Annotated in this window: 200 protein-coding genes, 1 tRNA gene, 2 rRNA genes, 1 pseudogene and 1 riboswitch; of the genes and pseudogenes, 69 read left to right on the top strand and 135 right to left on the bottom strand. The window is 73.1% G+C overall.

Going from position 1 to position 209,854, the window contains the following annotated elements; translation table 11 throughout:
• Positions 1–127: 127 nt before the first annotated feature.
• A complete protein-coding gene (locus tag ACGFX4_RS15455; RefSeq protein ID WP_393073570.1) occupies positions 128–1,099 on the bottom strand; it encodes a sigma-70 family RNA polymerase sigma factor in 972 nt (323 codons plus the stop codon).
• 312 nt (positions 1,100–1,411) lie between these two features.
• Here ACGFX4_RS15455 and ACGFX4_RS15450 point away from each other — a divergent pair, with 312 nt between their 5' ends.
• On the top strand, positions 1,412–2,215 hold the full coding sequence (locus ACGFX4_RS15450; RefSeq protein ID WP_393073567.1) for a phosphatase PAP2 family protein: 804 nt from the start codon (positions 1,412–1,414) through the stop codon (positions 2,213–2,215).
• 294 nt (positions 2,216–2,509) lie between these two features.
• Positions 2,510–4,450: a murein biosynthesis integral membrane protein MurJ gene (gene murJ / locus ACGFX4_RS15445; protein ID WP_393073564.1), complete on the top strand. Its 1,941-nt coding sequence runs from the start codon at positions 2,510–2,512 to the stop codon at positions 4,448–4,450.
• A gap of 67 nt (positions 4,451–4,517) precedes the next feature.
• On the opposite strand, the gene ACGFX4_RS15440 is transcribed toward murJ, so the two are convergent.
• Positions 4,518–4,590: transfer RNA gene (locus ACGFX4_RS15440), tRNA-Arg, on the bottom strand.
• Positions 4,591–4,888: 298 nt separating this feature from the next.
• Between ACGFX4_RS15440 and ACGFX4_RS15435 the strand changes: the two genes are divergently transcribed.
• On the top strand, positions 4,889–5,653 hold the full coding sequence (locus tag ACGFX4_RS15435) for a polyprenol monophosphomannose synthase (RefSeq protein WP_393073561.1): 765 nt from the start codon (positions 4,889–4,891) through the stop codon (positions 5,651–5,653).
• A 104-nt stretch (positions 5,654–5,757) separates the two neighbouring features.
• On the top strand, positions 5,758–6,675 hold the full coding sequence (locus ACGFX4_RS15430; protein ID WP_393073558.1) for a YhjD/YihY/BrkB family envelope integrity protein: 918 nt from the start codon (positions 5,758–5,760) through the stop codon (positions 6,673–6,675).
• A gap of 78 nt (positions 6,676–6,753) precedes the next feature.
• On the opposite strand, the gene ACGFX4_RS15425 is transcribed toward ACGFX4_RS15430, so the two are convergent.
• Positions 6,754–9,204, bottom strand: a complete 2,451-nt coding sequence (locus tag ACGFX4_RS15425; protein WP_393073555.1) for a hypothetical protein — start codon at positions 9,202–9,204, stop codon at positions 6,754–6,756.
• Positions 9,205–9,499: 295 nt separating this feature from the next.
• Here ACGFX4_RS15425 and ACGFX4_RS15420 point away from each other — a divergent pair, with 295 nt between their 5' ends.
• From ACGFX4_RS15420 to ACGFX4_RS15410, 3 genes are all read left to right on the top strand, one after another.
• Positions 9,500–10,222 carry a GPP34 family phosphoprotein gene (locus ACGFX4_RS15420; RefSeq protein ID WP_393073552.1) on the top strand — a complete coding sequence of 241 codons (723 nt, stop codon included), beginning with the start codon at positions 9,500–9,502 and terminating at the stop codon, positions 10,220–10,222.
• Between the two features lie 330 nt (positions 10,223–10,552).
• Positions 10,553–11,410 carry a helix-turn-helix transcriptional regulator gene (locus ACGFX4_RS15415; protein WP_345698636.1) on the top strand — a complete coding sequence of 286 codons (858 nt, stop codon included), beginning with the start codon at positions 10,553–10,555 and terminating at the stop codon, positions 11,408–11,410.
• The gene (locus ACGFX4_RS15410; protein ID WP_345698635.1) at positions 11,407–11,613 is read left to right on the top strand and encodes a DUF397 domain-containing protein; all 207 of its coding nucleotides are present in this window, start codon (positions 11,407–11,409) and stop codon (positions 11,611–11,613) included. The genes ACGFX4_RS15415 and ACGFX4_RS15410 overlap by 4 nt, the downstream gene beginning before the upstream one ends.
• A gap of 69 nt (positions 11,614–11,682) precedes the next feature.
• Here ACGFX4_RS15410 and ACGFX4_RS15405 read toward each other — a convergent pair whose 3' ends face one another.
• Positions 11,683–12,783 carry an ADP-ribosylglycohydrolase family protein gene (locus tag ACGFX4_RS15405; RefSeq protein WP_393073615.1) on the bottom strand — a complete coding sequence of 367 codons (1,101 nt, stop codon included), beginning with the start codon at positions 12,781–12,783 and terminating at the stop codon, positions 11,683–11,685.
• A 164-nt stretch (positions 12,784–12,947) separates the two neighbouring features.
• Between ACGFX4_RS15405 and ACGFX4_RS15400 the strand changes: the two genes are divergently transcribed.
• Positions 12,948–14,054, top strand: a complete 1,107-nt coding sequence (locus tag ACGFX4_RS15400) for a tyrosine-protein phosphatase (protein WP_393073547.1) — start codon at positions 12,948–12,950, stop codon at positions 14,052–14,054.
• A 19-nt stretch (positions 14,055–14,073) separates the two neighbouring features.
• On the opposite strand, the gene ACGFX4_RS15395 is transcribed toward ACGFX4_RS15400, so the two are convergent.
• Positions 14,074–14,703: an NAD(P)-dependent oxidoreductase gene (locus tag ACGFX4_RS15395; RefSeq protein ID WP_393073544.1), complete on the bottom strand. Its 630-nt coding sequence runs from the start codon at positions 14,701–14,703 to the stop codon at positions 14,074–14,076.
• A 174-nt stretch (positions 14,704–14,877) separates the two neighbouring features.
• Here ACGFX4_RS15395 and ACGFX4_RS15390 point away from each other — a divergent pair, with 174 nt between their 5' ends.
• Positions 14,878–15,225, top strand: coding sequence for a winged helix-turn-helix transcriptional regulator (locus ACGFX4_RS15390; protein WP_393073612.1), 348 nt, complete (start codon positions 14,878–14,880; stop codon positions 15,223–15,225).
• Here the strand turns inward: ACGFX4_RS15390 and ACGFX4_RS15385 are convergent.
• Entirely contained in the window at positions 15,222–17,810 is a 2,589-nt protein-coding gene (locus tag ACGFX4_RS15385) for a bifunctional FO biosynthesis protein CofGH (RefSeq protein WP_393073541.1), read from the bottom strand. The genes ACGFX4_RS15390 and ACGFX4_RS15385 overlap by 4 nt on opposite strands.
• Before the next feature lie 169 nt (positions 17,811–17,979).
• Here ACGFX4_RS15385 and ACGFX4_RS15380 point away from each other — a divergent pair, with 169 nt between their 5' ends.
• Positions 17,980–19,200, top strand: a complete 1,221-nt coding sequence (locus ACGFX4_RS15380; protein WP_393073538.1) for an outer membrane lipoprotein carrier protein LolA — start codon at positions 17,980–17,982, stop codon at positions 19,198–19,200.
• A 66-nt stretch (positions 19,201–19,266) separates the two neighbouring features.
• On the opposite strand, the gene ACGFX4_RS15375 is transcribed toward ACGFX4_RS15380, so the two are convergent.
• A complete protein-coding gene (locus tag ACGFX4_RS15375) occupies positions 19,267–19,545 on the bottom strand; it encodes a hypothetical protein (protein WP_393073535.1) in 279 nt (92 codons plus the stop codon).
• A 301-nt stretch (positions 19,546–19,846) separates the two neighbouring features.
• On the opposite strand from ACGFX4_RS15375, the gene ACGFX4_RS15370 reads away from it, so the two are divergent.
• Positions 19,847–21,103 carry an ABC transporter substrate-binding protein gene (locus tag ACGFX4_RS15370; protein WP_393073532.1) on the top strand — a complete coding sequence of 419 codons (1,257 nt, stop codon included), beginning with the start codon at positions 19,847–19,849 and terminating at the stop codon, positions 21,101–21,103.
• A gap of 16 nt (positions 21,104–21,119) precedes the next feature.
• On the opposite strand, the gene rarD is transcribed toward ACGFX4_RS15370, so the two are convergent.
• Positions 21,120–22,085, bottom strand: a complete 966-nt coding sequence (rarD, locus tag ACGFX4_RS15365; protein ID WP_393073529.1) for an EamA family transporter RarD — start codon at positions 22,083–22,085, stop codon at positions 21,120–21,122.
• A 122-nt stretch (positions 22,086–22,207) separates the two neighbouring features.
• Positions 22,208–23,062, bottom strand: coding sequence for an SDR family oxidoreductase (locus ACGFX4_RS15360; protein ID WP_393073526.1), 855 nt, complete (start codon positions 23,060–23,062; stop codon positions 22,208–22,210).
• A 92-nt stretch (positions 23,063–23,154) separates the two neighbouring features.
• Here ACGFX4_RS15360 and ACGFX4_RS15355 point away from each other — a divergent pair, with 92 nt between their 5' ends.
• Positions 23,155–23,526 carry a winged helix-turn-helix transcriptional regulator gene (locus ACGFX4_RS15355; protein ID WP_393073523.1) on the top strand — a complete coding sequence of 124 codons (372 nt, stop codon included), beginning with the start codon at positions 23,155–23,157 and terminating at the stop codon, positions 23,524–23,526.
• 91 nt (positions 23,527–23,617) lie between these two features.
• On the opposite strand, the gene ACGFX4_RS15350 is transcribed toward ACGFX4_RS15355, so the two are convergent.
• From ACGFX4_RS15350 to ACGFX4_RS15265, 18 genes are all read right to left on the bottom strand, one after another.
• On the bottom strand, positions 23,618–24,673 hold the full coding sequence (locus ACGFX4_RS15350; RefSeq protein WP_393073520.1) for a 2-oxoacid:ferredoxin oxidoreductase subunit beta: 1,056 nt from the start codon (positions 24,671–24,673) through the stop codon (positions 23,618–23,620).
• Positions 24,670–26,595 carry a 2-oxoacid:acceptor oxidoreductase subunit alpha gene (locus ACGFX4_RS15345; RefSeq protein WP_393073610.1) on the bottom strand — a complete coding sequence of 642 codons (1,926 nt, stop codon included), beginning with the start codon at positions 26,593–26,595 and terminating at the stop codon, positions 24,670–24,672. Before ACGFX4_RS15345 ends, ACGFX4_RS15350 begins: the two co-directional genes overlap by 4 nt.
• A 241-nt stretch (positions 26,596–26,836) precedes the next feature.
• Entirely contained in the window at positions 26,837–27,496 is a 660-nt protein-coding gene (locus ACGFX4_RS15340) for a response regulator transcription factor (protein WP_345701940.1), read from the bottom strand.
• Positions 27,497–27,527: 31 nt separating this feature from the next.
• Positions 27,528–28,541 (bottom strand): polyprenyl synthetase family protein, encoded by a 1,014-nt coding sequence (locus ACGFX4_RS15335; protein ID WP_393073517.1) that lies wholly within the window; start codon positions 28,539–28,541, stop codon positions 27,528–27,530.
• A 212-nt stretch (positions 28,542–28,753) separates the two neighbouring features.
• Positions 28,754–30,382, bottom strand: coding sequence for an NADH-quinone oxidoreductase subunit NuoN (nuoN, locus tag ACGFX4_RS15330; protein WP_393073515.1), 1,629 nt, complete (start codon positions 30,380–30,382; stop codon positions 28,754–28,756).
• A complete protein-coding gene (locus ACGFX4_RS15325) occupies positions 30,379–31,992 on the bottom strand; it encodes an NADH-quinone oxidoreductase subunit M (RefSeq protein ID WP_393073512.1) in 1,614 nt (537 codons plus the stop codon). The genes nuoN and ACGFX4_RS15325 overlap by 4 nt, the downstream gene beginning before the upstream one ends.
• A complete protein-coding gene (gene nuoL / locus ACGFX4_RS15320) occupies positions 31,992–33,887 on the bottom strand; it encodes an NADH-quinone oxidoreductase subunit L (protein WP_393073510.1) in 1,896 nt (631 codons plus the stop codon). The genes ACGFX4_RS15325 and nuoL overlap by 1 nt, the downstream gene beginning before the upstream one ends.
• A gap of 14 nt (positions 33,888–33,901) precedes the next feature.
• Complete coding sequence (nuoK, locus tag ACGFX4_RS15315; protein ID WP_280698134.1) at positions 33,902–34,201, bottom strand: NADH-quinone oxidoreductase subunit NuoK; 300 nt, start codon at positions 34,199–34,201, stop codon at positions 33,902–33,904.
• On the bottom strand, positions 34,198–35,046 hold the full coding sequence (locus tag ACGFX4_RS15310) for an NADH-quinone oxidoreductase subunit J (RefSeq protein ID WP_393073506.1): 849 nt from the start codon (positions 35,044–35,046) through the stop codon (positions 34,198–34,200). Before ACGFX4_RS15310 ends, nuoK begins: the two co-directional genes overlap by 4 nt.
• Entirely contained in the window at positions 35,043–35,624 is a 582-nt protein-coding gene (gene nuoI, locus ACGFX4_RS15305) for an NADH-quinone oxidoreductase subunit NuoI (protein WP_393073503.1), read from the bottom strand. Before nuoI ends, ACGFX4_RS15310 begins: the two co-directional genes overlap by 4 nt.
• A 7-nt stretch (positions 35,625–35,631) precedes the next feature.
• A complete protein-coding gene (nuoH, locus tag ACGFX4_RS15300) occupies positions 35,632–36,963 on the bottom strand; it encodes an NADH-quinone oxidoreductase subunit NuoH (RefSeq protein WP_393073500.1) in 1,332 nt (443 codons plus the stop codon).
• The gene (locus ACGFX4_RS15295; protein WP_393073497.1) at positions 36,960–39,404 is read right to left on the bottom strand and encodes an NADH-quinone oxidoreductase subunit G; all 2,445 of its coding nucleotides are present in this window, start codon (positions 39,402–39,404) and stop codon (positions 36,960–36,962) included. The genes nuoH and ACGFX4_RS15295 overlap by 4 nt, the downstream gene beginning before the upstream one ends.
• A complete protein-coding gene (gene nuoF / locus ACGFX4_RS15290) occupies positions 39,401–40,759 on the bottom strand; it encodes an NADH-quinone oxidoreductase subunit NuoF (protein WP_393073494.1) in 1,359 nt (452 codons plus the stop codon). The genes ACGFX4_RS15295 and nuoF overlap by 4 nt, the downstream gene beginning before the upstream one ends.
• A complete protein-coding gene (nuoE, locus tag ACGFX4_RS15285) occupies positions 40,759–41,478 on the bottom strand; it encodes an NADH-quinone oxidoreductase subunit NuoE (RefSeq protein ID WP_393073607.1) in 720 nt (239 codons plus the stop codon). Before nuoE ends, nuoF begins: the two co-directional genes overlap by 1 nt.
• A 17-nt stretch (positions 41,479–41,495) precedes the next feature.
• Positions 41,496–42,821: an NADH-quinone oxidoreductase subunit D gene (locus tag ACGFX4_RS15280; RefSeq protein WP_393073492.1), complete on the bottom strand. Its 1,326-nt coding sequence runs from the start codon at positions 42,819–42,821 to the stop codon at positions 41,496–41,498.
• The gene (locus tag ACGFX4_RS15275; protein ID WP_345698612.1) at positions 42,821–43,525 is read right to left on the bottom strand and encodes an NADH-quinone oxidoreductase subunit C; all 705 of its coding nucleotides are present in this window, start codon (positions 43,523–43,525) and stop codon (positions 42,821–42,823) included. Before ACGFX4_RS15275 ends, ACGFX4_RS15280 begins: the two co-directional genes overlap by 1 nt.
• A complete protein-coding gene (locus tag ACGFX4_RS15270) occupies positions 43,522–44,076 on the bottom strand; it encodes a NuoB/complex I 20 kDa subunit family protein (RefSeq protein ID WP_393073488.1) in 555 nt (184 codons plus the stop codon). Before ACGFX4_RS15270 ends, ACGFX4_RS15275 begins: the two co-directional genes overlap by 4 nt.
• Before the next feature lie 60 nt (positions 44,077–44,136).
• Positions 44,137–44,496 (bottom strand): NADH-quinone oxidoreductase subunit A, encoded by a 360-nt coding sequence (locus tag ACGFX4_RS15265; RefSeq protein WP_014137597.1) that lies wholly within the window; start codon positions 44,494–44,496, stop codon positions 44,137–44,139.
• A gap of 476 nt (positions 44,497–44,972) precedes the next feature.
• Here ACGFX4_RS15265 and ACGFX4_RS15260 point away from each other — a divergent pair, with 476 nt between their 5' ends.
• Positions 44,973–45,701, top strand: coding sequence for a DUF2278 family protein (locus ACGFX4_RS15260; RefSeq protein ID WP_393073485.1), 729 nt, complete (start codon positions 44,973–44,975; stop codon positions 45,699–45,701).
• Between the two features lie 7 nt (positions 45,702–45,708).
• Complete coding sequence (locus ACGFX4_RS15255; protein ID WP_393073483.1) at positions 45,709–46,218, top strand: GNAT family N-acetyltransferase; 510 nt, start codon at positions 45,709–45,711, stop codon at positions 46,216–46,218.
• Positions 46,219–46,263: 45 nt separating this feature from the next.
• Here the strand turns inward: ACGFX4_RS15255 and ACGFX4_RS15250 are convergent, their stop codons facing one another.
• The 8 genes from ACGFX4_RS15250 to ACGFX4_RS15215 form a co-directional block, all read right to left on the bottom strand.
• The gene (locus ACGFX4_RS15250) at positions 46,264–47,490 is read right to left on the bottom strand and encodes an MFS transporter (RefSeq protein ID WP_393073480.1); all 1,227 of its coding nucleotides are present in this window, start codon (positions 47,488–47,490) and stop codon (positions 46,264–46,266) included.
• 71 nt (positions 47,491–47,561) lie between these two features.
• Positions 47,562–48,845, bottom strand: a complete 1,284-nt coding sequence (locus ACGFX4_RS15245; protein ID WP_393073477.1) for a geranylgeranyl reductase family protein — start codon at positions 48,843–48,845, stop codon at positions 47,562–47,564.
• A 56-nt stretch (positions 48,846–48,901) separates the two neighbouring features.
• The gene (locus ACGFX4_RS15240; RefSeq protein WP_345698606.1) at positions 48,902–49,822 is read right to left on the bottom strand and encodes a DUF6879 family protein; all 921 of its coding nucleotides are present in this window, start codon (positions 49,820–49,822) and stop codon (positions 48,902–48,904) included.
• Between the two features lie 52 nt (positions 49,823–49,874).
• Positions 49,875–50,840: an SCO2521 family protein gene (locus ACGFX4_RS15235; protein WP_393073474.1), complete on the bottom strand. Its 966-nt coding sequence runs from the start codon at positions 50,838–50,840 to the stop codon at positions 49,875–49,877.
• Positions 50,837–51,793: an SCO2522 family protein gene (locus ACGFX4_RS15230; protein WP_393073471.1), complete on the bottom strand. Its 957-nt coding sequence runs from the start codon at positions 51,791–51,793 to the stop codon at positions 50,837–50,839. The genes ACGFX4_RS15235 and ACGFX4_RS15230 overlap by 4 nt, the downstream gene beginning before the upstream one ends.
• Positions 51,794–51,852: 59 nt before the next feature.
• Positions 51,853–52,773, bottom strand: a complete 921-nt coding sequence (locus ACGFX4_RS15225) for an SCO2523 family variant P-loop protein (protein WP_393073468.1) — start codon at positions 52,771–52,773, stop codon at positions 51,853–51,855.
• Between the two features lie 3 nt (positions 52,774–52,776).
• Positions 52,777–54,609, bottom strand: a complete 1,833-nt coding sequence (locus tag ACGFX4_RS15220; protein WP_393073465.1) for an SCO2524 family protein — start codon at positions 54,607–54,609, stop codon at positions 52,777–52,779.
• Positions 54,610–54,665: 56 nt separating this feature from the next.
• A complete protein-coding gene (locus tag ACGFX4_RS15215; RefSeq protein WP_393073463.1) occupies positions 54,666–55,433 on the bottom strand; it encodes an SCO2525 family SAM-dependent methyltransferase in 768 nt (255 codons plus the stop codon).
• A 156-nt stretch (positions 55,434–55,589) separates the two neighbouring features.
• Between ACGFX4_RS15215 and ACGFX4_RS15210 the strand changes: the two genes are divergently transcribed.
• Positions 55,590–56,063 (top strand): GNAT family N-acetyltransferase, encoded by a 474-nt coding sequence (locus ACGFX4_RS15210; RefSeq protein WP_345698600.1) that lies wholly within the window; start codon positions 55,590–55,592, stop codon positions 56,061–56,063.
• Positions 56,064–56,084: 21 nt separating this feature from the next.
• Here ACGFX4_RS15210 and ACGFX4_RS15205 read toward each other — a convergent pair whose 3' ends face one another.
• The 5 genes from ACGFX4_RS15205 to ACGFX4_RS15185 all read right to left on the bottom strand — a co-directional run bounded on the left by ACGFX4_RS15205 (position 56,085) and on the right by ACGFX4_RS15185 (position 60,344).
• Positions 56,085–56,777, bottom strand: a complete 693-nt coding sequence (locus ACGFX4_RS15205) for a demethylmenaquinone methyltransferase (RefSeq protein ID WP_393073460.1) — start codon at positions 56,775–56,777, stop codon at positions 56,085–56,087.
• A 101-nt stretch (positions 56,778–56,878) separates the two neighbouring features.
• Complete coding sequence (locus tag ACGFX4_RS15200; protein ID WP_393073458.1) at positions 56,879–57,466, bottom strand: hypothetical protein; 588 nt, start codon at positions 57,464–57,466, stop codon at positions 56,879–56,881.
• Between the two features lie 154 nt (positions 57,467–57,620).
• Complete coding sequence (locus ACGFX4_RS15195; protein ID WP_393073455.1) at positions 57,621–58,220, bottom strand: hypothetical protein; 600 nt, start codon at positions 58,218–58,220, stop codon at positions 57,621–57,623.
• Positions 58,220–59,428 carry a cyclic dehypoxanthinyl futalosine synthase gene (gene mqnC, locus ACGFX4_RS15190; protein WP_345698596.1) on the bottom strand — a complete coding sequence of 403 codons (1,209 nt, stop codon included), beginning with the start codon at positions 59,426–59,428 and terminating at the stop codon, positions 58,220–58,222. Before mqnC ends, ACGFX4_RS15195 begins: the two co-directional genes overlap by 1 nt.
• Positions 59,429–59,483: 55 nt before the next feature.
• Positions 59,484–60,344: a menaquinone biosynthetic enzyme MqnA/MqnD family protein gene (locus tag ACGFX4_RS15185; RefSeq protein WP_393073452.1), complete on the bottom strand. Its 861-nt coding sequence runs from the start codon at positions 60,342–60,344 to the stop codon at positions 59,484–59,486.
• 314 nt (positions 60,345–60,658) lie between these two features.
• Here ACGFX4_RS15185 and ACGFX4_RS15180 point away from each other — a divergent pair, with 314 nt between their 5' ends.
• Together ACGFX4_RS15180 and ACGFX4_RS15175 are read left to right on the top strand one after the other, a co-directional pair.
• Entirely contained in the window at positions 60,659–60,862 is a 204-nt protein-coding gene (locus tag ACGFX4_RS15180) for a cold-shock protein (protein WP_345698595.1), read from the top strand.
• Positions 60,863–61,053: 191 nt separating this feature from the next.
• The gene (locus ACGFX4_RS15175) at positions 61,054–61,959 is read left to right on the top strand and encodes a glycerophosphodiester phosphodiesterase (protein ID WP_393073448.1); all 906 of its coding nucleotides are present in this window, start codon (positions 61,054–61,056) and stop codon (positions 61,957–61,959) included.
• Between the two features lie 64 nt (positions 61,960–62,023).
• Here ACGFX4_RS15175 and ACGFX4_RS15170 read toward each other — a convergent pair whose 3' ends face one another.
• Positions 62,024–63,358 (bottom strand): dicarboxylate/amino acid:cation symporter, encoded by a 1,335-nt coding sequence (locus ACGFX4_RS15170; protein WP_393073446.1) that lies wholly within the window; start codon positions 63,356–63,358, stop codon positions 62,024–62,026.
• Positions 63,359–63,714: 356 nt separating this feature from the next.
• Between ACGFX4_RS15170 and ACGFX4_RS15165 the strand changes: the two genes are divergently transcribed.
• Positions 63,715–64,944, top strand: a complete 1,230-nt coding sequence (locus tag ACGFX4_RS15165; protein ID WP_393073443.1) for an MFS transporter — start codon at positions 63,715–63,717, stop codon at positions 64,942–64,944.
• Positions 64,945–64,964: 20 nt separating this feature from the next.
• Here ACGFX4_RS15165 and ACGFX4_RS15160 read toward each other — a convergent pair whose 3' ends face one another.
• The 8 genes from ACGFX4_RS15160 to ACGFX4_RS15125 all read right to left on the bottom strand — a co-directional run bounded on the left by ACGFX4_RS15160 (position 64,965) and on the right by ACGFX4_RS15125 (position 72,328).
• Positions 64,965–66,002, bottom strand: a complete 1,038-nt coding sequence (locus ACGFX4_RS15160) for a LacI family DNA-binding transcriptional regulator (RefSeq protein WP_393073441.1) — start codon at positions 66,000–66,002, stop codon at positions 64,965–64,967.
• A complete protein-coding gene (locus tag ACGFX4_RS15155) occupies positions 65,999–66,328 on the bottom strand; it encodes a DUF4229 domain-containing protein (protein ID WP_393073440.1) in 330 nt (109 codons plus the stop codon). Before ACGFX4_RS15155 ends, ACGFX4_RS15160 begins: the two co-directional genes overlap by 4 nt.
• 84 nt (positions 66,329–66,412) lie before the next feature.
• The gene (locus tag ACGFX4_RS15150; protein WP_393073437.1) at positions 66,413–66,943 is read right to left on the bottom strand and encodes a GNAT family N-acetyltransferase; all 531 of its coding nucleotides are present in this window, start codon (positions 66,941–66,943) and stop codon (positions 66,413–66,415) included.
• Positions 66,944–66,954: 11 nt separating this feature from the next.
• Complete coding sequence (locus ACGFX4_RS15145; RefSeq protein ID WP_393073435.1) at positions 66,955–68,253, bottom strand: MFS transporter; 1,299 nt, start codon at positions 68,251–68,253, stop codon at positions 66,955–66,957.
• 58 nt (positions 68,254–68,311) lie between these two features.
• Positions 68,312–69,583 carry an MFS transporter gene (locus ACGFX4_RS15140; RefSeq protein WP_393073432.1) on the bottom strand — a complete coding sequence of 424 codons (1,272 nt, stop codon included), beginning with the start codon at positions 69,581–69,583 and terminating at the stop codon, positions 68,312–68,314.
• Between the two features lie 422 nt (positions 69,584–70,005).
• A complete protein-coding gene (locus ACGFX4_RS15135) occupies positions 70,006–70,461 on the bottom strand; it encodes an ATP-binding protein (protein ID WP_393073430.1) in 456 nt (151 codons plus the stop codon).
• A gap of 366 nt (positions 70,462–70,827) precedes the next feature.
• Entirely contained in the window at positions 70,828–71,694 is an 867-nt protein-coding gene (purU, locus tag ACGFX4_RS15130) for a formyltetrahydrofolate deformylase (protein ID WP_393073427.1), read from the bottom strand.
• A gap of 124 nt (positions 71,695–71,818) precedes the next feature.
• Positions 71,819–72,328, bottom strand: coding sequence for a hypothetical protein (locus ACGFX4_RS15125; RefSeq protein WP_393073604.1), 510 nt, complete (start codon positions 72,326–72,328; stop codon positions 71,819–71,821).
• A gap of 195 nt (positions 72,329–72,523) precedes the next feature.
• Here ACGFX4_RS15125 and ACGFX4_RS15120 point away from each other — a divergent pair, with 195 nt between their 5' ends.
• Complete coding sequence (locus ACGFX4_RS15120) at positions 72,524–73,819, top strand: ABC transporter substrate-binding protein (protein WP_393073424.1); 1,296 nt, start codon at positions 72,524–72,526, stop codon at positions 73,817–73,819.
• Positions 73,820–73,882: 63 nt separating this feature from the next.
• Here ACGFX4_RS15120 and ACGFX4_RS15115 read toward each other — a convergent pair whose 3' ends face one another.
• Both ACGFX4_RS15115 and ACGFX4_RS15110 read right to left on the bottom strand, forming a co-directional pair.
• Complete coding sequence (locus ACGFX4_RS15115) at positions 73,883–75,016, bottom strand: hypothetical protein (RefSeq protein ID WP_393073421.1); 1,134 nt, start codon at positions 75,014–75,016, stop codon at positions 73,883–73,885.
• Positions 75,017–75,175: 159 nt separating this feature from the next.
• Positions 75,176–76,552 (bottom strand): transcriptional regulator, encoded by a 1,377-nt coding sequence (locus tag ACGFX4_RS15110; RefSeq protein ID WP_393073418.1) that lies wholly within the window; start codon positions 76,550–76,552, stop codon positions 75,176–75,178.
• A 205-nt stretch (positions 76,553–76,757) separates the two neighbouring features.
• Here ACGFX4_RS15110 and ACGFX4_RS15105 point away from each other — a divergent pair, with 205 nt between their 5' ends.
• On the top strand, positions 76,758–77,456 hold the full coding sequence (locus tag ACGFX4_RS15105; RefSeq protein ID WP_393073415.1) for a bifunctional DNA primase/polymerase: 699 nt from the start codon (positions 76,758–76,760) through the stop codon (positions 77,454–77,456).
• 509 nt (positions 77,457–77,965) lie between these two features.
• Here the strand turns inward: ACGFX4_RS15105 and ACGFX4_RS15100 are convergent.
• The gene (locus tag ACGFX4_RS15100) at positions 77,966–78,655 is read right to left on the bottom strand and encodes a metal-dependent transcriptional regulator (RefSeq protein ID WP_393073412.1); all 690 of its coding nucleotides are present in this window, start codon (positions 78,653–78,655) and stop codon (positions 77,966–77,968) included.
• 212 nt (positions 78,656–78,867) lie between these two features.
• Between ACGFX4_RS15100 and ACGFX4_RS15095 the strand changes: the two genes are divergently transcribed.
• From ACGFX4_RS15095 to ACGFX4_RS15085, 3 genes are read left to right on the top strand one after another with little or no spacing between them, the layout of a single operon-like run.
• On the top strand, positions 78,868–79,617 hold the full coding sequence (locus ACGFX4_RS15095; protein WP_393073409.1) for a sugar isomerase domain-containing protein: 750 nt from the start codon (positions 78,868–78,870) through the stop codon (positions 79,615–79,617).
• Positions 79,618–79,675: 58 nt separating this feature from the next.
• Positions 79,676–80,632 (top strand): DUF4231 domain-containing protein, encoded by a 957-nt coding sequence (locus ACGFX4_RS15090; protein WP_393073406.1) that lies wholly within the window; start codon positions 79,676–79,678, stop codon positions 80,630–80,632.
• 22 nt (positions 80,633–80,654) lie between these two features.
• Positions 80,655–81,524 (top strand): alpha/beta fold hydrolase, encoded by an 870-nt coding sequence (locus tag ACGFX4_RS15085; protein WP_393073403.1) that lies wholly within the window; start codon positions 80,655–80,657, stop codon positions 81,522–81,524.
• A gap of 7 nt (positions 81,525–81,531) precedes the next feature.
• Here ACGFX4_RS15085 and ACGFX4_RS15080 read toward each other — a convergent pair whose 3' ends face one another.
• From ACGFX4_RS15080 to pdxH, 7 genes are all read right to left on the bottom strand, one after another.
• The gene (locus ACGFX4_RS15080; RefSeq protein WP_393073401.1) at positions 81,532–82,476 is read right to left on the bottom strand and encodes a 2-hydroxyacid dehydrogenase; all 945 of its coding nucleotides are present in this window, start codon (positions 82,474–82,476) and stop codon (positions 81,532–81,534) included.
• Positions 82,477–82,498: 22 nt separating this feature from the next.
• A complete protein-coding gene (gene fxsT, locus ACGFX4_RS15075; protein ID WP_393073398.1) occupies positions 82,499–86,503 on the bottom strand; it encodes an FxSxx-COOH system tetratricopeptide repeat protein in 4,005 nt (1,334 codons plus the stop codon).
• Positions 86,504–86,543: 40 nt separating this feature from the next.
• Positions 86,544–87,788: a TIR-like protein FxsC gene (locus tag ACGFX4_RS15070; RefSeq protein WP_393073396.1), complete on the bottom strand. Its 1,245-nt coding sequence runs from the start codon at positions 87,786–87,788 to the stop codon at positions 86,544–86,546.
• Between the two features lie 96 nt (positions 87,789–87,884).
• On the bottom strand, positions 87,885–88,691 hold the full coding sequence (locus ACGFX4_RS15065) for an aminoglycoside N(3)-acetyltransferase (RefSeq protein WP_393073393.1): 807 nt from the start codon (positions 88,689–88,691) through the stop codon (positions 87,885–87,887).
• Positions 88,691–91,093 (bottom strand): FxsB family cyclophane-forming radical SAM/SPASM peptide maturase, encoded by a 2,403-nt coding sequence (locus tag ACGFX4_RS15060; protein WP_393073391.1) that lies wholly within the window; start codon positions 91,091–91,093, stop codon positions 88,691–88,693. The genes ACGFX4_RS15065 and ACGFX4_RS15060 overlap by 1 nt, the downstream gene beginning before the upstream one ends.
• A 35-nt stretch (positions 91,094–91,128) precedes the next feature.
• Positions 91,129–91,311, bottom strand: coding sequence for an FxSxx-COOH cyclophane-containing RiPP peptide (gene fxsA, locus ACGFX4_RS15055; protein WP_345698571.1), 183 nt, complete (start codon positions 91,309–91,311; stop codon positions 91,129–91,131).
• 214 nt (positions 91,312–91,525) lie between these two features.
• Positions 91,526–92,155 carry a pyridoxamine 5'-phosphate oxidase gene (gene pdxH / locus ACGFX4_RS15050; RefSeq protein WP_393073601.1) on the bottom strand — a complete coding sequence of 210 codons (630 nt, stop codon included), beginning with the start codon at positions 92,153–92,155 and terminating at the stop codon, positions 91,526–91,528.
• Between the two features lie 396 nt (positions 92,156–92,551).
• On the opposite strand from pdxH, the gene ACGFX4_RS15045 reads away from it, so the two are divergent.
• Together ACGFX4_RS15045 and serC are read left to right on the top strand one after the other, a co-directional pair.
• A complete protein-coding gene (locus tag ACGFX4_RS15045) occupies positions 92,552–93,652 on the top strand; it encodes a citrate synthase 2 (protein ID WP_393073388.1) in 1,101 nt (366 codons plus the stop codon).
• A 154-nt stretch (positions 93,653–93,806) separates the two neighbouring features.
• Entirely contained in the window at positions 93,807–94,925 is a 1,119-nt protein-coding gene (gene serC, locus ACGFX4_RS15040; protein WP_393073386.1) for a phosphoserine transaminase, read from the top strand.
• A gap of 145 nt (positions 94,926–95,070) precedes the next feature.
• Here the strand turns inward: serC and ACGFX4_RS15035 are convergent, their stop codons facing one another.
• Positions 95,071–95,982 carry an AraC family transcriptional regulator gene (locus ACGFX4_RS15035; protein WP_393073384.1) on the bottom strand — a complete coding sequence of 304 codons (912 nt, stop codon included), beginning with the start codon at positions 95,980–95,982 and terminating at the stop codon, positions 95,071–95,073.
• 98 nt (positions 95,983–96,080) lie between these two features.
• Between ACGFX4_RS15035 and ACGFX4_RS15030 the strand changes: the two genes are divergently transcribed.
• The gene (locus ACGFX4_RS15030; RefSeq protein WP_393073382.1) at positions 96,081–97,850 is read left to right on the top strand and encodes a glycoside hydrolase family 35 protein; all 1,770 of its coding nucleotides are present in this window, start codon (positions 96,081–96,083) and stop codon (positions 97,848–97,850) included.
• 18 nt (positions 97,851–97,868) lie between these two features.
• On the opposite strand, the gene thpR is transcribed toward ACGFX4_RS15030, so the two are convergent.
• Complete coding sequence (gene thpR, locus ACGFX4_RS15025) at positions 97,869–98,462, bottom strand: RNA 2',3'-cyclic phosphodiesterase (RefSeq protein WP_393073380.1); 594 nt, start codon at positions 98,460–98,462, stop codon at positions 97,869–97,871.
• A 67-nt stretch (positions 98,463–98,529) separates the two neighbouring features.
• Here thpR and ACGFX4_RS15020 point away from each other — a divergent pair, with 67 nt between their 5' ends.
• Complete coding sequence (locus ACGFX4_RS15020) at positions 98,530–99,039, top strand: GNAT family N-acetyltransferase (RefSeq protein WP_393073377.1); 510 nt, start codon at positions 98,530–98,532, stop codon at positions 99,037–99,039.
• Between the two features lie 66 nt (positions 99,040–99,105).
• On the opposite strand, the gene ACGFX4_RS15015 is transcribed toward ACGFX4_RS15020, so the two are convergent.
• The 3 genes from ACGFX4_RS15015 to ACGFX4_RS15005 all read right to left on the bottom strand — a co-directional run bounded on the left by ACGFX4_RS15015 (position 99,106) and on the right by ACGFX4_RS15005 (position 101,718).
• Positions 99,106–100,479, bottom strand: a complete 1,374-nt coding sequence (locus ACGFX4_RS15015) for an MFS transporter (RefSeq protein WP_393073598.1) — start codon at positions 100,477–100,479, stop codon at positions 99,106–99,108.
• Between the two features lie 179 nt (positions 100,480–100,658).
• On the bottom strand, positions 100,659–101,093 hold the full coding sequence (locus ACGFX4_RS15010) for a MarR family winged helix-turn-helix transcriptional regulator (protein WP_393073375.1): 435 nt from the start codon (positions 101,091–101,093) through the stop codon (positions 100,659–100,661).
• A gap of 79 nt (positions 101,094–101,172) precedes the next feature.
• Entirely contained in the window at positions 101,173–101,718 is a 546-nt protein-coding gene (locus ACGFX4_RS15005) for an FHA domain-containing protein (protein ID WP_393073372.1), read from the bottom strand.
• Positions 101,719–101,894: 176 nt separating this feature from the next.
• On the opposite strand from ACGFX4_RS15005, the gene ACGFX4_RS15000 reads away from it, so the two are divergent.
• Positions 101,895–102,377: a hypothetical protein gene (locus ACGFX4_RS15000; RefSeq protein ID WP_393073370.1), complete on the top strand. Its 483-nt coding sequence runs from the start codon at positions 101,895–101,897 to the stop codon at positions 102,375–102,377.
• 63 nt (positions 102,378–102,440) lie between these two features.
• On the opposite strand, the gene ACGFX4_RS14995 is transcribed toward ACGFX4_RS15000, so the two are convergent.
• Together ACGFX4_RS14995 and ACGFX4_RS14990 are read right to left on the bottom strand one after the other, a co-directional pair.
• Positions 102,441–103,004 (bottom strand): Uma2 family endonuclease, encoded by a 564-nt coding sequence (locus ACGFX4_RS14995; protein WP_393073367.1) that lies wholly within the window; start codon positions 103,002–103,004, stop codon positions 102,441–102,443.
• 30 nt (positions 103,005–103,034) lie between these two features.
• Positions 103,035–103,568, bottom strand: a complete 534-nt coding sequence (locus tag ACGFX4_RS14990; RefSeq protein WP_393073365.1) for an ArsR/SmtB family transcription factor — start codon at positions 103,566–103,568, stop codon at positions 103,035–103,037.
• 127 nt (positions 103,569–103,695) lie between these two features.
• Between ACGFX4_RS14990 and ACGFX4_RS14985 the strand changes: the two are divergent.
• The 3 genes and pseudogenes from ACGFX4_RS14985 to ACGFX4_RS14975 all read left to right on the top strand — a co-directional run.
• Positions 103,696–103,926, top strand: a pseudogene (locus ACGFX4_RS14985) (DUF2218 domain-containing protein); the annotation flags it as partial.
• Positions 103,927–104,049: 123 nt separating this feature from the next.
• Positions 104,050–104,664, top strand: a complete 615-nt coding sequence (locus ACGFX4_RS14980; RefSeq protein ID WP_393073595.1) for an O-methyltransferase — start codon at positions 104,050–104,052, stop codon at positions 104,662–104,664.
• 80 nt (positions 104,665–104,744) lie between these two features.
• A complete protein-coding gene (locus ACGFX4_RS14975) occupies positions 104,745–105,221 on the top strand; it encodes a hypothetical protein (RefSeq protein WP_393073362.1) in 477 nt (158 codons plus the stop codon).
• Between the two features lie 71 nt (positions 105,222–105,292).
• On the opposite strand, the gene ACGFX4_RS14970 is transcribed toward ACGFX4_RS14975, so the two are convergent.
• The gene (locus tag ACGFX4_RS14970; RefSeq protein ID WP_393073593.1) at positions 105,293–106,729 is read right to left on the bottom strand and encodes an NCS2 family permease; all 1,437 of its coding nucleotides are present in this window, start codon (positions 106,727–106,729) and stop codon (positions 105,293–105,295) included.
• A gap of 266 nt (positions 106,730–106,995) precedes the next feature.
• On the opposite strand from ACGFX4_RS14970, the gene ACGFX4_RS14965 reads away from it, so the two are divergent.
• Positions 106,996–107,277 carry a DUF2530 domain-containing protein gene (locus ACGFX4_RS14965; protein WP_393073359.1) on the top strand — a complete coding sequence of 94 codons (282 nt, stop codon included), beginning with the start codon at positions 106,996–106,998 and terminating at the stop codon, positions 107,275–107,277.
• Positions 107,278–107,337: 60 nt separating this feature from the next.
• Positions 107,338–109,875, top strand: coding sequence for an HAD-IC family P-type ATPase (locus ACGFX4_RS14960; protein ID WP_393073357.1), 2,538 nt, complete (start codon positions 107,338–107,340; stop codon positions 109,873–109,875).
• Between the two features lie 112 nt (positions 109,876–109,987).
• Here ACGFX4_RS14960 and ACGFX4_RS14955 read toward each other — a convergent pair whose 3' ends face one another.
• Complete coding sequence (locus ACGFX4_RS14955; protein WP_393073354.1) at positions 109,988–113,296, bottom strand: sacsin N-terminal ATP-binding-like domain-containing protein; 3,309 nt, start codon at positions 113,294–113,296, stop codon at positions 109,988–109,990.
• Positions 113,297–113,410: 114 nt separating this feature from the next.
• Complete coding sequence (locus ACGFX4_RS14950; RefSeq protein WP_393073590.1) at positions 113,411–114,292, bottom strand: DUF3027 domain-containing protein; 882 nt, start codon at positions 114,290–114,292, stop codon at positions 113,411–113,413.
• Positions 114,293–114,877: 585 nt separating this feature from the next.
• Here ACGFX4_RS14950 and ACGFX4_RS14945 point away from each other — a divergent pair.
• Genes ACGFX4_RS14945 through ACGFX4_RS14930 form a run of 4 tightly spaced genes read left to right on the top strand, consistent with a single transcriptional unit; the run spans position 114,878 to position 118,399 of the window.
• On the top strand, positions 114,878–116,227 hold the full coding sequence (locus ACGFX4_RS14945; protein ID WP_393073588.1) for an MFS transporter: 1,350 nt from the start codon (positions 114,878–114,880) through the stop codon (positions 116,225–116,227).
• Positions 116,228–116,287: 60 nt separating this feature from the next.
• Complete coding sequence (locus ACGFX4_RS14940; RefSeq protein ID WP_393073352.1) at positions 116,288–116,806, top strand: hypothetical protein; 519 nt, start codon at positions 116,288–116,290, stop codon at positions 116,804–116,806.
• 11 nt (positions 116,807–116,817) lie between these two features.
• Positions 116,818–117,561 carry a futalosine hydrolase gene (locus ACGFX4_RS14935; protein ID WP_393073349.1) on the top strand — a complete coding sequence of 248 codons (744 nt, stop codon included), beginning with the start codon at positions 116,818–116,820 and terminating at the stop codon, positions 117,559–117,561.
• On the top strand, positions 117,554–118,399 hold the full coding sequence (locus ACGFX4_RS14930) for a 1,4-dihydroxy-6-naphthoate synthase (RefSeq protein WP_393073346.1): 846 nt from the start codon (positions 117,554–117,556) through the stop codon (positions 118,397–118,399). The genes ACGFX4_RS14935 and ACGFX4_RS14930 overlap by 8 nt, the downstream gene beginning before the upstream one ends.
• Positions 118,400–118,406: 7 nt before the next feature.
• Here ACGFX4_RS14930 and ACGFX4_RS14925 read toward each other — a convergent pair whose 3' ends face one another.
• Both ACGFX4_RS14925 and ACGFX4_RS14920 read right to left on the bottom strand, forming a co-directional pair.
• Positions 118,407–118,790, bottom strand: a complete 384-nt coding sequence (locus tag ACGFX4_RS14925; protein WP_345698553.1) for a cold shock domain-containing protein — start codon at positions 118,788–118,790, stop codon at positions 118,407–118,409.
• Positions 118,791–118,990: 200 nt separating this feature from the next.
• Positions 118,991–120,109: an alpha/beta hydrolase gene (locus ACGFX4_RS14920; protein ID WP_393073344.1), complete on the bottom strand. Its 1,119-nt coding sequence runs from the start codon at positions 120,107–120,109 to the stop codon at positions 118,991–118,993.
• A gap of 137 nt (positions 120,110–120,246) precedes the next feature.
• Between ACGFX4_RS14920 and ACGFX4_RS14915 the strand changes: the two genes are divergently transcribed.
• Positions 120,247–120,486 (top strand): hypothetical protein, encoded by a 240-nt coding sequence (locus tag ACGFX4_RS14915; RefSeq protein ID WP_393073342.1) that lies wholly within the window; start codon positions 120,247–120,249, stop codon positions 120,484–120,486.
• Here ACGFX4_RS14915 and ACGFX4_RS14910 read toward each other — a convergent pair.
• Positions 120,474–121,079 (bottom strand): HAD family hydrolase, encoded by a 606-nt coding sequence (locus tag ACGFX4_RS14910; protein WP_393073340.1) that lies wholly within the window; start codon positions 121,077–121,079, stop codon positions 120,474–120,476. The genes ACGFX4_RS14915 and ACGFX4_RS14910 overlap by 13 nt on opposite strands.
• 88 nt (positions 121,080–121,167) lie before the next feature.
• Here ACGFX4_RS14910 and ACGFX4_RS14905 point away from each other — a divergent pair, with 88 nt between their 5' ends.
• Complete coding sequence (locus ACGFX4_RS14905) at positions 121,168–122,196, top strand: ABC transporter substrate-binding protein (RefSeq protein ID WP_393073338.1); 1,029 nt, start codon at positions 121,168–121,170, stop codon at positions 122,194–122,196.
• Between the two features lie 33 nt (positions 122,197–122,229).
• Here the strand turns inward: ACGFX4_RS14905 and ACGFX4_RS14900 are convergent, their stop codons facing one another.
• Positions 122,230–122,895, bottom strand: coding sequence for a DUF4097 family beta strand repeat-containing protein (locus ACGFX4_RS14900; protein WP_393073336.1), 666 nt, complete (start codon positions 122,893–122,895; stop codon positions 122,230–122,232).
• 182 nt (positions 122,896–123,077) lie between these two features.
• Positions 123,078–123,821: a hypothetical protein gene (locus ACGFX4_RS14895; RefSeq protein WP_393073334.1), complete on the bottom strand. Its 744-nt coding sequence runs from the start codon at positions 123,819–123,821 to the stop codon at positions 123,078–123,080.
• 188 nt (positions 123,822–124,009) lie between these two features.
• On the opposite strand from ACGFX4_RS14895, the gene ACGFX4_RS14890 reads away from it, so the two are divergent.
• Entirely contained in the window at positions 124,010–126,547 is a 2,538-nt protein-coding gene (locus ACGFX4_RS14890; RefSeq protein WP_393073332.1) for a helicase-associated domain-containing protein, read from the top strand.
• Positions 126,548–126,549: 2 nt separating this feature from the next.
• On the opposite strand, the gene ACGFX4_RS14885 is transcribed toward ACGFX4_RS14890, so the two are convergent.
• A complete protein-coding gene (locus tag ACGFX4_RS14885) occupies positions 126,550–126,825 on the bottom strand; it encodes a hypothetical protein (RefSeq protein ID WP_345698545.1) in 276 nt (91 codons plus the stop codon).
• A gap of 98 nt (positions 126,826–126,923) precedes the next feature.
• On the opposite strand from ACGFX4_RS14885, the gene ACGFX4_RS14880 reads away from it, so the two are divergent.
• Complete coding sequence (locus ACGFX4_RS14880; RefSeq protein ID WP_393073330.1) at positions 126,924–128,558, top strand: DNA repair helicase XPB; 1,635 nt, start codon at positions 126,924–126,926, stop codon at positions 128,556–128,558.
• A gap of 9 nt (positions 128,559–128,567) precedes the next feature.
• On the opposite strand, the gene ACGFX4_RS14875 is transcribed toward ACGFX4_RS14880, so the two are convergent.
• Positions 128,568–128,723, bottom strand: a complete 156-nt coding sequence (locus ACGFX4_RS14875; protein WP_393073328.1) for a hypothetical protein — start codon at positions 128,721–128,723, stop codon at positions 128,568–128,570.
• Positions 128,724–129,003: 280 nt separating this feature from the next.
• On the opposite strand from ACGFX4_RS14875, the gene ACGFX4_RS14870 reads away from it, so the two are divergent.
• On the top strand, positions 129,004–131,073 hold the full coding sequence (locus tag ACGFX4_RS14870) for a HelD family protein (protein WP_393073326.1): 2,070 nt from the start codon (positions 129,004–129,006) through the stop codon (positions 131,071–131,073).
• Positions 131,074–131,094: 21 nt separating this feature from the next.
• A complete protein-coding gene (locus tag ACGFX4_RS14865; protein WP_393073324.1) occupies positions 131,095–131,820 on the top strand; it encodes a Type 1 glutamine amidotransferase-like domain-containing protein in 726 nt (241 codons plus the stop codon).
• Between the two features lie 22 nt (positions 131,821–131,842).
• On the opposite strand, the gene ACGFX4_RS14860 is transcribed toward ACGFX4_RS14865, so the two are convergent.
• From ACGFX4_RS14860 to ACGFX4_RS14850, 3 genes are all read right to left on the bottom strand, one after another.
• A complete protein-coding gene (locus ACGFX4_RS14860; protein WP_393073322.1) occupies positions 131,843–132,517 on the bottom strand; it encodes a copper homeostasis protein CutC in 675 nt (224 codons plus the stop codon).
• A 124-nt stretch (positions 132,518–132,641) separates the two neighbouring features.
• Positions 132,642–133,613: a hypothetical protein gene (locus ACGFX4_RS14855; RefSeq protein ID WP_393073320.1), complete on the bottom strand. Its 972-nt coding sequence runs from the start codon at positions 133,611–133,613 to the stop codon at positions 132,642–132,644.
• Positions 133,610–133,966 (bottom strand): PadR family transcriptional regulator, encoded by a 357-nt coding sequence (locus ACGFX4_RS14850; RefSeq protein WP_393073318.1) that lies wholly within the window; start codon positions 133,964–133,966, stop codon positions 133,610–133,612. The genes ACGFX4_RS14855 and ACGFX4_RS14850 overlap by 4 nt, the downstream gene beginning before the upstream one ends.
• A 60-nt stretch (positions 133,967–134,026) precedes the next feature.
• Between ACGFX4_RS14850 and ACGFX4_RS14845 the strand changes: the two genes are divergently transcribed.
• Positions 134,027–134,656 (top strand): HD domain-containing protein, encoded by a 630-nt coding sequence (locus tag ACGFX4_RS14845; protein ID WP_393073316.1) that lies wholly within the window; start codon positions 134,027–134,029, stop codon positions 134,654–134,656.
• Here the strand turns inward: ACGFX4_RS14845 and ACGFX4_RS14840 are convergent.
• The 7 genes from ACGFX4_RS14840 to thrC form a co-directional block, all read right to left on the bottom strand.
• Positions 134,637–134,906 (bottom strand): DUF4031 domain-containing protein, encoded by a 270-nt coding sequence (locus ACGFX4_RS14840; protein ID WP_393073314.1) that lies wholly within the window; start codon positions 134,904–134,906, stop codon positions 134,637–134,639. The two genes, ACGFX4_RS14845 and ACGFX4_RS14840, sit on opposite strands and share 20 nt — an antisense overlap.
• Positions 134,903–135,262, bottom strand: coding sequence for a hypothetical protein (locus ACGFX4_RS14835; protein ID WP_393073312.1), 360 nt, complete (start codon positions 135,260–135,262; stop codon positions 134,903–134,905). Before ACGFX4_RS14835 ends, ACGFX4_RS14840 begins: the two co-directional genes overlap by 4 nt.
• A gap of 19 nt (positions 135,263–135,281) precedes the next feature.
• Positions 135,282–135,863 (bottom strand): Uma2 family endonuclease, encoded by a 582-nt coding sequence (locus ACGFX4_RS14830; protein WP_393073311.1) that lies wholly within the window; start codon positions 135,861–135,863, stop codon positions 135,282–135,284.
• Positions 135,864–136,048: 185 nt separating this feature from the next.
• A complete protein-coding gene (groL, locus tag ACGFX4_RS14825; protein ID WP_393073309.1) occupies positions 136,049–137,671 on the bottom strand; it encodes a chaperonin GroEL in 1,623 nt (540 codons plus the stop codon).
• A 261-nt stretch (positions 137,672–137,932) separates the two neighbouring features.
• Positions 137,933–138,139 carry a cold-shock protein gene (locus tag ACGFX4_RS14820; protein ID WP_345698532.1) on the bottom strand — a complete coding sequence of 69 codons (207 nt, stop codon included), beginning with the start codon at positions 138,137–138,139 and terminating at the stop codon, positions 137,933–137,935.
• A gap of 491 nt (positions 138,140–138,630) precedes the next feature.
• Positions 138,631–138,909 carry a MoaD/ThiS family protein gene (locus ACGFX4_RS14815; protein ID WP_345698531.1) on the bottom strand — a complete coding sequence of 93 codons (279 nt, stop codon included), beginning with the start codon at positions 138,907–138,909 and terminating at the stop codon, positions 138,631–138,633.
• 43 nt (positions 138,910–138,952) lie between these two features.
• Positions 138,953–140,236: a threonine synthase gene (gene thrC / locus ACGFX4_RS14810; RefSeq protein ID WP_393073306.1), complete on the bottom strand. Its 1,284-nt coding sequence runs from the start codon at positions 140,234–140,236 to the stop codon at positions 138,953–138,955.
• 17 nt (positions 140,237–140,253) lie between these two features.
• Positions 140,254–140,386: riboswitch (SAM riboswitch) on the bottom strand.
• Positions 140,387–140,525: 139 nt separating this feature from the next.
• Between thrC and ACGFX4_RS14805 the strand changes: the two genes are divergently transcribed.
• Complete coding sequence (locus ACGFX4_RS14805; protein ID WP_393073304.1) at positions 140,526–141,536, top strand: glucosyl-3-phosphoglycerate synthase; 1,011 nt, start codon at positions 140,526–140,528, stop codon at positions 141,534–141,536.
• Between the two features lie 73 nt (positions 141,537–141,609).
• Positions 141,610–143,076, top strand: a complete 1,467-nt coding sequence (locus tag ACGFX4_RS14800; protein WP_393073302.1) for a trehalose-6-phosphate synthase — start codon at positions 141,610–141,612, stop codon at positions 143,074–143,076.
• A gap of 24 nt (positions 143,077–143,100) precedes the next feature.
• Here the strand turns inward: ACGFX4_RS14800 and otsB are convergent, their stop codons facing one another.
• From otsB to ACGFX4_RS14780, 4 genes are all read right to left on the bottom strand, one after another.
• Positions 143,101–143,949, bottom strand: coding sequence for a trehalose-phosphatase (gene otsB / locus ACGFX4_RS14795; protein WP_393073300.1), 849 nt, complete (start codon positions 143,947–143,949; stop codon positions 143,101–143,103).
• 49 nt (positions 143,950–143,998) lie between these two features.
• A complete protein-coding gene (locus tag ACGFX4_RS14790; protein WP_393073298.1) occupies positions 143,999–144,226 on the bottom strand; it encodes a DUF3263 domain-containing protein in 228 nt (75 codons plus the stop codon).
• A 9-nt stretch (positions 144,227–144,235) separates the two neighbouring features.
• A complete protein-coding gene (locus tag ACGFX4_RS14785; RefSeq protein WP_393073296.1) occupies positions 144,236–145,498 on the bottom strand; it encodes an extracellular solute-binding protein in 1,263 nt (420 codons plus the stop codon).
• A gap of 124 nt (positions 145,499–145,622) precedes the next feature.
• Positions 145,623–146,417 (bottom strand): DeoR/GlpR family DNA-binding transcription regulator, encoded by a 795-nt coding sequence (locus tag ACGFX4_RS14780; protein ID WP_393073294.1) that lies wholly within the window; start codon positions 146,415–146,417, stop codon positions 145,623–145,625.
• Between the two features lie 200 nt (positions 146,418–146,617).
• Here ACGFX4_RS14780 and ACGFX4_RS14775 point away from each other — a divergent pair, with 200 nt between their 5' ends.
• From ACGFX4_RS14775 to ACGFX4_RS14760, 4 genes are all read left to right on the top strand, one after another.
• Entirely contained in the window at positions 146,618–147,538 is a 921-nt protein-coding gene (locus ACGFX4_RS14775) for an SIS domain-containing protein (protein ID WP_393073292.1), read from the top strand.
• Positions 147,539–147,682: 144 nt separating this feature from the next.
• On the top strand, positions 147,683–148,615 hold the full coding sequence (locus ACGFX4_RS14770) for an ROK family protein (RefSeq protein ID WP_393073290.1): 933 nt from the start codon (positions 147,683–147,685) through the stop codon (positions 148,613–148,615).
• Positions 148,612–149,787 carry an N-acetylglucosamine-6-phosphate deacetylase gene (gene nagA, locus ACGFX4_RS14765; RefSeq protein ID WP_393073289.1) on the top strand — a complete coding sequence of 392 codons (1,176 nt, stop codon included), beginning with the start codon at positions 148,612–148,614 and terminating at the stop codon, positions 149,785–149,787. The genes ACGFX4_RS14770 and nagA overlap by 4 nt, the downstream gene beginning before the upstream one ends.
• 74 nt (positions 149,788–149,861) lie before the next feature.
• Positions 149,862–150,725: a ketose-bisphosphate aldolase gene (locus ACGFX4_RS14760; protein ID WP_393073287.1), complete on the top strand. Its 864-nt coding sequence runs from the start codon at positions 149,862–149,864 to the stop codon at positions 150,723–150,725.
• Here ACGFX4_RS14760 and ACGFX4_RS14755 read toward each other — a convergent pair.
• Together ACGFX4_RS14755 and ACGFX4_RS14750 are read right to left on the bottom strand one after the other, a co-directional pair.
• Entirely contained in the window at positions 150,703–151,611 is a 909-nt protein-coding gene (locus ACGFX4_RS14755) for a hypothetical protein (protein WP_393073285.1), read from the bottom strand. The two genes, ACGFX4_RS14760 and ACGFX4_RS14755, sit on opposite strands and share 23 nt — an antisense overlap.
• Before the next feature lie 79 nt (positions 151,612–151,690).
• Positions 151,691–153,562 (bottom strand): diguanylate cyclase domain-containing protein, encoded by a 1,872-nt coding sequence (locus ACGFX4_RS14750; RefSeq protein ID WP_393073283.1) that lies wholly within the window; start codon positions 153,560–153,562, stop codon positions 151,691–151,693.
• A 315-nt stretch (positions 153,563–153,877) separates the two neighbouring features.
• Between ACGFX4_RS14750 and ACGFX4_RS14745 the strand changes: the two genes are divergently transcribed.
• On the top strand, positions 153,878–154,432 hold the full coding sequence (locus ACGFX4_RS14745) for a flavin reductase family protein (RefSeq protein WP_393073281.1): 555 nt from the start codon (positions 153,878–153,880) through the stop codon (positions 154,430–154,432).
• A gap of 10 nt (positions 154,433–154,442) precedes the next feature.
• Here the strand turns inward: ACGFX4_RS14745 and arfB are convergent, their stop codons facing one another.
• Positions 154,443–154,874, bottom strand: a complete 432-nt coding sequence (arfB, locus tag ACGFX4_RS14740; protein WP_393073279.1) for an alternative ribosome rescue aminoacyl-tRNA hydrolase ArfB — start codon at positions 154,872–154,874, stop codon at positions 154,443–154,445.
• Between the two features lie 94 nt (positions 154,875–154,968).
• On the opposite strand from arfB, the gene ACGFX4_RS14735 reads away from it, so the two are divergent.
• Positions 154,969–155,457 (top strand): hypothetical protein, encoded by a 489-nt coding sequence (locus ACGFX4_RS14735; RefSeq protein ID WP_393073277.1) that lies wholly within the window; start codon positions 154,969–154,971, stop codon positions 155,455–155,457.
• Between the two features lie 83 nt (positions 155,458–155,540).
• A complete protein-coding gene (locus ACGFX4_RS14730) occupies positions 155,541–156,116 on the top strand; it encodes a TerD family protein (protein WP_393073275.1) in 576 nt (191 codons plus the stop codon).
• Positions 156,117–156,199: 83 nt separating this feature from the next.
• Here ACGFX4_RS14730 and ACGFX4_RS14725 read toward each other — a convergent pair whose 3' ends face one another.
• The 13 genes from ACGFX4_RS14725 to dacB all read right to left on the bottom strand — a co-directional run bounded on the left by ACGFX4_RS14725 (position 156,200) and on the right by dacB (position 170,258).
• The gene (locus ACGFX4_RS14725) at positions 156,200–157,321 is read right to left on the bottom strand and encodes a hypothetical protein (protein ID WP_393073273.1); all 1,122 of its coding nucleotides are present in this window, start codon (positions 157,319–157,321) and stop codon (positions 156,200–156,202) included.
• Between the two features lie 105 nt (positions 157,322–157,426).
• Positions 157,427–157,924 (bottom strand): DUF3180 domain-containing protein, encoded by a 498-nt coding sequence (locus tag ACGFX4_RS14720; RefSeq protein WP_393073271.1) that lies wholly within the window; start codon positions 157,922–157,924, stop codon positions 157,427–157,429.
• Between the two features lie 120 nt (positions 157,925–158,044).
• Positions 158,045–158,644, bottom strand: coding sequence for a 2-amino-4-hydroxy-6-hydroxymethyldihydropteridine diphosphokinase (folK, locus tag ACGFX4_RS14715; protein ID WP_393073269.1), 600 nt, complete (start codon positions 158,642–158,644; stop codon positions 158,045–158,047).
• 51 nt (positions 158,645–158,695) lie between these two features.
• Positions 158,696–159,055, bottom strand: coding sequence for a dihydroneopterin aldolase (gene folB / locus ACGFX4_RS14710; protein ID WP_393073585.1), 360 nt, complete (start codon positions 159,053–159,055; stop codon positions 158,696–158,698).
• 196 nt (positions 159,056–159,251) lie between these two features.
• Entirely contained in the window at positions 159,252–159,749 is a 498-nt protein-coding gene (locus ACGFX4_RS14705) for a nuclear transport factor 2 family protein (RefSeq protein ID WP_393073267.1), read from the bottom strand.
• Between the two features lie 2 nt (positions 159,750–159,751).
• On the bottom strand, positions 159,752–160,612 hold the full coding sequence (gene folP, locus ACGFX4_RS14700) for a dihydropteroate synthase (RefSeq protein ID WP_393073265.1): 861 nt from the start codon (positions 160,610–160,612) through the stop codon (positions 159,752–159,754).
• A 29-nt stretch (positions 160,613–160,641) separates the two neighbouring features.
• Positions 160,642–162,420 carry a phosphatidylglycerol lysyltransferase domain-containing protein gene (locus ACGFX4_RS14695; protein ID WP_393073582.1) on the bottom strand — a complete coding sequence of 593 codons (1,779 nt, stop codon included), beginning with the start codon at positions 162,418–162,420 and terminating at the stop codon, positions 160,642–160,644.
• A gap of 238 nt (positions 162,421–162,658) precedes the next feature.
• The gene (gene folE / locus ACGFX4_RS14690; protein ID WP_393073263.1) at positions 162,659–163,264 is read right to left on the bottom strand and encodes a GTP cyclohydrolase I FolE; all 606 of its coding nucleotides are present in this window, start codon (positions 163,262–163,264) and stop codon (positions 162,659–162,661) included.
• Between the two features lie 103 nt (positions 163,265–163,367).
• Positions 163,368–165,407, bottom strand: coding sequence for an ATP-dependent zinc metalloprotease FtsH (gene ftsH / locus ACGFX4_RS14685; RefSeq protein ID WP_393073261.1), 2,040 nt, complete (start codon positions 165,405–165,407; stop codon positions 163,368–163,370).
• Positions 165,408–165,636: 229 nt separating this feature from the next.
• Positions 165,637–166,176, bottom strand: coding sequence for a hypoxanthine phosphoribosyltransferase (hpt, locus tag ACGFX4_RS14680; RefSeq protein WP_345701930.1), 540 nt, complete (start codon positions 166,174–166,176; stop codon positions 165,637–165,639).
• Between the two features lie 77 nt (positions 166,177–166,253).
• Positions 166,254–167,375, bottom strand: a complete 1,122-nt coding sequence (gene tilS / locus ACGFX4_RS14675; protein WP_393073259.1) for a tRNA lysidine(34) synthetase TilS — start codon at positions 167,373–167,375, stop codon at positions 166,254–166,256.
• 201 nt (positions 167,376–167,576) lie between these two features.
• On the bottom strand, positions 167,577–168,734 hold the full coding sequence (locus ACGFX4_RS14670) for a zinc-dependent metalloprotease (protein ID WP_393073257.1): 1,158 nt from the start codon (positions 168,732–168,734) through the stop codon (positions 167,577–167,579).
• 51 nt (positions 168,735–168,785) lie between these two features.
• Positions 168,786–170,258 carry a D-alanyl-D-alanine carboxypeptidase/D-alanyl-D-alanine-endopeptidase gene (gene dacB, locus ACGFX4_RS14665; RefSeq protein ID WP_393073255.1) on the bottom strand — a complete coding sequence of 491 codons (1,473 nt, stop codon included), beginning with the start codon at positions 170,256–170,258 and terminating at the stop codon, positions 168,786–168,788.
• Positions 170,259–170,395: 137 nt separating this feature from the next.
• On the opposite strand from dacB, the gene ACGFX4_RS14660 reads away from it, so the two are divergent.
• A complete protein-coding gene (locus ACGFX4_RS14660) occupies positions 170,396–170,887 on the top strand; it encodes an inorganic diphosphatase (RefSeq protein ID WP_345698502.1) in 492 nt (163 codons plus the stop codon).
• Positions 170,888–170,970: 83 nt separating this feature from the next.
• Here the strand turns inward: ACGFX4_RS14660 and ACGFX4_RS14655 are convergent, their stop codons facing one another.
• The 3 genes from ACGFX4_RS14655 to ACGFX4_RS14645 all read right to left on the bottom strand — a co-directional run bounded on the left by ACGFX4_RS14655 (position 170,971) and on the right by ACGFX4_RS14645 (position 172,812).
• Positions 170,971–171,180 carry a dodecin gene (locus tag ACGFX4_RS14655; protein ID WP_345698501.1) on the bottom strand — a complete coding sequence of 70 codons (210 nt, stop codon included), beginning with the start codon at positions 171,178–171,180 and terminating at the stop codon, positions 170,971–170,973.
• A gap of 86 nt (positions 171,181–171,266) precedes the next feature.
• Positions 171,267–172,220, bottom strand: coding sequence for an asparaginase (locus ACGFX4_RS14650; protein WP_393073252.1), 954 nt, complete (start codon positions 172,218–172,220; stop codon positions 171,267–171,269).
• A 58-nt stretch (positions 172,221–172,278) separates the two neighbouring features.
• Positions 172,279–172,812 (bottom strand): ABC transporter substrate-binding protein, encoded by a 534-nt coding sequence (locus tag ACGFX4_RS14645; protein WP_393073250.1) that lies wholly within the window; start codon positions 172,810–172,812, stop codon positions 172,279–172,281.
• 342 nt (positions 172,813–173,154) lie between these two features.
• Between ACGFX4_RS14645 and dtd the strand changes: the two genes are divergently transcribed.
• Positions 173,155–173,586 carry a D-aminoacyl-tRNA deacylase gene (gene dtd / locus ACGFX4_RS14640; protein WP_345698498.1) on the top strand — a complete coding sequence of 144 codons (432 nt, stop codon included), beginning with the start codon at positions 173,155–173,157 and terminating at the stop codon, positions 173,584–173,586.
• Between the two features lie 9 nt (positions 173,587–173,595).
• Here dtd and ACGFX4_RS14635 read toward each other — a convergent pair whose 3' ends face one another.
• The 3 genes from ACGFX4_RS14635 to ACGFX4_RS14625 are packed head-to-tail and all read right to left on the bottom strand — an operon-like array spanning position 173,596 to position 175,651.
• Positions 173,596–174,552, bottom strand: a complete 957-nt coding sequence (locus ACGFX4_RS14635) for a YgfZ/GcvT domain-containing protein (protein WP_393073248.1) — start codon at positions 174,550–174,552, stop codon at positions 173,596–173,598.
• A gap of 10 nt (positions 174,553–174,562) precedes the next feature.
• On the bottom strand, positions 174,563–175,009 hold the full coding sequence (locus ACGFX4_RS14630) for a transcriptional repressor (RefSeq protein ID WP_345698496.1): 447 nt from the start codon (positions 175,007–175,009) through the stop codon (positions 174,563–174,565).
• 57 nt (positions 175,010–175,066) lie between these two features.
• Positions 175,067–175,651: an FABP family protein gene (locus tag ACGFX4_RS14625; protein ID WP_393073246.1), complete on the bottom strand. Its 585-nt coding sequence runs from the start codon at positions 175,649–175,651 to the stop codon at positions 175,067–175,069.
• A gap of 214 nt (positions 175,652–175,865) precedes the next feature.
• On the opposite strand from ACGFX4_RS14625, the gene ACGFX4_RS14620 reads away from it, so the two are divergent.
• Positions 175,866–176,228 carry a DsrE family protein gene (locus tag ACGFX4_RS14620; RefSeq protein WP_393073244.1) on the top strand — a complete coding sequence of 121 codons (363 nt, stop codon included), beginning with the start codon at positions 175,866–175,868 and terminating at the stop codon, positions 176,226–176,228.
• On the opposite strand, the gene ACGFX4_RS14615 is transcribed toward ACGFX4_RS14620, so the two are convergent.
• The 5 genes from ACGFX4_RS14615 to ACGFX4_RS14595 form a co-directional block, all read right to left on the bottom strand.
• Positions 176,222–176,527: a DUF3099 domain-containing protein gene (locus ACGFX4_RS14615; RefSeq protein ID WP_393073242.1), complete on the bottom strand. Its 306-nt coding sequence runs from the start codon at positions 176,525–176,527 to the stop codon at positions 176,222–176,224. The genes ACGFX4_RS14620 and ACGFX4_RS14615 overlap by 7 nt on opposite strands.
• 72 nt (positions 176,528–176,599) lie before the next feature.
• Positions 176,600–176,890: a DUF1416 domain-containing protein gene (locus tag ACGFX4_RS14610; RefSeq protein WP_345698492.1), complete on the bottom strand. Its 291-nt coding sequence runs from the start codon at positions 176,888–176,890 to the stop codon at positions 176,600–176,602.
• A 36-nt stretch (positions 176,891–176,926) separates the two neighbouring features.
• Positions 176,927–177,763, bottom strand: coding sequence for a sulfurtransferase (locus ACGFX4_RS14605; RefSeq protein WP_393073240.1), 837 nt, complete (start codon positions 177,761–177,763; stop codon positions 176,927–176,929).
• Between the two features lie 477 nt (positions 177,764–178,240).
• Positions 178,241–178,912, bottom strand: coding sequence for a DUF2993 domain-containing protein (locus tag ACGFX4_RS14600; protein ID WP_393073238.1), 672 nt, complete (start codon positions 178,910–178,912; stop codon positions 178,241–178,243).
• A 96-nt stretch (positions 178,913–179,008) separates the two neighbouring features.
• Positions 179,009–179,314: a MoaD/ThiS family protein gene (locus ACGFX4_RS14595; RefSeq protein ID WP_393073236.1), complete on the bottom strand. Its 306-nt coding sequence runs from the start codon at positions 179,312–179,314 to the stop codon at positions 179,009–179,011.
• A gap of 605 nt (positions 179,315–179,919) precedes the next feature.
• Between ACGFX4_RS14595 and ACGFX4_RS14590 the strand changes: the two genes are divergently transcribed.
• From ACGFX4_RS14590 to ACGFX4_RS14570, 5 genes are all read left to right on the top strand, one after another.
• The gene (locus ACGFX4_RS14590; protein ID WP_393073234.1) at positions 179,920–180,654 is read left to right on the top strand and encodes a response regulator transcription factor; all 735 of its coding nucleotides are present in this window, start codon (positions 179,920–179,922) and stop codon (positions 180,652–180,654) included.
• Between the two features lie 68 nt (positions 180,655–180,722).
• Positions 180,723–181,763: a LacI family DNA-binding transcriptional regulator gene (locus ACGFX4_RS14585; protein ID WP_345698487.1), complete on the top strand. Its 1,041-nt coding sequence runs from the start codon at positions 180,723–180,725 to the stop codon at positions 181,761–181,763.
• 89 nt (positions 181,764–181,852) lie between these two features.
• The gene (locus tag ACGFX4_RS14580; RefSeq protein ID WP_393073232.1) at positions 181,853–182,929 is read left to right on the top strand and encodes a S1C family serine protease; all 1,077 of its coding nucleotides are present in this window, start codon (positions 181,853–181,855) and stop codon (positions 182,927–182,929) included.
• A 60-nt stretch (positions 182,930–182,989) separates the two neighbouring features.
• Positions 182,990–183,763, top strand: coding sequence for a response regulator transcription factor (locus ACGFX4_RS14575; RefSeq protein WP_345698485.1), 774 nt, complete (start codon positions 182,990–182,992; stop codon positions 183,761–183,763).
• Entirely contained in the window at positions 183,760–185,184 is a 1,425-nt protein-coding gene (locus ACGFX4_RS14570; protein ID WP_393073230.1) for a sensor histidine kinase, read from the top strand. Before ACGFX4_RS14575 ends, ACGFX4_RS14570 begins: the two co-directional genes overlap by 4 nt.
• Positions 185,185–185,253: 69 nt before the next feature.
• Here the strand turns inward: ACGFX4_RS14570 and ACGFX4_RS14565 are convergent, their stop codons facing one another.
• The gene (locus ACGFX4_RS14565; protein ID WP_393073228.1) at positions 185,254–187,059 is read right to left on the bottom strand and encodes a bifunctional metallophosphatase/5'-nucleotidase; all 1,806 of its coding nucleotides are present in this window, start codon (positions 187,057–187,059) and stop codon (positions 185,254–185,256) included.
• A 163-nt stretch (positions 187,060–187,222) separates the two neighbouring features.
• Between ACGFX4_RS14565 and ACGFX4_RS14560 the strand changes: the two genes are divergently transcribed.
• Positions 187,223–187,663 carry a hypothetical protein gene (locus tag ACGFX4_RS14560; protein ID WP_393073226.1) on the top strand — a complete coding sequence of 147 codons (441 nt, stop codon included), beginning with the start codon at positions 187,223–187,225 and terminating at the stop codon, positions 187,661–187,663.
• 32 nt (positions 187,664–187,695) lie between these two features.
• Here the strand turns inward: ACGFX4_RS14560 and ACGFX4_RS14555 are convergent, their stop codons facing one another.
• The 5 genes from ACGFX4_RS14555 to ACGFX4_RS14535 all read right to left on the bottom strand — a co-directional run bounded on the left by ACGFX4_RS14555 (position 187,696) and on the right by ACGFX4_RS14535 (position 193,156).
• Positions 187,696–189,042: an ATP-binding protein gene (locus ACGFX4_RS14555; protein WP_393073224.1), complete on the bottom strand. Its 1,347-nt coding sequence runs from the start codon at positions 189,040–189,042 to the stop codon at positions 187,696–187,698.
• Positions 189,043–189,058: 16 nt separating this feature from the next.
• Positions 189,059–190,633, bottom strand: coding sequence for an SCO6880 family protein (locus tag ACGFX4_RS14550; RefSeq protein ID WP_393073222.1), 1,575 nt, complete (start codon positions 190,631–190,633; stop codon positions 189,059–189,061).
• Positions 190,634–190,640: 7 nt separating this feature from the next.
• On the bottom strand, positions 190,641–191,912 hold the full coding sequence (locus ACGFX4_RS14545; RefSeq protein ID WP_393073220.1) for a hypothetical protein: 1,272 nt from the start codon (positions 191,910–191,912) through the stop codon (positions 190,641–190,643).
• Positions 191,902–192,726 (bottom strand): hypothetical protein, encoded by an 825-nt coding sequence (locus ACGFX4_RS14540; protein ID WP_393073218.1) that lies wholly within the window; start codon positions 192,724–192,726, stop codon positions 191,902–191,904. Before ACGFX4_RS14540 ends, ACGFX4_RS14545 begins: the two co-directional genes overlap by 11 nt.
• A 76-nt stretch (positions 192,727–192,802) precedes the next feature.
• Entirely contained in the window at positions 192,803–193,156 is a 354-nt protein-coding gene (locus ACGFX4_RS14535) for a hypothetical protein (RefSeq protein WP_393073216.1), read from the bottom strand.
• Positions 193,157–193,403: 247 nt separating this feature from the next.
• Here ACGFX4_RS14535 and ACGFX4_RS14530 point away from each other — a divergent pair, with 247 nt between their 5' ends.
• Both ACGFX4_RS14530 and ACGFX4_RS14525 read left to right on the top strand, forming a co-directional pair.
• Positions 193,404–194,453 (top strand): NlpC/P60 family protein, encoded by a 1,050-nt coding sequence (locus tag ACGFX4_RS14530; protein WP_393073579.1) that lies wholly within the window; start codon positions 193,404–193,406, stop codon positions 194,451–194,453.
• A gap of 165 nt (positions 194,454–194,618) precedes the next feature.
• Entirely contained in the window at positions 194,619–195,335 is a 717-nt protein-coding gene (locus ACGFX4_RS14525) for a phosphatase PAP2 family protein (protein WP_393073214.1), read from the top strand.
• An 86-nt stretch (positions 195,336–195,421) separates the two neighbouring features.
• Here the strand turns inward: ACGFX4_RS14525 and ACGFX4_RS14520 are convergent, their stop codons facing one another.
• The gene (locus ACGFX4_RS14520; protein WP_393073212.1) at positions 195,422–195,622 is read right to left on the bottom strand and encodes a hypothetical protein; all 201 of its coding nucleotides are present in this window, start codon (positions 195,620–195,622) and stop codon (positions 195,422–195,424) included.
• Between the two features lie 149 nt (positions 195,623–195,771).
• Between ACGFX4_RS14520 and ACGFX4_RS14515 the strand changes: the two genes are divergently transcribed.
• Together ACGFX4_RS14515 and ACGFX4_RS14510 are read left to right on the top strand one after the other, a co-directional pair.
• The gene (locus ACGFX4_RS14515; RefSeq protein WP_393073210.1) at positions 195,772–196,608 is read left to right on the top strand and encodes a hypothetical protein; all 837 of its coding nucleotides are present in this window, start codon (positions 195,772–195,774) and stop codon (positions 196,606–196,608) included.
• 151 nt (positions 196,609–196,759) lie between these two features.
• Positions 196,760–196,933, top strand: a complete 174-nt coding sequence (locus ACGFX4_RS14510) for a hypothetical protein (protein WP_393073208.1) — start codon at positions 196,760–196,762, stop codon at positions 196,931–196,933.
• 7 nt (positions 196,934–196,940) lie between these two features.
• On the opposite strand, the gene ACGFX4_RS14505 is transcribed toward ACGFX4_RS14510, so the two are convergent.
• Positions 196,941–197,270, bottom strand: a complete 330-nt coding sequence (locus tag ACGFX4_RS14505) for a metal-sensitive transcriptional regulator (protein ID WP_393073206.1) — start codon at positions 197,268–197,270, stop codon at positions 196,941–196,943.
• Between the two features lie 236 nt (positions 197,271–197,506).
• Here ACGFX4_RS14505 and ACGFX4_RS14500 point away from each other — a divergent pair, with 236 nt between their 5' ends.
• Together ACGFX4_RS14500 and ACGFX4_RS14495 are read left to right on the top strand one after the other, a co-directional pair.
• Positions 197,507–198,127, top strand: coding sequence for a DUF47 family protein (locus tag ACGFX4_RS14500; RefSeq protein WP_345698471.1), 621 nt, complete (start codon positions 197,507–197,509; stop codon positions 198,125–198,127).
• An 11-nt stretch (positions 198,128–198,138) separates the two neighbouring features.
• A complete protein-coding gene (locus tag ACGFX4_RS14495; protein ID WP_393073576.1) occupies positions 198,139–199,131 on the top strand; it encodes an anion permease in 993 nt (330 codons plus the stop codon).
• A 136-nt stretch (positions 199,132–199,267) separates the two neighbouring features.
• Here the strand turns inward: ACGFX4_RS14495 and pstB are convergent, their stop codons facing one another.
• The 8 genes from pstB to mshD all read right to left on the bottom strand — a co-directional run bounded on the left by pstB (position 199,268) and on the right by mshD (position 208,947).
• Positions 199,268–200,044 (bottom strand): phosphate ABC transporter ATP-binding protein PstB, encoded by a 777-nt coding sequence (pstB, locus tag ACGFX4_RS14490; protein ID WP_393073204.1) that lies wholly within the window; start codon positions 200,042–200,044, stop codon positions 199,268–199,270.
• Positions 200,045–200,082: 38 nt separating this feature from the next.
• Entirely contained in the window at positions 200,083–201,156 is a 1,074-nt protein-coding gene (gene pstA, locus ACGFX4_RS14485) for a phosphate ABC transporter permease PstA (protein ID WP_393073202.1), read from the bottom strand.
• Positions 201,153–202,136, bottom strand: coding sequence for a phosphate ABC transporter permease subunit PstC (gene pstC / locus ACGFX4_RS14480; RefSeq protein WP_393073200.1), 984 nt, complete (start codon positions 202,134–202,136; stop codon positions 201,153–201,155). The genes pstA and pstC overlap by 4 nt, the downstream gene beginning before the upstream one ends.
• A 169-nt stretch (positions 202,137–202,305) precedes the next feature.
• Entirely contained in the window at positions 202,306–203,427 is a 1,122-nt protein-coding gene (pstS, locus tag ACGFX4_RS14475; RefSeq protein ID WP_393073198.1) for a phosphate ABC transporter substrate-binding protein PstS, read from the bottom strand.
• 207 nt (positions 203,428–203,634) lie between these two features.
• Positions 203,635–204,102, bottom strand: coding sequence for an NUDIX hydrolase (locus ACGFX4_RS14470; RefSeq protein WP_393073196.1), 468 nt, complete (start codon positions 204,100–204,102; stop codon positions 203,635–203,637).
• A gap of 13 nt (positions 204,103–204,115) precedes the next feature.
• Entirely contained in the window at positions 204,116–205,198 is a 1,083-nt protein-coding gene (locus tag ACGFX4_RS14465; RefSeq protein ID WP_393073194.1) for a CHAD domain-containing protein, read from the bottom strand.
• 148 nt (positions 205,199–205,346) lie between these two features.
• Entirely contained in the window at positions 205,347–207,761 is a 2,415-nt protein-coding gene (locus tag ACGFX4_RS14460) for an RNA degradosome polyphosphate kinase (protein ID WP_393073192.1), read from the bottom strand.
• Positions 207,762–208,041: 280 nt separating this feature from the next.
• Positions 208,042–208,947: a mycothiol synthase gene (gene mshD / locus ACGFX4_RS14455; RefSeq protein WP_393073573.1), complete on the bottom strand. Its 906-nt coding sequence runs from the start codon at positions 208,945–208,947 to the stop codon at positions 208,042–208,044.
• Positions 208,948–209,052: 105 nt separating this feature from the next.
• Between mshD and ACGFX4_RS14450 the strand changes: the two genes are divergently transcribed.
• Entirely contained in the window at positions 209,053–209,520 is a 468-nt protein-coding gene (locus ACGFX4_RS14450; protein WP_393073190.1) for a hypothetical protein, read from the top strand.
• Between the two features lie 57 nt (positions 209,521–209,577).
• Here the strand turns inward: ACGFX4_RS14450 and rrf are convergent.
• Positions 209,578–209,694, bottom strand: a 5S ribosomal RNA gene (rrf, locus tag ACGFX4_RS14445).
• Positions 209,695–209,761: 67 nt separating this feature from the next.
• A 23S ribosomal RNA gene (locus tag ACGFX4_RS14440) occupies positions 209,762–209,854 on the bottom strand; the annotation flags it as partial.

Below are 209,854 nucleotides of genomic sequence, written 5' to 3'. Positions count from 1 at the left end.
CGCCCGCTTGCCCCCTCGCGCCCCCCCCGCCCCCCCCGACCCGCCCCCCCCCCCCCCCCCCCCCCCCCCCCCCCCCCCCCCCCCCCCCCGCGGCGCCCCCCCCCGCTGCCGGGGCCCCGGATGCCGGTCAGGCCGCCTCGAAGCCCGCGTGGTCCGCGATCTTCTTCAGCTCGGCCAGCGCGTGCTTCTCGATCTGCCGGATCCGCTCACGGGTCAGGCCGTGCTGCTTGCCGACCTCGGTGAGGGTCCGCTCGCGGCCGTCCTCCATCCCGTAGCGGGAGCGGATGATCGAGGCGGTACGGGTGTCCAGCCGACCGATCAGGTCGTCCAGCTCCTCGCGGCGGAGCATCACCATCACCGCGTCCTCCGGCGAGACCGCGGCGGTGTCCTCCACCAGGTCGCCGAACTGGGTCTCGCCCTCGTCGTCGACCGACATGTTCAGGCTGACCGGGTCGCGCGCCCAGTCGAGCACGTCCTTGATCCGCTGCTCGGTGGTGTCCAGCTCGGCCGCGATCTCGGCCGGCTCGGGCTCTCGCCCCAGCTCCTTCGCCTTCTCCCGCTGCACCCGCCGGATCCGCCCGAGCTCCTCGACCAGGTGGACGGGCAGCCGGATGGTGCGCGACTGGTCCGCGATCGAGCGGGTGATCGCCTGCCGGATCCACCAGGTCGCGTAGGTGGAGAACTTGAAGCCCTTCGAGTAGTCGAACTTCTCCACCGCCCTGACCAGGCCCGCGTTGCCCTCCTGGATCAGGTCCAGCAGCGGCAGGCCGCTGCGCGGGTAGCGCCGGGCGACCGCGACCACCAGACGGAGGTTGGAACGGATGAAGACGTCCTTGGCACGCTCCGCGTCCTCGGCTATCACCTCCAGCTCCTCCCGCGTCGCGCCCTCGGGCAGCCCGCCCTCGTCCAGCAGGTGCTGGGCGAAGACGCCGGCCTCGATGCGCAGCGAGAGCTCGACCTCCTCGGCGGCGTCGAGCAGGGGCGTCCTGGCGATCTCGTCCAGGTACATGCCGACGAGATCGCGGTCGGCCTCGAGGTTGGTCGGGCGGGCCGCGCGACTCCGGTCGGCCCTGTCGCGAACGACGGCACGGGTGGCCATGCTTGCTCCCTTGCTGCTGGTACCGGCCCCTCTGGTGTTGCCGGGCAAAGAGATGCGGGCCGCCCGGAGGCTCCCTCCTGGAGGCTCACACGTAACGATCCAACGCACAGAAATCGGACAACATTCCCAAGACGCTCAGATTTCCATGAGAGATGCAGTATCCTGCCGATTTTCATCCGGATCCTGCACGGAGCGTGATCCGGCGTGCACACCGGGCATTCGCGAGGCGACCGCAGGTCCTTCAAACAACCGATGCCGAATCGCTATCGCGGCACCGCCGGAACGCCGCTCTCCGCTGGGAAGGTGTCTGCCATGCACCATCCCACCGCCACCGAGCGGGTCGCCGCCGGTCGGGCCGCGGCCCTACGGGACGTACAACGCCGGAACCTGCTCAGGTGTGCCGGGCTGGCGCTGTGCTGTGCCGCACTGCTCGGGGTGCTGCTCGCCCTGGTGGAGTCCCGGTGGGGGCCGCTGGTCCGGCTGGACCGGGGCTGGGTGCGGCCGCTGCACGACTACGCCCGGGAGCACACCGCCTGGACGGCCTCCATGCAGACCCTGGCGGACCTCGGCGGGACGGTCACCATGCGGGTGCTGCTGGGCGCCGCCGCGGTGTGGCTGTGGTGCCTGGGCGCCCGGACGCTGGCCTTCTGGGCGGCCGCGCAGGCCCTGGTCGGCTGGGCGCTGGCGGCGGCCGCCCGGGCCGCGATCGACCGGCCCCGCCCGCACTTCGCCGACGCGGTGGGGCACGCCTCCGGCGGCGCCTTCCCGTCCGGGCACGCGACGGCCTCGGCGATCACCTGCGCGGCACTGCTCGCCCTGGTCTGGCCGCGGGCCGACCGGGTCGGGCGGGCGGTGGCGAGCTCTGCCGCCGCGCTCGCCGTGCTCGCCGTCGGCTGGACCAGGATCGCGCTCGGCGTGCACTGGCCCAGCGACGTGGTCGGCGGCTGGCTGGCGGCCGGCGTGGTGCTCGGCGGAGTCACGGTCGCGGTGGAGCTGTGGCGCCCCGGCGCGCTGCTGCGCGACGCCCGCCGGGTGGACTGGCGGACCCGGCCCCGGGTGCAGCGCGTCCTCGCCACCGGCGCGGCGCCGAGGGGCGGCCCCGACAAGGACACCTGACGGTCAGTGAGCAAGGTCACACCCACGCGGGCGGAACCACCGGGGAGGGATCGGACGTGGTCGACAATCCACTGATTCCGGGAAATTCGGCCCGAATTCCGGCGCCCCGGCCCGCGGCGCACCGCGACGCGTCGCGATCGAGATCATCCGCGCCGGGCTTCCGACTCCCCAGCACGTGCTCCGGTAAGGCAGACTGCTCCGGCTGGGTGTACCTGCACCCGGCACCAGGAGCACGGACAAGCCGACTCCGTACACCCACGAGCCGCCGGACGGGCACCGAGTGACGGGGGTCCGATGACCATGCACACCACGGACGGTCCCTCCGAGCCGCACGTGTACGCCGACCCGCCCACCATGCAACTGGGCAAGGTTCCGGCGCAGCCCGGCCACGGGCAGGCACACGGCCAACCGCCGCTCCCCCCGATGCCCGCCGCGCCGCCCGGCATCCCCGGGCAGAGCGCCGCACCGGGCACCGGCCCGACCGGGACCACCGAGGCCGCCGCCGACGAGCAGCCCAAGGCCTCTTCGACCGCCCGCAACGGCCTGATCATGGCGCTGGGCTCGCTCACCTCGCGCGCCCTCGGCTTCGTCCGGGCCGGTGTGATCACCGCTGCGCTCGGCACCGGCCTGCTCGGTGACGGCTACGCCGTGGCGACAATGCTCCCCAACACCGTCTTCATCATGCTCATCGGCGGCGTGCTGAACTCGGTGTTCGTCCCCGAGCTGGTCCGTGCCGCGCAGACCCACAGGGACGGCGGCGTCGCGTACACCAACCGGCTGCTGACCGTCTGCGGCGTCCTGCTCGTGGTCATCACCGCGGTCGCCTCGTTCGGGGCGCCCTGGATCGTCGACGCGTACACCCACTACGGGGCGGACCAGCAGGTCCAACGGGACCTGACCCTCGCGCTCGCCCGCTACTGCCTGCCCGCGATCCTCTTCTACGGCCTGTTCGGCCTGCTCGGCCAGGTGCTCAACTCCCGGGACCGGTTCGGGGCCATGATGTGGGCGCCGGTGCTCAACAACGTCGTGGTGATCGGCGTCTTCAGCCTCTACATGGCGATCTGTGCACACGCGCGGAACGCGGGTGAGATGAGCTCGGGCGCGACGATGCTGCTCGGCCTCGGCAGCGCCTTCGGCATCCTGGTCCAGGCATTGGCACTGCTGCCCTCGCTGCGTTCCTCCGGCTTCCGGTACCGCCCGCGCTTCGACTGGCGCGGAGCCGGCCTGATGCAGCCGCTGCGCGCGGCCGGCTGGGCCCTGCTGCTCGTCGTGGTCACCCAGTTCGCCTTCCTGGCGATCACCCGGCTGGCTACCGGAGCCGGCTCGCAGGCCGAGAACCAGGGCCTGCACATCGGCCTGGGTTACACCCCCTACAACAATGCCTACCTGCTCTTCGTGGTCCCGCAGGGCATCATCACGGTCTCTCTGGTGACGGCAATCCTGCCGAGCCTCTCGCGCTCGGTCAGCGCGGGCCAGTTCCGCGAGGTCGGCGGCGAGCTGGCCCAGACCCTGCGCAACTCCGCCGGGATGCTGGTCCCCGCCACGGCCATCTTCCTGGCCTTCGCCCCGCAGATCGCCGGGCTCGCCTACGGGCACGGCAACGTCGGGCAGGACGACATCTGGGTGGTCGCCCAGATGCTGATGGCCTTCGCACTCGGCCTGCCCTCCTTCTGCGCGCAGTACGCGCTGGCCCGCGGCTTCTACGCGATGAGCGACGCCCGTACCCCGTTCTGGCTCACCACCGCCATCGCGGGCACCAACGTCGCGCTGTCCGCCGTCGCGTACGCCACGCTGCCGACCCGCTGGATCATCATCGGCATGGGTGCGGCGCACACCGTGGCCGCCACCGTCGGCATGATCATCACTGGTCGGGCGCTCAGCCGTCGCCTGCTCCGGGAGTCCGCCGCCGCCCGGCCCGCCGACGCCACCGTGCAACTCGGCCGGGCCACCGGCCGATCCGGGCTGGACGGCGGCCGGGTGCTCTGGCTGCACGTCGCGCTCGCGCTCGCCTGCGTGCCGGGCGCGCTGGGCGGCCACTGGCTGGCCGCCCGCTTCGGCAGCGGCCTGTTCGGCAACCTGGCCGGCCTGGCGGCCGGTTCGCTGGCCGTCCTGGTCTCGCTCTTCCTCTTCGCCCGCCCGCTCGGCGCCGGCCCCGCCGTCGCCCCGCTGGCCCGCCGCCTGCGCATCCCCTACCCCGACCCGACCCCGGTCGGCAGCGGCAAGCACCGCCGCTGACCGCGGAGCCCCAGGAACGCCGTAGGCCCCCACCCGGGACGGGTGGGGGCCTACGCGTCCTTCTCTGTGCCCCAGACAGGAATCGAACCTGCGACACCGGCTTTAGGAGAGCCGTGCTCTATCCCCTGAGCTACTGAGGCGGGATGTGGCGCCGCCGAACGGCAGCAGACCAGACCACAGCGTAGCGGACCTGGGGCGGGATGTCGGTCGTGGTTTCGGACCGCCCCCGGCCGGGCGGGCCCGGCGGCCGCATCGTGCCTGCTCAGCTCCGTGCCGCCGGCCCCCGGTGGACGCGAACTACCCCGGTGTGGTGGAGTCGGGCGTCCCGGTGGGCGGCACCGGTGCCAAGTCGTTCCCGGCGATCGTTACCATCGGCACGGGCGATGACTTTCGGCCCGGCCGATCCCCCGCGCCACATCAGACGTGAAAGGCACAGACGTGACTGCCCCACAGGAGACCCCCTTCGCCGACCTCGGCAAGGTGCTGGTGATCATTCCGACGTACAACGAGGCCGAGAACGTCGAGCGCATCGTCTCCCGGGTCAGGGCAGCGGTGCCCGAGGTCCACGTGCTGGTCGCGGACGACAACAGCCCTGACGGCACCGGCGAGATCGCCGACAAGATCGCTTCCGAGGACGGCAACGTCCACGTGATGCACCGCAAGGGCAAGGAGGGCCTCGGCGCCGCGTACCTGGCCGGTTTCCGCTGGGGCATCGACGCCGGGTACGACGTCCTGGTGGAGATGGACGCGGACGGCTCGCACCAGCCCGAGGAGCTGCACCGGCTGCTCACCGCGCTGCGCACCGCCGACCTGGTGCTCGGCTCGCGCTGGGTGCCGGGCGGCGGCACGGTCAACTGGCCGCCGCACCGCCAGCTGCTGTCCAAGGGCGGCTCGCTGTACTCGCGGGTCCTGCTGAACGTGCCGATCCGCGACGTCACCGGCGGCTACCGGGCGTTCCGCAAGCACACCCTGCTCGGCCTGGGCATGGACGAGGTCGCCTCGCAGGGCTACTGCTTCCAGGTCGACCTGGCGTGGCGCGCGGTGAAGGCCGGCTTCAAGGTGGCCGAGGTGCCGATCACCTTCGTGGAGCGCGAGCACGGCGCGTCCAAGATGAGCCGCAACATCGTGGTCGAGGCGCTGTGGCGCGTGACGGTCTGGGGCGTCGGCGCCCGGGTGGCGAAGCTGACCGGCAAGAAGAAGTAGCGCACCGGCCGGTCGACGGGGCGTCAGCCCTACGACCGGGTGCGGGTGCGGGTGCCCCGGGGCCGGGTGAGGATGGGATCGATTCCCAGGCCCCGGAGGTCGGCATGACGGATTCCTCGGTGAGTCGGGCGGAACAGGAGCCCGACCCGGGCCGGTGGTCGCGTGCCCGGGAGCGGGCGACCCGGTGGGCCGGCACCGCCAAGGGCATGCCCGAGCGGGTGCCGATGCTCGGCCGCGCGGTGGGCCAGCTGCTCCGGGTGAACCTGCTGGACAACGCGACCCGGCTGGCCGCGCAGGCCTTCCTCAGCGCGCTGCCGGCGCTGTTCGTGGTCGCGGTGTTCGCACCGGCGACGATCCGCGACGGGGTGGCCGGCTCGCTGCGCGACCAGCTGGGGATCCAGGGTCCGGCGCAGGACCAGCTGCGGCAGGTGATGAGCGCCGGGCACGACGACGTGGCGCAGAGCTTCGGCGTGGTGGGCGCCCTGGTCACCCTGCTGTCCGCGACGGCCCTCAGCCGGGCCCTTCAGCGCGTCTGCGAGCGGGCCTGGGAGCTGCCGAAGTCCGGGACGCGGGTGGCCGCCTGGCGCTGGCTGGTCTGGCTGGCGGTGTGGCTGGTCTTCCTGGTGGTGCAGGTGCCGCTGCGCAAGGGCTTCGGGCTGGGCCTGTGGCTGGGCCTCCCGCTGCTCTTCACCGCCTCCACGCTGCTGTGGTGGTGGACCCAGCACCTGCTGCTGGGCGGCCGGGTGCGCTGGTACCCGCTGCTGCCGGGGGCGGCGTTGTGCGGCGTCGGCCAGGTCGGGCTGAGCATCGCCTCGCAGGTGTACCTGCCGGGGGCGGTCAGCCGCAGTGTGCAGAAGTTCGGGCCGTACGGGGTGGTGTTCACCTCGCTGTCCTGGCTGATCGCGCTGTTCACCGCGGTGACCCTGGCGCTGGTCCTGGGCCGGGTGATCGCCGACGAGCCCGCGGTCTCCCGCTACCTGGGCACCAGGACCGAGCCCGGACTGTGGCAGCGCAAGCGCTGAGCGGGCCCCCGGGGAGCCCGGGAGAACGGAGAGCGGCCCCGGACCTGTCCCAGGTCCGGGGCCGCTCTCCGTGCGGGCTCAGAGCAGCCGCAGCAGGCGGGACATGATGGACGGCGGCGCCAGGTCGCGCTGCAGGACCACGGGCACCTCGACCCGGCCGTCGCCGTCACCGGCGCTCAGCGTGCCGACCTGGGTGCCGGCCTTGGCGGTGTGGCCGAGCGTGCCGACCGGCGCGAGGTTCAGCTTCGCGGTGATGCCGGACCAGCCGGCCACCGTCAGGTCCTTGCCGGCGACCAGCGGCACCGTGCCGCCGAGGCCGTCGTCCACGTGGCCGACCACGTCGCCCTGCTTGGCCAGGGTCTGGCCGGCGAGCGCGGACTGCGCGGCGACGTTGATCTTCTGGCTGACCGGCTGCGCGGCGCGCACCAGGCTCGGCTCCTCCTTGGTGGCGGGCTGGCCCAGGGTCACGCCGAGGACCATCCGCTTCACACCGCCGATCTCCTTGTACGCCGCCCACATCAGGCAGGAACCGGCCGGGGTGGAGGAGCCGGTCTTGACGCCGATGTTGCCGTTCTTCCCGAGCAGCGCGTTGGTGTTGAAGATCCGCTGACCGTTGAACCTGGTGTCGGGCTCGGCCACCACCTGGCGGAAGATCTCGTTCTTCATCACCTGCTCGGCCAGCTTCAGCTGGTCCTTGGCGGTCGACTTGGTGTCCGGGTTGTAGCCGGCCGGGTCGACGTAGGTGGTGTTGGTCATGCCGAGCGACTTCGCGGTGTCGTTCATCTTCTGCACGAACGCCGCCTCGGTACCGGAGTCCCACCGGGCGAGCAGCCGGGCCACGTTGTTGGCGGACGGCAGCATCAGCATCTCCAGCGCCTCGTACTCGCTGAGCTGCTGGCCCTCGGTCAGGGTGACCTTGGACTCGTCGGCGTTGGAGGACTCCTGCGCGGCCTGCTTGTCGACGGTGATCGACGGGCCGCTCTCCCCCTTCTTCAGCGGGTGCGCCTGGAGGATCAGGTAGGCGTTCATCACCTTGGTGACCGAGGCGATGGAGGCCGGGGTCTCCGGGCCCGAGCTGCCCAGGCTGCCCACGCCGACCACCTCGGCGGCGGCCTGGCCCTTGGCCGGCCACGGGACGTTCAGCGCGTCACCGGCGAAGGTGTAGGCGTCGGCCAGGCTCAGCTTCGCCCTGGCGTCCGGCAGCGGGCGCAGCAGTTGGACGGAGACCAGCACGGCGAGCACCACGATCAGGAACACCGACCAGACGGTGATCCGCTTCACCGCGCGCCGGGCCGGGGTCATCGGGCGGGCGCTGAGTGCGGCCAGCACCTCCATCGCCTCGATGGTGCTGTCCGGGCCGGGCGGCGGCGGGGCCGGCGCGGCCGGCGGCTCGGACGGCGGCCCGGCCGGCGGCGGCTGCGACGCTCCGCCGGGTGCGGCGGCCGGTCGGGCGGCCGGTTCGGCGGCCTCGCGGGCCGACGCGGCCGGAGCCGCAGGGGCAGCGGGAGCAGCAGGAGCCGCGGGGGCAGCGGGGCGGGTCAGCTTGGCGGTGGCTTCGTGGGCTGGCGTGGCGGCAGCCGCGGGGGCGGCCGGGCGGGTCAGCTTGACGGTGGCCTCGGGGCCCGACGTCGCGGCAGTCCCGGGGGAAGCCCACGAGCGGGGCGGCGCGGCCGGCGCCTCGGCAGCCGGTGCCTCGGCGGCCGATGCGGCGGTGGCGCCGGCGGCGGCCGCAGCGGACGGCCCGGCCGCAGCGGACGGCTCGGGCGCGGCGGTACGGGCGGGCGCGGCGTCGGCCTCGGCCTCGGGGTCCGACGCGGCGGTCCCGGGGGCGGCCGGGCGGGCCGCCGTGGGGGCGGGTTCCCGGGTGGGCTTGGTGGTGCCCTTGAGGGTGGCGCCGGCGGTCTCGCGGCTGTCCCGCATGGCGAGACGCGGGTCGACGCCGGCCGATCGGGCGGGTGCCTCGGTCGCGGGCGGATCGGCGGGGCCGGCCGCGGCCGGCTGCTCCGCCGCCTTGTCCCCGGACCCGGCGGGCGCGGCGTCCGTTGCGGCCCCGGCGCCGGTGTCGGCACCGTCGCCGGCGGCCTTCAGCTGGGCTGAGGCCTTCGGGTCGGTGCCGCCGTCGGCCGCTCCGGCGGGGACGCGGAGCACGGTGGTGGCGTTGTCCTCGCGGACCCGCAGGGTGGTGGTGGCCTGGTCGGTGGGCATCCGCAGCGTGGTGGTGCGGGTGTCCACATCGCGGACGCGCAGCTGCACGGTGGATCCGCTCGGGCCCTCCGGGCCGGCGGGCTCCTCCGCATCGGTCCCCTCGGCATCGGCGGCCTCGACGGCCTCGGCGGCCTCGACGCCGCTTGCCTCCCCGGCCTCGGTGTCCGGCTCGGCCGCCTCGACGCCGTCTCCCTCCCCGGCTTCGACGGCCCCGGCCGCCTCGGCGCCGTCCGCGTCCCCGGCCTCGGTGTCCGGCTCGGCCGCCTCGGGCTCGACCGGCCCGCGCCCGTCTGCCTGCCGCTCATCCTCGGGGGACTCGCCCACTGCCATCCTCCTCACGGTCCGGGCCACCGCCGGACGCCGTACGAAATAACTGTTTCCCGCAGGTTCTCCACCTGCCCCGGCCACCTGTACAGTCTCCGGCACCGGCGGCCGTTGTCCCGGCCGCACCCCGCCCGACCGGCGGTTTTGCCGCCCGTCCGGCCCGTTGCCGGGTCAGACGCCGGGCCGTCGTGTGCCGGTTCCCCGCCGTCCTCCGCAAGGTCACGATTCGGAGGCGTACTCGACAAGCCTGTGTGAGAGGCGTCACGCTGTCATTCATCCACGCGGGGAGGCTTGGATGGGCAGAGGCCGTAGAACAATTCCCGAGGAGCTCCTGCTGCTCGCACTGGACCCGGCCACGGGTACCACGGCGCAGCCGCAGACCCTCGACCTCGGACTCGCCGGGGCGCAGCTCGTGGAGCTGTCCCTGGCCGGAAGGATAGTCCCGGACGGTGACCGGATCGCCGTGGTGGTGCCGCGGCCGACGGGCGACCCGACCCTGGACCACGCACTGGAGCTGCTGCGCCGTCGCGGCAGTCCGGTACGTGCCGCGCACTGGATCGGCGGCCCGCGCCTGGGTCTCCGACAGACGTACCTGGCGCACCTGGAGCGGTGCGGCATGGTGACGGCGGTCGCGGGCCAGGTGTGCGGGGTGCTGCCGACGACGCGGTACCAGGCGTCGGACGACTGCACCAACGCCGCGATCAAGCAGCGGCTGGACACCGCGATCCGCACCGGTGTCCCGCCGGACCCCAGGACGGCCGCACTGGCCGCGCTGGCGCACGCGGTGGGCCTGGGCAAGCACCTGTACCCGGGCAACGAGGGCCGGTCCTCACGGTCCCGGCTGCGCGACCTGATCAGGTACGACCCGCTGGGCGGCATGGTCGCGCACGCGGTGATGGATGTGCAGAACGGTCTGCCGGCCCAGCAGGGCCGGCCGGCGCCCGCTCAGGCGGGCAGGCCGGCCGGGCGCCCCGCCGTGGGCGGGCGCGGGGTTGCCACCCGCGTGGGCGCGCGATGAACGGCGCGCGCCGTTAGCCGGCAGTTCACTTCCCGGGGCGGTCCGCCCGGCGCCGAGGCGCCGGGAGGGCCGCCCCGAGGCGTTCCCGGGCCGGGTGCGCGCCGCCGCGCGGCACGATCGGGCGGTCATCGGCGCGGCTCGGTCCCTTTATCGTTCCGGGTGGACGGACGCAAGGGCCGGTATCCCGTATGAACGTTTTTCCGATGATCTGTTCTACAGCGCTCCAGCGATTCCTGGGCACAGACCGCAGGTGAGATGGCATGCTGCTCCACGTCAGGGGGGTTGGTACCAATTTCCGCACTGTTGCCAGAAGTCCGGCCGGAGGTCGATGTGTCCGCCAGCGTCAATCCCACGGTGCGCCGTAGGCGGCTGGGAGCCGAGCTCCGGCGCCTGCGCGAGGTGAAGGGAATGACTGCCGAGGAGGTCGCCGGCCGCCTGATGGTCTCCCAGTCCAAGATCAGCCGGCTGGAGAACGGCCGACGCTCCATCAGCCAGCGCGACGTCCGCGACCTGTGCGACGTCTACGAGGTCGACGACGAGCGGGTGCGCGCCGGGCTGATGGAGATGGCCCGGGAGTCCCGCCAGCGCGGCTGGTGGCACGAGTTCGGCGACATCCCGTACAGCGTGTACATCGGGCTGGAGGCGGAGGCCTCGTCGATCCGGGCGTACGAGTCCTCGTTCGTGCCGGGCCTGCTGCAGACCCGGGCGTACGCCGAGGCGGTGGTCGCGGGCACCCAGCCGGACACCGAGCCGTCGGCGATCAAGCGCCGGGTGGACGTCCGGCTGAAGCGCCAGCACCGGATATACGGCGAGGACCAGTTGGGCAGCCTCTGGGTCGTCATCGACGAGGCGGTGCTGACCCGCCGGGTGGGCGGGCCCGAGGTGATGGCGGAACAGCTCTTCCAACTGGTGGAGCTGGGCGAGCGGCCGAACATCAACCTCCAGGTCATCCCGTTCAGCCACGGTGCGCATCCCGGCATGACCGGGACATTCTCCCTGATGGAGTTCCCCGAGTCGGCGGATTCGACGGTTGTCTACTTCGAAGGAGTGACGAGCGATCTCTACCTCGAGAAGGACGCCGATGTACGCCGCTATACCAATCTGTACGACCACCTGCGGGCCGCGGCGCTGAGTGTCGCGGAGAGCCGGTCATTGATACACAGCTACGGAGAGGGGTTCATGAAATGAGCAAGTCCACGAGCAACCTGGTCTGGCGCAAGAGCAGCCACAGCGGCGGCAACGGCGCCTGCGTGGAGATCGCCGTGCCGGACACCGCGTCGATCGCGGTCCGCGACTCCAAGGACCCGGAGGGTCCGCAGCTCCGCTTCTCCAACCAGGGCTGGGCCGCCTTCGCCGCCGCCGCCGCGGCGGGCGCCTTCGGCGAGGTCTGATCGCCCCGTACTTCGGTGCCCGCCCCGCTCACGCGGCGGCGGGCACCGCCGTGTCCGGGCCGTCCGCGGTCAGGAGGGGACGGGGTAGCGCCCGGCCCAGGCGGGACTGCTGTGCAGGTCCGGACCGTGCAGCAGCTCCAGCACGAAGTCGTCGGCCAGCTCCAGCAGGGTGCCCCGGCCCTCCAGCTCGGCCACCAGCTCCGGCGGCAGCGCGGTCTCGCCGTGCAGCGCGCCCAGCAGGTTGCCGCAGATCGAGCCGGTGGAGTCGCTGTCCCCGGAGTGGTTGACCGCCAGCAGCAGTCCGCTCTTGACGTCCTCGGCGACCAGCGCGCAGTACAGGCCGATCGCCAGCGCCTCCTCGGCGACCCAGCCCTCGCCCAGTTCCTCGACCCGTTCCGCCGAGGGCGTCCCGGCCCGCACCGCGTCCAGCGCGCCGCGCAGCGCGGCGGTGGTCTCCTCGTGCCGGGGCCGCTCGGAGAGCAGCGCGAGCGCCAGGTGGACCCCCTCCTCCAGGGTGCCGCCGCGGGCCACCGAGTGGACGATCACCGCGAAGGCGCCGGCCGCCAGGTAGCCGGTGGGGTGGCCGTGGGTCAGCACCGAGCACTCCACCGCGAGTTGGAAGACCAGGCCCGGGTCCCAGGCGGTGAGCAGCCCGAACGGCGCGGCCCGCATCACCGTGCCGCAGCCCTTGGAGTGCGGGTTGCGCGGCTCCTCCACGGTGCCCAGCCGCTCGGCGTCCGGCCCGGAGAGGCCGGACAGGCAGGCCTGGCCGGGGGCGCGCCGGGCGTACAGCCACTCCTCGCGGCCCAGCCAGCCGAGGTCGGCGCGGCGCTCGTCCGGTCCCCAGTCCTGCTGGGTGGCGTACCAGCGCAGGTACGCGCGGTGGACGTCGCTCGGCGGGTGCCAGGCGCCGCCGTCCCGGCTGATGTGGGCGCGGATCAGGCCGTCCACCGTCCACATCGTCATCTGGGTGTCGTCGGTGACCGCGCCGCGCCGCCCGTACGCCGGGACGTAGCCGGTGACGCCCCGCTCGCCGTGCTCGGCGCGGATCTTCTCCAGCGGCTCGAACTCGATGCCGGCGCCGAGCGCGTCCCCGATCGCGCCGCCGAGCAGGCAGCCGCGCACCCGGCTGCGGAACTCCTGCTGCTGCGCGCGGGACCACAGTGGCATCACGGGTCGGGGCCTTTCCTCGGGGGCCGGACAGTGGTGCACTGTATTCGAAGATTCCAACCAATCGGGTACCAGTGCCGAACAACAGAACGTCAACAGTCTGTTGCATCGAGGACATCCGCAGGTCACCGAGGTCGGACGCGCGGTCTCTACCGTTCCCGCCCATGACCACCACCACCCGTACCCGGGCCGCGGCCGCCGCCCTGCTGGCCGCCACCCTCGTCGGCACCCCCGCGCTCGCCACCCCCGCCTCCGCCGCCGCGTCCGTCTCCCGGGCCGACCAGCGGCCCGCGCACGGCATCCCCTTCACCGCCGCCACCGCCACCCAGCAGGCCGACGGCAGCTTCACCCTGGCCTGGTCCGCGACCGGCGCCCGCAAGGTCACCGTGTACGCCTCCACCGACCGCGACCACCTCACCGGCCGCGTCCCGGTCGCCCGCGGCGGCGCCTCGGCCACCGTCACCGTGAGCGGCCTCGCCGCCGCCGACCGCTGGTACTTCCGGCTGGTCCCGGACCGCGGCGAGGAGCTCACCGTCGCCGACCGCTCGCTGCACCTCGCCTCCGCCCCGAACTTCCGCGACGCCGGCGGCTACCGCACCGCCGACGGCCACTGGGTGAGGCTCGGCGAGGTCTACCGCTCCGACGACCTCAGCAGGCTGACCGACGAGGACCTCGCCAAGCTGCGCCGCCTCGGCATCCGCACCGTCGTCGACCTGCGCACCCCCGCCGAGCGGCAGGCCGCCCCCGACCGCGTCCCGGCCGGCGCCACCGTCGTCGAGGCCAACGTGCTCGGCGTCCAGGACACCGGCGCGTTCAACGTCACCAGCCCCGCCGCCGCCGAGCAGGCCATGATCGCCGCCGAGCGCACCATGGTCTCCGCGGACAGCGCCAGGGCCGCCTACCGCTCGCTGTTCGCCGCCGTCGGCGAGCGCGGCGCGGTGGTCCTGCACTGCACCGCCGGCAAGGACCGCACCGGCTGGGGCGCCGCCGCCCTGCTCACCGCGCTCGGCGTCGACCGGGCCACCGTCGAGGCCGACTACCTCGCCTCCAACACCTACCGGGCCGAGGCCAACGCCGCCCTGCTCGCCAAGCTGCCGCCCGCCTACCAGGCGGTCTACAAGCCGCTGCTGGACGTCCGCCCGGCCTACCTCGCCGCCGGCTACCAGGAGGTCCAGGACCGTTTCGGCGGCTTCGACGCCTACCTCACCGACGGCCTCGGCCTGGACCGGCACGAGCTGCGGCAGCTGCGCCGCTCCCTGCTGGAGGGCTGACGCCCGTCCGCGGCGGCGGTCAGGCCCGCGTCACCCCGAGGTGCATCCGGTGGTGGCGCGGGCGCTCCGCCTCGTCCAGCAGCGCGAGGGCGAAGTCGCCGTACGCGATCCGGGCCGCCGCGTCGGCCGGGGCCGTGCGGTAGCCGCCGGTCGGCGCGCCGCCGTGGTCGAAGTCGCCGCTCGGGCTGAGCACCAGCCAGTCCAGCCCCGTCGCGGCGAGAGCGTCGCGGCCGGCGGCGTGCGCCAGGTAGAACCCGCGGTACTCCTGCGGGTAGCCCGGGGTGTCCATCAGCGGCGTGCCGGCGGCGTCCGGCAGCACCGACGCCAGCCCCACGAACAGCAGCCGCTCCGCGCCCGCCGACGCCATGCCCTCCCCCAGCGCGCCGGCCGCCGCGGCGAAGAACGCGGCCGGGTCCGCGGCCGGGTCGTACACCGCCGCCAGCACCGCGTCCCGCCCCTCCGCATACCGGGCGACGGCGGCGGCGTCCGTGACGTCACCCGCCACCAGGTGGACGCCCTCGGCCGCCAGGTCCCGGTGCGACTGCGGCTCCCGCACCACCGCGGTCACCGCGTGGCCCCGCCGCACCGCCTCCGCCACCGCCGCCCGCCCGGCCCGGCCGCCGGCCCCGAACACCGTGATTCCACCCATGGGTTGCCTCGCTCTCCCGTCGCGATCTCCGTGTGCCGGAACGCTAACCGGGGGCCCGGTTACCGCCGGGGTACCACCGGGGCCGCGCGGGCTGCGGAAGACTCCGGTCCGGCCCGTCCGGAGCGATCGCGGTACTACCGTGAGGGGGTGACGCGTGCGCCGTTGGATCCCGAGATGTTCGACCCGGTGTGCCCGACGGACCTGATGCCGTTCCGGGTCGGGGACAAGTGGGCAGGCATGATCATCCGTTGTCTGGAGGGCGGCCCGCGCCGGTTCTCCGAGCTGCGGGTGCCGCTGCGCGGGATCACCGCGAAGGTGCTCACCCAGTCGCTGCGGGCCCTGGAGCGGGACGGCTTCGTCAGCCGCCGGGAGCACCGGGGCCCGGTCCGCCACGTCGAGTACGCGCTGACGCCGCTGGGCCGCAGCCTGCTCGGCCCGCTGGACACCGCCTGCGCGTGGGCCGAGCAGCACTGGGACGAGCTGATCGACGCCCGCGAGGCGGGCCTGGAGCAGGCGAACTAGTCGAGCACGGGCAGCAGTTCGGGCAGGTGCCCGTCCGAGGCGAGGGCCGCGGCCCGGCGTTCGGCGGGCACCTCGCCGTAGGTGGTGGTGCGCTGGCGGGCGGGGCGTCCGGCGGCCTCGGCGATCGCCTCCAGGTCGCGGACGGACTTGTAACTGCCGTACGAGGAGCCGGCCATCCGGGAGATGGTCTCCTCCATCAGGGTGCCGCCGAGGTCGTTCGCCCCGGAGCGGAGCATCTCCGCCGCGCCCTCCGCGCCCAGCTTCACCCAGCTGGTCTGGATGTTGCGGATGTGCGGGTGCAGCAGCAGCCGGGCCATCGCGACCACGGCCCGGTTGTCGCGGGCGGTCGGCCCGGGCCGGGCGATCCCGGCGAGGTAGACCGGCGCGTTGGTGTGGATGAACGGCAGCGTCACGAACTCGGTGAACCCGCCGGTGCGCTGCTGGATCTCCGCGAGCAGCCGCAGGTGCCCGAGCCAGTGCGCCGGGGTGTCGACGTGCCCGTACATCATGGTGGACGAGGAGGGCAGGCCCAGCTCGTGGGCGGTGGTGACGACCTCGACCCAGGTGGCGGCGGGCAGCTTGCCCTTGGTGAGCACCCAGCGCACCTCGTCGTCGAGGATCTCCGCCGCCGTGCCCGGGATGGAGTCCAGCCCGGCCTCCTTGGCCCGCGCCAGCCAGTCGCGGATCGACAGCCCGGTGCGGGTCGCCCCGTTGACCACCTCCATCGGCGAGAAGGCGTGCACGTGGATGCCGGGGACGCGGGCCTTCACCGCGCGGGCGATGTCGAAGTACGCGGTGCCGGGCAGGTCCGGGTGGATGCCGCCCTGCATGCAGACCTCGGTGGCGCCCACCTCCCAGGCCTGGGCGGCCCGTTCGGCGACCTGCTCCAGGGAGAGGGTGTACGCGTCGGCGTCGGTGCGGCGCTGGGCGAAGGCGCAGAAGCGGCAGCCGGTGTAGCAGACGTTGGTGAAGTTGATGTTTCGGGTGACGCAGTAGGTGACCTCCTCGCCGACGGTGTCGCGGCGGACCGCGTCGGCGATCCGGCAGAGCGCGTCCAGCGCCGGGCCGTCGGCGTGGAACAGGGCCAGCGCCTGCGCGTCGGTGAGCCGGGTGGGGTCGTCGGCGGCGACGGCGAGCGCGGCCCGCACCTCGCCGTCCGGCCGCTCGGGGGCGCCCTGCTGCGCGGGGACCTGCTCGCGCAGCACCGCCCAGTCGCCGTACACCTCGTCGTAGTCGGCCCGGCGGTCGCCGGTGCGGCCCTCGGTGTCGATGGTGCGGTGCAGGTCGGTGCGGCCGTACGCGGCGGGCAGGTCCTCGGGCTCCTGCCAGGGCAGGCCGACTGGGCGGGCGTCCTCGACGGCGAGCCCGGTCTCCGGGTCGGCGAGGGCGGTGACGTGCGGCAGCAGCCGCGGGTCGAGCCAGGGCTCGCCGCGCCGCAGGTACTCGGGGTAGACGGTGAGGCGTTCGCGCAGCTCGAAGCCGGATTCGGCGGTGCGGGCGGCGAGTTCCTCGATGTGCGGCCAGGGGCGTTCGGGGTTGACGTGGTCGGGGGTGAGCGGCGAGACGCCGCCCCAGTCGTCGATGCCGGCGCCGATGATCAGCGCGTACTCGCGGTCGACCAGGTTCGGCGGGGCCTGGATCCGGGCGGACGGGCCGAGCACCAGGCGGGTGACGGCGATCGCGGCGGCGAGCTCGGTGAGTTCGGCGTCGGGCATGGCCCGCATCGCGGTGTCCGGCTTGGCGCGGAAGTTCTGCACGATCACCTCCTGGACGCCGTGGTACTGCCGGGCGATCCGGCGGATCTCGAACAGCGCCTCGGCCCGCTCCCGGTACGTCTCGCCGATGCCGATCAGCACGCCGGTGGTGAACGGCACCGAGCTGCGCCCGGCGTCCTCCAGCACCCGCAGCCGCACCGCCGGCTCCTTGTCCGGCGAGCCGTGGTGCGGGCCGCCGGGCTCGGACCACAGCCGGGTCGCGGTGGTCTCCAGCATCATGCCCATCGACGGGGCGACCGGCTTGAGCCGCTGGAAGTCGGTCCAGCCGAGCACGCCCGGGTTGAGGTGCGGCAGCAGGCCGGTCTCCTCCAGCACCCGGATCGCCATCGCCCGCACGTACGCCAGGGTGTCGTCGTAGCCGTGCGCGTCCAGCCACTCGCGGGCCTCGGGCCAGCGGTCCTCGGGCCGGTCGCCGAGGGTGAACAGCGCCTCCTTGCAGCCGAGCGCGGCACCCTGACGGGCGATCTCCAGGACCTCGTCCGGGGAGAGGTACATCCCGTGGCCGTCCCGCTTGAGCTTCCCCGGGACGGTGACGAAGGTGCAGTAGTGGCAGCGGTCCCGGCACAGCCGGGTGAGCGGGACGAACACCTTCTTGGAGTAGGTGACCACGCCGGGCCGGCCGGCCGCCGCCAGGCCCGCGTCGCGGACCCGGGCGGCGCTGGCGCACAGGTCGCGCAGGTCCTCGCCACCCGCCTGGAGCAGCACGGCGGCCTCGGCGGTGTCCAGCGCCACGCCGTCGCGGGCGCGGCGCAGCGCGCGGCGCATCGCGTTGGCGGTCGGCGGGGTCGGCGAGGGGTCCGGTGTGTCCATGCAGCGACGATACGCGAGCCTCTCCGCCTCTCGGACTACGTCACCCTGAGGAGGCCTCAGGGTCGACTGCGCCGCCAGACGTACCCCGATCCCACCCTCCGGGTCGATGCCGGGGCCCTTGCGCGGGCCTGTAATGGAAGAGGCAAGGACGACGACCGAGGAGGGGAACATGCTGGAGAACGAGGACACGGCGCAGGCGCCGCAGCAGACACCGCACCGCGCACGTCGGCGGACGGCGGTACGGGTGGCGGTGCCGGTCGCGGTGGCGGCCGCCGTGGCGACCGGTGTCGGCCTGGTGCCGGCACTCGCCAGTGACAGCGCGCCGAGCCTGCCCGCCGTCTCGGCGGAGCAGCTGGTGGCCAAGGTGCTGTCGGCCGACACCGACACGCTGAGCGGCACCGTGAAGATCAGCGCCGACCTGGGGCTGCCCAGCCAGCTGCTGTCGATGGCCGGCGGCGCGAGCCCGGTCCCCGGGCTCGACCTGGGCAGGGCCGGCGGCGGTTCGGGCGGCGGCGGGATCGGCGGCACCGGCATCGCCCCGACCGGGAAGGCGCTGGAGCTGCTCGGCGGCGAGCACGTCATCACGGTCGCGGCCGACGGGCCGGACCGGCAGCGGGTGGTGCTGCCCGGCGGGTACCAGCTGGTGCACAACGGCGACCAGTTCTGGGCGTTCGACGGCAAGCGCAACGAGGGCGTGCACGGCGTCCTGCCCGCCGAGGGCAAGGACGGCGGCAAGGAGGCGCGGCGCGGTCCGGAGGCCGGGGTGCCGACGCCGCAGGAGCTCGCCAAGCGCTTCCTGTCGGCGAGCGCCGGCACCACCACGGTGACCGTGGACGGCACCGAGAAGGTCGCCGACCGGGCCGCCTACCGGCTCAGTGTGAAGCCCGCGCAGCAGGGCTCGACCATCGCCGAGGTGCGGATCTCGGTGGACGCGGAGCGCGGTGTGCCGCTCGGCGTCCAGGTGCGGACGGTGGACGGGTCGAAGGTGTTCGACGCGCACTTCGGCACGGTGGACTTCGCCGCGCCGTCCGCCAAGACCTTCGAGTTCACCGCGCCCAAGGGCGCGAAGGTGACCGAGCAGGGCGACGCGAAGGAGCACTCCGGCGAGATCGCCGCGGCGCTGGAGCAGGCGAAGCAGGAGGCCGCGAAGCAGGGCGCGAAGCCGGACGGCGCCGGGCCCGACACCAAGGTGATCGGCGAGGGGTGGACGTCGGTGCTCTCCGTCGCCGGGGGCGGCCAGGAGGTCGGCTCCGCCGTGAAGATGCTCGGCAAGCCGGTCGGCGGCGGCACGCTGATCTCCACCAAGGTGGTCAACGTGCTGGTGACCGACGACGGCCGGCTGTTCGCGGGCGCGGTGACCCTGCCGACCCTGCAGAACGCCGCCAAGTAGGCACCGCCGCGCGGCGGCCGCGGGCCCGGGGAGCACGTCTCCCCGGGCCCGTGCGCGTGCCCGGGTTCAGCGGTGCCCGCGGGAGGCGGCGGCGGCGAGCGCCAGCAGGGGCAGCCGGTCGGGGGCGATCAGGAAGAGCGGGGCGTGGTCGCGGCAGATCAGCCGGATGCCGGCGGTCAGGCCGTGGAGGCGGGCGCGGTAGGAGCCCTTGAGGTCGACCCGGTCGAGCCGGTACGGCGGTTCGAGGAGGACGGCGGGGCCGCCCGGGCTCTGCCAGCAGATCGTGGCGGCACCGGGGTTGACGATCAGTTCGCCGGTCTCGGAGATACTGCGTTCGCGCCGCACGGCGGGAACGCGAACCGGCTGGTCCGCGCCCGCCCGGGCTCGTGCGGCACGCCGGAACGGACGGGTGGCAGGCCCGATGAGGTGGACCATGGCGAGCTCTCCAGGGACACGCGCCGAGCGGCGGGTGGGTTCAGGACCCGCACGTTAGCAGGCCACCCCTCCGCTTGAGGAGATCCGGAGTGCGAGGTTCTCCTCGTGCGCGCCTTCCCGCCCCTTGACGTGCACGGCGCCTGACGGTGGGATTGAGCGCCGCCCCCGCGCCCCCGCCTGTCCTGCCGCCTTCGTCCATCCCGGGAGTACCGTGCCGATCAGCCGTCGAAGTCTTCTGCTGGGCGGCGGCGCCCTGGCGACGTTGGGCGTGGTCTCGCGGTGCGGCCGGGCGACCGCCGCCAGGGCCGAGGCCGCGGGCCCCGCGGGCCTGTTGGAGGTGTGCACGCCCTGGTCGACGGGCCCGGAGGCGAACGGCCTGCTGGCGCTGCTCGCGGACTTCAAGGGCCGGGCGCCGAACGTGACCTTCGTGCCGGCCCCCGCGGGCGCGGACCCGGCCGCCCGGATGGCCGCCGGGAACCCGCCGGACTGCTTCCTGACCCGGGGCGGCGCGGAGCTGTCGGCGTACGCCGCCGCGGGCCGGCTGGAGCCGCTGGACGCGCTGTACGACCGGGAGGGCTGGGCCGAGCGGCTGCCGGACGGGCTGCTCCCCCGCCTCGGCGTGGGGCCGGTCAGGTACGCCGTCCCGGTGGGCGTGCGCCGCACCAACCTGCTCTGGTCCTCCTCCGCCGTGGTCGCCGGGGCGGACGCGGACCCGACGCCGCGGACCCTCCCGGCCCTGCTGGACGCGCTGCGCAAGGTCGCCGCGACCGGCTGCCACGGGCTGGCGCTGGGCGGCCCGGAGTGCCTGGAGCAGCTGCTGGAGACGGTGCTGCTGGACGCGCTCGGCCCGGAGGCCTGGACCGCGCTGTGGCAGGACGGCCGGGGCTGGTCGACGCCGCGGGTGGCGACCGCGCTGCGCTGGCTGGACGAGCTGCTGGGGTACTCCAACCTGGCGTACGGCGGCCCGACGCCGGGCACCTGGGCGGACGCCACCCGGCTGCTGGGATCCGGACAGGCCGGCTACCAGCTGACCGGCGACTGGGCCGAGGGCATGCTGCGGGAGGTGCTGGGGCTGCGGGCGTTCAGCGGCTACCGCTGGGTCGCGGCGCCCGGTACGGACCGGGTGTACCAGTGCCGGGTGGACGCGTTCGCGCTGCCCCGGGGGGCGAGACACCGGGACGCGGCGCTGGTGTGGCTCGCCGAGTGCGGCAGTTCGGACGGCCAGCTGGCGCTGAACGGGGCGCGCGGCGCCGTCCCGGCCCGGATCGACCTGCCGGCCACCGCCCGGACGCTGTTCGGCCCGTACCCGCGCTGGTCGTTGGAGGAGTGGGGGGTGCTGCCGCCGCTGGACTCGCTCGCGCACGGCGGGCTGGTCGGGCCGTCCCGCCGCGCCGGGATCGACGCGGCGCTGGCCGAGTACGTGGAGCAGCGCGACCCGGACCGGCTGCGGATGGCCCTGTCCGGCTGACCCGGGCGGGCCGGGGTCAGCCGGCCGCGCGGTCGTACTGCGGGACGGGCAGCGGCACGGCGGCGGCGGCCAGGCGGTCGGCGCGGACCCGGCGCAGCGCGTCCCAGGTGAGCACCGCGAGGGCGGCCCACACCAGGGTGAAGCCGGCCCAGCGGGCGGGCGGCATGGACTCGTGGAAGACCAGGACGCCGATCGAGAACTGGAACACCGGGGCCAGGTACTGCAGCAGGCCGAGGGTGGTCAGCGGGACGCGGAGCGCGGCGGCGCCGAAGCACATCAGCGGGACGGCGGTGATCAGCCCGCTGAGGACCAGCAGCGCCGAGTGGCCCCAGCCGTACTCGCCGGGCACGGTCCGGAAGAGGGTGCCCTGGCCGTGGGCGGCGAGCCAGATCAGGTAGCCGACCGCGAACGGGAACATCGCGGCGGTCTCCAGCGCGAGGCTCTCCAGGCCGCCGAGCGCGACCTTCTTCTTCAGCAGGCCGTAGCTGCCGAAGGAGAAGGCGAGGACGAGCGCGATCCACGGCGGCCGGCCGTAGGCGAGGGTCAGCACGGCGACGGCCGCCGCGCCGATGCCGACCGCGAACCACTGGGCGCGGCGCAGGCGCTCGCGCAGCAGCAGGACGCCGAAGGCGATGGTGACCAGCGGGTTGATGAAGTAGCCGAGGCTGGTCTCGACGACGTGGCCGGAGTTGACGCCCCAGATGTAGACGCCCCAGTTGAGGGAGATCACCGCGGCGGCGAGGACCGAGAGGGCGAGCCGGCGGGGCTGGGCGAGCAGCGGGCGGATCCACGCCCAGCGCCGCTGGACCAGCATCATCACCGCGACCGCGACCAGCGACCAGGTCATCCGGTTGGCGAGGATGTCGACCGCTCCGGCGGGTTCCAGCAGCGGCCAGAAGAGCGGGAAGAGCCCCCAGATGCCGTAGGCCGCGAAGCCGTTCCAGAGCCCGGCCCGGGCCTCCCGCCCCGTGCTTGTCGCCATGCCGGCCACCCTCCGCGCGCGCTGTTGCTCCGGTCGAACGGTAGCGGCCCGGAGGGCGGACTGTCATCTCCGTATCCACCTTTTGGTCATGACAGTTGCGTCACGGCCCCCGACCTGCGGAATCAGCCCGCCAGCGCGGCCTTCACCGTCTCGGCCAGCGGCGTGGTCGGGCGGCCGATCAGCCCGCTCAGCACCCCCCGGTCCCGGGCCAGCTCGCCGCGCGCGATGGCGGCGTCCACGTCCACCAGGATGTCCGCGAAGACCTCCGGCACCCCGGCGCCGACCAGCGCCGCCCGGTGCTCCCCGGCACCGACGTTGCGGTACGCCACCGGGCGGCCCGAGGCGGCGGCCAGCTCCGCCGCGTACTCCGAGAACGACCAGGCGGTGTCACCGCTCAGCTCGTACGCCCGGCCCTCGTGGCCCTCGCCGGTGAGCACCGCGACCGCCGCGTCCGCGAAGTCCTGCCGGGAGGCGGTGGCGATCCGGGCGTCGCCGCTGCTGCCGAGCACCGTGCCGTGCTCGATCGCGGCGGCCGCGTTCGCGGTGTAGTTCTCGGTGTACCAGCCGTTGCGCAGGAAGGTGTACGGCAGCCCGGAGGCGCGGATCACCGCCTCGGTCGCCTTGTGCTCGTCCGCGAGCGCGAAGCCCGCCTCGTCCCCGCCCAGCACGCCGGTGTAGACGAGCCGCGCCACGCCCGCGGCCTTCGCCGCCTCCACCACGGCGGTGTGCTGCGGCACCCGGGCACCGACCTCGCTGCCGGAGATCAGCAGCACCCGGTCGCCCGCGCCGAACGCCGCCGCCAGCGTCCCGGGCCGCCCGTAGTCCACCTCGCGCACGGCCACCCCGCGCCCGGCCCAGTCGGCGGCCTTCTCCGGCGAGCGCACCGCCACCGCCAGTTCGGCGGCGGGCACCTTCGCCAGCAGGCCCTCCACGACCAGGCGGCCCAGCTGTCCGGTGGCACCGGTGACGACGATCATGTCCTTGCTCCCTCGTTCGTTTCCGCTTCGACAACGAACGTAGGCGAGGCACTAACTATTGGTAAGTACGCACTTTGAAGTACGGTACTGACGTGAAGGTGAGTGAGACCGTCCCGGACCTGTACGACCGCAACTGCCCGCACCGCCTGGTGCTGGAGCACGTCACCAGCAAGTGGGGCGTCCTCGTGCTGTCCGCCCTCCAGGACCGCGGCCACCGCTTCAGCGAGCTCCGCCGCCGGGTCGCCGGGGTCAGCGAGAAGATGCTCGCGCAGACCCTGCAGACCCTGGAGCGCGACGGCCTGGTCCACCGCGAGGCGCACCCCGTCATCCCGCCCCGGGTCGACTACACCCTCACCCCGCTCGGCCGCGAGGCCGCCGAGGCGCTCAGCAGCCTCACCCGCTGGGTCGCCCTGCGGATGGACGACGTCGACGCCGCCCGCGAGCGCTACGACGCACACCGGTGAAAGGCCGGGGGCGCGAGGAGCTGCGCGTCCGGCCGTGCGCCCCGGGAGAGCGGTGGCCGGTCGCGCAGTTCCTCGCGCCCCTGTCGGGCCGCTAGACGACTGCCCAGGTGTCGTTGCCGGTGAGGAGGCCGGCCAGGTCGCCCCGGCCCTTCTCGGTGGCGGCGCGGGCCAGCTGGTCGGCCATCAGGGTGTCGTAGACCGGCCGGCCGACGGAGCGCAGGACCCCGATCGGGGTGTGGTGCAGGGTGTCCGCGTCGGCGAGCCGGGTGAGCGCGAAGGCGGTGGCGGGGCCGGCCGCGCCGGCGTCGTGGACCAGCAGGCGGTCCCGGTTGCCGTCGGTCACCGTGTCCACGTACAGCTCGCCGTCCGGGCGGCGGAAGACGCCCTGGTCGGTGCCGAAGCGGATCGGCTGCCCGTGTTCGAGGCGGATCAGCGCCTCGTCCCGGGTGCCGGGCTCCTTGAGCACCTCGAACGCGCCGTCGTTGAAGATGTTGCAGTTCTGGTAGATCTCCACCAGCGCCGTGCCCTCGTGCTCGGCGGCGGCCCGCAGCACCGAGGTCAGGTGCTGCCGGTCGGAGTCGATGGTGCGGGCGACGAAGGTCGCCTCCGCGCCGATCGCCAGCGACAGCGGGTTGAACGGGGCGTCCAGCGAGCCCATCGGGGTGGACTTGGTGATCTTCCCGACCTCGCTGGTCGGGGAGTACTGGCCCTTGGTCAGCCCGTAGATCCGGTTGTTGAACAGCAGGATCTTCAGGTTGACGTTGCGGCGCAGCGCGTGGATCAGGTGGTTGCCGCCGATCGACAGCGCGTCGCCGTCGCCGGTGACCACCCACACCGACAGGTCGGGGCGGGAGGCGGCCAGGCCGGTGGCGATCGCCGGGGCGCGGCCGTGGATGGAGTGCATCCCGTAGGTGTTCATGTAGTACGGGAAGCGCGAGGAGCAGCCGATGCCGGAGACGAAGACGGTGTTCTCCCGGCGGATGCCGAGCTCCGGCATGAAGGACTGGACGGCCGCCAGGATGGCGTAGTCACCGCAGCCCGGGCACCAGCGCACCTCCTGGTCGGTCTTGAAGTCCTTGGCGGTCTGCGGCTCGTCGCTCCTGGGCACCAGCCGGAGCGAGGGGAAGCGGTGCTGCTGCTCGGTCATCGATTGTCCTCCTCGTCCAGGTTGCCGATCGCGGCCCACAGCACGTCCGCCAGCTGGGCCGCCTTGAAGGGGAGTCCGCGCACCTGGTTGTAGGACTGGGCGTCCACCAGGTACTTGGCGCGCAGCAGCAGGGCGAGCTGGCCGAGGTTCATCTCCGGCACGATCACCTTGTCGTAGCCGCGCAGGACCGCGCCGAGGTTGGCGGGGAAGGGGTTGAGGTTGCGCAGGTGCGCCTGGGCGACCGCGCCGCCGTCCGCCCGGACCCGGCGGGCCGCCGCCGCGATCGGGCCGTAGGTGGAGCCCCAGCCGAGCACCAGGACGCGGGCGTTGCCGCCGGGGTCGTCGACCACCAGGTCGGGGACGGTGATGCCGTCCACCTTGGCCTGCCGGGTGCGGACCATGAAGTCGTGGTTGGCCGGGTCGTAGGAGATGTTGCCGGTGCCGTCCTGCTTCTCGATGCCGCCGATCCGGTGTTCCAGTCCGGGCGTACCGGGGACGGCCCAGGGACGGGCCAGGGTCGCCGGGTCGCGCAGGTAGGGCCAGAAGGTGCCGTCCGGGCGGTTCGGCTCGGTGGTGAACTCCACCGTCAGGTCCGGGAGTTCCTCGACGTCGGGGATCTTCCACGGCTCGGAGCCGTTGGCCAGGTAGCCGTCCGAGAGCAGGAAGACCGGGGTGCGGTAGGTCAGCGCGATCCGGGCCGCCTCCAGGGCGGCGGTGAAGCACTCGGCCGGCGTCGCCGGGGCGACGATCGGCACCGGCGCCTCGCCGTTGCGGCCGAACATCGCCTGCAGCAGGTCCGCCTGCTCGGTCTTGGTCGGCAGGCCGGTGGACGGGCCGCCGCGCTGGATGTCCACCACCAGCAGCGGCAGCTCCAGCGAGACGGCCAGGCCGATGGTCTCCGACTTCAGCGCCACCCCGGGCCCGGAGGTGGTGGTGACGCCCAGCGCGCCGCCGAACGCCGCGCCGAGCGCCGCGCCGATGCCGGCGATCTCGTCCTCCGCCTGGAAGGTCCGCACGCCGAAGTTCTTGTGCTTGGACAGTTCGTGCAGGATGTCGGAGGCCGGGGTGATCGGGTACGAGCCGAGGAACAGCGGCAGCCCGGAGCGCTCCGCGGCGGCGATCAGGCCGTAGGAGAGCGCCAGGTTGCCGGAGATGTTGCGGTAGGTGCCCGGCGGCAGCGAGGCCGGGGAGATCTCGTACGAGACCGCGAAGTCCTCGGTGGTCTCGCCGAAGTTCCAACCGGCCCGGAACGCCGCGATGTTGGCCTCGGCGATGTCCGGCTTCTTGGCGAACTTCTGGCGCAGGAAGGTCTCGGTGCCGTGCGTCGGCCGGTGGTACATCCAGGACAGCAGGCCGAGCGCGAACATGTTCTTCGCCCGCTCGGCGTCCTTGCGGGCCAGGCCGCTGTCCTTGAGCGCCTCCAGGGTCAGCGTGGTCAGCGGCACCTTGTGCAGGTGGTACGCCTCCAGCGAGCCGTCGCCGAGCGGATCGGCCGCGTAGCCGACCTTGGCCAGCGCCCGTTTGGTGAACTCGTCCGTGTTGACGATGATCTCGGCGCCGCGCGGCAGGTCGGGCAGGTTGGCCTTGAGGGCGGCCGGGTTCATCGCGACCAGCACGTTCGGCGCGTCGCCCGGGGTGAGGATGTCGTGGTCGGCGAAGTGCAGCTGGAAGGACGACACGCCGGGCAGGGTGCCGGCGGGCGCCCGGATCTCGGCGGGGAAGTTCGGCAGCGTGGAGAGGTCGTTTCCGAACGACGCCGTCTCGGAGGTGAAGCGGTCACCGGTGAGCTGCATGCCGTCACCGGAGTCACCGGCGAACCGGATGATCACCCGGTCCAGCCGCCGGATCGGCTTCGCCGGCCGACCGTGGCGTCCTGGCGGGGAGACCGGGCCCGACCGGCCTTCCCCGTCCGAACCGTCCACTGCCTCTGACTGATCGACCTGACTGGTCACTGCCGCGGACCTCCTCGTGGGCGCCAGCCGCGGGCGTGAGCCGTGTGCCCCGTCCGCCTGGTGCACCGAATCGCATCCTAAGCGGGCCGAGCTTGGCTGGAGGGGAACTCAGGCACACGGCCCGGCGCCGTCGGACCCCACCGGACGCTTCTTTCCCCTACGACCAGGTACAACGCGTCACCGGCCGCCGAACTTCCCCGGGCAGGCGCGGTCAGGACTCCAGGTAGGTCAGCACCGCCAGGACCCGGCGGTGGTCGTCCGTACTCTGACCGAGGCCGAACTTCTGGAAGATGTTCGACACGTGCTTCTCCACCGCGCCGTCGGAGACCACCAGCTGCTTGGCGATCGCCGCGTTGCTGCGGCCCTCCGCCATCAGACCCAGCACCTCCCGCTCGCGCGGGGTCAGCCCGGCCAGCGAGTCGCCCTGCCGGCTGCGGCTGAGCAGCTGCTGCACCACCTCCGGGTCCAGCACGGTGCCGCCCCCGGCCACCCGGACCACCGCGTCGGCGAACTCGCGGACCTCCGCCACCCGGTCCTTCAGCAGGTAACCGACCCCCCGGGTGGAGCCCGCCAGCAGCTCGCCGGCGTAGCGCTCCTCCACGTACTGCGACAGCACCAGCACACCCAGCAGCGGGTACCGGGCGCGCAGCGCCACGCAGGCCCGCACGCCCTCGTCGGTGTGGGTGGGGGGCATCCGGACGTCCGCCACGACGACGTCGGGCAGCGCGTCGGCGGCGGCCAGCTCGTCCACCGTCTTCAGCAGCGCCTCGCCGTCCCCGACCCCGGCGACGACCTCCATCCCCCGGTCCGTCAGCAGCCGCGTCAGCCCCTCCCGGAGCAGTACCGAATCCTCGGCGATCACCACTCGCAACATGGGGGTCAGACTAGTGCGTGCTCCCGGCTCACATGGTGCGGATGGCCACGCTGTCGCAGAGCTCCTGGAGGGCAGCCTTGGCCGGGCAGTCCGGGAGCGGGTCGAGGAGGGCGCGGGCCTCCTCGGCGTAGCGCAGCGTCTCGCGGCGGGCCCGCTCCAGCGCCGGGTGCCGGCGCAGCAGTCGCAGGGCCTCGGCGTGCGCCGCGTCGTCCGCCGCGAGGTCGGTGTCGAGGAGCTCGCGCAGCCGCGCGTCGTCGGGGTCGGCGGGGTCGACGGGCAGCTGGCGCAGCAGCAGCACGGGCAGCGTGGGGACGCCTTCGCGCAGGTCGGTGCCGGGGGTCTTGCCGGACTCGTGGCCGTCGCTGGCGATGTCGAGGACGTCGTCGGCGAGCTGGAAGGCGGTGCCGATCTTCTCGCCGTACTGGGCGAGGGTGTCGACCATCCAGCGCTCGGCGCCGGCCATCATCGAGCCGAAGCGGCAGGAGACGGCGATCAGGGAGCCGGTCTTGCCGGAGATGACGTCGAGGTAGTGGCGCAGCGGGTCGTCCTCCGGCCGGGGGCCGGCGGTCTCCAGGATCTGGCCGGTGACCAGGCGCTCGAAGGCGTCGGACTGGATCCGGACGGCCTCGGGGCCGAGGTCGGAGAGCACCTGGGAGGCGCGGGAGAACAGGAAGTCGCCGGTCAGGATGGCGACCGAGTTGTCCCAGCGGCTGTTGGCGCTGGGGGCGCCGCGGCGCACGGGCGCCTCGTCCATCACGTCGTCGTGGTAGAGCGTCGCCAGGTGGGTGAGCTCGACGACCACGGCGGACGGGACGACGCCGGGGGCGGCGGGGTCGCCGAACTGGGCGGCGAGCATCACCAGCAGCGGCCGGAAGCGCTTGCCGCCGGCCTCGATCAGGTGGCTGGCGGTGACGGTGATGAAGGGGACGTCGCTCTTCACCGCCTCGATGAGGGCGGCCTCCACGGCGTCCATTCCGGCCTGGACGTCACGGGTCAGATCGCGGTCCTGCACGCTCAGCCCGAAGGGCCCCACGACGGTCACGAAGACCACTCCTGTCCCTGATCTATCCAGCGAGGCGGTCCCTGACCCCCGCCGTTGCACGTAGTAGGCAGCGTATCCGGTCACGAGTGGATCACTGCACGGGCGTGCTGGTCCGGCTGGTGCCGGATCGGTCTGCGCAGGTCAGGAGGGGGAACATCGGTCCGGCCCCCGCCCGTGGCGGGCGGGGGCCGGAAGTACTGCGGGTCGAGGGCTCAGCGGACGAAGACGGAGGCCTTGGTCGCCAGGTCCAGGAAGTACTGCGGGAGCAGGCCGAGGCCCAGGGTGACCAGCACGCCGACGCCGATGGCGGTGGCGGTGAGCGGGCTGGGCACCGCGACGGAGGGGCCGCCGGGCTGCGGGTCGGAGAAGAACATCAGGACGATCACCCGGATGTAGAAGAACGCGGCGACCGCCGAGCTCAGCACACCGACGATCACCAGCGGGGTGGCCCCGCCCGCGGCCGCGGCCTGGAAGACCGCGAACTTGCCGGTGAAGCCGCTGGTCAGCGGGATACCGGCGAAGGCGAGCAGGAAGAGCGCGAACACCGCGGCCAGCAGCGGGGAGCGCCGGCCGAGACCGGCCCAGCTGGAGAGGTGGGTGGCCTCGCCCTTGGAGTCGCGGACCAGGGTCACCACGGCGAAGGCGCCGAGGGTGACGAAGGAGTACGCGAGCAGGTAGAAGAGCACCGCGCTCAGGCCCTGCTTGTCGGTGGCGATCAGGCCGGTGAGGATGAAGCCGGCGTGCGCGACCGAGGAGTACGCCAGGAGGCGCTTCACGTCCTGCTGGGTGACGGCGAGGATCGCGCCGACCACCATGGTGAGGATCGCGACGCCCCACATCACCGGCCGCCAGTCCCAGCGCAGGCCGGGGAAGGCGACGTAGAACAGCCGCAGGAAGGCGCCGAAGGCGGCGGTCTTGGTGGCGGCGGCCATGAAGCCGGTGACCGGCGTCGGGGCGCCCTGGTACACGTCCGGGGTCCAGGAGTGGAACGGGACGGCGCCGACCTTGAAGAGCAGGCCGACGGAGACCATGGCGAGGCCGATCAGCAGCAGCGCGTCGTTCTGCGTGGTGACGGCGAGCGCCGGGGTGACCGGGGCGACGCCGGAGATCACGTCGGCGATGTCGGGCAGCGACACCGAGCCGGCGTAGCCGTACAGCAGCGCGGTGCCGAACAGGAAGAACGCCGAGGCGAAGGCGCCGAGCAGGAAGTACTTGACCGCGGCCTCCTGGGAGAGGAGGCGGCGGCGCCGGGCCAGCGCGCAGAGCAGGTAGAGCGGGAGGGAGAAGACCTCCAGCGCCACGAACATGGTCAGCAGGTCGTTGGCGGCGGGGAAGAGCAGCATGCCGCCGACCGCGAACAGGGTGAGCGGGAAGACCTCGGTGGTGCGGAAGCCCTCCCGGGTGGCGTCGCGCTCCTGCTCGCCGCCGGGGGCGGCGGCCGCCTGGGCGGTGAAGGCGTCCACGGTGTGGCCGTTCAGGCGCGGCTCCAGCCGGCCCTCGGCGAAGGTGAGCACCGCGAGGACGGCGGTCAGCAGGATCACGCCCTGCAGGAAGAGCGCCGGGCCGTCGATCGCGACGGCGCCCATCGCCAGCAGGCCGGCCTTGGTGGTGCCGTGGCCGGTGGCGGCGAGCACCACCACGGCGGCGAAGGCGCCGCCGAGGCCGAGCAGGGCGGTGGTGACCTGGGCGGTGAAGCGCATCCGGCGGGGCAGGAAGGCCTCCAGCAGGATCCCGACCAGGGCCGCTCCGAAGACCACCAGCATCGGGGAGAGCTGGCCGTACTCGACGTGCGGCGCGGGGATGCTGGGGCTGTTGCCGCCCGCAGCAGCGAGCCAACTCACTTCTGCTCACCTCCGGTGGTGGCGGCGACCGGGTGGGCCGGTGCCGGGTCGGTCTCGTGGACCTGGGAGAGGGTGGCGTCCACCGCCGGGTTGACGATGTCGGTCAGCGGCTTGGGGTAGACGCCCAGCAGCAGGGTCAGGGCCACCAGCGGGACGACCACGGCGAGCTCGCGGGCCTTCAGGTCGGGCATGCCCTCGACGGAGGCCTTCACCGGGCCGGTCATGGTGCGCTGGTAGAGCAGCAGCGCGTACAGCGCGGCCAGCACGATGCCGAAGGTGGCGGCGATGCCGATCGCCGGGTACCGGGTGAAGGTGCCCACCAGGACCAGGAACTCGCTGACGAACGGGCCCATGCCGGGCAGCGAGAGGGTGGCCAGGTTGCCGATCAGGAAGGTGCCCGCCAGGACCGGCGCGACCTTCTGCACGCCGCCGTAGTCGGCGATCAGGCGCGAGCCGCGGCGGGAGATCAGGAAGCCCGCGACCAGCATCCACGCGGCGGTGGCGACACCGTGGTTGACCATGTAGAGGGTCGCCCCGGACTGTGCCTGGCTGGTCATCGCGAAGATGCCCATGATGATGAAGCCGAAGTGCGAGATCGAGGCGTACGCCACCAGGCGCTTGATGTCCTTCTGGCCGATGGCCACCAGCGCGCCGTAGACGATCCCGATCAGCGCCAGCACGGCGATCACGGTGGCGAAGTTCCGCGAGGCGTTGGGGAACAGGCCGAGGCAGAAGCGCAGCATCGCGAAGGTGCCGACCTTGTCGACCACCGCGGTGATCAGCACGGCCGTTCCGGCGGTGGACTCGCCCATCGCGTTCGGCAGCCAGGTGTGCAGCGGCCACAGCGGCGCCTTGACGGCGAAGGCGAAGAAGAAGCCGAGGAACAGCGCCCGCTCCGCGTTCGGGTCGAGGTTGAGCTTGCCGCTCGCGATGGCGTCGGTCAGCGTCGGCAGGTCGAAGGTGCCGAAGCCCTGGCCGGCGGCGATCACGTACAGGCCGATCACGGCCGCCAGCATCACCAGGCCGCCGAGCAGGTTGTACAGCAGGAACTTGACCGCCGCGTAGGACCGCTGCCGGTCCGACTCGGGGCCGCCGGCCCGGTCGCCGAAGCCGCCGATCAGGAAGTACATCGGGATCAGCATGGCTTCGAAGAACACGTAGAACACGAAGACGTCGGTGGCCAGGAACGACACGATCACCATCGCCTCGACGGCGAGGATCAGTGCGAAGAAGCCCTGGGTGCGGCGCTTGGACTCGAAGCCGCCCTCGACGGCCGCCGGGTCCGCGTCGTGCCAGCCGGCCAGCATCACCAGCGGGACCAGCACGGCGGTGAGCAGGACGAGCACGGTGCCGATGCCGTCGGCGCCGAGCGAGAAGTTGATGCCGAAGGAGCGGATCCAGCTGTGGGACTCGGTCAGCTGGTAGCGCGCCCCGCCGGGTTCGAAGGACGCGGCGACGGCGGCGGCCAGCGCCAGGGTGGCGGCCGAGACCGCCAGCGCGACGGTCTTGGTGGTGCGGCGCCGGGCCTCGGTGGTGCCGGCCGGCAGCGCGGCGGTGAGCACCGCGCCCGCGGCCGGCACCGCGCAGGTGGCGGAGAGGAGGTAGCTCATCAGACCGACCTCATCAGGAGAGTGGAGGCGACCAGCACCAGCGTGCCGCCGAACATGGAGAGCGCGTACGTGCGGACGAAGCCGGTCTGCACCCGGCGGAGCCGGGAGGAGATGCCGCCGATGGTGGCGGCCAGGCCGTTGACGAAGCCGTCCAGGCCCCTGCTGTCGAACCAGACCAGGGTGGCGGCCAGCGCGGTGCCCGGGCGGACCAGGACGGCGTGGTTGAAGTCGTCCTGGAGCAGGTCGCGGCGGGCCGCGCGGGTCAGCGGGGAGCCGACCGGCGGGATCACCGGCACCGGGCTGCGGCCGTACATCAGGTACGCGACCGCGACGCCGGCCAGCATGCAGACGGTGGTGATCGCGGTGACGGTCAGCGCGGAGAGCGGCGAGTGGCCCTCGGAGAAGCCGGTGACCGGCTCCAGCCAGTCGACGAAGGAGTCGCCGTAGACGAAGAGCCCTCCGGCGAAGACCGAGCCGAAGGCCAGCACGACCATCGGCAGGGTCATGGTCTTCGGGGACTCGTGCGGGTGCGGCTCGTGGCCCTCGGCGTCGGTCTTCCAGCGCTTCTCGCCGAAGAAGGTCAGGACCATCACGCGGGTCATGTAGAACGCGGTGACGGCGGCGCCGACCAGGGTGCACAGGCCGAGGATCCAGCCCTCGGTGCCGCCCTTGGCGAAGGCCGCCTCGATGATCTTGTCCTTGGAGAAGAAGCCGGACAGGCCGGGGAAGCCGATGATCGCCAGGTAGCCGAGGCCGAAGGTGGCGAAGGTGATCGGCATGTACTTGCGCAGGCCGCCGTAGTGACGCATGTTCACTTCGTCGTCCATGCCGTGCATGACCGATCCGGCGCCGAGGAAGAGCCCGGCCTTGAAGAAGCCGTGGGTCACCAGGTGCATGATCGCGAAGGCGTAGCCGATCGGGCCGAGGCCGGCCGCCAGGATCATGTAGCCGATCTGCGACATGGTCGAGCCGGCCAGCGCCTTCTTGATGTCGTCCTTGGCGCAACCGACGATCGCACCGAAGAGCAGGGTGACCGCGCCGACCACGACCACCGCGGTCTGCGCGTCCGGCGCCAGGTTGAAGATCGCCGAGGAGCGGGTGATCAGGTAGACGCCGGCGGTCACCATGGTGGCGGCGTGGATCAGGGCCGAGACCGGGGTCGGGCCCTCCATCGCGTCGCCGAGCCAGGACTGCAGCGGCACCTGGGCGGACTTGCCGCAGGCGGCCAGCAGCAGCGTCAGGCCGATCGCGGTGAGCCTGCCCTCGCTCGCCTCCCCGGCGCCCTGGAAGACCGGGCCGAAGGCGAAGGAGCCGAACTCGGCGAACATCAGCATGATCGCGACCGACAGGCCGATGTCGCCGACCCGGTTGACGATGAACGCCTTCTTGGCGGCCGTCGCGGCGCTCGGCTTGTGCTGCCAGAAGCCGATCAGCAGGTACGAGGCGAGGCCCACGCCCTCCCAGCCGACGTACAGCAGCAGGTAGTTGTCGGCCAGCACCAGCAGCAGCATGGCGGCCAGGAACAGGTTGAGGTAGCCGAAGAAGCGGCGGCGGCGCTCGTCGTGGGCCATGTAGCCCACCGAGTACACGTGGATCAGGGTGCCGACGCCGGAGATCAGCAGGACGAAGGTCATGGACAGCTGGTCGAGCTGGAAGGCCACGTCGGCCTGGAAGCCGTTGACCGGGATCCAGCTGTACAGGTGCTCGGTGACCGCGCGGTCCTCCGGGGCGCGGCCCAGCATCTGTGCGAACAGGGTCAGGCCGAAGCCGAAGGAGAGCGCGGCGGCCAGCGTGCCGAGCCAGTGACCGAAGCGGTCCAGGGCGCGGCCGCCGAGCAGCAGCAGGGCAGCTCCGACCAGGGGCGCTGCGATCAGCGCCGGAATGAGAGAGTTCACCGAAGGCCCTCCGCCTACAGCTTCATCAGGTTGCTGTCATCGACCGAAGCCGAGTGCCTGGTCCGGAAGATGGACACGATGATGGCGAGGCCGACCACGACCTCGGCCGCCGCGACCACCATGGTGAAGAACGCGATGATCTGGCCGTCCAGGTTCCCGTGCATCCGGGAGAAGGTGACCAGCGCCAGGTTGGACGCGTTGAGCATCAGCTCCACGCACATGAACAGCACGATCGCGTTCCGCCGGATCAGCACGCCGGAGGCACCGATGGTGAACAACAGGGCGGCGAGATAGAGGTAGTTGACCGGATTCACTCCGCGGCCTCCTCGTGGTTCGGCACGGTCTCCAGCGCCTGCCGGGGGCCGGTCACCGGGGGCCGGGCGGAGGACGGCCGGCCGAGCAGGTCGGCCGTGGTCTCCTCCAGCTCGGCCATCCGCCGCAGCATGTCCTGGCTGACGTCGCGGATCTGGCCGCGCTCGCGCAGGGTGGCCATCACCGAGTCCTCGGCGATGGTGCCGTCCGGCAGCAGCGCCGGGATGTCCACCGCGTTGTGCCGGGCGTACACGCCGGGCGCCGGCATCGGCGGCACCTGGATGTTGTCCTTGACCCGCTGCGCGGCGAGCTGGCGCTGGGTCAGCGGCTTGCGGACCCGCTCGCGGTGGGTCAGCACCATCGCGCCGACCGCCGCGGTGATCAGCAGGGCGCCGGTGATCTCGAAGGCCCAGACGTACTTGGTGAAGATCAGCCGGGCCAGGCCCTGCACGTTGCCCTCGGCGTTGGCCGCGGACAGCCCGGTGAAGTCCTTCAGCTTGGCGTTGGCGATGCCCGCGATCAGCAGGACGCCGAAGCCGAGGCCGCAGAGCACCGCGGCGATCCGCTGGCCCTTCAGCTGCTCCTTCAGCGAGTCGGCGCTGGTCACGCCGACCAGCATCACGACGAACAGGAAGAGCATCATGATCGCGCCGGTGTAGACGACGATCTGCACCACGCCGAGGAACACCGCGCCCTGCGCCAGGTAGCAGACCGCCAGGGCCATCATCGTGGCGGCCAGGCAGAGCGCGCTGTGCACCGCCTTCTTCATCAGCAGCATGCCGAGCGCACCGCCGACGGCGATCACGGCGAGGATCCAGAACTGGACGGCCTCTCCGGTGGAGGTCATGACTGCACCTCCTTCTCGTGCGGGTGCTTCTCCTGCTGCACCGTGCCGGGCGCCGCACCGGTGATCTCGCCCCGGTAGTACGCGCCCTCGTCGGCGCCGGGGAAGATCGAGTGCGGGGAGTCGACCATGCCCTCGGTCAACCCGACCAGCAGCTGCTCCTTGGTGAAGATCAGGTCGGCCCGGCTGGAATCGGCCAGCTCGTACTCGTTGGTCATGGTCAGCGCCCGGGTCGGGCAGGCCTCGACGCACAGCCCGCACAGGATGCAGCGGGCGTAGTTGATCTGGTAGACCGCGCCGTAGCGCTCACCGGGCGAGTAACGCTCCTCGTCCCGGTTGTCGGCGCCCTCGACGTAGATCGCGTCGGCCGGACAGGCCCAGGCGCACAGCTCGCAGCCGACGCACTTCTCCAGGCCGTCCGGGTGCCGGTTCAGCTGGTGGCGGCCGTGGAAGCGCGGCGCGGTGGGCTTCTTGTACTCCGGGTACTGCTCGGTGAGCCGCTTCTTGAACATGGCCTTGAAGGTCACGCCGAAGCCGGCCGCCGGGCCGAGGATCGACTTCTCGGATGACTCGTCGGACATGTGCGGCTCAGCTCCCTTCGGAATGGTCGGCCCCGTTGAGGGCGTCCTGGAGTTGCGGGGCCCGGCTGCGCCGGCGCGGGACGGGCGGTAGCTCCTGGCCCGGCAGCGGCGGTACGGGGTAGCCGCCGGCCATCGGGTCGAAGGCGCCGCCGTTCTCCTCCTGCGGCTTCTCCTCGGGCTTGCGCCGCATCAGGTCCCAGACCAGCGCGAGCAGCAGGACCGCGCCGAGCGGGGCGCCGACGTACAGCACCACCCGGGCGAAGTCGTAGCCCTCGTTGCGCAGCGCCCGGACGCTGGAGACCATCACCAGCCAGACCAGCGAGACCGGGATCAGCACCTTCCAGCCCAGCTTCATGAACTGGTCGTAGCGCAGGCGGGGCAGGGTGCCGCGGAGCCAGATGAAGAAGAACAGCAGCAGCTGGATCTTCAGGGTGATCCAGAGCATCGGCCACCAGCCGTGGTTCGCCCCCTCCCAGAAGGTGGAGATCGGCCACGGGGCCCGCCAGCCGCCCAGGAAGAGCGTGGACGCCACCGCCGAGACGGTCACCATGTTGACGTACTCGGCCAGCATGAACATCGCGAACTTCAGCGAGGAGTACTCGGTGTTGAAGCCGCCGACCAGCTCGCCCTCGGCCTCCGGGAGGTCGAACGGCGCCCGGTTGGTCTCGCCGACCATCGCGATGATGTAGACGATGAACGAGACCGGTAGCAGCACCGCGAACCAGGTCGGTTGCTGGGAGGCGACGATCTCCGAGGTGGACATCGAGCCCGAGTAGATGAACACCGCCGCGAAGGACAGGCCCATCGCGATCTCGTAGCTGATCATCTGGGCGGAGGAGCGGATACCGCCGAGCAGCGGGTAGGTCGAGCCGGAGGACCAGCCGGCCAGCACGATGCCGTAGATGCCGATCGAGGCGGTCGCCAGGATGTAGAGCAGGGCGATCGGCAGGTCGGTCAGCTGGAGCGGCGTCCGGGTGCCGAAGATCGACACCTGGTCGTCGGCCGGGCCGAACGGGATCACCGCGAAGGCCATGAAGGCCGGGATCGCGGACACGATCGGCGCCAGGATGTAGACCGCCTTGTCGGCGCCCTTGACCACCAGGTCTTCCTTGAGCGCCAGCTTCACGCCGTCCGCGAGGGACTGCAGCATGCCCCAGGGACCGTGCCGGTTGGGGCCGATCCGCAGCTGCATCCAGGCGACGACCTTGCGCTCCCAGACGATCGCGATCAGCACCGTGCCGACCAGGAAGGCGAAGACGAACACCGCCTTCAGCAGCACCAGCCACCAGGGGTCGCGGCCGAAGTACCCGAGGGTCTCGTATGCGGCGAGAGTGTTCACTGGGCGTCCTCCGCCGGGGCGATGGTGACCAGGTGGCCGACCGTGGTGCCGAGCGAGCGGTGGACGCCGCCGCCCGGGGTGGAGTTGAGCGGCAGCCAGACCGTGCGGTCCGGCATCGCGTCGGTGATCTCCAGCGGGAGGACCAGCGAGCCGGCCGGGCCGGTGATCCGCAGGACGCCCGCCGCGCCGATCTCCTCGGCGGTGGACGCGGAGATCCGGGCCACCACCGGGTGGCGGGTGCCGGCCAGGTGGGCGTCGCCGTCCTGCAGCGAGCCGTTGTCCAGCAGCATCCGGTGGCCGGCCAGCACCGCCTGGCCGGTGGCCGGGCGGGGCAGCGGCGCCGGGTGCGCCGCCGGGGCGCTCGGCCGGTCGCCCGCCCAGGGGGCGAAGGTGTCCAGCTCCAGCCGGGCCGCCCGGACGTCGGGCAGCCGGATCGGGCGCTCCAGGGCGTCCGCCAGCATGGTCAGCACCCGGGTCTCGGCGTGCAGGTGGCGCTGCATCAGCTGGTCGGGCTTGAGCGCCGGTTCGAACATCCGGACCCGGCCCTCCCAGTCCAGGAAGGTGCCGGCCTTCTCGGCGACCGCCGCGACCGGCAGCACCACGTCGGCGAGCGCGGTCACGGCGGACGGGCGCAGCTCCAGCGAGACGGTGAAGGCCCGGCCGAGCGCCTCCTCGGCGAGCGCCGGGTCCGGCAGGTCCTCGACCCCGACGCCGCCGACCACCAGCGCGTCCAGGTCGCCCTGGAGCACCGCCGCGAGGATCTGGTCGGTGTCCCGGCCGGGCCGGGACGGCAGTTCGGCGGTACCCCACAGCTCGGCCGCCTCGGCCCGGGCGGCGGGCACGGTGACCGCACGGCCGCCGGGCAGCAGGCCCGGCAGCAGGCCGGCCTCGACCGCGCCCCGCTCGCCGGCCCGGCGCGGCACCCAGGCGAGCTTCGCCCCGGTGGTGTGCGCGAGCCGCAGCGCGGCGGTCAGGCCGCCGGGCACCTGGGCCAGGCGCTCGCCGACCAGGATCACCGCGCCCGGGCTGCGCAGCGCGTCCGCGCAGCGCCCGGCGTCGTCGGCCAGCACCTCGTCGCCGCCGAGCGCGTTCAGCCACTCGGCCTCGGTACCGGGGGCGGCGGGCAGCAGCGCGCCGCGCAGCTTGCCCAGGCCCCGGGTGGCGTGCGAGGCGATCGCGAAGACCCGCAGGCCGGCGGCCCGGTTGGCCTTGCGCAGCCGCAGGAAGACGATCGGCGCCTCCTCCTCGGCCTCCAGGCCGACCAGCAGCACCGCAGGGGCGGCCTCCAGCTGGTGGTAGCTCAGCCCTTCGCCGTCCAGGTCGACGCCGCGGCCGGCGACGGCGGCGGCCAGGAAGTCCGCCTCCTCGCCGCTGTGCGGGCGGGAGCGGAAGTCCACGTCGTTGGTGCCGAGCGCGACCCGGGCGAACTTGCCGTACGCGTAGCCGTCCTCGACCGTCACCCGGCCGCCGGTCAGCACCGCGGCGCGCGCGCCGCGCAGGCCCGCGGCGGCCGCGGCCAGCGCCTCCGGCCAGGAGGCGGGGACGAGTTCACCGCTGTCGTCGCGGACCAGCGGGGTGGCGATCCGGTCGCGCTGCTGGGCGTAGCGGAACGCGAAGCGGCCCTTGTCGCAGTTCCACTCCTCGTTCACCTCCGGCTCGTTGCCGGCCAGCCGGCGCAGCACCTTGCCGCGGCGGTGGTCGGTGCGCTGGCCGCAGCCCGCCGAGCAGTGCTCGCACACGCTCGGGGAGGAGACCAGGTCGAACGGGCGGGAGCGGAACCGGTAGGCCGCCGAGGTGAGCGCGCCGACCGGGCAGATCTGGATGGTGTTGCCGGAGAAGTACGAGGTCAGCGGCTCGTCGTCGCCGATGCCGACCTGCTGCAGCGCGCCGCGCTCGATCAGGTCGATGAACGGGTCGCCGGCGATCTGCTGGGAGAAGCGGGTGCAGCGGGCGCACAGCACGCAGCGCTCGCGGTCCAGCAGCACCTGCGAGGAGAGCGGGATCGGCTTCTCGTAGGTGCGCTTCATGCCCTCGAAGCGGGAGTCGGCGTCACCGGTGGACATCGCCTGGTTCTGCAGCGGGCACTCGCCGCCCTTGTCGCAGACCGGGCAGTCCAGCGGGTGGTTGATCAGCAGCAGCTCCATCACGCCGCGCTGCGCCTTCTCGGCGACCGGCGAGCTGACCTGCGTCCTGACCACCATGCCCTCGGCGACCGGGATCGTGCAGGAGGCGACCGGCTTGCGCTGGCCCTCGACCTCGACGATGCACTGCCGGCAGGCGCCGGCCGGGTCGAGCAGCGGGTGGTCGCAGAAGCGCGGGATCTGGGTGCCGATCTGCTCGGCGGCGCGGATCACCAGCGTCCCCTTGGGGACCTGGACCTCGACGCCGTCGATGGTGAGCGTGACGAGCTCCACTCCGGTGGAGGACTCGGTGACGGTCACGCGTGCACCTCCCTCTCGGTGGCGGACTCGTGGACGTGCGCCCGGCCGGCCCAGACGGTGGACGCCGCCGGGTCGAAGGGGCAGCGGCGCTCGGTGATGTGCTGCTCGTACTCCTCGCGGAAGTGCTGCAGCGAGGAGACGATCGGGCTGGCGGCGCCGTCGCCGAGCGCGCAGAAGGACTTGCCGTTGATGTTGTCGGCGATGTCGAGCAGCTTCTCCAGGTCGCCGGCGACGCCCTGGCCCGCCTCGATCCGCTTGAGCAACTGCACCAGCCAGTACGTGCCTTCGCGGCACGGGGTGCACTTGCCGCAGGACTCGTGGGCGTAGAACTCGGTCCACCGGGTGACCGCCCGGACCACGCAGGTGGTCTCGTCGAAGACCTGCAGCGCCTTGGTGCCGAGCATCGAGCCGGCCGCGCCGACGCCCTCGTAGTCGAGCGGCACGTCCAGGTGCTCGTCGGTGAACATCGGGGTGGACGAGCCGCCCGGCGTCCAGAACTTGAGCCGGTGCCCGGCCCGGATGCCGCCGCTGATCTCCAGCAGCTGGCGCAGCGTGATGCCGAGCGGCGCCTCGTACTGGCCGGGGTTGGTGACGTGCCCGGAGAGCGAGTAGAGGGTGAAGCCGGGCGACTTCTCGGTGCCCAGCGCCTTGAACCACTCCTTGCCCTTGGCCAGGATCGGCGGCACCGAGGCGATCGACTCGACGTTGTTGACCACCGTCGGGCAGGCGTACAGGCCGGCGACGGCGGGGAACGGCGGGCGCAGTCGCGGCTGGCCGCGGCGGCCCTCCAGCGAGTCGAGCAGCGCGGTCTCCTCGCCGCAGATGTACGCCCCGGCGCCGGCGTGCACGGTGATGTCGAGGTCGATGCCCGAGCCGAGGATGTTCTTGCCGAGGTACCCGGCCTCGTACGCCTCGGCGACGGCCGCGTGCAGCCGGCGCAGCACCGGCACGACCTCGCCGCGCAGGTAGATGAAGGCGTGCTCGCAGCGGATCGCGTACGAGGCGATGATCATGCCCTCGATCAGCGAGTGCGGGTTGGCGAAGAGCAGCGGGATGTCCTTGCAGGTGCCCGGCTCGGACTCGTCGGCGTTGACCACCAGGTAGTGCGGCTTGCCGTCGTTCTGCGGGATGAACTGCCACTTCATGCCGGTCGGGAAGCCGGCGCCGCCGCGGCCGCGCAGGCCCGAGTCCTTGACCAGCCCGATGACCTCGTCGGGCTGCAGGGCGAGGGCGGCGCGCAGCCCTTCGTAGCCGCCGTGGTGGCGGTAGGTGGCCAGCGTCCAGGGGCGGGAGTCGTCCCAGGAGGCGGAGAGCACCGGCGAGAGCAGCTTCTCGGCCGGCTCGGCGGAGGTCATCACGCTTCCGTCCCTTCGTGCCGGGGGGATACCACCTTGGTGCCGGGGGTGCCGGGCAGTGCCTCGCCCTTGGCCAGGCGCAGGCCGGCCAGCGAGGGCGCGCCGCCGGCGCCGGACTCGTCGTTGGCGCCGGGCCGCTCGTCGGGGAAGCCGGCCAGGATCCGGGCACTCTCCTTGAAGGAGCAGAGCTTGGCGCCGCGGGTCGGGCTGACCTCCTGGCCCTCGCGCAGCCGGTCGACCAGCTGCTTGGCGCTCTCCGGGGTCTGGTTGTCGAAGAACTCCCAGTTGACCATCACCACGGGGGCGTAGTCGCAGGCCGCGTTGCACTCGATGTGTTCGAGCGAGATCGAGCCGTCCTCGGTGGTCTGGTTGTTCTCGATGCCGAGGTGCTGCTTGAGCTCGTCGAAGATCTGGTCGCCGCCGAGCACCGCGCACAGCGTGTTGGTGCACACGCCGACGTGGTACTCGCCGGCCGGCCGGCGGCGGTACATGGTGTAGAAGGTCGCGACGGCGGTGACCTCGGCGGTGGTGAGGTCCAACTGCTCGGCGCAGAAGCGGATGCCGGTGGAGGAGACGTACCCCTCCTCGCTCTGCACCAGGTGCAGCAGCGGCAGCAGCGCGGAGCGGCCGACCGGGTAGCGGGCGATCAGCTCGCGCGCGTCGTTCGCCAGCCGCTCGTGCACCTCCGGCGGGAAGGGCTTGGCCGGCAGCGCCGGCAGGCCGAGTTCGACGTTGCTCACCGGTCCACGCCTCCCATCACCGGGTCGATCCCGGCCACCGCGACGATGACGTCGGCGACCTGGCCGCCCTCGCACATCGCCGCCATCGTCTGCAGGTTGGTGAACGAGGGGTCGCGGAAGTGGACGCGGTAGGGCCGCGTGCCGCCGTCGCTGACCACGTGCACCCCGAGCTCGCCCTTGGGCGACTCGACCGCCGCGTACGCCTGGCCGACCGGGACCCGGAAGCCCTCGGTGACCAGCTTGAAGTGGTGGATCAGGGCCTCCATCGAGGTGCCCATGATCTTCCGGATGTGGTCGAGCGAGTTGCCCATCCCGTCCGGTCCGATGGCCAGTTGGGCCGGCCAGGCGATCTTCTTGTCGGCGACCATGACCGGGCCGGGCTTCAGCCGGTCCAGGCACTGCTCGGCGATCCGCAGCGACTGCTTCATCTCCTCCAGGCGGATCAGGAACCGCCCGTAGGAGTCGCAGGTGTCGGCGACCGCGACCTCGAAGTCGTAGTTCTCGTACCCGCAGTACGGGTCGGTCTTGCGCAGGTCGTGCGGCAGGCCGGTGGAGCGCAGGATCGGGCCGGTGGCGCCGAGCGCCAGGCAGCCGGGCAGGTCCAGGTGGCCGACGTCGACCAGGCGGGCCTTGAACACCGGGTTGTCGGTGGCCAGCTTGTCGTACTCGTGCATCCGGGAGCGGAGCAGCTTGATGCCCTCGCGCATCTGGTCGACGGCGCCGGGCGGCAGGTCCTGGGCGAGTCCGCCGGGGCGGACGTACGCGTGGTTCATCCGCAGGCCGGTGACCAGTTCGAAGATGTCCAGGATGACTTCGCGGTCGCGGAAGCCGTAGATCATCAGCGTGGTGGAGCCGATCTCCATGCCGCCGGTGGCCAGCGCCACCAGGTGCGAGGAGATCCGGTTGAGCTCCATCATCAGCACCCGGATCACCGAGGCCCGCTCGGGGACGTCGTCGGTGATGCCGAGCAGCTTCTCGACCGCCAGGCAGTACGCCGTCTCGTTGTAGAGCGGCGTCAGGTAGTCCATCCGCGTCACGAACGTGGTGCCCTGGACCCAGGTCCGGTACTCCATGTTCTTCTCGATGCCGGTGTGCAGGTAGCCGATGCCGCAGCGGGCCTCGGTCACCGTCTCGCCGTCGATCTCCAGGATCAGCCGCAGCACGCCGTGGGTGGACGGGTGCTGCGGGCCCATGTTGACGATGATCCGCTCGTCGTCCGCGCGGGCCACCGCCTCGGCGACCTCGCCCCAGTCGCCACCGGTGACGGTGAAGACCCGCCCTTCGGTGGTCTCCCGCGAGCCTGCTTCGTGGTGAACGCTCATCAGGTGTACGACCTCCGCTGGTCGGGAGCCGGGATCTGGGCGCCCTTGTACTCGACGGGGATGCCGCCGAGCGGGTAGTCCTTGCGCTGCGGGTGGCCCAGCCAGTCGTCCGGCATCATGATCCGGGTCAGCGCGGGGTGGCCCTCGAAGACCAGCCCGAAGAAGTCGTAGGTCTCCCGCTCGTGCCAGTCGTTGGTCGGGTAGACCGACACCACCGACGGGACCGTCGGGTCCGCGTCGGGCGCGGTGACCTCCAGCCGGATCAGCCGGCCGTGGGTGATCGAGCGCAGGTGGTAGACGGCGTGCAGCTCGCGGCCCTTGTCGTGCGGGTAGTGCACGCCGCTCACACCGAGGCACAGTTCGAAGCGGAGCGCCGGGTCGTCGCGCAGCGTGCGGGCGGTCCGCAGCAGGTGCTCGCGGGCGATGTGGAAGGTCAGCTCGTCCCGGTCGACGACGGTCTTCTCGATCACGTCGGAGACGTCGAGGCCCTGCTCCTCGAGCGCGCCCTCCAGCTCGTCGGCCACCTCGTCGAACCAGCCGCCGTAGGGGCGGGAGGAGGCGCCGGGCAGGGCGATCGGGGCCTGCAGGCCGCCGAAGCCGGAGGTGTCGCCGGTGCCCTGCGCGCCGAACATGCCCTGGCGCTTCCCGACCACCTCGATCGGGATCTCTTTCCGGGTCGCGGGGACCTGGGGCTCCTCGCTCATCGCAGCAGCCCCCGCATCTCGCTGGTCGGGGTGGCCTGCAGCGCGAGCTCCTCGGCGAGCTCCTCGGCCCGGCGCTTGTTCACGCCGAGCTTCTCGCTCTGGATCTTCTCGTGCAGCTTGATGATGGCGTCCATCAGCATCTCCGGGCGGGGCGGGCAGCCCGGCAGGTAGATGTCCACGGGGACGATGTGGTCGACGCCCTGGACGATCGCGTAGTTGTTGAACATGCCGCCGGAGGACGCGCACACGCCCATCGAGATGACCCACTTCGGATTGGCCATCTGGTCGTAGACCTGTCGCAGCACCGGCGCCATCTTCTGGCTCACCCGGCCCGCCACGATCATCAGGTCGGCCTGCCGCGGCGAACCGCGGAACACCTCCATGCCGAAGCGGGCCAGGTCGTAGCGGCCCGCGCCGGTGGTCATCATCTCGATCGCGCAGCAGGCCAGGCCGAAGGTGGCGGGGAAGAGCGACGCCTTCCGCACCCACCCTGCGGCAGCCTCCACGCTGGTGAGCAGAAAGCCGCTCGGCAGCTTCTCCTCGATTCCCATCCGTTCCCTCTCAATACCCTCAAGTCCGGTGGCTTGTCCGCCCGTTCACAAGGTCAGGATTCAGTCCCACTCCAGACCGCCGCGACGCCAGACATAGGCGTACGCGACGAACACGGTGGCGATGAACAGGAGCATCTCCACCAGCCCGAAGATCCCCAGGGCGTCGAAGCTGACCGCCCACGGGTAGAGGAAGACGATCTCGATGTCGAAGACGATGAAGAGCATCGCCGTCAGGTAGTACTTGATCGGGAACCGACCGCCGCCCACGGGCTGCGGGGTCGGCTCGATGCCGCACTCGTACGCCTCCAACTTGGCCCGGTTGTAACGCTTCGGGCCGGTGAGCGAGGCCATCACGACGGAGCCGACCGCGAACGCCGCCGCGATGGCACCGAGTACGAGGATCGGCGCGTAGGCATTCATAGCCCCCGCTCCCTCCGTCCAGTCGTCCTTGACTGCAGATCGGAACCGACGGGTCACCGTGGGGTGATCCCGTGATCCACTTCGTGAGATCCACCCCCATGTGAGGCAGTTCACAAAGCCCGGATCGAGCGCATCCTATGCCCGTCGGCTTGTGATCTGCGACACGCAGTTCCCGACGATCTTTGTGATCTGCGCCACCCGACAGACGGTCGCAAAGCGCACCAAGTCCCAATCGGTCAACGCAAAGCAGGCGAACGGACACAATCTGTCGCATTCAAGTGTGAAGCGACTGGTCAGAGGCCCGCGCACATATCAATCACAGGGCGACCGGGGCAAATTTCTTCATGATCAGGTTGACGTGATAAGGGGTCTCACCCGCCAGGTGGACCCCGGATGTCAGCCGCTTGACCCTTCGTTCACAAGCTCACGAGAGGGCTCGGCATGCTGGGCCTCCGGGAGGCGCTCAGACTTGAGACATGCCTCTCCCCCGCTACGGCGTGGCCATCGGTACCTTCCAGTCGTTCAGCCGGGACCCGAGTCACGACTTCGGGCACTGGTACCACGGCCACCTCGCCCTGAGCACGCCGCAGGGCACCTACCAGGCCGCGCTCGACGTGGACGCGCCGAGCAGCGTCGGGGTCTCCTACCGGGTGGTGGACGACTTACGGACGATCGACATCGCGACGGTCCGGGCCTTCGCCGACGGGTTCCACTTCCTCGCCTCGAACCCGACCTCCGGCGCCCTGGACTACGTGCGCAGCCCGATGCTGCGCGACCCGAGTTGGCTGGACCGGCTGAAGGAGCTGCTGCGCCGGCTCGGCCTGCTCTGGCGCCGCCCCGCGCCGGGCGACCCGGTGTTCCGGCCGAACCTCGCCGACCTGCTGGCCGGGCGGCTCGGCCGGTACTCGGCCTTCCGCCTCTTCCCCTGGGTGTCCAGCGACGGCGACAACGCCCTGGACGTGCTGGAGCCGCACCTGCACGCGGCGAGCCGGCTCTACGTCTTCGGCCAGGCCTTCGACACCGGTCTGGGGGTGCACGACGTCCACCAGAACCAGGGCGACCCGCCCGGCGACCACTACGCCGGCAACGGCATCTGGCAGGACGGCGCGGTGGTCTGCGAGAACCCCGACGGCAGCGTGGTGGTCTGGCAGATCAAGTTCAACACCCAGACCCTGGACACGGACTCCAACGGCAACCCGCGATGATGACGGGATGACCCGAAGCACCGTGGAAATACCGTCCACCGCCCGGCTCGACCTGCTCCCGCTGCGGGTCGAGCACGCCGAGGAGATGGCCGCGGTGCTCGCCGACCCGGCGCTGTACGCCTTCACCGGCGGCGAGCCGCCCACCGTCGAACAGCTGCGGGCCCGGTACGAGCGGCAGACCGCCGGCTCGCCGGACCCGGCGGAGGCGTGGTTCAACTGGGTCCTGCGGGCGGACGGTCGGCTGTGCGGCTACGTCCAGGCCACCGTGCGGGCCGCGGAGGCGGAGGTCGCCTGGGTGGTCGGCACGGCCTGGCAGGGCCGCGGCTACGCCGCCGAGGCCGCCCGCGCCCTGGTCGCGGCGCTGCCCGAGCCCACCGTGGTGGCCCACGTCCACCCCGACCACACCGCCTCCGCCGCCGTCGCCCGCGCGGCCGGACTGCTCCCCACCGACCGCATGCTCGACGGCGAGGCCCGCTGGGAGCTCAGGCGCGGGAAGCGACCCACGCCCGACCGTTGAGCGCGGAAGCGCCGGACGACCGGCCGTCGAGCGCGGGCCGAGCCGTCACCCGGCCTGCACCGGGCTCCGGTCGGCCCGACGGCTCCACCAGAGGAAGCCCCCGGCGGCGAGCGCCAGCAGGCCCGCGACACCGAACACGCCGACGATCCGGTCCGCTCCGATCACGTCGACCCCCGCGGCGGCCCACCAGATGACCACGAAGGTTGCCACGGCAGGAAGTTGGCCCATCGCGTCGACCACCCCGACCACCCGGCCGAGCCGGTCGGCGGGCACCGCCGCGAGCAGCAGCGGGGCAGCCGCGCAGGTGACCGCGGCCGTTGCTGCGCCGATCAGGAACACCACCGGAAGCGCGACCCACACCGACGTGAGCCAGCCGTACAACAGCAGGCCGCCACCGGCCGCCAGCACGCCGGACCGCAGCACCCGGGTGCGGTCCGGCCGGGCCAGGAGCAGTACCAGCGTGCCCAGCAGCAGGCCGGCGCAGTAGGCCGCCGACAGCCATCCGGCTTCCGCCGAGCCGGCGTGCAGCCCGGCCAGCACGAACACGGTGCCCAGGCCGGTGAGCAGCGATCCGCCGACCAGCACCGCCAGCAGGGCGAGCAGCACCGACCGGGCCGCCGTGCTGCCGAGCGCCGCGCGCAGGCCCGCATCGAGTTCGGGAAGGAGGCCGCGGCCCGGCCCGAGCGGATCCGCCGGCCGCAGCCGCACCCCGCGGAGCAGGACGGCACCGGCCACGTAGAGGCCGGCGTCGACCACCAGCGCGCCCCCGATACCCAGGGCCGACCACAGGAGCCCGGCCAGCACCCCGCCGAGGAGGACGGGAACGAGCAGCGAGACCGCCGCGCTGACGACCGCGGCGTGCTCGCGCCGCTCGGCGTCGACCACCCGGTTGATCGCGGCGAACCGGGCCGGGCCGAAGACCTGCGTGGCGCCCATGCCCAGCACGGTCAGCAGGACCGGCACGAGCGTCTGGTACGGCCCGAGCAGCTCGGCCAGCACCGCCGCGAGACCCGCTGTCACCGCGCCCACCACGGCGGCGCCGATCATGGTGCGTCGCTGGTCCCATCGGTCGGCGAACACGCCGGCGAGCAGGGCGACCGGTACGGCGACGACCGTCGTCGACAGGCTTCCCCAGGCCATCGCCCCCGGGGTGTGCCGGTCGAAGAATCCGGCCATGCCCCAGTAGGCCAGGACGGAGACGAGGCATGACCCGGCGAGCCGGACGACGACGTGGCCCGCCACCAGGAAGGCGTGGCTGCGATTCGAATTCACTGCCGAATGCTGTCAGTTCCCGGGAGCCGGACGGTAGCGGATTTCGCGGGCCGCCCGGCCCCGGGGCGGGCTCAGGCGCGCGGGGCGATCTTGGTGAGGCCGTTGATGACGCGGTCCATCGCGTCGCCGCCCTGCGGGTCGGTCAGGTTGGCGAGCAGCTTGAGGGTGAACTTCATCAGCAGCGGGTGGGTGAGGCCGCGTTCGGCGGCGGCCCGCATCACCTTGTCGTTGCCGATCAGCTTCACGAAGGCCCGGCCGAGCGTGTAGTAGCCGCCGTAGGTCTCCTTGAGCACCTGCGGGTAGTTGGCGAGCGCCTTCTCCCGGCCGGTGTCGGTGATCCGGGCCAGGGCCTGGACGATGACGCCGGCGGCGATCTTGCCGGACTCCATGGCGTACGCGATGCCCTCGCCGTTGAACGGGTTGACCATGCCGCCGGCGTCGCCGACCAGCAGCAGGCCGCGGGTGTAGTGCGGCTTGCGGTTGAAGGCCATCGGCAGCGCGGCGCCGCGGATCGGGTCGGTCATGTTCTCGGGGGTGTAGCCCCACTCCTCGGGCATCGAGGCGCACCAGCTCTTGAGCACCTCGCGCCAGTTGAGGTCGCCGAAGGCGGGCGAGGAGTTGAGGATGCCGAGGCCGACGTTGGAGGTGCCGTCGCCCATCGGGAAGATCCAGCCGTAGCCGGGCAGGAGCTTCTTCTCGCCGCCGCGGGTGTCCCACAGCTCCAGCCAGGACTCCAGGTACTGGTCCTCGCTGCGCGGCGAGGTGAAGTAGGTGCGGTAGGCGACGCCCATCGGGCGGGACTCGATCCGGTGCAGGCCCATGGCGAGCGAGAGCCGGGTGGAGTTGCCGTCGGCGGCGACCACCAGCGGGGCGGAGTAGGAGACTTCGCGCTTGTCCTCGCCGAGCTTGGCGGTGACGCCGGTGATCCGGCCGGTGCGGTCGTCCAGCACCGGGCCGGTCACGTTGCACTGCTCGACCAGGCGGGCGCCGGCCTTGACGGCCTGTCGGGCCAGCATCTCGTCGAAGTCGGCGCGCTTGCGGACCAGGCCGTAGCTGGGGAACTCGGCCAGCTCGGGCCAGTCGAGTTCCAGCCGGACGCCGCCGCCGATGATCCGCAGGCCCTTGTTGTGCAGCCAGCCGTTCTCCACCGAGACGTCGATGCCCATGTCGATCAGCTGCTTGGTGGCACGCGGGGTGAGGCCGTCGCCGCAGACCTTCTCCCGGGGGAACTCGGTCTTCTCCAGCAGGAGGACGTCGAGCCCCGCCTGGGCGAGGTAGTAGGCGGTGGTCGCACCGGCCGGACCGGCGCCGACCACGATCACATCGGCGGTGCTCTCGACGGCGCTCTGGGTCATGGCGGTTGTTCTCCCGATCACGGCTGGTAAGGGGCGGTCGCAGTCTACGGGGTGGGCTATTCGATGGGCTCGGAGGCGTTCCAGAGGTCGTTGAACCGCTGCATCCGCCGGGACACCCGGTCGGGGCTGGCCACCACCTGGATGCCGGCGATCATCGCGGGTCCGAGCGACTCGACGGGCAGACCGGGCGTCACCTCGTAGCTGACCGCCTGGTCGAAGACGATGAAGTCCATCATCGGGCCGAGCCGGGCGGCGTGCGGCAGGTCGCGGGTGGCGACGATCCGCACGGCGACGTTGAGCGCGGCCTGCGCCCGGCCGACCTGGCGGGCCTCCTCCAGGTCCTCGGGGCTGGGGTCGTCCAGGATGAACACCCGGCGGACCTTCACCCCGCGGGCGATCGCCTCGCGCTGCGCGGCCAGGTAGCGCAGGCCGAGTTCGGAGTTCCAGAAGCCGGCGTCGACCGCGGTGCTGGTGGCGTCGATGGAGACCGCGGTGGAGTCGGCCAGGGTGAGGATCCAGTCCCGGTCCTCGCCGTCGTAGCCGGCCACGCCGGCCTGCAGGCCCTCCATCAGGGCGACCACCCGGTCCACCACCCGCTGGACGAAGGCGTGCACGATCTCCGGCTGCCCGCCGAGGTGGGCGGCGCTGCGCACCAGCCGGTCGATCACCGCGATGTCCAGCTTGGACTCCTCCAGCCGGGCGTACAGTGCGGTGGCCTTGTTGATCCGGGCGAAGCCGCGGTCGACCAGTGACTCCACCTCGCGGGTGTGCGAGCTGAGCGCGCCCTCGTACGCGGCGAGCCGGCGTTCGAAGGAGACCAGGAAGTCGGCGATCAGCACGGTCGCGCCGAGCACCGTGGTCAGCATGACGCTGGTGCTGACGTCCTGGGCGACCAGCTGGCTGATCACGAAGGTGAGCGCGCCGGTGAAGGCGCTGGTGAGCATCCGGCGCAGGGCCGGAGTGAGGCGTATGTCCACAGCTCCCCCGAGCTCGTGAGTGGTGTGAGGCCCCGGTCGGTCGCCCGGCCGGTCAGTCCCCCCGTACGGTCGGCGCGGTCAGGCCGACGGCCTGCAGCGCCAGGTGGTCGCGGACCCGTTGGACGGAGGCCGTCCACTGCCGGGTGAAGCCGGGACGGGTTTCCAGGCCCTCCCAGAGCGGCGCCAGCGGCCGGGCGACCCGGGCGCCGGGCATCCACAGGTGCATCAGGTGGTTCACGGCCGGGCGCAGCCGCTGCACCGGGCCGGGCCCCGGGTCGGAGCCGAGGCCGCTGCGCTCGATCAGTCTGCCCAGGGTGGACAGCAGCCAGTCGTGCAGTGCGAGGTCCTCGCAGAAGGCGGCGACCTCCACCGGGTCGACGCTCTCCAGGGTGAGCCGCAGGGTGCGCCGGGTGTCGTCCTCGACGGTGAGCCGGCCGCCGGGCTCCTCGCCGGCCAGGTCGGCGCGGACGGCGGTCCAGCGCAGCCGGGTGCGGCGGGAGCGGAACGGGGCGCGGCGGTCCAGCCCGGCCTCCCGCTGCACCTCGGTGAGCAGCCGTTCGGTGAGCCCGCCGAGGTCGAGTCCGGTGCCGGGCTCCGCCGCGGCGAGGTGGCCGGCGGCGAGCTCCGCCGCCTCGCCCCGGCCGATCACCTCGACGGTGCCGGGGTGGGCCAGGTAGTGGCCCCAGGGCCGGCGCCGGTCGCCGCCGGCCGCGATCCGGGCGAGGGCCGAGGCCTGCAGCACCCGGCCCTCGGTGAGCACGGCGTGGGAGAGCACGGTGCCGACGCCGCGGACGGCCCGGTGCGAGGTGGTGGCGAGCGGGCAGTCGACGCCGGTCAGCAGGTCGGGCGACTGGGCGCGGACGTTGGGCCGCTGCGAGGAGCGGACCCGTCCGCCGTGGCGCAGGCCGAGCATCTTCTCGGTGGCGGCGCCGGGCAGTTCCACGGAGTGCTGGAGCAGGCCGGTGCGGACCTCGCCGAGCAGCAGCGCCGGGCCCTCGCCCGGCCGGTCGGGCCTCATGACTGCCCGTGGAAGAGGTAGCCGATCCGCCCGGTGAGCGCGTCGGGCAGCGGGACGCCCTCCTGCCGGGCCCGCTCGGCGAGCGCGCTCAGCACCGGCTCCTCGGGCGCCCACTGTTCGAGCAGCACGGTGACGGCGTGCTCGATCGGCAGGAAGCGCCGGGCGAGCACGGAGAAGGTCCGGTACGCGGCGAAGGGGTCGGCGGCCGGGTTGAGCCGGACCAGCGGCGGCAGGGCGTCCCAGCTGTCCGGGAAGGCGTCCGGCCGGGGCGCCGGCGGAAACACCTCCTGGCCGCGGTCGCGCAGCAGGCCGAGCCTCAGCAGCTGCCAGACGGCGGCCAGGTAGGGGCAGGACCAGGTGCGCCCGCCGTGCCGGGCGTCCCAGAGTTCGACGTCGAGGAAGACCGAGTGGCGGCCGGCCTCGGTCTCCCGGGGCGGTCGCCAGCCGCCGCCGGCGGCGCCCATCGCCTCGTCCAGGTCGTCGGCGGGGGTGCGCTCGCCGTTGGAGAGCCAGCCGGTGGCGGTGGCGGGCGGCCGGGAGCCGTTGGTGCCGGGCGGCGGGGACTCCACCAGCCGGGCCTCGACCAGCCGGGCGGGCTGGCGGCCGTCGGCCTCGGCGCAGGCGGACTCGCGGGCCAGGTAGTCGACGGTCAGGCCGCAGGCCTCGGCCTCGGCGACGATCTGCGGGACGACCTCGGCGGGGGTGGAGAAACGGGTGAAGTAGTCGTCGATCAGGAAGCAGGTGGAGATCCGCGGCCGCCGCCCGGCGGGCACCGGGCAGGCCGCGCGCGCGGCGTCGACCCACGGCTTGACCTGGGCGAACTGCTCGCGCAGCCGCTCCGGGCCGGCCATGAAGTCGTCCATGTACAGGTGGCCGATCTCCAGGGACAGGTGGGAGAGCGGCACCGAGGCGGTGCGCGGGTCGGCCGAGACCTCGCGGAAGGTGGTGTCCACTGTGCTTGCTCACTCCTGGCGTTCGACACGGGCCGGGCGACGAGTGACCTGGGCGGCGGTCAGAGCGGGGTCTCCCAGGCCCGGTCGTGGGTGAGCGCGGCGGCCAGCGCGGCGAAGGCCTCGGCGGTCTCGGTGTTGGCGACCCGGCTGGCCAGCACGTCGTCGTCGGTGATCAGCTGCTCCTGCCACTGCAGGACCGGGTCGAGCGGGACGGTGCCGAGCACCAGGGTCTGGCCGAGCCGGTGCTGGGAGGCGAGCCGGGTCAGGTCCTCGTGGCAGGCCCGCAGCCAGGCGGCCTGGGCGGGCCGCAGCAGGGTGAACATCGGCGAGGCCGGGTCGGGCACGGCGGCCCGGACGAAGCGCACCCGGTCGCGCAGCTCCTCCTCGTCGTGGCCGCGGGCGGTGCCGGCCGCCATGATGCCGCGGTCGCCGTAGACCAGCCCGGAGGCGGCGATGATGTGCTGCCGGGTCCACCGGTGGAAGACCAGCCAGCGGCTGACCACCTCGGCCAGCTCGGGCCGCGAGGTGGCCTCCAGCACCATCTCGGCGGCGTACGAGCGGCCGGCGCTGAGGTCGACCAGGATGATGTCGAACTCCTCCTCCAGCCGCAGGAACAGCTCGGTGCAGCGGCGGACCGCGTCGCTGCCGGTGACGAACTCGCCGCCGCCGCGGTCGCCGGGCACCAGGACCAGCTGGCCGCTGCCGGGCGGGCGGTTGCGCAGGCTGAGGCTGTCGGACTCGGCCCAGACGTTGACCCGCTTGGGTTCGGCGACGTTGCCGCGCAGGTAGGAGTGCAGGCCGGCCTGGTCGACGCCGCGCAGCGCGGTCGGCACGTCGAAGACCGCGGCACTGGTCGGCGAGCCGAAGTCGAAGTCGAGGTAGCAGACGTCGTCGCCGAGCAGGGCCCGGCGGTAGGCGATGTTGGCGCTGGTGACGGACCGACCGGTGCCGCCCTTGTCCGAGGTGGCGAAGATCAGCACGGGTCAGGACCTCCCGCCGGCCGCCCGGGCGGCGGCCAGGCCGTCCAGTTTGGCGAGCACCTCCAGGGCGAGCGCGCAGGCCGTTCCGGGGCGGTCGCGCAGGATCCTGCGGGCCCGCTGCAGCTGCACCTCGGCCTCGTGCAGGGTGTCCTGGACCGAGCGGAAGCCGCCGGAGCTGAGCTGCATCATCTCCTTGTCGAGCAGGTGGTCGGCCTCGCTGAGCAGGTCGGTGGCGACCTCGATCAGCCGGGGGCTGCGGATCGGGGTCTGCCCGATCACCCCGGCGGCCACCACCAGGCACTCGACCACGCGCTCGGTCATGCTCCAGGACAGCCGCGGCGGGCGCGGCTCGGAGTCGGGGAAGGCGGCGCTCAGGTCGTCCCAGAGCAGCGCGCCGGAGCCGTCGCCGATCCGGCGCTGCCACAGGTGGTCCATGACGCGTTCGGCGAGCCGGATCAGCCGGTCGTGGGCGCCGATGTTCCGGGACAGGCCGCCCAGTTGGAGGCTGCGCTTGAGCAGCTGGGCGGAGAAGTCGGAGACCGCCCAGCGCAGCAGCGGGCCGAGCTCCTCGGAGCCGTTCAGGGTGAGCACCACGCCGGGGTCGTGCAGCCGCAGCGCGCCGTCGTCGCGGCCCATCCGGCGGGTGGTGCGGGAGCGGACGGCCAGCTCCTCCATGACCGCGACGGTGCGGGTCAGGTCGTCGTCGGTGGCGCGCCGGCGGACCAGGTCCTGCACCAGGATGGAGGCGACCAGCAGCGAGAAGTACGCGGACTCCCGCTGGTCGGTGGTCCGCCAGGGGATGTCCTCCAGCGGCCAGGACTCGTCGTCGAAGCGGGCCAGCGCCGACCAGTACTGCTGGGTCAGTTCCCAGCGCAGCTGCAGCGCCTGGGCCATCCGCTGCTGGCCCTCGTTGAGCAGCCCGAGGGTCAGCGTCCGGTCGGAGAACAGGTCGGCGATGCCGTCGAGCGCGACCACGGTGAAGTACAGGTACGGGGCGGCCTCGGCCACGCCCTCGGGCTGGACGCCGACCTCCTCGCTGGTGACGACCGGCGGGTTGCCCTTCACGATGCCCCAGGACCAGCCGCACTCGAAGAGCAGGTTGTCGTTGTCCAGGTCGCCGGTGGTGGTCAGGCCGAGGGTGAAGTAGTCGCGGATGGTGGCGCGCAGCGGCTGCAGGCGGCGCTGGAGCTGCTGCACCACCACGCGGTTGGGGGCGCCGGTCTGGTTGACCATCGAGCACAGGGTGCGGCCGCGGTCGGAGTCCGGGTCGAAGACCGACACCGTGAAGCAGCGCAGCAGGGCGGCCATCGCGGCGGACAGCCGCAGGTTGGTCGCCTCCTCCAGCTTGTCGGCCATCTCCCGCAGGTCGGCCCGGCGGACCGTGCGGCGGAAGATCTTGAGGAAGCCCAGGGTGGCCAGCGAGAGGGTGATCGACAGCGAGTAGGAGTCCACCACGCCGAGCCGGTACTGCTCGGGGGTGGGGACGTCGTCCTCGTCGAAGGCGGCCAGGTAGTGGCCGGCCGCGAAGCTGGGCGCGTCCTCGCCGCCGTGCTTGGCCATGAACTCGGTGATGGCGTCCAGCATCCGGCGCGGGATCTCCACGCTGTCGCCGAGGCCGCGCAGCGAGCCGAGCACGTCCTGCGCGGTCTCGTCGGGCACGTCCAGGCGCAGCGAGGGCAGCTCGGTGGCCGGGTAGAGCACGCAGAGCAGCTGCTCCGCGTCGCTGACGCTGCTCGGATCCCCCCCGGAGCCGAGTTCCCAGGCCTTGTCGCTGAAGCTCTGCCGCCCGAGGGCCTGCCAGATCTCCAGCAGCTGCTGGCGTGGCTGGATCCGCAACTCTCACCCCGATCCGTCGGTGGTGCCCGGTCGTCCGTCCCCCGGTCGCCCGGCGGTCACTGCCCCTTGCGCCGGCCGAGGGCCAGCAGCATCCCGGTGTAGCCCTCGCGCAGCACGGGCTCGCCGGGGATCTCGATCCGTTCGACCCGCAGGCCCTGGTCGGCGTAGTCGGCCAGGCTGGCCAGCACGTCGTCGGAGTCGATCCGGCAGGCCGGGAACCGCAGGTCGCCGACGTCGTAGCCGAGCGAGTTCTCCATGAACGCCACCGCGAACGGGGCGCCCGGGGCCAGCGCGCCGGCGAACACGTCGACGGCGGTCTCGAACTCCTCGTGCGCCGTGGTCAGCGACTCCGCCACGAAGAACATCGTGCCGATCCCGTACCCGGAGCCGGGCAGCCCGTCGAACAGGTCCCCCTGCCGCACGTCGGCGGCCTCCGTCAGCCTCCCCCTCGGGTCCGCGAGTCGCGCGTAGACCTCGTTGCCGGCGCGCAGCACCTCCCAGAACGCGTCCCAGTTGTCGCCGTACCCGGTGACCGCAGTGCGCAACCACGCGACGTTGCGCGCCGAGCGTTCGAACAGGGTGATCTCCCGGCACCAGGGCAGCATCGCCAGCGACGGGTAGAGGTTGGTGCCCGCGCCGACGTCGATCCCGCGCAGCGACCGGTCCGCGGTGCCGTCGAGTTCGGCCAGGAAGTGGTCGCGCACCGTCGCCAGGATCTGCGCGTCGTCCGACCGCAGGGACCGGTAGTTGTGCTCGAGGTACGCGTCCGAGTCGAACAGGTCCCAGGGGGCTTCGCTGTTCGTCCGCGCGGGCAGGATGTCCATGAGAGACCTTTAAGTCGACTCGTGACGCACTGTCAATCCCGCCAAGTTACCGCAGCCGGACCCAGGTTGACGACTCGTCGGGAACACTCGGTACGACCGATCCGTAGCCGCCGGTGGTACCACCCCTACCGGCCGCGAGCCGCCGGAGGTACAGGCGTGGAACAGCGCTTCGCACGAACGAGTGATGTGATCCGGGTCGCGGGCGAGTCCGACCTCGTCCAGCTCAGCCGGATCGACCACGAGATCTTCCCGCACGACGCCTACCCGTTCTTCGTGCTGCGCCAGCTGTTCGAGGTCCACGGGGAGCGGTTCCTGGTGCTGGACTGCGACAGCCGGATGTCCGGGTACTCGCTGCTGGCCACCACGCCGGACGGCAAGCAGAGCTGGGTGCTCGGCCTCGGCGTGGTGCCGCACGCCCGCGGGGTGGGCCACGGCAGGCGGCTGATGGTGGAGAGCCTGGACCGGCTCTCCGCCGACCGGGTCGCCGAGGTGCGGCTGAGCGTCGAGCCGGGCAACGCCGTCGCGCTCAACCTGTACGAGTCGCTCGGCTTCTCCCGGGTCGACCACCGGCCGGACTACTTCGGGGCGGGCAGCGACCGCCTGATCCTCCGGCTCTCGCTCAGCGGGTGACCCGCCGGGCGACCCCCCGCGTCAGAGCTTGAAGCCGCGGTGCAGGGCGACCACGCCGCCGGTCAGGTTGCGCCAGGCGACCTTCGACCAGCCGGCCTGCTGGAGCTCGGCGGCCAGCGCCGGCTGGTCCGGCCAGGACCGGATCGACTCGGCCAGGTACACGTACGCGTCCGGGTTGCTGGAGACCGCGGTGGCCACCGGCGGCAGCGCGCGCATCAGGTACTCGGTGTACACGGTGCGGAACGGCGTCCAGGTCGGCGTGGAGAACTCGCAGATGACCAGCTTGCCGCCGGGCTTGGCGACCCGGTGCATCTCGCGCAGCGCGGCCGCGGTCTCCTGCACGTTGCGCAGCGCGAAGGAGATGGTCACCGCGTCGAAGGAGTCGTCGGCGAACGGCAGCTTCGTCGCGTCGCCGGCGGTCAGCGCCAGCTCGGGGTGGCGGCGCTTGCCCTCGGCGAGCATGCCGATCGAGAAGTCGCACGGCACGACGTCCGCGCCGGCCTCGGCGAACGGCAGCGAGGAGGTGCCGGTGCCCGCGCCCAGGTCCAGGACGCGCTGGCCCGCGGTCGCGCCGACCGCGTCGGCCACCGCGCGCCGCCACAGGCGGGCCTGGCCGAGGGAGAGCACGTCGTTGGTGCGGTCGTACTTGGCCGCGACGTCGTCGAACATCGCGGCGACGTCCTGCGGCTGCTTGTCCAGATGGGCTCGGGTCACGCCCCCATTGTTCACCAAGCGGCCGCGGCCGATCGCAGCGCCCTGCGCAATCACCGCGGCGCGGGCCGGCCGAGCCGTCGGCGCAGGGCCCGGCGGGGCCGTCAGCGCAGGGCCCGGCGGCCGCCCTTGCGGCGGCGGCGGGAGCGCTTGCCGTGGGTGATCGCCGGCATCCCCTCGGCGGCGAACGCCACGGTGGTGCGCACGCCGGCCCGGCCGGACGGGCGGGACCGGTGGTGGCTCCGGATCCGCCACAGGCAGAACACCAGCAGGGCGAGCGCCACCGGGACGCTGGTCTGCGCCAGCCCGATCCCGACCGGCTGCGGGTAGCGCTCCCCGCACACCCGGACCGCCGCCGGGTCGTCGGCGGCGCGCTCCAGGCAGATCCCGTCGCCGACCTTCGCGTCGGCCGGCAGCCACAGGTCGGCGGCGGAGAGCTTCCGGCCGTCCGCCTCGTAGCCGACCTGGCTGTAGGTGCCGGAGCCGCCGGGCAGCTGGGTGATCACGCCCTGGACCCGGACCGGGTGGGCGGCGATCCGGTCCGCCTGGTCGGCCTGGCGCCAGCCGAGCAGGCACATCCCGACCGCGACCACGGCGCTGAGCACCGCGCCGAGGTACCAGCCGCGGCCGCGCCGCGACATCGTCCGGGACACCGGGTTGCCGCGGGGGCGGTCGGGGGTCGCGGATCGCATGCTTCCTGTCCTGGCTCGGCAGCTCGGGGTGCTGAACCGGGATCGTAGCCGCTGGCGACCCCTCAGGTCACGGCCGGGTCGGGCGGCTCCATACGACCATCACACCGCGGACGCGAGATCAGGCCACGGCGGCCGGATCGTTCCTCACGGGCCGTCACCGCCGCCGGTACAGCAGCCGTCCGCCGAGCACCGTCGCCAGGCAGTGGCCCGCCCCGCGCTCCTCCAGCTCCGCGACCGACGCCGCGTCGAACACCGCGAAGTCCGCCGGGCCGCCGACCGCCAGCGGCCGGTGCACCAGCTCGGCGAGCCTCCCGCCGCCCGCCAGCGGGTCCAGCCCGCCCTCGCGGCCGTCCCCCGGCAGGGCCGCCAGGCCCGAGCGGGCCACCGCGGTACGCACCGCCTCCCGTTCGAACGGCCCGGCCACCGCCGTCGTCCCGAAGCCCAGCATCCGCTGCAGGCCGCGCCGGGCGCTCGGCCCGCGCTGCGCCTCCGGGACGTCCGCCAGCAGCGGCTCGGCGCCCAGCTCCTCCCGCGGGTCCGGGTGGTACGCGACCTCCAGCAGCCAGTGCCCGGCCGGATTTCGCAGCCCGGGCACCAGCAGCCCGTCCCACTCCCGCACCCGGGCCCCGGCCACCGGCGCGTACGGGCCGACCGCCGCCACCACCGCGCCGTCCACCAGCACCGCCCCGTCGGTGATCGACGGGGCGGCGGCGGGATCGGGCAGGACGAGCCGGGCCCGGTGCAGCGTCAGCATCAGTTCGTGGACAGGATCTTCAGCTCGGGGTGCGCGGTGCCGCCCTCGATCGCGGTGGAGGCGATGTGCGAGGCCACCCGCGGGTCGACCGGGTCGTTCGCCGGGTCGTCCAGCACCCGCAGGTGCTGGTAGGTGGTGGAGCGCTGCGCCGGGACGCGGCCGGCGGTGCGGATCAGGTGGATCAGCTCGGTCAGGTTGGAGCGGTGCTTGGCACCGGCCGCCGAGACCACGTTCTCCTCCAGCATCACCGAGCCGAGGTCGTCCGCGCCGTAGTGCAGCGACAGCTGGCCCGCCTCCTTGCCGGTGGTCAGCCAGGAGCCCTGGATGTGCGCCACGTTGTCCAGGAACAGCCGGGCGATGGCGATCATCCGCAGGTACTCGAAGACCGTGGCCTGGGTCGAGCCCTTCAGGTGGTTGTTCTGCGGCTGGTAGGTGTAGGGGATGAACGCCCGGAAGCCGCCGGTGCGGTCCTGCACGTCGCGGATCATCCGCAGGTGCTCGATCCGCTCGGCGTTGGTCTCGCCGGTGCCCATCAGCATGGTGGAGGTCGACTCCACGCCCAGGCCGTGGGCGGTCTCCATGATCTCCAGCCAGCGCTCGCCGGACTCCTTCAGCGGGGCGATCGCCTTGCGCGGGCGCTCCGGCAGCAGCTCGGCGCCGGCGCCGGCGAACGAGTCCAGGCCGGCCCGGTGGATCCGGGTGATCGCCTCCTCGACCGAGACGCCGGAGATCCGCGCCATGTGGTCGACCTCGGACGCGCCCAGCGAGTGGATCACCAGCTCGGGGAACTCCGCCTTGATCGCCGCGAAGTTCTTCTCGTAGTACTCCACGCCGTAGTCCGGGTGGTGGCCGCCCTGGAACATGATCTGGGTGCCGCCCAGCTCCACCGTCTCCGCGCAGCGGCGCAGGATCTCGTCCAGCTCCCGCGACCAGCCCTTGTCGCTCTTCGGCGGGACGTAGAAGGCGCAGAACTTGCACGCCGTCACGCAGACGTTGGTGTAGTTGATGTTCCGCTCGATGATGTACGTCGCGATGTGCTCGACACCGGCGTAGCGGCGGCGGCGCACCGCGTCGGCAGCCGAGCCGAGCGCGTGCAGCGGCGCGGAGCGGTACAGCTCCAGCGCCTCCTCCGGCGTGATCCGGCCACCGGCCGCCGCGCGGTCGAGGACGGCCTGCAGCTCAGCGGCGGACGGGGTCTGCTCGGACACCTGGCGGCCTTCTTTCTGTGCACTGTCTGGTCGACCGGGCCAGCCTACGCCCCTCCTACACCTGCCCGATCAGGGGCGCCGACTGCAGCAGCCGCACGTCGACGTCGGCCGGGAAGCCGCTGTCGTGGGCCACCCGGCGGGCGAACTCGGTGAGGCCGGCCAGCTGCCGCTCGCCGAGCGAGAAGTCCAGCGCCTCGCTGAAGTACGTCTGGAGCACCGGCGCGTCGAACTCCTCCCAGCGCGCCGCCTGCTCGGCGACCTTCCCGGCCTCCGCCAGCGACAGGTCGCGCGACTCCAGGAACGCCCGGTGCACCGCCGCCGTCATCTCCGGGTGGAGCTCCGCGTACTCGCGGCGGGCGGCCCAGACCGCGAAGACGAACGGCAGCCCGGTCCACTCCTTCCACATCGCGCCGAGGTCGTGCACCGCCAGGCCCTGCCGGGGCGCCTGCTCCAGCGAGGCGCGCAGCGCCGGGTCGCCGATCAGCACCGCCGCGTCCGCCTCGGCGAGCATCGCGTCCAGGTCGGGCGGGCAGGAGAAGTACTCCGGCCGGACGCCCTCCCGCTCCTCCAGCAGCAGCCGGGCGAGTCGTACCGAGGTCCGGCTGGTGGAGCCGAGCGCGACCCGCCGGCCGTCCAGCTCGCCGAGCGGGACCTTGCTGACGATCACGCAGGACATCACCGGCCCGTCGCTGCCCACCGCGATGTCGGGCAGCACCACCAGCTCCTGAGCGTGCCGCAGATACTCCACACAGGTGATCGGGCCGATGTCGAGCAGGCCATTGACCAACTGGTCGCTGAGCTTCTCCGGAGTGTCCTTGGTGAGGTCCAGATCCAGCAGGTTGCCGGTCCGGGCGAGGCCCCAGTAGAGAGGCAGACAGTTGAGGAACTGAATATGTCCCACCCGTGGCCTGATCACCGTGTGCTCCCTTTGCCGTTCGTGCTCTCCTGGCAGGGTATGCCCGGCTTACTCCAGGCCTTGCAACAGGTGCCCGACACACCGTCTCGCACCTGCGTTCACCCCTGGTAGGGGCAGCCCCCGCGTGCTACGGTTCCAACCAGTTGCAGTTTGATTCCCCTTGCAGTACTTGGAGCCTGCGGAGCATGTAACCGCGGGCTTTTTGTAATTTTTCAGTAGAAAACTCCGGTCAAGGCCGGAGGCAGGGCGATCAGCGCAGCGGACGGATGGTCACACGGTGTGGCCTCCCATACGTCCCTCGCAAGGAGAACGGCATGGCTCAGGGAACCGTCAAGTGGTTCAACGCTGAGAAGGGCTTCGGCTTCATCGCCCAGGAGGGCGGCGGCCCCGACGTCTTCGTCCACTACTCCGCCATCAACGCTAGCGGCTTCCGCTCGCTGGAGGAGAACCAGGCGGTCAGCTTCGACGTCACCCAGGGCCCGAAGGGTCCGCAGGCGGAGAACGTCACCCCCGTCTGACAGTCCTCTGATGTTCTGATCGCTCACGGCCCCTGACGGGTCCGTACGAGAGCAGTCCCAAGGGGGCCCGGCACGGTTCGTCCGTGCCGGGCCCCCTGCCTGTCTGCCCGTCACCCCGATGTGGAACCATCCGACCGGAGGGGGCGTCCCGATCAGGGACACGGCAACACACGGGGGAGACCAGGTTCGGCATGGCAGCGGCCATCGGCGGGAAACGTCCCCGCACCGCGGCGATTCGCGCCGCCCTGGCGGCCATGGCCGTCCTCAGCATCGCCGGCGGCTCGCTCGCCGTGGGGAAGTACTGGGCCGCACCGGCGGACCAGACGGTGACCACGTCCGCGACCACGCCGCTGGCCTGCTTCACCCCACAGATCGCCGGCCACCGCGGTTCGCCGAAGCGCGCGCCCGAGAACAGCATCGCCTCGTACTCGGCCGCGCTCTCCGAGGGCGCCGACTGGCTGGAGACCGACGTCCGGGTCACCCGGGACGGCGTTCCGGTCCTGCTGCACGACCTGACCGTCGACCGGACCACCAACGGCACCGGCCAGGTCCAGGACCTCACCTACGAGCAGGTCTCCAGGCTGCGGACCAAGGACGGCCGGAACGCCCAGCCGATACCCCGGCTCGCCGACCTCCTGGAATGGATGAGGGGTCGCCACACCCGGCTGCTGATGGAGATCAAGGAACTCCGCAACCCCCAGGACGCCGCCGGGATCGCCCGGATGGCCTCGGCCAGCGGCCTGGACATCGAGCTGTACTCCTTCTACGCCCCGACCCTGCGGATCGCCCACACCGCCGCCCCCGAGATGCCCACCACCCTGCTGCAGAGCACCTGGCACGCCGAGGACCCGGGCGACCTCCCGCTGCGGGCGCTCTCCGTGGAGGCCCCGATGGCGGCCGGCAAGGCGTGGGTGGACGCCGAACACCGGCGCGGACGCCAGATCTACGCCTGGACGGTGGACGACAGCCGGGGCTGGACCCAGATGGCCGCCGCCGGCGTGGACGCGCTGATCACCGACGACCCGGCCGGGGCGAAGGCCTGGCGGGACCGGCGCTGCCAGGCGGCCAGGGCGGCGCTCGCCTCGTCCGGCGGCTGAGCCGGCCGGGTACGGCGACGGCCCGCCCCCGGGTGGGGGACGGGCCGCGACGGGTGGCGGGCGGTCAGACGGCGACCGGCTCCGTGGTGGTCTGGGCCGGGATCGCGGTCGGGCGGTCCGCGGCGAGCAGGTCACCGGTGGGGTTGTTGTAGGCGGTCAGGTCGAGAGTCTTCTCCCGGGCCGAGACCAGGATCGGGACGACCACCTGGCCGGCCACATTGGTCGCGGTGCGGACCATGTCCAGGATCGGGTCGATGGCGAGCAGCAGGCCCACGCCCTCCAGCGGCAGGCCGAGGGTGGAGAGGGTCAGGGTCAGCATCACGATCGCGCCGGTGAGGCCGGCGGTGGCGGCGGAGCCGATCACCGAGACGAAGGCGATCAGCAGGTAGTCGCCGATGCCGAGCTGGATGCCGTACACCTGGGCGACGAAGATCGACGCCAGCGCGGGGTAGATCGCGGCGCAGCCGTCCATCTTGGTGGTGGCGCCGAACGGCACGGCGAAGGACGCGTACTCGTCGGGGACGCCGAGGCGTTCGGTGACGCGGCGGGTGACCGGCAGGGTGCCGACCGAGGAGCGGGAGACGAAGGCCAGCTGGATGGCGGGCCAGGCACCCTTGAAGAAGTTCAGCGGGTTGACGCCGCCGACCAGGCGCAGCAGCACCGAGTAGACGCCGAACAGGACCAGCGCGCAGCCGATGTAGACGTCGGCGGTGAGGGTGGCGAAGGGCTTGAGCAGGTCCCAGCCGTAGACCGCGACGGACTTGCCGATCAGGCCGAGGGTGCCGAGCGGGGCGAGCCGGATGACCCACCATAGGGCGGTCTGGGTGAGTTCGAGGACGGCCTCGCTCAGCTTCAGCGCGGGGGCGGCCTTCTCGCCGATCTTGAGGATGGCGGCGCCGACCACGACCGCGAGGAAGACGATCTGCAGGACGTTCACCTTGAGGAAGGCGTCCGCGATGTTGGTCGGGATGATGCCGGTCAGGAAGTCGACCCAGGTGCCCGCCTTCTCCGGGGCCTTGAGGCCCTGGGTGGACAGGTTCGCGCCCTTGCCGGGGTCGGTGAGCAGGCCGAGGCCGAGGCCGATCGCGACGGCGATCAGCGAGGTGGCCAGGAACCAGAACAGGGTGCGGGCGGCGAGGCGGGCCGCGTTGGTGACGTTCCGCAGGTTGGCGACGCTCACCACGATCGCGGTGAAGACCAGCGGCGGCACGGCCAGCTTGAGCAGCTGGACGAAGGTCTTGCCGATGGTGTCCAGGGTGGTGGTCAGCCAGGAGACGTCCCCGGCGCGGGCGATCCAGCCGAGCAGCAGGCCGAGGACGAGGCCGCCGACGATCTGCACCCAGAACGGGATCTTCCGGGCCTTCGCGAGGAAGGCGGGGGTGGTGCGTGCTGTGGACATGGAGGTGCGACTCCGGGTGGGGAGGGACAGGCGGGGGGGGAGGTGGGGGGACGGCGACACGCGGACGCCCACCCGGCAGCAGAGGTGCCGGGGCGTCAGGAGAGGCGTGCCGCCCGCATACAGCGACAGTCCACAGCACCGCACGGGCAGGCGCAGCGGCCGGTGGGCGGGGTGCCCGTCCGGCGCTGGAGCGCGGTGCCTGCGGTGGTCATGGCCGAGAGACTAGCAACAAACCTTTGAGATGTTCAAAGTAGAAGTTTTAGGTGGGCTTTGACGCTCGTCCGGTTATACGTATAACTTGGGGGACGATCCGGACGATCCGACCTTCCTGCCCGCCCACCGGAGGACGACGACCCATGGGCTACGCCGCCCTGCTCCGCGCCCCGCACGTCACCCGGCTCCTCCTGGGCACCCTGCTCGGCCGCCTTCCCGCCGGCATGACCGCGCTGGTGATCGCCCTCGCGCTGCGCGAGGCCGGCACCCCGTACAGCCGGATCGGCCTGGCCACCGCCGCGTACGCCGTCGCCGCCGCCGTCGGCGGGCCGGTCCTCGGCCGGATCGTCGACCGCACCGGGCAGCCGCGCGTCCTGCTCGGCTCCGCCGTGGTCGCCGCCCTCGGGTACGCACTGCTCGCCGTCGCCCCCGGTTCCGCGCTCGCCGCGCCGCTGGGCGCCGCGCTCGCCGGCCTGTTCATGCCGCCGCTCGAACCGTGCCTGCGCGCCCTGTGGCCCGACGTGGTGGAGGAGCGTCAGCTGGACACCGCGTACGCCTTCGACTCCGCCTCGCAGCAGGTGCTGTACGTCGCCGGCCCGCTCGCCGTGGCCGGCATCGCCGCCTGGTCCTCCCCGTCCGCGGCCCTGTGGACGGCCGCCGCGCTCGGCATCCTCGGCTCGCTCGTGGTCGCCACCTCCGCACCCGCGCGCGGCTGGCAGGCCCCGCCGCGCGCCGCCTCCGCCGGACTGCTCGGCCCGCTCCGCTCGCCCGGACTGGTGCTGCTGCTGATCGGCCTCGCCGGGGCCGGCTGGACCGTCGGCGCGCAGAACGTCCTCTTCATCGCGTACGCCGAGCAGCACCCCGGCGGCCTGCCCGGCGGGGCCGGCACCCTGCTCGCGCTCGCCGCGCTGGCCGGACTGCTCGGGGCCCTGCTGTACGGCGCGGCCCGGTGGCGGGCGACCACCGCGACCCGTACCTGGGTGCTGGCGCTCGGCATGGCCGTCAGCTACCTGCCCCTGGTCCTGCTCCCCGGCCCCGGGCCGATGGCCGCCCTCGCCTTCCTCTCCGGCATCGGACTGGCCCCGCTGCTCGCGGCCGCCTTCGTGCTGGTCGCCGAACTCGCCCCCACCGGTACCGTCACCGAGGCCTTCGCCTGGCTGGTCACCCTCTTCGCCGGCGGCAACGCGGCGGGCTACGCCGTCTCCGGCATGCTGGTCGACACCTCGCTGGCCGCGGTCGCCCTCTGCTCCGTCGGCGGCATCACCCTCGGCGGCCTGCTCCTGCTGGCCACCCGCCGGTACCTCGCGCCGCGCCCGGCGGCGCACCCCACCGCGTCCGCGGCGCGTCCGGCCGAGGCCGTCCGGGCCCACTGAGCGGACGGCGCCGCGACCGCTCAGCCGGCCGGCGCGGTCGATCCCCTGACGATCAGCCGGGTCTCCAGCGGCGGCACGGCCGGCGGCGGGGTGCCGCGCAGCAGCGCGGCGAGGGCGGTGACGCCCGCCCGGCCGAGGGCTTCGCCGGGGAGGTCGACGGTGGTCAGCGGCGGGGCGAGGAGCTCGGCGATCGGGATGTTGTCGATGCCGGCGACGGAGAGGTCCTCCGGGATCCGCAGGCCGAGTTCGGCGGCGGCCCGGTAGAGGCCGGAGGCGAGCACGTCGTCGTCGCAGAGCACGGCGTGCGGCCGGTCGGGCCGGGCGAGCAGCGCGCGGCCTGCGGCGACGCCGGCGGGCGCGCCCTCGTTCAGCGGGACGCCGACCTCCAGCACCTCCAGCCCGGCGGCGGCGGACTCGAAGGCGGCGTGCCGGACCCGGAAGGTGTGCGCGGAGAGGGTGGAGCGCAGGTGGCCGATCCGGCGGTGGCCGAGGGCGGCGAGGTGGCCGACGGCGGCGCGCATGCCACCGGCCATGTCGAGTTCGACGGTGGGCCGGTCGGGGTGGCGGGCCGGGTCGGCGTCGAGCAGGACGGCGGGGGTGTCGGCGGGCAGCCCGCCGAGCTGGCTGTCGTCCGGGGAGCAGATCAGCAGGCCGTCGAAGCGGCCGGTGGCGGCGGCGTCGGCGAGCGTGGCTGCGTCCCAGCCGCTGCTGACCACGACGGCCAGGCCCAGCGGTCCGGCCTCGGCGTGGACGCCGGTGAGGACGCGGCCGAAGAACGGGCCGAGCAGGTTGGGGACGGCGAGCAGGACCATGCCGCTGCGGCCGAGCCGGAGCTGGCGGCCGGCGGCCTGCGGGCGGTAGCCGAGGGCGTCCGCGGCCTCGCGGATCCGCTGCCGGGTGGCGTCGGACACCCGGTGGCCGGTGTCACCGCCGGAGAGGACCAGCGAGACGGCGGCCTGGGAGACCCCGGCGAGCCGGGCGACGTCCCGTCCGGTGGGCCGCCTGCCGCCGGAAGCGGCCGGCGGCCCGCCGGGGGCTTCCGGGCCGGGCGGGGTCACTGCCGGGCGGAGGCGGCCCGGGCGGCCTCGTCGGCGGCGTCCTCCTCGGCGTTCTGCGCGGCGATCCGGGCGGAAGTCCGGGAGCGCATGGTCTCCACCCGGCCGGCGATCTGCTCGGACATCGCGTCGCGGTGCTTGGCCAGCACCACGTAGCTGATCGGCGCGGAGACCAGGCCGGCCAGCAGGACCAGGAAGACCACGCCGGTGGAGCCGGCCACCGGGATGACGCCGAAGTGACCGAGCGCCAGGAACACCAGCAGGCAGCCCAGGAAGATGCTGGCCCGCAGGGAGGTGTAGCGGAGCGTGGCGTGCTTCTTGCTGCTCACGGGAGGGGGTCCTTTACTGCCAGGGGTACGACGACGCGGTCCGGGGGACACGGGCCTCCCAGTGAAGCACGTCCTGCTCCCGGGTCAGTCGCGGAGGTCCAGCCACATGGTGACGTCGTCGCGCTCGTCGCCCGGGGCGACCCGGATCGCGCCCGGCACCCGGCCGGCCTCGGTGTAGCCGGAGCGGCCGTAGAACTTCTCCAGGCCGTGCCCGCCGCGCAGGGTGAGCCGCAGGCCCGCCAGGCCCCAGCCGCGGGCGACCCGCTCGGCCTCGGCGAGCAGCTCGGCGCCGTAGCCGCGGCCCTGGAAGCCGGGGTGGACCATGACGCGCTTGAGCATCCGCCAGTGGTCCATGAGGTTGAAGCGCATCGACTCGAAGAAGACCAGGGCGGCGACCCGCCCGGACTCCGGCTCGATCCCGATCAGCAGCCGGTCGGGCTGCCCGGGCCCGAGCCCGGCAAACTGCTTCTCGGCGGTGATCCAGACCTCGTCCTCGGTGACCGGGGGGACGAAGCCGACGGCGCCGCCGGCGTTGCTGACGTCGGCCCACAGGCTGACGATCTCGGCGCGCAGCTCGGGGGTGAGCTCGGGGTCCAGGGTGAAGCGCAGGGTCATGATCGGTCAGCCTACGCGGCGGCGGTGGCGGCAGCGGGCCGCTGCCGCAGGGCGAGGCAGAGCAGGACGGCGACGGCGCACAGCCCGCCGGCCGCGTACCAGGTGGCGTCGTAGTCGCCGAAGCGGTCGCGGGCGAGGCCCGCCAGGCCCGCGACGGCGGCGGCGCCGATCTGGTGGCAGGCGAGCACCCAGCCGAAGACGATCGGGGCGTCCTCGGCGAAGTACCGGCGGCAGAGCGCGACGGTGGGCGGGACGGTGGCCACCCAGTCCAGGCCGTAGAAGATCACGAAGGCCAGGATCGGCGGGCGGAGCGAGTCGCCGAACAGCTGCGGCAGCAGGAGCAGCGAGACGCCGCGCAGCCCGTAGTAGGCGACCAGCAGCCGGGTGGAGTCGAAGCGGTCGGTGAACCAGCCGCTGGCGACGGTGCCGACCACGTCGAAGACGCCGACCAGGGCGAGCAGGCTCGCGCTGGTGGTGTTGGGCATGCCGTGGTCGTGGGCGGCCGGAATGAAGTGGGTGCCGACCAGGCCGGCGGTGGTGGCGCCGCAGATCGCGAAGGAGCCGGCCAGCAGCCAGAACGGGCGGGTGCCGGCGGCGTCCCTGAGGACGCGCAGCGAGCGGGCCAGGGCGCTGCCGGTGACGGGCGGGGCGGGCGGCGGTTCGGTGGCGCCGTACGGGAGCAGGCCGAGGTCGGCGGGGCGTTCGCGCATCAGCAGCAGGACCGGGACGGCGACGGCGCTGGCCGCGACGGAGACGGTGACCACGGCGGCGCGCCAGCCGTGGTTCTCGACCAGGGCGGCGAGCACCGGCAGGAAGACCAGGTTGCCGGCCGCGCCGGCCGCGGTGAGCACGCCGGTCACCAGGCCCTGGCGGGCCTTGAACCAGCGGCCGGAGACGGTGGTGGCGAAGGCGCCGGCCATCGAGCCGCTGCCGAGGCCGACCAGCACGCCCCAGCAGAGGATCAGCTGCCAGGGCTGGGTCATCAGGATGGTGAGTCCGGCGCCGGTGGCGATGGTGAGCAGGGCGCAGACCACCACCAGCCGGACGCCGAATCGGTCCATCAGGGCGGCGGCGAACGGCGCGGTCAGGCCGTACAGGGTGAGGTTGACCGAGACGGCGCTGGAGATGGTGGCGTGCGACCAGCCGAACTCGCCGGAGAGCGCGTCCATCATCAGGCCGGGGGTGGAGCGGAAGCCGGCCGAGCCGATCAGCACCACCAGCGAGACGCCGAAGACGACCCAGGCGTAGTGCGGGCGGGACGACCGGGTGGGGGCGGGCGCGGGCGGCTGCCGGGTGGTGACGTCGTTCACCCGCCGAGTCTCGGGGATCCGGGCCGCCCGCCGCGAGGGGTTTTGCTGCCAGGGACCGTCAGGATGCGGACAGTCCGCCCGCGTCGTCCGGCACCCGGCGCAGCCGTCGGATCGGGGCGGCCAGCAGCAGCGCGGCGGCGACCAGCAGGGTCACCGCTCCCCCGCCGGCCAGCACCTCGCGCGGGCTGAACGCCTCGGCGGCCGGGCCGGCCAGGGCGGCGCCGAGCGGGAACATGCAGACCGAGCCGGCCACCTCGTAGGCGTGCACCCGGTTGAGCACCTCGCCGGGCACCTGGGTCTGCACGCTGGTGGCCCACATGACGCCCCAGAAGGTGATGCCGACTCCGGAGAGCAGTGCGGCGCCGGCCAGCGCGGCCACCGGCAGGTCGAGGGCGAGCGCGAACTGCTGGGCGGGGAAGGCCAGCAGGGCGAGCGCCCCGCCGGCCAGCGGCCTGGCCGGCTTGACCCGGATCGCGATCAGTCCGCCGACCACGGTGCCCGCGCCGAACGCGCAGTTGAGCAGTCCGTACGCGGTCGCGCCGTGTCCGGGCACCACCAGGCCGGCGGCGAGCGGCATCAGCGGTCCCCAGGAGAGGACGGTGAAGAACATCCAGATCACGATCACGCCCCACATCCAGCTGCGGGAGCGGAACTCGTGCCAGCCGACCACCAGGTTGCGCCACAGGCTGTCGCCCGCCGGCGGGGCGGGCACCGGTCCGAGCCGCAGCAGGAACAGGCAGAGCGCGCTGATGCCGTACGTGACGGCGGCGATCACCATCACCCAGCCGGTGGCCGCGCCGGCCAGCAGGCCGGCGACGGCCGGGCCGAGCAGGGTGGTGGCGGCCTCGGAGATCCGCAGCACGCCGTTGGCGCCCTGCACGTCCCGGGCGACCAGCGGGACGGTGGAGGCGGCGCCGGGCTGGAACATCGCGGCGGCGGTGCCGGCCACCACGAGCAGGGCGTAGAGCTGCCAGAGCTGGTCCACGCCGCGGAAGAACAGCACCGCGAGCAGCACCCGGGTGACCAGGTTGACCAGGTCGGCGAGGATCATCAGGCGGCGGGCGGTGAAGCGGTCCGCCAGGACGCCGCCGACCAGCACCAGGCCGGCGAACGGGCCGAGCACGCAGGCCATCGCGTAGCCGACGGTGGAGAGCGGGTGGCCGGCCGCCAGCAGGCCGACCGAGACGGCGACCGGCAGCATCGCGTCGCTCAGCAGGCCGGCGGAGCGGGCGGTGAAGTAGAGCCGGAAGTTGCGGGACCAGATCGCCGGTGGGAGCCGTTCGTCGGCAGGCGCGGTGGGGGCGGCGTGCTGGAGTTCGGGTACGGTCACGGACTCAGTTTTGGTGTAGACCACTGGGGTTTTCCAGTGATTTTGGGTCACGATGCGGAACCGGCCCGCCCGGATCCCGGACCGGCCGGACGGCGGCCCTCCGCACGCACCCCGAGCACGGCACGGCGGACCGCCATCCGGCGGGGCGCCCGCGGGCCCTGAAGCCGGGGCGCCTGCGCTCCGCACTCGCCGAGGAACCGGCCGGCGGGCAGCCAACGACCCCCTGTGTGTCGGCACCGCTCGGTGTCCCTCGGCGTCCCCTCGCGACGGAGAGCTGCACCCAAGAGTGATCAGTCGGATACGTCACGTCAATGGGTAGTCCGAAATTCGGAAGGTTTCCCGCCAGTTCCGGGTTCGCGGGGGCACGACCCCGGCGCGGAGGGCGTGGAGGGCACGCGCCCGGCGCACACCGAGGGTGCGGATCACAGCACGAAGGCGACCGGTTCCTGCCGTTCGACGTGGATGCCCGCGGTCGGGTCGATCTCGCACCAGACCCGCTTGCCGGAGCCGTCCGGGTACCAGCCCCAGCGGTCGCACAGCAGCTCCACCAGCTCCAGGCCGCGGCCGTTGGTGGCGTCCTCGTCGCAGCCGGCCCGGCGCGGGGCGGGGGCGGCGTGGCTGCTGTCGGCGACCTCCACCCGGACCGTCGAGGCGACCGCGTCGGCGACCACCGGCAGGGTGAGCCTCAGCACCGCGGGCGAACCGGTGTGCACCACCGCGTTGGTCACCAGCTCCGAGACCACCAGCACCAGGGTCTCGGCGACCGGCGCGTCCGGGTCGAGGCCGTTGCCCGCGAGCCGGGCCCGGACCCACTTCCGTGCGCGACCGACCTCGGCCGGGTCCGCCTGGACCGCCAGCTGTACCTGAAGTACCTGCACCGCTCCACCACCCGCACTCGGTATTCGGCCCGCATGACCACGCCGGCCGGCCGGCCGCGCACCGCTGGGATGCCTGCTCGGTCTGCCCTTCGCATCGACACGAATACGCCTCAGAATGATTCCGCGGGGAGGACGCAGCAAGCGCTTCGGGCATATTCCAGCGATCGGGGGACAGCTCGGTGCATACTGTCCCGCTCACCCTGCCGGGCTTCGCACGGCACTTCGCACGACCGGTCGGTGGAGCCCTGCCCGAGTACGACGAAGGTACCGCCACGGGGCGGTGCGCAAGGGGTCGCCACGAGCGAACCACCCTTGCTACGTATGTCCAGCGGCGCTCGAACGGCGCCGAGCGCCCTCGGGCGAGCCCTAGGCGAAGACCACCGTGCGGGAGCCGTTCAGCAGCACCCGGTGCTCGCTGTGCCACTTGACCGCGCGGGCCAGCGCCTGGCACTCCACGTCCCGGCCGAGCGCGACCAGCTGGTCCGGGGTCACGTCGTGGGTGACCCGGGCGACCTCCTGCTCGATGATCGGGCCCTCGTCCAGGTCGGCGGTGACGTAGTGCGCGGTGGCGCCGATCAGCTTCACGCCGCGGGCGTGCGCCTGGTGGTACGGCTTGGCGCCCTTGAAGCTCGGCAGGAAGGAGTGGTGGATGTTGATCACCCGGCCGGACAGCTCCTTGCACAGGTCGTCCGAGAGCACCTGCATGTACCGGGCCAGCACCACCAGGTCCACCCGCTCCTCGGCGACCAGGTCGAGCAGCTGCCGCTCCGCCTGCGGCTTGGTCTCCCGGGTGACCGGAAGGTGGTGGAACGGGATCCCGTACGACTCGGTGAGCGCCCGGAAGTCGGTGTGGTTGGAGACCACGCCGGCCACCTCGATCGGCAGCGCGCCGATCCGGGTGCGGAAGAGCAGGTCGTTCAGGCAGTGGCCGAACCGGGAGACCATCAGCAGCACCCGCATCCGGTCGGTGCTCGCGTGGATCTGCCAGTCCATCCGGAACGAGGCCCCGATCGCCGCGAAGCTGGCCCGCAGCTTGTCCGCGGTGACCGGCTGCTCGGCGGTGAAGTGCACCCGCATGAAGAACAGACCGCTGCCGGCGTCCCCGAACTGCTGGCTGTCGATGATGTTGCAGCCCGTCATGAAGAGGTAGCTGGAGACCGCGTGCACGATCCCCTGCTTGTCCGGGCAGGACAGCGTGAGGACGTACTGGGCGCTGGCGGTCGGCTCTTCCACGGTACGGGCCCCGATTCTGGCTTGGTCTTGGCGCGGATGGACAAGACTGTCACAGAACGGACACCCCCCGCGCGACCGCCCGAACCCCGAGACCGGCCCCCACCGGCGGGCCCCTCCCCCGGGGTCAGGACACCCGGGTGAGCAGGTGCAGCGCCTCCAGCGGGGTGGGCGGCAGGTCCGGGTCGTCGCCGTCGGCGACGGCCATCCGGACGTGCGCCTCGCGGGCGGACCGGACGGCGTCCGGCCAGTCCCGGTGGCCGAGGTACCCGGTGGCCGGGGCCTCGGCGCCGACCTCGTGCAGGATCCGCAGCACCCGCAGCACCACGGCGTCCACCGCGACCGCCTCGGCGGAGTCGCGGAAGATCGTGCCGACGTACTTCTCGGCCGACCAGCGGTCCAGCCAGGTGTCCTCGACCAGGCGGTAGACGGCGTCGGTGGCGTCGCCGTAGCCGCCCGGGCCGTCCAGCCACGCCTCCTGCTGGAACGCGGGGTCGGACAGCATGTGCAGCGCCGAGCGGATCCGGGCCCGCCAGCGCCACCAGGGCAGGTCAGTCAGGGGCATGCCGCCCATCGTGCTGGAGCCGCGGCCCGTTCGAGAAGGGGTTCGGGCGGACCGATACCGAGTTTCATCCATGGTGTCCGACACAGCAGTCGATCGTACGTTCCCCGACGGTCCGACTTCTACACGCGTCACCCCCCGGTGTTCCCACCTCGTTGGCCGGCCGTTCACCAGGATTCCCATTCGCCTTGCCCGCGCAGGTCAAGGCTTGATCCGGCCAGTTGCAGCGCTTCTGGTGCACGGGCACCCATTCCCGGGGAGGGGACCAGCATGTCGAGGATCGGAGCGTCCGACCACCGTCGCAGCGCCGGACGAGGTGACCGCCGCCGTCCGGCCAGAGCGCTCGCCGCCGTCGCCGCGCTGCTCCCCGCGGTCCTCGCCGCCTCCGCCTGCGGAGGCCCGGCCGGCGCCGCGGACGTGGCCCAGGACCTCACCGTGATGACCTGGGCGCCCTCCGGCACCGGCTCCACGGACCGGCCGGGCATGACCGCCCTCGCCGACGCGATCGGCCGCGAGCTCAACGCCAAGGGCGGGATCAACGGCCACAAGGTGCGGGTGCTCACCTGCAACGAGCACAACACCTCGGACGGCGTCGCCGCCTGCGTCCGGCAGGCCGTGGACGCGCACGTCGCGGCGGTGATCGGCTCGGCCAGCCAGTTCGGCACCAACTTCATGTCCACCCTGGAGACCGCCGGCATCCCGTACCTGGGCGGCTACGGCCTCTCCAGCCCGGAGTTCACCAGCCCGCTCTCCTACCCGGTGGCCGGCGGCATGCCCGCACTGGTCGCCGGCAGCGGACGCCAGCTGATCGAGGCCGGCTGCAAGAGCCTGGCGCTGATCCGGCCCGACACCCGGGGCGGCGACACCCTGGCCGGCTACCTCGCCGGGGCGATCAAGCAGACCTCGGTGAAGCTGACCGACGTCAAGGCGCCGGAGATGTCCAACGACTACTCCGCGGTCGCCAAGAAGGCGATCGGCGACGACCGGCCCGGCACCTGCGTGATCAGCGCGCTCGGCGCCGAGCCCACCTCCAACCTGCTCGACCCGTACCGCCGGCTCGCGCCGAAGAACACCCAGCTCGCCTCGGTGATCGGCAGCTTCCAGCAGTCCGTGGTCGACTCCACCGGCGGCGACAGCGGCCCGCTGCGCGGCGCCTACGCCACCGCCTGGTTCCCCGCCGAGTCCTCGCCGGTCTGGGACAACCTGCGCGCCACCGCCCGCACCTACGGCAACGGCGCCACCATCGACGTCGCCGACCCCGGCGTGCAGACCACCTGGGTCGCCTACGAGGTCTTCCGGCAGGCCGCCGAGCGGACCGACAAGAGCAAGCAGCTCACCGCCAAGGCGCTGCGCACCGTGCTGGACAGCGGCGACCCGATCGACACCGGCGGCGCCACCCCGCCGCTCAGCTGGGGCATGACCAGCATGCTGCCGAGCGCCGACTCGCCGCGCCTGGTCAACACCTCGGTCACCTTCCAGCAGGTGCAGGGCGGGCGACTGGTCGAGCAGCACAAGGGCTTCATCGACGTCCGCTGGGTGCTGACCGGGGGCAAGGCCCCGGCGTGATCCACGGCAGTACGGCCAAGGGGCGGGGACCGGTCGGTCCCCGCCCCTTGGCCGTCGTACCGGTCAGAGCTCCGACTTGTCCTTGGTCGGCAGGCCGGCCTTGCCCGCGATCGCGTTCCACAGCTCGGACGCGGAGGACTTCGCGGTGGTCGCCTGGCCGCTGGCGTCGTTGCCGTTCTTGTAGTGCGGGTTGTCCTTGGCCTTGGCCGGGTCGCAGCCGCCGGCCACCGAGTCGCCCGCCCACAGCGCGTACTCGGAGTCCGCGTTGGACGAGGCCTGCCAGGCCTTCTGCAGCTGCTCGGCCAGCTTGCCGCCGTCCGGCAGCTTGTCGACCTTGAGCGCGGCCAGCTTGGTCAGCAGGTCCTGGCGCTGCGCGGCGGCCGCGGTCAGCTTGGCCTGGGCGTCGGGCAGGTTCTCGCACTTGGTCGCGGCGGCCACCGCGGAGACCACCGCCTGGCGGCTGGAACTCGCCGTTCCCAGCAGATCGGACAGCGCCTGCGCCTGGGCCTTCGCCTCCGGGCTCAGCGCACCGTCCCCGCCGGCCTGGGCCGACTGCGAGGCGCTGCTCTTGGCCACCGGGGCACCGCCGCCCTTGTCGCCCTCCTCGCCGCCGCCGCTCATCAGCACCGCGACCAGGATGCCGGCCGCGACCACACCGGCCACCACACCGCCGATGATCAGCTTCTGGTTGTTCGCCCGGCCCGGCGCGGCGGGCGCACCGTACGACGGCTCGTACGCCGGCTGCGCGGGCTGGGCCGGCTGCCCGTACGCCGGGGTGCCGAACGGCTGCTGATCGCCGAAGGCCTGCTGACCGCCGAAGGACTGCTGCCCACCGAAGGTCTGGCCGGGCTGCTGGCCCGGCTGCTGGTACGGCTGCGCGGGCGGCACGGGCTGCCCGTACGCGTCGAAGGACTGCTGCCCGCCGAAGGTCTGGCCGGGCTGCTGGTAGGGCTGCGCGGGCGCGGCACCGCCCACCGACGGGTCGGCGGCCGGGTACGGCGGCAGGTACTGGGTCTCCGGGGCGTGGTCCGCCACCGGGGCGGCCTGCGGGACGCCCTGGGCGGCCTGCGGCGGCGGGCCCCAGTACTCGGGCCCGCCCTGGCCCGCCACCGGCGGTGCCGCCTGCTGCTGCGGCACCGCAGGCGGCTGCTGGGCCGCGGGGGGCTGCTGGGCGTCCCCGGGCTCGGGCCTGAACAAGTCGTCCAGGTTGAAGTCCCCGGAGTTCGAATACGAGCGGCGCTGGCTCAACGCGATTCCTCACCTGTGCTTGTCCCGCACGCTCGCTGACGGCGGACCACAACTGCGGCCCCACGCTACCTGTTCACCGCCGCAGGTGACTACGCCGGGTTTGCCCGCTCAGGCGGCCTCCCCGTCCATCCGGGCCTGGAACTCCCTCACCGCCCGGTGCGCGCGGTACGGCTCCAGCCTGCTGCGGAAGTCGTCCAGGTACTCCACGCCCCGGTTGGAACGCAGTCCGCTGAGCAGGCGGACCGCCTCCGCGCCGGTCTCGCAGGCCCGCTCCAGGTCGCGCTGCTGCAGCTGCGCGGTGGCCAGCAGCACCAGGTCGACCGCGCGCCGGCGCACCCGGTGCGCGGGGTGCAGTTCGAGGGCGGTGCGGGCGTACCGCTCGGCCTGCTCGCCCTGCTGCAGGTCGCGGTGGCAGTGCGCCAACTCGTCCGCGAGGTAGGCCTCGTCGAAGTGGACGATCCAGTCCGGGTCCTCCTCCGGGTTGCGCCGCTCCATCGACTCCAGCGCCCGGGAGGCGACCAGCTCGCAGGAGACCGCGTCGCCGAGCAGCGCGTGGCCGCGCGCCTCGGCCGCGTAGAACATCGCCATCGCGGTCGGGGTGGCGACCGAGCGGGCACCCTCCTGCGCGGCGCGGGCGAGTTGGGCGATCTCCCGCGGATTGCCCAGGGTGGCCGCCAGGTGGCTCATCGAGGCGGCCAGCACGTAGCCGCCGTAGCCGCGGTCGTCGGCGGCCTGGGCGAGGCGCAGGGCCTGGATGTAGTAGCGCTGGGCGAGGCCGGGCTGGCCGGTGTCCACCGCCATGTAGCCGGCCAGCTCGGTCAGCCGGGCGACCGCCCCGAAGAGTTGACGGCCGGTCTCCTCCCGGTACGAGCCGCCGAGGAAGCCGGAGACCACGCTGTTGAGGTAGTGCACCACCACGGGGCGCACGTGGCCGGAGCCGAACCGGTGGTCCAGGTCGACCAGCATCTGGGTGGTGGCGCGGATCGCCGCCACGTCGGCCGGGCCCACCCGGGTGCCGCCGCTGCGGGCCACCACCGGGTCGGGCGGGGTGATCAGCCAGTCCCGGCTGGGCTCGACCAGCGCGGAGGCGGCCACCGTCGCGCCGGCCAGGAAGTCCCGGCGGCCGACGTCGCTGCGCCACAGCTCGCAGATCTGCTCCAGCGCGGCGGCCAGGCTGGGCGCGAACTGCAGGCCCACGGCCGAGCTGAGGCTCTTGCCGTCGGCCATGCCGATCTCCTCGACCGTGACGCCCCGGCCGAGCTTGCGGCCGAGCGCCTCGGCGATCACGGCGGGCGCCTGGCCGCGCGGCTGCTGGCCGCGCAGCCAGCGGGCCACCGAGGTCTTGTCGTAGCGCAGGTCGAGGCCGTGTTCGGCGCCGCAGAGGTTGACCCGGCGGGCGAGGCCCGCGTTGGAGCAGCCCGCTTCCTGGATCAGCTGCTGCAGACGCTCGTTGGGCTCTCGTGCGACGAGTGGTCTCGCGGCCATGGGCTTCGCCTCCCCAACGCCACCGGCCCCGACCGGCGGCGACGACTGTGCAAACAACCATCGGAATACCCACGGTGACGGATCCACTCCCCACGCGCCCTGGCGAATGCCCCTGTGCGCCCCCACTGCGCCCGTTACCGCCCCTGGTCCGGAACCCGCATGTCCCGGCCCGTAACCCCACTCACCGACGGTAGTTGAACCCCGTGTGGAAGACACCCCAGGACCCCCCGAGCAGGGCCTGCCCCCGCTCCTCATCGAAGCCGTCAGTTACGCCGAGGACCGCCACTGGGAGGTTGCCCCCGGCACCTGGTTGATCGACGGCGACGGCCCGGCGCGCTGCTCCTGCGGCGAGCCGCGCTGCGAGCTGCCCGGCGCGCACCCGGCCGCCGGCGCCGACTGGCGCCGCCGGGCGAGCGCGGGGCCCGGGGTGGTCCGCAAGTGGTGGACGGAGCACCCGCAGGCATCGATCCTGCTGCCGACCGGCCGCTCCTTCGACGTGCTGGACGTCCCGGAGGTGGCCGGCTGCCTGGCGCTGGCCCGGATGGAGCGGATGGGCCTGCAGCTCGGTCCGGTGGTCGCGGCGCCGATGGCGGCCGGGCAGGTCGGGCGGCGGCTGCACTTCCTGGTGCTGCCGGGGGTGCTGGCCAAGCTGCCGGAGATGCTCCGCAAGCTCGGCTGGGCGCCCGGGCGGCTCGACCTGGTGGCGCGCGGCGAGGGCGACTGGATCGTCGCCCCGCCGTCCCGGATCGGCGGCTACAGCTTCGCCCAGTGGGCCCGGCCGCCGTCCGCGATCAACCGCTGGCTGCCGGACGCCGCGGAGCTGATCAGCCCGCTGGCGTACGCCTGCGGCCGGGAGGTCCCGGCCGCCCGGCCCGCGCCGAGCCGGCCCGTGGGAGTGCGTTGACCACTCCTTCGAGAACGGTGCCCTACGCCTAACAGGTGAGGGGCGCGGACCGCGCGACACCCCGCGCGGCGCCGACGGGCCTTGTCTCCCACCGGAGACGGGGCCCGTCGGTCGTCCGTGCGGGAAAGAACCGGTGTACCCGCAGGTCAACCCGGCAAGCCCCTCGGACGAGTGACAGCGCTCAAGGATTGGCCGGATGTGCCGAGGGGATCATCCTCCTCGACAGCGCAGGGAGCGAACGGGAGCGAGGAGGGCCGCCGAGGAGGGAGACCGAGCAGGGGGCACGAGGGGGCACCGGGGCCGGGGGGCTGCCGGCGGGGCGTTCGGACGGGGAAGCCGAACGACGGAGGCAGCAGGGGAGGAAACAGCGGGGGAACGGGTCGCACCACCTTCCGAGCTCGGGGTCGGAGGTGGAGCGGCCGGGGGCGGGGGGCGGGGTGGGAGCACACGAGGCCCGGTGCGTGGGGACGCACCGGGCCTCGGGTCTGCCCGCGGGTCGTGCCGTGGCGCTACGGCTGGGCGACGAAGACGTGCGCGGCAATGTCCTTGTGCAGCTCGGCGGCGCTCTCGCCGGTGCCGACCAGCACCCCGCCGATGCCCGCGGACACCTGCACGGTCGCCCCGGGGCGGACCCCGGCCCGGCGCAGCGTGCGCATCAGCTCGCCGTCGGTCTGGATCGGCTCGCCGATCCGGCGGACCACCACGTCGGCCGCCTCGGCCGCGGCCACCGCGTCCAGCGTGACCAGGCCGGCGTCGAAGCCCTCGCCCTCGGCCTTGGCGTCGCCGAGCTCGTCCAGCCCCGGGATCGGGTTGCCGTACGGGGACTGGGTCGGGTGGCCGAGCATGGCGAGCACCTTGCGCTCCACCGTCTCGCTCATCACGTGCTCCCAGCGGCAGGCCTCCTCGTGGACCTGCTCCCACTCCAGGCCGATCACGTCGACCAGCAGGCACTCGGCGATCCGGTGCTTGCGCATGACACGGACGGCCAGCTTGCGGCCCTCGTCGGTCAGCTCCAGGTGCCGGTCCTCGGCGACCTGGAGGAGGCCGTCGCGCTCCATCCGGCCGACGGTCTGGCTCACGGTGGGGCCGCTCTGCTCAAGGCGCTCGGCGATCCGGGCGCGCATCGGATTGATGCCCTCTTCCTCCAGCTCCAGAATGGTGCGGAGGTACATCTCAGTCGTGTCGATCAGCCCAGACATCGGCCCCTGCGCTCCCAATCTTCGGTGTCCTCACCGCCAATTCTGACGTACCGCAGTGACAACCGGACTCGCCCGGCGCCTATGCCCGGACCTTTTCGTACCGGTTGACAGCGAGCCGTCCCGCGCAGCACGGTGCGAGCCGTATCTTTCTCCATTGCGCGGTCTGGACCACCCGGCCGCCCACACTCTGGACGGACTGGACGGAGCCCCTGATGACCGACCTGGTCGGGCAGTACCTCGACGCCGCCATCGCGCACCTGGAGCGGGTCCGCAGCGAGGAGGCGGCCGGGATCGACGCCGCCGCCGAGCTGCTCGCCGAGGCGGTGCAGAACGGTCGCCGGATCTTCACCTTCGGCGCCGGGCACTCCTCGCTGCCCGCCCAGGACGTGGTCTACCGGGCCGGCGGCCTGGTGGTGATCAACCTGCTGAACGTCCCGGGGATGACCGGCGTCAACGTGATGCCAGCGCCGCTCGGCAGCGCCCTGGAGCGGGTCTCCGGGCTCGCCACCGCCACCCTGGACCTCACCCCGGCCGGCCCGGGCGACCTGCTCTTCCTGATCTCGCTCTCCGGCCGTCAGGTGATGCCGGTCGAGCTGGCCCGGCACGCCCGCGAGCGGGGCATGACGGTCATCGGCGTCACCTCGCTCGCGTATCCCGAGGAGGTGTCCTCCCACCACCCGTCCGGGACGTACCTGAAGGACAACTGCGACCTGGTGCTGGACAGCAAGATCGCGGTCGGTGACGGGGAGCTCGACCACCCGGCGGCCGGCGCCCCCTTCGGCTCGGTCTCCACCATCGTCACCAGCGCGCTGATGCAGGCCGTGGTGGCCTCGGCGATCGGCCGGCTCGCCGACCGGGGCGTCACCCCGCCGCTGTTCCGCAGCGGCAACGTCGACGGCGGCACCGCGTGGAACGCCAAGGCGATGGCCGACAACGCCGACCGCATCTTCTACGCCTGGTAATTCCTCCGTCACGCGGGTAGTACTTGTCCGACCGGTGCGGTGACGACGGGGGGTCGGGGTGGCTGGGTCGATCGGGTTCGTCCGGGAGCAGGACCTGCTGCCCCGGCTGTTCTGGGCGGCGGACGGCGCCTCCGTCCAGGGCCAGGGCCGCGCCGTCACGCTGTCCCGCTGGGAGCTGCTGCTGCTGGTCGCGGCCGCCGCGACCGGCTCGGCGGACGGCGCCGGCTGGGCCTGGGCGGCCGCCGCCGCCTACCTGGGCGCGCTGACGACGGCCGCCCTGATGGCCCGGCAGAACCCGCAGCGGCTTTGGTACGACGGCCGGGCGGTCGCCGAGTCGGTGAAGACCCTGGTGTGGAAGTACGCGGTGCGCGCCGACTCCTACCTGCCGCCGCCCCGCCGGCTGCCGGACGCCGAGCGGCTGTACGACATCCAGCTCAACGGCATCCTCGGCGAGTTCGACACCGAGCAGGTGATCCCGGGGATGTCGGGGATGGCCGTCGAGCTGAGCGGCTGGCGCGCCCCGACGCGCCACCCGCAGATCACCGAGCGGATGGAGCAGCTGCGCGGCCAGCCGCTCTCGGTGCGCCGCGAGGTGTACGTCCGGGAGCGGGTCCGCACCCAGCGGGACTGGTACCAGGGCAAGGCGCAGTACTGCCGCAACGCCTCCCGCCGGGCCGGGCGGCTGGCGATCGTGCTGCCGCTGGTGGGCCTGGGGCTCGCGGTGGCGCGGGCGCTCGGCTGGTTCACCTTCGACGCGCTGGGCGCGATCTCCGCGGTGGCCGCCTCGGTGGCGGCCTGGGCGCAGCTGCGCCAGTACCGGCCGCAGGCCGCCGCGTACGCCCTGGCGGCCGCGGAGCTGGCCAAGGTGGAGGTCCAGCTGGCCACGCTGGACCTGGAGTCGGCGGACGCCGAGGAGAGCTGGGCGCGGCTGGCCCGGGACTCGGAGGACGCCATCTCGCGGGAGCACACCACCTGGCAGGCCCGCCGCGAGGTGCGCAGCCTGGACATCACCTGATGACCGACGGGGGGTTCGTGTGGTGACGACGCGGCTGGTGGAGGCGCCCGGCGGGCGGGTCCTGGCGGTGGAGACCGCCGGGGATCCGGGCGGCCGTCCGGTGTTCCTGCTGCACGGGACGCCGGGCAGCCGCGGCGGGCCGGCGCCGCGCAGCAGCGTGCTGTCCCGGATGCGGGTCCGGCTGATCTCCTTCGACCGGCCGGGGTACGGCGACTCCGCGCGGCTGGCGGGCCGGACGGTGGCGGCGGCGGCCGAGGACGTGGCGGTGATCGCGGACGCGCTGGGGCTCGGCCGGTTCGCGGTGCTCGGCCGCTCCGGCGGCGGGCCGCACGCGCTGGCGTGCGCGGCGCTGCTGCCGGAGCGGGTGACCCGGCTGGCGGTGCTGGTGAGCCTCGCGCCCCGGCACGCGGAGGGCCTGGACTGGTACGAGGGGATGACGCCGTCCAACGTGCACGCCTACCGGCAGGCCGAACTGGGCCAGCCGCAGATCGCCGGGGCGTTCCAGGTCCGGTCGAACGTGATCCGCCGCGACCCGGCGCGGCTGATCCGCGACTTGGTGCCCGAGCTGCCGCCCACCGACCGCTCGGTGGTCTCCGACGCGGGCCTGCGCCGGATGCTGGTCTCCACCTACCGGCAGGCGTTCCGGTTCGGCGCGGCCGGCTGGATCGACGACGTGCTGGCCTTCCTCGCCGACTGGGGCTTCGAGGTGGAGTCGATCCGCCGGCCGGTCCGGCTGTGGCACGGCGCGGACGACCAGTTCTCGCCGGTGGCGCACTCCCGGTGGCTGGCCGACCGCATCCCCGGTGCCGAGCTCTACCTGGAGCCGGGGGCGGCGCACTTCGGCGCGTTCCGGGAGATGGCCCGGGCGATCGGCTGGGCGGCCGACGGCTGACCGGCCGTCACTCCACCCGGGTGGGCGGCGGGTCGCCGCCGAGGACGGCGAGCACGTTGTCCACCGCGAGGTCGCCCATGGCGCGCCGGGCGGCCACGGTGGCGCTGCCGAGGTGCGGGGCGAGGACGGCGCGCTCCTGGGCCAGCAGGGCGGGCCCGACGGCGGGTTCGTGCTCGAAGTTGTCCACCGCGGCGGCGAACAGGTGCCCGCTGTCCAGCGCGGCGGCCAGGGCCGCCTCGTCCACCACCCCGGCCGTCATCGACACCACGATCGCTCCGCGCGGGAGCCGGGCGATCCGCTCGGCGTCCAGCAGGTGCCGGGTGGTGTCGGTCAGCGGGCAGGTGACCACCAGGACGCGGGAGGCGGCCAGGAGCTCGTCGAGCGGGAGCCACCCGGCGCCCTGCTCGTCCTCCGCCGGCAGGCGGGTCCGGTTGTGGTAGCTCACCGGCATGTCGAAGCCGGCCGCCCGGCGGGCCACCGCCCGGCCGATCCGGCCCATGCCGAGCACGCCCAGCGGCGTACCGGCCAGCTCCACGCCCAGCATGAAGGTCGGCGCCCACGCCCAGGGCGCGCCCGAGCGCAGCAGCCGCTCGCCCTCGCCCAGCCGTCGGGCGGCCGCCAGCAGCAGCGCCCACGCCATGTCGGCGGTGGCGCCGGTCAGCACCCCGGGGGTGTTGGAGACCAGCACCCCGCGGGCGGCGCACGCCGCCCGGTCGATGTTGTGGGTGCCCACCGCGTGGTTGGCGACGATCCTCAGGCCCGGCCCGGCCGCGTCCAGGAACTCCTCGTCCACCCGCTCGTCCAGCGTGGTGACCACCGCGACCCGGCCGCGGACAGCCGCCAGCAGCTCGGCGCGCGGCAGCGGCGCCTCGCTGTCGTGCACGTCGGCGAGGTCGCCGAGCCGTTCCACCACTCCGGGCGCCAGGCGCCGCGCAACGAATACCTTTCGCACGTGGCCAAGCATCTCAGGACCACTACATGGGCTGGGGCTCCAGGTCGCGGTTGATCCGCTGCCAGCCGCGGCTGGACATCACGCTGGGGTGGTCCTCACCGAACAGCTCGACCAGCCCGGCGAGGGCTCTCATCCGCAGCGCCTCCGCCTCCGCCCGCCGTCCGGCCGCCCGGACGGTGATCGCCAGGTTGGCCTGGCAGACCAGCGCGTCGGGGTGCCCGGCGCCGTACCGGGCGGCCAGGCCGTCCAGGGCGACGCGGCCGATCCGCTCGGCCTCGGCGAGCTGCTGGTTGTCGCCGTAGGCGTTGGCGAGGTTGATGGTGGCGTTGAGCGTGAACGGGTGGTCGGGCCCGAGCACCCGGGAGAGCCCGGCGACCGCCTGCTCGCCGTGGTGGATGGCGCCCGCGACGTCCGCGCTGCCCCGCAGGTAGATGCCGAGGTTGTTCTCGCAGGCGTAGGTGAAGGGGTGGTCCTCGCCGAGCAGCCGGCGGTGGCCCTCGTACGCGTCGGCGGCGATGTCGCGGGCGGTCTCCTTGTCGCCGGCGGCGCTGAGGTCGGCGGCCAGGTTGAGCCGGCAGGCGAGCGAGTCGGCGTGGTCGGGGCCGTACCGGTCCATGTACCGCTGGTAGGTGCGCTCGGTGAGCTCGCGGGCCTCGCCGTAGTCGCCGGCCCGGCGCAGCGAGACGGCGAGCGACTTGGAGTTGCGCAGGTCCTCGGGCAGGTCGGCCTGGACCAGCCCGGCGAAGGCCTCCAGCACCTCCCGGAGCAGTTCGACCGAGCCCTTGTAGTCGCCCATCTCGCGCAGGTCCCGGGCGAGGCAGGACTTGGAGGAGAGGGTGTACGGGTGCAGCGGGCCGAGGACGGCCGCGCGGCGCTCGGCGGTGTCCTGGTCGAGGTCGCGGGCGGCGACGCTGTTGCCGACCAGCCGGTGGTCGATGGCCAGGTTGTTGGCGACCGAGAGGGTGCGCGGATCGTCCTCGCCGAACAGCTCGATGAACTGGTCGTAGGTGTCCAGGTCCATCGCGAGCGCTTCCTGGAAGCGGTTGAGGTAGCGCAGGTCGGCGGCGAGCGAGCTGGCGGTCATCAGGGTGTACGGGTTGTGCTCGCCGAGCAGGGCCCGCTGGGCCGCCAGGGTGGACTCGTTGAGGGCCAGCGCCTCGGTGTAGGAGCCCTGGGAGCGCAGCACGTTGGCGATCTGCAGGCGCAGCGAGAGGATCTGCCGCCGCCAGGTGCGCTGCTCCTCGGGGTCGGCCTCGACGTCGGAGCGGGTGGTCCAGGTGGTGTCGAGCTGGCGGCCGAGCTGCAGGGCCTGGTCGAGGTCGACGCGCTTCCACAGGTAGCGGACGCGGTCGATGAGCAGCTCGCGGACCTCCTTCTCGTCGCAGTCCTGGGCCCGGGAGGGCGTCAGGTGCGGCCAGATCTTCTCCAGGGTGGGCCAGTTGGCCGGGTCGTCGGTGTCGCCGCGGGAGGGGCGGGCGCTGACCAGGATGCCGTGCACCTGGTGCATCGCGGTGTTGCGTTCGAGTTCGGTCATCCCGCTGCGCACGACGGCCTGGACGAGGCGGTGCACCTGGAAGGAGTCGCTGGCGGCGTCGGTCTTGGCGAGCGCGTAGCGGCTGACCGAGCGCAGCACCTTGCCGAGCAGGAAGGTGTCGGTGAGCTCGGCGTCGTAGGGGACGAGGGCGAGGCGCATCTGCTCGGAGAAGAAGAACTGCCGCAGCGAGATCGGCTCGGGGGCGAAGAACGCGCACAGCTCCAGCAGCCGGACGGCGGCGGGCGACTGCTCGCGCAGCCGGGCGATGGAGACGTTCCAGGTCAGCCCGACCGGGGTGGGGTAGTCGACCGGGGTCTCGCCGGCCGCGAGCACCCTGGTGGCCTCGGCCTTGAGCTGGTTGACGTACGCCTCGACGGGGGTGCGGGTGGTCTCCAGCCAGGCGGCGGCGACCTCGACGGCGAGCGGGAGGTCGCCGACGGCGTCGGCGACCCGGTCGGCGTCCTGCCGGGTGAGGTTGCGGACCCGGCGGGTGAGGTGGTCGACGGACTCGGCGCGGTCGAAGACGTCGACGTTGAGCACGCCGGCCTGGCCGGACCAGCCCTGGTTGCGGGAGGTGACCAGGATGTGGCCGGGCCCGTCGGGGAAGTAGCGGCGGATCTCGGCGGGTTCGTCGGCGTTGTCGAAGATCAGCAGCCAGTTGGGCGTGGGGATGCCCTGGCGGAGGGCGTCGCGGGCGGCGTGGGCGGCCTCGTTGACGCTGTCGCCGACCCGCAGGCCGAGCCGGGAGGCGAGTTCGGCGAGGTCGACGACGACGTTCTCGGTCTGCTCGGCGTCGATCCACCAGACCAGGTCGTAGTGCGACATGTAGCGGTGCGCGTACTCGAGCGCGACCTGGGTCTTGCCGACGCCGCCGAGCCCGTAGAGGGTCTGCGGCGGCGGGAGGACGGCGGTGGTGCCGCCGGCCAGTTGGGCCCGCAGGTCGTCCAGCACCTTGATCCGGCCGGTGAAGGAGTGGTTGCGCTGCGGCACCTCCCAGTAGGTGGGCTTGGTGCCGGGGAAGCGCGGCGCGCCGGGGGTGCGATCGGGCAGCTCGGTCTCGGTGCGGCCGAGGACGCGCAGCAGGATCTGGGCGGCCTGCGCCTCGTCGCGGCCCATCAGGTCGACCGGGTTGCGGCTGTTGTACGGGGCATTGAGGCGCACGTCGCTGACCCGGACCGGGATCAGCTGGCGGCGGGCGCCGGCCGGGTCGGCGAGCACGGTGCGGTCCCACAGCGCCTGGGCCTGCGGGGACTGCAGGTAGCCGGCGGAGAGCAGGGCGATGGTGCGGTAGGCGGAGTCGATGCCGCGTTCGGTGGCGGAGCGCGGGTTGGCGCCGGCCGAGACGTCGCGCGGGACGACCCGGAAGCCGGCGTCGGCGAGCAGCGCGGTGATCCAGTCGGCCCAGGCGCGGTCCTCGGGGACGTAGCTGAGGTAGAGGTCGGCGGGCGCGGTGGGGCGGCGGCGGACGAAGCCGTCGAGGTAGCGCAGCCGCAGGTCCTCGGGCATCACCGGGAGTCCGGCGACCCGGCCCTGGGTGATCTCGCGGGTGAGGCGTTCGCAGGCGGCGAGCATCGAGCCGGGCAGGCCGGGCTGGTCGCCGAACGGGGCGAGGATCTCCTCGTAGGCGTAGAACGGCCGGTAGGGGATCTCCACGCCGGTCCAGTAGCGGGAGAGGTCGGGTTCGCCGAGCCCGGCGGGCAGGCCGGAGAACTTGATCCGGGCGAGCGCCCGGCCGGCGTCGGCCTTCTCCTTCTCGCCCTCGTCGATCCGCATCGGGACGGGCAGGATCCGGATCTCGCGGTCCCCGTAGCGGTCCTCGATCACCCGCGCTATCCGCGAGGCGCCGTCGATCGACTGGTCGCTGAGGGTGAAGCAGACCACCAGGTCGTCGGGCATCTCGACGGTGCAGATGTCGGCGGTGTCGGTGAGGCCGGTGCGGCTGTCGATCAGGACGTAGTCGTAGCGGCGCTTCATGTCGGCGCGCAGGCTCTGGATGAAGTCCTGGCCGTCGTAGCGTTCGTAGAGCACGTCCCAGTCGACCCGGGAGCCGCCGGAGTAGTCGCGGTTCTGCTGCCCGGCGGGGACGAAGTCGATCCGTCCGGCGCCGGGGAACTGGTTCCAGGCCAGCGAGATGGCGTGCCGGTGGATCCGGGTGAAGTCCTCGTACCAGTCGGGGTCCCGCTCGACCGGGCGGCGGGCCTCCTCCAGGTAGTCGGCGAACAGGTCCATGATGCCGGTGGTGGCGGCGACCACGTCCGGGTTGAGGAACGGCCGGAAGAACTGGCCGAGGCCGGGCGCCTCCAGGTCCCAGTCGACGGCGAGCACCCGGTGGCCGTTGGCGGCCAGGATCCAGGCGGTGTTGGCCAGCGCCATGGTGCGCCCGGTGCCGCCCTTGTAGGAGTAGAAGGTGATGATGCGGCCCTGCCGGTCCTCGGACGCCGCGTCGCGGCGGCGGCCGTAGGTCTGCGGGCTCCTGGCGTTACGGTCGGTCATGACGGGTCCCTCCCCCAAGTCCGATGGTCGCTGCCCGAACTCACGTCCCCAGACGCGGTCTTCGGGAGCCCGTCCCGACGGTCCGGCTGGTGCTCTGCTGCTCGTACGCGGTGCTGGCGCGCATCACCGCTCGTTCCATCTCGCCGCGGAACTCGTCCAGGCTGCCGGGCACGCCGGTGGAGCCCTCCTCGCGCAGGCTGGGCTTCTGCCGGCCGGCCCGGGTGGCGGGCAGGACGCCGTCGCCCAGCTCGTTGAGCATCCGCTCGTGGTCCCGGCACTGCTGGTCGTCCCGGTTCCAGGGTTCCAGCACGCTCAGCCAGGACAGGTTGCGCCGGTCCAACTGCCGTACGGTATCCGAGCGCTGGGCATCGAGGAAGGCCCAGCGGTCGACCAGCAGCACGCTCGGCGCGACCGGTCGTTCGGCCGCCATCAGGGCCTCGGCCTCGTCCTCGAACTCGTGGACGCTCGGCTGGAACCCCATGCTGCGGGCGACGTCCGCCGCGTCGTCCACCAGCGGGCGGCGGGACGGCGGGCGGAAGGGCTGCCAGTCGGTGCGCTGCTGGCCGTAGCAGGACGGGCTGCGGTGCGGCGGCAGCTCCGGCTCCCGGTAGGAGTACACCGAGATCCGGACCCGGTCGTTGGGCTCCGGCGGCTCGAACGCCGAGGGCTGCCCCTCGAAGTCCAGCTGCTGCCCGATCGGGATGACCGTCTGGTCGGCGACGTCCACGATCCGCTGGGCGAGCCGCAGCACGGCGGTGGCGTACTGCGAGCGGTAGTCGTCGATCTTCATCAGCGCGTACAGGCCCTCGGCGGCGTAGTCGGCGCCGAAACTGTCGTGGCTGAACTGGAGTTCACTGGCCACCCGGGGCAGCCGGTAGTGGTCCATCGACACCCACAGCGCCGGGACGATGCCGGTCGCCCGCTCGGCGGTCGGCCGTCGCTGGTAGACCGAGCGGCGGGTGAAGGCGTGCCACTCCTTGCCGCAGGCCTCGCTCTTGAAGTAGCGCGGCGAGTAGAGCGGCACGAACACCCGGCAGTTGGCCAGCTCCCAGGAGAGCCGCTCGGCCCATTTCTGGCCCTGGTGCATCGAGCGGTCCATGAAGCCGATCGGATCGCCCGCCGGGGCGTCGGTGATCTGCAGGATCGCCTCGCACAGGTCGCCGAACAGCCGACCGACCCAGTGGTTCGGGTCCACTCCCCGGGCGTTGACCCTGGGTGTGTGCGCGTAGCTGAGGAAGAAGTACGGCCTGGCCGCGCCCTTGCCCCTGCCCGTCGGGCTGTTCACTCGCGCCTCCCCCGAGACCACGCCCGCCATCCGCCCCGCAGGTAGCGGGAGTTCAGTGTAGGAACGCCGCCTTCCCGAATGGAATACCGCCTGACCTCAAACGACACCGTTCCGGAGAAAGTCGAAAGCAGAATCGACCGTTTCCCGGATCGGCAGCACAAAACAGTGTGCCTTGCCGAGCGGCCCCTCGGTGCGTTCCCGCAACTTCCGGTCCAACCAGACACCGAGCGATTCCAGGTGGCCGTCGCGCAGTTCGACCGCTCGGAAGTGCCGCCAGTGCCGCCCCCACTTGTCCTCCATCACGCAGCCGTACACCTGCATCGGCGGATCGGTCAGCCAGTACTCCGCCAGGTGCACGGGAGTGCAGCACCAGATCGGCAGGCCGATCAGGAGCGCCCGCGCACGCCGGTCGTACAACTGCTGCACCGGGGAGTGCGGGCCCAGGTGGCTGTGCAACCGGTGATCGGCGGTCAGCCGCGCCGCGTCCGGGCCGATCGCGGTGAAGGAGGTCTGCGGGTGCTCGCTGCGCACCGCGCGCGGGTCGGCCCGGACCTCCTCGGAGAACCAGCCGAGCAGCGGCGTGGACGGGGTGGTCGCCCGGTCGTAGGCGGGCATCGCGGCCTGGTGGTCGGACCTCTTCTGCGGGTCGAGGTGGTCGGTCAGCGCCCTCGCCATCCGGGAGGTGTCGGAGTTCTCCGGGCAGGCCGTGTAGACCACCAGCGTGCCCTCCGGGCCGAGCACCTCCAGCAGCGCCTCCAGGAGGGTGCGCGGTCCGCCGTCGATCGGGCCGACCGTCCGCAGCGCGGAGTGCACCAGCAGGATCTCCCCCGGGAGGATGCCGAGCGCCCGCAGCTCGCGGACCAGCTCGGCACGGCCCCGTCCCGGGGCGTGCGGGGACTCCATCAGCCGGCGCCCACCCCGGAGGCGGCCCGGGCCCGGAACGCGGCCAGGTTCCGCTCGGACTCCGCCCGCGCCGCCGCCTCGGCGGCCGGACCGACCGGCACCGCCAGCCACGGCTCGACCGCGGCCGCCATGCCCTCGGCGAAGCGCGTCCCGAGCGCGGTGAGCGCCCCCGAGCCGGCCAGCACCTCCACCGCCCGCGCGGTGTGCCCGCGCCAGGTCGCCAGCTGCACCCGGGCGTGCTCGGCCGGACCGCCCGCCAGCCCGTCGTACGCCAGCACCCGGGTGGCCCAGAACTCGGTGACCGCCAGGTGCGCGTACGTGCCCTGGAACAGGCCCTCCAGCGGCCGCGGGTCGGGCCGCCAGGGCGCGTGGAAGAGCCGCGCCTCGGCCCGGTCGAACAGGTCGTGGAAGTCCAGCACCGCGCCCAGCTTCACGTGCTGGAACTCGTGCACCAGCAGCAGCGCCAGGATCGGCGCGGTGCCGGGCCGGGCGATGCCGACCGCGCCGAACGCCTGCCGGGCGGCGGCGGAGACGTCCCGGCCCTCGGGTCCGGACCGCAGCGGGGTGATGGTGGACAGGCCCGCCCGCAGGCCGGGCGCGTACCCGGGCAGGTCCCGGCCGATCAGCTCCCAGGCCTCGCGCAGCGCGCCCGCCCAGGCGGGCCACTCCTCGTCGTCCAGCCGCCCGGCCACCGGCCACTGGTGGCTGTCGCGCTGCGGGTCGGTGTCCTCCAGCGCGGGCGTCCAGCCGCCGGCCAGCGCCACCCGCCGGACCGGCTGCCAGCGCGCGTCGCCCGGCGTGTCCGGGCCGACCCGCACCCCGGCGACGGTGAACCCCTCGGCGTCGCCGGTCAGCACCGTCTCCTCGGCGTCCGCGTCCACCACCAGCACCCGGCCCAGCGTGGGCAGGTGGACGGCGCCGTCGCGGACCGGCAGCGGCAGCTCGAAGGCGCGTCCGGCCCGCAGCGCGGCCGCCGCGGCCAGCCCCGCCAGGGCGTCCGGGTCGGCGCCCGGCTCCTCCCGCAGGCGGCGGACCGCCCAGGCCCGCGCGTACGGGTGGGCGAGCACCGCGTCCAGGGCCGCGCCGTCCCGCTCGTCCAGCGACCCGAGCAGCTCCCAGCCCGGGGAGCCGGCCCCGACCGCCGCCACCAGCCGTCTGGTGAGCCCGAGTTGGGCCGCAGCCAGGGCCCGGACGGTCGACTCCGCGCCGTACCCCTCGGCCAGCTCCTCCCACTGCGTCTCGGTCAGCTCGCGCGCCTGCTGGGCGGGTACGGCCGTCGCGGGTGCCGTCCGGTCGCGGACGGTGGTGATGAGTCTCAACAGGTCACCGCAGTACACCGAAGGGTTGAGGAAGCCGGTGCCGTCGCCGCGGTACCGGTGGGCGTAGAGGCCGCCGCCGCAGGAGCGCACCACCGGGCAGGCCCGGCACTGCTCGGCCAGCCCGGCGAGGCCCGACTGCCGGGCGACCATGCCCGGGTGCCGGGCCACCTCGTCCAGCGCGTGCGCGAAGACGTCGAAGCCGGTGGCGGGGGCGCCGTCGTAGGCGGTCTTCAGGCTGTCGGCCTGCTCGAAGGAGCCGTCCGTGTCGACCACCACCAGGTCGGAGGGGTCGAGCCCCAGCGACTCGGTGAGGCTGGAGCGGCCGCGCAGCGTCCGGTGGATCGAGTCGAAGGTCCGCACCGGCACCGGCCGGCCGAGCTCCGTCCACCGGCCGTGGGCCGCCAGCAGCCAGTCCGCGTACGGGGTCTCCCCCATGCCGGCGGGGCGCTTCGGGGGCTGGTCCCAGGTGGCGTGCGGGAGGAGGAAGTCGATCCGCGGCGGCTCCAGCGCGACCAGCGCGTCCACCACCGCGACGGGGTCGTTCTCCACGTCGACCGTGCACAGCAGGCCCGCGTAGAGGTCCCGGTACTCCGGGCGGCGGAGCAGCGCCACGGCGGCCAGCACCCGGCCGTGGCTGGAGCGGCCGTCGGCGAACCGGCGGTGCCGGTCGTTGGCAACCCGGTCGCCGTCCAGGGAGATCCCGACCCGGATCCCGTGCGAGGCGAAGAGATCGCACCAACTCTCGTCCAGCTGGACGCCGTTGGTGTGGATCCGCAGGTCCAGCGCGCAGCCCGCCGGGAGGGCGGCCCGGAGCAGTTCGGCGGCCCGGCCGACGGCCGCCCGGCCCGCCAGCAGCGGCTCCCCGCCGTGCAGCACCACGTGGACGGCGGTCAGCCCGTGCGCCCGGGCGTGCTCGGCGATCCGCTCGGCGGTCCGCGCCAGGACCGCCTCGGGGGCGGCCCTGGGTTTGCCGCGCCAGCTGGTGTCGGCGTGCTCGTACACGTAGCAGTGGTCGCAGGCGAGGTCGCAACGACTGTGCAGTTTCAGAACGTACTGCGAGAACGGCACCAACGGGCGCGGCATGGCGGGATCCTGCTGACGGTCGGTCTGCTCGCCCGTCAGATGGAGGAGTTGAACGCGGCGACGGCCACCGGGCCGCCGGTCTCGCCGGGCAGCGCGCGGAACAGGTCGGCGGTGAGCTCCTCGGCACCCAGGGCGGCCAGGGCGGTGAGCGAAGGCCTCGCCTCCGTCCCCTCGACGCGCGCGCTGTCGGCGGGCTTGGTGGCGAGTGCGGCGACCATGATGACTCGTTTCTGCGCCCGCGGGCGCGAGACGGGCCCCGGCATCCAAGACGGGACCACCCGCACCGCACCCTACGCTCCGAGCCCGCCCCCCAGGGCGGATTCGGCCGATCGGCTACCCCATTCGAGTCATAATCCGCGCCACACTTCGCCCAGTCGGCCGACGGACGGGGGCCTGGGTTGACTGTACGTCAGCACCGCGCCGGGAGAGGCGTCACGGGCAGAGCCGCTCGACCCGCCAGCCCTCGCCCTCGACGTCGGCGACGAAGCGGAGCCGGTCGTGCAGCCGGTTCTCCCGGCCCTGCCAGAACTCGACGGTCAGCGGGACGACCCGGTAGCCGCCCCAGAACGGCGGGACGGGGACGCCCTCGCCCTCGGGGTAGCGGGCGGCGAGGTCGGCGTAGCGCTGCTCCAGCACCTCGCGGCCGTCCACCGGGCTGGACTGCTCGCTCGCCCAGGCGCCGAGCTGCGAGCCGTGCGGCCGGGTCCGGAAGTACGCGGCGGTCTCGTCCCGGCCGACCTTCTCCACCCGGCCGCCGATCACCACCTGGCGGGCCAGGTCGATCCACGGGAAGAGCAGCGAGGCGCGCGGGTTGGCGGCCAGGTCGGCCCCCTTGCGGGAGCCGTAGTTCGTGTAGAACACGAACCCGCGCCGGTCGTAGCCCTTGAGCAGGACCGTCCGGGAGCTGGGCATGCCGTCCGCGTCGGCGGTGGAGAGCACCATCGCGTTCGGCTCGGCCACCCCGGCCTCGTCCGCGTCGTGGAACCAGCGGGTGAACTGGCCGATCGGGTCGGCGGCCAGGTCGGCCTCCGCCAGGCCCTCGTGCTGGTAATGCTTGCGCATCACGGACAGGTCCGGGCCGGGCCGGCCCTCGGTGGGCTGGGACAGGGCAGTCGGGTGGCGATCCGCGGTAGGCACGCCGACATCATCCCGTACGACAAGCTCCGGACGCCGCTACGTCCCGGCAAACACCTGGGGATATGGTGGCTCGCCACCGCTTCACCACCCGCCGTACGGGGAATCGTCCGGTTCGCACCGGTAGTCCCCGGAATATCCGCCGATGATGTCGGATCCCACAGAGGATTGAGCGGGCCATGGGGGAAACATCACCGTCGTGGTGTATGGCGCAATGCACTCCGTGCCTGACACTCTGACACCGAGTGCCAACCCACCATCGGTCACCGGCGCCCGGCCCCACCACGGCCGAGCGCCGCGTCGGATCACTGAAGGAGCCGTCTGATGTCCGATTTCGTACCCGGGCTCGAAGGGGTAGTCGCCTTCGAGAGCGAGATCGCCGAACCCGACCGTGAAGGCGGCGCACTGCGCTACCGCGGTGTGGACATCGAGGATCTGGTCGGGAACGTCTCCTTCGGGCACGTCTGGGGCCTGCTGGTCGACGGGAAGTTCGCCCCCGGCCTGCCCGCCGCCGAGCCGTTCCCGATCCCGGTCCACTCCGGTGACATCCGGGTCGACGTGCAGTCCGCCCTGGCCATGCTCGCCCCGGTCTGGGGCCTGAAGCCGCTGCTCGACATCTCCGAGGAGGAGGCCCGCGACAACCTCGCGCGCGCCGCCGTCATGGCGCTGTCGTACGTGGCCCAGTCCGCCCGCGGCCAGGGCCTGCCGATGGTCCCGCAGAGCGAGATCGACAAGGCCGAGACCATCGTCGAGCGGTTCATGATCCGCTGGCGCGGCGAGCCGGACCCGAAGCACGTCAAGGCCGTCGACGCCTACTGGACGTCCGCCGCCGAGCACGGCATGAACGCCTCCACCTTCACCGCCCGCGTCATCGCCTCCACCGGCGCCGACGTGGCGGCGGCGCTCTCCGGCGCCGTCGGCGCGATGTCCGGCCCGCTGCACGGCGGCGCGCCGTCCCGCGTGCTCGGCATGATCGAGGAGATCGAGCGCACCGGCGACGCCGCCGGCTACGTGAAGAACGCCCTCGACAAGGGCGAGCGCCTGATGGGCTTCGGCCACCGCGTCTACCGCGCCGAGGACCCGCGCGCCCGCGTGCTGCGCCGCACCGCCAAGGAGCTCGGCGCGCCGCGCTTCGAGATCGCCGAGGCGCTGGAGAAGGCCGCGCTGGAGGAGCTGCACAACCGCCGCCCCGACCGCGTGCTCGCCACCAACGTGGAGTTCTGGGCCGCGATCATGCTGGACTTCGCCGAGGTCCCGGCGCACATGTTCACCTCGATGTTCACCTGCGCCCGCACCGCCGGCTGGTCGGCGCACATCCTGGAGCAGAAGCGCACCGGCCGCCTGGTCCGCCCGGCCGCCCGCTACATCGGCCCCGGCCCGCGCAGCCCCCAGGACGTCGACGGCTGGGACCAGCTCGCCCACTGACCGGGCGATATGGCTCGCTGATACCGCCCGCTGATTCGGTTCACTCGTTCGGGCGGTGATCCCTGCACGGATCACCGCCCGGCGACCGAAAGATCACATCTCAGCGGGCGGACGACCGTCCCGCTGCCCCTTCTCGAAACAGTAGGCTGCGACCGTGGCTCAGATTCAGATCCCCGCCGAAAATCTGCCCGCCGACGGCCGCTTCGGCTGCGGCCCCTCCAAGGTGCGCCCCGAGGCCCTGAGTGCCCTCGCCGCCACCGGAACCTCGCTGCTGGGCACCTCCCACCGTCAGGCCCCGGTCAAGAACATCGTCAAGCGCGTCCGCGAGGGCGTCGCCGAGCTGTTCTCGCTGCCGGAGGGCTACGAGGTCGTCCTCGGCAACGGCGGCTCCACCGCGTTCTGGGACATCGCCGCCTTCGGCCTCGTCCGCGAGAAGTCCCAGCACCTCAACTTCGGTGAGTTCTCCTCGAAGTTCGCGTCCTCGGTGAAGGCCGCCCCGTGGCTGGCCGAGCCGACCGTGATCAAGACCGAGCCGGGCACCCACCCGCTGCCGGTCGCCGAGGCGGGCGTGGACGTCTACGCCCTCACCCACAACGAGACCTCCACCGGTGTCGCCATGCCGATCCGCCGCCCCGAGGGCGCGGACGCCGGCTCGCTGGTCCTGGTCGACGCCACCTCCGGCGCCGGCGGCCTGCCGGTCGACATCCGCGAGACGGACGTCTACTACTTCGCCCCGCAGAAGTCCTTCGCCTCCGAGGGCGGCCTGTGGCTGGCCACCTTCTCCCCGGCCGCCCTGGAGCGCGCCGCCGAGATCGCCGCCTCCGGCCGGTACATCCCGCCGTTCTTCGACCTGCCGACCGCGATCGACAACTCGTCGAAGGACCAGACCTACAACACCCCGGCGATCGCCACGCTCTTCCTGCTGGCCGACCAGCTGGAGTGGCTGAACGGCCAGGGCGGTCTGGACTGGGCCGTGGCGCGGACCGCCGAGTCCTCCTCGATCCTGTACTCCTGGGCCGAGAAGTCCTCCTTCGCGCAGCCGTTCGTGGCCAAGCCGGAGGAGCGCTCGCAGGTCGTCGGCACCATCGACTTCGACGACTCGGTCGACGCCGCGGCGGTCGCCAAGGCACTGCGTGCCAACGGCATCGTCGACACCGAGCCGTACCGCAAGCTCGGCCGCAACCAGCTGCGCATCGCGATGTTCCCGGCGGTCGACCCGGCGGACGTCGAGAAGCTCACCGGCTGCATCGACTACGTGGTCGACCAGCTCTGACCCTCAGCGCGTGCAGAAGCCCCCCGCCACCGGCGGGGGGCTTCGCTCATTTCCGGGCCAGCGCGCTGATGATCACCACGACGAACAGCAGCACCAGGGCGCCGGTCACGATCCGCATGCGAGTCTTCGGGTCCACGCTTCGAGGTTAGTCGGTCGCCCGGCGGGCCTCGGCACTGGCCCGTTCCGGGCCGTACAGCTCGGTGAGCTCCTCGGCCAGCTCGTCCCGGCCGACCGGGCGCAGCTGGCCGTCGCCGCGGTACTGCTGGGCCCGGAAGACCGAGGGCGCGACGCCGACCCGGCGGGTGAAGATCCGGGTGAAGTACGCGGCGTCCTCGTAGCCGACCCGGCGGGCGACCGAGGCGACCGGGAGCTCGCTGGCGGCGAGCAGCTGCTTGGCCTCGGTGAGGCGGACGGTCAGCAGGTACTCCTTGGGCCCGACCGCGCCGACCGCCTGCACGGCCCGGCGCAGCTCGGCCACGGTCATCCCGGCCCGGCGGGCGTGCTCGGTGACCGGGATCGGCAGGAAGGCGTCCCGGCGCAGCACCTCCAGCACCGGTGCGCCCTCGGGGTCGAGGTCGGCCCGGTGGCGGCGCAGCTCGACCAGCAGCTCGTGCACCCCGGCGGCGGCCTCCACGCCGGTCAGCGGGCCGCCGCGGCGGCAGGCGGCGGCGACCTTGGCGATCACCCGCTGGGCGGGCTCGGCGGCGGTCAGCGGCACCACCTCGGCCTCCGGCAGCAGGCCGAGCTCGGCGTACGCGGCGGTGGCGGTGCCGGTGAAGTCCACGAACCCCTCGGACCAGCCCCCCGCGTCCGGCGCGTAGTGGTGCGGCACGCCGGGCCGCAGCCAGATCGCGGCGGGCGCGGTGACCGGCTGCCGGGCGCCGTCCGGGGTGGCGTACCAGCCGCGGCCGGCGCTGACCACCACGGCCACCCAGTGGTCGAGGGTGCGCGGACCGACGGTGGGCAGCCGGCCGCGCTGCAGGCCCACTCCGAGGCACGCCAGCCCGGTGCCCAGCTGGAGCGGGCCCGGCGTCAGGTAATGCCACCAACGCTCCACGTCACGTCCTTCCCGAGGTTCGGCGCCCCACGACAATCCAACACGCCGCAGGGCTTTGTCCATGGCTCTGGCCTGCACCTTCCCGCAGGCTAGGAGGCATGCTCACCTACGACTCCACCGGTTTCCGACTCGACGGGCGGGGCTTGCGGATCCTGTCCGGGGCCATGCACTACTTCCGCACCCGCCCCGAGCAGTGGCCGCAGCGGCTGGCGGCGCTGCGCGCGATGGGCCTGAACACGGTCGAGACGTACGTGCCGTGGAACCTGCACGAGCCGGCCGAGGGCCGCTTCGAGCGGATCGAGGAGCTGGGCGCCTTCCTGGACGAGGCCGCCCGGCAGGGCCTGTGGGCGATCGTCCGGCCCGGCCCGTACATCTGCGCGGAGTGGGACAACGGCGGGCTGCCCGGCTGGCTGACCGCCCGCGTGGGGCGGCGCGCCCGCACCTCGGACCCGGCGTACCTGGCCGCCGTGGACGCCTTCTTCGACGTGCTGCTGCCGCAGGTCGTGGAGCGCCAGCACGGGCAGCCGGGCGGCAACGTGCTGATGGTGCAGGTGGAGAACGAGTACGGCTCGTTCGGCAGCGACGCCGCGTACCTGGCGCACCTGGCCCGGGGGCTGCGCGAGCGCGGGGTCACCGTCCCGCTGTTCACCTCGGACGGGCCGGAGGACCACATGCTGGCCGCCGGCGCGGTGCCCGGGGTGCTCGCCACGGTGAACTTCGGCTCCGACCCGGAGGAGGCGTTCGCCCTGCTGCGACGGCACCGGCCGGAGGACCCGCCGTTCTGCATGGAGTACTGGAACGGTTGGTTCGACCACTGGGGCAAGCCGCACCACGGCCGGGACGCCGCCGACGCCGCCGACACGCTGCGCCGGATCCTGGCCGCCGGCGGCTCGTTCAACATCTACATGGCGCACGGCGGCACCAACTTCGGCACCACCGCGGGCGCCAACCACGCGGACGAGCCGTTCAACTCCACCGACTGGACGCGTTCGCCCTACCAGCCGGTGACCACCTCGTACGACTACGACGCCCCGCTCGACGAACGCGGCCTGCCCGCGGGCAAGTTCGAGCCGTTCCGGCAGGTGATCGCCGACTTCGCCGCCGAACACCCCGACGAGGCGCGCTACTTCGACGACCGGGTGGCCGAACTCCCGGCGCCGGCGCCGGTGCTGGACGCCACCACGGTCGAGCTGACCGAGTTCGCGGCGCTGCCGTTCGAGCCGGCGGTGGACTCCCCGGTGCCGCCCACCTTCGAGGAACTCGGCCTGGAGCACGGCCTGGTCCGCTACACCCTGCGGGTGCCCGCGCTCAGCTCCGAGCAGCCGCTGGCCGTCGAGGGCCTGCGCGACCGCGCCACCCTCTGGCTGGACGGCAAGCGCGCCGCCGAACTGGAGCGCGGCGTCCCCGCCCCGCCGGTCACCGCGCCGGGCGGCACCGAGGTCCGGCTGCTGGTCGAGTCGCTCGGCCGGGTCAACTACGGCCCGCAGGTCGGCGAGACCAAGGGCATCACCGGCGGCGTCCGGCACGAGCGCCAGTACCTGCACGGCTGGCGCGCCGAGGCCTGCCGGCTGGAGCCGCTGCCCGCCGCGGAGTGGACCGACGGCTCGCCCGCGTCCGAGACCCTGGCCCGCGGTGTCCTCGACCTGACCGCGACCGGCGACACCTTCCTCGCCGTCCCCGGCGGCGGGCACGGCTACCTGTGGGTCAACGGCTTCCTGCTCGGCCGGTACGACGCGATCGGCCCGCAGACCACGCTGTACTGCCCGCAGCCGCTGCTCCGCGCGGGCCACAACGAGATCACCGTCCTGGAACTGGGCGACGCCGCCCCGGGCGCGGTCGAACTGCGCGCCGCCCCCGAACTCGGCTGAGGCCCGCGGCCCGGCCCGTCACGCCTCCCACCTGGCCAGCGGCCAGGACCTGAGCGAGGTGTAGCGGGGCGGGCCGTACCCACCGAAGTCGCTGTGCATCAGGTGCAGCTCGCCCGCCTCCCACTCGCGCCCCTGCCAGCCCTCCAGCGCCGCCGCCATCAGCTTCAGCTCGCCTGCGGCCAGCCGGCGCACCGCCCGGGGCGTGCCGTGCGAGGAGCCTGCCCGGGCCAGCGTCAGGTGGGGGTGGAAGCCGTGCCGGTCCGACTCCGCCCCGGCCTCCTCCAGCGCCTCCCGCACCCCTTCGGCGAGCCGCCGCAGCGCCCACGTCTCGCCGTCCAGGCCGACCCACAGCACCCGGTCGCCGAAGCAGCCCGCGCCCGCCAGCCGCAGCCGGTGCGCCCCGTGCTCGGACGCCACCCGCTCCAGCCGGTCCTCCATGGCCGGGACGTCCGCGGCCGGCACCTCGCCCAGGAACGCCAGCGTCAGGTGCCAGCCCTCCGGCTCGCTCCAGCGCAGCCGGTCCGCGCCGGACAGCCCGTGCAGCGGCGCCGCCGCGTCGGAGAGCTCCTGCAACGCCTCGACCGGCGGGTTGACCGCCACGAACAGCCTCATGGCCCCATCCTGCCCGGCCCGGGCGGAACTGGCCCGGGTGCGACCGGCCCGGGTAGAACTGGACCTCGTGGAGATCCGCACGGCCGGCCCCGACAGCGCCGACGACGTCCTCGCCCTGCTCGACGCCGCGGTCCGCTGGCTCGCCGCCCGGGGGCGCACCGGCCAGTGGGGCGAGCAGCCCTGGAGCACCCGGCCGGGGGCCGCCGAACGGATCCGCGGGTACGCCCGCGACCACCTGCTGCGCATCGCCGAGGACGAGCACGGCCGCACCGTCGGCGCCTGCGTCCTCACCACCGACGCCCCCGACGGCGTCCCGCCCGCGGACCGACCCGAGCTCTACATCCGCTGGCTGGTCACCGACCGCGAGCACCGCGGCCTCGGCGCCGTCCTGGTCGCCGACGCCCTCGACCGGGCCCGGGAGCGCGGCCGCCACCTGCTGCGCGTCGACTGCTACGCAGGTGACGACGGCGCCCTGGTCACCCAGTACGAACGCCTGGGCTTCACCCGCACGATCTCCTTCACCGAGGACAGAGCAGCGGGCCCCTGGCCCTGCCAGGTCCTGGAACTCCCGCTCTGACCCCGCTCCCCGCGCCCCGGCAGGGGCGCGGGGAGCTGCGCGAGCAAGCACCGAACGGCCTTCGGCTCACCGCAGCGCGAGGACCCGCCCGGCGTGCAGGTTGACCCGCAGCTTCAGCCCGGTCGCCCGGCTGAGCACCAGGGCCACCGTCGCGGCGGCCGCCGCGGACACCAGGCCGCAGGCCAGCAGCCCGAACCGGGGCCCGTACACGTCCGTCACCCAGCCGACCACCGGTGCGCCGATCGGCGTCCCGCCGGTGAAGACCAGCACCAGCAGGCCCATCACCCGGCCCCGCATCGCCGGGTCGGTCCCCAGCTGCAGCGCCGCGTTGACCGAGGTGTTGAAGGTCAGCCCGAACACGCCGATCAGCGTGAGCAGCACCGCGAACGTCCAGTACCCGGGCGCGAACGCGGCCAGCACCTCCAGCGCACCGAACGCCAGCGCCGCGGCCACCAGCCGCCGCAGGCGCGGCGCCCCGCGCCGCGCCGCGAGCAGCGCCCCGGCCAGCGACCCCACCGCCATCGCGGTGTTGAGCAGCCCGTACTCACCGGCGCCGACCCGGAAGGTGTCGTACGCGAACCCGGAGAGCAGGGTCGGGAAGTTGAAGCCGAACGTCCCGATGAACCCGGCCAGCACCATCGGCCAGAGCAGTTCCGGGCGCTCCTTCACGTAGCGCAGGCCCTCGCGGAGCTGGCCCTTCGCGCGGGCCACCGGCTCGGTCGGGCGCAGTTCGGCCTCCCGCATCGCCAGCAGGCCGCCGATCACGGCCACGAACGACAGCGCGTTCACGGCGAACGCCCAGCCGCTGCCGACCGCGGCGATCAGCAGACCGGCGACCGCCGGTCCGATCAGCCGCGCCGTCTGGAAGTTGGCGGCGTTCAGGCTGACCGCGTTGGACAGGTCCTTCGGCGGCACCATCTCGCTGACGAACGCCTGCCGCGTCGGGTTGTCGACCACCGTGACCAGGCCCAGCAGCAGCGCGAACACGTACACGTAGCCGGCGGTGACCACGCCGGTGACCGTCAGCACGGCCAGCCCGGCCGCGAGCAGGCCCATCGCGCCCTGGGTGGCGACCAGCAGGCGCCGCTTGGGCAGCCGGTCGGCGAGCACGCCGCCCCACAGGCCGAGCAGCAGCATCGGGAGGAACTGCATCGCGGTGGTCACACCGACCGCGAAGGGGCTGCCGGTCAGGCTCAGCACCAGCCAGTCCTGGGCGATGCGCTGCATCCAGGTGCCGGTGTTGGAGACCACCTGGCCGGCGAAGTAGTAGCGGTAGTTGCGGATCCGGAGGGAGGAGAACATCCCTCCGGGGCGGGTGAACCTTCCACCCGTCGGAGCGGCGGGGACCGCCGCGGTGCGTTCGTCGGGGTCGTCGTCGCCGGCGCCGGGCAGGCCCACGGGTGCGGGTGCGCGGTCCTCGGCGGCAGCGGAGGAGTCCACTGCGGGTTCGGTGGCGGAGTCGTCGGTGCGGATGGCGGCGGCAATCGTTGCGGCCGGTGTCACGGTGGTCTCCCCTCGGCGCGCGGCGGCCCGTTGTCCGGCCGTCGCGCCACGTTCGTTCGCTGTCGGTCCTGCGGTGATGCGGTACTCCTTCTTCCGTGCCGGTGGGATGTCCGTGCCTACAGGTGCGCGAGCTTGTACAGCACCGGTGCCGCCTCCTTGAGCTGGGCCCACTCCTCGTCGGTGAGGCCCTGCGCCAGCTCCGCCAGCCAGGCGTTGCGGCGCCGGCGGCTCTCGTTGAGGATCTCCTCGGCCTGCTCGGTGCTGCTGACGACCACCTGACGGCGGTCCTCGGGGTGCGGCTCGCGCCGCACCAGCCCCTTCTCCTCCAGCATCGCGATGATCCTCGTCATCGACGGCGGCTGGACGTGCTCCTTGCGGGCGAGCTCGCCGGGTGTGGCCTTGCCGCACCGGGCAAGCGTGCCGAGCACCCCGATCTCGGTGGGGCTCAGCGACTCCTCGACCCGCTGGCGTCTCAACCGGCGGGCCAGGCGCATCGCGGACGACCGCAGCTGGCTGATCGCCGCCAGGTCGTCCTCGGACATCTCGGGCATGTCCTTAGCCTACGTCATTACTCTGGCTAAAGAAAACCGATTAACGATCACCCGCGGGCGGCGCGGGGGTGCGGGGTGCTCAGTCCGTCGTCAGCTGGAACGCCAGGCGGCCGAACCGCACCCGGTCGCCGGCCCGGACCACGACCGCGCCGGCCACCCGGCGCTCGTTCACGAAGGTGCCGTTGCTGGAGCCGAGGTCGTACAGCACCCAGTCGCCGAACTCGCGCCGCAGCTCCGCGTGCAGCCGGGAGACGGTCGCGTCGCCGAGCCGCAGGTCGGACCCGGTCATCCGGCCGATCCGCAGCACCGTCACGCCGGGGCCGGGCAGCCGGAGGCCGGGCGCCTGCTCGGCCTCCCAGGTGTGCCGCAGCCGGACGTTGAGCGCCGACACCTTGGCCACCGTCCGCAGCAGCAGCCGCGAGAACCGGCCGTAGGTGTCGAGGTCGCCGACCACGTCGGCGAGTTCGGCCCGGCTGCGGGCGGCGAGGACGAGTTCCATCCGGCGGACGAAGGTGTCGTGGGAGAGCCGCCCACTGCCGACGCCTTCGCGCAGTGCGTCCAGGGCACGGTCCCGCTCGGCCTCGGAGGGCCGGGCCAGCTGGGTGCGGAACTCGATTGACGCCATGACAGAGATTGTCCGCGCCCCAGGTCAGCCCTGTCCAGAAGAACGCCGCGAGCCGACCCCGCGGGGACTGAACTCCCCTCCCGACGGGCAGATCCCGAGGGTCCGGGTCGGTGCCGGCGCCGGGCCCGCGTCGGGCCGCTCCGGGCCGCGCCCGACCGGCGGGAGCAGGAGGCAGCATGACCGTCGTCGCCGTCACCGGCCACCTCGACCTGCGCGGGGAGACCGTCCGGCTGGTCCGGGACGCCCTGCTCGACCTGCTCGCCGGACACCGCGCCGACGGGCTCACCGGAGTGTCCTGCCTCGCGCCGGGCGCGGACGCGCTGTTCGCCGACGCGGTCCTCGCCCTCGGCGGACGGCTGGAGGTGGTGCTGCCCTCCCCCGCGTACCGCACGACCGCCGTGACCGAGGACTACGCGCCCGAGTTCGACCGGCTCTGCGACCACGCCGCCGACGTGCTCGTGCTGCCCGAGCCCGCCCCCGGTCCCGCCGCGTACGTCGCCGCCAACGCCGAACTCCTGCGCCGCGCCGACCGCCTGGTCGCCGTCTGGGACGGCCTGCCGGGCGCCGGCCCCGGCGGCACCGCCGACATGGTCGCCACCGCCCGCACCGCCGGCCTCCCCGTCGACCGGATCTGGCCCCCGGGCGCCAGCCGCGGCTGACCCCGCCACCGCCCGGCCGACACCGCCCATGCTCCTGCCGCCCGGCTCGCCCCCGGCAGCGCCTCAGCCCGGCCGGTACGCCTTGAACTCCGCCGAGTCCAGCATCCACTCCCCCACCCGCACCGGGTCGCCGAACACGTACTCGTGCACCGCCCGGTACCGCGGACCGTCCGGCCCGTCCGCCGGGTCGCTGCACACGGTCACCGTGCTCTTCCGCGGGTCGATCAGGAGGTAGAGCGGGACTCCCATTGCGGGATAGTCCCGCATCTTCTCGGTGTAGTCGTTCGCATGGTTCGACGGCGAGACGATCTCGGCGACCAGGTGGAGGGCTCGCGGGTCGATGCTGTCCTGGAAGGTCTCCAACTCCGCCTCGGACGCCACGATCAGGTCCGGCCGCCGGAGGACTCCGAGTGCGGGGTCCTCGACGTCGCCGCCGGTGTGTGCGACGAGGTCACCGCCCAGCTGGCGGTCGAGCTGACGGCGCAGTCGCAGGGCGTTCAGCTCGTGCGGCGTCGACGGCGACATCATCATGGTGATCTCGCCGTCCCGGATCTCGACCTTGCTCGCCAGGTCGCCGTAGCGCTCCATGAGTTCGCCCGCGACGGCCCGGAGCCGCTCGTAGTCCATGCCTTCGAGACTAGCCGCGAACCCGTCCGCTCAGGCCTCGTCCGGGGCGAGGGACGGGATGTCGGCGCGGAAGAGGCTGAGGAGCAGGCCGTACGGTTCGGCGTCGGGGGTGGGGCCGCCGGTGCCGCAGGGTTCGTCGGCGTGGGACTGGAGGCGGGTGGTGAGGGCGCGGGCCTGGTCGGGGGTGAGCCAGAGGTGGCGGAGCAGGGTGTGCTCGCGCCCGTCGCCGCGTTCGGGGAGCATCTCGGCGAGTGCGGCGTTGAACAGGAACTCCGGTCCGATGCCGTCGGCGAGCCGGAAGCCGGCGCCGGCGGGGCCGAAGTACTGCTCGGTGCCGCCGCGTACCTGGCGGGTCTCGGCGACCCGGACCAGCCCGGCGTCCTGCAGGACCCGTACGTGGTAGCCGACGGTCCCCTTGGCGACGCCGAGCGCTTCGGCCAGCTGCCGGAGGGTGGCCGGGCGTTGCCGCAGCACGTTGACCATCCGGTGGCGGACCGGGTGCCCGAGCGCCTTGAACTGCGCGGGGGTGTTCAGCACGACAGGCTCTTCGTCGGTGGGCTCCACACCCAAAAGTGTCCATAATCCTCGACGCTTTGACAAACCCGACCCGAGGCCGCCAGACTCCCGACCACCAGAAAGCGTCGATGTTTCTCGACGCTTAACGAGATGACGACCCGAGGAGCCCAGCCCGATGCCGCTCTCCGCCGCCCACGTCACCACCCCGCGCCCCGAGCGCCGGATCGAGCAGCTCGTCTCCGACCTCGGCCACGAGGCCGCCACCGAGCTGGCCCTGGACGGCCGCGGCACGGTGACCCTCCCCGGCGGCGGCCGGTGCGTGCTCACCCCGACCCCCGACGGGCTGTCCCTGCTCGCCTCGGCCGCGGACGCCGAGTCGCTGGCCGCCGTCCGGGACGTCGTCACGCGCCACCTCTTCCACTCCCCAGTCCACGAGGAGCCCCCCACCCGCGAGCAGCCCGCCGTCCGGTGGGGCGAGCCCCGTCCCGGCGACGCCGTCGAGGCCGTCGACCCGGCGGTCGCCGACTACGTGCTGGCCCACTCCACCGCGCCGGACGCGCTGCTGCGCGAGCTGGTGGTGGAGACCCGCGAGGCGACCGGCCGGGCGGCGATGATGCAGGTGGCGCACGACCAGGGCGCGCTGCTGACGATGCTGACCCGGCTGGTCGGCGCCCGCCGGGCGATCGAGGTCGGGGTGTTCACCGGCTACTCCTCGCTGTGCATCGCCCGCGGCCTGGCCGCCGACGGGCACCTGCTGGCCTGCGACGTCAATGACGCGTGGACGGCCGTCGCCCGCCGCCACTGGGAGAAGGCGGGGGTCACCGACCGGATCGAGCCGGTGATCGGTCCCGCCCTGGAGACCCTGCGCGCCCTGCCGGCCGACCCGGTCGTCGACATCGCCTTCATCGACGCCGACAAGGCCGGGTACCCGGCGTACTACCGGGAGATCGTCCCCCGGCTGCGCCCGGGCGGCCTGGTCGTCCTCGACAACGTGCTGCTCGGCGGGCGGGTCCTCGACCCGGCCTTCACCGGGCCGGACCACGTCGCGATCCGCGAGCTGAACGCCTTCGTCGCCGCCGACCCCCGGGTGGACGCGGTGATGCTGCCGGTCCGCGACGGCGTCACCCTGGCCCGCAAGCGCTGAACCGTCCCCGATCCCTTGTCGCTCCGCACACCCCTGCGGTAGGAAACGCGCACCGCCCCCACGCGACCCGAGGAGTCGAAGTGTCGAACCACCGCGCCAAGTTCAGAGGCCGGGCCACCACCGGTCTGGCCGTCGTCGCGATAGCGGCCGGCGTGTTCTTCTTCATCGGCCTGGCCTCCCAGCAGCCCGCGGGCTGGGGCGCGGCGTACGCCTTCGGCTCCCCCACCGCCGTCCAGCTGCCCAAGAAGTGCACCACCGAGACGATCTCCAAGGGCGGCAGCGCGGGCCGCTCCACCACGGTCTGCGAGCACGCCACCTGGACCGTGGACGGCACCTCCCACGACGGCACCCTGTACGCGTACGCCGACCAGATCGACCGGTCCGCGAGCCCGGTGGCGTTCAAGGGCGAGCCGCGCGTGCTCGGCGACCGCGCCTACGGCGAGCCCGAGGTCTGGATGACCGTCCTCCACCTCGCCGCGCTCGTGGTGGCCGCCCTCGGCCTGCTGGGCCTGCTCGTCTCGCTCGCCCTGGCCGCCGTGCCGCCCCGCCGCCGCTGAGTCGCACCGCCCCAGGACGCCGAACGGCCCTCCCCGCAGCTGCTGCGGGGAGGGCCGTGGTGCTCGGGCCGTCAGAGCAGGCCGAGGGCCGGCATCAGGTAGTAGAAGAGGAAGACGCCGGCGACGGCGTACATCGCGACCGGGACCTCGCGGCCGCGCCCGGCGGCGACCCGCAGGATGCAGAAGGCGATGAAGCCGATGCCCAGGCCGTTGGTGATGGAGTAGGTGAACGGCATCATCACGATGGTCAGGAAGGCCGGGATCGCGATGGTGTAGTCCGCCCAGTCGATCTCCGTGACGGAGTTCGCCAGGATCAGGAAGCCGACGGTGACCAGGGCCGGGGTGGCGGCCTGGGCCGGGACCATGGTGGCGAGCGGGGTGAGGAAGAGCGCCACCAGGAAGAGCGCGCCGGTGACCAGGGAGGCGAAGCCGGTACGGGCGCCCTCGCCGACGCCGGCGGTGGACTCGACGAAGCAGGTGTTGGCGGAGGCGGAGGTCGCGCCGCCGGCCGCGGTGGCGATGCCGTCCACCATCAGGATCTTGTTGATGCCGGGCAGGTCGCCCTTCTCGTCGAGCAGGTGCGCCTCGTCGGCGACGCCGAGGATGGTGCCCATCGCGTCGAAGAAGCAGGACATCAGCACGGTGAAGACGAAGAGGACGCCGGTGAGGACGCCGACCTTGCCGAAGCCGCCGAACAGGCTGACCTGGCCGACCAGGCCGAAGTCGGGGGCGGCGACCGGGTTGCCGGGCCAGGCCGGGACGGTCAGGCCCCAGGCGGAGGCGTCGAGGTGGGCGACCTGCTGGATGACGACGGCGACGACGGTCATCGCGGCGATCGAGATCAGGATGGCGCCGGGGACCTTGCGGATCAGCAGCACCAGGGTGAGCACCAGGCCGAGCACGAAGACCAGCACCGGCCAGCCGAGCAGGTGCCCGCCGGTGCCGAGCTGCAGCGGCACGGTGGTGTGGGCGGCGTCCGGGATGCGGCTGACGAAGCCGGCGTCGACCAGGCCGACCAGGGTGATGAACAGGCCGATGCCGATGGCGATGGCCTTGCGCAGGCCGAGCGGCACCGCGTTCATGACGCGCTCGCGCAGTCCGGTGGCGACCAGCAGCATGATCGCGAAGCCGGCCAGGACGACCATGCCCATCGCGTCCGGCCAGGTCATCCGGGGTGCGAGCTGGAGCGCCACGATGGTGTTGACGCCGAGTCCGGCGGCCAGGCCGATCGGGACGTTGCCGATCACGCCCATCAGCAGCGTGGTCAGGCCGGCGGTCAGCGCGGTGGCGGTGACCAGCTGGGCGCTGTCCAGGTGCACGCCGTTCAGGTCCGTGGCGGACGCCAGGATGATCGGGTTGAGCACCAGGATGTACGCCATCGTGAAGAAGGTGGCGACACCGCCGCGGAGCTCGCGGGGCAGCGAGGAGCCGCGCTCGGAGATGCGGAAGAAACGGTCCAGGGCGCCGGCGGGGGGCTTCGGGGAGTCCTGGGACGGCTCGGGCGACATGGAGGTCGACTGGGCCTGCGGAGACATTCGGGTGTCCTCGTCGAGTGGGGGCGAAGAGAGGAGACTCGGTGCCCGAGCAGCGGTGGCCGGGACCGCCGGGGCCCAGGGGGAATGGTCGCGGAGCCAACCGGAATCCCCAGTATGAGTTTCCGGTCGTGCACGCGCCATCTTCGCGCGTAGATGCAACCCCTTACGGCCAACTCCGGTCACAGCTCGACGCCGCCGCCTCTGCCGTGCCGCCCGGCACGCCCCGTACGCTAGGCCCCATGCCGAAGACCGCACTGCGCCCCGCTCCCCCACCGCTCGAGGTGAACGACGTCGCCATCGTCGCGGGCGGCACGGTGCTGTGGTTCGTCGGTTTCCTGGTGCTGCTGCCGTTCCAGAGCGCGCTGTCGGAGCACGGGCACGGCACCTGGCCGTGGATCTGCCTGTCCGGAGGCCTGCTCGGCCTGATCGGCGTCTGGTACTGCCGCGCCCGCCGGGACGCGATCCGTCGGGACCGGGCGGCCCAGGCCCAGGCGCAGGCCGCGGAGCAGCAGGCCGACTGACCCACCCGGAAGGCCCCAAATCGGGGCGTAGCGGACAGTCGCGCCCCTAGAGTCGGTGCCATGACGCTCCCTGCGGACGGCCCCGACGCGGACGGCACCGACCCCTCCCGCTCCGGCGCGCACGCGACCGGGCTCGGCACCGGGCACTCCACCGGTCTGAGCGCCGCGGAGGTCGCCGAGCGGGTGGAGCGCGGGCAGGTGAACGACGTCCCGGTCCGTTCCAGCCGCTCGACCCGGGAGATCGTCCGGGCCAACGTCTTCACCCGGTTCAACGCGATCATCGGCGTGATGTTCGGGATCATCCTGGTGGTCGGCCCGCTCCAGGACGGCCTGTTCGGCCTGGTGATCGTCGCCAACACGGCGATCGGCATCGTCCAGGAGCTGCGCGCCAAGCGGACCCTGGACAGCCTGGCGCTGATCGGCGAGGCCCGGCCGCAGGTCCGCCGGGACGGGCGGGCGGTGCAGGTGCCGAACTCCGAGATCGTGCTGGACGACACCGTGCTGCTCGGCATCGGCGACAAGGTGGTGGTGGACGGCCTGGTCAGCGAGGCGGACGGCCTGGAGATCGACGAGTCGCTGCTGACCGGCGAGCCGGACCCGGTGCTCAAGCGGCCGGGCGACGAGGTGATGTCCGGCTCCTTCGTGGTCGCCGGGGCCGGCGCGTTCACCGCGACCAAGGTCGGCCGGGAGGCGTACGCGGCGCAGTTGGCCGAGGAGGCCAGCCGGTTCACCCTGGTCAGGTCGGAGCTGCGCAGCGGCATCAACGACATCCTGCGGATCATCACCTACCTGCTGATCCCGACCGCGATCGGCCTGATCATCAGCCAGCTCGCGGTGCAGGGCAACGACTGGCGCGAGGCGGTGCGCCGGATGGTCGCCGGCATCGTGCCGATGGTGCCGGAGGGGCTGGTGCTGCTGACCTCGGTGGCGTTCGCGATCGGGGTGATCCGGCTGGGCCGCAAGAAGTGCCTGGTGCAGGAGCTGCCCGCGATCGAGGGCCTGGCCCGGGTGGACACCGTCTGCCTGGACAAGACCGGCACGCTGACCGAGGGCGGCATGGACCTGGTGGAGCTGCGGCCGCTGGAGCCCGGCCGCCGGGAGCTGCCGGCCGCCGACGGTCGGCTGCGGCCGGGCGCGCCGTCGGCCGACCGGATCTTCGCCGACCGCGCGGTGCTCCAGCAGGCCCTGGGCGCGATGGGCGGCGCTGACGCCCGGCCGAACGCCTCCATGCAGGCGGTGATCGACGCCTACGGGGCGCCGGATGGCAGCGGCGCGGGCGGCGGGGAGGGCAGCGGCGCGGGCAGCGGTTGGCGGGTGCTGGAGGCGATGCCGTTCTCCTCGGCCCGCAAGTGGAGCGGGGTGCAGCTGCTGGAGCCGCAGGGCGGCGAGGCGAGCTGGCTGCTGGGCGCGCCGGACGTGCTGCTGCCGGCCGGCGACCCGGTGCTCGCCGACGTGGACGAGCTGGGCGCCAAGGGCCTGCGGGTGCTGCTGCTGGGCCGCAGCCCGGTGCCGCTGGACGCGCCGGACCCGGCCGCGGAGCTGGAGCCGCTGGCCCTGGTGGTGCTGCAGCAGCGGCTGCGCGACGACGCGGCCGACACCCTGCGCTACTTCGAGGGCCAGAACGTCCGGGCCAAGGTGATCTCCGGCGACGCGGCGGTGTCGGTGGGCGCGGTGGCCGCGCACCTGGCGCTGCCCGGTGCGGAGACCGCGCTGGACGCCCGGACGCTGCCCGAGGACGCCGAGCAGCTGGCCGAGGTCGCCGACCGGACGGCGGTGTTCGGCCGGGTGACGCCGCAGCAGAAGCGCCTGCTGGTGGGCGCGCTGCAGGCGCGCGGGCACACGGTGGCGATGACCGGCGACGGCGTCAACGACGTGCTGGCGCTGAAGGACGCCGACATCGGCGTGGCGATGGGCACCGGCTCGGACGCCACCAAGGCGGTGGCGCAGATCGTGCTGCTGGACGACCGCTTCGCGACCCTGCCCTCGGTGGTGGCCGAGGGCCGCCGGGTGATCGGCAACATCGAGCGGGTGGCCAACCTGTTCCTGGTGAAGACGGTCTACTCGGTGCTGCTGGCGCTGCTGGTGGTGATCACCCAGGTGCCGTACCCGTTCCTGCCGCGGCACTCCACGGTGCTGTCCACGCTGACCATCGGCGTGCCGGCGTTCTTCCTGGCGCTGGCGCCCAACAACGAGCGGGCCAGGACCGGCTTCGTGCGCCGGGTGCTGCGGCTCGCCGTACCGGGCGGGATCATCGCCGGCACCGCGACCTTCACCGCGTACATGCTGGCCCGGGCCAACCACGACACCGACCTGGAGGCGGACACCAGCGTGGCGACGCTGACGCTGTTCCTGGTGGCGATCTGGGTGCTGGCGATCGTGGCCCGGCCGTACACCTGGTGGCGGCTGCTGCTGATCGGGACGATGTGCTTCGCCTTCGCCCTGGTGCTGTGGGTGCCGTGGCTGTCGGACTTCTTCCAGCTCTCGCTGGCGGGGGTGCGCGACCCGTGGCTGGGCGTGGTGATCGCGGCGGTCGCGGGCGTCCTGCTGGAGGTGGTCTGGCGGGTGGTGGTGCTGCGGATGAACGGCGAGGAGCGGTAGCCGTCATCGGACGACAATCCCCGGTTTATCGCCCTGCCGGACAGTGGAACCGGCACCGGCCGCCCGGGCCGGGAGCGCCCCGCAGGGGGGAGGGGGCGCTCCCGGTGGGCGGCTACTCGTAGTCGCGGGCGGCGAGGAGCTCGTACGCGCGGTCGGGTTCGCTGAGCGCGGCGAGGATCTCGAAGCGGCGGTGCCACTGGCCGACCGACCAGGCCAGGCCGGCGGCGAGGCCTTCGGGGGTGGCGGCGTGGAGGAGTCCGGGGACCGGGGGGACCTCGAACTCGTCGTCCTCGTCGCCGGCCTCGGCGTGCTCGGGCTCGTAGGGCAGTTCGGGGGCGGTGGCGGCGGTGTCCCAGCGCCAGCCGACGTGCGCCTCCTCGCCGTCCGGGCCGACCACCAGGAGCTCGTCGTGCTCCTCGTAGACGGCGGGGCAGCCGGGCAGCAGTTCCCGCACGACGGCGGGGACGCGGTGCAGGGCGCCCTCGGAGAGGACCCGGCCGCCGGCCACCTCGCTGGCCAGCGAGACGTGCAGCCGCTCGGCCAGGTCGGCCGCCAGGGAGGGCTCGACGGGCAGCACGGGGTGGCCGTGCAGCAGCTCGACCAGGTCGGGTGCGTCGGCCACCACGGCCCGGGAGGCGTCCACGACGACGGTCACGTCGTCGCGGCGGCCGGTCGCCTCGTCCAGCGGGGCGAGGGCCCGGACCACGTCCAGGGCCTCCACCCGGTCGAGCGGCAGCCGGGCCAGCGCGGTGTAGATGCCGTGGAGCTGGCGGTGGGTCACCTCGGCGTCGGCGTCGACCAGCCGGTCGACCACCTCGTCGGGGCCGTGCGGCTCGTCGAGCAGGGCGGCGAGCGTGGTGCGCACGCCGAGGGCGTGCAGGAACTGCGGGTCGAGCGTGGTGCGCGCCTCGTCGTAGAGGCCGCGCAGCAGCGGGTCGGCGCCGGCGGCGCGCAGCCCGGCGGGTTCGCGGCCGTCCAGCACCGGGTGGTCGCGCAGCCACCAGGCGGTGTACGAGGGCAGGTCGACGTAGCGGCCGTCGGGCAGCAGGGTGCGGACGGGGGCGACCACCGCGTCCCGGTAGGGGGGCCGGGAGAGCAGGGCGAGCGCCTCGGGCCAGGCGGCGTCGTGGACCAGGTCGAGGTCGCGGACGGCGAGCAGTTCGGCGGCGACCGGGGGGACGCCCAGCTCGCCGGCGTCGTCGGCGTGCAGGGCCTCCAGGGCGTCCTCGCACCAGTCGGCGAGACCGTCCGGCGCCTCGTCGATCAGGCCGGTCGGGGCGCCGCCGGCGGCCCGGTCGGCGGGGACGGTCGGGTCCAGGCGCTCCAGGTCGTCGGGGTCGAGGACCACGTCCTCGGCGCGGACCAGCACGAAGGAGGCCAGTGCGCCGGCGGCGGCCAGCACCTCGGGGCCCCAGCGGTCGTACAGGTCCTCGTCGACGTAGGCGGCGTCGTCCTCGCGGGCGAGGGCGGCGAGCGGGCTGTCGGGGAGGATCAGCTCGCCGGCCCGGGTGAGTTCGCCCTCGTCGTCGGGCAGGGCGAGCCGGGCCAGCCAGGGGTGCTCGCCGACCGCCGGGGCGGCCGCCCTGACCAGCGCGAGGACGGCGTCCGCGAGGTCCACGGCGGCGTCGAAGTCGTCCTCGCCGAGTTCCAGCGAGCGGGCGACGGCGGCGCGCACCTCGGGGGTGTCCAGCACCCCGGCGGGGGTGGCGGTGCCGGCGCCGAGCTTGGCCAGCAGCGGGTGCGCCGCCTCGGGGTGGGCCAGGCGCAGGTCCAGCAGGGCGAGCGCGTCGGACAGGGACTGCGGGTAGCCCTCGAAGCCCTCCCAGTCGGCGGCGTCCGAGGGCAGCAGCACCCGGCGCGGGCCGGTGACCGTGCGGCCGTCGGCGAGCGGGACGGGCAGCGCGCCGAGCGCCTCCGGGTCGGCGCCGGCCAGGCCCGCGTACAGGTTGCGCCACCAGGCCGGCTCGCGCTCCAGGCCGCCGAGCTGGTCGACCACCTCGGCGAGCGGGACGCGCCGCACGTCCAGCGCGCGCAGTTCGGCCCGGCGCTCCAGGCCGGCCGGCAGCAGCCCGGGGAAGATCGGCGCCAGCGCCTCCACCACGGCGTGGTCGGCGCCCTCCAGCAGCGTCGCGTCGCGCGGCTGCAGTGCCGGGGTGCCCTCCTCGACGCCCTTGGGGTGCGGCAGGAACGGGGTGGCCGGCAGCCGGTGCAGGATCGCGGCGCGCAGCGCGTTGTCGAGGGCGCCCTGGCCGAGCGGGGCGGGCACCAGCGAGAGCGAGTGGACGTCGGCACCGCGGGCGCGCAGCAGCCCGGCGTAGGCGTCGGCGGCGCGCTCGGTGAGGAAGTCGGTCAGCGGGCCGGGGGCGACGTGCCGGCGGGTGGAGTCCAGCGGGTACCCGGCGATCAGCAGCGCGGGCACGCCGAGCGGCTCCTCGCTGGGCGTCGGGGCGTGCACCACCGGGGTGGTGCGGGGCGCCTGCGGGTGGCCGGCGTGGTTGACCGGGACGGCCCAGGTGATGCTCCAGTACGGCCGGGCCCGCTCCTCGGTGGGGCGGTCGGCGAGCAGCGCCGGGTCGATCGCGCCGGCGGCGCCGACCGTCTGCCAGACCGTCCGGGTGTCGCCGTCGGTGACGGTGACGGTGGTGATGCCGTCCGGGCGCTGCGGGTCGGTGGCCCGGGTGAGGGTGCGCGTCCCCTCGGGCGTCTCGACGGTGATCTCCGCCAGGCCCGGGAGGGTGAGCAGCAGCGCGTCGTCGATCTCGGCGAGCAGCCGCCTGGTCAGGTCGGTGGCGGCCGCGTCGCGCAGCGGCAGCACCACCACCGTGTCGTAGCCCGCCGGGGCGGCGCCCTCGGCGGGGAACGGCAGGCGCAGCAGCGGGACGTGGCCCTCGCGGCGGCGCAGCTCCTCGGCGAGCTCCGGGCGGGCCCCGGTCAGCTCGTACGCCTCCGCGAGGGACCAGCGGACGCCGCCGTGCGAGGACAGCACGGCGGGCTCGTCGGTCACCGCGAGCACGGAGGAGAAGCCGACGCCGAAGCGGCCGACCGTGCCGCGGCCCCCGTCCCGGTCGTCCGCGGCGTCGCGCTTGGCGGAGGCGCGCAGGGTGGACAGCGACTCGACCGCGGCGGCGTCCAGCGGGGCGCCGGTGTTGGCGGCGGCCAGCACGCCGTCGTGCAGGGTCAGCCGGAGCCGGCCGGGGAGGGTGCCGGCGCGGGCGGCCGCGTCGGCGGCGTTCTGCGCCAGTTCGACGACCAGCCGGTCGCGGTAGCCGCCGAGGGCCAGTTCCTCCTCGGCGTTGGCGTCCTCCCGGAACCGGGCCGGCGCGGCGCTCCACGCCTCCAGCACCCGCCGGCGCAGCCCGGCGGTGTCGAAGACGTCCGCCGCCTGCTCGTCCGTCCCACTGCCGATGATCCGAGGCTCCACTGACCCGCCCTTCGCCGACCGTCACGCTGCGTACGGCCGCATTGTCGCAAACAGCAAGTACAACAGGGGCCCGGGGAACTGCGAGACAGTTCCCCGGGCCCCTGGAAGTGGACCCTAGGCGTGGCCCAGCTCTTCGGCCGGTGCGTCGGGCTCGACGGAGCCGCTGGTGCGGTCGGGGTGGATCTGCAGCGGCTCGACCACGGTCTCGTCGAGGATCAGCTCGGACGGGACCGGCGGGGCCGGGAGGACGGCGGCCTCGGAGTGCGCGCCGCAGCCGTACGCGAGCGAGACGACCTGCCCGTCGGCCGGGCCGAACTCGTTTCCGCAGACGCCGAACGCCTGCCCGAGCGAGCCGCCGATCGGCACCAGGAAGCCACAGGTGGTGCAGGACGCCGGCGCGGACTGCGCCATCGGCGTCTGCGGCCCGTACGCGGACTCCCAGCGCTCGGCGGCGGCGTGCAGGCCGAGCCGGGAGAGCACCCGGGCACGCCCGAGGCCGAGCTCCTCGGCGACGGCGCCGATCTCGGCCCGGGCCGGGACGGGCTGCACGTCGGGGTCGCTGACCACGACGTCCTCGTCGGCGGTCTCGGCGAGCGCCGAGTTCGGCGCGGGCTCGTCCTCGCCGCTCCAGCCGGGCTCCAGCCGGACGTCGTCGGCGCCGGTCGGCAGCAGGTCGCCGGGGCCGAGGTCACCCGGCCGCAGGCGCTCGCTCCACGGCACCCACTGAGGGGCGAGGACCGCCTCGTTGCCGGGCAGCAGGGCGACCTCGTCGAGCGTCACGTTCTTGGCGCGCGGGGCACGGGCGACCGTGACGGCCCAGTGCCAGCCGCGGTAGGCGGCGTCCTCGCACGCGAAGGTGTGGGTGACGACGCGGTCGGCCTCCGCGGTCACACCGAGGTGGGCGCCGACACTGGCCGCTCCGACGGTGTCCACGGCTGCCTGGCGGGCGAGTTCGACGGCCTCCGCACAGAGCCGGTCAGGGGTTCGGCTTCGCATCGCAGCGCTCACGGCGTCGATTCTCTCCCAGTCCTGTCATTCCTGCGGTCGTTCTCCGGCGGCCCGCGTTGGGCGGTCCTTCGCCGGACGTCGCTGCCACGTCTCTATTCTGCTCGACCCGGGACCGCTCGGGGGACGGGCCGCGCCGCCCGGTCCCGCTACCCCCGGTGCACTCGGGTGCGCGCGTAGTGCAGGCTACCCGCCGGTCCGCCGTGCAGCACAGCCCGGGTACCGGCAGGCTCACGGACCCGGGCACGCCGGAGACCCCAATCACTCGTATGCCACGGCAATGTCGGGCAGGATGGGGCTGTGGCGGATGAGACTCCGTCGCAGCACGGACTGCACTCCTCGCAGGCCGATGGCCGGCCGGAGCAGGCAGCCGTGGTGCGGCAGCAGCCGGTGGACTCCCCGGTCGACGACGCCCCGCCGGGGGCGGACGGCGCTGCCGCGGAGCCGGAGGAGCAGCGGCCGGACGGACAGCGACCGGACGGTCAGGAGCCGGACGGACAGCGACCGGACGGTCAGGAGCCGGACGGACAGCAACCCGACGGACAGGACCCGGACGGACAGGAGCCGGAGACCAAGGTGGTCCGGGGCCGCGGGTTCCTCGCCCGGGGCGCGTCGGCCGCCGGGGTGCGGACCGGACGGGTGGTGCACGGCACCGGCCGGCGGATCCGGAAGGCGACCTCGGCGGAGGGCGCCGGCGAGTCCGGCCTGGCGAAGCTGATCGAGCTTCACGCGATCAACTCCTTCGGCGACATGCTGATCACCATCGCCCTGGCGTCCTCCATCTTCTTCTCGGTGCCGACCGGCGAGGCCCGCGACCGGGTCGCGCTCTACCTGCTGATCACGATGGCGCCGTTCGCGCTGCTCGCCCCGGTGATCGGCCCGCTGCTGGACCGGCTGCCGCACGGCCGCCGCTCGGCCATGGCGATGTCGATGCTGGCCCGCGCGGTGCTGGCGTGGACGATGGCCGGGGTGGTGACCTCGGGCGGGCTGGCGCTGTACCCGGAGGCGCTGGGCGTGCTGGTCGCGTCGAAGGCGTACGGGGTGGTGCGCTCCGTGGTGGTGCCGCGGCTGCTGCCACCGCAGCTGTCACTCGTGAAGGCGAACTCGCGGGTCACCCTGGCCGGGCTGCTGGCCACGATGGTGGCGGCGGGGGTGGGCGGGCTGCTGCACCTGATCGGTCCGGGCTGGCCGCTGCGCGGCGCGTTCCTGGTCTTCGTGATCGGCATGCTGATGGCGTTCCACCTGCCGCACAAGGTGGACTCGGCCAAGGGCGAGGTCCGGGCCCAGCTGCACGCCGAGCCGCACGGGGCGAAACCGGTGGCGCGCGGGGTGCTGCGGGCGGTCGGCCCGTCGGTGATCATGGCGCTGCGCGGGGTGGGGACGCTGCGCTGGCTGGTCGGCTTCCTGGTGATGTTCCTGGCGTTCCTGATCCGCAAGGACCCGCCGGGCGGGCTGCCGGAGACGGTGGCGCTGGGCGTGGTCGCCGCGGCGGCGGGCATCGGCAACGCGCTGGGCTCGGTCCTCGGGTCCTGGCTGCGCACCCGCGGCTCGGAGGCGACGGTGACCGCGATGCTGCTGGTGGCGACGCTGGCGACCGGCGCGGCGGCGCTCTGGTACGGGATCGCCACGGTCGCGATCGTGGCGGCGACCTCCGGGATGGCGGCCTCGCTGGGCAAGCTGGCGCTGGACGCGCTGATCCAGCGGGACGTCCCGGAGGCGGTGCGGACCTCTGCCTTCGCCCGCTCGGAGACGGCCCTGCAGCTGTGCTGGGTGGCGGGCGGCCTGGTGGGCATCGCGCTGCCGCTGAACGAGGCGCTCGGCCTGACGCTGGCCGCGGCGGTGCTGGCGGTGATGCTGCTGTGGAGCTTCCGCTCGCTGCTCAGGACGGGTGTGCGCCGGCCCGCCGCTCGCCCGCGGGTGGCATGACCACGCGCGTCGGCCCACCCCCGCGTCGCGCGACCGCCCGAGCCCGGTAGATTCTTGCCCATGAGCCTCAGCACCCGCGTGATCGTCGGCCTCGGCGCCGTCGTCCTGATCGGAGCCGGCACGGTCGCCGGTTCGGTCGCCGTCGCCAGCGACAAGGGCAAGCCCGCCGAGCACCAGGCGACCCTGACGGTCGGCCGGTCCTCGATCACCGCCGCGCCGGCCTGCTACAACGACGGCAAGCCGCTCGACAAGGCCCAGCTGGCCAAGTGCCAGGTCGACGCCAAGCAGGCCCGCGAGAGCAAGACCAACCCGTCCTCCGACGTGGTCTCCAGCGACCGGATCGGCGTCGGCGTGCCGACCGAGACCGCCGACCGCGGCTGGTTCGCGTTCACCGACGGCGGCGCCCAGGGCGAGGCCGTGCTGGCGCAGGACGTGAAGGGCTCGACCTGGTCCGGTTCGGTCGCCGCCTCCACCGTCCTGAACTCCAGCGGCACCACCACGGTGACCGTCGTCGAGGCCAGCCAGAAGACCAACGAGGTCTACGCGGTCTGGTACTTCGAGCTGCACCAGAAGGGCTGACCGGTCACCCGATGACCGAGCGGTCCCCGCACGAGCAGCCCGGCCGGGAGGCCGGGCTGCTCGTCGTCGTCGCCGTGCCCGCCGAGGCGGACGCGGTGCTGCGCGGGCTGCCCGCGGGTGCCCCGGCCGAGCCGCTGCCCGGCGGGCTGCTGCACCGTACGGTGGCCGCCGACGGAACCGCCGTGGACGTGCTGGCCGGCGGGGTCGGCCCGGCCGCCGCCGCCGCGGCCACCGCGGCCGCGCTGGCCGGCGGCCGCTACGCGCTGGTGCTCTCGGCCGGGATCGCCGGCGGCTTCGCGCCGCGGGCCCCGATCGGTTCCCTGGTGGTCGCGGACGCGATCGTCGCCGCCGACCTGGGCGCCGAGACCCCGGAGGGCTTCGCCGACGTCACCGAGCTGGGTTTCGGGACGGCCCGGCACACCCCGCCGGCCGGCCTGGTGGCGGCCGCCGCCGGGGCGCTGGGCGCCGTCGCGGGCCCGGTGCTGACGGTGTCCACGGTGACCGGCAGCGCCGAGCGGGCCGCCGCGCTGGCCGACCGCCATCCCGGCGTGCTGGCCGAGGCGATGGAGGGCTTCGGGGTGGCCGAGGCGGCCGCCCGGTTCGGCGTGCCGGCGGGCGAACTGCGGGCCGTCTCCAACCCCGTCGGCCCGCGCGACCGCGCGGCCTGGCGGATCGGCGAGGCACTGGGGGCCCTGGAGCGGGCCTTCGCCGCGCTGCCGTACCGGCGTCTGCTCCAGGAGGTCACCCATGGCTGAGCCGCTGCGGATCGCGTACTCGCCCTGCCCCAACGACACCTTCGTCTTCCACGCCTGGGCGCACGGACTGGTGCCCGGCGCGGACGCGCCCGAGGTCGAGTTCGCGGACATCGACATCACCAACGGCCTGGCCGAGCGCGGCGAGCTGGACCTGCTGAAGATCTCCTACGGCCAGCTGCCGTGGGTGCTGGAGGAGTACGCGCTGCTGCCCTGCGGCGGCGCGCTGGGCCGCGGCTGCGGGCCGCTGGTGCTCACCCGCGAGCCGGTCGACCCGGCCGCGCTGGCGGGCCGGACGGTCGCGGTGCCGAGCGAGCGGTCCACCGCGTACCTGCTGTTCCGGCTGTGGGCGGCGAAGGCGGTGCCCGGCGGCTTCGGCGAGATCGTGGTGCTGCCGTTCCACGAGATCATGCCCGCCGTGCGGGACGGGCGGGTGGACGCCGGCCTGGTGATCCACGAGGCCCGGTTCACCTTCCGGCGGTACGGGCTGCACCGGCTCGCCGACATGGGCGAGGCGTGGGAGGCGGAGACCGGCCTGCCGATCCCGCTCGGCGCGATCGTCGCCCGGCGCTCGCTCGGCGCCGAGCGGCTGCGGGAGCTCGCCGACAGCATCCGCGCCTCGGTGCGGCACGCCTGGGACGACCCGGCGGCCTCCCGCGACTACGTGCTGGCGCACGCCCAGGAGATGGACCCGGACGTCGCGGACGCGCACATCGCGCTGTACGTCAACGAGTTCACCGCCGACCTCGGCACCGAGGGGTACGCCGCGGTCCGCGCGCTGCTGACCCGGGCCGCCGACGAGGGACTCGTCCCCGCGGTCGACCCGGGCCTGCTCGACTGACCGGCCGTCAGGCGTCGAACTGGTCCGCCACCGCGCGCAGCACCAGAGCGATCTTCGCCCCGTCCGTCTTGGCCGGGTAGCGACCGCGCTGCAGGCTCGGCAGGATCTGGTCCAGCCTGGTGATCAGGTCCTGGACGATCGGCGCCATGTCGTCGGCGCTCTTGCGCTGGTTGACCACGACCGACGGCAGGGCGTCCAGCAGGGTCACGCCCATCGCCTGGTCGCCCCGGTGTCCGGCCGCGATGCCGAACTCGACGCGCTGCCCCGGCCTCAGGGTGGTGACGCCGGTGGGCAGCGCCTTGGTGTGGACGAAGACCTCGCCGCCGTCGTCGCGCGACAGGAAGCCGTAACCCTTCGTCTCGTTGAACCACTTGACCTGGCCGGTGGGCATCTCGAAACAGTCCTCGGTGTCTGGTGGGCGGCCCTCCGTTGGACCGCGCCGTGGCTCCATGATCCCTCAGCGCGCCGCCCGGCGCCGCCGAGATTGCGGGCGGCCCGGATGCGGCGCCCGTGTGAAGGCTGCATACCCGGCCCGGGCGCGGACCGAAACTCCCCGTCCCCGGAGAACTGCGCGCAGTGACCGACGCCTGGTCAGGCGGGCGGCGCCAGCCGGTCGCCGAGCCAGCCGAGCGAGGCGGGCAGCATCCGCGACCAGGTGTTGAAGTTGTGTCCGCCGGTCTGCACGGTGATCGAGGAGACCCGGGTCGGGCCGGCCTTCGCCGCCGTCAGGAAGCCCTGGGTCTGGCCCCAGTAGTCGCCGTCGCCCTCCTTGCTGCCGCCGACCAGCAGCGCCACCCGGGGCTGCGGAAGGTGGGTCAGCCGCCAGGTCAGGTCGGCCTCGTCGCGGCGCCGGCCGTCGCCGCCGAACAGGTCGCCGGTGGTCGGGTCCTCGGCCGCGCGGTAGTAGCCGGACAGCGACGCCCCGGCCGCGAACACGTCCGGGTGACGCATCGCCAGCTTCAGCGCGCAGTAGCCGCCGGTGGAGTTGCCGATCACCCCGAGGCTGCCGGGGCCGGACGCCACCCGGTAGCCGGCCCGGATCGCGGCCGGCACGTCCCGGCTGAAGTAGCCGTCGGACTGCGGGCCGCCGGGCACGTCCTCGCACTCGGTGTCCCGGGGCATCGCCGGGGAGGGGCGCATCAGCACCAGCACCGCGGGCTTCGCCTTCCCCTCGCGGACCAGGTGCAGCTGGGTGGCGGGGTAGTTGAGCTTGGTGACCAGGTTCCTGGCGTCGCCGGGGAAGCCGGTGATGGCGATCACCGCGGGGAAGCGCTTGTCCGCGAACTGCGGCTGGAAGTACTCGGGCGGCAGGTAGACGTACCCGTCGGTGGCCAGCCCGGTGGTGGCCCCGGGGATCCGGATCCGCTCCAGGCGCCCGATCCGCGCCGGGTCGCGGCCCGGCTCACCGGTCACCCGGACGTCGTCCCCGCCCAGCCGCTGCACGCCGATGGCGTTCTGCACGTCCACCGGCCCGTTGTCGGCGGTGCCCAGCAGGTCGTCCCAGCTGCTGTAGAACGCGAAGTAGTTGTTGGCGAGCAGCCCCAGGGTGCACATCACCGCCAGCTGCGTCGCCACGATCGTGCCGAGCCGGCCCAGCACCGCCGGCCAGCCGCGCCGGGCCAGCCGGGGCCACAGCCACACGGTGGCCACCACCATCGCGACCGCCCACAGCGCGGACAGCGCGAGCACCTTGTGACTCGTCAGACCCATCCGTCCAGGATGCCCGCGCGATCCCGCCCGGCCCTGCGCGTCCAGGCTGAGCCCGAGGGCCCGCGCCCCCGCCGATCGGCGGGGGCGGGCGGCTCTGCGAGACTGGACCGGTCCCGAATGCCTGAGGAGCGCCAGCCGTGAACAGTGAGACCGACCGTGGTGATGTCCTGGTCCGCACCGGAGGCCTGGTCTTCGGCTTCGGCGCCGTCGCCACCCTCGTCACCTTCGTGCCGATGTTCTTCGACTTCGACCGCTTCCCCAGCTTCGCGTACTGGCTGTGCATGCTGATGCCGGTCGGCTTCCTGATCTCGCTCGCCGGCATGCTGGTCTCCGCCCGGGCCCAGCGCCGCCGGCTGCGCGAGCGTCAGGCCGCGTAGCCCGCCAGCCAGGCCGGGAACTCCGTCAGGTCGGCCAGCACCACGTCGGCGCCGGCCGCCGTGAGCTCCGCCGCCGAGTACGGGCCGGTGGCCACCCCGACCGCCACCGCGCCGGCCGCCCGCGCGCCGACGATGTCGCCCAGGTGGTCGCCGACGTAGACGTGGGCGCCGTGCTCGCGCAGCGCGTCGCCCTTGGTCTCCGCCCACAGGTCGCCGACCAGCACGTCCACCCCGAGCGCTTCGTGGTCCAGGTGCAGCCGGGCGTTCCGCTCGTACTTGCCGGTGATCACCAGAACCCTGCCGCCGCGGGCGCGGATCGCCTCGACCGCCTCGCGGGCCCCCGGCAGCAGCGCCGAGCCGGGCACCGCGTACTCGACGTACAGCTCGCGGTAGCGGTCGGCCGCGGCCGCCACCCGCTCCGGCGGGAACCAGTTGCCGATCTCCTGCACCAGCGGCGGCCCCAGCCGGCTGACCGCCAGCTCGCTGTCGATGAACGTGCCCGTCTCGGCGGACAGCACGTCGTAGGTCGCCTTGATACCGGGGCGGGTGTCGAGCAGGGTCATATCGAGGTCGAAACCGACGGTGAGAGCCATGGGACACAGCCTAGTGACCCCACTTGAGCCGACATAAAGCTCATATCGGACATAATCCGTAGGCAGTCCCACGCCCCGGAGGTCTCCCGTGCCAGAGCCGATGTCACGCCGGACCGCGCTGGCCGGACTCGGCGGCCTGGGCGCCGCCCTGCTCGCGGGCTGCTCCGGCGGCTCGCCGGGCCCCGCCGACGGCACGCTGCCGGCCTCCGACTCCGGCACCGGGACGGCCACCTCGGAGCCGCCCTCCCCCACCCCCTCACCGACCCCCGGCGTCACCGTCACCACCGTCACCGGCCCGGTCACCGTGCCGGGCGGCGCGACCCGGGTGGTCACCCTGGACACCGCCGAGCTCGACTCCGCGATGACCCTCGGGATCACCCCGGTCGGCGCCGCCAAGGCCCCGCTCGACGCCGGCCTGCCGGACTACTGGCCGGCCTCCCGGCTGGCCCAGGTCGCCGTGGTCGGCGACATCGGCGCCGCCCCCGACACCGCCCGGATCGCGGCCACCCGACCGCAGCTGATCCTCTCCAACCAGACCCGGGACGGCGCGCACTACGACACCCTGCGCGCGCTCGCCCCGACCGTCCTCACCCCGACCACCGGCTACCCGTGGAAGGACGACTTCCAGCTGCACGCCGCCGCCCTGGACCGCCGGGAGCAGGCCGCCGCGGTCACCGGCGCGTACGCCCGCCACATCGACCAGGCCACCCGGGCGATCAACGGCGCCGGGGCCGGCGGCAAGCGGATCAGCATCGTGCGTTTCGTCGAGGGCGAGGCGCCGACCGTCCGGCTCTACGGGCGGCAGAGCTTTATCGGCACCGTCCTCGCCGACCTCGGCCTCGGCCGGCCCGACTCCCAGAACGCCGACCGCCCCGACACCGGGATCACCCTCGACCAGCTCGCCCAGGCGGACGGCGACTACCTCTTCCACGCCACCTACGGCGACCCGGTCCGCTCGGGCGCGGCCGCCGTCCTGGCCGGTACCGCCTGGCAGGGCCTCGGGGCGGTCCGGGCCCACCGGGCCTTCCCGGTGGACGACCAGCTGTGGTTCCAGGGGATCGGCTACACCGGCGCCAACCTGCTCGTCGCCGAGCTCCAGCGCGCCCTCGGCGCCTGACACCGCGCGCCCGGCCCGGGGGCTGCGGGCGCTTCAGAGGCTGCGGGCGCTGATGTCGCCGTGCGCGGTGGTGGCGCGGATCTCCAGGTCGGCCGCGCCGTCGTTGCGCAGCGCGTTGCTGACCCGGCCGAGGCCGGTGCCGGCGTCCAGCGAGGCGGAGACCCCGGTGGCGGCGGCGACGGTGATGTCGCCGGACTGGGTGCTGAGCACGACCACGCCGCGCGCCGCCGAGGCGATCCGGATGTCGCCCCGCGTGGTGCTGATCTCGGCCGGACCGGTCAGCCGGCCGACCTCGACGTCGCCGTCGACCGCGGCGAGGCGGACGCCCGCCGCCTCGTCGATCTTGATCCGCCGGTACGCGCCGTCGAAGACGACCTCGCCGAGGCGGCCCACACCGCGCAGCTCGCTGGCGGCGGACCTGCCCTCGACCCGGGAGCCGGCGGGCAGCTGGACGGTGACCTCCAGCGAGCCGGTCGGGCCGAGGAGCCGGTTGCCGGCCTCGGGCGCCTTGACCCGCAGCACGCCGTCGGCCCAGTCGACGGTGGTCCGCTCGGCGGCCTGGACGTCGCGCTTCCGGCGGGGGTCGGCGGGGCGGACGTCGACGGTGGCGTCGGCGCGGTCGGCGGCGATCACCTGGACCCGCCCGGCGGGGATCTCGATGACGGCGGAGACGGGGGCGGAGGTGGCGAACTTCTGCATGGCGAGCTCCCTCGGTCGTTGTTTCTGACGATGGAAACGCTACGCACCGACCGGCCGCCCGGCAACACGATCGTTGCACATTCAGCACATAAATGCAGGCCATAGGCTTGAAATCATTGCAATGGACGTGAATCCATTGCAACGTCCACCATGCCCTTCGTTGCAATGGATGGCAGTGAACGCTATGCCGCGCGCCGGCGCAGGGTCAGCAGCACCACCACGACCGCCGACACCACGGCCGCCGCCCGCAGCACGCCGGGGGCCGATGCCCAGGTCGCCTGGCCGAAGTCCCCGCCGGTCTGCGCCAGCGGCTCGCCCCAACGCCCCCGGCTGCGGCCCCACGCCCAGACCGCCGAGCCGGTCATGCAGGCCAGCGGCACCCCGAGCACCACGGCCTTCTTGGTGAAGTCCCCCAGGCCACGCGACAGGTAGATCGCACCCCAGCCGCCCAGCATCGCCAGGATCGACCCGGTCACCGCGCCGGCCAGCAGGGCCAGCGCGCCCACCACCAGCAGCGGCGCCGGCCGCCACCCCGCGACCGCCCCGACCGCGGCGGCGGCCGCGCCCGCCACCGCCTCGGCACCGCCCTCGGCCGCCCCGGCCTGCTCCTCCGCCGGGGGCCCTTCCGCCGGCACCACCGGGTCGAACGGCACCGCCGGCGGCCGCTCCTCGGCCCGGAAGTCGAAGTACACGGTGTCCCAGCCGGGGTACGCCCCGCTCACGTCGATCCGCCGCCCGGTCTCCGAGGCGCTCTCGATCGCCCGCCGCAGGTCCTCCGACGGCAGTCGGTCGGCCCCGGCCACCGGCTTGTCGAGCGCCACCGGCGGCTCGCCGTCCGGCTGCCGAGGCGGAGGCACGTACACCCCGTCCCCGTCGCCGCCCGACCCGGCCCCGCCGCCCGCGTCGCTCCACCACGTGCCCGCCATCGCCCCGCCACCCCGCCTCGTCCGGCCCCGCCCAGCCCTACCCGCCCGCGCACCCGACGGTACCCACCACCGGAGCCCCACGCGAGCCCCGTACCCCCACGCGCCCCGCACCGTCCCCGCGAGCCCCGGCAGCCCGTCCCGCCACAGCACTTGCCGCCCCCCGCGCCCCGGCGACTACTCTGGATCGGATGACCGCACCGCAGAGCGCCCAGCGCCCCTCCCGGGGCCCTGCCGCCGCCCCCCGCACGCTGGCCGAGGAGCTTCGCGCCCGCAGCGACGAGGCGCTGGCCGCGCTGCTCCGGGTGCGCCCCGACCTGCTCAACCCGGTGCCCACCGACCTGACCCAGCTCTCCGCCCGGCTCTCCAGCCGCGCCTCCGCCCTGCGCGCCCTGGAACGCCTGGACCGCTTCACCCTGCAGGTCGCCGAGGCCCTCGCCGCCGCCCCCGTCACCGGCAGCGCCGAAGGCGTCCCGGAGAGCACGCTGCGCAACCTGCTCGCCGGCCCCGCCCGGGTCAAGGCCCACCCGGCCGCCGAGCCGGTCGACCGCGCCGCCGTCACCGCCGCGCTGCCCGCCGCGATCGAGCGGCTGCGCGAACAGGCCCTGCTCTGGGGGCCGGACAGCAGCCTGCGGCTGGTGATCGCGGTCCGCGAGGCCCTCGCCCCGAGCGCCGCCAACCCCGGCCGCACCGGCCTCGGGCCGACCCTCTCCGAGGCCACCGCCGGGATGTCCCCGGCCCGCCTCCAGCAGCTGCTGGCCGGCGCCGGGCTGCCGCCCACCGCCGACCCGGTCACCGCCGTCACCGCGCTCACCGCCCTGCTGGGCGACCGCAAGGCGTGCGCCGCGCTGCTCGCCGACGCCCCGCCGCCCGCCCTCGCCCTGCTCGACAAGCTGGTCTGGGGCCCGCCCACCGGCACCGTCCCGGACGCCGCCCGCCAGGTGACCGCCGACCAGGCGCAGAGCCCGGTCGAGTGGCTGCTGGCCCGCGGCCTGCTGCTCCCCTCCAGCCCCACCTCCGTGGTGCTGCCCCGCGAGCTCGCCCTGCACCTGCGCGGCGGCCGCACCCACCGCGCGGTCGACCCGGCCCCGCCCGCCCTCGAACCGGCCGCACACCGCGACCCGCGGACCGCCGACAGCGCGGCCGCCGGCCAGGCGTACACGGCGGTGCGCACCGTCGAGGAACTGCTCGACTCCTGGGGCCTGCAGCCGCCCTCGGTGCTGCGCGCCGGCGGCCTGGGCGTCCGCGACCTCAAGCGGGCCGCGCTCACCCTGGAGTGCCCCGAGCCGGTCGCCGCGTTCTGGCTGGAACTCGCGTACGCCTCCGGCCTGCTGGCCCCCGACGGGGAGGCCGACGAGCGCTGGGCGCCGACCCCGGCGTACGACCTGTGGCTGCAGCAGACCGCCGCCGAGCGATGGGCGGTGCTGGCGGAGAGCTGGCTGGCCTCGACCCGGGTGCCCGGACTGACCGGCACCCCGGACGGCAAGGGCAAGCAGCGCGCCGCACTCGGCCCCGAACTGGACCGCACCCTCGCCCCGGCGGTCCGCCGGGCCGTCCTCGACCTGCTCGCCGAGCTGCCGTCGGGCTCCACCGCGACCGCCGACGCGCTGCTGCCGGTGCTGCGCTGGCACCGCCCGCTGCGCGGCGGGCCGACCGCGCCGGACGGCCGCGAGCTGCGCGAACAGCTCGCCGAATGGGCCCTGCGGGAGGCCGAGTCGCTCGGCGTCACCGGCCGCGGCGCGCTCGCCGGCCCGGCCCGGGAACTGCTCGCCGGCGAGGACCCGGTGGCGGCCCTGGAGCCGCTGCTGCCGCAGCCGCTGGACCACGTGATCCTGCAGCCCGACCTGACCGCGATCGCCCCCGGCCCGCTGCTCACCCCGCTCGCCCAGGCGTTGGCCCTGTGCGCGGACGTCGAGTCCAAGGGCGGCGCCACCGTGTACCGCTTCGCCCCGGAGTCGGTCCGCCGCGCGCTGGACGCCGGGCGGACCGCCGCCGACCTGAAGGCCTTCCTCGCCAAGCACTCGCGCACGCCCGTCCCGCAGCCGCTGGAGTACCTGATCGACGACGTGGCCCGCCGCCACGGCGTGCTGCGGGTCGGCGCCGCCTCCTCGTACCTGCGCTGCGACGACACCTCGCTGCTGAACGAGGTCATGGCCGACCGGCGGGCGGCCGAGCTGCGGCTGCGGATGCTCGCGCCGACCGTGCTGGCGGCGCAGGCCCCGCCCGACACGCTGCTGTCGGTGCTGCGCACCATGGGGTACGCGCCGGCCGCCGAGTCGGCCGAGGGCGATCTGGTGATCACCCGTCCGGACAGCCACCGCACCCCGCCCCGCGCGGCGCCCGCGCCGGTGCCCGACGGCCCGTCACGGCCGGACGCGGCCCTGCTCGGCGCCGCCGTCCGGGCGATCCGGGCGGGCGACCGGGCGGCGACCGCGGTCCGCAAGGAGACGGTGGCCGGGCCGGCCGCGCAGCCCGGCCGGGCCGGCGACGGGCGGTTGCCGCGCACCGCGGCGGCCGACACCCTGGCGGCGCTGCAGACCGCGGTGCTGCTCGGCGAGCGGATGTGGATCGGCTACATCAACCCCGAGGGCCTGGCCTCGCAACGGGTGGTCGACCCGGTGAAGGTCGAGGGCGGCTTCGTCACCGCCTTCGACCACCTCTCCGACGAGGTGCGGACCTTCGCCCTGCACCGGATCACCGGCGTCGCCGAGGTCGACGAGACCGCCTGAGCTCAGTGCTTGGCGGCGGCCTGGGCGTCCTGCTCGGCCTTCTGCTTCTTGGCCTCGTCGACGATCGACTGCGGGTCGGGCATCTTCGGCTCGACGCCGGTCAGCGTGCCGGTGACCAGGAAGGCGGCGCTGCCGAACAGCCCGCCCGGCTGCCCGAGGTCGGCGACCTGGTCCAGCCCGGGGGTGGCCGCGGCCTGGGCGGGCGCGGCGCCCATGGCGGTGGCGAGAGCGGCGCCCGAGAGCGCGAGGCCGGCGAGAATGCGGTTCCGCTTGTTCATGCCCTGCCCAACGATCCCCCGCCGAACCGGTCACCCCTTTCCACCCGAGTGCGGGACACTGGAAAGTCTGCGACCGCACCCTAGGGAGGGCTTCCCGCGTGAACGACGGACCGCTCATCGTCCAGAGCGACAAGACGCTGCTCCTGGAGATCGACCACCCCACGGCCGCCGAGTGCCGGCGGGTCATCGCGCCGTTCGCCGAGCTGGAGCGCGCCCCGGAGCACATCCACACCTACCGGGTGACCCCGCTGGGGCTGTGGAACGCCCGCGCGGCGGGGCACGACGCCGAGCAGGTGGTGGACGCCCTGGTGAAGTACTCGCGCTACCCGGTGCCGCACGCGCTGCTGGTCGACGTGGCCGACACGATGGCCCGCTACGGGCGGCTGCAGCTGCAGAAGCACCCCGTGCACGGCCTGGTGCTGTCCACCACGGACCGGCCGGTGCTGGAGGAGGTGCTGCGCTCCAAGAAGATCGCCCCGCTGGTCGGCGCCCGCATCGACCCGGACACCGTGGTGGTGCACCCGTCCGAGCGCGGCCAGATCAAGCAGGTGCTGCTGAAGCTCGGCTGGCCCGCCGAGGACTACGCGGGGTACGTGGACGGCGAGGCGCACCCGATCCACCTGGAGGAGGACGGCTGGCAGCTGCGCCCGTACCAGAAGCAGGCCGTCGAGGGCTTCTGGCACGGCGGCTCCGGCGTCGTGGTGCTGCCCTGCGGGGCGGGCAAGACGCTGGTCGGCGCGGCGGCGATGGCGGAGTCCAAGACCACCACGCTGATCCTGGTGACCAACACCGTCTCGGCCCGGCAGTGGAAGCACGAGCTGATCAAGCGGACCACGCTGACCGAGGAGGAGATCGGCGAGTACAGCGGCACCCGCAAGGAGATCCGCCCGGTCACCATCGCCACGTACCAGGTGATGACCACCAAGCGGAAGGGCGTCTACCCGCACCTGGAGCTGTTCGACGCCCGCAACTGGGGCCTGGTGGTCTACGACGAGGTGCACCTGCTGCCCGCGCCGGTGTTCAAGTTCACCGCCGACCTGCAGGCCCGCCGGCGGCTCGGCCTGACCGCGACGCTGGTCCGCGAGGACGGCCGCGAGGGCGACGTGTTCTCGCTGATCGGCCCCAAGCGCTTCGACGCGCCGTGGAAGGAGATCGAGGCGCAGGGCTACATCGCGCCGGCCGACTGCTGCGAGGTGCGGGTGACGCTCAGCGACAGCGAGCGGCTGATGTACGCGACCGCCGAGCCGGAGGAGAAGTACCGCTTCTGCTCGACCACCGCCACCAAGCGGCGGGTGGTGGAGGCGCTGGTCAAGAAGCACCAGGGGGACCAGACGCTGGTCATCGGGCAGTACATCGACCAGCTGGACGAGCTGGGCGAGGCGCTGAACGCCCCGGTGATCAAGGGCGAGACCAGCAACGCGCAGCGGGAGAAGCTCTTCGACGCGTTCCGCTCGAAGGAGATCGGCGTGCTGGTGGTGTCGAAGGTGGCCAACTTCTCGATCGACCTGCCGGAGGCGACCGTCGCCATCCAGGTCTCCGGGACCTTCGGCTCCCGCCAGGAGGAGGCCCAGCGGCTCGGCCGCGTGCTGCGGCCCAAGGCGGACGGGCACGCCGCCCACTTCTACTCGGTGGTCGCCCGCGACACCGTCGACCAGGACTTCGCGGCGCACCGGCAGCGCTTCCTGGCCGAGCAGGGCTACGCGTACCGGATCGTCGACGCGGACGACATCTGATCCTGCCGGTTACAGCTTGACGCCGTCGCGCCCGAGGAAGACCACGCGCGCGGCGGTGTCGAGCACGATCCCGACGTTGCGGACGGCCTTGGCCATCGGGTGGCGGCGGCCGTCGGCAGCGCGGCTGCCCCTGGCCCGGGTGGTGGTGGTTCGCTCCGTGTCCATACCTCCACGGTAGATATCCGCACGTCAGCGGGGCATCAGCCCAAAGTCCGCGATCGGCGGGCCGAAAGTCGTCCCTGAGGCGTACCCACCCCTGGGGGTCAATCGATTGGCACCCCGAGAGATTCCGGGTCTAGGATCTTCGGTCTGCCCCTCCCGAACCGTGGTGCCTGTCGTCGGCAGCCGTGGGAGGTACCGGCCGCTCGGTAACCGGCCGGTGTCCTTCACCGTGAGCTAAGACGAGTCCGCTGCCCCCGATGCCGGGCAGCCGGGAAGGTTCGCCGTGCACTCCCCCACCACCGACGCCGCCACCGACGCCGCCACCGACCCGCTGCAGCGCGAGCGCGCGCACCTCGCCGACTCCCGCGCCGCGCTCCGGGCGATGCGCGAGGACGTCGAGTCGCTCGACCTGCGCGACGTCACCGGCACCTGGGTGTCCGCCGCCGTGCTGCACCAGCAGATCGAGCAGCGGATCGCCGCGCTCGCCGACCTCGCCCACACCCCGCTGTTCTTCGGCCGCCTGGACTACCTGCACGCGATCAGCGAGGACCTGTCCGAGGGCGGCGGCGGCGAGCGCTTCTACATCGGCCGCCGGCACGTCCACGACGCCGGCGGCGACCCGATGGTGATCGACTGGCGCGCGCCGGTCTCCCAGCCGTTCTACCGGGCCAGCCGCAAGGAGCCGATGGACGTCGGCAAGCGGCGCCGGTTCGGCTACACCGGCGGCGAGTTGACCGCGTACGAGGACGAGAACCTGTCCGACCCGGCGGAGGCCGACACCCGCTCCGCGCTGCTCGCCGCGGAGATCGAGAAGCCCCGCGTCGGCCCGATGCGCGACATCGTCGCCACCATCCAGCCCGAGCAGGACGAGATCGTCCGCGCCGACATCTCCGGCACCGTCTGCGTCCAGGGCGCCCCCGGCACCGGGAAGACCGCCGTCGGCCTGCACCGCGTCGCCTACCTGCTGTACGCGCACCGCGAGCGCCTCGCCCGCACCGGCACCCTGGTGATCGGCCCGAACCGCTCCTTCCTCCACTACATCGAGCAGGTGCTGCCCGCCCTCGGCGAGCTGGACGTCGCCCAGGCCACCGTCCAGGAGCTGGTCGGCCACGTCGAGGTGCGCGGCACCGACACCGCCGAGGCCGCCCGGATCAAGGGCGACGCCCGGATGGCCGAGGTGCTGCGCCGGGCGGTCCGCTCCGGCATCGCGCTGCCCACCGAGCCGTGCGTGGTGGTCCGCGGCTCCCGCCGCTGGCGGGTGCCGGCGTACGAACTCGAAGAGATCATCCAGGAGTTGAAGGGCCGCGAGATCCGCTACGGCGCCGCCGCCGAGGCGCTGCCGCAGCGGATCGCGCACGCCGTGCTGGTCAAGATGGAGCAGGGCGGCGAGGCCCCCGACGACCGGGTGCAGGACGCCGTCGCCCGCAACACCGCCGTCAAGGCCGTGGCCAAGGCCTGCTGGCCGCCGGTCGACCCGGTGAAGCTGGTCCACCGGCTGCTCACCGACGCCGAGTTCCTCGCCGCCTCCGCGGACGGCATCCTCACCCCCGAGGAGCAGGACGCCGTCCGCTGGACCAAGGCCGCCCGCTCGCCGAAGACCGCGCCGTGGACCGCCGCCGACGCCGTCCTGGTCGACGAGGCCACCGACCTGGTGCAGCGCACCGCCTCGCTCGGCCACGTGGTCGTCGACGAGGCGCAGGACCTCTCCCCCATGCAGTACCGGGCCGTCGGCCGCCGCTGCACCACCGGATCGGCGACCGTCCTCGGCGACCTCGCCCAGGGCACCACCCCGTGGGCGACCGCCAGTTGGCCCGAGGCCCTGCACCACCTCGGCAAGCCGGCCGCGCACATCGAGGAGCTCACCCAGGGCTTCCGGGTGCCCGAGGAGGTCATCGCGTACGCCTCCCGGCTGCTGCCCTCGATCGCCCCCGGCCTGGCACCGGCCTCCTCGGTCCGCGAGGCGCCCGGTTCACTGACCGTCACCCGGGTCGAGGACGGGCTGGTCGACGAGGTGGTCGCCGCCTGCCGCCACGCGCTCGCCCGGGAGGGCTCCACCGGCCTGATCGCGGCCGACGCCCGGATCCCGCTGCTCGCCGAGGCCCTGGCCGCCGCCGGGCTGCCCTTCCTCGACCCCGGCACCGAGACCACGGCGGACGCCCGGCTGACCCTGGTGCCCGCCTCGCTCGCCAAGGGCCTGGAGTACGACTACGTGGTGCTCGACGAACCGGCCGCCGTCGTCGCCGGCGAACCCGACGAGCGCACCGGCCTGCGCCGCCTGTACGTCGCCCTCACCCGGGCGGTCTCCGGACTCGCCGTCCTGCACCGGGAGCCACTGCCGTCCCAACTCGGCTGAGACGCCGTAGGATCGCGAACCATGCCCGCCTCTGAGCCCACCGTCCTCGCCACCTCGGGCGGCCACCGCACCGGCACCCGGACGACGATCGAGTTCGACGCCCTGGTCCACCACGCCGTCGACCTGTCCGGCGTCCACGGGCGCCGGCCCCGGGTGATGTACGTCGGCACGGCGATCGGCGACGCCGAGTACGTCACCGCGCGGATGGCGGAGGCGGCCCGGGTCGCCGGCTTCGACCTGACGCCGCTGCAGCTCTTCCCGATGCCCAACCTGGACGACATCGAGGGCACCGTGCTGGAGCAGGACGTGGTGTGGGTGATGGGCGGCTCGGTGGCCAACCTGCTGGCGGTGTGGCGGGTCCACGGGGTGGACGCGGTGATGCGGCGGGCCTGGGAGGCGGGCGTGGTGCTCAGCGGGGTCAGCGCCGGGTCCATCTGCTGGTTCCGCGGCGGGACGACCGACTCGTTCGGCCGCGAGCTGCGACCGGTCACCGACGCGCTCGGGCTGCTCCCGTACGGGAACGGCGTGCACTACGACGTCGACCCGGGCCGCCGCCCGCTGATCCACCGCCTGGTCGCCGACGGGACGCTGCCCACCACCCACTGCACCGACGACGGGGTGGGCCTCCACTACAAGGGCACCACCCTGGTCGAGGCCCTCACCGAACGCCGCGGCAAGGCCGCGTACATCGTCACCCGCGACGGCGACCGGGCGGTCGAGGAGCGCATCGAGCCGCGGCATCTGTGATCAGGGGCTCGGGGAACTCCTCCTACGCGTCGATCAACCGGCGCCATTCGGCGACCTTCGCGGGCGACACCGCGCCCGTCCAGCCGCCGTCGCGGACCGCGCCGCCGATGTGGAAGGCGTCGAAGCCGGCCGCCCGCAGGCCCGGTACGTGTTCGGCCCGCAGGCCGCCGCCGACCAGGATCCGCTGCCGGTAGCCGGGGTCGCCGGCCTTGGCCAGCTCACCGGCGAGCACCTCCTGCCCGGCGTCCACGCCCGCCGCGGCGCCGGAGGTGAGGAAGGTGTCCAGGCCGGGCAGCTCCGCGACGGCGGCGCGGACGTCGCCGCGGTCCGCGGAGTGGTCGATCGCGCGGTGGAAGGTCCACGCGCAGCCCTCGACCGCCGAGGCGACGGCGGCGGTGGCCGCCAGGTCGACGGCCCCGTCCGCGTCGAGGAAGCCGAGGACGAACTCGTCCGCGCCCTCGGCCCGCAGCGCGGCCGTCCGGGCCAGCAGCTCGTCCAGGTCGCCGGGGGTGAAGCCGTCCCGGATCCGCAGCATGACCCGCAGCGGGATCGTGACGGCGGCCCGGATCGCGGCGAAGTCGGCGACGGACGGGGTGAGGCCGTCGGCGGCCATGTCGGTGACCAGTTCGAGCCGATCGGCGCCGCCGGTCTCGGCGGCCTGGGCGTCCTGCACGGTCAGCGCGATGACTTCGAACATTGGTCTAGACATATCGCTACCTTGCCACACCAGGAGCCCGCTCGGCGAGCCCCCTGATCCCCCGAAAGCTGCGGCCCTCCCGACCCCTCCACCAGCGGCGACAGTGGCGGGGCCGGGCCGCCGCTCAGACCCGGGGCGCCCCGCGCCGCGGCACCACCGGGTGCCAGTACCGTCCGAGCAGCACCGCGCCCGCCGCCACCACGGACAGCAGCACCAGCACCCCGGTGGGGCCGAGCCCGGTGCGCACCGCGTACGGCACCACCCCCGGCAGCATCATCGGCAGGGTCGCCACCAGCCAGGCCGCCGGGAGCAGCCGCCCGCGCAGCAGCGCCGGCACGGCCGCGACCAGCAGGACCAGCTCGCCGGCGACCAGCGCCGGGCCGAGCGGCAGCATCCAGTCCGCGGCGAACAGCGTGCCCCAGCCGAGCAGGCCGTAGAAGGCGCCGTACAGCATCGGACCGGCCATCAGCGCGCCCGCGCACAGCGCGGCCACCGACCGCCAGGACACCGGCGGCAGCAGGTCGCGCGGCGCGGCGAGCAGCATCAGCGCCCACAGCAGCTGCGGTCCGCCGACCGTCACCGCGCCGAGCAGCGCCTCGGCGCCACCCCGCAGGTGCGCGTCCGCGACGCACATGCCCGCCCCGGAGACCACGGCCAGCACCACGCCGACCCAAGCCGCCGCGCGGGCGGCCGCCCAACGACCGAACAGCGCGGCAACCGCGGCCAGCGCCAGGACCGCCGTGCCCGCCCGGTCGAGCAGCGACGGCAGGCTGCCGTCGCCGAACACCGCGTAGTGCCGGAGCACCCGGCCGACGAGGACGATGTCCTCGACCGTGAACAGCGCCCGCCCGAGCAGTGCGCCGGCGGCGAACGGCGCCGCCACGGCGAGCAGCCGGGCCAGGAGCCCCGCCGCGCCGAGGCCGAACCGCAGCCGCAGCCCGTACCCGGCGAGGTCGCCGAGGCCCCGCAGCCGCTCCCACCGGCCGGCGCCGGCCATGAGCTCCTCGTGCACGCCGGCCAGCTCCGCCCCGCGCTCACCGCGGTACGCGGCCGGGTACAGCCGCAGCACCGCGCTCACCCCCCGGTTCTCGGTCATGCGAACGCCCCCCGCACCGTCGGGCGGACGGCCGGGCCGCCCGCGAGTCGTCGTTCCGCCTCCGCCGCGACCGAGCGCAGCCGGGCGGCCTCGGCCGCCAGCACCTCGCGGCCGCCGGCGGTGAGCGCGTACGTGCGCCGGGCCCGCCCGTCCACCACGTCCTCGCTCTCCACCTCGATCACCTCCTGCTGCAGCAGCCGGTCGAGCGCCCCGTAGAGCGTGCCGGTCCGGAGCTTCACCCGGCCGCCGGAGATCGCGGCGACCTCCTGGATCAGCGCGTAGCCGTGTCGTGGCCGGTCCGCGAGCGCGGTCAGCAGCAGCAGCGTGGGCTCCTGCATCGAACGATCAGTCATGTCGCCTATATATACCGGCCACCGACATATGACGCCAGGGGGCACACCAGAATGTTCGACATGACTTCTGCGCTGCCGGACCGTTGGAACGAGCTGCTGCTGCGCTGCGGCGCCACCGTCGACCCCGCCCCCTACGCCCGTGACCTGCTGGAACGCTGGTCCGAGCCGCAGCGCCGCTACCACACCACCGAGCACCTGCGGGCCGTCCTGGACCATGTGGACGCGCTCGCCGGGCACGCCGACGACCCGGACGCCGTCCGGCTCGCCGCCTGGTTCCACGACGCCGTCTACAAGCCGGACCGCTCCGAGAACGAGGAGCGCAGCGCCCAGCTCGCCGTCCGCGCGCTGCGCGAGGCCAGGCTCCCCGAGGCCCTGGTCGAGGAGGTCGCCCGGCTGGTCCGACTCACCGTCAATCACCACCCCGAGCCCGGCGACCGCAACGGCGAGGTGCTCTGCGACGCCGACCTGGCCGTCCTCGGCGGCCCGCCGGAGGGCTACGCGGCGTACGCGGCCGCCGTGCGCGCCGAGTACGCGTTCGTCCCCGAGGACGCCTTCCGCACCGGCCGGGCGGCGATCCTGCGCCAGCTCCTCGACCTGCCCGCGCTCTACCGCACCCCCGCCGCCCGGGACCGCTTCGACGCCCCCGCCCGGGCCAACCTGGCCGCCGAACTCACCGCCCTGGAGAGCTAGCCTTCCGCCGCCGCAGCCCGGCGGCGGTCAGCCGGGCCACCAGCTCCTTGCTGCCCACCGGCTCGGCGCCCAGCGCCACCGCCTTCGCGTACCACGCCGCCGGGATGTCGTAGTGGTCCCGCTCGAAGCCCTTCGCGGGCGCGCCCAGACGCTCCGCGAAGGCGTGCAGCTCCTCGTACGACACGTCGCTCACCAGGTGCGACCACCACTTGCCGTGCCCGGGCCAGTTCGGCGGGTCGATCAGGATCACGCCAGCTCCCCGACCGGCGCCACCACCACGCCGCGCTTGCCGCACACCCAGTGCGGGTCGGGCCCCAGCTCCGGCTCCACGCTCAGCGCGTGCGGGTCGTCCTCCTCCGCCGCGCAGGCCGCGCACAGCGGCCACCGCCCGTACTGCTCCAGCAGCGCGTCCTGGACGTCCTGCGCCACCAGCCCGAGCACGTACTCGGTGCCCTCCGGCCACTGCTCCACCCACCACCGCCGGTGCGTCACGGCGTCCTCGACCAGCGACACCACGGCCGCGTCCGCCACGTCCCGGGCGGTCAGGTCGGCAAGGATCAGCGCCCGGGCGCTGTGCAGGGCGGTTTCGATCTCGGTACTGGCCATCCCCCCATTCTCGCGCAGCTCACTTGGCCGCCGGGAACCCCTCGGTGCTCAGCTCGATCCCGAACGGCTCCGGCAACTCCACCGGCTGCCCGAACGGGGTACGGACACCCCGCTGGTACCTGCCCTGGTCCGGGTCGGAGAACACGGTCACGGTCGGCCCGTCCTCGTCGAAACGGTCGACCAGCAGGAAGAGCGGAACCGGCGCGTGACCGTACGCCCAGAGCTTCTTGGTGCGGTCGAGCCGGGCGGTGCGCTTCGAGGTGATCTCCACCGCCATCAGCAGCCCGGCCGCGTCGATGGACGCCTCCCGGGCAACCAGGCGAGCGTCGTCCACCACCACCAGGTCCGGCACGTACAGCTTCTCCAGCGGGACGATCTCCGTGCCCAGGGTCTGGTAGACACCCACCTCTGGCGGAAGGCACTCGAGCAGCGCCCGGTGCACCTTCCCGGCGATCACGTTGTGGCCCACGTTGGGCGGCGGCACCAAGCGGATCTCCCCCTCGTCGATCTCCGCGCGCCATCCCTCGGGGACGTCCAGCTCCAGCCAGGTGTTCAGCAGGTAGTCCCACTGACGCCCCGGCTCGACCGACATCGCAGTCACCGGCGGCCTCCCTTCCTCAGCCCGACGCTCCTGGCCGTCACTGTACGGACCTCCGGAGGCCCCGAAACCGCTCATGCGGCCAGCGTCCCACGGTCGGGTGAGCGGGGCGAGAACGCCGCGAGGGCGGCCCCCGTCGAAACGGGGACCGCCCTCGTGGACGATCAGAACTCGCCGATCCCGGAGGATCAGAAGTCCATGTCACCGCCCGGCATGCCGCCGCCGGCGGCCGCGGAGGCCTTCTCCGGCTTGTCGGCGATGACGGCCTCGGTGGTGAGGAACAGGGCCGCGATGGAGGCGGCGTTCTGCAGCGCGGAGCGGGTGACCTTCGCCGGGTCGATGATGCCCTGGGCGATCAGGTCGACGTACTCGTTGGTCGCGGCGTTCAGGCCGTGGCCGGCGGGGAGGTTGCGCACCTTCTCCACCACGACGCCGCCCTCGAGACCGGCGTTGGTCGCGATCTGCTTGATCGGGGCCTCGAGCGCCACGCGGACGATGTTGGCACCGGTGGCCTCGTCGCCGTCCAGCTCCAGCTTGTCGAACGCGACACCGGCCTGCAGCAGGGCGACGCCACCACCGGCGACGATGCCCTCCTCGACGGCGGCCTTGGCGTTGCGGACGGCGTCCTCGATGCGGTGCTTGCGCTCCTTGAGCTCCACCTCGGTGGCCGCGCCGGCCTTGATGACGGCCACGCCGCCGGCCAGCTTGGCGAGGCGCTCCTGGAGCTTCTCGCGGTCGTAGTCCGAGTCGCTGTTCTCGATCTCGGCGCGGATCTGGTTGACCCGGCCGGCGACCTGCTCGCTGTCGCCGCCACCGTCGACGATGGTGGTCTCGTCCTTGGTGATGACCACCTTGCGGGCGGTGCCCAGCAGGTCGAGGCCCGCGTTCTCGAGCTTGAGGCCGACCTCCTCGGAGATCACGGTGCCGCCGGTGAGGATGGCGATGTCGCCGAGCATGGCCTTGCGGCGGTCGCCGAAGCCCGGGGCCTTGACGGCGACGGACTTGAAGGTGCCGCGGATCTTGTTCACGACCAGGGTCGACAGGGCCTCGCCCTCGACGTCCTCGGCGATGATGACGAGCGGCTTGCCGCTCTGCATGACCTTCTCCAGCAGCGGGAGCAGGTCCTTGACCGAGGAGATCTTGGAGTTGGCGATCAGGATGTACGGGTCCTCGAAGGAGGACTCCATGCGCTCCAGGTCGGTCGCGAAGTACGCGGAGATGTAGCCCTTGTCGAAGCGCATGCCCTCGGTGAGCTCGAGCTCCAGACCGAAGGTGTTGCTCTCCTCGACGGTGATGACGCCTTCCTTGCCGACCTTGTCCATGGCCTCGGCGATGAGCTCGCCGATCTGGGTGTCGGCGGCGGAGATGGAGGCGGTGGAGGCGATCTGCTCCTTGGTCTCCACGTCCTTGGCCTGGGCCAGGAGCTGGTCGGAGACGGCGGCGACGGCCTTCTCGATGCCGCGCTTGAGGGCCATCGGGTTGGCGCCGGCGGCGACGTTGCGCAGGCCTTCCTTGACCAGGGCCTGGGCGAGCACGGTGGCGGTGGTGGTGCCGTCACCCGCGACGTCGTCGGTCTTCTTGGCGACCTCCTTGACGAGCTCCGCGCCGATCTTCTCGTAGGGGTCCTCGAGCTCGATCTCCTTGGCGATGGAGACACCGTCGTTGGTGATCGTGGGGGCGCCCCACTTCTTCTCCAGGACGACGTTGCGACCCTTGGGGCCGAGCGTGACCTTCACTGCGTCGGCAAGCTGGTTCATGCCACGCTCAAGGCCGCGGCGGGCTTCCTCGTCAAAGGCGATGATCTTGGCCATCAGAAGTGGTCCTCCGGGACACGGTCGACTGCTCGGACCAAGGGGTGCCCGCGACGGACGGCCCAGCGAGCGGGGGTCTCGTCCCCTACCGCTCCCGAGGCCTCACCGACCCGGTCCGCTTATCACTCTCACACTGTGAGTGCTAACGCCAATGATTAGCACTCTGGGGTGGCGAGTGCAAGCCCGTTCGGCAGATGTCCCGGGCATGCCGCAGGCCCGCACGGACGAGCCGTGCGGGCCTGCTGCGTGGTGCTGAGGGGATCAGGCCTCGGGCGAACGGACCATGTCCGCCTGCGGACCCTTCTGCCCCTGCGAGATCTCGAACTCAACCCGCTGGCCCTCTTCGAGGGTGCGGTAGCCGTCCATCTGGATCGCGCTGTAGTGGACGAACACGTCCGCACCACCGTCGACCGCGATGAAGCCGTAGCCCTTCTCGGCGTTGAACCACTTGACGGTGCCCTGAGCCATTCCGAACTCCCCTAGTGCTGTGCTGGCCCTTCACGGACCCGCACGCCGCGGGCCCAAGGTCTGAAGGCCGGCCTGGGGAACCCCCCCGGAGGCAAGCCTTGTCGCGGCTGAATGTATCCGGATAAGTGCCCTCTGCAACAGGGTCAACTTCCGGGAAATCACCGTCCCCGACAAGGGATATGACGGGATGAAAGCCGCATCCACGGCAATTCACAGGGGACATAACGGACCGATCACCGCATATCCCTCGGAGAATCCTGACGACGACCTGACAGGATCGGGGCCGCACTGTCCCAGGTCCGTCTCAGCGGCCGGACAGGCCCTGCGTACCCGACCCGCGACGGGCCGCGCAGAGTGCGGGCGTTCGCACTCTATACCTCCCGACGTGCGGGAATTCCCGCGGGCAATGCCGAGAGCCGCCGTCCGGACCGGAAATCCAGGTTCCGGCCCCGACGGCGGCTCTCAGGCGCTAATGGGCGAGTGACGGTGGCTCAGCAGCCGCCGGCCACCGCGGGGATGATCGAGACGGACGCGCCGTCCTTGATCTCGGTCGCCAGGCCCTCGGCGAAGCGCACGTCGTCGTCGTTGACGTAGACGTTGACGAAGCGGCGCAGCGCGCCGGCGTCGTCCAGGATGCGGGCGGAGATGCCGGTGTGGTTGGCCTCCAGGTCCGCGATCACGGCGGCCAGGGTGTCGCCCTCGGCGGTGACCTCGGCGGCGCCGCCGGTGTAGGTGCGCAGGATGGTCGGGATGCGGACGGTGGCGCTCATGCGGGCACTCCTTGGGTCGAGCGGGGGGCGGCGAGGGGGCAGGTCAGGCGGTGGCGAGGCCGGCGGCGCGGAAGGACTCCAGCGACGGCTTGATGACGGCGGTCATCCCGGCGTCGGAGACGGCGTCCAGGGTCTTCAGGCCGTCGCCGGTGTTGATCGCGACGGTCTCCTTCGACGGGTCCAGCTGACCCGTCTCGACCAGCTTCTTGAGCACGCCGACGGTCACGCCGCCCGCGGTCTCGGCGAAGATGCCCTCGGTGCGGGCCAGCAGCTTGATCGCCTCGACCACCTGGGCGTCGGTGACGTCCTCGACGGCGCCGCCGGTGCGGCGGGCGATGTCCAGCACGTACGGGCCGTCGGCCGGGTTGCCGATCGCCAGCGACTTGGCGATGGTGTTCGGCTTGACCGGGCGGATCACGTCGTGGCCGGCCTTGTACGCGGCGGAGACCGGGGAGCAGCCCTCGGCCTGGGCGCCGAAGATCTTGTACGGCCGGTCCTCGACCAGGCCGAGCTTGATCAGCTCCTGCAGGCCCTTGTCGATCTTGGTGAGCTGGGAGCCCGAGGCGATCGGGATGACGATCTGCTCCGGCAGCCGCCAGCCGAGCTGCTCGCAGATCTCGAACGCCAGGGTCTTGGAGCCCTCGCCGTAGTACGGGCGGAGGTTGACGTTGACGAAGCCCCAGCCCTCGCCGGCCGGGTCGCCGATCAGCTCGGAGCAGAAGCGGTTCACGTCGTCGTAGTTGCCGTCGATGCCGACCAGCTCGCCGCCGTAGACACCGGCCATCACGACCTTGCCCTGCTCCAGGTCGTGCGGGATGAACAGGCAGGACTTGAAGCCGGCCCGGGCGGCGGCCGCGCCCACCGCGCCGGCCAGGTTGCCGGTCGAGGAGCAGGAGAGGGTGGTGAAGTCGAAGGCGCGGGCGGCCTCGATCGCGCAGGCGACCACCCGGTCCTTGAAGGAGTGGGTCGGGTTGCCCGAGTCGTCCTTGATGTGCAGCTGCGCGGTGAAGCCCAGCTCGCGGCCCAGGTTGTCGGCCTTGACCAGCGGGGTCCAGCCCGGGTTCAGGTTCGGCTTCTCGGCGACGTCGGCCGGGACGGGCAGCAGCGGCGCGTACCGCCAGATGCTGGTCGGACCGGCCTCGATCCGCTTGCGGAGCTCCTCGGCCTCGTACGAGCCGTAGTCGTAGGCGATCTCCAGCGGGCCGAAACACTCCAGGCACGCGAAGCTCGGGCCGAGCGGGAAGCGGGTGCCGCACTCGCGACAGGACAGCGCGGCGGCGGGGCCGAGGTCGACGGACGTCGAGGGTGCAGGGGTAGCGGTAGCCATGATGGCGGAGGCCTCTCTCCTCATCTTCCCCATGGCGCGGGCGCGCCACAGGACGGAATTGGCACCTGGTCCCGCGGGGGCCTGCGAAAGCCGCGCGGGAGGGTTGCCGGGACTTCAACGGGCCGTTCCCTCAGTCCCTCTGGATGAGCTCTGTGAAGTTGTGGTCATGCGCTGCGGGCGACCCCGGCGTGCGAAGGTCTGATCGCAGTACGAAGACTGTATCCGAAGGCCCGGACGGCGACCGCATACCGTCCGACACCCGAGACAGACCCGACGAGGGAGTGAGATCTTGCCCGCCGAGCATGACCTGGGGGTCCTCCCGGAGGTGGCCGACTGGCTGCGCCGCCGCTCCTGGACGGCCGCCGACCGGCCGCTGGAGCAGCTGCTCGCCGCCAAGCGCGCCGCCGGGGCGGCCGGCACCGTCAGCGTGGTGCTGCCCGCCCTCGACGAGGAGCCCACGGTCGGCGAGATCGTCTCCGCGATCCGCACCGAGCTGATGGAGAAGGCGCCGCTGGTGGACGAACTGGTGGTGGTCGACTCCGGTTCGGTGGACCGCACCGCCGAGACCGCCGCCGCGGCCGGCGCCCGCGTCGTCCACCGGGACGCGATACTCCCCCGGATCCCCGCCGAGACCGGCAAGGGCGAGGTGCTCTGGCGCTCCCTGCTGGTCACCTCCGGCGAGATCGTCTGTTTCGTCGACGCCGACCTGCGCGAGTTCGACCCCGCCCTGGTCCCCGGGATCGTCGGGCCGCTGCTCACCGATCCGGCGATCCAGCTGGTCAAGGCCATGTACGACCGGCCGCTGGAGACGGACGGCGCGGTCGTCCCGGCGGGCGGCGGACGGGTCACCGAGCTGGTCGCCCGGCCGCTGCTCAACCTGCACTGGCCGCAGCTGGCCGGCTTCGTCCAGCCGCTCGGCGGCGAGTACGCGGCGCGCCGCTCGCTGCTGGAGCGGCTGCCCTTCCCCACCGGCTACGGCGTCGAGCTCGGCCTGCTGGTCGACGCCCTCGACGAGGTCGGCCTGGACGCCCTCGCCCAGGTCGACGTGGGCGTCCGGCACCACCGCCACCAGGACGGCCAGGCGCTCGGCCGGATGGCCGCCACCATCTACCGCACCGCGCTGGAACGGCTCGACCGCACCCACCGCCTCAAGGCCTCCACCGACCTGGTCCGCCCGCAGCTCACCCAGTTCACCCGCACCCCGGCCGGCTTCGCCCCGCACACCCACCCGGTCGGCGCCACCGAACGCCCCCCGATCACCACCCTCCCCGAGTACCGCCGCAACCGCCGAGCGGGCTGAACCCGTGATCGGTCGCCGGGTGCCCGCCGCGTCGAGTGGTTTGTACCGGCCGGTGCCCGGCAAGGTTGGCTGTATGGCCGATCTCGCGTCCGAACGTTCGAACCAGTCCGGCTCAGCCCCGATCCTGGTGGCCTCCAACCGCGGGCCGGTGTCCTTCATCAGCGAGGACGACGGCACGCTGACCCTGCGCAGAGGCGGCGGCGGCCTGGTCTCCGGGCTGTCCGCGATCGACGACCCGTCCGCGGTCTGGGTGTGCGCCGCGCTCTCCGAGGCCGACCGGCAGGCCGCCCGGCAGGCACCCGACGGGCGGCTCGACCTGGCCGGCCACGACGTCGGCGGGCAGGCCGTCCGGATGCTGGACATCGACCCGGGCACCTTCGCCCGCGCCTACAACGGCGTCGCCAACTCCACCCTGTGGTTCGTCCACCACCTGCTGTACGACACCCCGACCACGCCGAACTTCGACGACCGCTTCCGCCGGGAATGGGAGTCGTACACCGCCTACAACGCCGCCTTCGCCGAGGCGCTGGCCGCCGAGGCGGCCCCCGGCGCCGCCGTCCTGGTCCAGGACTACCACCTGTCGCTCGCCCCGGCCCTGCTCCGCGCGCTCCGACCGGACCTGCGGATCGGCCACTTCTCGCACACCCCGTGGGCCCCGCCGGAGTACTACCGGCTGCTGCCCGACGACGTCGCCGCCGCCGTGCTCACCGGCATCCTCGGCGCCGACCGGGCCGGCTTCCTGACCAGGCGCTGGGCGCTGGCCTTCGCCGACTGCTGCGAGAGCGTGCTCGGCGCCGAGGTCGACCGCGAGGCACTCACCGTCACCCACGACGGCCGCACCACCGCGCTCGGCGTGCACGCCCTCGGCGCGGACGCCGACTTCCTGCGCGAGCGCGCCCACCGCGCCGACGTGGACGCCCGGCTCGCCGCCCTGCGCGAGGCGGTCGGCGAGCGCAGCACCGTCGTCCGGGTCGACCGCACCGAGCTGAGCAAGAACATCGTCCGCGGCCTGCTCGCCTACCGGCACCTGCTGCGCACCCGGCCCGAGTGGCAGGACCGGGTGGTGCACATCGCCTTCGCCTACCCCTCCCGGCACGACCTGCCGGAGTACCGCGAGTACACCGCCGCGGTGCAGCGGATCGCCCACGAGATCAACGACGAGTTCGGCACGGCGACCTGGCAGCCGCTGATCCTGCACGTCAACGACGACTTCCCGCGCTCGCTGGCCGCCTACCGGCTGGCCGACGTGGCGCTGGTCAACCCGATCCGGGACGGCATGAACCTGGTCGCCAAGGAGATCCCGGTGGTCTCCGACGGCGGCTGCGCGCTGGTGCTGTCCCGGGAGGCCGGCGCCTTCGCCGAGCTGGCCGAGGACGCGATCACCGTCAACCCGTACGACGTGATCGCCACCGCGGACGCGCTGCACGCCGCGCTCACCATGCCCGCGGCGGAGCGGGCCGACCGGACCAAGCGGCTGGCCGCCGCGGCGACCGCGCTGCCGCCGCAGCAGTGGTTCCTGGACCAGCTCGCCGCGCTCTGACCGGCCGACCCGCCCCGACCTGCCTCAACGCGCCCGGATCAGCTCCGCCAGACCGCTCAGCAGCTCCACCACGCCGGCCGGGCCGGGCACCACGACGTCCGCCCGGTCGGCGAGTTCGCGCACCGGCGGCTCGCCGGTGACCGGCCCGCTGCACACCAGCAGCGCCGGCAGGCCCTCGGCCCGCCGCCGCTCGACCGCCGCGTACGCGGGCAGGTCGCCGAGGTCGTCCCCGGCGTAGACCACCGGGCCCGGTCCGCGCTCGGCCAGGTAGCCGGTGAGCGCGGCGCCCTTGTCCACGCCCGGCGGGCGCAGCTCCAGCACCATCCGGCCGGGCTCCACGATCAGCGCGTGCCGCTCGGCGAGCTCCGCCAGCGGGGCGCGCAGCAGGTCCAGTGCCGCGTCCGGGTCGGCGGTGCGGCGGGTGTGCACGCCCAGGGCGCGGCCCTTGTCCTCCACCCAGGTGCCCTCGGGCGCGCCCGCCCGCGCCAGCACGGCGGGCAGTTCCGCCCGCGCCCCGGCCACCCCCGGGTGCACCTCCGGCGCCACCACCTCGCCGGTGGCGGCCTCCCAGCGCTCGGCGCCGTACTGGCCGAGCACGGTGAGGCGCTCCAGCCCGGGGACGTCCGCCAGCCCCCCGTACTCCACCGCCACCGCCGCCGGCCGGCCGGTCACCACGACCACCGAGTCGACCAGCGAGGCGAGCGCGGCCAGGGCGGCCGCGACGCCCGGGTGCGCCCGCGCCGATGCCGGGTCGGCCACGATCGGCGCCAGCGTCCCGTCGAAGTCCAGTGCCACCACCGTCCGCGACGGCTGCGCCACCACTCCGGCCACCCCGTCCCGCCCGGCAGCCGTCATGCCCTCAGGAATACCCATGCACCCGACACTAAGCCCGGAGGGCTGTCCTCCGGGCCGCGGTCGGGGCCTACCGGCTCCGGCGCTTGGCCTCTCTGACCCGCCGTAGGCGGTTGACCAGGACGGGGTCGTGGGCGAGCGCCTCCTCGCGGTCGAGCAGGGCGCCGAGCAGCTGGTAGTACCGGGTGGCCGAGATTCCCAGCTCCTCCCGGACCGCCCGCTCCTTGGCGCCCGTCGTCCGCCACTGCCGCGCCTCCAGCGCGAGCACGGCGAGGTCCCGCTCACTCAGCCCAGCCATGGGCCGAGCCTATCGCCGGACCTTGCCCGCCTCGGCGGCCGCCACTCCCTGCAGGTCGGCCAGCGCCTTGTCGCCGTCGGGCCGGACGGCGGCACCGATCTTCTGCTTGACCAGCACGCTGACCTTGTCCCACGAGGGGTCGCCGAGCGGGTAGAAGTTGGCGTTCGGCAGGGCGTTCAGGAACTCGCTCAGGTCCTGGTGGTTGCCGCTGCCGGTCATCTCGGCGCGGGTGTCCTGGGTGACGGGCAGCAGGTTGTACTGCTCGTCGAACTTGAGCGTGTTCTCCTTCTGGTAGACGAAGTTGAGGAACTTCTTGATCTGCGCCTTGTGGCCGTTGGCCTTGAAGGCCATGATCCAGTCGGCGACGCCGAGGGTGCTGGGCTTGGCCGCCGCGTCCCGGCGCGGGATGGCGGCCGTGCCGTAGTCGATCTTCGAGTCGATCGCCTTGCGGACCAGTCCGGGGTGCCCGTTGAGCATGCCGACCTTGCCGGCGGCGAAGTCGGCGAACGCGGTCTTGCGGTCGACCGTCCCGGGGTCGGCGTAGGTGAGCTTCTTGTCCACCAGGTTGGTCCGCAGCCAGCCGAAGGTGGCCCGGTTCTGCGGCGAGTCGATGGTGTAGTTGCCGGCGTTGTCGGCGAGCGAGCCGCCGCCGCTCATGGTCCAGATCATCGACTCGCCCTGGGCCTCCTCGGGCCCGAGCGGCAGCGCGTACGGGGTGACCCCGGGCACCTTCGCCTTGATCAGCTCGGCGTCCTTGCGCAGCTCGTCCCAGGTGGTCGGCGGTGCGGTGATGCCGGCCTTCTGGAAGATCGCCTTGTTGTAGACGAACACCCGGGTGGAGGCGACGAACGGGATGCCGTACTGGCTGCCGAAGACCTGGCCGGCCTTGGAGAAGGCGTCCAGCATGTTGACCTGGGTGTCGATCGACAGCACGTCGCCGGCCGGGTAGAGGCGCTCGGCGGCGACCTGGTCGGCGTAGCCGCCGGTCTGCACGATGTCGGGCGTCTTGCCGGCGGCGATCAGTTCGCCGACCCGCTTGTCGATGTCGGTCCAGCTGACCGTCTCGATCTTGACCTTGATGCCCGGGGTGGCCGCCTGGAAGCGCTGGACCACGTCGTCCCAGTAGTGGCTGGTGCTGTTGGCCTCGTTGTCGCCGTAGTCGGCGGCCACCATCCGCAGGGTGACGTCACCGCCGTCGCCGGTGAGCGTGCCGCATCCGGCGAGCAGCAGCGAGCCGGCGAGGACGCACGGGAGCAGCACAGATCTGTTCAAAAGAACCGCCTCACGGGAAAGGTAGCGGCGGCCACCCTCCCAGCCGGGCTCCTAGTGGTCCAGACCTGTAATGCGGGAAGTTATCGAAGTGTCAGTCGACGTTGCATCAGATGCAACGCACCGGTCACGCGATGATCACCTCGACGCCGGCCTCGGTGAAGGCGTCGGCGAGCTCCTCGTCCACGCCCTCGTCGGTGACCAGGGCGTTCACCTGCTCGACCCCGCAGATCCGGGCGAAGGCGCGGTGGCCGAGCTTGGAGGAGTCCGCCGCGACCACCACCCGCCGGGCACGCTCGGCCAGCAGCCGGTTCACGCTGGCCTCGCCCTCGTGGTGGGCGGTCGCGCCGTGCTCGACGTCCAGCGCGTCGACGCCCAGCACCGTGATGTCCAGGGCGAGTTCGCCGAGCACCAGACCGGCCAGCGGCCCGATCAGCTCGTACGACTGCGGCCGGGCGACGCCGCCGGTGACCACGATCTTCACCTGCGGGCGGACGGTCAGCTCGTTGGCGATGTTGAGCGCGTTGGTGACCACCGTCAGGCTCTGGCCGGGGCCGCCCTCGGGCCGCTCGGTGAGTTCGGGGCGCACCGCGAGCGCCCGGGCCACCTCGGTGGTGGTGGTGCCGCCGTTGAGCCCGACCACCTCGCCGGGCGAGATCAGGCCGGCGACGGCGGCGCCGATCCGCTGCTTGGCGTCCGCGTTGCGCGCGGTCTTGTAGCGCAGCGGCAGGTCGTAGGAGACGTTGTGGGCGACCGCGCCGCCGCGGGTGCGGGTGACCATCTGCTGGCGGGCCAGCTGGTCGAGGTCGCGACGGATGGTCGCGGCGGAGACGCTCAGCGCCTCGGCGGCCTCCTCGACCTCCAACTTGCCGTGCTCGGTCAGCAGTTCCAGCAGTGCGTTCCACCGCTCATACCTGGACACGGGCGTCGCCCCTCCTGCGCACTCACCGCGCGGGACCGCGCGAAACACGCACAGCTTTGCACATGCGACCCCGCGTCCGCCCCGGTTCCGAGCGCCACATCCCCCACCCATTGCGCAATCGTGCTCGAAACAGCTATAAATCAATCAGCTTTACGCAGCTTTGGATCTCACCCGAGGGAACCGCGAAGGAGCCCGCACCCATGCCGCACCCCTCTCTGACCGGCGAGGAGATCGCCACCCAGCCCGCCGACTGGCGCACCGCGGCCGCCCAGGCCGTCGCCTCGGCCGCCGACCTGCCACAGCGCGGCGAGCGCGTGGCCGTGGTCGGCTGCGGCACCTCGTGGTTCATGGCGCAGGCGTACGCCGTGCTGCGCGAGACCGGCGGCCACGGCGAGACCGACGCCTTCGCCGCCTCCGAGTTCCCGGCCGGCCGCGCCTACGACCGCGTGCTGGCGATCACCCGCTCCGGCACCACCACCGAGGTGCTGCGACTGCTCTCCGAGGTGAAGGCGCCGAGCACCGCGATCACCGCGTGCGTCGACCAGCCGGTCGCCGCGGTCGCCGACCGCCTGGTCGACCTGGGCTTCGCCGACGAGCGCTCGGTCGTGCAGACCCGCTTCGCCACCACCGTGCTCGCCCTGCTGCGGGCCCACCTGGAGCTGGAGGGCGCGCTGCCCGCCGGGGTGGGCAGCGCGGCCCGGGCGGCGCTGGACGCCGAGCAGGCGGTGGCCTGGCAGGTGCCGGCCGAGCTGCTGGCCTGCGAGCAGTTCACCTTCCTCGGCGCCGGCTGGACCAACGGCCTGGCCCAGGAGGCCGGGCTGAAGATGCGCGAGGCCGCGCTGGCCTGGACCGAGGCGTACCCGGCGATGGAGTACCGGCACGGTCCGATCTCGATCACCGCCCCGGGCCGCGCGGTCTGGTCGCTGGGCGAGCCGCCGCAGGGCCTGGCGGACGACATCGCCGCGGCCGGCGGCCTGCTGGTGGCCGGTTCGGGCACCGGCGGCCTGGACCCGCTGGCCGACCTGGTCCGGATCCAGAAGCTGGCCGTCGCGCTGGCCGAGAGCCGGGGGATCAACCCGGACCAGCCGCGCAACCTGACCCGCTCGATCATCCTCGGCTGATCCACCCGATCGGTAAGGATTGTTGTCCAAGGATCCGCAAACCGACCAGGAGCTACCACAACAGGACGAAAATCACCTCCCTGGAATAGACCAATCGAGCAACTGGACTAGACCTCTCCGACCGGCCAAGGGAAACTGTCCCCCGTGAAGCACGTCATCGCACTCGATGTAGGCGGCACCGGCATGAAGGCCGCGCTGGTCGCCCAGGACGGCTCCGTGCTGTTTGAAGCACGCCGACCGACCGGGCGGGAGCACGGCACGGAAGCCGTCGTCGCCACCATCCTCGACTTCGCCGCCGACCTGGCGGACGAGGGCCGCGCCCGCTTCGGGTGCGCGCCGCTCGCCGCGGGCGTCGCCGTGCCGGGGACGATCGACGAGAAGAACGGGATCGCGGTCTTCTCCGCCAACCTCGGCTGGCGGGACCTGCCGATGCGCAAGCTGCTCGGCGAGCGCCTCGGCGGCCTGCCGGTCGCCCTCGGCCACGACGTCCGCTCCGGCGGGCTGGCCGAGGGACGGATCGGTGCCGGCCAGGGTGTCGACCGCTTCCTGTTCATCGCGCTGGGCACCGGCATCGCCGGCGCCATCGGCATCGGCGGACGGATCGAGGCCGGCGCCCACGGCTACGGCGGGGAGATCGGCCACGTCGTGGTCCGCCCCGGCGGCCCGAAGTGCGGCTGCGGTGCCTCGGGCTGCCTGGAGACGCTGGCCTCGGCCTCCGCGGTCTCCCGGGCCTGGGCCGAGGCCAGCGGCGACCCGGACGCGGACGCGGCGGCCTGCGCCGCCGCGGTCGACTCCGGCGACCCGCGGGCGCTCGCGGTCTGGCAGAACGCGGTGGACGCGCTCGCCGACGGCATCGTGCTGGCCCAGAGCCTGCTCGACCCGTCGACGGTGATCGTCGGCGGCGGGCTGGCGGAAGCCGGTGACACGCTCTTCACGCCCCTGCGCGCCGCGGTGTCGGAGCGGCTGACCTTCCAGATGCCCCCGAAGGTCGTACCGGCCATGCTCAAAGACACCGCCGCATCCCTCGGCGCGGGTCTGCTCGCCTGGGATCTGCTCTCCATGGAGGTGACCGCGTGACAACCGCGGACCGCAAAGCATTCGCCGGAGCCCGTCTGGTGCTGCCGGGTGGCGTCGTCGACCACGGCCGGATCTCCGTCGAGGGCTCGCGCATCGCGGGCCTCGGCGGCGAGCCGGAGCCGGGCGACCTCGACCTCACCGGGTACACCGTCGTTCCTGGCTTCGTCGACCTGCACGTGCACGGCGGCGGCGGCGCCTCGTACGCCTCCGGCATCGCCGAGGAGGCGCTGACGGCGGCGCGCACCCACCTCGCGCACGGCACCACCACCACCATCGCCTCCACCGTCACCGGGGAGATCGACGAGGTGTGCCGGCAGGCCGCGGTCCTGTCCGAACTGGTCGAGGACGGGGTGCTGGCGGGCATCCACTTCGAGGGGCCGTTCATCTCGCACAACCGGTGCGGCGCCCACCGCCCCGACCTGCTGCGCGACCCGGACCCGGCGCTGGTGCGCAAGCTCGCCGACGCCGCCCGCGGCCACGCGAGGATGTTCACCCTCGCCCCCGAGCTGCCCGGCGGCCTGGAGTCGGTCCGGATGCTCTCCGACCTCGGCATCATCGCCGCCGTCGGCCACACCGACTCCGACTACGACCTGACGCTCGCCGCGGTCGACGCCGGCGCCACCGTCGCCACCCACCTGTTCAACGCGATGCCGGGCATCCAGCACCGCGCGCCCGGCCCGATCGTCGCCCTGCTGGAGGACGAGCGGGTCACCGTCGAGCTGATCAACGACGGCATCCACCTGCACCCCTCGGTGCTGGAGCTGGCGTACGGCACGGCCGGCGCCGAGCGGGTCGCGCTGATCACCGACGCCATGGGCGCGGCCGGGATGGGCGACGGGCTCTACCCGCTCGGCCCGCTCCAGGTCCGGGTCGAGAACGGCGTCGCGCGGCTGGTCGAGGGCGGCTCCATCGCCGGCTCCACCCTCACCCTCGACGTCTCGTTCCAGCGGGCCGTCAACGTCCTGGGCCTCTCGCTGAACCAGGCCGTCACCTCCCTGTCCACCGTCCCGGCGCGGCTGCTCGGCCTGTCGGACTCCATCGGCTCCCTGGAGGCAGGCAAGAACGCCGACCTCGTCGTGCTCGACTCCGAAACCCTCGACCTCGTCGCGGTGATGCGCCGCGGCGAGTGGATCGTCGGCGCGGACCGCCTCACCAGGGCCCACGCGGCCTGAGCCCTCCCCGTCCTGCCGGGAGGGTGAGCAGCGGATTCACCTGCGCCTCGCTACTCACCTTCCCGGGGACACCCATGCCTCTCGCCCGTACCTCCGAGCTGCTCGCCGGCGCCGTCGCCGCCCGCACCGGACTGCCCGCCTTCAACGTCATCACCCTGGAGCACGCCGAGGCCATCGCCACCGGCGCCGAGAACGCCGGCACCCCGGTGATCCTCCAGATCAGCCAGAACGCCGTCGGCTTCCACGGCGGCCGGCTGCTGCCGATCGCCCGGGCCTGCGCCGAGGTGGCCGCCGCCGCCCGCGTCCCGGTCTCGCTCCACCTGGACCACGTCGAGGACCTCGACCTGCTGCGGGCCGCGCCCGCCGCCGGCTTCTCCTCCGCGATGTTCGACGCCTCGCACCTGCCGCACCACGAGAACGTCAAGGCCACCGCCGAGGCCGCCGACTGGGCGCACCGGCACGGCCTGCACCTGGAGGCCGAGCTGGGCCGGGTCGGCGGCAAGGACGGGGCCGCGCCGCTGTCCGCGCACGCCCCCGGCGCCCGGACCGACCCGGACGAGGCGGCCGCCTACGTCGCCGACACCGGGGTGGACGCGCTGGCCGTCGCGGTCGGCTCCTCGCACGCGATGACCGCGCGCACCGCCTCCCTCGACCACGGCCTGATCGGCCGGCTGGCGGCCGCCGTGCCGGTGCCGCTGGTGCTGCACGGCAGCTCCGGCGTGCCGGACGGCGAGCTGGCCGCGGCGGTCGCCGCCGGCATGGTGAAGATCAACATCGGGACGGCGCTCAACCTGGCCTTCACCCCGGCCGTCCGGGCCCACCTGGCCGGCGACCCGGCCGTCACCGACCCGCGCAAGTACCTCGACCCGGGCCGCCGGGCGATGGCCGCCACGGTGGCCCACCTGGCCGGGGTGGTCACTTCGTCGGGTAGGAGTTGACCGCCATCCCGGTCAGCGCCACCTGGTCCAGCAGGACCGAGCCGCCGCTCCCGGCGGGCAGGGACACCGTGAGGGTGTTCGTGCCCGCCTGCAGCTGCGGCCATATGTTCGTGGAGAACCAGGCCTGGGCCGGGTCGGTGTTGCCCTTCGAGTAGTTCTTGAAGGTGACGCCGCCGTCGCGGTCCTGCCCGTTGACGGCGACCGCCGCCTGCAGGTCCCCGCCGGTGTTGTTGAAGTGCAGCCAGAACTTGTACGCCCCGGCGGTCGGCACGCTCACCGTCCAGGTCACCGTGGAGCCCGGCTGCAGCGTGAGGTAGCCGCCGTCCGCCGAGACCGCGCCCTTGACCGTGTTGCCCGGGGCGGCACCCTGCGCCTGCAGCTTGCCGGCGTCGGCCACCGGGTCGGTCGAGGCCGTGGCGCTCGCCGAGGCGGACGCGGAGGCCGAGGCCTGGGGGCTGGGCTGGGCCGGGGCGCTGGAGTGCCCGCCGCCGCTCGCCGACGGCTTGCCGTCCGGGTCGCCGGTGGACAGCGCGATGCCCGCGCCGATCGCTATGGCCGCGACCACCGCGACCGCGCCGATCACCGTGGCCTTGCCGCGCCCGCCGCCGGGCCGCTCCTCGCCGGGCTGCGGCCGGGAGCGCTCGGCGTACCGGGACTGCTGCGGCACCGCCATGGTGGGCGCCTCCGCCGGCGGCGCCGGCCGGGCGTACGCCGGCTGCGCGGGCCGGTCGTAGCTGGCCCGTCCGACCTCCATCGGGCGGCTGTAGGAGCTGCGCGGGCGGTCGCCCGGCGCCTCGCCCTCGGCGGGGCGGTACAGGTACGCGAAGGGGTCCTCGTCGCCCGCGCTCTCGGGCGCGTCGTTGCTGCCGGCCGTGGTCACGGTCAACTCCCCAGTCCTGGACGCTCGTACCCAGGGCACCCTACCTGCCGTCCCCGACGGCAGGAAAAGCCGGTCAGCGCGGCGCTTAGCCCGCTCGGCGGTGTGAACGCTCCCCCCGCGCGCCCCTCACCGCTCCTCCACGCGCCCGCTTCTCGTCGTACATGCGCTCGTCGGCCGCGTGCAGCACCTCGTCGATGGACATCCCGCAGCCCGCCCAGCCGATGCCCAGGCTGACGCCGACCCGCATCGCCCGGTTGTCGATCCGCATCGGCGGGATGATCGCGTTGCGCAGCCGGCCCGCGAGGTCCTTGGCCTCCTCGCGGCCGATGCCGTCGGCCAGCACCACGAACTCGTCGCCGCCCATCCGGGCCACCGTGTCGCCCTCGCGGACGACCTGCTGGAGCCGCCGGGCGACCTCGATCAGCACCGCGTCGCCGGCGTTGTGGCCGAAGCGGTCGTTGACCGACTTGAAGCCGTCGAGGTCGCAGAAGAGCACCGCCAGGCCCTTGTCGGACGGCGGCGGCCCGCCGCGCCGGCCCCACAGCTCGCTGCCGGGCCCGTCCGCCGGGACCACCGCGTGCACGTGGTCGGCCGGGGAGCCGCTGTAGCGCAGCACGTGCCCGGCGGCGAACGCCTCCCGGTCGCGGTCCAGGGCGTCGTCACGGCCCGCGTAGCCGTGCGTGGAGGGCCCGGGCACCGCCAGGCCGTCGTAGGCGCTGTGCGCGCTGTAGGAGGCGCCCTGGTAGCCCTGCGGGGCCACCGCGGGCGGGCCGGCGGGGGCGGCGTGGGCGCCGTGCCCCGGGTGGCTCCCGTGGCCGCCGTGCCCCGCGTACGCCGGTTCGCCCGCCGGGGCGCCGCCGCCGACCGGCTGCGGCAGGTTGCACAGCCGCCGGCCCAGCCGGGCCCGCAGCTCGGCGCCGTTGGGCAGGCCGGTCAGCGCGTCGTGGCTGGCCCGGTGGGCCAGCTGCAGCTCGTGCCGCTTGCGGTCCTCGATGTCCTCGACGTGGGTGAGCAGGAAGCTCGGGCCCTCGGTGGCGTCGGCCACCACCGAGTTGCGCAGGCACACCCACTGGTAGCCGCCGTCCCGGCGGGACAGCCGCAGCTCCGCGCGGCCGCCCTCGGCACTGGTGCGGCGCAGCAGTTCGAGGTCGTCGGGGTGGACCAGGTCGGCGAAGCGCTGCTGGCGCAGGGTGGCGCGGGGGCGGCCGAGCAGCCGGCAGAGCGCGTCGTTGACCCGGGTCAGCTGGCCCATCGCGTCGCCGTGCAGCTCGGTGATGGCCATCCCGCTGGGCGCGTACTCGAACGCCTGCCGGAAGCTCTCCTCGCTGGCCCGCAGCGCCTGCTGCTCCTTCTCCAGCCGGGCCAGCGCGCGCTGCATCTCGGCCCGCAGCCGGGCGTTGCCGATCGCGATCGAGGCCTGCAGGGAGAACATCTCCAGCGCCTCGCGGGTCCAGGCGCCGGGCCGCTTGCCGCTGCGCGGGCGGTCCACCGAGAGCACGCCGAGCAGGTCGCCGCCGGCGCTGTACATCGGGGCGAGCAGGACGTCCTGCGGGTGCCAGTCGTTGGAGTAGACGGGCAGCGGGCCGTCGCCGGTCCACACCGGGATGTCGGTGCCCACCGCCCAGCCCCGGTCGAAGGGGAGGAAGCGCAGGGTGCCCCAGTGGTCGCTGACGCTCAGCATCCGCTCCCAGGACTCGCGGGAGCCGACCTGGCCGAGCAGCACCGCCGGCCCGCCGAACGCGCTCTCCTCGATCTCCCAGACCGCCGCCACCACCAGGTCGCCGTCCGGCCGCACCAGGCTGACCGCCGCCGCGTCGAACCCGAGCCCGTGCACCGCGCCCTCGACCACCGCCTGGAGCGTGCCGGCCAGGCTCCGGGCAGCGTTGAGGTCCGCCACGACCCGGTGCAAGGTGCGGAGGGTCGCGAGGCGGACGTAGGGCTCCGACTCGGCTTCCATGCGGGGGCTCCCCGGCTGCTTCGGATAGGTCTTGATGGTTATCGTCCGATTGCCAGAAGAACTGAATCACAGGGAGCACTGCGATCGGCACGCTCGGTCAGCAATAGGTAGCCACTGTGACTCAAATCACACAATGTGCACGCCAGCAAACCGCGCAGTACCTGTGGATACCAGGGCAATCCCTGACACCGGACCACCTTCTGGTCGGCCCGCCGCGAGCCGGACTCAAGCCGTGCTCACTCCTGAGAGTGATGGGACACCCGGGACCAGCGGCCGAGCGGTCCTACGACCAGGGCCCGATACCGGGAGCCCCGGGTGGCGACTACGGTGCGGTACGTGTACAGCTCCCCGCAGCCCTCCTCCGCCGCCGCCTCCGCGACACCCGACGAGTTCCGCGCCGCCCTCGGCCAGCTCGCCTCCGGGGTGTCCCTGGTCACCTGTCACGACCCCGAGGACGGCGAGGACGTCGGGATGACGGCGACCTCGTTCCTCTCGGTGTCGCTGGAGCCGCCGCTGGTGCTGGTCTCGGTCCGCGAGGACTCCCGGATGGACGAGCTGCTCGCCCGCACCGACACCTGGGCCGTCTCCCTGCTCGGCGAGGAGCACCGCCCGCTCGCCTCCCGCTTCGCGATGAAGGGCCGGCTCAGCGACCGCCTGCTGTTCGCCGACACGCCGCACCGCCGCGGCCCGCACACCGGCGCCCCGCTGATCACCGGCGCCCTGGCCACCGTCGAGTGCCGCACCGAGCAGCGGATCCCGGCCGGCGACCACACCCTCGTCCTCGGCCGCGTCCTGGAGGCGCACGTCACCGGCGCCGGCACCGGCCCGCTGCTCTACTTCCGCGGGGCGTACCGGCAGCTGGGGAACTGAGCCCGGGCGCTCAGAAGTCCTTGACCCGTCCCCGGGTCTGCTTCAGGTCCGCGCGCCGGCGCTTGTTGTCCAGCCGCCGCTCGACCATGCCGCGGCTGGGCTTGGTGGCCCGCCGGGCCTTCGGCGGCGGGGCGGTCGCGTCGCCGAGCAGCGACGCCAGCCGGGCCGCCGCGACCTCGCGGTTGCGCCACTGCGAGCGGTGCTCCGAGGCCTTGACCACCAGCACCCGCCCGTCCACCAGCCGCCCCGCGAGCCGCTCCAGGGCACGCTCCTTCCACACCGGGGGCAGCGCCTGGGACGCCGCCAGGTCGTACCGCAGCTCGACCTGGGTGTCCGAGGTGTTGACGTGCTGGCCGCCGGGGCCGGAGGAACGGGAGAAGCGCCAGACGAGCTCGGCGTCAGGGACGACCACCGACCCCCGCACGCGTATGGGCTCAGTCATGCGCCCATCATCCCGCCGACCGGCACCCGGGTCACCCGGTTAACCCGAACCACCCGGTCAACGGGAACCCCCGCGCACCGCGACAATGACCGGTGTGATCGAGCTCGGATACTCCCTCTCCAACCGCTTCCCCGACCCGCCGCAGACGGACTACCGCACCGCGCCGGTCCGCACCCTGCGCCACGACCTGTTCTGCGGGGACGTCTACCTGGACGTGGAGGGCGAGGAGTTGGCCACCCGATGGGCGTGGGTGCCGGTGCTCGACTTCGCCTGGGCACTGTGCGACATCGTCGAGGAACTCGACCTCGACCCCCGGGGCAGCCGCTCGGCGACGGTGCGCACCGCCGACCTGGACTTCACCCAGAACACCGAGCTGCTGCGGTTCGCGCGCCGGTTCGGCCTGGTGGAGGTCTCGGCGACCTGGCTGCCCGACGCGGAGCCGCTGGTGGTGCGTCACGCAGACCTGCGCCGGGAGGCCCGCGACTTCCTCCAGGACGTCCTCGCCGACCTGACCGACCTGCACGAGGGGCTCGCCGACAACCCCCACATCTGGACTGTCCAGGGCCGTTTCCCGAGAATCTGACCAAGAACCCGCCGTACCGGTGGAACCATGGACCCGTCTGCCGGCGTTCTTCCGGCAAAAGCGACGAAGGGACACCACAGACCATGCCAGTGAGCCTCTCCAAGGGTGGCAACGTTTCGCTGACCAAGGAGGCCCCCGGCCTGACCGCGGTCACCGTCGGCCTCGGCTGGGACGTCCGGACCACCACCGGCGCCGAGTTCGACCTGGACGCCAGCGCGATCGTGCTCAACAACGACGGCAAGGTGTACTCCGACCGTCACTTCGTCTTCTTCAACAACACCGCCACGCCGGACAACACCGTCGTCCACACCGGTGACAACCGCACCGGCGAGGGCTCGGGCGACGACGAGCAGATCAACGTCAACCTCGCCGGGCTGCCCGCCGACGTCACCCGGATCACCTTCCCGGTGTCGATCTACGACGCGGTCACCCGCGGCCAGAGCTTCGGCCAGGTCCGCAACGCGTACATCCGCGTGCTGAACGCCGCCGGCGGCGCCGAGATCGCCCGCTACGACCTCTCCGAGGACGCGGCCACCGAGACCGCCATGATCTTCGGCGAGCTCTACCGCAACGGCGAGGAGTGGAAGTTCCGCGCCATCGGCCAGGGCTACGCCTCCGGCCTGGTCGGCATCGCCCAGGACTTCGGCGTCAACGTCTGAACCACCGCCCCGCAACGGGTGATGCCCCGGTCCCCCTCACGGGGGCCGGGGCATCGGCGTACCGACGGCGGGTCAGGAGCCGCTCAGGAGCGGCCCGCCCGCAGCTCCGGGAGCTCCAGCAGCTCGGTCTCGTCGTGCGGGGTCAGGTCGACCACCTCGGGCGCCGCCTGCGGCTCGCTGCGCTGGTGCGCCGGGGCCTGCTCGACCGCCTGGTGCTCGGGGGTGCCGCTGTCGGCCGGCCGCAGGGCGGCCTCGGCCGCGTAGCGCTCGCTGTCGGCCACCGCCTCGTCGCCCACCACGTCCGCCAGGTCGCCCACCGCCGGAGCCGGCGCGGCCGCCCGGAGCGCCGCCCGCGCCGCGCCCGGACGCCCGAAGAAGCTGAAGTTGCCGCCCCGCGGCCGGTGCACCGGCACCGCCGAGGCGGACGCCGGGGACGCCTGCGCGGGCAGCGCGCGCGGCTGCGACGGCACCTGCGGCTGCGCCACGGGCATCGGGGTCACCACGGCGGAGGCGGGCGCCACCGGACGCAGGCCCGGGTGCACCGGCTGCAGGGTGGGCGCGGCGGCCGACTCGGCCGCCTTCGCCGCCTGACCCGTCGGCACCGGCTGCGGCATCTTCGGCCGCAGCTCCAGCTGCGCCCGCTGGTCGCTCTCCCGGCGCGCCTCGGCGACCACCGCCTGGCGCTCCAGGTGCCGCAGCGCGGCCGCCGCCCGGACGTACGCGGCCGGGCTGGCCGGGTGCTTGGGCCGGGCCGCCTCCAGTGCCTTCTGGACCGCCTCGGCCTCCTTCAGCGCCTGCTCCGCCACCATCACGGCGCGCTCGCGCAGCAGCCGGGCGATCTCCGTCTCCGCCTTCGCCAGCCGCGACTTCTCCGCCGTCAGCCGGCGGCCGAAGCGGGTCGCCCGCTCCTCGGCGACCTCGGCCGCGTACTCGGCCTCGGCGAGCTGCTCCTCGAAGCGCTCCTCGGAGCGCAGCCGGCGCACCATCGCCAGCTGCGCGGCCGTCCGCGCGGCCTTGTCGCGCTGGCGCAGCAGGACGCCCAGGCCGACCGCCGCGACCACCGCCGCGACGCCGACCGAACGGGCCACGAGCGGATCCGGACTGGCGACCAGCGCGGCCAGCGCCGCAACGATCAGCACACCGGTGGCGACCGGCGGCAGGGACCGGCCCAGGAGGGAGGAGTGACGGTGGCGTCCGCGAGACATGCCAAGAAACTAGCGTGCGAATTGGTGCCCTGTCAGCCTGGACACTCATTCAGCTCTTGACAGTCCGTCGGGACTACGAGCCGTGACCGGGATCTCACCCGGCGCTCAGCGCGCCGAGGGCGCCGTGCCGCGGGGCCGCCGCGGGTCGTCGTGGTCCTCGGGGAGCTTGCAGATGTGCTGCAGCCACAGGCCGACCGCCATCACCGCCGCGCCCGCCAGCACCGCCAGGCCGGCGGTGATCGCCTGGTCCCGGCGCGCCGACACGTCGAGCTGGCCGAGCAGGACGACGCCGATGCCGCCGTACAGCCCGGTCACCACGGCGGCCACCAGGGCGCTGGCCTGGCCGAGCACCAGGGCCCGCGCGGCGGCCAGCGGGTCGACCCGCTTCGCGCCGGGCTGCCGCTCCCGCATCGCCTTCAGCCGGGCCCGCAGCGAGATCGCCACGGCCAGCAGCACCACCGCGACGGCCGCGAGCACGATCGGCGCGTACACGGGCACGCCGGGCATGGTGCCCAGCGAGTCCCACAGTCTGGCACCGCCCCAGGCCAGCACCCCGGTCACGCCGGTGACGGCCAGCAGCAGACGGAGACGGATCGGCTTCACGCGGACGAGGTCCTTCCCGACGGACACCACGGCTGGGACCAGGCCACCGTACCGGCCCGGCCCCGTCCCCTCTCTCGTACGGCCCTGCCGCCGCCGAAGTTCCCGGGGCAGGGCGGACGGCTACTCGGGCAGGCGCAGCTGGAGGTCGGCGCGCAGCCGCACGCCCTGCCCGTCGGCGCCGCCGAGGCCCTTCAGCAGTTCGGCGACCGGGCCGTGCCCGGGCACCTCGGCGGCCGGGTCGGCGTCCAGCCAGGGCGCGAGCACGAAGGCCCGCTCGTGGGCGCGCGGGTGGGGCAGCAGCAGGTGCGGGTCGTCGCTGAGCACGCCCTCGTAGTCGAGGATGTCGACGTCCAGGGTGCGCGGGCCCCAGCGGACCTCGCGGACCCGGCCGAAGGCGTCCTCGACGGCGTTGGCGCGCTCCAGCAGGTCGACCGGCGGCAGCGCGGTGCGCAGCACGGCGACGGCGTTGAAGTAGCTCGGCTGGTCCGCGGGGCCGCCCACGGCCTCGGTCTCGTACACGGCGGAGACCGCGGTCACCCGGACCCCGGGGGTGTCCGCCAGCGCGTCCACGGCGCCCTGGAGGGTCTCCAGGCGGTTGCCCAGGTTGGAGCCGAGCGCCACGACGGCGTGCCGGGTGGTGTGCAGGGTGGATTCGGCAGTGTCCACCCGGCGCTCCAGGTCGAACGTGGTCGGCGAGGCGGTCGGGTCACTGGTTGCCATGGAATTCCCTCTGCTCGGTGCTGCGCGGCTCGGCCCGGTCGGGTGCGCCGTTCAGGCGCGGCCCCGGTGGATGGTGATGGTGACGTCGTCGAAGGGGACGGTGATCGGGGCGTCCGGCTTGTGCACGGTGACCTCGACCTCCTGCACCGCCTCGTGCTTCAGGCACTGGTCGGCGATCCGCTGGGCGAGGGTCTCGATCAGGTCGACCGGGTCGCCGGCGATGACCGCGGTGACCTCCTCGGCGATGATCCCGTAGTGCGCGGTGCGGCTCAGGTCGTCGCCCTCGGCGGCGGGCCGGGTGTCGAGGAAGAGCACCAGGTCGACCACGAAGGTCTGGCCCTCCAGGCGCTCGCGCTCGAAGACGCCGTGGTGACCTCGGGCCCGCAGGCCCCGCAGGGTGACGCGGTCCAGCAAACGAATCACTGCTCCCAGATGACGTCCCCCGCCCGTCCCCGGGCAGGGTGAACGGCGGGCACCGTCGCCCGCCGTCCCCCGAATCTACCCGCGGCCGCGGACATCACCGGACCGCCTCCCCGGCCGCGCCCGTGCCCGGGGGCGCCGATTCGGCACTTGACGCCGCGCGCCGGCCGGCTCCCGGGGGCCGGGTTCAGTCCTCGTCGTCCTCGTCGTCGTCACCGCTGGTCAGCACCGGCGATCCGTGGTGCGACCAGAGCTTCCACCCCTGCGGAGTACGCCGGAAGAGGTTGCTGGAGACCACCTTCCCGCCGACCAGCGGGCCGAGTTCGCCCTCCTCCTCGGGCTCGCCGCCGGAGAGGATGTTCTCGGTGCAGGTGACCAGGGCCACATCGCCGAACAGCTCGACCTCGACGTCGGTCAGGAAGAACTGGATGTACTCGGTGTTCGCCATGATCAGCATGTACGACCGGGTCACCTGGGCCCGGCCGCGCAGGACCGGCCAGCCGGGGTGGACGCAGACCACCCCGCTCTTGTCGTCGGCGTACTCCGGGCCGAGCCAGATCGACTCGACGGCCTCCGGGTCGCCGTTCTCCAGGGCCTCGTAGAAGGCCTGGTTGGCCGCGAGGACCGCCTCGCGGTCGGCCTCGGTGCCGGCCGCGCGGTCGTTGCCGCTGACTGCCTCTGCCACGCCTACCCCCTCTGTGCCGCCCGCTGCCAGGCCGCGACCACCCGAACGGCGTCCGCCGTGCCGGCGACGTCGTGCACCCGGACGGCCCAGGCGCCGGCCTGGGCCGAGAGCACCGAGACGGCCGCCGTGGCGTCGTCGCGCTGCCGGGCCGGGCGCGGCTCCCCGGTTTCCGGGTTGGCGAGCAGCGTACCCAGGAAGCGCTTGCGCGAAGCGGCCACCAGGACCGGCCGGCCGAGCGCGGTGAGCGCGGAGAGCCGGCCGAGCACCGCCCAGTTGTGCTCCGAGGTCTTGGCGAAGCCCAAGCCCGGGTCGAGGATCAGCTGCTGCTCCTTGACCCCGGCGGCCAGCAGCGCGTTCATCCGGTCGGTGAGTTCGCCGACCACGTCGGCGACCACGTCCTCGCCGTAGACCGCGAGGCGCTCCATGTCGGCGGACTGGCCGCGCCAGTGCATCACCACGAACGGCACGCCGGTGGCGGCGACCACCCCGGCCATCGCCGGGTCGGCGAGGCCGCCGGAGACGTCGTTGACCAGCCGGGCGCCGGCCGCGACGGCCTGCTCGGCGACGGCCGCCCGCATGGTGTCCACCGAGACCACCACGCCGGCCGCGGCGAGCTCCCGGACCACCGGGATCACCCGGCGCAGCTCCTCCTGCTCGGTGACCCGCTGGGCGCCGGGCCGGGTGGACTCGCCGCCGACGTCGACCAGGTCGGCTCCCCGGGCGGTCAGGTCCAGGCCGTGCGCGACGGCCTTCGCCGGGTCCAGCCACAGCCCGCCGTCCGAGAAGGAGTCGGGCGTGACGTTGACCACACCCATCACGGCGCAGCGGTCGAGGTCGGGCAGGCCGGGGAGGGAAGAGCTCATGCGCCCATTATCGGACGCGCCGCCGGGGCCTACGCGGCCTGGTCGAGCAGCGCGGTCTCCGGCATCAGGCCCTGCCGCTGGCGCTTGCGGCCGAACCGCGGCATGCCGAGGGTGATGAACGCCTCGGCCTGCATCGCGGCGAAGCCGATCCGCGGCAGGTCCCGGGTGGCGGGGTAGACCAGGAAGCGCGGCTCCCACTCGGGCTGGAACTTGGCGTTGAACTTGTACAGCGACTCGATCTGGAACCAGCGCGAGAGGAAGACCAGCAGCCCGCGCCAGGCGCGCAGCACCGGACCGGCGCCGATCCGCTCGCCGCGGGCGAGCGCGGAGCGGAACATCGCGAAGTTCAGCGAGACCCGGCGGATGCCGAGCGCGCCGACCTGCTGGAGGGCGGCGACGATCAGCAGCTCGTTCAGGCCGGGGTCGGCCTCCCGGTCGCGGCGCATCAGCTCCAGCGAGATGCCGTCCGGGCCCCACGGGACGAAGTGCAGCACCGCGCGCAGGTCGTCGGTCTGCGCCGAGTCCTCCTCGGGCGCCTTGTGCGCGGTGACCACCACGCAGGCGTCGTCGCCGGGGTCGCCGAAGCGGCCGAGCGCCATCGAGAAGCCGCGCTCGGTGTCGGTGCCGCGCCAGCGGGCGGCGGCGTCGGCGATCTGCCGCTTCTCCTCCAGCGTCAGGTCGCCGACCCGGCGGACCTGGCAGGAGTAGCCGTTGCGCTCGATCCGCTTCACCATCTGGCGGACGTTGCGCATGGCCCGGCCGGAGAGCGAGAAGGTCGCGGTGTCGACGATCGCCTCGTCGCCGAGCTCCAGGGCGTCCAGCCCGGCCTCCCGGGTCCACACCTCGCCGCCGACCTCGCTGCAGCCCATCACGGCCGGCACCCAGGCGTGCTCGCGGGCGGTCGCCATGAACACCTTGATCGCGCCGGGCCAGGCCTCGACGTCGCCGACCGGGTCGCCGGAGGCGAGCATCACGCCGGAGACCACCCGGTAGGAGATCGCGGCCTTGCCGGACGGCGAGAACAGCACGCTCTTGTCGCGGCGCAGCGCGAAGTAGCCCAGCGAGTCGCGGGCACCGTGCCGGACCAGCAGGTCGCGGACCCGGACCTCGTCCTCGGGGGTGAGCTCCGGCTCCGGCTTCTCCGGACGCAGCGCCAGGTAGGCGGTGGTGAAGGCGGTGACCAGGCCGAGCGCGCCGAGGGTGTACGCGACCAGGTCGGAGACCCGGTCGGAGGTGTAGTCGATCGGGCCCTCGAAGCCGAAGAGGCCGTAGCCGACGTGCTCCAGCCGGGTGAAGAAGGACGGGTCGCCGACCTCCGACTTCCAGCGGACGCTGACGATCACCATGCCGAGGACCACCGACACCGCGGCCAGCACCAGGAAGTTGGCCACCGCGCGCCAGCGGGTGCGCGGGTCGGCCTTGGCGTAGAACTCGCGGCGGTGCACCAGCATCACGGCGAGCAGGCCGAGCGAGATCGCCGCCTGCCCGAACTGGTGCCAGCGCACCAGGTGCAGCAGCGCGCCGACCGGCAGCAGCACGCAGACCGCGCGCCAGGCGCGGACCTTGCGGCGGCGCAGCGCGTGCGCCAGCAGCACCAGCAGCATGCCGACCATCAGGGTGCCGGCGGCGGCCAGCGTGGTGACGCCGCCGGGCAGGTGGCCGGCCCAGGTGTGCATCTTGGTGAAGCGCAGCTTCGGGAAGACGGCACAGCCGATGTCGATCAGGCCGATCAGCAGGCAGGCGTACCCGACCGCGGTCGGCAGCCAGGCGCGGGGCACGGCCGCCGCCTGGGTGCGCAGCGTCTGCAGCCCCCGGCGGCGGGGCTGCGGGGGGATCGGCTCAGCGGACACGGGAAGGCTCACGAAGGGTCAGCCTAAAGGCTTCCTGGGAGTTCCCTGACACCGCCGGCGGGGCGCCGTGATGGACCTTCATGACTCTTCCCCCGTTTGGTAATCCGCACGTCAAGTGGGCGTCCACGAACGACAGATGCGGCGCCCACCTGGTGGACGCCGCATTCTAGGCCCTCGGTTGCACGCCCGGAAGCCCTTACCTGCCGATGATGAGAGACATGGCCTCGGCCCTGGTCGCGGGGTCGCGGAGCTGGCCGCGGACCGCCGAGGTGAGGGTCTTGGCGCCGGGCTTGCGGATGCCGCGCATCGACATGCACATGTGCTCGCACTCGATGACCACGATCGCGCCGCGCGGCTCCAGGATCCGCATCAGCGAGTCGGCGACCTGGCTGGTCAGCCGCTCCTGCACCTGCGGCCGGCGGGCGTAGACGTCGACCAGCCGGGCCAGCTTGGACAGGCCGGTGATCTTGCCGCTGGTGGACGGGATGTACCCGACGTGGGCGACGCCCTGGAACGGCACCAGGTGGTGCTCGCAGGTGGAGAACACCTCGATGTCCTTGACCAGCACCATCTCGTCGTGGCCGAGGTCGAAGGTGGTGGTGAGGACGTCCTCCGGCTCCTGCCAGAGCCCGGCGAATATCTCCTTGTACGCCCGCGCCACCCGGGCCGGGGTCTCCAGCAGACCCTCGCGGTCCGGGTCCTCGCCGACCGCGATCAGCAGCTCGCGGACGGCGTTCTCGGCACGCTTCTGGTCGAAGTGCCCGATCGGCGATTCGCCGTCGAGAGTCACCGGGTCGATCATGCGTGCCTCGCTCTGTACAGGTCGGGACGGATGGGGAACAGCACGGATGCCGCGCCTCCAGGGTACAAACCCGGGAAACGCGGCATCCATTCCGATCCGAGGATCAGCTCTCCGGGGTGGACTCCGGCGGGAGCTTCACGACGTCGACCGGGGTGGTCTCCACCGGAGCGGCGGCGCCGTTGGTCAGCGCCAGCTCCTTCGGGGACTGCACCGGCGGCCGGGTGGACGGGGTCCGGCGGGCCGAACCGGTCCAGGCCGGACGGGCCGGACGCTTGATCACCGGGGCGAAGACCTCGGCGATCTGCTCCTTGTTCAGCGTCTCCTTCTCCAGCAGCTCCAGGACGAGGTTGTCGAGCACGTCGCGGTTCTCGACCAGGATCTCCCAGGCCTCGTTGTGCGCGGTCTCGATGAGGCTCTTGACCTCCTCGTCCACCAGCCCGGCGATCTCTTCCGAGTAGTCGCGCTGGTGGGACATCTCGCGGCCGAGGAACGGCTCGGAGTCGCTGGAGCCGAACTTGATCGCGCCGAGGCGCTCGCTCATGCCGTACTGGGTGACCATGGCCCGCGCCGTGGCGGTGGCCTTCTCGATGTCGTTCGAGGCGCCGGTGGTCGGGTCGTGGAAGACCAGCTCCTCCGCCGCCCGGCCGCCCAGCATGTAGGCGAGCTGGTCGAGCATCTCGTTACGGGTGGTCGAGTACTTGTCCTCGTCCGGCAGCACCATCGTGTAGCCCAGGGCGCGGCCGCGGGACAGGATGGTGATCTTGTGCACCGGGTCGGAGTAGTTGCAGGCCGCCGCGACCAGGGCGTGTCCGCCCTCGTGGTACGCGGTGATCTTCTTCTCCTTGTCGGACATGATCCGCGAGCGCTTCTGCGGGCCGGCCACCACACGGTCGATGGCCTCGTCCAGCATCAGGTTGTCGATCAGCTTCTTGTCCGAGCGGGCGGTCAGCAGCGCGGCCTCGTTGAGCACGTTCGAGAGGTCGGCGCCGGTGAAGCCGGGGGTGCGCTTGGCGACAGCCGACAGGTCGACGTCGGGCGCGATCGGCTTGCCCTTCTGGTGCACCTTGAGGATGTCCAGGCGGCCCTGCAGGTCCGGGCGGTCGACGGCGATCTGCCGGTCGAAGCGGCCGGGGCGCAGCAGCGCCGGGTCCAGGATGTCCGGGCGGTTGGTGGCGGCGATCAGGATCACGCCGCCCTTGACGTCGAAGCCGTCCATCTCGACCAGCAGCTGGTTGAGGGTCTGCTCGCGCTCGTCGTGGCCGCCGCCGAGACCCGCACCGCGGTGCCGGCCGACGGCGTCGATCTCGTCGACGAAGATGATCGCCGGGGCGTTGGCCTTGGCCTGCTCGAACAGGTCGCGCACCCGGGAGGCACCGACACCGACGAACATCTCGACGAAGTCGGAGCCGGAGATGGAGTAGAACGGCACGCCGGCCTCGCCCGCGACGGCGCGGGCCAGCAGGGTCTTGCCGGTGCCGGGCGGGCCGTACAGCAGCACGCCCTTGGGGATCTTGGCGCCGACCGCCTGGAACTTCGACGGCTCCTGCAGGAACTCCTTGATCTCGTGGAGCTCCTCCACCGCCTCGTCCGCACCGGCCACGTCGGCGAAGGTGGTCTTCGGGGTGTCCTTGGTGAGCAGCTTGGCCTTGGACTTGCCGAACTGCATGACCCGCGAGCCGCCACCCTGCATCTGGTTCATCAGGAACAGGAAGACCAGCACGATGATCACGATCGGCAGCATCGACAGCAGCAGGCTGACGAAGGTCGACTGCTTCTCGGGGCTGACGGTGTAGTTGTCCGGCAGGTTGCCGTTCTTCTGGGCGGCCTGCAGCTTGTCGGCCAGGGCCGACGCCTGGATGTCCGAGACGTAGGACGCCTGGAACTTGGTGCCGGAGGGCACCTTGCCGGAGCTGTTGGCGGACAGCTTCTGTCCGTCCTTCAGCTGGATCTTGATCAGGTTCGAATCACCGGTGGTGATCTGCGCCGACTTCACCTGGTTGCCGTCGATCGCCGCGACGACCTGACCGGTGTCAGCCGTCTTGTAGCCGCTGGTGTCGGAGACGACCTGCATCAACACAACGACGGCGACGGCGGCGAGCACGATCCACATGATCGGCGCACGGAAGTATCGCTTGACGTCCATCCATGCGGGGCGTCGCCGCCCCGTCCCTCCTGCCACTCAACGGCGCTGTATGGCTGTGGGCCTCGGCGCATCGGGTTCCGCTCGTCACAAGAGCGGTTAATGGGACCGTACCGCAGTACCACCCCTCGGCGGCGTGAGCACAACGGCACGGCGTATTTTCCTACCTCGGCTCAACGGGCGGGAACAGTGCGCTGTTCCCGCCCGTCACCCGAAGGGTGCGGCGTTCGGCTCAGCCGCCGTAGACGTGCGGCGCCAGGGTGCCGATGAACGGCAGGTTCCGCAGCTTCTCCGCGTAGTCGAGGCCGTAGCCGACCACGAACTCGTTGGGGATGTCGAAGCCCACGTACTCGACGTCGATCTCCACCTTGGCGGCGTCCGGCTTGCGCAGCAGGGTGCACACCTTGAGCGAGGCCGGGCCGCGCGAGCCGAGGTTGCCGAGCAGCCAGGACAGGGTCAGACCGGAGTCGATGATGTCCTCGACGATCAGCACGTCCTTGCCGGCGATGTCGGTGTCCAGGTCCTTGAGGATGCGCACCACGCCCGAGGACTTGGTGCCCATGCCGTAGCTGGAGACCGCCATCCAGTCCATGGTCACCTGGGTGTGCAGCGCACGGGCCAGGTCGGCCATGACCATCACGGCGCCCTTGAGCACACCGACGAGCAGCAGGTCCCGCCCGGCGTAGTCGGCGTCGATCCGCGCGGCCAGCTCCGCCAGCTTGGCGTCGATCTCGTCCTTGCTGATGAGCACCTTCGCGAGGTCTGCGCCCATGTCGTTCTGATCCACCGGGGATACGTCCTCAAACGTTCGGGGTCCTGTGTCGGCGGCGGCCCTGCGACCCGCTGTGCTCAGTCGCCCTGTCGCCGAAAGACCAGCGTGCCACACCTGCGGACGGCTTCGACCCCCCCGGGTAGGTGCAGCGGGCCCTGGCCGCGCCAGCCGGTGACCAGCAGGTCCACGGTCTCCAGGTGACGGGCGAACAGCTCGCCGGCCGGGCAGCCGGCGCGCAGCGCCGCCCGGCGCAGCACCCGGCGGCGGACCGCGGGGGGCAGCTCGGCGAGCCGGCCGACGTCCAGCGCGCCTTCGGCCGTCCGGAGGTCGCGCTCGGCGAGGGCGGCCCACTGGTCGAGCGCGTCGGCGTCGTCGCGGAACAGCCGGGCGGTCCGGGCGAGCGCCTCCACCACGCCGCCGCCGAGGTGCTTCTCCAGCACCGGCAGCACCTCGTGGCGGACCCGGGAGCGGGTGTACGCGGGGTCGGAGTTGTGCGGGTCGTCCCAGACCGGGATGGACTGCGCGGAGCAGGCCTCGCGGGTGGCGGAGCGGTCCAGCTCCAGCAGCGGGCGGCGGTAGCGGCCCTTCTGCGCGGGCATCCCGGCCAGCGAGCGGGAGCCGGAGCCGCGGGCCAGGCCCAGCAGGACCGTCTCGGCCTGGTCGTCGCGGGTGTGGCCGAGCAGGACGGCGATCGCTCCATGGCGCTCGGCGGCGGCGTCCAGCGCGCCGTAGCGGGCGTCCCGGGCGGCGTTCTCCGGGCCGCCGTGCCGGCCGACCTCGACCGGGACGGCCTCGACCGGGTCCAGGCCCAGCTCGCGCAGCCGCTCGGCGACCTGCGCGGCCCGCTCGGCGGAGCCGGCCTGCAGGCCGTGGTCGACGGTGACGGCGCCGACCCGCAGGCCCAGCTTGGGCGCCTCGAAGGCGGTCGCGGTGGCCAGCGCCATCGAGTCGGCGCCGCCGCTGACCGCGACCAGCACCAGCGGGGAACCCGGTGCGGCGGGGGTGCGGGGCAGCCCGGAGGGGTGGCGGTGGGCGTTGCCGATCAGGGTGGTGCCGGCGCCGGCCAGCGCGGGCTGGGAGGGGCGGGGCTGCGCGGCGCGGGCGGGCGCGACGGAGACGACTCCGGCCTCGGCGGCGAGCTCGGCGAGGGTACGGCGGACGGCGAGGCGTATCGCCGCGACGGCGGGGTGTGGGCCCATGGGGATGCGCTCCTTGACGGAGGGGGGTAGCGGGGCCGCCGGCGGCTCTCGGTCACCAGGCGCTCACAGATGGTCGCAGAATCCGGCCACCGGCTCTGCCACCCGCGCCACCGGTACGACCACGGTCCCACGTACGGGTGAATGGGGAAACGTTCATCCATCCGCCGCGTGGACGACCGGACGGCTGTGCGCCCCCGTGGTTCAGCCGATCACCCGGGCGACCCAGGCCGCCGGGTCGTGGATCTCCTCCTTGGTGGGCAGGGTGTTCGGCGAGGTCCAGACCCGGTTGAAACCGGCCATCCCGACCCGCTCCACCACGCCCCGGACGAACACCGCGCCGTCCTGGTACTGGCGCAGCTTGGCGTCCATGCCGAGCAGCCGGCGCAGCGCCAGGTCGAGCCGGCCGGCGCCGCGGTCCCGGCGCTTCTGGAACTTCTCCCGGATCTCCGCGACGCTCGGCACCACGGCCGGGCCGACCCCGTCCATCACCACGTCGGCGTGGCCCTCCAGCAGCGACATCACCGCGGTGAGGCGGCCGAGGATCTCCCGCTGGGCGGGGCTCTGCACCACCTCCATCAGGGTGCCGGCGGAGCCGTTGCCGCGGCCGCCGAGGCCGGGGATGCCGCCGAACGCGTCCCGCACCCGGTCCATCAGGGCGGTGGGGTCGACGTCGGTCTGCACCAGGAAGTCCTGCACCTCGGACTGGATGTGGTCGCGCAGCCACGGCACCGCGGTGAACTGGGTGCGGTGGGTCTCCTCGTGCAGGCACACCCAGAGCCGGAAGTCGTGCGGCGCCACGTCCAGCTCCCGCTCGACCTGGACGATGTTCGGCGCGACCAGCAGCAGCCGGCCGGGCTGCTGGTCCAGGCCCCGGCGCGGCTGGGCGAACAGCGACTCCGGGGTGTCCGGCGCGCTCGGCAGCTCGGCCGGGGCGAAGGTCTCGTACTGCCCCAGCACCTTGCCGGACAGGAAGGCCAGCACCGCGCCGACCTCGACCCCGGTGGCCTTCTCCCCCAGCGAGGCGAAGGCGGCGGATCCGGGGCTCTCCGTCCGGCGCGCCCGCAGCTTGTCGACCAGCGGCTGGACGACGGTGCGGAAGCCCGCCACGTTGGCCCGCACCCAGCCGGGCCGGTCCACCACCAGGACGGGGGTGGCCGGCGCCTCCATCAGGCTGGAGGAGCCCATCCCGGTGAACGCCCGGACGTGCTCCTCGGCCTCCAGCGCGTGGCGGCGCAGCTCGGCGACGACCGTCCTGGCCTCCTCCCGGCTGACCTCCGGGCCGGGCCGGACCAACCGGGTCGCGGTCGCGACCGCGAGATTCCAGTCGACCATGTCCGCACCGCCGCTCGCGCTCGTCATGCCCTCACCGTACGGGTTCCCGCCCCTGACGGGGAGGGAACCCGCCACCGGTCACTGGCAGCCGCAGGCGATGATCCGTGCCACGATCCGGTCCACCGCCGCGCGGGCGGCGTCCGGACCGGCCGTGGTGCGGGTCATCATGGCGAACGCCAGCACCCGGCCGTCGCTGTCGACCACGGTGCCGGCCAGCGTGATGACGCCGGCCAGGGTGCCGGTCTTGGCGCGGACGATGCCGGCGCCCTCGGCGGCCCCCGACTTGGCGCCGTAACGGTTCACCAGGGTGCCGGTGAACGCGGCGATCGGCAGTCCGGTGATCACCGGGCGCAGCTCCGGGTGGTCCGGCGAGGACGCCTGCGCGAGCAGCTTCACCAGGGTGATCGGGGGGATCAGGTTGGCCTTGTTCAGCCCGCTGCCGTCGTTCAGCACCACCCCGGTCATCGGCACGCCGAGCTTGGTCAGCGCGTCGGTCACCGCCTTCACCCCGCCGTCGAAGCTGGCCGGCTGCTTGGCGGCGATCGCCGCCTGCCGGGCCACCGCCTCCGCCAGGGTGTTGTCCGACATCGTCAGCAGCCGCTCGACCAGCCGCTCGATCGTCGGCGACTCCACCTGGCCCAGCACCGCCGCGTCCGCCGCGGCGGTCGCCTGCGCGGGCTTGCCCTGGACGGTGATGCCCTGGGCGGTCAGGAAGCGCGCGAAGGAGTCCGCCGCCTGCCCGGCCGGGTCGAACACCCGGGCCGGCGCCTCGTCGGGCGACTTCGGGTCGATCCGGCCCTCGTCCACCATCAGCGGGGTGACCGCGGCGATGTTGGTCGCGTCGTGCTCCTTGTGCAGCAGCGGCCCGGAGTACAGCGAGGTGTCGTAGCCCAGCTTCACCGAGGTGACGCCCGCCGCCTTCAGCGCGGCCGCGGTGCGCTCGGCCAGGTCGGCCATCGACGCGGGGGCGCTCGCGGCGTCCACCGGCGCGCCGCCGATCCGGATCTGGTCCGCCGGCAGCGCGGTCAGCGTCGGGTCGCCGCCGCCGACCAGGGTGATCTCGCCGGGCTTGGCGCCCTGCACCACCTTGGTGGCGATCCGGAAGTCGGCGGGCAGCAGGGAGAGCGCCGCGACCGAGGTGGCCAGCTTGGTGGTGGACGCCGGGACGGCCGGGACGGACTCGCCCGAGCCGAACAGGAACTCGCCGGTCGCCGCGTCCGCCACCGCGAAGTTCAGCGTCCCGAGCGACTTGTCCTGCAGCGTGGTGCCCATCGTCTGCTGCAGCCCGTGGTTGCTCGGGGCGTGCCCCGCCTGGTCGGTCGCGGCCAGCACCGGGCCGTGCACCGGTACCGAGCGGTGCCCGCCGCGGCGCTTGCCGGTGCCCGGCTGGCCGTCGTGACTCCCCTTGGTCCCGGGCGAGTTGGACGAGGCCCCGGGCCGGTGCTGGTCCGTCCCGCTCCTCGGGTGCCCACTGGACTGGCTCGCCCCCGGCGTGGGCTGCGCGAACGCCGGATCCACCCCGACGGTCAGCCCGCCCGCGGCCAGCGCCATTCCCACCGCCCCCGCGACCGCGGCTCTCCGACCGCGACCCGCCCCCGTTCCACCGTTCACCGACCGGCCCCTTTCCAGAGCACTCCCTGCCGTACGAGACACTTGGATTCTGTCAGTCCCTACCGTTGGAGGAACCGTTGGAGTTCGACGTCCTGATCGAGATCCCGAAGGGCTCGCGCAACAAGTACGAGGTCGATCATGAGAGCGGCCGGCTGCGCCTGGACCGCATGCTCTTCACCTCGACCCGTTACCCGGCCGACTACGGCTACGTCGAGGGCACCCTCGCGGACGACGGCGACCCGCTGGACGCCCTGGTCATCCTGGACGAGCCGACCTTCCCGGGCTGCCTCATCAAGTGCCGCGCCATCGGCATGTTCAAGATGACCGACGAGGCCGGCGGCGACGACAAGCTGCTCTGCGTCCCGGCGACGGACCCGCGCTGGGAGCACCTGAAGGACATCCACCACGTGTCGGAGTTCGACCGTCTGGAGATCCAGCACTTCTTCGAGGTCTACAAGGACCTGGAGCCCGGCAAGTCCGTCGAGGGCGCCGACTGGGTCGGCCGCGCCGAGGCCGAGGCCGAGATCGTCGCCTCGATCAAGCGCTTCGAGGAGCAGGGCGGTCACTGACCGCTCCCGTCAGGGGCTGCTCACGCACCCGGAAGGGGCGCGGGATTCCTCCCGCGCCCCTTTCGCGTACCCGGCTCCGGCGGTCAGTCGTCCAGGCGGAAGCCGACCTTCAGGCCGACCTGGTAGTGCTCGATCTGCCCGTCCACGATGTGCCCGCGCACCTGCACCACCTCGAACCAGTCCAGGTTGCGCAGGGTCTGGGAGGCCCGGGTGATCCCGTTCTTGATGGCCGCGTCGACTCCGTCCTTCGAGGAGCCGACGATCTCGGTGACACGGTAGACATGGTCGGACATGGCGGTCTCCTGAGCAGTCGTCGTACGGAGCGGCCCCCCGTCCAACCGTGCAACAGCCTGCCCGTGCCAGCAACCACAGCCGGTGCTCAGAAGGCCGCGCGGACCTCCCCGACCACCTGGCCGCCGCCGTGCAGGGGCTCGGTGCCGATCCGGTCCAGGACCGGGTCGGTGACGCCGGCCCGGCGGAGGGCCGCGGCGAGGACCGGGCCGCGGGCGCGCTCGGCGCCGTCGTCGATCTTGAAGGCGAGCGCCCGGCCGTCGGTGAGGGCGACGACCTGCACGGCCTCGGCGCCCATCTTGGAGAGCGCGCCCGGCACGGCCCGCATCAGCCAGGTGTCGGCCCGCCGGGTGCCGGCCACGTACTCGGGGTGGGTGCGCATCGCGTCCGCGACCTGCCGGCCGACGCTTCCCTCCTCCGCCACCACCAGCGCCCGGAAGCCCCGGGCGAGGCCGGTCAGGCTGACCGCGAGCAGCGGGGCGCCGCAGCCGTCGGTGCCGACGTGCGCCGCGTCCTCGCCGGTGAACTCCTCCAGCGCCTCGCGGGCGAGCAGCTGGATCGGGTGGTCGACGGCGAGGTAGCCCTCCAGGTCCCAGCCGTTCGCGGCGCTGGCGGCGAGCCAGCCGGCGTGCTTGCCCGAGCAGTCCATCAGGATCGGCGCGCGCCCGCCGCCGCCGCGCAGCAGCCGCTCGGCCTCGACGGTGTCGAGCGGCAGGTCGGCGGGGGTGCGCAGGGCGGCCTCGGTCAGCCCGGCGTCGGCCAGGATCCGGCGGACCTCGTCCTGGTGAAACGATTCTGCGGAGTGGCTGGAGGCGGCCAGCGCGAGCTGCGCGCCGCGCAGCGGGAGGCCCGCCCGCAGGGTGGCGACGGCCTGGAACGGCTTGGCGGTGGAGCGCGGGAAGACCGGCGCGTCCGGGGCGCCGAGGGCGAACTCGACCGAGCCGTCGGGCGCCAGCAGGACCAGGGAGCCGCGGTGGCTGCCCTCGGTGAAGCCGGACCGTATGACGTCGGCGAGCGCGGGCAGGACGGCGGACTGCGACATGAGGGTGGACTCCGGGGTCGTGCGGGTGAGGGTGGGCCCGGCCCGCCGTTCCCGCTCCTCAGCCCCCGCTGAGCAGGTCGTCGACCCGTGCTTCCCCTTCACGGTACCTGCGGGTGATCTCGGCGCTGCAGTCGTCCGCCGTCCGCTGCAGCGACTGCCGCCGGGCGGAGACCTCGCGCTCGTGCGCGGTCAGCCGCTCGACGGCGGCGAGCAGCGCGGCCGTCGGGTGCGCGGCCAGGTCGACCAGCCGGACGTCACCCATCAGGACGTCCGCCTCGCGCCGGTACTGCTCGCCGCGCGGCGGACCGAGCGTCACGTGCCGGGCCGGGCGGCGGACCGAGGACGGGGCGTCGGCGAGGATCGCCGGCAGCCGCTCCAGCAGGGCCGGCTCGCCGATCGCGGGGCCGGCCGGCTCCACCCGGCGGCGGTCCAGCTCGGCGCGCAGGATGTCCAGCCGGCCGTGCAGCAGGCGGCGCAGGTACGAGAGGTCGGCCTCCTGCTCCTGCGCGTCCCGGCGGAGCGTGCGCAGCTGCCCCAGACCGAGCCCGGCGAGCTCGGAACCCTCCCGGTGGGCCGTACCGCTCGCGTCCATCAACCAACCACCTGCCGTCGTCGCTGTGCCCACCCTGAGGCACGTCCGGCCGGTCCGGAACGTTCCCCCGTCGCGCGCGACGCCACCCGGTCGGGTGACAGAGCGGGCCCGGGTGGCGGGGCCTCGTGCCGTCCGACAGCGTGCCACCCCGGGTCGTCAGGTGCACGCCCGAGCACCCGAACGGCCCCGTGGCGAACCGGCCTGGCTAGTACTACCGATCCGCGCCACCGGCTCACCTGCACGAATAGGAGCGCACGCGCACGGAGACCGGCGCGCAAGTGCGGTGCGTGCGCCCCAACCGGCCGGGCCGGGCGGCCCGGGCGCGCTTGGCACAATGGCGGCATGCGAGCAGTGGTGCAACGGGTCGCCGAGGCGGCCGTGGTGGTGGACGGCGAGACGGTCGGCGCGATCGAGGGCCCCGGGCTGTGCGTCCTGGTCGGCGTCACGCACGACGACACGGCGGAGAAGGCCGCACAGCTGGCCCGCAAGCTGTGGTCGCTGCGGATCTTCCCCGGCAGCCCGGAGCGGTCCTGCTCGGAGCTGGCCGCCCCGCTGCTGGTGATCAGCCAGTTCACGCTCTACGGCGACGCCCGCAAGGGCCGCCGGCCCACCTGGAACGCCGCCGCCCCCGGCCCCGTCGCGGAGCCGCTGGTCGACGCCGTGGTGGCCGAGCTCCGGGCGCTCGGCGCCAAGGTCGAGACCGGCCGCTTCGGCGCCGACATGAAGGTCTCGCTGACCAACGACGGCCCCTTCACCGTCCTCCTGGAGCTCTGACCCGCCCGCTCAGGCCGGGACGATGACGTCCTGGGTGGCGGGGATGCCGTCGGCGAGCAGGGTCGCGTCGAGCGGGGTGTTGCGCTTCACCAGGGCGAGGGCGATCGGGCCGAGCTCGTGGTGCCGGGCGGCGGAGGTGACGAAGCCGACCGGGCGGTCCTGGCCGTCCACGCGGACGTCGGCGCCGCGGGCCGGCAGCTTCTCCTCGGTCCCGTCGAGGTGCAGGAAGACCAGGCGGCGCGGCGGCCGGCCGAGGTTGTGCACCCGGGCGACGGTCTCCTGGCCGCGGTAGCAGCCCTTCTGCAGGTGGACGGCGGTGGCCAGCCAGTCCACCTCGTGCGGGATGGTGCGGTGGTCGGTCTCGAAGCCCAGCCGCGGCCGGTGCCCCTCGATCCGCAGCGCCTCGTACGCCCAGACGCCGGCCGCCGGGCCGAAGCCGGCCACCGCGTCGGGGAGCGCCTCGCGGGGCAGGAACAGGTCGCGGCCCCAGGGGAGCTCGCGGACGGCCGCGGCGCCGGAGGCGTCGGCGGTGGAACCGGCCGGGAGGAAGACCACGGCGTACCGGTCGGTGGCGTCGGCGACCTCGACCCGGTTCCAGAACTTCATCGACTCCAGGTAGCCGATGAGCGCCTGCTGGGTGCCCGGCTCGACGTGGATCCAGACCGTCGCGCCGTCGTCGACGAGGTAGAGCGCGTGCTCGACGTGCCCGTTCGGCGAGAGGACCAGCGCCTCGGTGGCCTGCTGCGGGCGGAGGTCGCTGACGTGCTGGGTGAGCAGCAGGTGCAGCCAGGAGAGCCGGTCCGGCCCGGTGACGGTGATGACGCCTCGGTGCGAGAGGTCGACGTAGCCGTGGCCGGCGGCGAGCTCGCGCTGCTCGCGGAAGATGTTGCCGTAGTGGGCGGCGACGCCCTCGTCGGGGCCCTCCGCGGGGACGGCACCGGGCAGGGCAAGCAGCGGGCTCTTCATACCGGCCAGCTTACGACTGCGCGTTCTCCTTCTTGGCGGTGCAGTCGGCGCAGCGCCCGAAGATCGCGAAGTGCTTGAGGTCGGTGTCGAAGCCGTGCTGGGCGCGCAGGCTGTCGATCAGCGGCGCGGCGATCGCGGTGTCGGTCTCGGTGACCTTGTCGCAGTCGCGGCAGACCAGGTGGAGGTGGGTGTGCCGGCCGGCCAGGTGGTAGGTCGGGGCACCGTGGCCGAGGTGGGCGTGCGAGACCAGCCCGAGCTCCTCGAGGAGTTCGAGGGTGCGGTACACGGTGGAGATGTTGACGCCGCTGGCGGTCTTCCGGACGTGCCCGAGGATCTCGTCCGGGGTCGCGTGGTCCAGGACGTCGACCGCTTCCAGGACGAGTTGCCGCTGCGGGGTGAGGCGGTAGCCGCGCTCGCGCAGGTCGGCCTTCCAGTCGAAGGTCTCGGTATCAGCCACGCAGACAAGTGTAGGGACCGGCCACCGGGCCGGCCCCTACCTCGCGCACGTTCTCGATCAGCGGAAGAAGGCGATGCCGTCGTCCGGCAGGTCGTTGATGTCCTTGATCAGCTGGGCGGGGCTGAGCACCTTGCGCAGCTGGGCCGACATGTAGGGCCGCAGCGACACCTCGGGGGCGGCCTTCTCGCCGACCCACAGCAGCTCGTCCTTGACCAGGCCGAAGAGGCGCTTGCCACCGCTGTACGGGTCCGCGCCCTCGATCCGGGCGACCGCGTCGGTGGCGAGGTCGATCTGCGGCTTGCCGTCGTGCAGCTTGCCGTACCAGATCTCCACGGTGCCGTCGTCGCGGACCGAGGAGACCTCGATCTCGCGCTCACCGCCGGCGCCGTGCTGGTTGCTGGTCACGCGCCAGAAGGCGTGCTCGTTCTCCAGCGGGCGGACCTTCTCGCCCTGCTCGTCCAGCACCCAGGTGCGCGAGCGGTACTCGAGGAAGGCCCGGCCGTCGTGCCGGAAGACGACCTCCTGGCCGAAGTTGCACTTCTCCGCGCCGGGGAAGTCGAAGACGCCGGCGCCTTCCCAGGTGCCGAGCAGGAAGGCCAGCGGGACGACGTCCTTGTGGAGGTCGGAAGGAATCTCGATCACAGCATCAACCGTACGACAGGATCAGCGCTGGCCCTGGTACAGCTTCATGACCGAGAAGATGGCGAACCAGATGGTCGCGATCGCGATCAGGACCAGCAGGCTGTCGAAGAAGATTTCCAGACTGGACACGGAATGCTCCCAGGGGCACAGGGGTCGGCGAGGGTACGACCCGCCGAGTCTATCGGGGCCCCCCTTGGCGCGTACGCTCTGGGGCATGTCGAAGAAGCTGGTCATCAAGGTCACCGCGGGCGCGGACGCGCCGGAGCGCTGCTCGCAGGCGTTCACGGTGGCGGGGGTCGCCGTGGCGAGCGGCGTGGAGGTCTCGCTCTGGCTGACCGGCGAGTCCGCCTGGTTCGCGCTGCCGGGGAAGGCCGCGGAGTTCAGCCTGCCGCACTCGGCGCCGCTGCCGGACCTGCTGGAGGCGGTGCTGGCGGCGGGCACGGTCACGCTGTGCACCCAGTGCGCGGTGCGCCGCGGCATCGAGGAGAAGGACACCGTCGAGGGGGTCCGGATCGCCGGCGCCCAGGTGTTCCTGAACGAGGTCATGGCCGACGGGGTGCAGGCGCTGGTCTACTGACCCCAGGGGTTCCGGCGGTCGCCGTCCGGGCCGGACGGGTCGCCGTCGGGGCGGTCGCGGTCGTGTTCGGGGCGGTCCCAGTCCGGGTCGTCCCAGCGCGGGTCGTTCCACCAGTCGTCGTCCGGGTCCCGCTTGTTGGCCAGGATCGCGGCCACCGGCGGGATGACCATGGCGACCAGGCACAGCGCGATGGCCGCGCCGACCGACCAGAGGCGCACCAGGCCCCCCGCCAGGGCGAAGAGACCCACGCACACGCCCATCATCACGAAGTAGCGGACATGCCGCCGGTGCGCCTGCACAGCTCCAGGGTATGGCCGAGGCCCCCCGCCGTGGCAGGGGGCCCCAGTCGTACGCAGCAGCGTCGGCGGTCGTCAGACCGCGATCGCGACCTCGGTGAACTCGCCCTGGGCGGCGACCACCTGGCGGTCCACGGTGGCACCGGGGACCAGCGCGCGCAGGGTCCACTTGCCCGGACGGGCGAAGAACCGGAACTGGCCGGTCGCCGAGGTGGGCACCTCGGCCGTGAACTCGCCGTTCTCGTCGAGCAGCCGCACGTAGCCGTTGACCGGCTCGTCGTTGCGGGTCACCGAACCCTGAATGATCGTCTCGCTCGCCACGTCAACTCCTGCCAGGTCCGGGCCGCCGGCCTTCGCACCGCACATGTCTTGTCTTCCCTTCTTGTGCTTCGAGCCGGTGGCTCAGTTGGAGCCGAGCTCGATCGGCACGCCGACGAGGCTGCCGTACTCGGTCCAGGAGCCGTCGTAGTTCTTGACGTTCTCCTGGCCCAGCAGCTCGTGCAGGACGAACCAGGTGAGCGCGGAGCGCTCGCCGATCCGGCAGTAGGCGATGGTGTCCTTCGCCAGGTCGACGCCCTCGGCCTGGTAGAGCGCCGCGAGCTCCTCGTCGCTCTTGAAGGTGCCGTCGTCGTTGGCGTTCTTCGCCCACGGGATGTTCTTCGCGGTCGGGACGTGGCCCGGACGCTGCGACTGCTCCTGCGGGAGGTGGGCCGGGGCGAGCAGCTTGCCGGAGAACTCGTCGGGCGAGCGGACGTCGACCAGGTTCAGGTTGCCGATCGCGTTGACCACGTCGTCGCGGAAGGCGCGGATCGAGGAGTCGGCGGCCTGAGCGGTGTACTGGGTGGCGGCGCGGGCCGGCACCTCGACGACCAGCTCGCGGGAGTCGAGCTCCCACTTCTTGCGGCCGCCGTCCAGCAGGCGGACGTCACCGTGGCCGTAGAGCTTGAAGTACCAGTAGGCGTACGAGGCGAACCAGTTGTTGTTGCCGCCGTACAGCACCACGGTGTCGTCGTTGGCGATGCCCTTGGCGCTGAGCAGCGCCTCGAAGCCGGCCTGGTCGATGAAGTCGCGGCGGACCGGGTCCTGGAGGTCGGTCTTCCAGTCGATCCGGACGGCGTTGCGGATGTGGTTCTTCTCGTAGGCGGAGGTGTCCTCGTCGACCTCGACGATGACAACCTTCGGGTCGTCCAGGCGGGCCTGGACCCAGTCGGCGTCGACCAGGACGTCGCTGCGGCTCATGGTGATGTCTCCATCCGGGGGCGGTGTGGCGGAAGGTGCTGCTGCTTCGGGGTGCGCGCCACCATCCGAGCATCTGTCCGAATGTCGAGACAGGGCGGATCACGGGTGACGCATGAGGTCAGTCTGGAAGGCGGAAGCGCCGGGGAAATCGGACAGGCCGGGAGATACCGGTCAGAACTGCCCGGTCAGCGCATTCGACAGAGGCAGCTCGACACGCGGCAGTGGTCTACCGCCCGCCGCTTCGTGAGGTCTGCCTGTCGCTTCATGTGGACGATGCTAGGGACACCCAAGGGCTGCTGTCATCATCGTGTCGAATGCTGAGACCAGAACGGTCGAATGCTGAGATTTGCCCCAGTGCCGCCCAGGCGGGAGGCGGCAGGGGGTGGTCGGGCGACCTCCGCGGGCACCCGGGGAGCCGCTCCGCGGGCCTCGTCTGGACGGGCCGTCTCGCGGATCGGGACGGCAGGAGCCGCCCGCTCAGCCGATCAGGCTGAGGTTGCTGCCGGTGAACTCCAGCCGCAGGCCGTCGCTCTGCGGAACCGCCGAGGCCAGGTTGAGCCCGGCCGGCAGGTTGGTCATGGTGAACCGCCGGGCACTCAGCCGGTCACCCGCCATCCCCTTCAACGCGGCTGCGGCGCCGGTGAGTTGGAGGTCGTCCACGATCACCGTGTTGCCCTCGTTGCGCAGCCGGCCCTCGATCGCCCCGCCCGGCACCACCGACTTCACCCGGCCCGGCCCGGCGTACTCCAGACCGAGCGGGACCGCGCCGACCGTCAGCTTGGACAGGTCCGCGTAGGTGATCAGCCCGCTGCCGCTGCCGCTGCGGACGGTGACGTCCCGCCGGTCCGAGTCGCCGACCTTCACCCCGGACATCCGAGCCTGGAAGGAGTGCAGCGCGACCCGGTCCCGGCCGTTGCTCACCGTCATCCCGTCGGCGGCCAGCCGCACCTCGTCGAACTCCCCGGACAGTGCCTGGGTGAGGAACGGGAAGCCCTCGATGGTGACCTCCGGCGGGGAACCGACCCGGCCGCTGTTCACCAGCAGGTCGGCGGCCTCGTCCTCGGCCACCCCGACCGCCAGCCGGTCGGCCCCGACCAGCAGGCCGGCCAGCACGGCCAGGCCGATCAGTGCCTTCACCGGTCCACGCATCGCCACTTCCCCCAGCCTCGGTACGCCTCGGAAGTACGACGATCACACCCCGAGCCGTGGTTCCCCTGTTCCGTCCCGCACCCGCCTGCGGGCCGCTCAGCCGCCGGCGAAGGGCGGCAGCGCCTCGACCGTCCACCCCTCGGACAGCTCGACCGCGGCGTGGTCCCGCCCGCCGACCGGATCGCCGTCCACCAGGAAGGAGCAGATCCCGAGCACCTTGAGCAGCTGCGGCCGGTCCGCGTGCCGGCTCCGGGCCTCGGCCAGCGCCTCGGCCAGGGTCGCGGCCTCGTAGCGCTCCTCCGCGGTCCCGGCGGCGGACTTGGCGGCCGCCCAGTAGCGGAGGGTCCCGCTCACCCGCACGGGTGAGGTGGGCGTGGCGCGGACGTCGGCGGTGGCGGTCATGGCAGAGCCCTTCCAGATGGTCCTCGCCCGGTGCGGCGGCCGGCTCGGTGCCGGGCCGCCCACGCCAAGGTGTACACGTACCGTGCGGCCGGTGCGGCCTCCATGATGGACCGACCGGCCCCCCGGGCGGCAATACCCCACGTCCCCGGCATCGCGCCAAGTGTCGATAGTCACGGCCGGAACGTGCCGCAATCGGCCGCGCGCCCGCTGCGCGCCCCTCCCGGAGCGGGGTGTGGTCGGCTATTCTCGTGGCGTAAGGGATCCGGGCAGAGTCGCCCCCGGGTCCTTTTGTGCTTTCAGGACGCCAGTACGGACGTGCTTGCGAACCCGGTGCCCCACCCGCACCGCTCGCACGTACGGACGACCCCACCGGGGCGCCACAACGAGGTGCGCGCCGCCGGCGGGACAGACCGGGAGGTTCGCGGATGGGCAGCAGGTCAGCGGCACGGCGCAGGGGTTGCGGGACCTCGCACGCGCCGGGGCGGCCGTCCTGCCCAGCGGCGTATCGGCCGGCCCTGCGGGCGCTCCCCCACCCAGCCCCGCGGAAGGACCGGTCCCCCCGGTGCCCCGCGACCGCGACAACCCGGAAAGGGGACTAACCGGGTATGAGTTCTCTCCTCCTGCTCACCAACGCCCTCCAGCCGTCCGCCGAGGTCCTGCCCGCGCTCGGCCTGCTGCTGCACAACGTGCGGGTCGCCCCGGCCGAGGGGTCCGCCCTGGTGGACACCCCGAGCGCCGACGTCATCCTGGTCGACGGCCGCCGGGACCTGCCGCAGATCCGCAGCCTGTGCCAGCTGCTGCGCTCCACCGGCATCGGCTGCCCGCTGATCCTGGTGGTCACCGAGGGCGGCCTGGCCGCCGTCACCGCCGAGTGGGGCATCGACGACGTCCTGCTGGACACCGCCGGCCCGGCCGAGGTCGAGGCCCGGCTGCGCCTCGCCATGGGCCGGCTCCAGGTCGCCGTGGACGACAGCCCGATGGAGATCCGCAACGGCGACCTGTCGGTCGACGAGGCCACCTACTCCGCCAAGCTGAAGGGCCGGGTGCTCGACCTGACCTTCAAGGAGTTCGAGCTGCTCAAGTACCTGGCGCAGCACCCGGGCCGGGTCTTCACCCGGGCCCAGCTGCTCCAGGAGGTCTGGGGCTACGACTACTTCGGCGGCACCCGCACGGTGGACGTGCACGTCCGGCGGCTGCGCGCCAAGCTCGGCGTCGAGCACGAGCAGCTGATCGGCACCGTGCGCAACGTCGGCTACCGCTTCGTGGTGCCGGAGAAGGCGGAGAAGGGCGAGCGGGCGGGTGCCGAGCAGCCGCGGGCGGCGGCCGCCCGCGAGGCCTGACCAGGATTGTTGCCAAGGTGTGAGCAGGGAGCCGACGTACGGGTGAACCACCCGCGTAGACTCCCTGCGTGGCCAAGGTGACGCGCGACGATGTAGCCCGACTGGCTGGGACCTCGACCGCGGTCGTCAGCTACGTCATCAACAACGGGCCGCGCCCGGTCGCGCCCGCGACCAGGGAGAAGGTCCTGGCCGCGATCGAGCAGCTCGGCTACCGGCCGAACAGCGTCGCCCAGGCCATGGCCTCCCGCCGCACCAACCTGATCGGCATGGTGGTGCCCGACGCCCGCCAGCCGTTCTTCGCGGAGATGGCGCACGCCGTGGAACGGGCCGCCTCCGAGCGCGGCAAGCTGGTGCTGATCGGCAACTCCGACTACGTGGACGACCGCGAGGTGCACTACGTCCGCGCCTTCCTCGGCATGCGGGTGTCCGGGCTGATCCTGGTCAGCCAGGGCCCCTCGCAGCGGGCCGCCGAGGAGTTCGCCGCGATGGAGGGCGCCAAGGTGGTGCTGCTGCACCGCCGCCCCGAGGCGATCGACGACGTCGCGGTGGTCACCGACGACGTCGGCGGCGCCGAGGCCGCCGTCCGCCACCTGCTGGAGGTCCACGGCCACCCGTACGTGGTCTGCTTCGGCGGCCCGGTGGAGTCCCCCGCGCCCGGCGACCCGGTCATCGACCACGTCGAGGGCTGGGAGCGCGCGATGTCCGCGCACGGCCTGCCCACCGAGCCGCACCTGGTCGACGCCCCCTTCCACCGCTACGGCGCGTACGAGGTGGCCGTCGAGCTGCTGCGCTCCGAGAACCGCCCGCCGGCGATCTTCTGCTCCACCGACGACCAGGCGATCGGCGTGCTGCGGGCCGCCCGCGAGGTCGGCCTGCGGGTGCCGCAGGACCTGGCGGTGGCCGGCTTCGACGACGTCCCGGAGGCGGCGCTCGCCGACCCGCCGCTGACCACCGTCGCCTCGGACCGGGACGCGATGGCCCGGGCCGCCGTCGACCTGGTGCTGGACGACTCGCTGATGGTGCCCGGCAGCGACACCGAGCGGGTCCGGAAGTTCGAGTCGCGGCTGGTCGTGCGGCGTTCCTGCGGCTGCGGAGAACCCTCCGCCTGACCAGGCTTTATGAGAAGCTGACGGGCTTCTCGGGCAGCTCTGACCACGCTCTCATCGAGTTCTCACGAACCGGGCGGACGTTGGTTGCCATGAGCGACGACCAGTACCCCCAGCAGCCGTACCCGTACGAGCCGCAGCAGCCGCACCCCGGACACCCGTACCCGGAGCAGCCCGCCGACGCGCCGACCGCCCACATCGTCGAGGGCACCGTGCTGCACAGCACCCAGGAGCCCGACCCGCCCGAGCGGGGCAGCCATGCCAGACGGGGCTTCCTCAAGGGCCGCCTCGCCCTGGTCACCGCCGTGGCCGCGGCCGCCGCGATGCTCGGCGGCGTCACCGGCGGAGTGCTCGCCCAGGCCGACCAGCACTCCTCGGCGTCCGGCACCACCGTGGTCAGCCCGGTCTCCGCCAAGTCGGACGGCAGCGCGGACGTCTCCGCGATAGCCGCCGCCGTCTCCCCCGCCGTCGTCCAGCTGACCGTGAAGACCTCCGGCGGAACCGCGACCGGCACCGGCGTGGTCATCACCTCCGACGGGCAGATCCTCACCAACTTCCACGTGATCTCCGGCGCGGTCGACGACGGCGGGCAGATCACCGTCACCTTCAAGGACGGGAAGACCACGACCGCCACCGTCACCGGCACCGACAAGTCCCTGGACGCCGCCGTCGTCACCGCCTCCGGCGTCAGCGGGCTGACCGCCGCCACCCTCGGTGACTCCGACACCGTCCAGGTCGGCGACTCGGTGGTCGCCATCGGCAACCCGGAGGGCCTCACCGGCACCGTCACCTCCGGCATCATCAGCGCCAAGGACCGCAAGGTCACCGTCCAGGTCGACGAGTCCACCACCAGCGGCAACGGCGGCTTCGGCTTCCCGAACCTGCCCGGGATGCGCGGCTCCACCTCCTCCGGCGGCTCCACCTCCGGCGACACCGCCACCTACCAGGCGCTGCAGACCGACGCCGCGCTCAACCCCGGCAACTCCGGCGGCCCGCTGATCAACGCCGCCGGACAGGTCATCGGCATCAACTCGGCGATGTACTCGGCCTCCGGCTCCAGCTCCACCGCCGGCTCCTCCACCGCGGGCAGCGTCGGCCTCGGCTTCGCCATCCCGATCGACAGCATCAAGCAGGTCCTGCCGAAGATGCAGGCCGGTCAGAACCTGTAGTCAGCCACTGTCCGACGGACAATGGCCACACCATCACGGACACCGAGAGGGCCCGAGCCGATGAATCCCCCCGCCGACGACCGCACCCCCGCCGAGGCCCAGGGCGCCGGAGCCCGCGTCCTCGTGGTCGACGACGAACCCGCCCTGCGGGACGCCCTGGAGAGCAGCCTCGCCTTCGAGGGCTACCAGGTGGTCACCGCCACCGACGGCTACGAGGCCCTGGAGGCGGTCGAACGCGAACACCCCGACCTGGTGCTGCTCGACATCATGATGCCCCGGATGGACGGCCTCACCGCCGTCCGCCGGATGCGCTCCCGCGGCGACTCCGTCCCGGTCCTGATGCTCACCGCGCGCGACGCCGTCGGCGACCGCGTCACCGGCCTCGACGTCGGCGCCGACGACTACCTCGCCAAGCCCTTCGAACTCGACGAACTGCTCGCCCGGGTCCGGGCCCTGCTCCGGCGCAACGCGCTCGCCGCCGAGGCCGCCGCGCGGATCGCCGGCGGCGACGACGAGGACGAGGTGCTCGCCTTCGCCGACCTGCGGATGAACACCGCGACCCGCGAGGTCACCCGCGACGGCAAGCCGATCGAACTGACCCGCACCGAGTTCATGCTGCTGGAGATGTTCCTCTCCCACCCCCGCCAGGTGCTGACCCGGGAACAGATCCTCAAGGCCGTCTGGGGCTTCGACTTCGAGCCCTCCTCCAACTCGCTCGACGTGTACGTGATGTACCTGCGCCGCAAGACCGAGCAGGGCGGCATGCCGCGGCTGATCCAGACCGTGCGCGGCGTGGGCTACGCCCTGCGCGCCGCGACCGGCGCCGCGGCGTGAAGCGGCTCGGCCGGCTGACGGGGTGGTTCCGCGGGCGCACCCTGCGAACCAGGCTGGCCGTCCTCACCGCGGCAGCGGTGGCCGTCGCGATCGCGGTCGCGGCGGCGGCCTGCTGGTTCCTGGTCCGCGACAACCTCTACGAGCAGGTGAGGTCCGGCCTGGCCGACGCGCCGCCGCCCACCGCGGGCCGGGGCGACTTCCCGCTCTACTGCGGGACGTCGGCCGAGGACGCGCTGGCCAAGGTGCCGACCAACAGCCGCGCCCACCCGTACCGGTGGGACACCCAGCTGGTCACCAAGGACGGCACGGTGTGCTTCCCCGCCGGGTCCAGCGCGGCGCTGAAGACCGAGCCTGCGGACTTCTCGTCGACCGGCACGGTCTACCGGGAGGGCACCTACCTGGACGGCCGGTCCGCCATGGTGCGGGTCCAGCACGCCAGCGCCGACGGCACCGCGGCCGTCCTGCTCACCGCCTCGCCGATCGAGGGCGTGCAGGACTCGCTGCAGAACCTCGCGCTGCTGATGGCCGGCGTGGCGGGGCTCGGGGTGATCGGGGCCGGGGTGACCGGGCGGTTGGTGGCGCGGTCGGCGCTGAAGCCGGTGGACGACCTGACGGACGCGGTGGAGCACATCGCGCGGACGGAGGAGGTCGGGACGACCATTCCCGTCCACGGGAAGGACGAGATCGCGCGGCTGTCGACCTCGTTCAACTCGATGTCGACGGCGCTGCTGAACTCGCGCGAGCGGCAGACCCGGCTGATCGCCGACGCCGGGCACGAGCTGCGGACGCCGCTGACCTCGCTGCGGACCAACGTGGACCTGCTGATCCGCTCGGACGAGACCGGGCGGGCGCTGCCGCCGGCGACGCGGCAGAAGCTGCTGGGGAACATGAAGGCGCAGATGCAGGAGCTGACCGTGCTGATCGGCGACCTGTTGCAGCTGTCGCGGCCGGATTCGCCGCGGCCGGGCGGGGCGCCGGCGGTGGTGGCGTTCCACGAGATCGTCGACCGGGCCGTGGAGCGGGGCAGGCTGCGCGGACCGGGCCTGCGGTTCGAGGTGGCGGTGGAGCCCTGGTACGTGCGCGGGGACGCGGCGGCGCTGGAGCGGGCGGTGGTGAACCTGCTGGACAACGCGGTGAAGTACTCGCCGCCGGGCGGGCCGGTGGCGGTGGAGCTGCGGCAGGGCCGGCTGGTGGTCCGCGACCACGGTCCGGGCATTCCGGCGGACGAACTGCCGTACGTCTTCGACCGGTTCTGGCGTTCGCCGTCCTCCCGGCAGCTGCCGGGGTCGGGGCTCGGGCTGTCGATCGTGGCGCAGACGGTGCGGGAGACCGACGGCGAGGTGGCGCTCGGCCCGGCGCCGGACGGCGGTGCGGGGACGCAGGCGACGATGCGGCTGCCGGGTCGGTCGGACCGGCCGTAGCGGCGGCGGAACGGCGGAGGGGCGGGGCACCCGACCGGTGCCCCGCCCCTCCGCCGTTCAGAGCAGGTGTCAGTCGACGTCCTGGCCGACACCGATGATCTTGATGCGGTCCTGGGCCGGGACGGCCAGCGGGGCCGCCGCGGTGGAGTTGGCGGTCAGGTAGGCGGTGAACAGGTCCAGGTCGGACGCGCCCACCAGCTTGTCGGTGCCGGCCGCGAAGGCCGGGAAGCCGTCGCCGCCGCCGGCCAGGAACTCGTTGGCCGCGACCCGGTAGGCGGCGGTCGGGTTGATCGCCGCGCCGTTCAGCTTGACCGAGTCGACCAGGACGCGGGCGGCGCCGGTCTTGTTCATGTCCAGGGTGTAGGTCAGGCCCTTGGAGCTCTGCAGGATCTTCGGCGCGGCCTCGTTGAGGCCGCTGACCTGCTGCTGCAGCAGCTGGATCAGCTGGGCGCCGGTCAGCGTCTTGACCTGCATCATGTTGGTGAACGGCTGGACGGTGAACGCCTCGCCGTAGGTCACCACGCCGTCGCCCTCGCTGCCGGAGGCCTTGAAGACCAGGTCGGAGCGGATGCCGCCGGGGTTCATGAAGGCGACCTGGGCGCCGCCCTTCTCGGCGGGCGCGAGGCCGGCCAGCTGGGCGTCGGCGATCACGTCACCGAGCGGCTTCTCCAGGTCGCTGGAGCCGCGGCCGTTGATGTCCCCGCCGATGAAGCCCACCGCGCGGCCGGCGATCGGGGCGGCCAGCTTGGAGTAGTACGCGATCAGGTCGGTCATGTCCGGGGCCTTGTCCACCGTGCGGCGCACGATGTGGTTGGCGGCGGTCACCGACGGACGGACGATCGCGCCGGTGCGCTTGTCCAGCTTGAGGTTGATCTCGGTGAACAGGCGGCCGAAGGACGCGGCGCTGGTCACCGAGCGCGGGACGCCGTTCGGGTCCGGGATGGCGCAGGAGTACGCGTTGTGGGTGTGGCCGGTGACGATCGCGCCGATGGCCGGGTCGAGCTGCTTGGCGATGTCGACGATGGGGCCGGAGATGCCCGCACCGGCGGCGCCGCAGTCGTAGTTGTAGACCTGGCTGGCCGGGAGGCCGCCCTCGTGGATCAGCGCGACGATCGAGTTGACGCCCTTGCGCTTGAGCTCGGCGGCGTACTTGTTGATCGTCTCGACCTCGTCGCCGAACTTCAGGCCCTTGACGCCCTCGGCGGTGACGATGTTCGGCGTGCCCTCCAGGGTCGCGCCGATGAAGCCGACCTTGACGCCGTGGACGTTCTTGATCCAGTACGGGTCGAGGATCGGCCTGCCGGTCTTCTCGTTGGTGACGTTGGCCGCCAGGTACTCGAAGTCCGCGCCCTTGAACTTGCGGCCCTTCACGTAGCAGCCGTCGGTCGGGTGGCAGCCGCCGTTCTGCAGGCGCAGCAGCTCGGCCTTGCCCTCGTCGAACTCGTGGTTGCCGACGCTGGTGACGTCCAGGCCGAGCTTGTTCATCGCCTCGACGGTCGGCTCGTCGTGGAAGAGCGCGGAGACCAGCGGGCTGGCGCCGACCAGGTCGCCGGCGGCGACGGTGACGGTGTTGGGGTGGCCCTGGCGGGCCTGGCGCAGCGCGGTGGCCAGGTACTCGACGCCGCCGGCCGGGGTGGAGACGGTCGCGCCGGTGGCGTCGATCTCCTTGACGGTGCCGGAGGAACCGGCCGGGGGCTCCAGGTTGCCGTGCAGGTCGTTGATGGCGAGCAGCTGGAGGTCCTCGGTCTTCGGCTTGTTCCAGCCGTGGCCGTGGGCCTCGGCGACGGCCGGGAGGGCCATCGTGCCGAAGAGGGTGGCGGCGGCGACGAAGGCCAGCGCCGTTCGGCGGCGGCCGATCGAGGCGGAAATGGGCATGCGGGTTCCCCTGCACCGTCGGGGCCCCACATCAGCGTGGGGGCCGGGCGTGGTGTGACCAGTGCAGCCTAGAGTCAACGCGCGTAGCTGTCAGGGTCTCCGACGTAACGAGAGGGTTTCCAGTCGCCGTCCTGTGGCTTGAGTACCGGTACTGTGGCCCACCATGACGCTGCGCAACACCCGGACGGCCGCCTTCGCGGTGGCCGCGTACTGGCTGGCCGGACTGCTGGTCGCCGTCGGCCACGTCCTGCTGTCGGTCCGTCCGTTCGGCGGGTCGGCGGACGCGCCCGGCGAGGACGGGCTGGTGCGGACCGTCCAGGCGATCGCCGAACTCGGCGCCGGCGCAACCCTGCTGGTCCCCGCGGCGCTCTGGCTGGCGGCCGCGATCCGGCTGGGCGGACGGCACCGCTCGGGCCGCTCGCTGCTGATCGCCGCCGCCGTGTACGGCACGGTCAACGCCGCCGCGCTGGTCCTGGTGGCCTGGGCGCTCGCCCCGTGGCCGCCGGCCTACGGCTACCTGGCGCTGGGCAGCGTGCTGGGCCTGGCGGTCCTGCCGCTCGCCACCAGGCCCGAACTGCTCGCCGAACTGACCGTCGCGGGCTGAGCCCTGACCCGACGTCAGCCGGGAGCGCCGGACTAGCGCCGGGGCTCGGCGGCCAGCAGCTGCTCGGCACGCTCCCGCTCGGCGACCGCGTCCTCGGTCATCGCGCGGTCGGTGTACACCAGCGGGCGCTCCGACTCGGTGATGATGTGCTTGACCACCTGCACGTTGCCGTTGACGTCCCAGACCGCGATGCCGGGCGACAGGGTCGGGATGATCTCCACCGCCCAGCGCGGCAGGCCCAGCACCCGGCCGGTGGCTCTCGCCTCCTCGGCCTTCTGCATGTAGATGGTCCGGGTGGAGGCCATCTTGAGGATCGCCGAGGCCTCCTTGGCGGCCGCGCCGTCCACCACGTCGGACAGGTGGTGCACCACCGCCACGAAGGACAGGCCGAGCCGGCGGCCGAACTTCAGCAGCCGCTGGAACAGCTGGGCCACGAACGGGCTGTTGATGATGTGCCAGGCCTCTTCGACCAGGAAGATCCGCTTCACCCGGTCGGGCCGCAGCCAGGTGTGCTCCAGCCAGACGCCGACGATCGCCATCAGGATCGGCATCGCGATCGAGTTGCGGTCGATGTGCGAGAGGTCGAAGACGATCAGCGGCGCGTCCAGGTCGATGCCCGCGCTGGTCGGGCCGTCGAACATGCCGCGCAGGTCGCCGTCGACCAGCCGGTCCAGCACCAGGGCCACGTCCAGGCCCCAGGACTGCACCTCGCCCACCTCCACGCCGAGCGACTCCACCGCCGACAGGTCGGGGTTGCGCAGGGTGTCGATGATGTCGTTCAGCACCGGCTGACGGTCCTTCACCGTGGCGTGCACGTACGCGTGCGCGGCCTTCAGCGCGAACCCGGCCCGCTCCTCCAGCGGACGGGCCATCGCCACCTCGATGATGGTGCGCAGCAGCGACAGCTGGCCGGTCGTGGTGATCGCCGGGTCCAGCGGGTTGAGCTTCACCCCGCCGTCCCGGGCCGCCATCGGGTCCAGCCGGATCGACTTTATGCCCAGCGCGTCGGCGATCAGGTTCCACTCGCCGACGCCGTCCTCGCCCTGCGCGTCCAGCACCACCACCTGGCGGTCCCGGAAGCGCAGCTGGCGCAGCACGTACGTCTTCTCCAGCGCCGACTTGCCGTTGCCGGACTCGCCCAGCACCAGCCAGTGCGGGGCGGGGAGCTGCTGGCCGTACAGCTGGAACGGGTCGTAGACGTAGCCCTTCCCGCTGTACACCTCGCGCCCGATGATCACCCCGGAGTCGCCGAGGCCGGGCGCCGCGGTCGGCAGGTAGACCGCCTGCGCCTGGCCGGTGGAGGTGCGCACCGGCAGCCGGGTGGTCTCCACCTTGCCGAACATCATGCTGGTGAAGGCGTCGGTGAGTCTGCTGAGCATCTGCGGCCTCCAGGGGTCAGCGGCGGATGCCGGTGGCGAACGGCAGGGTGTTGGCGAAGGCCCGGTGGTGCTCGCGGTCGCACCACTCCAGCTTCAGGTAGCTCTTGCCCGCCGAGGCGCGGATGGTCCGCTTGTCACGGGCCAGCGCCTCGGGGCTGCGGGAGGAGACCGTCAGGTAGCCCACCAGGTTGACGCCGGCCGCGCCGGAGGCGAGGTCGTCGCCGCGCTGGTCGACCCGGCCGGTGTGCGCCAGGTCCCGCGGGTCGATGGTGCGGTTCATCTTCGCCGCGCGGTTGGCCTCGGCCTCGTCGTTGGTCTTCTCGGTGAGCATCCGCTCGATCGCGACGTCGGTCGGCTCCAGGTCCATGGTCACCGCGACGGTGCGGATCACGTCCGGGGTGTGCACCAGCAGCGGGGCCAGGAAGTTCACGCCCACCGGGGTGAGCGGCCACTCCTTGACCCAGGCGGTGGCGTGGCACCACGGGTCGCGGGTGGCCGCCTCCCGGGTCTTCGCGGTCAGGTACTGCGGGTGGGTCGCGTCCAGCTCGGCCGGCCAGGCGTTGCGCTTGCTCATCGCCTGGATGTGGTCGATCGGGTGGTCCGGGTCGTACATCGAGTGGATCAGCGAGGCGAGGCGCGCCTGCCCCAGCGGCTGCCGCACCCGGATGTCCGCCTCCGCGAGGCGGGCGCAGATGTCGGTCAGCTCACGGGCCATCACGGTGGCCAGGCCGTCGTCGTCCCGGGCCCGCCGGCCGTCCGCGGTGCGGCCCATCGCGTGCGCCTCGGCCGCCAGGTCGCGGGTGTAGTGCATGCAGGCCACCAGGTACGCCCGGTGCTGCTCCGAGGAGGTCGACACCATCGACTGCAACTGGTCGTAACTGTCCTTCAGCCAGCGCGGGGAGGTGTGGTCGCCGCGCCGCTCCACGTCCTTGGCGTGCGCGTCCGGGTCGGCCGGCAGCGTCCGGGCCAGCATCTGCAGCCGGGTCACGAAGCCGTCGCCGTTCGCCACGTGCTTCAGCAACGTGCCGAACCGGTCGACCAGCGCCTCCTGGTCCTCCGAGTCGCGCAGACCCACACCCGGGCCCTCGATCTCGATCGCCGCCGTCACCGTGCGCCGCTCCAGGTGCATCAGCACCGCGACCTCGTCCGGGCCGAACGGCGCGCTCAGCCAGCGCAGCCGCCCCACCCCCGGCGGCGGGCCGATCTCCACCTCGCGGCCGTCCAGCCGGGTGCCGAGCTCGTGCACGTCCGGCTTCCACAGCGCCCGACCGCTGCGCACCGTCCGCCGGTAGGTGCGGTTGATCTCCACCCACTTGTAGAACGTCCGGCGCCGGTAGGGCACGTACACCGCCATGATCGCGAGCAGCGGCAGGCCCACCAGGCCCGCGATCCGCAGCGGCAGGACGGGCATCAGCAGGCCCCACATCATGCCGAGGAACGCGCCGAAGATGATCAGCACGATCTCGCCGGTCTCCCGGTTGCGGCCGATCGGCGCGTTGGGGCGCGACTTGCCGATCAGGTACGTCCGGCGCTGGTGCACGTACGGCTGGGCGTACTGGGTGCCGTACTGGCCGAGCGGTTCGCTGCTCACCTACCCGTCACCCTCCCTTCATTGGATTGCTCGACGGAGCCTGGACTGCGGACTGCGAAGGCGGCGAGGCCGGACGCGGCGGGGACGCCGGGCCGCGGCTCGCGTGCGCGGCGATGCCCGGCGCGACCCCGCCGCCGCCCGCACCCGGGCTGGCGTTGGCGGCCTGCGGGCCGCCCCGCGAACCGTGCGTGGAGATGCCCTGCTTCACCAGGTTCGCCGGACCGTTGATCATCGCGCTGCCGGCCTGCACGGCACTCGCCCGCGCCCCGCGCATCGCCAGCATCTCGTCGCCGAACCCCGGCACGAAGCGGTACACCGACGCACTCGCGAAGATCGACAGGAACAGGATCGCCAGGCCCGACAGCACCTTCGCGAAGTCGTCACCCGCACCGGCCCCGGTCGCCACCGCGCCCGCCAGCCCCAGGATGATCACGATGATCGGCTTCGCCAGGTCCACGGCCAGCATCAGGCCCGCCCAGCGGCGCACGTGCTTCCACAGCTGCTTGTCCACCAGCCCCGCGTACACCGCCGTACCCAGCAGCGCGCCCACGTACAGCATCGCCGCGCGGATCAGCAGCTCCAGCCAGAGCACCGCGGCGGCCAGCACCGCGACCAGCGACACGATGATCAGGATCAGCGGCCCGCCACCCAGCGTGCCCTTCTCCAACGTGTCCGCGAAACCGCCCAGGTACGTGCCGGTGTCCGACTTCGTCCCCGCCGCGATCGCCGCCGTCAGACCGTCCGTCGCACTCACGATCGTGTACAGGATCAACGGCGTGAACGCCGACGCCACCACCGTCAACCACAGGAACCCGATCGCCTCCGAGAACGCCTGCGTCAACGGCGCCCCCCGCACCGCCCGCTTCGTCACCGCCAGCAGCCACAGCACCAGCGTGATGATCGTCGAACCCGCGAACACCACCGCGTACTGCTGCAGGAACGCCGCATTGGTGAAGTCCACCTGCGTCGTCCCGTCGATCCCCGCCGACAGCTGCCGCACCACCCAAGCCGCCGCCTGCGCACACCCCTTCGCCAACGACCCCAACGGATCGGCGACACTCCCCACACTCTCCGACCCCGGAATCACCGTCGCCCCGGGGGGCGCGCAGAGCTGGTCGGCGCCCGGGACGGGCACGTCCACCTTGCAGCTCGGCGAGGGGGAAGGATCAGCGAACGCGCTCCGCGCGGTGACCAGGGCGGAGAGCTGGAGGAACGCGAGCGAGAAGCCCAGTCCTGCGGCTCTCCGCAGGACTGCCTTACGGGCGCCGTCAGCGTGCATAGCGGAAGCCTCCGAACTGCTGGACGGCACCGGTGATCTCCTCGGAGGTCGCGGCCTGCTGGTCGCCTGGGACCGGGGCCGGGCCGGCCTTCCGGCTGTAGTCGGTGAGCTTCCAGTCGCTGCCGGTCCAGCGCATGGTGAGGGTGAGGGTGAACCAGTTCTCGCCGACCGGGAGGGTCGAGCTCTGGCCGGCGAGGCCGAGCAGGCCGGTGCACCAGACCTCGATCCGGGTGCCGGTGTCGGAGAAGTTCACGGTCTTCGTGCCGACCGGGGTGGTGCGGCTGACGAAGGTGAGGCCCTTGGGGGCCTTGCCCTGGGCGTCGAGGCCGAACCTGGCGGTGGTCTCCGGGGTGAAGGCCTGGTCGAGGCGGGACTGGAGTTGGGGGAGGACGGTGGGGTCGGCGAGGGTGGTGACGATGGTGTGGCGGGGGTCGGTGCGGAACATGTCGGCGGAGCCGAGGGCGACGGCGTAGTTGGCGGCGGCCGACTGCGCCCCCTGGTCGCTGTGCGGGAAGCCGCCGGCGATGCCGTTGGTGGTGGTGGTGACGGGTTGCTGGCCGGTGGCGGCGGTGTCGGCGGGGGCGGGCGTGGCGGCGCCCGCCCGGTCTGCGGAGCCGGTGCCGCCGGTGGGGCGGCTGGGGTCGGCCTTGTCGCGGTTGGCGAAGGAGATGGCGAGGACGAGGAGGGTGACGACGCCGAGGACGGTCAGCAGGGTGCGGACGGGGCGGGGCTGACGGCCGCTCAGTTGGTGGGCGGACTGTTCGGCGACCGGTAGCCGCGTACGGGTGTGCGGCTGGTCGTCGGACAACGGCACGGCGGCCCTCCTGGGTCCTGGTCCTGATGGTCGTGGTGGCTGGACGGCCTGGGGAGGCCGTCCGGTCGTCGGATCGTCAGATGGCCATGCCGTAGACAATGGTGAACAGGGTGCCGAGGGAACCGATGATGAACACGCCGGTCAGGCCGGCGATGATCAGCCCCTTGCCCTGTTCGGCGCTGAAGGTGTCGCGCATCGCGGTGGCGCCGATCCGCTGCTTGGCCGCACCCCAGACCGCGAGGGCCAGGCAGCCCAGGATGGCCACGGCCATGACGACCTCGACCATCACCCGGGCCTCGGAGCCCAGGCTGGCGAAGGGGCCCCAGTCGGGGGCGATTCCGCCGATGATGGTGTCGATATTGGCCTTCTTCGGCGGGTCCTCGGCCAGGTACCCGATGACCTTGCTGTCCGCCACGCTGCTCAGGTTCATTTCATCTCACCGCCCGATCAGGCAAATTCAAGGCCCCGGACCAGGGTGGAGCGAAGGGGCAGGTCCTATTCTTGGCCAGAACTGATGTCGACTTGGCTACTTCTCGTGGATTGGTCGTGAGGTCAGGGACACATACGGGAGGATGTCCACGGCACGAAGGATACTGCTCACTCTTTGTATCTCTGATGATTGCACTGGGCAACGCCGTACAGGACACTGCTGCTGACGCTTCGTCGGGATGGTGCTGATGGTACTCCGCAAGGCAGGCGCCGCCGCCGGTGCGGCGGCAGTTGTGGCAGTGGGCTTCACGGCCGTGGTGGTGCTGGGGACGTACGCGGCCAGTGGGACGCCCCGTCAGGCCTCCAACCACCTGGCGCTGTCGGGGAAGACGGTGCCCGCCGAGTACCGGTCGACGATCGAGCGGTGGGGCGTGCTGTGCGCGGAGATCTCCCCCCCGATGCTGGCGGCGCAGTTGTACCAGGAGAGCGGATTCGACCCGAGGGCGAAGAGTCCGGCGAAGGCGTACGGGATGGCGCAGTTCCTGGAGGGCACCTGGGCGACGTACGGGACGGACGGGAACGGCGACGGCAAGCGGGACATCTGGGATCCGTCGGACGCGATCGCCTCGGCGGCGACCTATGACTGCGCGCTCGCCAAGGACGTGTCGAAGGTGCCGGGCGACCGGCAGGCGAACATGCTCGCCGCTTACAACGCCGGCCCGTACGCGGTGATAAAGAACGGCGGTGTCCCGCCGTACCGGGAGACCCAGGGATATGTGAAGAACATCCAGGCGCTGGCCCGGAACTTCACCGCGCCGGCCGTCGGCAGTTCGATCAGCCTGTCGCGGCAGGCGGCCGGGGCGATCTACTACGCGCAGACCAAGCTGGGCACCGACTACCTGTGGGGCGGCGAGGGCCTGCCCTCGCAGAACGGGCGGTTCGACTGCTCGGGGCTGACCCGGGCGGCGTTCGAGAGCGTGGGGATCACCCTGCCCCGGGTGGCCAACGACCAGTGGAACGCCGGGCCGCACCCGTCCAGGGACCAGCTGAGCCCGGGCGACCTGGTGTTCTTCGCCTCGGACCCGGAGGACCCGCGGTCGATCCACCACGTCGGCATCTACGTGGGCGGCGGATACATGATCGACGCGCCGCACACCGGAGCGAAGATCCGCTACGACACGATCGACCAGAGGGAGTACTACGGCGCGACCCGGGTGACCGCGGACGGCGCCGAGGCGTTGCCGGTGCGCGGGGACGACGGTTCGATCACCGCGGGTCAAGGCCCGGCAAAGAGCTGACCGGCCGTTCGATCGGCGTGTGCATGCCGCGTGGACGGCCAGTCAAGTTTCCATAACGTCGCCCGGCTGCGGAAACCCCCGGCCGCGCACTCGGCGTTGTGATCACTGTGGTCCGTACCGGCGGACACCCGGGCGGACACCGGAGGACGGACAGGGAGGTGCGGCGTGGCGACGCTGCTCGCCGACACGGGCAACGCCGACATCGGCCTGCTGCGCGCCGTGAACGGCCTGGCCGTCGGGGCGCCGCGCTGGCTGGACTCGGCGGTCTCCTGGATCGGTGAGTACGGCATCCTGCTGGGCCTGGCCGCGCTCGGCCTGGCCGCCTGGCTGCGGGCCCGCCGCCGGCCGGACGCGCCGGTCGCGGTGGCCGGTCTGCTCTGGGCGCCGCTGGCGGTGGCCCTGGCCGAGCTGGCCAACCTGCCGATCTCCCGGATCGTCGACCGGCCGCGCCCCTTCGTGGACCACCCGGAGCTGGTGGTGCTGGTGGAGGGCAAGGAGGGCACGCTCTCCTTCGTCAGCGACCACTCGGCGATGTCGATGGGCATCGCGGTGGCCCTGCTGCTGGTCGACCGCCGGATCGGCCTGGTCGCCGGCGCGCTGGCGCTGCTCCAGGGCCTGTGCCGGATGTACTTGGGGGTGCACTACCCGACCGACGTGCTCGGCGGCTACGCGCTGGCCACCGCCGTGGTGCTGCTGCTGGCGCCGATCGCGATGGCGGTGCTGGTGCCGTTCTGCCACGCGCTGACCCGGACGGCGCTGGCCCCGCTGGTGGTGGCCCGGCGTCGCGGCGGCGAGTCCGGCCGGCGCCGGCGCGGGCGGGGTGCCCCGGCCCGGTCGGCCCGCAGCGAGGAGCCGGCCCGGGAGTCCGACCTGGCCGCCTGAGCGGTCCGGCGCGACACCGGCGCCCCGCCCCTCACCCGTGCCCCGTACAGCCCCGAGCGGCCCTCGGAAGGGCCTCTGAGCGGGTGTCAGTCGAGTTCCGGCGGTCCGGCCGCGTGTTCGGCCAGGTGCTCGCCGGCGTCCCGGCGGGCGCGGTCCCGGGAGCGGCGGCCGGGTGCGAACCAGCCGCAGGAACAGGTGGCGAAACAGAAGGAGCCGCGCTCCTCGACAACGGCCCGGTGGGCGGCCGACGGTGCAGTCCCGACGCGGGCGGGCGGCTCGCTGTTCACGTACTTCACCGTAACGCGGGCACCCGTCCGGACGAAACGCCCTACCTGTGCGTAACCTCCTGCGCCCCAACTCGTTTGAGAGACAAGAGCTCTGCCCATCCGGGGCGGCGGCTTGCCGGGCACCGGGGCCCGAGGGGGTTTGTCGAGAAGTGAAGAAGCTGCATCTGTCCGCCGCCGTCGCCGTGCTCGCCGCCGCACTGTCCGCCTGTTCGGGCGGAGGTGGCGGCCACGCCCAGGGCGCGTCCGCGGACCAGCTGGCCGCCGATCCGGTGACGGCGGTCCGCAACGCCGCCGACATCACCGGCCGGACCGGTTCGGTGCACGCGAAGACCGAGCTGACCACCGAGTCCGCCGAGAAGAAGGCCGTGTTCAACGGCACCGGCGGGTACGACTACGTGAAGCGGCTGGGCCGGCTGGAGATCGACGTCCCGCCCGGCGCCGCCACCACCGGCAGGATCACCGAGGTGGTCCTGCCGGGCACGGTCTACCTGCAGAACAGCGGGGCCAAGATCCCCGAGGGCAAGTGGGTCAAGCTGGACGTCCGCCAACTGCCGGACGGCAACCTGGTCTCCAGCGGCGCCACCGACCCGGCCTCCGCCGCGGGCGCGCTGCGCGGCGCGCAGACCGCCGAGCTGGTCGGCTCCGAGACGGTGGGCGGGGTCGAGCTCAAGCACTACAAGGGCACCCTGGACCTGGCCAAGGCCGCCGAGGTGACCGGCGGCCGCGGTGCGGACGGGCTGCGGATGGCCGCCCAGACCTTCACCGTCAAGGAGGTCCCGTACGAGGCCTGGCTGGACGCGCAGGGTCGGCTGCACAAGGTGGTGGAGACCTTCGCCTTCGCCGGGGTGGCCGGTTCCAAGGCGCCCAAGGACCAGGTGAAGGTGGTCTCGACGACCTCGCTCAGCGACTTCGGCAAGCCGGTGGAGGCCGCCGAGCCGGCCGCCTCGGAGATCTACTCGATGAAGGCCTCGGCGCCCGCGAAGTGAGCCCGGAGTGAGCCCGCGGCAGCGGCGGCCCCACCCGTTCGGTGCGGCAGAGATGGCCCGTCCGTGCCATGTGGCCGGGGCCGCCGCTGCCTACGCTGGACGGACGGGGCTGCCGTCCTGACCGGCAGGTGGCGCTGAAGGGGTGGTGCAGGTGGCGTCCGCGGACGGCCGTGCAGGTGCAGGCGGCCACGACAAGACCGCGCTCGACGAGATCGAGCTGGCCGGCGAGCTGATGATCGCCGCCTCGGCCAGCAGCGACGAGCGGCTGGCCGACGAGGAGATCGACGAGGTGCTGCTGGACCGCCGCACCGGGGGCGGCGGCTGACCGCAGGTCAGGAGCGCAGCAGCCGGGCGATGGCGGCGGTGGCCTCCGCCACCTTGCCCTCCAGCTCGGCGCCGCCCTCCTCGGCCGCGGCCGCGACGCAGTGCCGCAGGTGCTCCTCCAGCAGGGAGAGCGCGAAGGCCTGGATTGCCTTGGTCGAGGCCGAGACCTGGGTCAGGATGTCGATGCAGTAGACGTCCTCGTCGACCATCCGCTGCAGACCGCGGATCTGGCCCTCGATCCGGCGCAGCCGCTTGAGGTGCGCGTCCTTCTGCTCGCTGTACCCGTGCGGTCCGTGGTGGCCGTGCTGCTCCGCGTCCTGGGTGTCGGTGGTGGTCATCCGCGCCGCCTCGTGTCTCGCCCTGCTCGCCCTTGTCGGGCGTCATTTTCCAACACCCGCGGCGCCCGCGCTGTTCCTCCGTCCGGGCGTCTGCTGAGGGATCCCCGTGCACAGCGGGAGCAAACCGGGTGACCTTGGGCCAGACTGGTGCCTCGCGCGTCAGCACCCGTTTGGGCAGTTCGAACGGCTTGCGCCTAGCATCGCCTGTGTCCGTACCCCGCACATCGGAGATCTCCGTGCGTTTTAGCCTGACCCCGAAGGAGACGAGCTTCTACGACATGTTCGCCGCTGCTGCGGAGAACCTGGTCGTCGGATCGAAGCTTCTGTTGGAACTGCTGGGATCAGACGTGTCGGCCCGCGCGGAGATCGTCGAGCGCATGCGCGCCGCCGAGCACGCCGGTGACGACACCACTCATGCGATCTTCCACCAGCTGAACTCCTCCTTCATCACGCCCTTCGACCGCGAGGACATCTACTCCCTCGCCTCGTCGCTGGACGACATCATGGACTTCATGGAGGAGGCCGTCGACCTGGTCGTCCTGTACGACATCGAGACCCTGCCGAAGGGTGTCGAGCAGCAGATCGAGGTGCTGGCGCGGGCGGCCGAGCTGACCGCCGACGCGATGCCGCGGCTGCGCGGGATGAGCGGTCTGACCGAGTACTGGATCGAGATCAACCGGCTGGAGAACCAGGCCGACCAGATCCACCGCAAGCTGCTGGCGCACCTGTTCTCCGGGCAGTACGACGCGATCGAGGTGCTCAAGCTCAAGCAGGTGGTCGACGTCCTGGAAGAGGCGGCGGACGCGTTCGAGCACGTCGCCAACACGGTGGAGACCATCGCCGTCAAGGAGTCCTGACCGCCGTGGACATGGCAGCACTGATCGCCGTCATCGGCGTGGCCTTCTTCTTCACCTACACCAACGGCTTCCACGACTCGGCGAACGCGATCGCCACCTCGGTCTCCACCCGGGCGCTCACCCCGCGGGCGGCCCTGGCGATGGCAGCGGTGATGAACCTGGCCGGTGCCTTCCTGGGCAGCGGGGTGGCGAAGACCGTCTCCAAGGGCATCATCGAGACCCCCAGCGGCTCCCAGGGCATGGCGATCCTGTTCGCGGCGCTGGTCGGCGCGATCGCCTGGAACCTGACCACCTGGTACTTCGGCCTGCCGTCCTCCTCCTCGCACGCGCTGTTCGGCGGCCTGGTCGGCGCGGCGCTGGCCGGCGGCACGGCGGTGATCTGGAGCGGCGTGGTCGACAAGATCATCATTCCGATGGTGATCTCCCCGGTGGTCGGCCTGATCGGCGGCTTCCTGGTGATGCTGGGCATCCTGTGGCTCTTCCGGCGGGCCAACCCGCACCGGGCCAAGCGCAACTTCCGGGTGGCGCAGACCGCCTCGGCGGCGGCGATGGCGCTGGCGCACGGTCTGCAGGACGCCCAGAAGACCATGGGCATCGTGGTGATGGCCCTGGTGATCTCCGGCCACCAGCACGGCAACGACATCCCGATCTGGGTCAAGATCTCCTGCGCGACCATGCTGTCGCTGGGCACCTACGCGGGTGGCTGGCGGATCATGCGGACCCTCGGACGCAAGATCATCGAGCTGGACCCGCCGCAGGGCTTCGCCTCCGAGGCCACCGCCTCGACGGTCATGTACATCACCTCGTTCGTCTACGCGGCGCCGATCTCCACCACCCACGTGATCACCTCGGCGATCATGGGTGTGGGCGCCACCAAGCGGATCCGCGCGGTCCGCTGGGGCGTGGCGAAGAACATCGTGCTCGGCTGGTTCATCACCATGCCGGCCGCGGCCCTGGTGGCCGCGGCGATGTACGGGATCCTCGCGCTGATCTTCGACTTCTGAGGCCGCCCGGGCTCCGCCCGCACAAACCCGGGCTCCGCCCGCACAAAGGTGAAGGCCCGCCCCCCACAGCACGGGGGGCGGGCCTTCGGGCTTCGCGGCGGCACCGCCATGCAGCACCACGAAGCGGCTCGGGGGATCAGCCGAAGCGGCCGGAGATGTAGTCCTCGGTGGCCTGCACGGACGGGTTGGAGAAGATCCGCTGGGTGTCGTCCAGCTCGATCAGCTTGCCCGGCTGGCCGACGCCGGCCAGGTTGAAGAAGGCGGTGCGGTCGGAGACGCGGGCCGCCTGCTGCATGTTGTGGGTCACGATGACGATCGTGTACTGGGACTTCAGCTCGCCGATCAGGTCCTCGATGGCGAGGGTGGAGATCGGGTCGAGGGCAGAGCAGGGCTCGTCCATCAGCAGGACCTCCGGCTCGACCGCGATGGCGCGGGCGATGCACAGACGCTGCTGCTGGCCGCCGGAGAGGCCGGCGCCCGGCTTGTTCAGCCGGTCCTTGACCTCGTTCCAGAGGTTGGCGCCCTTGAGGGACTTCTCCACCACGCCGTCCAGCACGGACTTCTTCTTCACGCCGGCGAGCTTCAGCCCGGCGACCACGTTGTCGTAGATCGACATGGTCGGGAACGGGTTGGGGCGCTGGAACACCATGCCGACCGAGCGGCGGACGGCGACCGGGTCGACGTTGTTGCCGTACAGGTTCTCGTCGTCCAGCATCACCTTGCCCTCGACCCGGGCGCCGGGGATCACCTCGTGCATCCGGTTGAGGGTGCGCAGGAAGGTGGACTTGCCGCAGCCCGAGGGGCCGATGAAGGCGGTCACCGAGCGGGGCTCGACGGTCATCGAGATGTCCTCGATGGCCTTGGTGGTGCCGTAGAAGGCCGACAGTCCGCTGACGTCGATGCGCTTGGCCATGATCTTTCTTCTCTCTGCTTCGTCTCGTACGTCAGTCGTCAGTGGCCGGTCTTGGGCGAGCGCCAGCGGGCGATGCCGCGCGCGATGAGGTTGAGACCCATCACGAAGGCGATCAGCACCAGCGCGGCGCCCCAGGCACGGGCGTAGCCGAAGTCGTTGTTGACCATCGAGTACTGCTGCCAGATGTAGAGCGGCAGCGACTGCTGCGGTCCGTTGAACGGGTCGCTGTTGATGAAGTCGGCACCGAACACCAGCATCATCACGGGGGCGGTCTCACCGGTGATGCGGGCGACCGCCAGCATCACACCGGTGGTGATGCCGCCGATGGCCGTCGGCAGGACGATCCGCAGGATGGTCTTCCACTTCGGCACGCCGAGCGCGTACGAGGCCTCGCGGAGCTCGTTCGGGACGAGCTTGAGCATCTCCTCGGTCGAGCGGACCACGACCGGCATCATCAGGATCGCCAGCGCGAGGCTGCCGGAGAAGCCCGAGTACTGGAAGCCGAGGGCGATGTTCCAGACCGAGAGGATGAACAGACCGGCGACGACGGACGGGACACCCGTCATGACGTCGACGAAGAAGGTGACCCAGCGGGCGAGCCGGCCGCGGCCGTACTCGACCAGGTAGACGGCGGTCAGCAGACCGACCGGGGCGGCCATCAGGGTGGCCAGCAGGACCTGCTCCAGCGTGCCGATGATGGCGTGGTAGATGCCGCCGTCCGGGGTCATCGAGGCGACGACGCCCTTCATGGAGTGCGTCAGGAACTCGCCGTCGATCGCGCCGATGCCCTGCTGGACCGTGTAGAAGGTCAGCGCGGCGAGCGGCACCACGGCCAGGATGAAGGCGACCCAGACCATCGAGGTGGCCAGGCGGTCCTTGGCCTGCCGGCGGCCCTCGACCTTGGCGGCCACGGCGTAGCCGACCAGGACGTACAGCAGCGCCGAGATCAGGCCCCACTGCAGGTGGCTCTCCAGGCCGGCGGCCGCGCCGATGCCACAGCCGAGGGCGATGGAGACGGCGGCCACGGCGAACGGGGCCCAGGTGGGCAGCTGGGCGTTGGTCAGCCGCCGGTGCAGCCGGGAGTCGGCGGGAGCGGTGGTCAGCGTGCTCATGAGTTGGCCCCCGAGTACTCCTTGCGGCGGGCGATGATCAGTCGCGCCGCGCCGTTCACCAGCAGGGTGATGACGAACAGAACGAGGCCGGAGGCCATCAGGGCGTCCCGCCCGAAGGGCTGGGCCTCGTTGAACTTCAGCGCGATGTTCTGCGCGAAGGTGCCGCCGCCCGGGTCGAGCAGGTGCAGCGACAGGATGCTGTTGGTGGACAGCACGGTGGCGACCGCGATGGTCTCGCCGAGCGCGCGGCCGAGGCCGAGCATCGAGGCCGAGATGATGCCGGGGCGACCGAAGGGCAGCACCGCGGTGCGGATCATCTCCCAGCGGGTGGCGCCGAGGGCCAGGGCCGCCTCCTCGTGCATCCGCGGGACCTGGCGGAACACCTCGCGGGAGACCGCGGTGATGATCGGCAGGATCATGATCGCCAGCAGGATGCCGACGGTGAACAGGGTGCGCGGCGGGACGCCGGACTTGGTCTGGTCGAAGATGTACGTCCAGCCCAGGTACTGGTCCATCCAGCTGCTCAGACCGTCCATGTGCGGGACCAGGAAGAGCACGCCCCACAGGCCGTAGACGATCGAGGGGACGGCGGCCAGCAGGTCCACCAGGTAGGCGAACGGCTGGGCGATCCGGCGCGGCGCGTAGTGCGAGATGAACAGCGCGATGCCGACCGCGATCGGCACGGCGATCAGCATCGCGATGAGCGCGGAGACCAGGGTGCCGAAGACCAGCACGGCGATGCCGAACTTGGGCTCCGCGGCGTCCGGGGTCCACTCGAAGGTGGTGAGGAAGTTGCCCGTGTTCCCGGACAGCGCGATCGAGGACCGGTACGCGAGGAAGCCCGCGATCGCGGCCATCACGACCAGCAGCAGGATGCCCGATCCACGGGAGAGGTTGAAGAACACGGCGTCACCGAGGCGGCTGTCGCCCCGGCGTCGGCGGGCCCTGCCCTGCGTGGTGGCAGGGGGTGAAGAAGTCATGATCGATAACTCCGGTCTGACGGCGCTGCCCCGCGAGGAGGGCGGCACCTGGCGGCGGTGCCCCGGACGGTCTTGGTCACTGGTGGTGCTGTGGTGCTGCACTGCCCGGCCGGGCGGCCCCGCCCCCCTCCGTCGGAGGCCGCCCAGCCGGTGGTTCAGTGGCTCGGGATCAGGCGAGCGCGGTGACCGCGGCCTGGACCTTGGTGGCCAGGTCCTTCGGCAGCGGGACGTAGCCGGTGGCGCCGATGGCCTGCTGGCCGGCGTCGCTGGCGGTGTAGGTCAGGAAGGACTTCAGCAGCTCCAGGCCGTCGGCCTTGTTGCCCTTGTCGCAGACGATCTCGTAGGTGACCAGGGTGAGCGGGTAGGCGCCCTCCTCCTTGGTCGCGTAGTCGATGGTCAGCGCCAGGTCGGCACCGGTGCCGGCCGGCTTGGCCTTGGCCAGGGTGGTGGCGGCGTTGGCGGCGGTCGCCTCGACCGGCTTGGCGGCGCCCGTGTTGATGGCGGCGCTGTTCAGCTTGTTGGTCTGCGCGAAGGAGAGCTCGACGTAGGAGATCGAGTTCTTGACGCCCTTGACCTGGGCCGCGACACCGGCGGAGCCGTTCGCGGACTGGCCGCCCTTGCCCGCCCAGGTCTTCGAGGCCGGGTAGGTCCAGGCGCCGCCCGAGGCCTTCGCCAGGTACTTGGTCAGGTTGTCGGTGGTGCCCGAGTCGTCCGAGCGGTGCACGGCCTGGATGTCGGCGGCCGGCAGGTTGACGCCCGGGTTCAGGGCGGCGATGGCCGGGTCGTTCCACTTGGTGATCTGCGAGTCGAAGATCTTCGCCAGGGTCGGCGCGTCCAGGGTGAGCTTGTCGACACCCTCGACGTTGAAGACGATCGAGATCAGGCCGCCGACCATCGGCAGGTTGATGCCCTGGCCACCGGTGCAGACCTGCTTCGAGGCGTCGACCTCGGCCGGCTTCAGGGCCGAGTCGGAGCCGGCGAAGGCCACCTTGCCCTGGTTGAACTGCTGGACACCGGCGCCGGAGCCGCCGCCGCCGTAGGTGATGGTCGAGCCGGAGCAGGCAGCGGCGTACGCGGCCTTCCAGACGTCGATCGCGTTGCCCTGCGCGGTGGAGCCCGCGGCGAGCAGCGCGCCGCCCTTCGCACAGGCGATCGCAGCCTTGGTGGCGGAGGCCGAGGCACCGCCGGTGGAGCCGGAGGTGTTGTTCTCGTCGGTGCCGCAAGCGGCGAGAGACAGAGCGGAGACGAGCGCCGCGGCACCGATGGCGAGGGCCTTGGGCTGGAGCTTCACAGGGGTGTCCCTTTCAGAGCGGGGCCCGTTTCGGCCCTCCGGTAACCCCGAAGTTAGGGAGCACAGGTGACGCATCAGCCGGTCGCAAATGAACGGACAGTGAACCTCGGACGGATGTCAGGAAACTGCGGTCGGTAGTAACGGTTGCGTCACAGCAAGGCCGCGACCAGATCACCCGGTCTTGATCGGGCCTGATCAAGGCCCCGATCAGCGGCCCAGCAGCTCCAGCAGGGCGTCCACCAGCAGCCGGTCCTGCGCCCGGGTCAGCCGCGCCTTCGCCTTCTTCGGCGCCAGCCACTCCAGCCGGTCCACCTCACGGTTCGGCCGGAAAGCGCCGCCGGTCGGCACCGCCGCCCAGTACCGGACCTCCTTCGGCCGACCCTGCACCCGGTAGTGCTGCGCCGGCAGCTCCTCCCCCAGCACGCAGCTCAGCCCGGTCTCCTCCCGGACCTCCCGCAGCGCCGCCACCCGCCAGCCCTCCCCCGGCTCCAGCTTCCCCTTGGGCAGGCTCCAGTCGTCGTACTTCGGCCGGTGGATCACCGCGATCCGGGGCTTCTTCCGGTCCACCCCGTTCTTCTTCAACGGCCCCGGCACCCACAGCACCGCACCCGCCGCCAGCACGGTCGACAGGCTCGGCCCGGTCGACCGGCTCGGCGGTCCCGACACCTGGCGCACGCGGTATCCCACTTCAGCCCTTCCGTGGAGCCGGCGGTCCCTCCCAGTGACCCAGACCGGGAGCGAGGACGGGCCACTGCAGCCCGAAGGCGTACCTGGCCGCCTCCACCTCGAGTCGCTGATCAGCATGCACCACGCCGAGCACGTACGCCGTCGCCGGGGTGATCCGCGGCGTACGCGCCGCGGTCGCCGCCGTCACCGCCGCGTCCGACGCCTCCCGGTGGCGGCCCAGCACCCGGTCCAGCTCGTCCAGCCCGGCCACCGGCGAACCGCACACCTCCAGCGCGTACCGGGCCCGCTTCAACAGGATCCGCACCCGCAGCCACGGCTCGTCGTCCGCCGCCAGCACCGCCTCCGAGTCCGCGCCCGTACGAGCCGCCCCGGCCCCCGGCGCACCCCCCGAGCCCAGCCTGTGCAGACCCTCACCGCCGTACGGCACCGCCGAACGCTGCAACGGCAGCAGCTCAGCCGCCTCCGCCAGCGCCCCCAGCGCGGCCGCCGCCTGCGGCAGCAGCGCCTCGGCCGACTCCCCCGCACAGCCCTCCGCCAGCGGCACCTCGCCCGCCAGCAGCGTCATCCGGTCCGCCAGCGCGTGCAGCCGCGCCGAGCGCAGCTCCTGCAGCACCGTGGTGTGCGCCCGGGTCCGGGCCAGCGTCAGCTGCCGGTCCAGCAGCGCCCGCGCCTTCGGCGCACCCGCGTGCCCGGCCAGCATCCCCGGCGCGTCCGGCCCCGGGTCCGCCAACGAGTCCAGCGCCGCCAGCAGCCGGGCCGACCGCCGCTGGTACGCCGGCTCCGACGCCAGCAGGTTCAGCAGCCAGCGCAGCTCCGCCCGCGACTCGCGCGCCCAGGCCGGCTCGAACGCCGCCGCGAAGGTGTGCAGCGCACCGCCCACCCGCCGCACCGCGCGCAGCAGGTCGTCCGCGGCCGCCGCCGACGCCGGCAGCGCCCCCGGTCTGGACCCCGCCTCGCCCACCGCCTGCGGCAGCGCCCGCAGGAACACCCCCGCCTGGGCGGTCAGGTAACCCGCGAGCACCTCCCCGGCAGAGGTCGAAGACGCGGCAGGCGCCACCGGGGCCGTCGTCGGCGCATCGGTCATGGCTGTTGGCTCTCCCCGATTTCGTCCCGGGCTTCCCTGCCCGGGGCTCAGGCCCGCGCCGGTTGGTCACCGGCGCGGGCGGCGCCGACCGCCCGGCGAGCAGCCGGTCGGTCGGCCGTGCGCTGAGGCTCAGCGAGTGCGCTGGGCCTCAGCGGGCGGCGGACGCGTTGCGGTTGCGCCGCCGCGAGTCGATCAGCAGGTCCTGCACGTGCCGCAGCGGCCGCCCCTCCGCGTCCTGCGAACGGCGCGTCCACGACCCGTCCGGCCCCAGGTGCCAGGAGTCCGTCTCGTCCGACACCCCCAGGTCCAGCAGGCCCGACAGCTCGGCCCGCTGCGCCGGGTCGGCGACCCGCACCAGCGCCTCGATCCGGCGGTCCAGATTGCGGTGCATCATGTCGGCACTGCCGATCCACACCTCCGGATCGCCGCCGTTGCCGAAGACGAAGACCCGCGAGTGCTCCAGGAAGCGCCCCAGGATCGACCGCACCCGGACGTTCTCGCTCAGCCCCGGCACGCCCGGCCGGATCGCGCAGATGCCGCGCACCCACACGTCCACCGGCACCCCGGCCTGCGAGGCCCGGTACAGCGCGTCGATCACGACCTCGTCGACGATCGAGTTGACCTTCAGCTTCACGTACGCCGGACGCCCGGCCCGGTGGTGCGCGATCTCCCCGTTGATCCGCGAGATCAGCCCGTCGCGCAGGCCCCGCGGCGCGGTCAGCAGCCGGCGGTAGGACTCCCGCCGCGAGTACCCCGACAGCCGGTTGAACAGGTCGGACAGGTCCGCGCCGACCTGCGGGTCCGCGGTCAGCAGCCCCAGGTCCTCGTACAGCCGAGCCGTCTTCGGGTGGTAGTTGCCCGTCCCCACGTGCGAGTACCGCCGCAGCGTCTCGCCCTCCTGGCGGACCACCAGCGACAGCTTGCAGTGCGTCTTCAGCCCGATCAGGCCGTAGACCACGTGGCAGCCGGCCTCCTCCAGCTTCCGCGCCCACTTGATGTTCGCCTGCTCGTCGAACCGCGCCTTGATCTCGACCAGCACCAGCACCTGCTTGCCGGACTCGGCCGCGTCGATCAGCGCGTCCACGATCGGCGAGTCGCCCGAGGTGCGGTACAGCGTCTGCTTGATCGCCAGCACGTGCGGGTCCGCCGCCGCCTGCTCCAGGAACGCCTGCACCGAGGTCGAGAACGAGTCGTACGGGTGGTGCAGCAGCACGTCCCGCTCGCGCATCGCCGCGAAGATGTCCGGCTGCGACGCCGACTCCACGTCGGTCAGCCCGCGCGCCGTGCCCGCCACGAACTTCGGGTACTTCAGCTCCGGCCGGTCCAGGTCCGCGATCCCGAACAGACCCGTCAGGTCCAGCGGCCCGGGCAGCGGGAAGACCTCCGCCTCGGTGATGTTCAGCTCGCGCACCAGCAGGTCGAGGATGTAGGGGTCGATCGACTCCTCCACCTCCAGACGCACCGGCGGGCCGAAGCGGCGCCGCATCAGCTCCTTCTCCAGCGCCTTCAGGATGTTCTCGGTGTCGTCCTCCTCCACCTCCAGGTCCTCGTTGCGAGTGACCCGGAACGCGTGGTGGGCGAGCACCTCCATCCCCGGGAACAGCTCCTCCAGGTGCGCCCCCATCACGTCCTCCAGCGGCACGTACCGCTGCGGCGACGCCTCCAGGAACCGGGACAGCGACTGCGGCACCTTCACCCGGGCGAAGTGCTTGTGCCCGGACACCGGGTTCCGCACCACGACCGCCAGGTTCAGGCTGAGCCCCGATATGTAGGGGAACGGGTGCGCCGGGTCGACCGCCAGCGGCGTCAGCACCGGGAAGATCTGCTGGCGGAACAGCGTGTGCAGGCGCGCCTGCTCCTTGTCCGACAGCTCCGGCCAGCGGACCAGCTCGATGCCCTCCGCCGCGAGGTCCGGCAGCACCTCCTGCTGGAAGGTCGCCGCGTGCCGCGCCATCAGCTCCCGGGACCGACGCCAGATCAGGTCCAGCACCTCGCGCGGCTGCAGACCGGACGCGCTGCGCTGCGCCACCCCCGTGGCGATCCGGCGCTTCAGCCCGGCCACCCTGACCATGAAGAACTCGTCCAGGTTCGAGGCGAAGATCGCCAGGAACTTGGCCCGCTCCAGCAGCGGGATCTCCGGATCCTCCGCCAGCTCCAGCACCCGCTCGTTGAACGCCAGCCAGCTGCGCTCGCGGTCCAGGAAGCGCCCCTGGGGCAGCTCCGCGTCCTCCGGCCGCTCGGCCGACGAGCCGCCGGCGACCTGGCCGTCGGCCGTCACCAGGCCGAGCGCCGCCGAGACGGCGGCCGGCAGCGCGGTGGACGCCGTGGACTGCGCGGCACCAGCGGTCTGCGTGGCAGCGGTGGGCTGCGCGGTGGAGGCAGGCTGTGAGGTGGCGGCGGCGGGCTGCGGCTCGGTCTCGGGCGTCGCGGCACCCTTGGCCGGGGTGGAACGCTTGGCCGCGGACTTCGCGGTCGACCGGTTGCCGGAGGCCCGGGACTTGGTGGTTCCGGCCTTCACACCGGCCTTGTCGGCCGACTCGGAGACAGGGCGGGGGATGGTCATCGTTTCCAGCTCCTCCTGCGGGGCGCAGTCCGGGCGAGGCGAAGGTCGAGGACCGTCCGCAGGCCCCTCGTCACGACCGTCCCACGCCCACCCGCCGGGCGCCGCCGGAGCGGAGCCGAGGACAGCGCGTGGAGCGCGACTACGGGGCAATACGGACGTCATCCTGCGATCTTCGCGGCGTCAATTGAATCCACGGTAAACACCGCATGGCCGGGAGGAAAGCTGAGTAGGTCACGCCTGTGGCTGCATGCGGACAACCCCTTCCGCCCAGGTCACCCGCTCAGTGCCGCTCCACCCGGTACATCAGATCCACCTCGTGAATGGTGAACCCCAACCGTTCATATACCCGGACCGCCGCCGGATTGTCGGCATCGACGTACAGCAGCACCGATCCGGTCTTCCGGTCCAGCAGCAGGTGCCGCAGTCCGGCCGCCGTCAGCGCCCGCCCGAGCCCGCTCCCCTGCTCCGACGGCGCCACCCCGACCACGTACACCTCGCCCAGGCCGTCCGGATGCACCTTCGTCCAGTGGAAACCCACCAGCTGCCCGTCCCGCTCCGCCAGGAAGAAGCCCGCCGGGTCGAACCAGGGCTCGGCGATCCGGTCCGCCAGGTCCGCCTCCGTCCACGACCCCTGCTCCGGGTGGTGCGCGAACGCGGCCGCGTTCAGCGCCAGCCACGCCGCGTCGTCCGCACCCGGGACGAACGTCCGCAGCGTCACCCCGGCGGGCAGCGGCTGCTCGTCCGGCGCGTCCGCCGTCCGCCGCATCTGCCGCAGCTCCCGGACCAGCTCGGCGCCGTACGCGCCGGCCAGGTGCCGGGCCGCCGGGTGGCCGCCGTGCGCCCAGAAGTCCAGCGAACCCGGCTCCGCCCCCAGTACCGCGTCCACCAGCCGGCGGCCCCAGCCGCGGCCCCGCGCCGCCGGATGCACCGCCAGCTCCACGGTCGCCGGCCCGCCGCCGCCCTGCTCGACCTGCGCGTACCCCACCGGGTCCGCCCCGTCCGCCACCAGGACGTGCCGGACGTCCGCCCGGGGCGCATCCACCCGCAGCCGCAGCCGGCCCGCCTCCGACACCGCCTCACGCCCGTCCGCCTCCGCCGACGCCGCCAGCACCGCGCGGGCCACCGCCAGGTCGTCGGCGGTGAGCGTGGTTGTGGTCCGGACACCGGTGCTGTCGTCCGCCGGGATGTGTGAAGTCTCCATACGAGCGACCTTACGTCCCGTCAGCTCCTCGGCGGAGTCGGGGCGGCGCCGGGGCGGCGTTGTCGCAGGTGACACGTATGCTCGGCGGCCATGGACGTCCCCGAAGTCATCCCGATCCGCTACGAGCCCGACTACCGCACCGACACCATCGGCCACTGGCAGGGCGGGCAGTTCCTGGCCTCCGTCACCGCCGCCTTCCCCGAGAAGTGGAGCGGCGACGACTGGCCGGCCCACAAGCGCTGGCACGCCATCCTCCACCGTTTCGACCACGCCGGCCGCCACCTCGACTCCCGCATCGAGTTCACCGGCACCACTGCAGACGGCGAACAGGCCGCCATCGACGCGGCCGGCCGGATCCTCGACGCATGGTTGGACGCCCTGCCCGACCGGCAGTACCGGGACATCGCCATCGCGCCGTTCGCCGTCCACCGCGAGGGATGCCTGTTCGGCCTGGTGGTGGAGCACGACGAGGACGACGGTGAAGTCGAGGTCCGGGCCGAGCTCTATCCCGACAATCTGGGGTTCTACGCCCCCTGGGACGGCGAGTACGACACCTGAGGCGTGAACGCAAGAAAGCCCCTCCCGGAACCCGGGAGGGGCTTTCTCTGAAAGATTGTTCGGCGGCGTCCTACTCTCCCACAGGGTCCCCCCTGCAGTACCATCGGCGCTGTGAGGCTTAGCTTCCGGGTTCGGAATGTAACCGGGCGTTTCCCTCACGCTATGACCACCGAAACACTATGAAACTATCCGCCGGAGGCGGGTCGTGGTTTCAGAACCAACACAGTGGACGCGAGCAACTGAGGACAAGCCCTCGGCCTATTAGTACCGGTCAACTCCACCCATTACTGGGCTTCCATATCCGGCCTATCAACCCAGTCGTCTACTGGGAGCC

The sequence above is a fragment of the Kitasatospora sp. NPDC048365 genome (assembly GCF_043200835.1).
GTDB classification, from domain to species: Bacteria; Actinomycetota; Actinomycetes; order Streptomycetales; family Streptomycetaceae; genus Kitasatospora; species Kitasatospora terrestris.
Note: the sequence above shows the minus strand (reverse complement) of the source record. Positions and strands in the feature narration are given on the sequence as shown.

Coding starts and splice junctions, on each gene's coding strand:
- ACGFX4_RS14920 (WP_393073344.1), bottom strand. CDS start 120,109: ATGGGTCTGACGAGTCACAAGGTGCTCGCGCTGTCCGCGCTGTGGGCG.
- ACGFX4_RS14845 (WP_393073316.1), top strand. CDS start 134,027: ATGACTTCTGCGCTGCCGGACCGTTGGAACGAGCTGCTGCTGCGCTGC.
- ACGFX4_RS14940 (WP_393073352.1), top strand. CDS start 116,288: ATGAGCCTCAGCACCCGCGTGATCGTCGGCCTCGGCGCCGTCGTCCTG.
- ACGFX4_RS15110 (WP_393073418.1), bottom strand. CDS start 76,552: ATGGCCGCGAGACCACTCGTCGCACGAGAGCCCAACGAGCGTCTGCAG.
- ftsH (WP_393073261.1), bottom strand. CDS start 165,407: ATGGACGTCAAGCGATACTTCCGTGCGCCGATCATGTGGATCGTGCTC.
- ACGFX4_RS15400 (WP_393073547.1), top strand. CDS start 12,948: ATGACCACCACCACCCGTACCCGGGCCGCGGCCGCCGCCCTGCTGGCC.
- ACGFX4_RS15030 (WP_393073382.1), top strand. CDS start 96,081: ATGCTCACCTACGACTCCACCGGTTTCCGACTCGACGGGCGGGGCTTG.
- ACGFX4_RS15385 (WP_393073541.1), bottom strand. CDS start 17,810: ATGGACACACCGGACCCCTCGCCGACCCCGCCGACCGCCAACGCGATG.
- ACGFX4_RS15045 (WP_393073388.1), top strand. CDS start 92,552: ATGTCCGATTTCGTACCCGGGCTCGAAGGGGTAGTCGCCTTCGAGAGC.
- ACGFX4_RS14655 (WP_345698501.1), bottom strand. CDS start 171,180: ATGTCCGACCATGTCTACCGTGTCACCGAGATCGTCGGCTCCTCGAAG.
- ACGFX4_RS14725 (WP_393073273.1), bottom strand. CDS start 157,321: ATGTCTCGCGGACGCCACCGTCACTCCTCCCTCCTGGGCCGGTCCCTG.
- ACGFX4_RS14620 (WP_393073244.1), top strand. CDS start 175,866: ATGTCGAAGAAGCTGGTCATCAAGGTCACCGCGGGCGCGGACGCGCCG.
- ACGFX4_RS14835 (WP_393073312.1), bottom strand. CDS start 135,262: ATGGCCAGTACCGAGATCGAAACCGCCCTGCACAGCGCCCGGGCGCTG.
- ACGFX4_RS14495 (WP_393073576.1), top strand. CDS start 198,139: ATGGCAGCACTGATCGCCGTCATCGGCGTGGCCTTCTTCTTCACCTAC.
- ACGFX4_RS15215 (WP_393073463.1), bottom strand. CDS start 55,433: ATGGACATCCTGCCCGCGCGGACGAACAGCGAAGCCCCCTGGGACCTG.
- ACGFX4_RS15100 (WP_393073412.1), bottom strand. CDS start 78,655: ATGTCTGGGCTGATCGACACGACTGAGATGTACCTCCGCACCATTCTG.
- ACGFX4_RS15430 (WP_393073558.1), top strand. CDS start 5,758: ATGACGGATTCCTCGGTGAGTCGGGCGGAACAGGAGCCCGACCCGGGC.
- ACGFX4_RS15390 (WP_393073612.1), top strand. CDS start 14,878: ATGTTCGACCCGGTGTGCCCGACGGACCTGATGCCGTTCCGGGTCGGG.
- ACGFX4_RS14750 (WP_393073283.1), bottom strand. CDS start 153,562: ATGGAAGCCGAGTCGGAGCCCTACGTCCGCCTCGCGACCCTCCGCACC.
- ACGFX4_RS14935 (WP_393073349.1), top strand. CDS start 116,818: ATGACCGAGCGGTCCCCGCACGAGCAGCCCGGCCGGGAGGCCGGGCTG.
- ACGFX4_RS14565 (WP_393073228.1), bottom strand. CDS start 187,059: ATGCCCATTTCCGCCTCGATCGGCCGCCGCCGAACGGCGCTGGCCTTC.
- dtd (WP_345698498.1), top strand. CDS start 173,155: ATGCGAGCAGTGGTGCAACGGGTCGCCGAGGCGGCCGTGGTGGTGGAC.
- tilS (WP_393073259.1), bottom strand. CDS start 167,375: ATGGGCCCACACCCCGCCGTCGCGGCGATACGCCTCGCCGTCCGCCGT.
- dacB (WP_393073255.1), bottom strand. CDS start 170,258: ATGGCGCTGGCCGCGGGCGGGCTGACCGTCGGGGTGGATCCGGCGTTC.
- ACGFX4_RS14465 (WP_393073194.1), bottom strand. CDS start 205,198: ATGACCGATGCGCCGACGACGGCCCCGGTGGCGCCTGCCGCGTCTTCG.
- groL (WP_393073309.1), bottom strand. CDS start 137,671: ATGGCCAAGATCATCGCCTTTGACGAGGAAGCCCGCCGCGGCCTTGAG.
- ACGFX4_RS15395 (WP_393073544.1), bottom strand. CDS start 14,703: ATGGGTGGAATCACGGTGTTCGGGGCCGGCGGCCGGGCCGGGCGGGCG.
- ACGFX4_RS15455 (WP_393073570.1), bottom strand. CDS start 1,099: ATGGCCACCCGTGCCGTCGTTCGCGACAGGGCCGACCGGAGTCGCGCG.
- ACGFX4_RS14605 (WP_393073240.1), bottom strand. CDS start 177,763: ATGAGCCGCAGCGACGTCCTGGTCGACGCCGACTGGGTCCAGGCCCGC.
- ACGFX4_RS14850 (WP_393073318.1), bottom strand. CDS start 133,966: ATGACTGATCGTTCGATGCAGGAGCCCACGCTGCTGCTGCTGACCGCG.
- folK (WP_393073269.1), bottom strand. CDS start 158,644: ATGGCAACCAGTGACCCGACCGCCTCGCCGACCACGTTCGACCTGGAG.
- ACGFX4_RS14895 (WP_393073334.1), bottom strand. CDS start 123,821: ATGGCGGGCACGTGGTGGAGCGACGCGGGCGGCGGGGCCGGGTCGGGC.
- ACGFX4_RS14995 (WP_393073367.1), bottom strand. CDS start 103,004: ATGGACTACGAGCGGCTCCGGGCCGTCGCGGGCGAACTCATGGAGCGC.
- folP (WP_393073265.1), bottom strand. CDS start 160,612: ATGAGCTCTTCCCTCCCCGGCCTGCCCGACCTCGACCGCTGCGCCGTG.
- otsB (WP_393073300.1), bottom strand. CDS start 143,949: ATGGGTATTCCTGAGGGCATGACGGCTGCCGGGCGGGACGGGGTGGCC.
- ACGFX4_RS15200 (WP_393073458.1), bottom strand. CDS start 57,466: ATGCGATCCGCGACCCCCGACCGCCCCCGCGGCAACCCGGTGTCCCGG.
- ACGFX4_RS15235 (WP_393073474.1), bottom strand. CDS start 50,840: ATGAGGCCCGACCGGCCGGGCGAGGGCCCGGCGCTGCTGCTCGGCGAG.
- ACGFX4_RS14775 (WP_393073292.1), top strand. CDS start 146,618: ATGCCGCACCCCTCTCTGACCGGCGAGGAGATCGCCACCCAGCCCGCC.
- ACGFX4_RS14580 (WP_393073232.1), top strand. CDS start 181,853: ATGAGCGACGACCAGTACCCCCAGCAGCCGTACCCGTACGAGCCGCAG.
- ACGFX4_RS15310 (WP_393073506.1), bottom strand. CDS start 35,046: ATGACCTCCACCGGAGAGGCCGTCCAGTTCTGGATCCTCGCCGTGATC.
- ACGFX4_RS14855 (WP_393073320.1), bottom strand. CDS start 133,613: ATGACCGAGAACCGGGGGGTGAGCGCGGTGCTGCGGCTGTACCCGGCC.
- ACGFX4_RS14925 (WP_345698553.1), bottom strand. CDS start 118,790: ATGCCCACCGGCCAGGTCAAGTGGTTCAACGAGACGAAGGGTTACGGC.
- ACGFX4_RS15120 (WP_393073424.1), top strand. CDS start 72,524: ATGTCGAGGATCGGAGCGTCCGACCACCGTCGCAGCGCCGGACGAGGT.
- hpt (WP_345701930.1), bottom strand. CDS start 166,176: ATGGGCGCAGACCTCGCGAAGGTGCTCATCAGCAAGGACGAGATCGAC.
- ACGFX4_RS15065 (WP_393073393.1), bottom strand. CDS start 88,691: ATGGAGTCCCCGCACGCCCCGGGACGGGGCCGTGCCGAGCTGGTCCGC.
- thpR (WP_393073380.1), bottom strand. CDS start 98,462: ATGAGGCTGTTCGTGGCGGTCAACCCGCCGGTCGAGGCGTTGCAGGAG.
- ACGFX4_RS15270 (WP_393073488.1), bottom strand. CDS start 44,076: ATGGGAATCGAGGAGAAGCTGCCGAGCGGCTTTCTGCTCACCAGCGTG.
- pstB (WP_393073204.1), bottom strand. CDS start 200,044: ATGGCCAAGCGCATCGACGTCAGCGGACTGTCGGCCTTCTACGGCACC.
- ACGFX4_RS14910 (WP_393073340.1), bottom strand. CDS start 121,079: ATGGCTCTCACCGTCGGTTTCGACCTCGATATGACCCTGCTCGACACC.
- ACGFX4_RS14595 (WP_393073236.1), bottom strand. CDS start 179,314: ATGACCGCCACCGCCGACGTCCGCGCCACGCCCACCTCACCCGTGCGG.
- murJ (WP_393073564.1), top strand. CDS start 2,510: ATGACCATGCACACCACGGACGGTCCCTCCGAGCCGCACGTGTACGCC.
- ACGFX4_RS14875 (WP_393073328.1), bottom strand. CDS start 128,723: ATGGACACGGAGCGAACCACCACCACCCGGGCCAGGGGCAGCCGCGCT.
- ACGFX4_RS14505 (WP_393073206.1), bottom strand. CDS start 197,270: ATGACCACCACCGACACCCAGGACGCGGAGCAGCACGGCCACCACGGA.
- ACGFX4_RS14575 (WP_345698485.1), top strand. CDS start 182,990: ATGAATCCCCCCGCCGACGACCGCACCCCCGCCGAGGCCCAGGGCGCC.
- ACGFX4_RS14460 (WP_393073192.1), bottom strand. CDS start 207,761: ATGACCATCCCCCGCCCTGTCTCCGAGTCGGCCGACAAGGCCGGTGTG.
- ACGFX4_RS15280 (WP_393073492.1), bottom strand. CDS start 42,821: ATGAGCGTTCACCACGAAGCAGGCTCGCGGGAGACCACCGAAGGGCGG.
- ACGFX4_RS15010 (WP_393073375.1), bottom strand. CDS start 101,093: ATGCCCGAGATGTCCGAGGACGACCTGGCGGCGATCAGCCAGCTGCGG.
- pstC (WP_393073200.1), bottom strand. CDS start 202,136: ATGACTTCTTCACCCCCTGCCACCACGCAGGGCAGGGCCCGCCGACGC.
- ACGFX4_RS15325 (WP_393073512.1), bottom strand. CDS start 31,992: ATGAGCTACCTCCTCTCCGCCACCTGCGCGGTGCCGGCCGCGGGCGCG.
- ACGFX4_RS14555 (WP_393073224.1), bottom strand. CDS start 189,042: ATGCTCAGCAGACTCACCGACGCCTTCACCAGCATGATGTTCGGCAAG.
- ACGFX4_RS14590 (WP_393073234.1), top strand. CDS start 179,920: ATGAGTTCTCTCCTCCTGCTCACCAACGCCCTCCAGCCGTCCGCCGAG.
- ACGFX4_RS14820 (WP_345698532.1), bottom strand. CDS start 138,139: ATGGCTCAGGGCACCGTCAAGTGGTTCAACGCCGAGAAGGGCTACGGC.
- folE (WP_393073263.1), bottom strand. CDS start 163,264: ATGATCGACCCGGTGACTCTCGACGGCGAATCGCCGATCGGGCACTTC.
- ACGFX4_RS14950 (WP_393073590.1), bottom strand. CDS start 114,292: ATGCGAAGCCGAACCCCTGACCGGCTCTGTGCGGAGGCCGTCGAACTC.
- ACGFX4_RS15420 (WP_393073552.1), top strand. CDS start 9,500: ATGGGCAGAGGCCGTAGAACAATTCCCGAGGAGCTCCTGCTGCTCGCA.
- ACGFX4_RS15150 (WP_393073437.1), bottom strand. CDS start 66,943: ATGACCCTGCGCTTCACCCTGGACCCCGAGCTCACCCCCGAGCTGCGC.
- ACGFX4_RS14760 (WP_393073287.1), top strand. CDS start 149,862: ATGCCTCTCGCCCGTACCTCCGAGCTGCTCGCCGGCGCCGTCGCCGCC.
- fxsT (WP_393073398.1), bottom strand. CDS start 86,503: ATGACCGACCGTAACGCCAGGAGCCCGCAGACCTACGGCCGCCGCCGC.
- ACGFX4_RS14450 (WP_393073190.1), top strand. CDS start 209,053: ATGGACGTCCCCGAAGTCATCCCGATCCGCTACGAGCCCGACTACCGC.
- ACGFX4_RS15095 (WP_393073409.1), top strand. CDS start 78,868: ATGACCGACCTGGTCGGGCAGTACCTCGACGCCGCCATCGCGCACCTG.
- ACGFX4_RS15260 (WP_393073485.1), top strand. CDS start 44,973: ATGCCTCTCCCCCGCTACGGCGTGGCCATCGGTACCTTCCAGTCGTTC.
- ACGFX4_RS15350 (WP_393073520.1), bottom strand. CDS start 24,673: ATGACCGAGCAGCAGCACCGCTTCCCCTCGCTCCGGCTGGTGCCCAGG.
- ACGFX4_RS15165 (WP_393073443.1), top strand. CDS start 63,715: ATGGGCTACGCCGCCCTGCTCCGCGCCCCGCACGTCACCCGGCTCCTC.
- ACGFX4_RS15180 (WP_345698595.1), top strand. CDS start 60,659: ATGGCTCAGGGAACCGTCAAGTGGTTCAACGCTGAGAAGGGCTTCGGC.
- ACGFX4_RS14670 (WP_393073257.1), bottom strand. CDS start 168,734: ATGACGAGCGCGAGCGGCGGTGCGGACATGGTCGACTGGAATCTCGCG.
- fxsA (WP_345698571.1), bottom strand. CDS start 91,311: ATGGTCGCCGCACTCGCCACCAAGCCCGCCGACAGCGCGCGCGTCGAG.
- ACGFX4_RS14860 (WP_393073322.1), bottom strand. CDS start 132,517: ATGTTCGAAGTCATCGCGCTGACCGTGCAGGACGCCCAGGCCGCCGAG.
- nuoF (WP_393073494.1), bottom strand. CDS start 40,759: ATGACCTCCGCCGAGCCGGCCGAGAAGCTGCTCTCGCCGGTGCTCTCC.
- ACGFX4_RS14635 (WP_393073248.1), bottom strand. CDS start 174,552: ATGAAGAGCCCGCTGCTTGCCCTGCCCGGTGCCGTCCCCGCGGAGGGC.
- pstA (WP_393073202.1), bottom strand. CDS start 201,156: ATGAGCACGCTGACCACCGCTCCCGCCGACTCCCGGCTGCACCGGCGG.
- ACGFX4_RS15410 (WP_345698635.1), top strand. CDS start 11,407: ATGAGCAAGTCCACGAGCAACCTGGTCTGGCGCAAGAGCAGCCACAGC.
- ACGFX4_RS15245 (WP_393073477.1), bottom strand. CDS start 48,845: ATGACCCAGAGCGCCGTCGAGAGCACCGCCGATGTGATCGTGGTCGGC.
- ACGFX4_RS14930 (WP_393073346.1), top strand. CDS start 117,554: ATGGCTGAGCCGCTGCGGATCGCGTACTCGCCCTGCCCCAACGACACC.
- ACGFX4_RS14885 (WP_345698545.1), bottom strand. CDS start 126,825: ATGAACAAGCGGAACCGCATTCTCGCCGGCCTCGCGCTCTCGGGCGCC.
- ACGFX4_RS14650 (WP_393073252.1), bottom strand. CDS start 172,220: ATGTCGCAGTCCGCCGTCCTGCCCGCGCTCGCCGACGTCATACGGTCC.
- ACGFX4_RS15170 (WP_393073446.1), bottom strand. CDS start 63,358: ATGTCCACAGCACGCACCACCCCCGCCTTCCTCGCGAAGGCCCGGAAG.
- ACGFX4_RS14645 (WP_393073250.1), bottom strand. CDS start 172,812: ATGGACGCGAGCGGTACGGCCCACCGGGAGGGTTCCGAGCTCGCCGGG.
- ACGFX4_RS14800 (WP_393073302.1), top strand. CDS start 141,610: ATGGCCGATCTCGCGTCCGAACGTTCGAACCAGTCCGGCTCAGCCCCG.
- ACGFX4_RS14960 (WP_393073357.1), top strand. CDS start 107,338: ATGACGCTCCCTGCGGACGGCCCCGACGCGGACGGCACCGACCCCTCC.
- ACGFX4_RS14530 (WP_393073579.1), top strand. CDS start 193,404: ATGGTACTCCGCAAGGCAGGCGCCGCCGCCGGTGCGGCGGCAGTTGTG.
- ACGFX4_RS14965 (WP_393073359.1), top strand. CDS start 106,996: ATGCCGAAGACCGCACTGCGCCCCGCTCCCCCACCGCTCGAGGTGAAC.
- ACGFX4_RS15265 (WP_014137597.1), bottom strand. CDS start 44,496: ATGAATGCCTACGCGCCGATCCTCGTACTCGGTGCCATCGCGGCGGCG.
- ACGFX4_RS14815 (WP_345698531.1), bottom strand. CDS start 138,909: ATGAGCGCCACCGTCCGCATCCCGACCATCCTGCGCACCTACACCGGC.
- rarD (WP_393073529.1), bottom strand. CDS start 22,085: ATGGCGACAAGCACGGGGCGGGAGGCCCGGGCCGGGCTCTGGAACGGC.
- ACGFX4_RS15405 (WP_393073615.1), bottom strand. CDS start 12,783: ATGCCACTGTGGTCCCGCGCGCAGCAGCAGGAGTTCCGCAGCCGGGTG.
- ACGFX4_RS15275 (WP_345698612.1), bottom strand. CDS start 43,525: ATGAGCGAGGAGCCCCAGGTCCCCGCGACCCGGAAAGAGATCCCGATC.
- ACGFX4_RS15175 (WP_393073448.1), top strand. CDS start 61,054: ATGGCAGCGGCCATCGGCGGGAAACGTCCCCGCACCGCGGCGATTCGC.
- pdxH (WP_393073601.1), bottom strand. CDS start 92,155: ATGCGCAAGCATTACCAGCACGAGGGCCTGGCGGAGGCCGACCTGGCC.
- ACGFX4_RS15000 (WP_393073370.1), top strand. CDS start 101,895: ATGACCGTCGTCGCCGTCACCGGCCACCTCGACCTGCGCGGGGAGACC.
- ACGFX4_RS14865 (WP_393073324.1), top strand. CDS start 131,095: ATGCCCGCCTCTGAGCCCACCGTCCTCGCCACCTCGGGCGGCCACCGC.
- ACGFX4_RS14560 (WP_393073226.1), top strand. CDS start 187,223: ATGACGCTGCGCAACACCCGGACGGCCGCCTTCGCGGTGGCCGCGTAC.
- ACGFX4_RS15360 (WP_393073526.1), bottom strand. CDS start 23,062: ATGATCGTCGTCACCGGTGCCACCGGACAGCTGGGCCGCCTGGTCGTG.
- ACGFX4_RS15380 (WP_393073538.1), top strand. CDS start 17,980: ATGCTGGAGAACGAGGACACGGCGCAGGCGCCGCAGCAGACACCGCAC.
- ACGFX4_RS14730 (WP_393073275.1), top strand. CDS start 155,541: ATGCCAGTGAGCCTCTCCAAGGGTGGCAACGTTTCGCTGACCAAGGAG.
- arfB (WP_393073279.1), bottom strand. CDS start 154,874: ATGACTGAGCCCATACGCGTGCGGGGGTCGGTGGTCGTCCCTGACGCC.
- ACGFX4_RS14790 (WP_393073298.1), bottom strand. CDS start 144,226: ATGGCTGGGCTGAGTGAGCGGGACCTCGCCGTGCTCGCGCTGGAGGCG.
- ACGFX4_RS15060 (WP_393073391.1), bottom strand. CDS start 91,093: ATGCCGCGCCCGTTGGTGCCGTTCTCGCAGTACGTTCTGAAACTGCAC.
- ACGFX4_RS15125 (WP_393073604.1), bottom strand. CDS start 72,328: ATGGATGAAACTCGGTATCGGTCCGCCCGAACCCCTTCTCGAACGGGC.
- thrC (WP_393073306.1), bottom strand. CDS start 140,236: ATGGCTACCGCTACCCCTGCACCCTCGACGTCCGTCGACCTCGGCCCC.
- ACGFX4_RS14970 (WP_393073593.1), bottom strand. CDS start 106,729: ATGTCGCCCGAGCCGTCCCAGGACTCCCCGAAGCCCCCCGCCGGCGCC.
- ACGFX4_RS14890 (WP_393073332.1), top strand. CDS start 124,010: ATGACCGCACCGCAGAGCGCCCAGCGCCCCTCCCGGGGCCCTGCCGCC.
- ACGFX4_RS15195 (WP_393073455.1), bottom strand. CDS start 58,220: ATGCTGACGCTGCACCGGGCCCGGCTCGTCCTGCCCGATCCCGCCGCC.
- ACGFX4_RS15450 (WP_393073567.1), top strand. CDS start 1,412: ATGCACCATCCCACCGCCACCGAGCGGGTCGCCGCCGGTCGGGCCGCG.
- ACGFX4_RS15255 (WP_393073483.1), top strand. CDS start 45,709: ATGACCCGAAGCACCGTGGAAATACCGTCCACCGCCCGGCTCGACCTG.
- nuoI (WP_393073503.1), bottom strand. CDS start 35,624: ATGTCCGACGAGTCATCCGAGAAGTCGATCCTCGGCCCGGCGGCCGGC.
- ACGFX4_RS14535 (WP_393073216.1), bottom strand. CDS start 193,156: ATGAACCTGAGCAGCGTGGCGGACAGCAAGGTCATCGGGTACCTGGCC.
- ACGFX4_RS15005 (WP_393073372.1), bottom strand. CDS start 101,718: ATGGCGTCAATCGAGTTCCGCACCCAGCTGGCCCGGCCCTCCGAGGCC.
- ACGFX4_RS14900 (WP_393073336.1), bottom strand. CDS start 122,895: ATGCAGAAGTTCGCCACCTCCGCCCCCGTCTCCGCCGTCATCGAGATC.
- ACGFX4_RS14610 (WP_345698492.1), bottom strand. CDS start 176,890: ATGTGCGGTGCGAAGGCCGGCGGCCCGGACCTGGCAGGAGTTGACGTG.
- ACGFX4_RS14545 (WP_393073220.1), bottom strand. CDS start 191,912: ATGCACGCTGACGGCGCCCGTAAGGCAGTCCTGCGGAGAGCCGCAGGA.
- ACGFX4_RS14600 (WP_393073238.1), bottom strand. CDS start 178,912: ATGCGTGGACCGGTGAAGGCACTGATCGGCCTGGCCGTGCTGGCCGGC.